This is a genomic window from Rickettsia argasii T170-B, from assembly GCF_000965185.1.
GTDB classification, from domain to species: domain Bacteria; phylum Pseudomonadota; class Alphaproteobacteria; order Rickettsiales; family Rickettsiaceae; genus Rickettsia; species Rickettsia rickettsii.
The window spans coordinates 1-230,686 of the sequence record NZ_LAOQ01000001.1 but is presented as its reverse complement, the minus strand read 5'-3'; the positions used below and the strand labels follow the sequence as shown (position 1 = coordinate 230,686).

The following is a 230,686-nucleotide window of genomic DNA, read 5'->3' as shown; positions in this document are numbered from 1 at the left end:
TTTGATATTTTACGCGATATACCGTTTTGCGAACCTTTATTAGGCATTAAAACACAATATTTACCAGCCAAGGATACATAAGTAGTAAAAGCGGCGCACTTATTTCCTCGTTCTTCCTTAGTAACCTGCACTAATAATATTTGGTTTTTTCTTATTACTTCTTGAACTTTATATTGTTTATATTGCGGAATATTTGACTCAGAGGTATCGCTTTGAATCATTTCAATATCATCAGCCGCTTCTAAATTAAGTTCTGACTGGCATTTACTCTCTACTAAATCTTCTATGGTTTTTAGGTCAATTTCTTCACTATCAATCAAAGAATCATATATAGCAGCCGGTTTCTCTTCATCATCCTCAACCGTAATATTTGAAAGAGCTATTTCAGGAAAAGCATTAACTGGAAAATTTCTCTCCGAGGTAGGCAAATTGTAATAGTTAGGATGGATTTCACTAAACGGTAAAAAACCACTTTTATCCATTCCGTACTCTATAAAAACAGCTTGTAACGACGGTTCTATTCTTGTAACTTTTGCTAAATAAATGTTACCTTTATTTTGTTGTCTTACGGTTGTTTGAAATTCAATATCTTCTATATTGTTGCTTTGTCCTAATAAAACTACTCTTGTTTCGCTTGGAAAATTAGCATCAATTATAATCTTTTTATTCATTTATCTTGCTCACTAACTTGAAGAACAAATAATTAATATAATGCTTGTATCTTAAGAAAAATCATTGTTTATCTTGTATTAATTTATTTAAATAGATAATTTATCTATGAGTAAAGAGCAAAAATGAAATTCTAGATAAACTTCAAATAACACCTCTTTAAAATACTAAAAAATATATTATTATTTTTCTTACATTAAAATATTTTCATATTATTTAATTCATTAATTTTTTTAAAATTCAACAATAATTATATACAAATTATAAATAAGACTACCATACTTGATTAAAAGCTGATAATCTAATAACTATCCATATATACTTAAATAATGGAATTACGAATCTCTTTAATTTTTAAGATAATAATCTTAATCATTATAATTATGAGTTATATACAATGTATTTATGTTTAGCAAACACTTAATTTATGACTTTAAAAAACGATTACAAAACTATTTTTTTCTCACTTTTGGGAATATTTATTTTTTCCTGTATCAATGCTATAAATTTTTATAATTTTAAAATCTTTTTACTGCTAAATAAAAATCTAGGTGGAGAACAAATAAATCATATCAATCAAACTAAATTTATAGGTTCGATAATCGCAGGCTTTGCCTTAACACAGTTAATTAATAAGTTAAGTAATCAAAAAATTATTTTAATTAGCTTATCTTTATTAATTATTTGTACAATAAACCTAATTTTATTAAATAATTATACTCTAATTAAAATTAATTTTATTGTAATTAATTTTGGAACATTTTCATATTTCACTTCTATAACATTAGACATTATTGAGAGTAGCAAAGAAAAGAAATATTTTTTTTTAGCTTGTATAATGTTGTTATGGGCGGGTGGAAACTTAATGGTAGATTTATTAAATCCATTTATAACACCGACAAATAATACTATAATAATTTGTGCATTATTATATTGTATCAATATACTAACCGAATTTCTGCATTATAATCCTACATCTCATAAATTAAATTTAAATTCCAAATTTTCATCCTTAATAAAAAATGTCGAATTACAATTATTGACAGGCTTCGTAGTTGCTTATGTCACCTTGGATATATTATGGTATTATGAAGCTTTTGCATTAAAGAAAGAATTAGCATTAATTAATTTAAGACTTATACTAAAATATATTTTTCTAGCAATATGTTTTTCTATAATTCCTATATGCTATATATTAAGCAAAGTAAATAAATATTTGGCTAATTTATCACTAACTATAATTCTGCTCGTCTGCTTTATTTTACTACCGCTTCATGGAACTAATCAAAACCTTAATATGTTATATATAATACTAATCGGTAGTTGTTTAGGATCCATTTATATTTGCAATATTTTAATACTAATTGATAAATTTAGGGATTACGAACTTAGAACAGCTTTATTTTCGTATTTTTCAATGTGCAGCATCGGTACATATGCCGGAGCTTTATCATCTCATGTACCTTACGGCACTATTAACGGCAGTGATTTCTTATTTTCTGTTTTTGCCGTAGTCGGTAGTTTTGTAGCTTATCATTTTTGGTATTTTATTAAGTATACATTATATAGATTTTAATAAGACTTCTTGCATAACTTGCTAATAAGGGTAATTTGTACGTCGATCCGGTACTCGAATCCTTACGTTACTTGCGTGTACGCTGCGGTTCTGCGTTCCGTGTCTCCTGCAAATTTCTCCTTATTAGCAAGTTATGCAAGAAATCTTATACTAACATAGACTAAGATCAACTTCAAAAAGAGCAAGGAATCCACAAGGTGAGGAGCGGCGCGTATACTTAATACGTGAGTATCGCAACTCTTTTAGGATGACGCAGCCAATTTTTGAAGTTCATCGAGTATATGTGTAATATTCTGTAACATAATATAACTTGTATAATTTGGCATTAAATATTAATATTTAAATATATTTTTACAATGCCTAAAATGCAGCAAAGTACATTATTAAAACCGGTTAGTTGTTACGGAATCGGGGTCCACTCAGGAAAACGTACCCAGTTAACTATAGAACCCGCTAAAGAAAATACCGGAATTATATTCATTAGAACCGATATATCTTCTGAAAATAATTATATTGAAGCTAACTATTTCAATGTTTCCGATACCTTGTTATCTACCACTATCAGTAATGGTCATAAAGTTCAAATTTCAACAATTGAACATTTAATGGCAGCACTTTGGGGATGCAGCATTGATAATGCAATTATTAAAATTGACGGTCCTGAAGTACCAATTATGGACGGCAGTAGTAAACCTTTTGTGTTTATGATTGAGTGTGCAGGAAAAAAATTACAAAATGCTCCTAAAAAATATCTAAAAATTTTAAAAGATATAAAAGTAGTTCATAAAGATTGTGAATTATATTGTACTCCTTCCGATCACATGACTGTAGATTTAACCATTGATTTTAGTAGTAAAGCTATAGGCAGACAAAATCTAAGTTTTAGGGATCAAGAATCTTTTACTAAAAATATTGCGGATGCTAGAACTTTTGGCTTTATAAGAGATGTTGATTATTTGAAAAGCAAAGGGCTTGCCCAAGGTGCCTCATTTGAGAATGCTATAGGAATAGATGAGCAGGATAAAATCTTAAATCCAAACGGCTTACGTTATGAAGATGAATTTGTTCGCCATAAACTATTAGATTTATTCGGTGATTTATATACCAACGGCACTAGCATTGTAAGTGCAATTAAAGGCTACAAAACCAGCCATGCTCTTAATAATGAACTATTGCATAGAATATTTAGCGATACTACCTCTTACAAATTTGTAACTAGCAGTGAGTTATAATAATCATTTCATATTGTTAAATTTCGTTTGCTTTTTTGCATCCTTTTTAAATTTTCACTTTTGGTCCTTTTTATTTCAGCATTATTAACTTTATCTTTATCCATAGCTTTAGTTAAAGGATTATATCCTTCGGCTTTACTAGGATTTTCATAAAATGGATTCATTACATTTTGAATATCTTTAACATAGCTCTCTTTGCTATTATCCATTGTTATTTTATTTTCTCTAAAAAATTCTTCTAAACCGTTTCTTTTTATTTCAGAATTAAAACTGCCTATTATTTCTCGAAATTTTTGTATTTTTTGGTCTTTATTCATACTCCAATAATTCTTATCCGTTATTAATTTTTTTAAAGCTAATGTTTGCAATACTTGATTTTTAGTATAATTCTCTAATTGTTCTAAATTTTCATATATAGGAGTATCTTGTTTTTTATATTCTTCATTTATATTTAATTTAAATATTGCTTTTATTTCTATTTTTTCCTTTTCAGTAAGACCGTCGATAATTAATGATGCGGTTGTCACTACACCGTAACCCGTAGCTTTTAATATATCAAGCACATTACCGCTAGCACCTTTAATAATAGAAGCGACCAAATTTGCGGCTCCACCTAAATTATTTCCAAATATTCGTCCTGTACTTTTCAATTCATTTACATTTAACTCATACTTATCTTGAGTAGCATACTTACCTGCCGTTTGCGGCGTATATAATTCATTTTTCAAAATATCTTTTAAGCTCGGTTCTAATGATAATATATAATCTTGCTGACTTTTAGCATTTCTGTTATGTACTAATAAATTATTCTCTTTATGAAGTTTACGCAAATCATGCACTTTCAAAGTCTCATTTACAGCTTGAATTCCTAAGCTAACTCCTGAAACAACAGCTACAGCTATAATTATCGGTGATATAGGAGTAAAAAGTCCAGAAACTGTAATTGCTATAGAAGCTATGGAAACTGCATAACTTAAACTATTGCTAAATAATATTTTACCGATTTTACTTTGTCTAAAACTAGTCCAATAAGATTTTAACTTATTAAATATTTTTCTAACCCTTGATTTTTTTGACATTTATTTTTCTCTCCAAAGAACAAATATTTTTATAAAATTTTCTTTTATTTAATTAACTTCTCTTACAACTTAAATTATAGTATAAATTCTAATAAAAAAAACAAAATAAATGTCTGGAAAAGAATTAAATAAAATTGTTACAGCCATCTTATTGGCTAGTTTAATTGCTATGATGGTTGGATTTGTTGCAAATATATTATACAAGCCCACTCTAGAGTTACAACATCGCGGCTACAGTGTTGCGGTTCAAGAATCATCAGAAAATCAAAATACTACTGCACTAGAGCAAGCACCGGTAAATATACCAGAATTAATAAAGACTGCTAACGCCGATAACGGTCGTGAAATAGCCAAGAAATGTTTAATGTGTCATTCTCTTGATAAAGACGGTCCAAATAAACTAGGACCGCATCTTTGGAATGTAGCAGGCAGACCAAAAGCAAGCATAGCAGACTATAAATATTCCCCTGCTCTATCAAAACTTGGCGACGTATGGGATGATGATAGTTTATTTGCTTTCTTACATAAACCAAGTATCTATGCACCAGGAACTAAAATGTCCTTTGCCGGTATCTCAAAACCACAAGACATAGCTGACGTAATATTATTTTTAAAAACTTATGTTCATGATAAATAATTATCTCACCGAAATATGGTTAATAATAGGCATAATTTGCATAGTTGTTGAATTCTTTGCAGTTCCAAGTATTGGGTTCTTATTCTTTGGGCTTGGAGCGTTATCAAACACTCTTGTGGTATATAACTACCCTCTAGTTAGCTTAACAAATCAAATAACATTTTTTGGTATATTATCGCTTATTTGGTTTTGCATATTATATTATCCTCTTAAAAAATATGTTTATAATAAAACTGATAAAACAAAAAATTACTCGGATATGATAGGCAAAACGGTAGAGGTTTATAGTTCTACAGTTTCTTCTGATACTATAGGACAAGTAAGATGGTCCGGTGCTATTATGAATGCTTACCTTGTTCCAAATGAAATCGATGCAAAAACAGGCGACCGACTTTTTATTATCGAAGTTAAAGGGAATGTACTAATTTGTTCTAGAGAAAAACCTAATAATAATTCTTAGCAAAATATTTCTAAATGACATTGCCCGCGTAAATACAAGTACTCATTGCAAGTAGGTATTGTGTTACGTGGATCATTTTATGTCATTCCCACGGAAGCGGGAATGACACTAAATGCATTTTCCAGTCCAACGCGGGCAGCCTCTCTAAATATTCTCTTTAAACCAATCAAAAACTTTTTTAAAGAAGCTACTATTTGCATCAAGTCTAGTATAAGCAAATTCTTTTTGCTGTTTTAGAGCATGAATTTTTAGCATTCCTATAGTTGCTGAATACATGGCCGGATTATAGTCTTCTATAAAACCGGCAATAATCTCCGGTTTACCGATTCTACTCTGTTTTTCAAAAATTTTATTTGAAAGCTCTTTAAGTCCTCTAAGCTGAGACCCACCGCCGGTAATTACAACTCTAAAAACTTCAACCTGCCCTTTTGTTGCTTTATCATATTCGGCTTTTACTATTGATAATATTTCTTCGGCTCTTGCTCTTATTACCTCCGCCAATTTATAAATTGTTACGGAAGTATTTAAAGTATGATGAGTATCAACCTGAAAAGCCTCCATATTTATAATACTATCTTTTTCAAATAAAGGTATCATTGCATTACCGTATAAAATTTTTAATTTCTCTGCCGTAACAAGATCAAGACCAAAGACTTTAGCAATATCCGAACTAATATGAAAACTACCTATATTTACATGCCCCGTATATATTAATTTACCGGCAAAAAAAATGCCGAAAGAGGTAGTTTTATCCCCCATGTCGATGATAATCGAACCTAGATTTTTTTCATCATTCGTAAGACAGCTAATAGCAGAAGCATAAATTGCTAGAGTAATATTTGTGACTTCAACATGACATTTAGCGAAGCATTGTACAATATTTGATAACATATTTGAACTAGCAGCAATAATATGTAATTCACAACTAAGTTCTCTACCGTACATACCTATAGGATTCTCGACTGAATTATTATCAAGGGTAAATTCAAGAGGAAAATAATGAATAATTTCTTGGTTTTTAACTTTAAATTCAAGTAATGCTTTTTGTAGTAACTTTTTAATATCCTGCTGCGTTACGGTTTGCCCGTTAACTTTAATGGTATAATTAATATAATAAGATTTAGTGTCGGCACCTGATAACGATAATATAACTTTTTTTATATTTTTACCGCAATCTTTTTCAAGTGCGTAAATTGCTGAAACAATGCTAGTTTCAGCATTTTTTAAATCTGATATAACTCCTGATTTAATACCTTTAGAATGATGCAAATTTTGGCTAGCTACTTTAATTTCACCTTTTTTACTAATATAGGCAGCAATTACGGCAATCTTACTACTACCGAAATCAAGTGTAACAAAATTTGATATTTTCTCTTTCATTGTTTTATGCTTGTTATTCCAAAAACGTCATTGCGCGAAGAATTACAAAGTAATGCGACGAAGCAATCTCAGGATGCTTGATAAGAGTGCCACGTCGCAACTACGTTTCTCTTCGCAATGACGATTCTCAGTACTTCTCTATATAATACTTATGCTTATCCCTTAAATCCAAAACCTTATAATTTTGGTTAAATAGCTTATTAGCTTTATTTAGTGCATCGACATATTTTAATGCTTCTTCAAACTCTTTTTCAGGTAACTTAATACTTATATTACCTTTAAGATTTAAATCCCACCTTCTATCTCCGAGTCTTACAGCAGCTGAAGTTTTATTCATTAATGCCGGATATTTCTGCAGCTCTAATACTAATGTACCTGCATAGATATTCGCCCCTTCCCCTACAACATGTAATAAATGAGGAAAAGGTTGAATATTTTTACTAATTTCGTAACCTTCTTCATCGACTAAGAAAAGCTGATTATTAATTTGCCAAATAGCAATAGGTTCTCTTTCAAATAATTTTATATATACCGTATTTGGTAATCTTCTACTGACATATACTTCCTTGATCCATTTATTTTTCTTTAAATTATTTCTAATTTCGTCTAATTTAAGAGCAAAAATAGGACTGCCCTTATTCGCATTTAAAACCTTTAATATTGTAGGCTCATCGACATTTTGCTGTCCTTCAATAATAACATTCTCAAGTTTAAACCCAAGTTTTGTTGTTGTTTGGTATATATTTGTTGTTAAGTAGGTTTTTATGCCGGCAAAATATTTTGTAAAAACAAATAGACATACAAAGATAATTAAAGCAATCTTAAGCCCTAATATTGCTTTTTTGTAAATTAGTCCTAATTTTCGGCGTAATGAGATATTATTAGTTTTTTTTGTTTGTTTTTTTTTATTGGAGCTTGTTTTTTTTCTCATGATTCAAAGCTTGCCGTCTTTATAATTTCTTCAATTAAGTTAGTAAAATTTATCCCTGCATAAGCTGCAATTTCCGGCACTATTGATAAAGGCGTCATACCTGGGTGAGTATTTATCTCCAAAGCATATAACTTGTTTGTTTGCTCTTCTAAAATAAACTCTGCTCTAGCAGGACCTTTACAATTCATTGTTTTATAAATTTTTTCTGATTCTATAAGTAATTTCTCATATAAATTAGCAGGTAGCGGAACAGGACAAAGATGATCAGCAAATCCTTCGGTATATTTAGTTTCATAATCATAGAAACGATTCTTTAGTAATTTAATCTCTAAAGCTCCAAGAGCTTTGCCGTTTAATACCGCTACTTGTAATTCTTGCCCTTTTATATATTGTTCTATTATTACCTGATCACCGTAAGGAAAATCATAATCGGCAAAGTTAAAATCATCTTCTGCAAATATCACCTCAACACCAATACTTGAACCTTGTGTAAGAGGCTTAATAACGTACGGTCGTTTCATAGGATCATTTTTTATATTATCGCTTTTATTTACAACAATGCTTTCTGCCATATTAATATTATTCGTTAAAAACCAGCTCCTAGAATGTATTTTATTGAATGCTAAAGCTGAAGATAACACGCCGCTATGAGTATAAGGAATCCGCATTATATTAAGTAATCCTGGTAAACAACCGTCTTCACCATATGTACCGTGCAGACAATTAAAAACGATATCAGGTTTTATTTCTTGTAATCTAACTGCAATATCCGCTCCCATATCAATAAAGGTAACTCTATATCCTAATTCAATTAAAGCTTTACTAACTCCTTCGCTTGACACTAACGATACTTCACGCTCAGCAGACATACCGCCCGCCATTAATGCTATATGCTTTTTACCGGTACTACTTAATATTTTGACTATAGAGTGTTCTACCCAATGTGTTTGATATTTATGCATGTTTTTTCCTTTCTTATTAAATCCATTGTAATTCCTAACTAAAAGCGGCCTTGTTGCATAGCTCGAAAAACCTACTCGATGTCATCCCCGCTTTCGCGGGAATGACATAAAACTAGCTGCAACAACGCCATTTTTAATTAGGGATGACGTCCGATTCTCTTAATCTCCCACTCTAACTTAACCCCGCTATCTTCAAATACTTTCTGCCGGACGAAATCACCTAAATCTTCTAAATCCTTAGCGGTAGCATCACCGTTATTTATCATAAAATTACAATGAAGTTCTGACATCGAAGCACCGCCTATTCTATAGCCTCTAAGCCCCGCTTTGTCAATAAGTTCCCAAGATTTACGCCCTTCAGGATTTGCAAAAGTACTACCGCCCGTACGCTCTTTAATAGGCTGTGTAGATGATCTTGCATTATTTATTTCATTCATCCGTAATAATATATTTTCACTATCGCCTTTATTTATTCTAAAAACAGCTTTGAGAATAATTAAATTCTTTGGTAAATTATTACTGCGATATTTAAAACCGATTTCTTCATTTGTGAATGTTAAAAAGTTTCCTGCAAAGTCAATCGCTTCAATCTGCACTACAATATCTTTAAATTCAGAGCCGTAAGCACCGGCATTCATAGCAACACCGCCGCCGATAGTCCCTGGAATACCTACTAAAAACTCAAAACCGGAAATAGCATTTGCTTGACAAAATTTTGCTAAATTATAATTAAGACAGCTGCTACCTACTATTAAATGATTATCTATAAACTCAATATTGCTAAAATTCTGACCAAGTTTTATAACGACCCCTTCTATGCCGCCGTCTCTTATAATAATATTTGAGCCTGCTCCAAAAGTCTTTATAGGTAATTTTTGCTTATTTTGTATTAAGAAACTTTTTAAATCTTCGCTATCTAAAGGTTTAAAGAAATTTTCAGCATTACCGCCTACTTTAAACCATGTTAAGTGTTTTAAATTATAATCTTTTTTATACTCGCCTTTTACTATCGGTAAAATTAACATATTTAGTCCTGCTATTCGCTTGACTGTTATCTTCACTCTTTTGTCCCCTAGTTCGCTTGACCCTATGTTATACGAACAGATGTCATTCCGCGAAAGCGAGAATCCAGTTTTTTACATAAATTATATAAAAATTTAGTATATAATTTTCTTTGTTTTTATCATTTTTTTCTGGATTCCCGCTTTCGCGGGAATGACATAAGAGCTATGCAACAATACCAGTCAAACCACGGTATGACAGCTAAAGCCACGGGATGACAATCTCCCATCTAATTCATTAGCAAAACTTGAAATATTACCTGCTCCCATCATAATTATCATATCACCGGAAGCTGCATTATCTATAATAACTCCAACCGCATCATCTAGCTCTGCTAGAAAATTTGCTTTATCGTGATGTTTATGCTTAGTAAGCTTATCAACTAAACTTTGTCCTGTAATTCCTTCTATAGGGTTTTCACCTGCAGCATATATATCGGTAATATAGAGTATATCGGCATCAGCAAAGCAAAGCATAAAATCATCAAATAAATACTGCATTCTTGAATATCTGTGAGGCTGAAAAATAGCAATAACTTTACCGTTTTGTTTATTTGCTATATTTTTAGCCGTCGCAAGCGTTGCTTTGATTTCCTCAGGATGATGAGCGTAATCATCGATAATTGAAGCCTTATTATATTCAGCTACTTTAGTAAATCTCCTCTTCACTCCTTTAAAATTATTAAAACCGTTTTTAATAGCTTTAATACCGAAATCTAATTCTATCCCAACGGCAATTGCAGCAAGACTATTTAAAATATTATGTCTTCCGGGCGTTGGAATAGTAATTTTTTCAATAATCGTTGTACCTAGTACATTTGGTAGACTAATTTTTACGTCAAAAGTAGAGGAGGCAATATCAGTGTTAATATTAAACGCTATAATATGAGCATCTTCCGAATCGATGCCGTAAGTAACAATCTTCCTTTCCGTAATATCGTCTACTAACTTACGAACTATTTTATGATCGATACAACAAACGGCAAAACCGTAAAACGGCAAATTATTAATAAAGCTTCTAAAAGCACCAATTAATGTTTCAAAATCTCTATAATAATCTAAATGTTCAGGATCAATGTTAGTTATTATCGCAATAGTTGATGGAATATGAATAAACGTTGCATCCGATTCATCGGCCTCCGCAATTAAATAATTACTTGAACCAAGATATGCATTAGTCGATTTATTATTGATGATCCCACCGTTAATAACCGTAGGACATAAACCGGCTGCCTCAAATAAACAAGCAACTAAAGAAGTAGTAGTGGTTTTACCGTGCGATCCCGAAACTGCTACTGAACATTTTAATCTCATAAGTTCAGCAAGCATGTCCGCACGTCTAATAATTGGAATTTTACGCTCCAAAGCTTCTTTTATTTCAGGATTCTTTGGATTAATTGCCGATGAAATAACAACATACGACACATTGGTAATGTTCTGCTCGGCGTGTCCTAAAAATATTTTAATGCCGTATGACTCAAGCCTTTTTGTATTATAATTTTCTACTAAATCGGAACCTTGTACTTTATAACCTAGATTATGTAATATCTCAGCAATACCGCTCATGCCAACGCCGCCGATACCTATAAAATGTATAGTTTCTAAGGTTTGATTAGTTTTTTTTAATTCAAGTAACAGCATTTAAGTTTAATCATTTAAAATTGAGTTCTACATATAGATTTTAAGTAACATTGTCAAGCACTAACTGTGTCATACCGCGACTTGATCGCGGTATCCAGTTTAAAATATTAAAATCATTGATATTAAAAGTTATTTTTATGGATACCGTGGTCAAGTCACGGCATGACATCGGAGTCTTTTTCAAGAGCCAGGCAACAAAACCGGTTCAGTATGACAATCATTAAACTTCATCCACCCTGTCAAATTTTGCTTCGGAATAGAAGTTTCCTTGTAGCCCACCGACTTTTAGATCAATTAAAAATTTAGCTATTTCTCCGTTTTCTACGAATTCAGCTACCGTTGCAATACCTAAATCTTCTGAAATTTTAATCAATCTTTCTACGAAATACCTACTTTGTACATCACTTGTAATACTACGCACATATTTACTGTCAATTTTGATAATATCAATTGGTAAGCTTTGAAGTTGTTTAAAAGAAGTAAAACCCGCACCAAAATCGTCTAATGCAAATTTACATCCGTACTTACGTAGTTTATTAATAAATAAAGTTATTTTATCGTAATGCTCATTGAAAGAAGTTTCCGTAATTTCAATAATTAAACGATCCCGAACATTATGAGCTTTTAATAAGTTTTCTGCTATTTCCCATAAAGCTTCATCGCCTGTTCCTATATTTGAAATATTAACGGCTAACATTAAGTTTGGGTTGCGGGCAAGTTCATTAACAGTCATTTCTAAAACAATTTGATCAATTATAAAAATTAATCCTTTATTTTCAGCAATAGGGATTATAGGACCTACGGAAATATAAACACCGTTCTCGTCAGGTATACGAAGCAGACATTCATAATAATGAATCTTCATAGTATTGCGATCTATTACAGGCTGATAAGCAAATCGCATAGTCTTTTTTGCTAAGGCTTGTCGTAGTAAGTTAAGCTGAAGATTAGATTTTCTTATATTTTCCAAATCATGTTCTGTACTGCTATATTCACGGTAATAATAATTATTATTTTGTGAAAGTAACATATTTAATGTTTTTTCAATTTCTTTAGCATTATTACTTACTTTTGGAAATTTAATACTAGCAATATAACAATTCATATAAATTGCCGGCTTCTGTTCATTAATATAAAGCTGCAAAAATAAATATAATTTTCTAGCAAAATTTTTAATTAAGTCAGAATCAGTAGTATTTAGGATAAATAATATTCTATCTTTCTTTATTTTCTTAAACTTTGAAAAAATATTAAGTTCTTTGCCTACATCTTCAATGATTTGATCTAAATCTTCAATTATAAAATGCTTACCCTGCTCTATAAATTCTATTTCATCATAATTAACTAATCTACAAGCAAAACATACGCCTTTTTCCAATTTATCTATCGCATCTTGTAAATCTTTATAATCCGTTATTAATTCCGACATTGCCATGTGTATCATAAAATTATATACTTAAGAATATTAGGACATTTTTACTGTAAATGAAACAAAAATATGAACCGCATAGAAAGGATACAAGAAAAATTAAGTTTGTTAAAACCACGTTTTCAAGAAATAATAGATGAAAGCTATAAACATGCTAGTCATTATAACGGAATTCACAGCCATATAAAAATAAGAATTTCTGCAGAAACATTACAAGGGAAAAGCCTAATTGCCAATCATCGCACTATTAATAACTTACTTACCGATGAATTTAATAGCGGCTTGCATGCTTTATCGATAGAGGTACTATGAAAACAAATAATATTTTAAAAGTAGCCGTTGGAGCTAGCAGCGTAGCACAAAAAGCCTTAAATAGTATAACGGATAAAAGCTGTGGCATAATTGAGGATAAAATACTTAAAGGGAATTACGTCACTCGCGAAGAATTTGAAAAATTACAAACTTTAGTAATAAAACTCAAGAAAGAATTAGCAGAGTTAAAGAGCAAATAATTAATCAACTGGTTTCAGAATTTTCTATTTTTGCTTTTAGCTCTTCTATTTCTTCTATAGTTAGTCCTGTTGAATCTGCTATTATATTGACAATATCTTTAAGTAACAAGTTCTTTGCTATTTCTATGCTTATTTCAGCTTTCCCTTTTTCACACTGTTCCGTCTAAAGCTATTTCCTAGGCATCTTCCATTAATTTCGCTCTTATATAGGAATCATATTCTGCGGCGGTGAGGTTATGCATTTCTATTATATTTCATCTAATACTTTCTCGCTCTTTATATTTGCAGGTGGGCTGTTTTATGTTTCTGCACACTTAAATAAATGTAGCCACTCATCTATAGTAGTTTCAATCTTATCTTTATCAAAATTTTTAAGCTCTATAAATACATAGGAAAAATCAAATAAATATTGCTTATTTGTTTTAGTTTCAAGCATTTTATGAAGACTTATACAAGGTACTTCATCATCAAACATTTTAGTCTTAATAAGTGAAATAACTATTACCAGTAATAAATCTTTATGCTTTATTCCTTGTGTAAGTTGCTGTACGTAAGAATGAGCAGAATAATATTGCACTCTTTTTAAGTAATCGCTTTCATTTCTTTTTTGCATCTCGATTATATACCAGCTACTGGCTTCATCTTTAACCTTTAAACCAAATATGCTTTTTGTTCCCTTTATCGAGCATAGGTACTTGCTCTACAGGTATAAATTCTATTGCTTTAATTCTAAGCCCCTCAGGTAGTGCAAGAACTGCATTGATAAATTCCTTGAACCTCTATAAATCACGAAAGATTTTTTTAAATACACTATCATTAGTGGGATCTAAATATCTTTGCATATTAATTATTACTTTTGGTATTACTCATATTATATAGCTTTTTAAGTAATCAGTAAATAATACTAGAATATGTACTTTTAATAGAATAATTATTGCTATTTTTTTAACAAAAATTACGTACTTTGATCCGTTCTAATGGATACGATTGCTGACATGCCGGGAACTAGATTAGCATTTGGGGATTCAAAATCTATTAAAACAGGTACACGTTGTACGCTTTTAGTAAAATTACCGGTAGCATGATCTGGTGGGATTAAGCTAAATTTAGAGCCGGTAGCAGGAGCAATATTACGAATCTTCCCGTAAATTACCTTTTTAGGCAAAGCATCAAATTCAATTTTGACTTTCATGCCGGACTTAAATTTCTGAATTTGTGTTTCTTTAAAATTAGCCTGAATATACATAGTATTATCTTGAACTATAGAAAACAACGCCCTACCCGGTACTATGTAATTTCCGACTTCTAAACTACTATTACCGAATATACCGGGTACCATAGCAATAAGTTTAGTATTTTGTAAGCTCCTGAAGGTTACTTTTTTATTTTCTTTTAGCTCTTTAAGTTTTTCCTGTTCTGCTGCTTTTTCAAGCTCAAGAAGCTGTAAATGTTGCTTAGATATATCTAAATCTAATTGTGCTTGTTTATAATCCGTTTTGGCTTTTTGATATGCGTTTTTAGAATCATCTAACGTTTTAGAGCTAGCAAATTTTGCCTTATTTAATTCCTGCACTCTCATAACATCTGTTGCAACAATATCAAAGCTTATTTTATTAAGCTTTAATTTTTCAGCTGCTTGCTCTAGGCTAATCTGCCCTATTGAGATTTTTTGCTCTATAATTTCTATATTTTTTATGCAAGCTTCAATAGATGCTTCAAGTGCTGCAAGCTTTGCCTTATAATCTCTATCGTCAATTTCACCTATCAGATCGCCTTTATTAACTTTAGTATTATCGGTAACAAATAACTTTATTAAAACACCGCTAACTTCAGCACTAACATTTGAAATATCTGCATCTATGTAAGCATTATCCGTGGATTGTGTATTTGCCCAAACATAAATTCTATATCCCAAATAAATACATATGATTAAGGCTATAATAATTACATATTTAGTAAATGGATGATGTTTATATTTGTCGATAGCTTGTTGTAATACACTCGGCATAATTAACTTCACCAATACCCTCTATGTTTCAGAAAATAACAAATTGGTATAGAAAGAATATATATAACTGCAATTAACGGCAGTGAATACCATGGGTATATGATAAGATTTATAATAACAATAGCAACTAAAATCATTGCAAGCGATAAATATTCAGGTTTAATACTCAAATTTTTTGTTGAGATTGTAGGAAGCCTACTAGCAAGTAGAAAAGCTATAATAGCCAAATATATATTAATTGTTATAGTGTGAGTACGGGTATTGATATTTAATAACGTACCGATTTCAAAATCTATCATTACAGGCATTAAAGCAAGTAAAGCACCACATGGGGCAGGTACACCGGTAAAAAAATAGTCAGTTTTTTTATCTTGTTTCGGTTGATAAATACCAACGTTAAAGCGAGCTAAACGTAGTGCCATACACACTATAAATAATAACATTACCGCTGATGAAAATACCTTATACTCATATTGTTGAAAAGACCATAAATATATCAGATAGGCAGGAGCTATACCGAAATTAGCAAAATCGCATAATGAATCAAGCTCTGCACCAAATGGGCTAACTGCATTTAGCATCCTTGCTATTCTACCGTCGATACCGTCAATAATTGCCGCTACTATAATGCAATATACCGCAAGTTCCCATCTGCTATCCAAAGCAAATTTTATAGAACTCATACCGGTTACTAAACCAAGCAACGTAACAAAGTTGGGAATTAACTTTATTAGAGGTACAGGCTTAGTTATTATAGATTTACGAATTTTTAACAATTTTTATACTCAAAATGTATTTATCACGTCATTGCAAGGAAAAAACAGTGTGGTTGCATGGCTGTCAATGTCTCATTCCCGCGTAGGCGGGAATGACATAAACAAACCATGCCTATGGCTGCTCGCAATGACGGTTTTAAAGTTATGAGGCTACTTCCTCTCAAACTTAAATTCTGTTGTCTTTTTACGTCCAAAATCAGCAATGATAGTTTCACCGCCTATAGCAGTCTGCCCTTTACTCACTAATAAAGCTGTTTTCAACGGTAGATAAACATCTACTCTGCTACCGAAACGAATTATACCGTATCGCTCGCCCGTTTTAACTTCATTACCCTCTTCTAAATCACAAACTATACGCCTTGCTATAAGTCCGGCTATTTGAACAAAAACAATTTTCTGACCTTGAGCAGTTTCCATTAATACTGATTGACGCTCATTATAAATACTAGCTTTATCGAGTGAAGCATTAAAAAATTTTCCTGGATTATAATGAAGTGCTAAAATTTTTCCGTTTGCCGGGATTCTATTAACATGGACATTAAAAATATTTAGAAAAATACTAACTCTAATCATTTCCACATCACCAAGCCCTAATTCCGGAGGCGGCAATGCTTCCTTAATTTCTTGAATTATTCCATCTGCAGGACTTATTACCAGATCATTACTTATAGGCACAACGCGATCAGGATTACGGAAAAAATAAATACACCAAGCAGTAGCAATACATCCAATACAGCCAAGTTTTTCATTAAATGATGCTAATAAAAAACTTACTAATGCAAAGCTAGCAATAAATATATATCCTTCGCGGTGAATAATTTTAAATAAATCATTATATTGTTTCATTTTAATCTCTATGAATCTCCTTATTATTTTTAACTATGCCTGCTCTGCTTTATCCTCTTGGTTCTCACTCTCGTTTTCATCTTCGTCTTGAGGGGTAGCTTGGACTTCTTGCGCAGAACCAAGAGCATATACGCATAAATCCGGGAGTGGAACACCGTTTTTTTTTGCAAGATCATTTAGCTGTGATATTGCTTTCATAACATCATCAGAAATAGTACCGCCTCTTTCGTCAGATAACCATTTTGCTTGAAATTGTAGCGGATGATGCCCTTCTTGAGGCGTACCTATATAAAACTTAAACTTGGCTCTTTGTCCACTAAAATCGCAGTCAAATTCAAACTCTTTATAATGTGCCATAATTATAATGTGCCATAACTTTATGAAATAATTATATTAATATTATTATAACAATAAAAATGCAAATCTAAAATAATTTCTTGTCTAATATTTTTTAAGTTTTTTAGCAATATAACGATTTGAATATAGCAATTTATCGCCAGAATCTATAATTATCCCGCCTGCTTCCTTAATAAAAAGCTCAAATGCATAATATAATGTAAAATTTAATAATGATAAACATATTAAATCCGCTTTACCTGACGCTACAAGCATAGCCCCATAGCAAAGAGAACCAAAAGATCTAATATTATCTACCTCTATCTCCTCCAAATCATTATGATTTACATCTTCAATAATTGCTAAACAGTTTTTTAAATCGGCATTATCGGAAACTCTAAGTCTTAATCCTTGATAATTAGAGTTTAAATTATTTTTTTCTATCCAAGCTCCCTTACCTTTTTCAGCATAATAAATTTCATTAAGAGCAGGAAAATATATTACTGTAGAAGTAGGAGTTAAAACTTCTTGATTCCTTTTTAAATAAGTTACGGATATCGCAAAAAAAGGTATGCTTCTGGCAAAATTATTTGGGCTATCTATAGGATTAATTAAAAAAACACTCTCATAATTATTATTTAAATTGAATTTATCCTCCGGAAAAAATAAATATTGTGTATGTTTTTGTAATTCTTCACATAATAAAGTTTTTAATTTTACATAAGATCGCTTACAAAATTCTTCATTTCTTACAGAATTTTTTTGTAGCATTTCGAGTTCTAAAAAATCTCTATGCAAAAACTTAACAGCTTTACGCAGGGCATTAATTAATAAATTAGTTATAGGTTGCATTTGATATTTTTACTTTAAGATATTAGTTTTAGCAATTATGTCGTATGGCTTTAAAAAATTGATACCATTCCTCACTAAAAGCATTGCCTGAGTGGATGCTGAAAGTCGTCATTGCGAGGCAAAACTGTAAGTTTTGACGAAGCAATCTCAGGATATTTGACGAGATTGCCACGCAGCCTACGGCTGCTCGCAATGACGGGGTGGTATCCACACAGGCAATGCCTTCGCTGGAATGACATCCATAGTTCAATAAAACAGCTTACTTCGCTCTCTCAACATATGTCATATCATCAGTTTTAACAACAATTTTTTCTCCTATTTCTAAATATTGCGGGACCTTAACTTTAATACCGTTTTCTAAAATTGCTGGTTTATAAGAAGCGGTAGCGGTTGCTCCTTTTATTACCGGATCAGTTTCACTAATTTCAAGTATAACAGTTGTAGGAAGCTCAATATTTAAAGGCTTATCATTATAAAATTCGACTTTAACAATCATATTTTCAGTTAAGAAAGATAATTTTTCTTCTAACATTTCCTTGGAAATATTTATTTGATCAAAATGTTTGGTATCCATTAATACCAAATCATCACCTTCAAAATATAAAAATTGATATTCTTTTTGTTCAAGTGCGGCTTTTTCTAAATAATCGGCAGAACTGAATCTTTCGTTACGCTTTGTCCCTGTTTTTAAATTTTTCATCTCAACTTGTACATAAGCTCCACCTTTCCCGGGTTGAGTATGTTCCGGTGTTTTGCTGACAACCCATAAAGCATTATTATAAACTAATATGTTACCTGTTCTAATTGAATTTGCTGAAATTTTCATATATCATACATTTAAGACTTAAAATTAAAGTATAAATATACAAATTATTTCCTTTAAAAACAAGAATTTAATCTTATGACCACAATATTAGTAGTAGATGATATAGAACCCAATATTAAGTTACTAACAGCCAAACTTTTAAAAGAGTATTATACGGTTCTTACTGCAAATAGCGGTAAAAAAGCACTAGCAATTCTTAAAAAGGGAAAAATTGATATTATACTACTTGATGTTATGATGCCGGAAATGGATGGATTTGAGGTATGTAAAACAATAAAAACCGATCCGGAAACTACTCATATACCGGTTGTAATGGTAACTGCACTTTCCGATATTGATGATCGAGTTAAAGGTCTGGAGGCAGGAGCTGATGAGTTTTTAACAAAACCGATTAACGATACTGCCCTATTTGTAAGACTTAAATCGCTATCTAGAATGAAAAGCTTAATTGATGAGTTAAAGCTTCGTAATAGCACTAATGCATTATTAGGCGTAACAAATATCGCAATACATGACACTTGTGTAGATAAAAAAATATTACTAATTAATGATGATGTGGTACAAGCCAAAAATATAAAACAAATATTACTTAAGCTTACCCAAAACGTAAAGGTAATAAGTAATTCCGATGAATTAGATATTATAAATGAATATACCCCCGATTTAGTAATTATCAGTAGTACGCTCGAAAATGACGATCCTTTGAGGATCAGTGTTATTTTAAGAGGTAAAGCAGAAATAAGCGGCGTAGTAATAATTTTACAAATTGATGAAGACGGTATGCCTTTGGTTGTGAAAGGTATTGAACTCGGTATTAATGATTATTTCGTTTATCCTATAGAGGAAAGCGAATTGCTTGCTAGAATTAGAACACAATTAAGACGTAAGCAATATCAAGATAATTTACGTAATGATCTTGAACAAAGTGTCAATTTAGCAGCTAAAGACGGTCTAACCGGCTTATTTAATCGTCGCTATTTTGATATACATCTCAAACAAATGATTGAGAAAACTAATAAAGAAAGTATTAAATTATATTTACTTATGTGCGATATCGACAATTTTAAACATATAAACGATACTTACGGTCATCAAGCAGGCGATAAGGTTTTAACAATTGTATCCCATATTTTGAAGAATACTCTCAGAGTCACAGACTTAATAGCAAGATTCGGCGGTGAAGAATTTACTATACTCTTAACGGATATAGATATTTCTAAAGCAATTGAAACTGCGGAGAGAGTGAGAGTTAAAATAGAATATATGAATTTTCACATTGAAGATCAAATTGAACCTTTAAAAACAACTATTTCAATCGGAGTTACGAAATATAAAAAAGAAGAATCAATAGAATCTTTCATTGAACGTGCTGACAAAGCTATGTATGAAGCTAAAACAACGGGTAAAAATAAAGTAGTAAAATTATAATTGATTTTTTAAAGTAAAAAAATAATGAGCAATTCTTCCAAAAAACATCTTGATTTACCATATAGACCAGGGGTCGGCATGATGATATTAAATGCCGATAACCATATATTCGTCGGTAAAAGAATAGATACAAAAATATCTGCATGGCAAATGCCGCAAGGTGGGATAGTTCCCGGCGAAACACCAAGTATTGCAGCAATGCGTGAGATGTTAGAAGAAATAGGCAGCGATAAAGGATATATTATTGCCGAAAGCAAATTCTGGTATAGTTATGATGTACCAAGCTTTTTAATACCTAAACTGTGGAACGGTAATTTTCGTGGACAAAAACAACGCTGGTTTTTAATTAGGTTTACCGGAAATAACGAAGATATTAATATAAATACCTCTAATCCGGAATTTGACCAATGGCGTTGGACATCACTTGATGAACTCTTATCTATTATAATACCGTTTAAACGTAAACTTTACCAAGCCGTCGTAAAAGAATTTGAATCATTAATTCAGTAAAAATTTTATATATATAGTACTTGTGAGCAGCACTATTTACCTCTTTATCACCTTCATTCAATTCATTCATCTATAGCACTAAATAATGAAATATCCATATCATTGCCTAAAGTAAATACAGCACACTCATTTGTTCCTCTAAACAATAAACTAATATCTTTATCGCAACTAGATTCAATCATATAATATGTACTATTATTCTTTATTAGGTTATAATTATTATCACCGATTATATGTGCAGTAAATGCATTTGCTAGATTAGATATAGTTATATTAGCAATAAAATCTTTTACTTCTCTTATATAAAATAAGTTTATAATAAAATTACTTATGAATTTATATCTTCAAACACAAATTTTAGCTCTCTAACCAATCCACATAAAAACATATTTTTTATCAGCAATATGTACAAAGGTATGATCAGGATGCTCATCTAAAAAATATGGAGGTATTAGAAAAAGGTTTTAAATGTACAGAATATACCTTATTTCTATCAAGACTTTGGTCATAACTATTTTCACTAGAATCAGCTGGTATTAAATTTGGTAATAAGATAAGTCTACAAAAATAACCGATTAAATTAACTATATTTGGTAAAAATTTAATATGATAATTTGGCATAACGTTACTTTATGTTTATTATAACATGTCTTATTATTAAATATTATTAAGATTATTATTATAATTCAATTAATTTAATAAGAAACCATTGTTTAGCTGTTGATACTTGTGTGATTTTTGCTATTATTCTTTTCACTTAAGTAATTCAACTTGAAAATAATTAGATTTTACTTTCTATCTTTGCAGCCAATATAAAGTCGTTTTCCATAAGACCGTCGATTTTATTAGTCCATATTTCCACACTACATGCTCCCCAAGATATACTTAAATCGGGATGATGTTCTTCCTGCTCTGCAATGTCATTTATCTTATTTGCAAAAGCTTTTATAAAATTAGAAAATTTATATTTTTTATAAAGAGGCCCTAATGCATTCACTTGCCACGCACTTTGTAATTGAACTAATAACTTATCAATTTCTTTTTTCTCAAGTGACGGAACTCCACCCTCACATGGTACGCATCTTTTCTCACTTAATACTGTCATAGTTTTTTTCTATATCAAAGTTAAAATATTGATCTTTATAAGGCTCATCTGCAAGTTCATAATGCCACCACTCAATTTTACATGCTTTAAAATTATGTTTTTGCATCTTAGAACGTAAATAATTACGTTTTGCTAAATATTGCTTTATCAATTAATTTACTGTCATGAGGTAAAGCTTCATCAAATAAGTCAAAAGAAGTATACATGTCTACCGTATTGTCATCTAAAGAGATTATAACACGCGCGTCTTTCAGCTTTCTCTTAATAATGACTTCAGGATTATTATTAACTGCCTTCTGAAGCTTTATTATTGATCAATCTACAGGCTCCTACTATGACTAGATCTTTCAGCTATATAACCTAATATAAAACATTTAGACTTATCTATATATGGGTAAAAACTTTCCTTATTTTTTTGATCAATATTATCTTTGCTCCATCTTAAAAAATGTTGTACAGCTTTTTGTGGTCTATATGCATATAATCAGTGAATAACCATCGTTTTGTATATCAGCTTGTACTGCTTTAAGAGCCTTAACAGCTTCTATGGTTAAAATTGCTTCCGGTGCTTTATAACCATCTACCTTTTTACCAACAAAATTTTCATCTGAATAATAATGCATATTTTGAATAATTGTAGGGTCGATATCTTTCAGATGCACGAACCCTTTAAGTAAAGATTTAGCATATATTGGAAGAAAGCTCATAAATATAAAAACTAAACTTGTTAAAATCAATTTCATAAAATGCTAGGCTTTGTAAAGGTTTCTAATTGATTTGTTATTTTGAGATATTTTTTAGTGCAAATCAAATCGTTTTAGAGATCTTCACAGAACCTAATATAAAATAGACTCCTTGCATAATCTCTTTCTAAAGGTAATTTGTATGTCGATCCGGTACTCGAATCCTTACATAGATTTAGCTACGCTCCGGTTCTATGTTCCGTGCCTCCTTCAAATTCCTCTTTATAAAATAGGTTATGCAAGAAGTCTAATATTTATCTTATACAAAATTTTATTAAAAACTATGGGACTGTTAACAGTACTATAGTAAACTCACCCCCATTTTGTGACAGGCACGAAGGTAGAGCCTATATATATAATAGACGAGAGGATGAACAACGAAGCACAAAGTTCAAATCAGTTTACTATAAAACTGTCAAAAAGACGGATGAATGGTAGCGAGGGAGGGATTTGAACCCCCGACACACGGATTATGATTCCGTCGCTCTAACCAGCTGAGCTACCCCGCCAGGGGAAAAGTGTTTATATAATTTGTTAAGAAGTGTTATTCTAGATAAAAGCGGTTGCATGGCTTGGAAAATGTACTTAGTGTCATACCGTGGCTTGACCACGGTATCCAAAAAAAATAACTTAAAATACTAATTAATTTAAATATTTTAAGCTGGATTCCACGATCAAGTCGCGGGATGACAATAAAAAAATTGATCCATGCAACAATTGACTATTGACTAGCAACTTCTCAAATTTTATCTTAACGTTTAGAGAATTGTGTTTTCTTACGTGCTTTACGTTGTCCGTATTTCTTACGCTCTACTACCCTAGAATCACGTGTTAAAAGACCGCCTTTACGCAAAATAGCATGAAAATCCGGAGCAGCTTTATCTAAAGCTTTAGAAATTCCATGTAAAATAGCACCTTTCTGTCCTGAAATTCCTCCACCTCTAACAGTACAAATTACATCATACTGATCAATAGTTTTTGTTAAGACAAACGGCTGTAAGATAGTTTTCATATAAGTTTCAGAAGGAAAATACTGGGCTATTGTTTTTTTATTAACAACTATTTTTCCTTTTCCTACTTTAAGCCATACTCGTGCTATAGCATTTTTTCTTTTACCTGTAGCATAAAACTTGCCTAAATTATCTATTTTTTCTTTAGGAGTTTTTAATACTAAAGGTTCTTTAGTTAACTGCTTCTCTACTTTTTCTGTTTTAATTTTTAACTCGGGCATATTCTATTACTTTTTATTTTTTGGATTTTGGCTTGCAAAATCATAAACAGTAGGTTGCTGTGCCATATGAGGATGATCACCATTTGCATAAACATACAAATTACTCATTTGCTTAGCACCTAAAGCATTTCTTGTAATCATTCTTTTTACAGCCATTTTAATAACTCTCTCAGGGTGTTTACCACTTAAGATTTACCTGCCGTAGTATCTTTTATCCCACCTGGAAATCCTGTATATCTGTAATATATTTTTCCGTCTTTGGGATTTGCTTTTTTACCTGTTAATTTTACATGCTCCGCATTTATTATGATTATATTATCACCACAATCTAAATGAGGTGTAAAGCTAGGCTTATGCTTACCGCGTAGCATATTAGCAACTCTGCTAGCGAGTCGTCCTAGTACAATATTTTTTGCGTCTATGACCCACCATTTCTTTTCAATTTCCGATGGCTTTGCCGAGTAAGTTTTCACAATAGTATCTTTTTAATTAGAATTTAAAATTAAAGAATCAAGCAACATATTTAATAGCATTAATACCCGCTATCTGTCAAGCTAAATATAATTTATTTACTTCCGAATATTATTTTTCTATCGGTAGAAAAATATAAATTATTATTTGCTCTTAGCCCATAATAACGAATATTTTTTATAATTTTGACAATATGAGGTATCCTGTTTAATCCATTATTATCAACATCAAAACTATATAAAACACCGTTAACGGAAATAACATTTAAACTTCGCTTATTGTTATTATTAACTCCAACAAAAGGTACTAAAAAAGCAGCAGATTTTAGTTTCTTAGGATCTTGTCCATCATTCAAATCAGCTACAAACTTTACTTTCCCTGTTTCAAGATTAAATGCTGCTATTTGTCTAGCATTATTTGTTACAAATAGGCTATTACCTATTAAAGACATTGATTGAATATCCTCGGCATTTACCTGCCAAATCACACTGCCGGTTGCTACATTAAGCTTAATAAGCTTACCAAGACCGGTTGCTATATACAGATTCATATTATCATGAACGGGAGTACATAAAATACTTGATTCGTCAAAATTCGGTATAGCTGTACGATCATTAAGATTTGCAAACTCAAAATTCCATTTTACTTCACCGTTTGTTATATTTAAGGCAAGTATTTGCCCGGAATTATAAGTTACTATTACATTGTCATACTGTACTATCGGCGTCATAAAATAACTAGCCGACAAAACTTCCGCTAGGCTTTCATGTTCCCATACGGTTTTTAAAGTTTCTGCATTTAAAGCAATAGTTTGATTACTGATAGTTTGCACTAAGACAGTATTATCATTGAGCACAATAGGCTTAATTCTAATAATATCCGGAAGTTCTTTTCTAATTATTTCATAACCTGATTTTGCATCTAACACTACTAACAACCTTGAACCGTATGTTACGTATAATTTTCCGTTATGGTGTAAAATTCCGCCACCTATATAATTATCTTTTTTATGTCTACTTAAATTATAAGACCAAATAATCTTATTTTTCTCTATAGAAAATGCAGAAATATTCGATCTAATATCCAATGCATAAATCATATCGCCTATAAAAACCGGCTCGGTAATCGTTTTACTTCTAGCGAAACTATACTGTTTATTCTTAAGCATATTTGCATTAAATGCATATATATTTGCATTAGAATCTAAATATATAGGCTCATGAGTCTGAATTGCTAATTTAGGAGTCAACTCAACAATATTTTTTACCCTTTTTGGTCCAAGCCCGTTACATGAAATTAAAATAAACGGTAATAACAGAAGTGCTATTTTTTTTGTCATATTTTTCCTTAAGTACGAATTATTATTTATTTAAATTTACAAGCAATGCTTTAGCCTGATCTTTTATTAGATCAGATACATTATTTGAAATTAATAAATTTTTTAGATTTTTTTCTGCTTGCGGTTTCATATTATTCTTAATATCCCACATAGCTTTTATAATAGTTGCTGTAGCCCAAAAAGGTTTTTTCTCATCATCAAAATAGTTTAAATATTTGGTCAATTTCTCTTTATCTTGAATATCTAGATTGTGATCATCAATAACAAGACTACACCATGAAATACGTGCATAAGAAGTAGAAATTTCGGAATATTCTTTATTTTCAATAATTTTATTAAGCAGGTCTTTCGCTTCTGAATATTTTTTTTCTGAAATCTTTATGGCTACTTGTTCTAATGCAGCTATTTCTTTGATTTTAGTATTACTAGTAGTAACTAAATTCTCTAAAGTATTAAAAGCTAATTCTTCATTATCTTTTGTTGTTTCCAAACCAACAGTCTTAACAAGAATATCTCCGTTTTTTTGGTTATTTTTAATTCTTTTATCTTATTATTATTAATAACAACCATTATAGTAATAGCTATTATAGAAATGATTATTATTATAGGTAAAAGCTTTTTGAAAAAAATTAACCTTTTTTCTTCATTTTGATCACTCAGTACTTCATCCAAAATATCAGTCATATTTTATTATTTTTATTTATTTTTACAGCCAAATTTAATCTTAGCATCTTCTGCCATTTTCTTGGATGCAGCAGTTCTATTAGTTGGAAATTCCTTATCAAACTTAGCAAGCATATTACATGCTTCCTGAGTTTTTTTTAGTTCGCCTAAGGAAAGTGCTAACTTCAATAACCCATCAGAAGATTTTGCCCCTTTCGGTAACTCTTTATAGCCTTTTAAATAGTTAACCGCTGCCCCGTTATAGTCTTTTTGTTTAAAAAAGCATTCCCCATACCAGAAATAAGCATTACTAATTAGCGAACTGTTAGGATATTTCTGGATAAAATTTTTAAGCTTATCTTTTGCTTCAGTAAGTTTATTATCTTTATAAGCAGCAAGAGCCAAATCGTAGGCTTGCTTATCAGGAGCTATATCCTTATTAACCGCAATAGATTTTTTAGGCGCATTATCTGGCATATCTTTAAGCAAAGCTATATCAAAAACATCTTGTTTTTTTGAATCACCGGCTTCTAAAACTTCAGTATTTTCTTCTTGATTTAAAATATTTGAGTTCTGCGTTAGCATATCAATTTTATGCTGTAAAACCTCAACTTTACCGATTAGCCTTCTGATTTCTTGTTCCTGTTCATCTAGTCTATTTTCAAAATCATTATTTGCTACATATTTTAAAGGCTTTCCTTTAATAGTTTCGCTTTCTCCGAAAGAAAACATAGAAAATAAAAAAGTAAATAATAAGACAATCAGTTTCATATATTTTTTAAAAATTTATAATTTTTTTATAATACCGAAATTTTTTTAATATTCCACACAATTTTTTATATTTCAATACTACCGTCATATGTAAAAGTTATTGTTATGGTGGTACCTTCATTTATCTTACTTTGCAAATCAAATTTACCGTTCATAAGTTCAACCAGCTTTTTAGTAAGCGGCAACCCAAGACCGGTACCTTCATATTTTCTACTAAGCTCACTATCAATTTGACCAAACGCCGATAAAGTTTTTGGGATATCTTTTTCCTCAATACCGATACCGGTATCTATAACTTTTATATATACTAATTTTGCTAACTCATCTTTTTCAAGTGCAATAGTAACACTGCCTCCGGAATTTGTAAATTTCACGGCATTTGATAAAAGATTTAAGAATACTTGTTTTAGCCTTTTTGGATCAGCCTTTATAACCACATGCTCTTTCGGTAATCTACTAATTAAAGCCACTTCGGCTTGATCGGCACGAGGCTTAACAAGTATCAGCGAAGAACTAATTAATTTATTTAAATCAAGATCTATACTATCTACTTTTAATTTATCGGCAGAAGCTTTAGAAAGATCTAAAATATCATTAATCATACTAAGCAAATGCTTACCAGCATCATTTATATCTTTAATATAATTTTTACTTTTTTCTGCATCTCTTTCCGACATAAGAATTTCAGAAAAGCCTATTATAGCATTAAGCGGTGTACGCAATTCATGACTAATATTAGCAAAAAACTTTGTATTTGAAGAGCTGGTTTTTTCTAATTTTAATATTTGAGCTTTTAAATTTCTATTTGTTTCAAGCTGCTCCTCAATAATTTGTCTAGCATAGTTAGTATTACTAATAATTATAGTGCAGAATATTATAAAAATAATGATAAAAGTTATAAAAACCTTTTGCTCAAGAGAGGTTATATTTTGCCATTGGCTGGTAATATTAGTGTTAATCTCAAATACTGCATCTACGGGAAAATCTAAATTATTATTTATAACAGGGATATAGCTAGTAACAAAAGAAGCCTCTTCCACTGTTAAATCACTTTCATTTTCTATTACTACCCTTGGTAATAATATATGACTTGTAATACCTTCAAAAGCATCTCGAAGCGGAGCTTTTGAAGTAAAGGATTTTAAAAAAAATTTATCGATTTTTGCGGTAACTATTCAACCAAACTATCATCTTTATAATTGTCTACACTATACATATGTAACATATTACTAGTGATGAATTTATTACCTTTGAGATCGTAGAGAGAAATATTAATATTAAGATTGGTGAACCATTGAGCGGTAATCTTTGCAAAATTAATAAAATCTTGATCTTGTAATAGTTTTAAATAATCGAATTTGTGTAATTTACTGATTACGTTCTGATGAGTATTCCAAATATTATCAGTGTAAAGTTCTACAATTTTAGTATGTTCCAAAGCCACTTGTTTTACTATCATTTCTTTTATCATAAAATAACGATAAAACATCATATTTATGACAATATTAAGAAACAATATAATGAATGACAATCTTACTATATACTTATTATGGTTCATTATAAAACCTAGTAGTTATTTTTAACTCAACTGATGTCATCCCTGCGGAAGGCTTGTTCGCATACCAAATCGTCATTGTGAGTGACTAAAAGGAGCGTGGCAATCTCATAAACCAGGGTTCCTGAGATTGCATACGTACAAAACTTACAGTTTTTCCGTAGCTTATGACGAAAAATCTATCCATGCAGCACAACCGAAAATGATATTATCCTCTCTACTTATCTTCTTGTTTAACTCTCTCTTTTGTTTCCAGCTTCTTATTAATAATCAACCCTGTAATTACATCATAAGCACGAGCAAATTGATAATCTTTTTTGTATAATTCCGATAATTCATTCTCTTCTTGTTTATTATTTTTGGCTTTTGTTTCTTTTTTGCTATCTTTGTTTTTAGATGAATTATCTTTGTTTTTTTCATTATCATTCTTCAAATAATTTTTTAAAGAACTCTCAGAAAAACGCTTATCTATTTTTTTCACTTCTGGATACTCAACTTTCGCCGGCTCAATTAAAATATCAGGCTCTATTCCTTCTGCTTGAATAGAACGACCGCTTGGGGTGTAATATTTAGATATAGTCAGTTTTACGGCAGCCCTAGAATTGATTTGCGTTAAAGCCTGAACTGATCCTTTACCGAAAGATTTAGTGCCAAGTATTATTGCTCTTTTATGATCTTGCAAAGCTCCGGCAACTATTTCCGAGGCAGATGCAGAATTACCGTTTATTAAAACTATCATAGGTACTTTGGGAGCTTTTAACGAAAACTCATTTGCTTTAGTTTCGCTATTACTTGATGTAGTTCTACCTTTTGTTGTTACAATTACACCAGAATCAATAAAATAATCACTAACAGCAATAGCTTGATCGAGTATACCTCCGGCATTATTACGTAAATCTAGAATTATACCTTTAAGGTCATCTTTACTCTCAGTTTTTAACTTCTTTACTGCTGCCTTCAGCTCAGAAATTGTTGACTCATTAAAAGTAGTTATACGTATATATGCAATATTATTTTTTTCTAAATGTGCTTTTATCGGCTTGATTTTTACTATTTCGCGAGTAAGCTCTAGCTCTTGCGGTTTTGCCTCTTCTTCCTTAATTATCAACAATTTAACCTTAGTACCAGGCGTACCTCGCATCTCTTTTATAGCTTTATTAGGACCAAGCGTAGAGACTAACTCGTCATTCACGCCTACTATATAATCCCCACCTTTAAGCCCTGCTTTGAAAGCCGGCAAATCGTCAATAGGCGATATTATCTTAATTACTCCACTATCATACATTATTTCAACACCGATTCCGCCAAATTCACCTTTTGTAAAAGTAAAAATATCTTCTAAATCTTCATCGGTATAATAGCTTGAATGAGGATCAAGTGAGTTTAACATACCGTTAATTGCTTCATCTATCATTTTTTGCCTATCGGGTACCTGTACATAAGCCTTTTCGATACGTTCAAATACGTCTTGAAATTGCTTATAAGCTTCCTGATTTGATATTTTATTTTCAGTTTCTTTTTCTCCTTCTGCAAATGCACAAATAGAATTTATAATAAAAAATAGCGTTATAATTAAACGTAATAACATAATACTCCAAATATGTGTGTTTTTTTAAGCAAAGCGTCATTGCGAGGGAAATTACGAAGTAATTTGACGAAGTAATCTCAGGATATTTGACTAGATTACCGCGTCGCCTACGGCTCCTCGCAATAACGATTAAATATCCAGATCACTAATAATTTTATCCATTTTAACTAAAGCCTGTTCATAAATAAATTGAAATCTTTTTTCCGGCTTTTTACCCATTAAATCATCTACTATTTTATCAACATTTTGAAAATCTTCTAAAGTTACCTTTAAAAGCGATCTTTTTTCCGGATGCATAGTAGTTTCCTTTAATTGTGCAGGCATCATTTCACCGAGACCTTTAAACCTACCTACTTCAATTTTAGCTTTACTAGCTTTTAATAATTTATCCGTTAACTTAGCTTTTTCCTCTTCATCGCCTGCATAATAAGTTTTATTAGACTGCGTTAAACGATAAAGCGGAGGCTTAGCTAGATATAAATGCCCCTCTTCTACCAATTTCGGCATTCGTAAAAAAAAGAAAGTCATTAATAGCGAAGCTATATGAGCACCGTCAACATCTGCATCAGTCATAATAATTATTTTTTCGTAACGCAGATTTTCTTTTTTATAATTCTTTAAACTACCGCAGGCAAGCGCTATTTCTAAATCTTGTATTGCTTGATTATTAACGATTTTCTCAAGCGTAGAACTTGCAACATTTAGAACTTTACCCCATAGCGGTAATACTGCTTGCGTTTCTCTATTACGTGCTTGTTTTGCAGAGCCTCCTGCCGAATCACCTTCTACAATAAATAATTCCGTCCCTTCAGGTGAAGTGCGTGTGCAATCGGCAAGTTTACCGGGTAAACGTAATTTTTGAGTGGCATTTTTACGGGAAATATTTTTTTCGTTTTTCTTACTGATTCTAAACTCAGCAATGCTAATTACATGCTCAAGTAAATTAGTAGCTAAAGCTTTATCGCTACTAAGAAAATGGTCAAAATGATCTTTTATTATATTCTCGACCGGTTTACTTACACCGTTTGATACTAATTTTTCCTTAGTTTGTCCTTGAAAAGACGGCTCAGCTATAAAAATAGAAAGTACGACACTTGCGGTTTCTAAAATATCCTCAATAGTTAGATTAGCAGCTTTTTTATTCCCTATCATTGCACCATATGCTTTAAGCCCACGTAAAATAGCCGACTTAAGTCCTTGCTCATGTGTTCCTCCTTGAGGAGTCGGAACAGTATTACAATATGATTGAATAAATGCCGAGCTATCGTTATTTTGCCAACAAATCGCCCATTCAAGTTTTATCCTGTCTGGCGTAGACTCTATATTACCTGCAAAAATTCCCGGAATAACTAAATTATCTAAAGTTATTTTTGAACTTAAATAATCTTTTAAACCGTTCGGGAAACTTATTAATGCCTTTTTAGGTATATCTGACGGTACTTCTACTTCGCATGCCCATTCTATAGTAACACCGCGATATAAATAAGCTTTTGACCTTGCAAGCTCATAAATCTTTTTAGGATTAAAATGTAATTTTTCACTAAAAATTTCCGGATCGGGAGTGAAATTTATTGATGTACCTCTTAGCCTTTTAGATGCTTCTTTACATATTAAATCAGTTAATTTTTCTCCTTTAGAATAACTTTGGCTATATAATTTACCTTGTTTATAAACCTTTATTTCTAAATGTTTAGATAAAGCATTTACTACCGATATTCCAACACCATGCAATCCACCTGCAGTATGATAAACATTATTTGAGAATTTACCTCCTGAATGAAGAGTAGTTAAAATTACTTCTAAAGCTGATTTGTCAGGAAATTTAGGATGATTATCAATAGGGATACCGCGACCGTTATCAAATATAGTAATACTATGATCATGATGCATTTTTATCGTGATGATACTTGCAAAGCCGGCGACTGCTTCATCCATAGCATTATCCAGCACCTCAGATACTAAATGATGCATAGCATTTGAATCGGTACCCCCGATATACATCCCCGGTCTTTTACGAACAGGCTCAAGCCCCTCTAATACTTCAATATCTTTTGCACTATAGTTATTATCGACTAGCTTATTTTTCTTTTCTTTGTTAAAGCTGAATAAATCGCTCATATATTAGAGATTTAATGAATTATTTTCTCTCCTAAATTAAACTATTTAACATAGAAAAGCAATTAAGCTTTAAAGAAATTGTTTGAAAATTCTACGTCATTGCGAGGCAAAACTGTAAGTTTTGACGAAGCAATCGCAGGATTTTTTATACTATTTCATGAAATTGCCACGCTCCTTACAGTCGCTTGCAATGACGATAAAAATAATCTTATCAATATCCCTTAGCTTTGATTAACATACAAGCTATGTTAGCGTTTCCTTGAGCTAATGCAATATCTAATGGATATTGGCACTCATCATTTAGAGTAGAAATTTTAATACCTCGTATGACCAAAAATTTTGCTAAATAGTAATTATCGTTATAAATAGCAGCAGTTAGTAATGTCTCACCGCTTCTACCTTTTTCTTGCAATATAGGATAAACGTCAAGTAACGCACGCAACCCAAAAAGATTGTTTCTATCCACTGCTCTAAAAGCATTCTCTACTGCACTACAATAAGATAGATTGGCATAAATATCTTTCTTTTTATTTATATCATTATCATATTTAATAAAACTCTCTACAACTTTTCTTCTTTCGGCACTTGCTATCCATTCTTCTTTCTTTTGAAACAGCTCTATATATGCATACATATCCATCTGCTCTAAAGTTGCCTGCTCTGTTAGTTTACCAAGAACTATATCATCATCAGGTAAAAGTAACATTTGTGTTTCATCTTTAACAAATTTTGTTACCAACTCCGATGTTTCATTATTTACGTTATTATCTTGTTTTTGAATCGTGACATTTGGAGAGCTTACCGGAGGTGATTTCTCTTGATTATTTGTAGTTTGATTATTATTAATTTGCTTCTCTAAAGGCTGAAATTTCTTCAGCTTCACTACAACAACGGGTATAAGCGGCGTATTCCAATCTTGTTTTTTGGGGACATCTGAAACAGCTACAAATGTCTCTTGCGAGTTATTGAGTTCCGCCGAAGAATCGGTTGTAGGAATTACTTTAGACGGAGTAGTAACGGGTGTATTTGGGCTAGTCGGTGTTATAGGCTGTGTAGAAGGTTGATTTGTAGGCATTACCGAAGGTGCAGGTACATTACTAGGTACTGCCGGAGTTCCTGCAGGAGGTACTGTTGTCGGCATAGTGCTTGATGTAGTATCTTGGGTTACCGGCGGGTTAACCACAGGCGGAGAAACAGCAGGCATATTAGGTATAGAGGGCGGTGCTATCGGTGCTACGCTTTCTTCCTCTTTATTAGCATCAGGAGGGGGATTAAGCGGAATAGGCTTATGCACAGGCGGCAAATTGGTTGGTTTATATATTTGCACCGGTCGCTGCGGAGGCACTACATAACTTCCTGCTTGAGCCGGAGGCATAGATACTATCGGTCTCGATACGTTAGGAGTTATAATATTAGAAGCTAAATTTGTATCATTATGCTCATTAGAAGCAACTTGTGCTTCATGCATTTCATTACTTGTAACACTAGGTAACGTCGCACTACCAATATCTATAAAAGGTTCAGATGCCTCGGCTTCATTAGATTCCTGAATGGCATGATAAGCTAAATTTACACTACTTTCATGACTGGAATTTGCATGAACGTTATCACTTGTAGCACTAGGCAATGCTGTATTACCGACATCTATAAACTGCTCAGCTTGTTCATTGTCATTAGGCTCTTGGGAAGCTAGCTTTGGTTCTTCTTGATGGACTGCTTTAGTTTGTTCATTTGCTTGTTTAGGGGGTATATCTTTCTTTTTTGGTTTACTAAAAAATTGCTTAAATTTATCAAAAAAAGAAACATCGGCACTAGAGCGAACATCCTTATCTTTAGTATCTACTTCAGCAGCCGGTAATGATGGCGGTAAGGGCGGAGGTGAAGCATAACTTTGAACTATCACTAACAATAGATTTATAAAAAATAATATCTTACATAATTTATTTAACATATAATTCCTTATTAAATAATTTATTTGATAGCAGGAGGTTGTTCGATGTCATTCCTGCCGAAGCAGGAATCCAGGGTAAAGCGAGATAAATCGAGCTTTTAATATTAAAACTTACTGTATATATACCTTTTAATTGCTGGATTCCCGCTTTCGCGGGAATGACATAAACAAGCAATACACCTCCCCCGCTTTTAGCTAGCAATGACATTCACTCCCCTACCTCTTACTATTCTGCACCAATTTCTTTATCTCAATCTCTACTAACTCTTTAACAAGTACAGATAGATTTTTATCAAGCCAAGCTTTAAGTTCTGGTTTTAACATCTCAATGACTAATTCTTCAAGTGCATTTTTAGATGAGATATTATTATCCAGCTTTTTATCTTTAATAGTATCGGTAAAATTTTTAAAAATATCACCTACCTCTTCAGCAGATTTAGTTGATATTAACTTTTCTTCTTCATCTTGATTTACTATTTCCGTTAGCTCTAATACATCTTCATCTTCGCTATCATTTTCATGAATAGGATTTTTACGCTCGTTTATTACTCCTTTAATCGATTTTAATATGTCTTCTATCGACATATCTTGGTTCTTTTTATTTTCCTTACTCACGTTAGAAACCTATAAACATTTTCTTTTTAATAGTCTTAAACTCTTCTTCAGGACTAAAATATTTTACTTTAAGTTTTAAACTTTGAGCCGTTAGCTCGCCGGTTAACAATTTCATTTGATATGCCGCAAGTACTGAAGATTTATACGCATCCAGACGAGTTATTTTTGCTTCGTATAATTTTTCTTCGGCAGTTAAAACATCTAATATTGTTTTAGATCCGACTATTTCCTCTTGCACAGTACCGTCATATGATATTTGAGCAGCATCCACTCCTTGATTAGCGGCAACAATACGAGATTTTGCTGCTTCAAATCCCTCCCACACGCTTACAACCCCTGCTTGGGTCTGCTTTATCACACTATCAAGCTGAACTGCACTATTTCTTGTTTGATTTTTAGCCGATCTGATTCTTGAATATTGAGCTCCTCCCTCAGGATAAATAGGGATATTTACCGAAAGAGTAGTAGTATAGCTTCTATTATTTATAGCATTTACATTTCTAGCATTTATATCATCTTGTGGATTGTAGTATGTTCTACCGGATTGCAGTTGCACACTTACTTGCGGTAATAATTTCCCTTTTTCTGCCATTTCTAAAGCTTTAGCAGCAGTTACATTATGCCTTGCCGAATCAATATCAGGATTGAGCTTAGCAGCTCTTCCAGTTAACTCATCTAATGAAGCAGGTAACATTTTAGGTAACTCAGGCATAGTTATATTAGTCGGCTCTATTCCAAATACTCTAATAAAATTTGCTTTTTTTCCTTGAAAATCGGCATAAGCAGCTAGTTTATTCGTTTCTGCTGCTGCAAGCCCCGCTCTTGCGGTTGCTATATCTACTTCCGTTGCTTCTCCAAGTCTTAATTTTTCCTCAACGGTGTTAACTTGTTGTATGTTAGTGCGAACTCTACTTTCAGAAATATCATATTTCGCTTTGCTCTCAAAACAATCAAGATACGCAGTTATTAAATTTAATAATATTTTTTGTTCACCGGCATAATATGCACCCCGTGCAGCTCTAAATCCTGCTTGAGCAGCTTTAAGAGCCGCAACGCTAGAACCACCATTAAATATAGACTGTTGAATTGTTAATGCACCTTGATCACTATCTGTTTCCCTTGGAGTAAAACCAAGCCTATCAGCATATTTTTTATTATATTTAGTCTTATTATGTTGTCTATTAATCTGTAATCCGGCACTAGGCATAAACCCTGAAAAAGCTCGCGGAAACTGCTCAATCGAGTCTAAAAACTTAATTCTAGCAGCTTTCAGCTCCTCATTATTCTTATACCCTTCAGTTAAAGCTCCCTGCAAATCAACTGCTGCAACCGAACTAGTTAGTAATAATGTAACAATAAATGTAGTTAATTTACGCATAAATTTCTTGAATAATTGATAATATGTTAGTTAGATTAGTTTAATCTTTCAAGAATATATCTATATCCTAATAAAACAATATAAATCTATTGTAGCAATGTTAGCACGTAATATAACAAACATTAATCTCAAGGGCAATGATAACTATTTTACATTTTATTTTACGGTTATAAAGCTTAAGATTAATTAATATTTGATAACAAAATAAAATTTTATGTCTATAATTGATTTTTCTAGTTTCAGCGGATTAACTAAAGAACAATAAAGACTTTTAATAACATTAAAAGGTTTTACCAAATCTTTGAAAATGAATGTAAAAGATTTAGAAGATCATTTATTTTATATTTTACAAAATTCTTTAAATAAATTATCTCACACTGAAAATATCGATGTAGCGAAAATAGAAAAACTTTTTAATAGGACAATCCAAGAATATAACTACTTTATCTGAAGCGCTTGAGAAAGCATATCAAGAACAGTTAAAAACAAAAGATATCTTTTTATTTGACAGGATTATTGTAGAAAAATGTTTAAATGTTTTAGAACACATTTTAAAATTTCAGCAAGAATTAGATAAACTCTATCCTGGAGCTTCTAAAAAAATTATAGAATCATTAGACAATATATTAGTCGGGGTTATACGACTCAAATACCGATGCTTGGAATATTTATACAAACAAGCGGAATACTTGAAAAAGCAAATAATCTTATTGACTCTGAAAAAATTATTGCCAAAAATAACAAAATTGCATAATGATATAAAAGAAATAAGGGAAGAAGCTAAATCTCATGAGAAGCTTGAAAACATCTATGAAAAAGCCAAAAAAGTTGCCACAATTTCAGAAATATCAAAAGAACCGACTCGACAAATTATTGAAATAGCAAATAAAAACCCTAATACCAAGCTTCACTAGAGAATGTTGTAAAAGCTGCTAAAGCTATACCAAAAAGCAAAGATGAAGTAGAAGAAAACATAACAGAACTAAAAAGTAATATTGAAAGTGCAATTCCACAAGATATAAATATTGACAAATTAAACTCTGTAAAGAATACTATTTCTGGTAATCTAAATGAAGCTAAAACAGAATTATTAAAAGTATTAAATCCAGAAGCTTCTTGTAGCGAAAAGATAGAATCCTTATGTAAAGCCGCAGAAAAAGCTACGAAAATTGCAAGCGACATAAAAAAATAGTAAGAGTAATACCAGGAAGTCAAGAACTCGGAAATGTTATAAGTCTAACAATAAAAACTAACTTATTACCGCCTCCGGTCTTAGCAATTGCAAAGCTAACTCCTGATATAGCTAACTTAGTTAATATAGGTCAAGCAGTGGTTACTATACTTTCTAAAACACACAACTTAACTCAACAACAAGGAAGAGCAAAATAATGTCTAATTCTAATACTCATATTTTAATTGCCATAAGTTGCTTAGCATTATTATTAATATTTTTAATGTATAAGAAAATAGCAGCACGTAAAAAAAATATATTACCTGCTGAAGGAGGTAATATTGATGATTCGCCAAATGTGGCCCTTAATAGTCAAAAACCAGAAAATAAAACGCTGACATTACAAGAAAGAATAGAACTATCTTGGAAATTCCTTTATAATATCACGGAAGTTATTTTAAATAAATTCTCTAAAGAAGATGTTATTCAAGTGAATAAATGCGGTCAAGTTTTATTTGAAAATGGCGTTAGATATGAACATGTAGTCGATCTTGCAATTCCTCAAGTTAAGTCTCATACTCAAACAGTTGAACAAGAACAATCTAAAGGAAAAAAAGCCTTAGGGTTATAACTCTTTTCTTTGAAAAGTAGTATTTTATACTTTTCTTTAAAGCATGTTTAAAATCAATTATGTTTTTTATCCTTTACTTATATACTAATATAACTATTTAAGAGTTTATTCCTCAATAGTAAGCTTTTTTAGGAATAAACTCCAAGTAAGTTAGATTATAAAAGGCAGCATTCTTAGCTAAATAGACAAATTTTATTTAAACTATGTCTAATATATATCTTGTTACTATATCGTTTAATAAAAGTAAGCAATTCTTATTAAATGATTACGGAAAAGCTTGGCATTTACTTTGTAGTTTTATCGGTTCTTTATACCAAAACGGTAATATATTAAATAATGGAAAATTTTTAGTCCTACAAAAAATAAATTGGTTTTTTATGCAGTAATTCCTAATAAAGATGCTTTGCATGCTTCAAATTTAAGCTATAATGCATTGAAAGATAAAGATTGAATTAGAGCAATTGGCGTAATAATTAGTTATAAAATAACAGCAGACTATGTTAGTGAAACACCTATTGATATTGAAAATGCAAAATTTCTCTATTTATATCCTATTTCATGGTCATGAAGAGCAGCTTGTATTACATACAGATGAGGGGAAATATCTACCTTTATATATAATAAATGAAGACCGATATCTCAGAGGAACAATTACTTCTTGGCAAAATGATTATGCGGCAGCTTACAGCTTATGGCTTTCAAGCTATAAACATTAGAACCTTTAATGGAAAAACAATTAGCAGAATTAGATAGTGATATTTCTATAAAAGGAAGAAAAATGAGTAAGCGAATACAAAAATGTTTAAAAAAGAAAGTTTTTTATCCTATAGCAGCACCGGTATCAGGAAACTCCTATGCACGTTCTAATTATTCAAATTGTCCATCTTGTAAAAAAGATTGGCAATTCAAAACAACATTTCATGAAATATTTGATTATAAATGTAATAAATGCCTTTTATTAGGTTATGAACTTCATAGTTAGCTTTTTGTTGCCTAGAGACACCTTAAATATTCTTAATAACGCCGATTTAAACAAATCCGTTAACTTGATGCTCCCAGAGTTCCTTAAAAGTGCCGTCTTCTACGATCTTGCCTTTATCCATAACAATAATTCTATCCATATGCTTGATAGTAGATAATCTGTAGGCTATAGCAATTATTGTTACATTCTCAATATCAAGCATGGTATTAATAGATTTTTGTACTTCTTGCTCTGTATGGCTATCAAGGCTTGAAGTTGCTTCATCTAAAACCAAAATCGGAGCGTTTTTAAGAATAGCACGGACAATTGCTATACGTTGCCTCTGTCCGCCACTTAGCTTTACTCCTCTCTCACTGACAATGGTGTTATATTTTTCCGGTAAACTTTCAATAAATTCATAGATATTTGCAACTTTGGCGGCATTTTCTATTTCCCAAGGCAAAGCATTCTCTTTTGCATATCCGATATTCTTACCTACTGAGCGATGAAAAAGCATAATATCTTGAGGAATTATGAGGAATTAATAATATCTGCTCCCACAGGCTGTCAGAGGAAATATCGTAAAAATTTTGGTTATCGATTATAATATAGCCAATTCCGGCTTAAAATTTTTCAATAATAATACAATTAAAGTGGATTTACCGCTACCTGCATGCCCGACAATACCCACTTTCTCACCGGCTTTAATATACAAATTAAGAGACTGGAATACACTACTCCCCTCTTTATAAGCAAACGATATATCCTTAAATATAATCTCCCTTTTGAAGATTTTTAATTCAGCAGCATTCTATAGTATCTTGTGGGATTTGCATTATTGTAAAGGCGGAGCGAAATGCTGCTATATCTTCTAAAAAATCTTTAAGTTCCATAGTGGCATGCCACGAATTTTCAGTAACTAAAAAAGTAAGGGACATAATAAAAGCAATATGTACATTATGGTAATAATCATTTACTTTATTTAATTCTCGCTGCTTTGCTGCAAACGAAAAAATAGTAAAGATGTTTATAATACAATCAGCTACCAAGAATCTTGCTTATCTTGCTCCATTTTAGCAAGTTTAGTAAAACACTGTAAAGCAAGCGATAAGTCAATAGCCATAAAGGTACTAATGACAACAAATACTTTAATATTAGTAAGACCCAGTGCAATACTGGAAAGCAAGGTAATTAATAACGGTTTGCTTAATTGATACTCGATTACTTGGTGCATTTTATAATAATTATCACCTATGCCCCGTACTCTTCCAACGATAGAACCGGAAAGGTTATTTTGAAAATAAGTATACGGTAAAACAGTGATTACATATTTTATTCATCATACCTTGAAAGATATGAGGCATTGCTTTAAGTTGTGCAAAGCTATGAGCACGCCAAGCACCATCAAGTATAGCTTGTGCTGAAACCATATTATCGGTTTATAACTTTGAGCAAATATAATCTTTTCATTTTGGGCAAATAAATCAAGCAAAAGCTTTACGGCATAATTATATATAATAGGATGAAAGCCGCTTGCAATAGGCCCAAGCATCATAACAAAATACCAATATTTATACGGCTTTATAACAGACCATAAAAAAGAAACAGGATAAGTTTTGATTTTCATAAGTTGAAAAATATAATTCTTAGATAAAAGCGGCCTTATTACATGGCCCGTTTCATATCATACCTGCGTGCCCTTGTTGCATGACTCTTATGTCATTCCCGCAAAAGGGGGAATCCAGTACCTTAAAGCTTTATTTGAAAAGTAAAATTTATAAAAAAATCTTGGTCTAAAAGATTTTTTTGGAAAGCTCGATTTATCTCGCTTTACCCTGGATTCCTGCCTTCGCGTGAATGACATCGATCCTTAAGTTGTCACCCATGTGCGATCAACGGAATAACATTATTGTAGATAATCTATTAATATATTAGTATCAAAGATAGCTTTCATTCGTTCCACTCATTACGTAATTTAGCCTGATATTCTAAACTATCTAGATTTTTATCTTTCCAGAGTCCAAAAGCGTTTTCAAATGCCTTATTATTGTGATCATTACTAGCAATGTAACTAGTTAAAGCTTGCCCAATAGTTTTATCTCTTGATATTTTTTCTTGGATAGTTTATCTAGAATTTTAATTTGCGAATCAGCTATATTAATAATAGTTCTCACATAATCTCCTTAGGATTTTTTCCTAATTAGGATATCATATCCCTATGATACGTATTATTATCTTATATAATCCTTTAGATTTAAAATCTACAAATATTTCTCATTCTCTTCTTTAACCACAGCTATTAACTGCTTAACAGATAATACTTCTTGGTCAGTAGTTCCGAGCCTTCTAATCACTACTTGTTTATTTTCTTGCTCTTGTTTACCGATTACTGCAATTATCGGTATTTTTTGATTAGAAAACTCACGAATCTTATAGTTAATTTTATCAGGTGAGATATTAAAATCTGTTCTTACCCCGTTATCAATTAAAGCTTTATGCACTTCCAAAGCATAATCGTTCAAATCGCTGGTAATAGTTGCAATAGCAACCTGCACTGGTGCAAGCCAAAGCGGAAACCTACCTGCATATTCTTCGATCAATATACCAATAAAACGCTCAAGTGAGCCAAGAATCGCTCTATGTAGCATTACGGGTCTTTTTTTCTCTCCGCTTGCTGCAACATAGCTAGCGTCTAACCGCTCCGGCAAAACAAAATCCATCTGAAGCGTACCGCATTGCCATTGCCGCCCTATCGCATCGATTAATACAAACTCAAGCTTCGGACCGTAAAATGCCCCCTCGCCCGGGTTTAGTGTATAAGTAAACCCTGCTTGTTCTACTGCTTCTTTTAAAGCATTCTCAGCCTTATCCCAAACTTCATTGCTCCCTGCTCTGATTTCAGGACGATCAGAGAATTTTACCTTTATATCAGTAAAGCCGAAATCCTTATAAACTTCAGTCAGTAATTTACAAAAATTAACCGTTTCATCGGTAATTTGTTCCGCAGCACAAAATATATGTGCATCGTCTTGCACTAAACTCCGCACTCTCATTAAACCGTGCAACGCACCGGATGCCTCATTACGATGGCACAAACCAAACTCCGACATACGAAGAGGTAAATCACGGTAACTCTTGATACCTTGTTTGAAAATCTGCACGTGGCAAGGGCAATTCATCGGCTTCAAAGCTAATGTCTTGTCGTCTGTTTCTAACGCAAACATATCATCACGAAACTTTTCCCAATGTCCTGAAGCCTCCCAAAGGCTTTTATCGACCAAAACAGGAGTCTTAACTTCGGTATAACCGTTTTTACGAATCTTTTTCCTAATATACTGCTCAATGGTATTATATATACTCCAGCCTTTATCATGCCAAAATACCATTCCTTGAGCTTCTTCTTGGAAGTGGAATAAATCAAGCTCACGCCCAAGCTTTCTATGATCACGCTTTTCGGCTTCTTCAAGCATCAAGAGGTAACTATCTAGCTGCTCCTTCGTGGCCCAAGCAGTGCCGTATATACGCTGCAACATCTCATTACGACTATCACCTCGCCAATATGCTCCTGCAACTTTCATCAACTTAAAATACTTAACACCCCCTGTAGAAGGAGCATGTGGGCCTCGGCATAGATCAATAAAATTACCTTGCCTGTATAAAGTAATTGGCTCACCTGCCGGAATTGAATCAATAATTTCGGCTTTATAATGCTCTCCTATCGATTTAAAAAACTCTACGGCTTTATCCCTATCCCATAGCTCTCTTGTTACTTGCTCGTTCTTTTGTGAAAGTTCTTGCATTTTAGCTTCTATAACGGCTAAATCATCAGTGGTAAAAGGTTTATCACGAGCAAAATCGTAATAATAACCGTTTTCAATTGCAGGACCAATCGTTACCTGAGTTTCAGGGAATAGTTCCTTTACTGCTTCTGCTGTTAAATGTGCCGCATCGTGCCTTATTATCTCGAGACATTCAGGATCTTTCGCAGTTAAAATACGAAGCTTGCAATCATTTTCAATTACGATACTTAAGTCTTGAAGCTCACCGTTTATTTCAGCAACCATTGCTGCTTTAGCAAGTGACATTGAAATTGCACTTGCTACTTCATAGGCGGTAATGTTTTTTGCAAATTGTTTTATACTCCCATCGGGAAAGAAAATATTAATCATTCTTTTATAACTTATTTTTTCTTCAAATTTTTTACTTGTAGACCTTATCTCGTAGCTCTTATTTCATTCCTGCAAAAGCAGGAATGACACTTAGACTACTTTCTTTCTTGATCTATCATAGCCATGGCATTCATAAATTCTAATACTCTTGTATCACTAAGGATCTGATCAATAGCTTTATCGTTAAAGGTTAGTCCGACGTCTTTACTTTTTACATCCACGACTAAAGATTCACCGTCTTTTAATTCAGAATTTTTACTAAAAACTTCTATTGCCCTAAAGCCGTATTGCTTTATTACTGAAGATTGTTTTCCTAGATTTAAAGCAAATTCCTTAGAATCTTCTATTTTATTAAGCACCGGTACAATAGCATTATTAGTATAATGCACAAAATTATTTATAACCGCACTCGGATCCGATAATTTTATTACGCTTTCTAGATTCAGAGGATTATCTATAGTAGGCATATCAATATCAATAGCAAAATTAAAATCATCCATTACAAGATTAGTTTTACCGGATAATTTTTTTGCTTCAGGATCAAACTCACCTTTTAAATTAAATTCGGAATTATTTATTTTTGCAAAAACACCCATTACTCTTTCCCCATCTTCTTGAGTAATAGGGCTAGTTAGTTTAAAAATTTTATCTAACTCAGCTCTTTTGTTTAAACCATTACTAAAGTAGCTTCCTAAAGCTTCAGCTGCCGTTTTTTGGTATGTTTCAGAAGGTTCTATAGTAGATTTAATATGTAAAGCAAAATCAAAAATTTTATCTTTTTCTATATTTAATTTATATAAATTACTTTCTACTTTTCCTTTTCTTTCAATATCACAAGCAAATAAAAACGGCTTACCTTTTACTAATTCTCCTAACATCTGCATAAAAATAACAGCATGCATATTCTCATCTTGCTTTTGATCTAGAGAAAAATTTTGAATTAATAATTTCCCAAGCGCTACTAACTCATCACTATATTTTAGTTTTAATTTGGAATTGTAAGAAATAGGTAAATTCAATATATCTAACTTTGTCAAACCATACTCAAAGAAAGCAGTATCAGAGTCATTAGCTATTTGATCTCTCAAAAATTCAAAAATTTTATCATATAAATTTCTTCTGTAATTTTCAGAAATAAAAGAAACAGTATTTTTTCCATCCAAAATTAACAAATTAAGGTTATCCGATGTCTTAGTATTAGTAATTACAGAATTACTAATATCACTCTCTGCTAATTTTTCTGCATCTAGAGAACTATAAAGAGTTGATTTATTGTCACTCAAGCTTAATTTCCAATAATCAGGCTCTCTATTAAACAAAGATTTTCTAAACCAAATTGTTGTATGATGATCAGGTGAGTAAAAAATATTTTTTTCATCTTGAGCGGTAGTAATTTTTACATTATTTCCGTAAGAATCAATTTTTGTAATATTCAAAAACGGTATATGTCTAATAACTATTTCATCAAAATAAAAATCTATAGGTTTTAACATTACTTTATTTAAAGTAACACTAAATCCATATTTATTAACTTTTATTGCATCATAAGTTATATATTCTTCATATTTATCAAGAATAGAGATAATATTTTCTTTACTTTGATGTTCAAATTTATAGGCAGCATATCCCCACCCTACTAGGATTAGAGCTATAAAGCTTATTATAATAAATCGTATTTTCATCTTTTTTACTGTAAAAAATTATTAAAAATCAGAAATGTTGTTCCTGCGTAGACACCTAATCGTCATTGCAAGCAGCCGTAGGCTGCGTGGCAATCTCATGAAATAATAACAAGCTCCTGAGATTGCTTCGTCAAAACTTACAGTTTTTCCTCGCAATGACGAAAAACCGAACTTTGTAATAAAACCTTAAACAGTTCAAAATAGCATATATCGCTTAAAAAATATATTTATTTTTCTTTTAAACGATCAGCTATTAGCTGATATGATTCAAAAACCTTATTTGGTTCTTTTTCAAGCAATTCAAATCCCAATTTTTCATTACTGTTAATATGCCATAATCTACAATTATCCGGACTAATTTCATCAGTTAACATAATGATAGATTCTTCACCGTTAAACACACGCCCAAATTCTAATTTACACTCAACAAGCCGAATCCCGACACCGATAAATAAGCCGCTTAGAAAATCATATATACGCAAAGCCTGCTCTTTTACCGCTTTAATTTCATCCCTAGTTAACCAGCCGAAATTTGATATTTGATACTCATTAACTATCGGATATTTAAATTCACGACTTCGGACCTTAAAATCAATGATAGGTTTATCAAATACATACCCTTCATCAATTCCGAATTCTTTTACAAATCTACTGCACGCTACTGATGATATTATTACTTGTATCGGGAAAACCTCAACATATTGAATTAATTGCTCCCTCATATTTATTTTTTCGATAAAATGATTTTCAATGCCGATCATTTCCAGTTTATCCATTAGAAAGGAAGAAATATTATTATTAAGTACTCCTTTACCTGATATATCAACAATCTCACCTGTTTCCAAAATAGCCTTATCGGAAAAAGCCATTATAAGTAAAAAATCTTCTTCGGCAGAATATAAAATTTTACTTGAACCTTCATATAATTTTTTTTTCATTTATTTGTCTCAAAATTCATTTTCCTCGTCATTGCGAGAAAATTACGAAGTAATTGACGAAGCAATCTCAGGAACTTGTTATTATTTCATGAGATTGCCACGCAGCCTACGGCCGCTCGCAATGACGACTCTGGTATCCACACAAGCATATCATTAAAATCCCTGAAGATCATTCGGACCGATAATTGCCGACGTAGTAGTACCACTAAATATTTTATTTGCCGTATTAATAATATCATCAGCTTTTATGCTCATGATAATTTCCATAATCTCTTCAGGAGAAATATATTGACCGAAAACAGAATAATTTTTACCTATTTCTTCTGACTTATAGGTATTTTTCTCTTGAGCCATTTGTAAATTACTACGCAGTTGTGTTTTAGCTCTAAGAATCTCTTCTGTGCTTACTTGTTCAGTCATTTTTATTATTTCGTTTTTAATCTCTCTATATAATAATTCTAATTTATCATGTGCAGTGGATGCATAAATTGTAAACACTCCACTATCAAAATAAGCACTATTATAACTACCTACTGCATATGCTAAACCTAATTTCTCACGAATACTTTGAAATAAACGCGATGACATACCGCCACCGAATATTATAGAAAGTAGATGGGTTTGGTAAAGCTTTTCTAAATTAATATATGATGTACCTTCAAACCCTAGCACTAAACTAGTTTGCTCTAACTCCTTATTAATAAAGCCGTTTCCGCCTATATATTTTGCCGGAATAAAGCTACTTTTTACTCCTTGCTTCAAAGAAGAAAATAACTGTTCCGCTATAATTACTATTTTATCATGATCAATATTACCGGCAATTGATAAATAGAGATTTTCAGCATTATAATGTTTATCTATAAAATTAAAAAAATGTTCTTTCGTAAAAGTTGCAAGGGTTTTAGCAGTACCTAAGATTGACTTACCCAACGGTTGTTCTCTATAAACTTTATTATAAAATGTCTCATATACTAGGTCATTTGGATTATCCTGATGATGAGCAATTTCCTGCATGATCACCTGATATTCCTTAGCTATTTCCTCATCAGCAAAAATAGAATTTTGAATTATATCGGCAAGTATATTAAGTGCTTTATCACAATTTTCAGACAAGACTCGTGCATAATATACCGTATTCTCATGACCGGTATAGGCATTAAAATGTCCACCTATAGAGTCAAACTCTTCCACTATCTGTTTTGCCGTTCTAGCTTTTGTACCTTTAAAAGCCATATGCTCAAGAAAGTGAGATATGCCGTCCTCTTCTGCATTCTCATAACGTGCTCCAACTTTAGCAATTAAATTTATTGCTACCGAATTAACATAAGGCATATTATATGTTAAAATTGTCAAACCGTTTTTTAATTTACTAACATTAAAATTTTCTTTCATAATTTATCTTTTATTTTCTAAATTGTCATTGCGAGGAGATGCATAGCATCGACGTGGCAATCTCAGGAATTTTATATTACTTCATGAGATTGCCACGCTCCTTATAGTCGCTCGCAATGACGTTTTTTGATTTAAGCGATGACTCTCTTAACTTCGTAAGCCTTAGAAATCTTGCAAAAGCAAAAATTATTGAATCTACAAAACCGTCAAAACCAAATACAAAATAGCGTCTGATAAAAAACGCTTTAAAAAACCACCATATCATTTCAGTTGTTAAACGAAAATTTGAAAGCTTTTTTCCTTGCTTAACTAAATCTTTTGCTTGCTCGCTAGAATAAAAATTTGCTTTAGTGACCAACTGCTCAATTGAAGTACCCGAATAATGATAAGCAGCTTCATTTAATAGATAAATTTTACCTGCAAAATCAACATCTTTATTAAATATTACCGAATCATGAGTAGTACTATTTATGGTATTTGCAAAGCTTGCAAATTTTTTATTATACAACCGAGTACATTTATTAAATGGAGCAAACATTCGTGGCTTTTGGTCATTACGATGCATTATTAACAGCTTTATTTGATAAGCTAAATAACGATCTTGATTATGAGAGGCAAAAATATACTCTATTTCGTCTTGTAACTCTTTAGACAACTCCTCATCGGCATCAATATTAAGAACCCAATCATTTACGCAAAGGCTTTCGGCAAAAGATTTTTGTCCTACATAACCAAGCCACGGTTTTATTACTACCTTTGCTCCTAATTTTTCAGCTATTGCTACCGTATCATCAGTACTTTCGCTATCGACTACTATCACCTCATCAGTAATATTTTTTACGCTATTTATAGCTCGTGCTACCCTTGCGGATTCATTTTTGGTAATAATAAATGCTGAGATTTTTTCAGTTAATGACTTATTCATAATGCGTATACATTCTAAGAATTTTTACAACTTTTTCTTGTTTGTAAACTTCATAAACCAACCTATGTTGAATATTAATTCTTCTTGAATAACAACCGCTAAAGTCACCAACGAGCTTTTCATATGGAGGGTAAATTTTCCAAGGATCAGTACTAACTATGTTTAATAAAACTTCTACTTTATTCTTTAAACCGGCTTGCACTATTTTCTTAGCATCTTTTTGTGCTTGTGTAGTATAACGAATTATATACATTTATAAAAAATTACCAATTTAATTTATCGCTACACTTTGCTATAGGCTCTGCGCGTCCTTCAATTAGAGACTTATGCATATTTGGAATAGATAATAAATATAAAGTTTCTTCCATATTACGATAATCTTCTTCTGAAATTATAACTACATTATTTCTTTTACCTTTAATATAAACAGGTTTGTGTACATCAGAAACATAATCTATAAGTTTATAAAGCTTACTTCTTGCTTCGCTTGTATTATATATTTCCATTATTTTTTCCTTATAATTAGTGAGACTTAATATTAATAACGTACTATAAACAGTACGTTTTGTCAAGGTTATATTCCTATTATCACCATAAACACCAGCTTAACTACATAAGTTAAAAGTAATGTGGATAATAATCCGCTAAGCCATAGGATAATAAACCATTGCCACCCTTTGAGACAAGAGGTTATTTTCTTAAATTTTTTAATATATCGGATGATGAGATGATTTGCCACGGAATATATAATAACAATAGAATGTGTAGCCAAGTATGACAGGTAGGAATATCCCAGCCCCTATCAACAGTAAAGACTGTGACTCCGGTGCTGCTGCTGCAGTTTCAAGCGTAACTTTATAAGGAACGATATATGGCCATATGCTTATCGCGAGCCCTAAATATCCTAATAAAAATAACAAGATCGTATAAATAAACGGCTTTACTTCTTTTTTCTGCTTAACGGCTTTAATTAACTTGATAAATATTAAAGCAGTTACAATAGGTACAATAGATAAATAGTAAATATTAGGTACACTAAACCAACGATGATTTATGTGGTTATTTAAGAAAGGAACCCATAAGCTTACAAGCCCCATAAAAAGTGCAACGTAAAATAAAATATATAAAACAGATTTATAAGCCCAATCTTGTGTTGTCTTTTCTGTTTTCAGAATAAGCCAAGTAGCACCCAATAGTGCATAACCGAATATTAATGCTATCCCCGTCATAACGGAAAAGGGAGTAAGAAAATCAAAGCTCCCTCCTGCAAATTCTCGTCCTTCTATCTCTATTCCTTGGACAAACGTACCAAGCATTAAACCTTGACAAAAAACAGTAAGCATAGAACCAAAATGAAAAGCGTAGTCCCAAATATAACGATGACCTATATGAGCCTTAAAACGGAATTCAAAAGCTACACCACGAAATATTAGACCGAGTAACATCAATATAATAGGAATATATAAAGCCGGCATTAATAGCGAATATGCCAACGGGAAAGCCGCAAATAAACCACCGCCGCCAAGTACTAACCAAGTTTCGTTACCGTCCCAAACAGGAACAATAGAATTGATCATTTTATGACGGCAATCATCAGTAGGTGCAAACGGAAATAAGATTCCTACTCCTAAATCAAAACCGTCTAATAAAACATATAAACAAATAGCGGTAGCTATAAGCCCACCCCAAACAAGCGGTAAATCTATATAAGGTGCAAAATTTAACATAAGCTTATTACTTTTCTAATAATGGGTTATTCAAACCACTCTCTCCGTACATTTCTTATTATCTATCACTTCTATACCTTTCTTTATCAAATGCATTATATAATATATACCCGCTCCGAAAATGATCACATACACTACTATAAAAGCAATTAGAGAAATAAATACATATTTGCCGAGTACCGGTGATACCGTATCCACGGTTTTTAAAATATTATATACTATATAAGGTTGTCTACCTACCTCGGTTACGAACCAACCGGCAAGTACTGCAATAAAACCTGAAGGTGACATTAATATATACCAATATTGAAACCAATGCGTAGTATATAATCTTTTCTTCAAGTAAAGATATAACCCTACAACACCTATAAATACCATTAAGCAACCGATTCCTACCATAATACGAAAGCTAAAAAATACTACTGCAACTGGCGGACGCTCTTCTTTTGTCCATTCTTTTAATCCTTTCACTTCACCGTCTAAACTATGCGTTAAGATTAAACTACTAGCATAAGGTATTTCTACAGCATATTTTGTTTTTTCTTCTTCCCCGTCAGGAAAGCCGATAAGATTAAAAGCTGCCCCTTTTTCTGTATTCCAAATACCTTCCATAGCCGAGACCTTGACCGGCTGATATTTAAGAGTATTTAAACCATGCAGATCACCAATAACTATTTGAATAGGTGCAACGGTTAACGCCATTAACACCGCCATAAAAAGCATAATTTTAGCATGCTCTTTATAACGATTATTTAGTAAATAAAAGCTAGCTACACCACCAATAACAAAAGAAGTAGTTAAATAAGCCGCCGTAATCATATGGAAAAAGCGATATGGGAAAGAAGGGTTAAAGATAATTTCTAGCCAATTTAAAGGATAAAAGAATCCTTCGCCTCGCAGTTCAAAACCAGCAGGCGTATGCATCCAGCTACTAGCTGCAAGTATCCAAAAAGCTGAGATTACAGTACCAAAGGCAACTATTAACGTAGAAATAAAATGTACTTTTTTACTGACTTTATTAAAGCCGAATAACATTATACCTAAAAAAGAAGATTCGAGGAAAAAGGCAGTAAATACTTCAAAACCGAGAAGCGGACCGAGGACATTTCCAACCTTATCTGAAAAATTCGACCAGTTAGTACCGAATTGATAAGACATTACAACGCCCGAAACTACTCCCATACCGAAAGTAACGGCAAAAATCTTCACCCAAAATTTGTATATTTCTTGATAAACCGGCTTTTTTGTTTTCAACCATAACCCTTCAATTACCGCTAAAAAGCTTGCAAGCCCTATAGTAAAAGCAGGGAATATTATATGAAAACTTATGGTAAAAGCAAATTGAATCCTTGATAATAATCCTTGATCAAATTCCATATTTAGGCTACTGTTTTAAGATAATAAGCTTTGTGACAATAACAATATACTCCCAGTGTAATAACGTATACTTAATACGTGAATACCACAGTACTTATAGGACGACGTAACCAATTTTTCAAATTAAACGAGTATACAATATTTGATTTCATTATCAACCTTTGCTATTATTAAATTCTATCTGATTAGTTTTAACAAATTTTCCTTTTTCGGAGTTCCAATTATAATGAACATTTACTATTCTTACTTCTGTAACATTAATATCACCATTGGGCAATTGCGTTACATCATACCCTTTTCGGATAGAATCCGTAATTAATAAACTTGCTTGACAAATATATTTTACATCAAAGAACGGAGAATCGTCTTCCTTAGACTTTTCTTGTTCTTCTAAAAAATTATTAGATAATTCTTTTTCTTGCATTTCTAATGATGTTGAAGTTATTTTCTGAATTTTGTAGCATTATTTAAGGTAAGAAGCAAGGCTTGTTTATTATTTTTCCACAGATTTAATATTTTTAGGTATATTTTAAAATAATTAAATTAAAATATGCTCCAAAATAACACGAATTAATATATTATTTTAAAATCGAGGTACATTATCGTGATAAAATACCCTACTTTATCTAAATCAACATTTAGCTTAGGTATTTATTTTTTAAAATTTGATAAAGTTAAAATGACTTTATTGACTGTAATTTGTATTTTACTCGGTATGATTCCGGCGATTGATAGTATATTACTTCAGAAAATCATTGATTTAATAGAATCTTTCAGCGATAAGAACGCTAATAATCTTTTATCTTCCATGATTTACTGGGCAGTATTTTATGCTCTTTGGTGGGAGAGTATTAATATAGCATATCGTTCATATGATTATTTGTATCTCAAGACTATGCCCGTAATAAAAGGGAAAATACTAAATGAACTTTATAATTATACCCAATATCATAGCCATAAATTCTTTCAGGATAATCTAGCAGGACATATTAGCAATCGTATTACCGAAACTGCAAGATCGTTTGAGATGATTATTTCAATATTCGGTGAAAAAATTCTTCGTAAACTCGCTATTATTGTATTTGCATTAATTGCTTTATATTCGGTACATTACGTTTTTGCTACGATATTTATTTTATGGATTACGGTTTTTTTAGGACTTAGTGTTCTTTTCTCCAATAAAATCAATAAATACTCATTAAATTATGCTAGAAGCCAATCTTTTGTTGCCGGCAGTATCGTAGATGCAATTAGCAACATTAATGCGGTTAGAATGTTTACAGCCCATAAATTTGAACGTCAACATCTAGAAACAAGAGTAGAAAATGCCGTAGCCGATGAGCAGACTATGCAATTCTTTATGTTCAAATTGCGTTATGCTCTTGGGACTTCTTGTTCAATAATGATTTTTATAATGATTTATTATTTATCTAAACTTCGTAACGAATTATCTATAAGCATAGGTGATTGCGTATTAGTGCTAACATTATGTATAAATGTAGCAGACGATATTTGGGATTTAACACAAGAAATCGGTGATATGTTCGAGCAGGTCGGGGCATTTAATCAAGGCTTATCTTTAATGGCACCGCATATTATAACTGATATTGAAAACGCTACTCCATTAGATATCAAAGAAGGGGTTATTGAATTTAGAAATGTTACATTTAATTATCATCATAATAACAATCTATTTTATAATAAATCGGTATTAATACCGAGTAAACAAAAAGTAGGACTAATTGGATTTTCAGGTTCAGGGAAAACCACTTTTATTAGTTTACTCACTAGGTTACATGATATAGAAGAAGGAATGATTTTAATAGATAATCAAAATATTAAAAACGTAACTCAAGATTCTTTAAGAAAAGCCATTAGCCTTATACCTCAAGAACCGGTGCTTTTTCATCGTACCATTTTGGACAATATCAGATACGGGAAAAAAGAAGCTACTCTTGAGGAGGTTATAGAAGCAGCAAAAGCTGCACATATTCATGATGTTATCGATAATCTACCGAACGGTTACGATACTATGTGCGGTGAACGGGGGAATAACTTATCAGGCGGTCAACGTCAAAGAATTATCATAGCAAGAGCCATCTTAAAAAATGCTCCTATTTTAATTCTCGATGAAGCAACAAGTAGCTTAGATAGCGAGACGGAAAGCCTGATTCAAGAGTCAATGGATTATTTAATGCAAAATAAAACCGTGATAGTCATTGCCCACAGATATCTACTTTACTCAATATGGATAGAATTTTAGTTTTTGAAAAGGGAAGTATAATCGATGACGGTAGACATACAGAATTACTAAAAAATAGTAAGCTATATCAAAAATTATGGAACTCTCAAGTTAAAGGGTTAATAGTGTGAGGAGGTATTACCCATGTATTATGTCATTCCTGCTTTCGCAGGAATGACATAATACCAGCCTCAACCTTTAAACTAAATCATTATGAGCCACTATTTCTCCTGTTGCTTCAACTTGAAGTAGTCCGTGCTCTGTCATCGCTTTTATTGCACTCTCAGGTAATTCTATCTTATCTGTAGAATTACTATCAATAATATCTTCAATTTTTAAAATGCATAAAAACTCTAAAGGCGGTATCAATTTAGCTATCTTTTTCTCTAATTCTATTAATGGTTGTTTTATAGAATCATCCAAATCCAAACTCATTTGATTTGAAAATTTATATAGTTCTAATAGGCGTTTTATATACTCATCCTTAGAAACATCTTTTACAACCGGTAATATTGCTGCTTTCCATTGAACAAATGCAGCTAAATCTTTCTTGTCAATAGCCTTAATTTTCTTGTAATTATTCTCACGAAATACGGATTCAAGCGTTAAAAGAGCTTTCAGAGGTGCATAAATTGCTTCCTTGTCACGGACCATTTGACCGTCAAGATCGAGTATATCCGGATTAGCACCATATTGTAAAAATACTTTTACCATATCTGTACTCTGCTTCCTCTATCATTAAGCTCTCTAGTTAGGTCTACTAAACTTTTAAATGCGGTTTTTTCACAACGGATAAATTCCATATTAGCACCATAAGCGAGCAATTTAGTTACCATGGCTATATTTGGGTATAGGAACGTACATATTTCTAAATAAGTTATATTGTCACCTGTTACGTAATTAGGATCCGCACCATTTTCAATTAGAAATGTTGCCATATCAAAATGTTGAGCTGTTAGGACAGTGTGAAAAACGGTCATACCGCTGTTGTGGTCAAGGATTATATTTGCACCTTTTGCAAGTAGAAGCCTTACTATCCCTTTCTGATTATTATGACACGCAAAATATAAAAAAGATTTAGCCTCACCTTCCAATGTATATACTTCTGTATTTGGATCAATATTTAAAGCGGTTAACATACTATCAACTAAATCATAATCACCTTGACAAATTGCTTTAACTATAGCAGTGTCAGGAGATCTTGCTATTTTATCTACAGTGCAGTATGCCATATTGGACACACTAGAAATATTTGTATTTGGATCTTTAATCAAAGCTTTGAATTCTTTGACAAAACTTTCTCTAAAAAATTCATATCTTTTTATTTTATATATATTATTAAATCCCATATTTTGCTGTTCTTCTATATCTTTACTGCTTAATATCTCATGAAATTTATTTCTAATTATATCATCGGTTATCATAGTATTTCCCTTAATGATTCAATTGATAGTATTTTGTATCGTACAGAAAAAAATCATTTTATCAACAAATAGTTTATTTATTAGTAAGCAATCAATAAACTAAAATATTATATTAAATATTGTCATATGCTGTTATAATCACTTTTTTAGCCACTAATATTTAAAAAATGAAACTATCTGATTTTGACTTTGATTTACCAAGCGAACTGATCGCACAATATCCATCTAGTGAACGTGATAACTCAGATTTACTAATTGCTGTTACGCCGCCTATTAAAACCAAATTCTACAACATAATAGATTACTTAAAAGAAGGGGACTTATTAGTCTTTAATAATAGTAAGGTAATAAAAGCAAAGTTAAATTTGGGGAAAAATGTTACAATAAATTTGAATCAAAAATTATCAGATGATAGTTGGTCAGCTTTTGCTAAACCAGCTCGAAAGCTTCATGTAAATGATGAATTTTATTTTGATAATCATAAGGTAATTATTACCGAAAAACTTGCAATGGGTGAGATTAAAGTAAAATTTGAGCTTAATGATATTTCTGTATTCGAGTTCTTAAATAAATACGGTGAGATGCCGCTACCGGTTTATATTAGGCGTTCACACTCATTATGTCATCCCGTGGCTACGACTACGGGATCCAAAAAATATTTAAATAATGACTGGATACCGTGGTCAAACCACGGGATGACAAACACTCAAAACGACAACGACCGCTATCAAACTGTCTATAGCCAAATAGAAGGTTCAGTTGCAGCACCGACGGCAGGTTTGCATTTTACAAAGGATATACTTGATAAGCTTAAGGCAGAAGGCATACAAGCTACATTTTTAACATTACATGTGGGAGCTGGAACTTTTTTACCTGTAAAAACCGAAAATATTCATGAACATAAAATGCATACCGAATATTGCTCTATTACTCCTGACACTGCTGAAATCATAAATAAAGCAAAGCAAGAAGGGAAACGTATTATCGCAGTCGGCACTACAACACTTAGAACACTTGAGAGTTCTTGCAATAACGGCATCATAAAAGCAGGTAGCTTTGAAACCGATATTTTCATAACCCCAGGTTTTAAATTTCAAACAGCCGATATGCTACTTACTAATTTCCATTTTCCTAAATCTACTTTATTTATGCTTATATGTGCTTTTGCCGGATTTAAAGAGATGCATGAATTATATAAATATGCTATAAAAGAAGCAATGCGTTTTTTTAGCTACGGCGATGCAACGCTTTTATGTAGGAAATGATAATCACAACCGTCATTGCAAGTAACTAAAAGGAGCGTGGCAATCTAGCAAAAATAACAAAAAATGCTAAAGGTTAGCATTTTTCACTGGATCCCGTGGTCAAACCACGGGATGACGGAGGTGAAATTGATCCACGTAACAAAGCCTTCCTGCTTTTAGCTAGGAACGACATTTTAGAAAAAACCTATAACAAACTAGATAAAAAATATTTTGGATGATTAAATCCTCTACTTTATTAATACGAGATTCAAAACAAACTGCTTTACGAGAAGAATTAAAACAGCTGGCAACAGCACTTAATAAGCCTAAAAGTTTATTCCAATTCTTTAATCAAAACAACTTAAAAAGCGGAATTTATTTATACGGTCCGGTGGGCAGCGGTAAAACTATGCTCATGAATTCTTTTTTTGAAGAATTAACCACACCTAAAATAATAGTACATTATCAGAACTTTATGCAGGAAATTCATAAATCTATGCATAAATTACAAACAGCAAATCAGAAAGATATCATCCCTAAAATTGCTAAAAACTATGCTAAACAAACTAAAGTGTTATGTATAGATGAGTTTGAAATTAAAGATATTACTGATGCAATGATAATCGGTAAATTATTTAATGAATTAATAAAGCAAAATATTTTTATTTTTATAACTTCTAACACGAGTCCCAATAATCTGTACAAAGACGGATTACAACGAGAATCTTTCTTACCTTTTATAAAGATAATCAATAATACATTTTATGTTAAATATCTAGATAATCAACATGATTATCGATTTGATAAAGCGTTAAGAGTTAAAGAGGCAAGGATAATTTATCCTTTAACTTTAGAAAACCAAAACAAACTTGAAAAAATTATCACGGATATTAGTGATAATAATCTTGCTCCTCAAAATATACAGGTTCTAGGTCGAGAAATATCCTTTCAAAAAGTGCATAAAAGAATATTAGTAACAGATTATAATGAATTATTTACAAGAGACTTAAGCTATATCGATTATGTTAATATTTGCCAAAATTTCAACGTTATTATAGTGGGGAACGTCATACTATCGATGCTAACGATACAAATACAGCCGTTAGATTTATCAACTTTATCGATAATGCCTATTTCTATAAAATACTCTTATTTATGAGCCTAGAAGATAACCCAAATAAAATATATCAAGGTTCAGCACAAGCCGCAGAATTTAAACGCACTACTTCAAGACTAAATGAAATGAATAGCGAATCTTATTTATTAAATAATGATTTTAAGAATTAACTTCAATTTTCGCTAAAAAAACTCTTTAATTACTAATTAAAATTTATTTACAGATGACCTCTAAGAAACTTAATAAATTCATCAATATTGATCTTTATATTGTCTTCTAAATGCTCTTCTGTTGTCTGATCTACATAAAAAGGATAATAATCGCATGACATATAATTTTCCATTCTTTTATAAAAACTTCTAGAGGGAGTTGTACCGTGATCAATCTCTACTACTTTGCATTTTGGAGCCACAAAAATAAAGTTAGCAAATCCTGATCCGTGCGATCCAACTATTATTTTTGCTTTATTAAAAAGCTGGACCTGTTTATACGAGAAGGATAGCTCTAGATATATTACTTTAAAACCGGATCTCTAAATTTTTTCTATTAATTCCTCTTCATTAACTATTTTTCGGGTAGAAGCGTATTTACGAGAAATATATATTTTATCGTATGCTTTACTATTATCTTTAATAAAAATATTTCTTAAATCTTTTTTTAACCATAAAGGCAAAGGCGTACCTTTTACCGGAATAAACGGTACAGATGGAACAATTAGTCTAGTAGCTTGAATTATACAGTCACTATTTACTACAAAAAGCTTATCTTCCGGTATATTTAAATAATTTAATACTATTTCTAATGACCTAATTTGCCATGAATATTTTAAATTATTAATATAGATACGATCATATTCAAGAGCTGATTCTTTTAATATAATTAATCTAGGCAAAATTTGTAGCAGCCAATGATACCAAATTTCAGAACCAAAAGATGAAATTACTGCTAATTTTCCATTAAAATATAAAGGATTTTCAGTATTAATATCTCGTTTTTTTTAATAAACTATGTTGATCACCTAAGCTTGTTTGAGTATCTTGTAGAATATAACCTTCTTGAGTTAAAATTCCACCTTCATTAATTACTGTGCCGTTTGGTAACTCTAAAATAAATTGACCAGTATTTTTTTCTTTAAATAGCTTTTTAATTTCTATGTTAGATTTTAGTGATTCTATGGAAATAAATTGATGTTTATTTTTTAATGCGTAAGCATTACTAATATAGAGAAAGGTAAAAATTATGAATATAAAATATCTCATAAAGAGAAAGAACGATAATTAAAAATTTGCATTGCAAGCTTGGCAGCGACTTACTCTCCCATGCCTTATGACATAGTACCATTAGCGCTATGAGGTTTCACGTTCGAGTTCGGGATGGGATCGTGTGTTTCACTCATGCTATAACCACCAAGCTAGCAATACAAACTTTTAAAAAGATAGATTTGTATTATAGTTTGCTGTTAATGTTGTTGCACAACTAAAAAAAATTCTTAATATCATATCTTAACTTTTACTACGATACTCAGCAAAATAATTTTCGCTGGATATCGTGGCAGGGCTACAGTATAACATTAGTTATGCAATAACATTTTTATTAGTTGATAACAAGCTATTTAACCTGATAACTTTGTGAATAGATACTACACTCTTAATAACATTAACACTATATGCATATGTAATCTCACAGCAAAGTAAATCAATCGAGCTATTAGTATCGGTTAGCTACACACATTACTGTGCTTCCACACCCGACCTATCAACGTGGTGGTCTTCCACGGCTCTAATGGGGAAGTCTAGTTTTGAGGGGGGTTTCCTGCTTAGATGCATTCAGCAGTTATCCCTTCCGTACTTAGCTACCCAGCTGTGCCGTTGGCACGACAACTGGTCCACCAGGGGTACGTCCACCTCGGTCCTCTCGTACTAAAGGCAGATCCTCTCAAACTTCCTACACCCACGGCAGATAGGGACCGAACTGTCTCACGACGTTCTAAACCCAGCTCACGTACCACTTTAATCGGCGAACAGCCGAACCCTTGGGACCTTCTCCAGCCCCAGGATGTGATGAGCCGACATCGAGGTGCCAAACGATTTCGTCGCTATGGACGCTTGGAAATCATCAGCCTGTTATCCCCGGAGTACCTTTTATTCGTTGAGCGATGGCCCTTCCACTCAGGACCACCGGATCACTATGACCGACTTTCGTCTCTGCTCGTCTTGTCAGACTCGCAGTCAGGCTAGCTTATGCCATTGCACTCTAAAAGTTGATTTCCGACCAACCTGAGCTAACCATCGCGCGCCTCCGTTACTCTTTGGGAGGCGACCGCCCCAGTCAAACTACCCACCATGCATTGTCTCGGATCCTGATTCAAGGATCTCGGTTAGATGTCAAGAACCAAAAGGGTGGTATCTCAAGGGTGACTCCACAAAGGCTGACGCCTTCGCTTCGTAGTCTTCCACCTATCCTGCACATCTGATTCCTAACACCAGTGCAAAGCTATAGTAAAGGTTCACGGGGTCTTTCCGTCTGACCGCGGGAACTCCGCATCTTCACGGAGAATTCAATTTCGCTGAGTCGATACTGGAGACAGTGGGGAAATCGTTACGCCATTCGTGCGGGTCGGAACTTACCCGACAAGGAATTTCGCTACCTTAGGACCGTCATAGTTACGGCCGCCGTTCACTGGGACTTCAATTCAGAGCTTGCACCCCTCCTTTTAATCTTCCAGCACTGGGCAGGCGTCAGACCCTATACGTCGTCTATTGACTTTGCAGAGCCCTGTGTTTTTAATAAACAGTCGCTACCCCCTAGCTTGTGCCACCTGCACATGGTTGCCCATATACAGGTCATCTTTCTTCCGAAGTTACAGATGCAATTTGCCTAGTTCCTTCAGCATCGTTCTCTCAAGCGCCTTGGTATACTCTACCTGCCCACCTGTGTCGGTTTCGGGTACGGTCTATAATGAAGGTGTTATTTCCTGGAAAATATTCACCGCACAATCAATCCAATAAGACTATACAATTTACTATTTTCGTCACATCCTTCAGGTTCAGGAATATTAACCTGATTCCCATCGATTACGCCTTTCAGCCTCATCTTAGGGGCCGACTAACCTTGCGCAGATTAACTTTACGCAAGAACCCTTGGACTTTCGGCGAGAATGTTTCTCACATTCTTTATCGCTACTTATGTCAGCATTCTCACTTCCGATACCTCCAGCAAACCTTACGGTTCACCTTCGCAGGCTTACGGAACGCTCCGCTACCATTTATGCCAAATGCATAAACCCGCATCTTCGGTACATGACTTGAGCCCCGTTACATTGTTGGCGCAAGAAAACTTATTTAGACTAGTGAGCTATTACGCTTTCTTTAAATGATGGCTGCTTCTAAGCCAACATCCTAGTTGTTTTGGTCTTCTCACATCCTTTAACACTTAGTCATGATTTAGGGACCTTAGATGGCGGTCTGGGCTTTTTCCCTCTCGACTATGGACCTTAGCACCCATAGTCTGTCTGCTATGCTGTACTCATCGACATTCGGAGTTTGATTGAGTTTGGTAAGTCTGTGGGACCCCCTAGCTCATTCAGTGCTCTACCTTCAATGGTAATCGCTATAACGCTCTACCTAAATAGATTTCGCGGAGAACCAGCTATATCCGAGTTTGATTGGCCTTTCACCCCTAACCACAGCTCATCCCCTACTTTTTCAACAGTAGTGGGTTCGGTCCTTCAGTGGATTTTACTCCGCTTTCAACCTGGCCATGGCTAGATCACCCGGTTTCGGGTCTAATTCATCTAACTAAACGCCCTATTCAGACTCGCTTTCGCTACGCCTACACCTAACGGCTTAAGCTTGCTAGATAAACTAAGTCGCTGACCCATTATACAAAAGGTACGCCGTCACAAGACATATAAATACACTTGCTCCGACTGCTTGTAAGCATTTGGTTTCAGATACTATTTCACTCCCCTTGTCGGGGTACTTTTCACCATTCCCTCACGGTACTTGTTCACTATCGGTCACTAGAGAGTACTTAGGCTTAGAGGGTGGTCCCCCTATGTTCAAACAGGATTTCACGTGTCCCGCCTTACTCAAGGACTTCAAACTTTTTACCTATACTGGACTATCACCCTCTATGGTCAACCTTTCCATGTTGTTTTAGTTATTTTTTTGAAGCCACTGGCCTGGTCCGCGTTCGCTCGTCACTACTAACGGAGTCTCGGTTGATGTCCTTTCCTCCAGCTACTTAGATATTTCAGTTCGCTGGGTTTGCCTCATATAGCTATGTATTCACTATACAATACCTAATAAATTAGGTGGGTTTCCCTATTCGGAAATCTTCGGATCAAAGTTTATTCGCAACTCCCCGAAGCTTATCGCAGCGTATTACGTCCTTCATCGCCTTCTAGTGCCAAGGCATCCACCAAATGCTCTTATTATATTTACTTACGCTTTTAACTTAAGATTACACAATGCATACAGAATTAATTTCACAATTATTTTCAGCATCTACTCACGATATAAATTTTTATTATCGCAGTGTATTTAGTTTTTAGCTTTATCAACTTTTTAAACAGCTACAAAATTTTACGCTTCAAACTTTGTGTGATGATTTTATATCTATATTTTTAAAGCTTGTCAAACACTAATTTCAAATAATTTTAATTTTATTTCTTATGAGAGAGCTTAAAGTTATTTTAACCTCTTTTTAAAGTAGACTTTGTCGGCTTTTTGTTTAGATTTGCGGTCCCTAATTTTGTATCTACCTTACCACCTAAATCTTCCAACAAAAATCTGCCTTTTTGTAAAACATGATTTACTGCTGTCATTTCTCCTTCTCTTTTTACCAAACCGCTTTGAGTTTTAACCAACAATAATTTACCGTCTTTTCTAAAGACTGGATTTTCATCAATTGCAAAATCTTTAGTTATACTTAAATTACCGTTCTTATCAAAGGTACCTAAAATATTTTTCTGTAAATCAGCAAATACGGCATGAGCGTATAATTTTGAAATTTCTTTTATTTGCTTTGGATTGTTTATATGTTTGCCTGCTTTGTTAATAAAGCCGCTAATTTCATATTGAGATGTTTTACCATGTGGAGTTTTTTCACAAAAAACTGAGTTTCCGTAAGTAGCTTAGTTTGATCCTCTACTTCATCATCTACTATATTAATGACTTTCCTTTTTACAGAATAAATATCACTATTCTTTTCAAGCTTTGAGGTAAACTCCTTAACGTCTCAATTATCATTAAACCTAACTTCTTTTTTATCTTTACCCATAATAATACTCTTATTTTAATACTGTATCTTTTAAAATATTTGTACCACGTAAAAATTCTTCTATATTCAAAGCTTTTTTACTCTCTTGCTGAAGTTTTTTCACTCGTAATATACCGCTTCCACAAGCTATTTCCAGCTTATCGCTAATAACGGTACCGGAAGTAAAGTGATGATCCGCATTTAAATATTCTGCTTCAAGGATTTTAATTATTTTATCATTATAACTAAAATATGCTCCGGGCCAAGGATTCATGCCCCTTATTTTACAATCTATTTTATATGCGGATTCATGCCAATTAATTTTTCCTTCTTCTTTAGTTAATTTATGAGCATACGTAACGCCGTCACTTGGCTGTGTTATTGGTACTATATTATCGATATTTGCAAGTGTTTTAATTAATAACTCCGCTCCGAGATTTGCACATTTGTTATGCAGTTCTTCCAATGTTGTTCTTTCTTCTAAATCAAAATCTTCTTTCATAAATATATCACCTGTATCAAGTCCTGTATCCATACGCATAATACATACACTACTTTTCCGGTCACCCTCTATAATAGTACGCTGCAGAGGAGCCGCTCCTCTGTGACGAGGCAAATCGGATGGATGGATATTAAGACAGCCGTATTTCTTAGCTTCTAATATAGCTTTCGGCACAATAAAACCATATGCAATAACAACTATAATATCAGCATTAACTTTATTAATGAGATTTATTACTTCATCATTACGAAGAGTAGAAGGAGTATAAACAGGAATTTGATGCTCAAATGCTAATTGATGTATTGGCGATTTAGCTAAGTTAAGTCCTCTGCCCTTAGCTTTAGGCTGCTGTGTAAAAACAGCTTTAACTTCGTGATGAGTTATAAGTTTTTTAAGAGCGGGAACAGCAAATTCAGGCGTTCCCATAAAGATTACTTTCACACTACACTATATTATTTTTGAGTTTCTTAAGCTTACGAAGTACTACATCTCGTTTTAAATTACTTAAATAATCAATCATAAGCTTACCTTCTAAATGATCATACTCATGCTGGATAACTCTTGCAAGCCAATCATTTGCTTTAAGCTCTTGAGATTTACCATGATAGTCTAAATACCTAATCTTTATAGATTCCGGTCTTGCGACCTCAATACGTTGCTCCGGTAATGAGATACAACCTTCGTTAACCGTAACTAGCTCTTCTGATTTTTCTATTATTTCAGGATTCACTATAAAAAGCGGATAAAAATCTTTTGGTCTTGCTACCGAATCATGATCTTTTATATCAATTACTAAAATACGTTTCAATACCCCTACTTGTACTGCTGCAAGCCCTGCACCGTCTTCATGGTACATAGTTTTAAGCATATCATCCATAAATTTTCGTGTGTGATCGGTAAACTCTAAAACCGGCTGAGATTTCTGCTTTAATCTTTCATCAGGTGCCGTTACTATCGGTAATATTGACATAATAATTAAATCTTTTAATATTTTATTTTAATATACTAATAAAATCACCAAAATGTAAAGAAAGCAAACCTGCCTAATTCCGGCAATAGTTGCATAATAAACTCACCTATTTGCAATAATTTGTCGCATTAATAATATTTAGTACAAAATAATAGCAAATATCAGATAACATGTTTAATAAATAAGGCTTGCATAAAATTAAGGAGGAATAATCATGCATTGGGATGATATTGAAGAAATTGCCGAACAACTCGAAGAACATTGTAGCGATCAGTATAATGAAAAAAAAATTTCATTATTAAAGCTAGAGAAACTGATTAGAGATTTAAAGGACTTTGAAGATGGAGCGAAAAAAGTCGCAGAAGTTACATTAGAAGAAATTTTAGACAAATGGGAAGAATTACGTGAAGAAATTAGAGAAATTGATTAAGTAGCTTTTGAGTTATTTTCAGACATTTATAAATTAACTTTATAAAAATACATTATAATCAATAAAAATATAGCAACTGCCTGAAAAAAAACTCTTAAAGTCATTAACTTTGAACTAAATTTTTTATCAAACTTTCCTCCGATAGCCATCGATACTACCCCTATAATAAGAACCGCAACGGTTAAACCAATCGCAATTAATAACCACATCATAATTTATTACCAATATATCACTTTCCACACAAAGATTATATGCTGTTTCTCTTTTAAATCAATTATCTAATATTTGAGATTTGGTTAAAAAATTCACTAATTCTTCGTAAAAAATAATAATTCAAAGAACACAAATATCTAATTTATCAAATATAGATAATTCAACAATTACTTTAAAAGAAAAAGAGATATTAGGCTCTTGCGTTCTTATTAATTTTTGCTCAAAAATATCTAACAATACAAATAATTTAATTTTCTGCACGCAAAAACCTAGAATATTTTGAGAAACCTCGTCCTATTGCTAAAATATTTATTAATGCTCACGGTGGAACATGACTTGCTCTATACAAATTTGCTTAAATTAAGCTTTCTGAGTTACACTATATATATTATCCATCAGTTTAACAAAAACACCATTTCCTAAAACATTAGCACAAGTGATCACAGGATCAAATAAGATATAAAGAGCTGTAATCAGAGACATCATATTAGTATTAAAACCTAGATATTGTTCAAGTATAGGAAGCATTACAATAATTCCACCACCTGGTATAGCTGCTACTGAAAATTTTGCCAATACAAAATAAAAAGTAAAAATAAAATAATTAAATAAAGTAGGTTCAGCTAATCCATAACTTTTTAGTATAGTATAAGCCAAAATCGGTATGGCAAAACAATCGCCAACAAGATGAATATTGACTGTTATTGGTCAACGGTACGAGCGAGTGCTTTATTATTTGTATTATTTTCCGCTCCTATTATACTAAGTGGCATACTTATAACACTAGACATTGCACTAAATCCACTTATAGACGCTGGCATCATTTACTAAGGCTAGCTATGAATTCCTTAACTTGACAGTTACTTAAATAAAATAAGCAAGAAAGATATAACCAAACTGAGCAAATACGATCGTCACAAAAATGAACATATAATCTTTAATAATTATATCTAATACTTCATCAAACTGTAGTTTTACGATAAAGCCCATTATAAATAAGGGAATTATATAGATCAACAATCGCAATATTTTTGCAACAAATGCTTCTAGCTTACAAGCCAATCCAATTGCAACTTCAGCACACAATTTTGAGGAAATAAAGCCTAAGATAATAATACTCAATACGATTTTATCATTAGCAATAATATTAGGAAAATCAAGCAACCATAAAGGCTTTAAGCTATCATTTTCTATAGGAGAGATCATTGATAAAGCGAATTGATACATGTATATACCTACATAATGACTTATGAAGGTAGAACAAACATTAGACCCACATACTAGTAATAATATTAAGAAAACTATACGTGTTGCATCTTTGGCTAGCATTACAACAGATTTAAAAAATAAACTAAAAATAATTAAAGGTAGAAATAATCCAATTATAGATTTAATAGATAGACTTATTGAATACAATAACCTTTGTACTTCTAAACTCATTAGGGGTTTAACAATATGATAGCTATGATAATAGCCATTAAAATAAGTGGCATTTTACACAACATAAAACTTACCTAATAATAATTAGTTAATTTAAATAGATGGATATAATTAAAAGAAAGATATAGAGATATTGTTACCGGCTTAGACCGGTTGTAGTAGTAAAAAAAGACTGGAAAGTTAATATTTGCATATTCATAAATTCAATATACAGTTGTTATAGAGAGAAAAATTATTGTTGCAATACTTTTCTAGAAGTTCTTTGGGAGGTATTGTTAACTAAAAGCAGATCAATTAATAAATTAACGTCATTGCGAGGAGGCATTGTTGCGTGAAGCAATTTCACCTCTGTCATCCCGTGGCTTAATACAGTGGGTTTTACCGGTCCACGCAACAATGCCTCCTCGCAATGACTACTTAGGTATCTATGCAAAATGCTTTCGCAAGAATGACATCGAGAGCTTTTTAAGAGCTATGCGGGAATAACAACGCCTCAGCCCTTATACCTCTTCAGATTGCTCTAATCCCTCTACCTCTAACTCACTATCTTCTTCACTTTCAGCAGTTTCAGCAATTAAAGAGACAGACACGACTTTTTCACCATCATCTAGCTTAAATAGGATTACACCACTAGTGTTACGTCCCGTAATACGTACTGACTCAAGTTTACAGCGAATTAACTTACCACTATTGGTAATCAGCATTAACTCGTCATCCATTTTAACCGGCATAACACCGACGACTAAACCAGTTTTGTCGTTAATATCCATATTGATTATACCGCTACCGCCACGGTCAGTAATTCTATAACCATAAGCTGAGCTTCTCTTACCAAAACCGTTCTCAGTTACGGTTAAAATGAATTCTTCGGCATTTGCCATTTCTACGATAGCCGGGGCAGTTAAGCTTACGCCAAGTTCTTCAGGATTAAACGCCTCACCTTTAGCAATCTCTAATCTCTGCTCCCACGGCACGGATAAATAAGCATCTCTATCCTCTTTTGTACTACTAATACCTTTAAGCACAGTCATAGAAATTACGGAATCCTCTTTGGCAAGCTTCATACCTCGTACCCCATCAGAAGTACGACTCTTAATAACACGCAGCGATTCAACCGGGAATCTTAAAGCTTTACCGGCTTTGGTAGCAAGTAAAATATGCTCGTCTTCTTTACATGGTTTTACATCTATTAATTTATCGTCCTCATCAAGCCTAATAGCAATTTTACCGTTCGACTGAAGCTTTTTGAAATCTAATAAATCGCTTCTTCTGATATTACCCTTGGCAGTTGCGAACATAATGTTTAAATTATCCCTCTCATCCTGATTTTCAGGTAGCGGCATAATATTCGTAATATGCTCATTTGCTTTCAACGGTAATATATTAACCATCGGTCTACCCTTACCCTGCGGATTACTTAAAGGCAGTTTATACAGTTTTAAACTATAAACCTGACCGATATTTGAGAAGAACAACATAGGAGTATGGGTACTACCGACAAAAACTTGCGTGGTAATATCTTCATCACGCATTGAAAGCCCTGATCTTCCTTTACCGCCACGTTTTTGTGCACGATAGCTACTTAGAGGTACACGCTTGATATACCCACCAAGCGTTACGGTTACAACCATTTCTTCACGCTGAATTAAATCTTCTATATCTTGATCAAATTCGCTGAATTCAATTGAAGTAAGACGAGGAGTCGCAAATTCTTCTTTAACTTTAATGAGCTCTTCCTTTAAAATTTCAAGTAACCTTGTACGAGAGCCGAGTATATTAAGATATTCGGTGATTTCCGTAGTGAGGTTCTTTAAATCCTCTTCAAGCTTGTTTTTCTCCATAGCGGTCAGGCGTTGCAATCTCATTTCTAAGATTGCCTTAGCTTGCAATTCGGTAAAGTTACATTTACCCTGCTCGTTTAACATTGCTTTATCATCAACCAACTTTACAAGAGGTAGGATATTTAATGCTTCCCACTGACGAGCCATTAATTCTTGTTTAGCTGCATGCGGGTCATTTGAAGCTTTAATAATACGTATTATTTCATCGATATTACTAACGGCAATAGTTAGTCCTAGTAAAATATGAGCTCTATCTCTTGCTTTATTAAGTAAATATATAGTACGGTTAGTAATTACTACTTCCCTAAAACTAACGAAAGCTGCAATTACTTCTTTCAAATTCATCACTTTCGGTAGCCCATCTTTAAGAGCAAGCATAATAACACCGAAGCTAGTTTGTAGCTGCGTACATGCGTATATTTGATTTAAGACTACTTCAGCAACTACGTCTTTCTTTAACTCAATAAAAATCCTTACACCGTTTTTATTTGATTCATCACGTAAATCACTTATACCTTCTATACGCTTTTCCTTAACCATTTCAGCGATTTTCTCAACGAGCCTTGCCTTATTTACCATATACGGTATTTCGGTAATAATAATTGCTTGACGGCCATTACCGATATTCTCAATCTCAGCTCGACCTCGCATAATGATACTACCTCTACCGGTAAGATATGCCGATCTAATACCGCTAATGCCTAAAATCATTGAACCTGTAGGAAAATCCGGTCCTTTAACAACTTCAAGTAAATCTAATATTTCTATATCGTTATTATCTATATATAAACAGCACGCATCGATAACCTCACCAAGATTATGAGGCGGGATATTAGTTGCCATACCGACCGCAATACCTCCGCTACCGTTCACCAATAAATTGGGAAACATTGCAGGAAGTACGGAAGGCTCTTCTTCAGAACCATCGTAATTAGGGTTAAAGCTGACAGTCTCTTTATCGATATCCTCTACGAGCTTATACGAAACTTTGGCCATTCGAGATTCGGTATATCTCATTGCTGCCGCCGCATCACCATCCATCGAGCCGAAATTACCCTGCCCGTCTACAAGCGGTAAACGCAAGGAAAAATCTTGTGCCATACGTACTAACGCGTCGTAAATAGCACTATCGCCGTGCGGATGGTATTTACCCATCACGTCACCGACTATTCTAGCGGATTTTCTATAAGGTTTACTAGCATGATTACCGGCTTCATGCATGGAATAGATAATTCGGCGATGTACCGGCTTTAAGCCGTCCCGAACATCCGGTATAGCTCTACTTACTATAACGCTCATAGCATAATCAAGATAAGATACTTTCATCTCATCTTCGATATTTACCGGTACTAAATTAGAAGAAGATTTATCAGTCACGATTACTTAGCCTTAAATTTAATGAATTATATTTAATAATAGAGACATAATAAATTTCTTTCAAGGATTGCTTGTATTTATAATCATGGCATTGTTTCTAAGTTACCGATGTCATTGCTGCGGGACATTGTTGCGCGGATGCCGATGTCATTCCTGCGAAAGCAGGAATCTAGTTTTTTAAGCAAATTATATACTAAATTTTTATGTAATTTTCTTTGTTTTAGCATTTTTTACTGGATTCCCGCTTGCGTGGAAATGACATAAACGAGCCATACAACAAGGCCTTTAGTCGCTTACAATGACGACATCAACCATTTCTAGGCAATAACATAATCGTAAAAGTTAACAAACTTTATTATATATTAGAATTATTTTATACTTTCTAAATATAATGAACGCTGCTCTATTCTTGTTATCTCATCTACCGTTACCTGTTCTGCTAACCTTTGTTTAAACTTAGATCTTAGTTTTTCTAAATCTTTATTTTTCTTAGAGAACGGTAATATTTTAGATAATAATTTATTATTTTTGTTGAACATGTAGTTACTCCCGTGATTACACTTAAATTGCTCAAGTTTTAACCACCGCAGATTTTAACTTCGGGTGGTTGGGACGTTCAAAGAACCGTCACAGAACAGTTATAATAGCTTTTAGGTTTAAAGCTTACACTTTAAACCTTGTACATAGCTACTATCCCCCAACCAGGCAGTCGAGGATTATACCATTTATACGGCTGATAATAACGCTTAGGATAGAAGTTTTGAAACCCCGGCATAACGTCACCGCTATTCTTGCAAGAGATTTTAGCCAATTTTTTGAAATATCAATTAGCTATCTATGTCATTCCTGCGTGGATCAGTTTTTTCGTCATTGCAAGGAAAATTACATAGTAATTTGACGCAGCAATCTTGAGAAGAATTCCTGAGATTGCCACGCAACAAAACCTCCACGGGAATGACATCGAGCTGGTTTTACCAAACCACTTAACAAAGCTTATAGTTGATATAATGATAAATTTTAAGAATGTTCCTCTTCTTGCTGTTTATACCAAAGTTCGGCATAATAGCCTTTGTGCTGTAGCAAGGTTTTATGGTTACCCCGCTCAACTATATAACCGTTATCTAAAACGATAATCTCATCTGCATCGATAATAGTTGAGAGTCTATGGGCAATGATAAGGGTAGTATGGTGAGCCGAGATCTCTTTAAGGCTTGCTTGAATTAGCTTTTCGGTTTTAGTATCAAGCGAACTTGTTGCCTCATCAAAAACATATATTGCTGGATTTTTTAAGATGGTTCTTGCAATTGCAATACGCTGTTTCTCACCGCCCGAAAGCTTTAAGCCTCTCTCGCCTACCTGCGTCTCATACCCTTCGGGTAACGTGCTAATAAACTCATGAATATGAGCATTTTTTGAGGCTGCTATAACTTCATCGTAGCTTGCTGCATTATTACCGTATGCGATGTTGTAATATATCGTATCGTTAAACAGTACCGTATCTTGCGGAACAATTCCAATAGATTTACGCAGCGATTGTTGCGTGACTTCTCTTATATCCTGACCATCAATAGTAATATTGCCACTATTAATATTGTAAAACCTAAAAAGCAAGCGTGATATCGTCGATTTCCCTGCCCCGCTACTACCGACTACTGCTAAAGTTTTACCACTCTTTATCGTAAAACTTATATTATGTAAAATCGGACGTTCCTGATTATAAGCAAAACTAACATTATCGAAACTAACCTCACCTTTTAAGATAATTAGCTCCTTAGCGTTCAAAGCATCCTCTACTTCTACCGGTATATCAAGCAGCTTAAACATATCTTCCATACTAACTAGAGCATTTTTAATTTCTCTATAAGCAAAGCCAAGTATTGAAAGCGGAATTGATAGCTGAAATAGATAAGTATTAACCATTATTAAATCGCCGACAGTCATTTTATTTTGGTTAATAGCATTTGCTGAAAGTATCATAAGGCTAACAAGCCCTAAGGATATTATAACATCCTGCCCGATATTTAAAATCGATAGGCTGTTAGTAGTTTTAGTAGCTGATTTTTCATAAGTTTGTAAAGCCTCATTAAACTTTATCGCCTCATATTCTTCATTACCGAAATATTTAACGGTCTCAAAATTCAGTAAACTATCGATTGCTCTATTATTGGCGGTGTTATCGCTTTGGTTCATTTCCCTTGCAAAAGAAATACGCCAAGTACTGATTAGGCAAGTATAACCAACATAAACTATCATTGTTATTAAAATAGTTATGGCAAACCAAATACCGTAAACATACCATAACATCCCGCTTACTAATATAATTTCTACACTTGTCGGAAAAATATTAAATAACGAATACCGCAGTACCGCTTCAATACCTTTAGTACCACGCTCTATTGACCTACTTAAGCCCCCTGTTTTTCTAGTAATGTGAAAACGCATACTTAAATTATGCATGTACTTAAAGACATTTAGAGCAACTAAGCAAGTTGCTTGATGCCCTACTTTTGAAAAAATGATATTTCGTAATTCACTGAAAATTTGAACAAGTATTTTTGTTCCGCCATATGCAACAATAATCCCGATAATAACCGAAAGAGCAAAGTTTTTATTTAGCCCATCTATTATATATTTATAAACAATAGGAACGAAAATATTTATTACTTTAGCTATGACTAGACAAATAAGAGAGGTAACAATACGCAGGCGTATATCAAAATCCTTCGACCATAAATACGGCAGAAGTAGATGGAATGAATTTTTGCGAGTTTTGTTTTTGGACACTTTGAAGTTTTTGTAGTTTTCAGCATCATTGCGAGCGGGCATTGCTCGCGTGGATACTAAAACGTCATTGCGAGCGACCGTAGGGAGCGTAGCAATCTCATGAAATAATAACAAACTCCTTAGATTGCTTCGTCAATTACTTCGTAATTTCCTTGCAATGACGTTTTTATTAATTACGCTCCGGCAGCATGTGAAGTCGTCTTTGGCTGATTTTCTAACAGCTTATCTAGCCTTCCCTCTTTTTCAAGATCAAACAGAGCATCACAACCGCCAACATGCATATTATCTATAAATATCTGCGGAACGGTCTTTTTTCCACCGGATTTCTTAATAAATTTTTCTTTCTCTTCCTGAGTAAAATTACTTACTTCAATTTCCTCATAAGCAACATTTTTCTCATCAAGCAATGCTTTAGCTTTTATACAATAAGGACAACTAGCGAGAGTATAAACAATAATTGTGTGTAATATAGCTTTATTCATAATGTTATATTTTTTTGTTAGATTTTAATATATTATCTTAAACTATAGTTTTTAAAGCAAGTAAAAATGCATGAATAATTTTTCTATTATCTCAGAATATAAACCGGCAGGCGATCAACCAAAAGCAATAGATGAAATTATAGAAGGGTTAAGTAGCAAAAAACGCTCACAAATGTTGCTTGGTATTACGGGATCAGGCAAAACCTTTACTATGGCAAATATTATAGAGAGAACTAATCGTCCTACTCTTATTATGACTCATAATAAAACTTTAGCTGCCCAAATCTATTCAGAGATGAAATCGCTTTTTCCAAAGAATGCCGTTGAATACTTTGTATCATATTATGATTATTACCAGCCCGAAGCTTATATAGCACGCACCAATACTTTTATAGAAAAAGACTCATCAATTAACGAACAAATTGATTTAATGCGTCATGCCGCTACAAGATCGCTATTAGAGCGTCGTGACGTTATAGTAGTTTCTTCCGTTTCCTGTATTTACGGGCTTGGCTCTCCCGATTTATATTACCAAATGATGGTTAATCTAGCGCCTGGTCAAAGCTACCCTCGTGATCAGCTACTAAACGATTTGATAAATCTACAATATGAGCGTAACGATATCGGATTTGAGCGTGGCTGTTTTAGAGTTAAAGGCGACAACATAGATATTTTCCCCTCACATTACAGCGATAAAGCTTGGCGTTTATCGTTTTTCGGTAATGAACTCGAATATATCCATGAATTTGATCCCCTAACAGGTGAAAAACTTGCTAAGCTCGATAAAGCTATGGTTTTTGGTAATTCACATTTTGTGATGCCTCAAGAAACGGTCAATAATGCCATATCAGGTATTGAAGAAGAATTACAAAAACGCTTAGAGTTTTTAAAGTCACAAGACAAACCACTTGAAACTCAAAGGCTAAATCAACGTACTCAATATGATCTTGAAATGTTAACGGAAACCGGCAGCTGTAAAGGCGTTGAAAACTACTCTCGCTTTTTCACAGGACGTAATGCTGGTGAGCCACCTCCTACATTATTCGAATACCTACCAGAAGATGCATTATTATTTGTTGATGAAAGCCATGTATCCGTACCGCAAATTAGAGCAATGTATAACGGCGATCGAGCAAGGAAAGAAGTTTTGGTAGAGCATGGGTTTCGTCTACCCTCTGCACTTGATAACAGACCTTTAAAATTTGAAGAATGGGAAAAATTTAGACCACAAACTGTGTTTTTATCTGCAACTCCAGGACCGTTTGAGTTAGAAGAAACCGGCGGCACGGTTGTAGAATTGATTATCAGACCTACGGGACTGCTTGATCCTGAATGTATTATCAAACCCGCTACTAACCAAGTTGAGGATTTAATTAGCGAAATTCAAACCACTATCGCTCAAGGTTTTCGTGTTCTAGTCACCACCTTAACTAAAAAAATGGCAGAAGATTTAACCGCCTATTTGCAGGAGCTAAAATATAAAACTTCTTATTTACATTCTAACGTTCATACTCTAGAGCGTATAGAGATTTTACGAGACTTAAGACAAGGTACTATTGATGTTTTAGTCGGTATTAATCTATTAAGGGAGGGGCTTGACATCCCTGAATGCGGCTTAGTTGCTATACTTGATGCAGACAAAGAGGGGTTTTTGCGGTCGGAAGTATCGTTAATACAAACAATAGGAAGAGCTGCAAGAAATAGCGCGGGTAGAGTTATACTTTATGCCGATAAAATGACTAAATCTATCGATAAAGCCGTTAGTGAAACGTTGCGTAGAAGGCAAATTCAGCAGGAATATAATGAAAAACACGGCATAATTCCAAAAACCATCAACCGTGCTATTCACGCTTTAGCAGAATTTGAGAAAATCGATAGTAAGCTTGATAAAAAACAAGCTCATACTTTATTTGATAATCCTGCCAAGCTAAAAATTCATATTGATAAATTAAAGAAAGAAATGCTTAAAGCCGCAAGTAATCTTGAATTTGAACAAGCCATAAAACTTCGTGATCAGCTAAAAACTCTAGAGGAGGCGGCACTCGAGTTGAGTTAATAGTGTCCACACAGGCAACACCATTAACAACACCTAAAACTCCTACGATGATACGGTGACAAGCCGTGTATATTAATAGCTGCGATATGTTCTTTGGTACCGTAGCCGGAATTTTTGTGCCATAAATATTGGGGAAATTCAGCACTTAAGTCTAACATCAAACGATCCCTAGTAACTTTTGCAACAATAGAAGCCGCAGCAATCGATAATGATAAATTATCACCGTTAATTATACTGACAAATCTTTCATCCTTAAACTGCATATTACCGTCAACTAACACTATTTCTGGCTCAAGGCTAAGATTTGCTACAGCAATAGAACAAGCTTTTTTAGTTGCCTCTAATATATTAATATCATCAATTTCGGTATGAGAAATAATAGCAGTTGCCCAAACATAATTACTAGTGATTTGTTCATATAGTAATTCTCTTTTCTTTTTGGAAAGCTTTTTAGAATCTTTAATGCCCGTTATAATATTGGCATTATCTACTATAACGGCACTTGCTACTACCGGACCTGCAAGTGGTCCTCTACCTGCTTCATCTATACCTGCTACAATACAGTTATGATATTTTTTTTCAAAATGTAATAGATCTACTTCCATAATTGTATTTTTTTAATTTTTGATATATGATAGAGCAGTTTAGAATTACAAAAAAGGAAAAGTGCAAAATTATTTTCAATTATTAGGACTTCCGCAAGAGTATAATATTAATTTAAAGATATTAGAAAAGCAATATTTTGCTATGCAGGTAAAATATCATCCCGATAAAACAAAAATTTTGCAGGAAAAGGAACAAAATCTAATTACTGCGGCTGAATTAAATAACGCTTACTCTACTCTTAAAGATGCCTTAAAGCGTGCTGAATATATGCTGCTTTTGCAAAATATAAATTTAGATGACGAAAAAACACGTAGTTTACTTTCGCCTCTAGAATTAAGCATATTCTGGGATGAAATGGAAAGAATCGAAAATACTATCTTATTGAGTGATTTAGAAAAAATAAAAGACAAATATGAATTAATGAAAAAGTTTGAAATTGATTCTTTAAAACAAGCTTTTGAAGAACACAATCTATCAGACGCAACTATAAAAACTAGCAAGCTTAAATATATTGGGACATTGCTGCATAAACTGCAAGAAAAAATAAAATCATGCAAATAATAGAAATTAGGGAACCGGAGCAAGCTGATTTTAAGCAAGCACGGCAAATAGCAGTCGGTATCGATTTTGGCACTACTAACTCATTAATAGCTATTGCAGCTAATAGAAAAGTTAAAGTTATTAAATCTATAGATGATAAAGAGTTAATCCCAACTACTATAGATTTTACAAGTAACAATTTACTATAGGTAATAATAAAGGACTGCGTTCTATTAAAAGACTATTCGGTAAAACATTAAAAGAAATTCTAAATACTCCGGCACTTTTTTCGTTAGTTAAAGATTATCTAGATGTAAATAGTAGTGAGCTTAAGCTAAATTTTGCAAATAAACAACTGAGAGTCTCTGAAATTGCAGCAGAAATTTTTATTTACCTAAAAAATCAAGCAGAAGAACAATTAAAGACTAATCTAACTAAAGCAGTAATAACAGTACCTGCACATTTTAACAATGCAGCAAGAGGCGAAGTAATGCTTGCGGCTAAAATAGCAGGTTTTGAAGTATTAAGGCTAATTGCCGAACCTACTGCAGCTGCCTATGCTTACGGCTTAAACAAAAATCAAAAAGGCTGTTATTTAGTATATGACCTAGGCGGCGGCACTTTTGACGTATCTATTCTTAATATACAAGAAGGTATTTTTCAAGTTATAGCAACAAACGGCGATAATATGCTTGGTGGCAACGATATAGATATAGTAATTACACAATATCTTTGCAATAAATTTGATTTACCTAATTCTATAGATACTTTACAACTTGCAAAAAAAGCAAAGGAAACTTTAACATATAAAGATAGTTTTAATAATGATAATATATCAATTAGTAAGCAAATATTAGAGCAATTAATTTTACCCTTAGTAGGACGTACTATCAATATAGCTCAAGAGTGTTTAGAACAAGCAGGAAATCCAAATATAGACGGAGTTATTTTAGTAGGGGGTGCAACCCGCATTCCTTTAATAAAAGACGAATTATATAAAGCATTTAAAATAGATATTCTATCAGATATCGATCCTGATAAAGCAGTTGTATGGGGGGCTGCATTACAAGCAGAAAATTTAATAGCACCCCATACAAATTCATTATTGATTGATGTAGTACCTTTATCGCTGGGTATGGAATTATATGGCGGTATAGTTGAAAAAATCATCATGCATAATACTCCGATTCCTATTTCGGTAGTAAAAGAATTTACGACTTATGTCGATAATCAAACCGGTATACAATTTCATATATTGCAAGGTGAACGTGAAATGGCTGCCGATTGCCGCAGCTTAGCCCGATTTGAGTTAAAGGGACTTCCTCCTATGAAAGCAGGATATATTAGAGTCGAAGTTACTTTTGCTATTGACGCAGACGGTATATTATCCGTTTCTGCTTATGAGAAAATCAGCAATACATCACATGCTATAGAAGTAAAGCCAAATCACGGTATTGATAAAACGGAGATTGATATTATGTTAGAAAACGCGTATAAAAATGCTAAAATAGATTATACTACAAGATTATTACAAGAAGCAGTAATTGAAGCAGAGGCTTTAATCTTTAGCATAGAACGTGCTATAACGGAATTAACAACTTTATTATCGGAAAGTGAGATATCTATAATTAATTCTTTATTAGATAATATAAAAGAAGCCGTACACGCTAGAGATCGGATCTTAATTAATAATTCTATTAAAGAGTTTAAATCCAAAACAAAAAAATCTATGTATACAAAGTTTAATATAATAATTAATGATTTGCTAAAAGACAAAAATATCAATCAAATTAAATAGCCTCAGTTATATATATAAATTATATATAATCGCACTAATTTAGATAAGGAAAAATAAGAAGAATGTCAGGAAAAATAAAAGTAACATTTATTATAAATGATGGAGAAGAAAAAACAGTAGAAGCACCGATAGGGCTTTCTATTTTAGAAATTGCCCATAGTAACGATCTAGACCTTGAGGGAGCTTGTGAAGGATCGCTGGCTTGTGCTACTTGTCACGTTATTTTAGAAGAAGAATTTTACAACAAATTAAAAAAACCTATGGAAGCAGAGGAAGATATGCTTGACTTAGCCTTTGGTCTTACCGATACTTCTAGATTGGGATGTCAAATTATTTTAACCGAAGAATTAGACGGCATAAAAGTACGCCTTCCTACTGCTACTCGTAATATAAAATTATAATGGATTAAAAAAGTGATACGTAAAATACTTCTTTTTGTATTTTTAGCATTTACTATAATATGGTTTGCAACTGCATATACTATAAAAAATAACGTTGTAAGTTTAATGAAGAATTCTGAATCCGATAATCTTAAAATATCTTATAATGCAGTTAAGTTTTCAGGCTATCCTTTTAATTGGAAAATTACCGTAACGGATCCTAAAGTAAAATTAATTGATCATTTAAATTCTAAAGAATTTACATGCGAAAATATTGTCCTAAATATAGCTTTTAGTACTAAAAGAGCCGCTCTTAATTTCGGTCCTTTTATTAGAGAAGTCGATAATTACGGCGACAAAACATTTACCTATGATGTACGCAGCGATGATGACATAAAGGGTATAGGAAAATTTAATAAACCTTTATATAAAATATCAAAAGATGATAATTTAAAAGAACTATTAAAATCAATTCAGTTAAATAATAAAGCATTATTGATATTTAAAGATAATCAAGAAATCTTTAAAATTAATGATTTAGCATTTCTTATAAGAAAACAGAATTTAGCAAGTAAGGAAAATATATCCTTATTTTTAAACATGAATTATTATTCAGAAAAAGATATTGTGAATTTTAAAAATGCTAATTTAGATATTGCTGCTTCTTTAAAATTTGCTGAAGACGGAGAAGATTCAACTATTTTACAAAATTTTAATATAGAAAGATTTATTTTTACTTGTGATAATGATTCTAAAGTTAATTTAAACGGTGATTTACAACTCTTTGCCAATAAATTACCGAAAGGAAAACTATATTTTGAGCTGGAAAATTATAATTCCATAGTTGATAAATTATTACCGAATAATATTATTTTTTCTAAGAAAATAATTAAAACAATTATTGCTAAAGCAATTAATAAAGCTTCCGACGCGCAATTAAATACAGAGCAAAATAATGCAAATTCGGCTTACAACAATATAGAAAAAGCTAAGTTTGATATTGAGTTTTCAGACAAAGGAATAAATATCGGTTCTATTAATTTATTAGAACTAAAACTTGGTGAACATAAAGAAGACCAAAAATACCGCAAATAATTCAAATTCGTTTTATGAACAATTTTAAACTAGCGACTATTATTAGCATATTTCTTATTTGCAGTAATATTTATGCTGCTCCAAAAGTCATTAAAATCGGTACCGGCTCTATTTTAAAAGGATATTATGCTATTGGACTTGATTTATGCAAGACTATTACAAATGACAATAAAAATAATGAACATATTAAATGCGAAGTTGTTGCAACAAACGGTAGTATAGAAAATTTAAAATTATTACAACAAGGCAAAATTGATTTAGCCCTAGTGCAAGCTAATATTGCAGTAGAAGCATATGAAGGCATAGGTTATTATCACGATCAAGAAAAAATGCAAAATTTACGTCAGGTGCTTAATCTACATGATGAGTTTTTTACGGTTATTGTAAAAGATGAGGATAAAATAAAAGTTTTTGCTGATATTGACGGAAAAAAAATAACTAATGGTCCGACATTTTCCAGTAGTCATATTACTTATGATGTCGTACGTTCTTTATATAAATTTGCTAAGGAACCTGAAGAACTACACATTAATTATGAAGATTCTAGTGATCAATTCTGTAATAAGGAAATAGATGCTATAATAATGATGGTTGGACATTCTAACCCCTTAGTAAATTTAATAGCTAATAAGTGTGAAATTGATTTCATTTCTATTGACAATGATAAAATAACGGAATTAATAAAACAAAATAGAGCTTTGCATAAAGCCATACTTCATAAGGGCTTATATCCAGGGATTACCAATGATCAAACTACAGTAAAAGTATCGGCAATCCTAGTAACTAGAGATGAGGCGAATCGTGATATTTTAGATAAATTTATCGGAGCTTTTCATAGAAACGTAGCAAATTTTAAACTTTCTAATTACTTATTAAATAACCTGGACATTAACTATTTCGCCGATACTAAAAATTTTGTTCTACCAAAACATGATTCAGTAAGAAACAAAAACTAACAATATATTATGTCTGAAAATACTATATTTAAAAATATACTGATACCTATAGATTTAAATGATAAAAAATCTATAAAAGGTATTCTTTCTAAGGCTTTAATGCTTGCGACGAACTTTCAAGCAAAATTACATTTTATGTATGTAATTCCTGAATTCGGTACGAAAATGTTTGAAGATTATTTACCTAAACATTGGAGAACGGAGAAAAAAGAAAAGTATAAAGCTCAAATTAAAGAGCTGATCAAACAATATATTCCCGATGAAATTGAAACAGATTATTATATAGGTAGCGGTGCCGTTTATGATGAAATAATTAAGCACTCTAATGAAATTAAAGCCGATTTAATAATAATCTCTGCAGTCAGACTACAATTAAAAGATTATATGCTTGGACCTAATGCTTCTAAAATCGTCCGTCATTCAGATATATCAGTGTTAGTAGTAAGAGACGAGTAATAATTATTTACGACTCTTGGGAGTGCATTGCTAGCGTGGGTCCATAATCGTCATTGCGAGCAGCCGTAGGCTGCGTAGCAATCCACAAAAAATAAAAAAAATGCTATAAATTAGCATTTTTTACTGGATTGCTTCGTCAAAATTTACAATTTTTTCTTGCAATGACGATTTTGGCTGTTATAACTTCACTTTCAACTTCACAAAGCCTTGATGGCTTTGATATTTCTTTTGTAAATGACAGTTATAGTCAAGTAATACGCCTACATTATCTTTTTCAGTTAAAACGCTAGCACCAATATTATAAGCGACTTTAGGTTGCTTCGGTAATGCGATAGTTTCATTAACTTCTCTATCTTTCCATTTTGCTTTAGCATTAAGTTTTTTACTATTATCATTAAAGTAATGTTCTACAGATGCTTGAAGTGCAGGCGTAACACTGAAACCTTCAGCTATTTTCTGCGGTGCTAAAGCTACCTTACCGCCTAAAATACCGCTCTATAAATGCTGCTTTTTAGAAGCAATACCCAAATGCTGAATACCTACATCACTTTCTTGATATGTATCGTCTTTAGAGTGGCCGTATCTTATACCAAGATTTGGAGTGAGCGTAATATCACCATTCATAAGATGATTATAACTTAATACAGTTTCAAAGTTATAATTATTATGCTTATATTTACCGGTTGCAATAGTACCTAAACGGTTGATTTTACTCTTTACTATATTATGATTGTAAGCAAACATAGCTTGTATCATAAAGTTTTTCGGTAATTCTTTTTGTCCGTATAAAGTTACGATATGGCTATCGATATTAGTATTTGACCTGCTACCGTTAGATTTAAACTTTGAATCCAATTTAGTATAAGCAATACCGACTAAATCTTTGTAGTTATCAGCACCAATATCAAAACCTATAACCGCCCGAAGCATGACCTTTATAACCGGCAAAACCTTTTCGCGTATTAGTACCGTAAGTACCTGCAATACAAAGGCTTTTATCTAACACTTTTTCATCTTCATCACCCGCAGCACTAGAGAACATTCTATGCGAAATATTACAGCTCATTTGAGTGATATCATGAATCGGATTATAGATTATATATTGCTCCAATCATTTCTTCTTCTTGTTTTACTGCATTTTGCATTTCTACAACTTCAGCAATGCTTGCTTCTGCGGCTTCCTTTATAGAAGCAACTACTTTTGCCTCCTCTTCTTGTCTAGCTTATTCTTGCTTCGAGTTTTCAAGGCTAACTTCAGAATCCTTAGATTCTGATTTATTTGTACTACTAGATACTTCTACTTTTGTTCGCTCCTGTATTATATTATAATCATCATTTTCATAATCTTCTTCAATGTTAAAATCATCATTTTTATCATCAAAGCCTTCAATATTGCCCTCCACAGGAACAATCCTCTTTATACGTTGAACAATCATAATTTCCGCACCAGTATGTGGAGCTTCTTCCACCGGAGGCGGAACTACCCCTACATCTTCCATATTAATAACTACCGGTACCGTTGCTAATGGCACTGCAACTGCAGGAACAGCTATTACCTCTGCTGCATCCTCTTCAGGATCTGCCAGTAAAACCAATGGTGCAACAGGAGCCACAAAAGCAACAGCAGGAGCTACTACAACTACTCCACCATAGCTTACGTCTCCATTTGCTACTGCTTGTGCTGCTGCTGACTCAGGATGTCTTGTAGCAACTTCTGCTTTATTTACAGCTGCCGCTTCTATAATTGCTGCTAACCTAGAATTATTCGCTTTAAGTTGCTGCATTAATCCTGCATCTTGATTCATTCTAACACATAGATTTCTTGTTTCCTGATCTATACCACTTGCTACTTCTCTTTTAAGACCTATGAACTCAATATTGGTTCCTTCTTTTATAGCTTGAGCTAATTGATTTATATTACCATCAAGTGCATCTGCATTTTTAGTTGTATATTTCTCCAAAACTTCTTCTACAATTAATGCTTTTAGTTTTTCCTTTCCTTGAGTCTTTATTGCTAACTCTCTTTTTAAATCCGTATCAACTGAAGCTGCTATAGCTTGAACAACGGTTTCGTATTTTGTCCCCTATTTTAGAAGTAGGAGCAATATAAGCTACTGCCACTGCAACCACAGCATTTTTTTTAGGAAAAAGATTTACGATAGGCTTTAGACTGTTCCTCTTTCTGACTAAACCGTCCATACCAAGCCCATTATATCCTACCCTCGTAGGTAGTGGCAGTCCACCTGCTACCACTATTACCGGTGCAATAACAGGGGTATTAGCAGCTTTCACTGCTTGTACTCCTTTTAATACCACTTCTACTTTCTCATCACTTATTATATTAAGAAATTTTACAATTGCCTCTTTTGAGAAATCTTTAGTATTAGGTATTAAAACTTTCATTTTTGCATTAAAATTATTTTGTACAGCGTCTGTTATATTTTTCTCTGTAATGGTTTTAGAAGCTTTAGATAAACCAGCTGCATTATCGGCTAAAACTTTTCTTAGTAATCTAGCGTTAGTATCAACTGCCGTTTCATAAATTCTTGATAATGTTGCCGGTACAGCTTTATTTTATAAAAATGTTAGCCGCTATCTATATTACTTTCCACTGTTAAATTAACAATGTTGTTATTAATCCAATTATTTATTTGAGTATTTACTTCGTTTGCTTTAGGAGTAAGGGCTATATTATCGCGTACGTCTCCTTTATTAAGAGCTAGTCTAGTACATCGGGAAATTTTATCTCTATTTCATTATTTAAAGAATTTGCTCCTAAAACATTTTCATTTTTAGCAATATAATCTATTCTTGATATAATTGTTTTCTTATCTTGTAGTTTATCTTTTATTTTTATTTCAGTACGTCTTGCCGTAATATGATTTTGTAAGTCCAGCGGTAATTTATCAAAAGTATAGTTTAACGGTCTATTGCATTATGTTCTTCTTCATTAAAATAGCTCTTTTAAAAATTCCTTGTTGGCTATTTTATTATTTAAAGTTAAAGCTTGCCTTGAAATTTGCTTTATTACATCATCATCTTTTAGTCTATTCCAAATATTCTCAGCTTTTATCATTAATTGTGCTTTATCAGGCTTTGCTTCTGAAAATAATGCTAAAGACTTAAGTGAACTTTTCCTTTCTTCTAAAGTTAAAAGTGTTTTGATAGTAATCCCTAAATCTGTTTCTGCACCTAATGTTCTTACTTCTAGCTTTCCGGGATTTCCATTATTTTTAGCTAAATACATCTCATTATGAAATATTCTGTCTAAAGTATTCGGAGCTACAAGAACTTCTGCGACTGCTCTGCCTACAACCGGTGCCGGTGCAGCTATTCTTCCTCTTAATGTAGCATCTTCTTTTGCCTTTAGATTCATAACCTGCTAATTTTAGTTCCCCCATCACCTATGGCATCTAGATTTGCTATATCCCTAGCTATTGCAAGTCTTATATGCCGTAGGAGGAGCTGCTACTCCACCCGGTAGAGGCGGAAGAGGCAGTACTACTCCTGCCATTGCTTGAGGTGCTATATTACAAGACCTACTAGACCCTCATTATCTATTCTTATTTCACCTACAGTCTTTTTTAGGACAAGTACCAGATCACTCATTGTTAAAGCATCGCAATTATTTATCAATGCCTGCATTTTCTTACCATCCAAATCTTTAGTTATTAAACCGGCATCTTTTAAAATCTTGTTATAACTTTTTAGACCTTGCTCATCAACTACCTTATCGTTTTCATTCACTATCTTAATTTTACCGTTATCAATATATGCTTCTTTTAATTTAGCCACCTGCTCTCAATAATTAACTACTATTGCAGGATCAGCTAACTTCATTACGGATTGTCTTATGGGAATACTAGATTGTTTAGACTCAAGCTCAACTAAGTTTTGATTAACATAGTTTTTAAATTGATCTAATAATTTATGTTTTGCTTCCGGAGTAGCTACGCTTTTAAACTTATTTAATAAAGGGCTGTTTCCTGATTCAGAGTATTTAGCATTAATATCGATGCTTCTTACAGTAGGATCAGTAATATTAGTACCCCAAAATACATATTCAAAAGCTTTTGTTGTTAAAGGAGCCCCAACATAATTATTTACAACTTTTAAATCGTCATTAGCATCTACACCGCCTGTCATAGCTATATATTTTAACTGCTCCAAAGGTGTATTTAAATTTTCTATGTTATCAAATGTATAGCCTTTTTAATTTTATCGTTAATACTGACAGCATTTGCCCCTTCAGCTTTAGCAAGGATTGCCAATACTTACAGTCTATTTTCTAGAACTATCTCTTGCTCGTTACGTCCTGTTTCTATTGCTGTATTACCTGTTAAATCAACAACTTCAACACCGGCTGCACGTGCTTCTCTTCTTTCTCTAGCACCGTTAAGTACAGGAGCAACTGCTTGAAGTCTAGTGACTTCTATTATTGCGTTATTGAATAATCTGCTTTCCCCCGGCATAAGATCGTCAACAAGGTCACCAAAATCTATACGGTCCTGAATTCCTTTTATAACATTAAGCTTTTGAGCAGGAGTTAATATTTGGTAGTCAGCAGTATGGTTCAATATATCATAGATTTCTATATCTGCTCTTGCTTCCCCGGTCACAGCGGTAAGGATTGCAGCATTAGCACAGCTAAGTAAGAATAATTTTGTAAGTTTAGAATTTATAGATTTAATATTTTCATAATATCTAATTTCTCTTTAATAAATCTTAGCAATTACTTAAAATATTAATACTTTTTTATTATTGAAGATAATGATACATAAAAAATATTATGTTAAAAAATTTATATCGATAAGTTATAAAATAGGATAGTAACGTGGATTTTATATGATATTTTATTTATAGGAAATGTAAAGCTTATTGTTAACGTTTAGTTAATTTATTAAAATCTTGTGGAACAAGATACAGTATTACTTCTATACATGCAAGCTATATTATTAAAATTTTCATTATTTTTAAAATGCTTTATAATGATTGTTATATAACACGATGTCATTCCCGCATGAATACCCAAGTCGTCATTGCGAGCAAACGTTAGTGAGCGTGGCAATCTCAGGAATTTTTCCAATATTGCTTCGTCGAAACTTACAGTTTTTCCTCGCAATGACGCAAAAATTGTTCCACGCAACCGCGCTTTCTTGCCTACGCGGGAATGACATTAAACTATAAGGTATATACTTTGTCTCGCAAAACCAAATTACTTTTTATTACAATCAGCGGCATTATAATATTATATTTTGCTATTCCTCCTGCGCCTTTACTTAAAGACGTAAGTTTCTCACAAAGAGTATTTGACCGAAACGGCGAGTTAATGCGTATTTCGCTTTCTAAAGACGATAAATATAGGATATTCACTCCTATACGTAAAATACCGGCAAGTTTTATAGAAGCAGTACTATTATATGAAGACAAGCATTTTTATGAGCATTTTGGCGTTAACCCCGTTTCTTTAGCCAAAGCTTTTTATTCTACTTATTTACAGAATAATCGTAAAATAGGCGGCTCTACTATAACAATGCAAGTAGCACGTTTAAGATATGGAATAAACTCTTCTACTATTCTTGGTAAAATCCATCAAATCATTAAAGCTATTCATGTAGAGCTACATTATTCAAAAGATGAAATCCTAGAAGCTTATCTAAATCTAGTGCCTTACGGTAGTAATATTGAAGGGATAGCAGCCGGCAGTTATATTTACTTCAATCGTGACCTAAAAGATTTAAATTTGATCGATATTCTAAACCTTGCAGTAATCCCACAAAATCCGCTTAAAAGAGGCGGGAATGATATTAATATTTTTAAAGCACGTAAATATCTATTTACCAAGTGGCTCACGATTCACCCACAAGATATTATTTATAATAAGTTAATTAGTTTGCCGGTTAAATTTAATCAAAATAAAAAGCTGCCTTTTATTGCACCGCATTTTACTTTAGACATACTAGCAAATAATGATAGCCCTATTATACGCACTACTATAGATAAAAATCTGCAAGCTACTATAGAAAAACAAGTTCGGCTATATATTAATGATCGGAAAAAATATGGCATTAATAATGCCGCCGTAATTCTTATTGATTTTACTACTATGGAAGTGCTTGCAAGTATTGGCTCCGGAGAGTTTTTTAATAACGATATTTGTGGACAGATTAACGGCACTAAAAGCCATAGATCTCCAGGCTCAGCTTTAAAACCGTTTGTCTATGCACTTAGTTTTGATCAATCACTAATACATCCGTTAACTTTACTAAAGGATACACCTACTTACTACGATCATTATAAACCAGAAAATTTTGATAGTAGGTTTGCAGGCGGTTTAAGTGCTAGAGAATCGTTAATAAAGAGCCGTAACGTACCTGTAATATTTCTGGCGTCTAAGTTAAAAAACCCGAATTTTTATGAGTTCTTACAACAAGCAAAAATTAGAGGCTTACGAAAACCTGAAAATTACGGTTTATCTATAGTACTCGGCACAGCAGAAATTACTCTTGAAGAGTTAACTACTCTTTATGCTATGCTTGCTAATTTCGGTACTTATAAACCGCTTAGAAAAGTATTGGATTCTACTATGTCATGCCTGCGAAAGCAGGAATCCATAAAAAATTACCTAAATGTTGGAACAAAAATTTCATATGATTTACTGGATTCCCGCTTTCGCGGGAATGACACAGGAGGGGACAAGGATGACACAGACACCGTACTACTATCCCCCGAGGCAAGCTATTTAACACTTGATATTATAAAAGATACGACTCGTCCTATTACCTATAATAATACAAAGCATAACTTACCGATTTATTGGAAAACAGGTACTTCCAGCTCATTTAGAGATGCACTTAGCGTCGGCATATTCGGGAAATACGTACTTGCTGTTTGGGTTGGGGATTTCAAAGGCAAACTCACGGAACATTTACGGGTAATATTTCTGCAGCCCCTTTATTCTTTAATATTATCGAATCCATAGCTAGACCAAATAAAGATGAGGATTTAATCCTTTCAAAAATTAATGCACTAAATATTACTAAAGTAAAAGTTTGTGCAGATACGGGAGATATCGATAACGATATGTGTCCGGTTAAAGCAGAAACCTTATTCATTCAAGGCAAATCACCGATAAAACAATCCGGTATTTATAGAAAAATGTTGATAGATTTAAAAACCGGTATGCCTGCTTGTAACTTTATTAAAGGACAAACAGAATATAAAACAGTAAATTTATGGCCAACAGATATACTTTCGGTTTATCAAAAAGCAGGAATACATATATTACCGAAACCGATACCTACAAACCATTGCAATAGGTTGATAAATTGGCATCATCAAAAACCTAAAATTATATACCCGTTAAAAAATTCCGTACATTCAATCAAAGATAGTGATAACATTACTTTTAGTGCGATTAGCGATAATAAAACCAAAAATATTTTTTGGTTTGTGGAAAATGAATTAATAGCAACCGCGAAACCAAACGAAACAGTAATATGGAACGCAAAAGCCGGTGAATTTATTATTAGAGCTATCAGCGATAGCGGCGAAAGCGACAGTATAAAAATTTATATTAAAGAATAGATTAGCGGTTATATATGAAATTTAAAATTCCCACAGAAATTGATATTAAACCTTTCACAGAAGCAGAAACTGCTCTTGATTCTTTAAAAGCAAATATTCTAAATGCATTGACTGAAGTGAATTATTCACTAATACCAGCAGGAAAAACACCAGAAGCTACAGTAGTAATAGGATTACCTTATAGCGGGAAAAGCACATTTTTAAATGCTCTTGAGAACAACCTTAAGATTATCGAAAACGGTGAAGAATTTACATTTGATAAATTATTTGATTTTGAAACAACGCCGGAAATTCAGCATAAATATGAACCGGCTATATATGATCCTAAAAAATTTGAAATTGCAGAAAAAGTATTTTGGGAATGCTCTAACGGAGTACCCGATACAGTGCAAGAGTTAATCAATGTATTTTTCATTCAAAAGCTAGTTCAAATGACCGATAAATTAAAATTTATCATAGTAGTAAAAGAAGAGACCGTAAAATCCCCTAGTATCTTTAACAGGATTATAGAAGACTTTAAAAATATTTTTCCTACAGAAGAACACAAAAAATTAAAAGGAAATGTTATATGCGTAATAACACAACATAATGAAAATAATCATGAAAACATTATGCCGATATACAAAATAGTATTGCTATTAACCAGAATATATTATAATGCTCTGATATAAAATTTTTCTATAAACCTACTTCTCAAAATGGGGAAATAAACCTCTCTCTAGAACTAAAACACCTAGAAGAGAGAAAAGGAGTACAAAATTTAGAGATAAAGCAGCTAAGTTCATTGCTAAAGGAACAAGACAGTCTGATAGAAAATTTACATACACAAATACAGATAAATATATAATGTATAATTAATACTATCCAATCAATTTTTGAAGACTTTAATGTATATACACCTCTTAACTACTCAAAATTTTTTAACTATGAGGATTATATTAAACCATATTTACCAAGTTCTCCAATACAATACCGGCTATAGAAAAAACTCTTTCTTGTTTTGAAGGATTAGCACAATTATCAGAATTTCAAGCTATCATATTAAACAAACAAGCTAATAACTTTATAGGGGTAATATTTCAAATTTTAGACTCTATTGAGAAATTCACAGACAATAAACCAGTTATTCAAGCTTACCGATATGTATTAACCTACAAATTAAAGAATTATCATTATTTGAAGAAATGTTATCTACAACATGGTCTCAATCCAATGATTACTATAGTTCCTTAATTGAAATATGTGATTTATTCATACAAAATCACTATCTATCTTCTATAAAAAATATAGAACCTAAACACGATCAACCAGTGCAATATTATAAAGAAGCCATAGAGTGGTTAAATAAGTACTCGGACAAAGCAGAAGTGACTCAAACTATAGGCTAGCTGCCACTCTAAAATAGATGATATATTGAGCGAAGAAGAAGATTATAATGGAGCTTTAGCTAATTATAATGCAGCTGGTGTTGTACGTGATCCTCAAAAACAACGAGATGCAATGCTTATGGCATACAATACTTTCTTAGGAAACCCAAATAATAACGCAATTCAACAAACAGATATTTCAGAACAACAATAAAGAGAGGGATATCTTAATGGTATAATCAGCGATATTATTGATCTGTGACCGTTCACTGGTGTTAAGCGGCTTATTATTCCTCTCTGTCATCCCGTGATTTATTCACGGAATCCAGTAAAACATATAAAAATTTATTTTTATATGTTTATTTTATTAAACATGTAGTGTAGGTAACAATATTGAAGTTATTTTTTCTGGACCCCGTGGTCAGGCCACGGGGTGACAGTGAAAAACCCATGAACGCTCACATTGATCTATCTATCTCAGTAAATCATTTATGCTTACTTTAGCTCTAGTAGTTTTATCGACTTGTTTTACGATAACTACGCAATAAAGTCCAGGCTTACCGGCTTCCTTAGCAGGTAATACTCCTGGAACTACAACGGAATAAGCGGGAATTCTGCCGTAAATAATTTCACCTGTATCTCTGTATACTATTTTTGTAGAGCTACCGATAAACACCCCCATACTAATTACTGCTCCTTCCTCTACTATTACACCTTCTGCTATTTCCGATCTTGCACCGATAAAACAATTATCTTCAATGATAACAGGCTTTGCTTGCAACGGCTCAAGCACCCCACCTATTCCCGTGCCGCCTGAAATATGGCAATTCTTGCCGATTTGAGCACATGAGCCGATAGTAGCCCATGTATCAATCATTGTTCCCTCATCTATATAAGCACCTATATTAATGAAAGAAGGCATAATTACAACATTTTTAGCTATATAAGTACCTGTTCTAACAACAGCTCCGGGCACTGTGCGTATAGCTGCTTCTTTGAATGTATTTTTATCAGTATCTGCAGAAAATTTAGGAGCAACTTTGTCATACCAACTATTATAATTGTTATTATAAAGTTGTGATTCCGTAGTGATAAAATATAGCAATATAGCTTTCTTTACCCATTCATTAACTTGCCAACTATTTTCTTTCTTTTCACAAACACGAATCGTACCTTGATTTAAGCTTTCTATACTATCATTAAGAGTTTGCTTTAATGTTATAAGCTTTGAAAAATCTTGAAGAAGTTTGTCCTTAATTTGCCAAGCTTCTTCAATTTCTTTAATAAGAGAGGACATATCTTTTAACTGTTTTATTGCCAAAAATAATAAATGAGATTATCATAAAAGTCAAACATAACAATTATAATTAACTATGCATATTACTTGCCCAAATTGCCAAACAAGATTTATTGTTACAAGCAATCAAATAGGTATTAACGGACGACGAGTAAAATGTTCCAAATGTAGCCATTTGTGGTATCAGAAATTAGACTATAATAATAGTACATTAAATGACTTTAAAGATAAAGTAAACACGGGCACTATTAAAACTCCTATTAAAAATCATTACAATGCTAATGTGCCGGTTATTTTACCGTATATTCCTACTAAGAAAAAATATAATATATTTCCAATATTATGGACTAGCTTTATAATTTTTTGTTTAGTGATATTACTAATAGATAGCTTTAAATTCTTAGGTAAATATGATCAATTAAAGATAGAAGAAATTAATTTAGGCAAATCTCGTCATATAGGCGGTATGAAGATATTTTATAAATTATCTAATGAGTCTGATTATTTAATTTCCGATCCTATAATCAAAGTGAGAGTAATAGATACTAATAATCAAGCTTTAGATGAATATGTATCAATTACAAAACTACAAACAAAAATCCCTGCAAAACAAGCAATATATCTAGAAATGAATATTGAAGGGATCCCTATTACAGCAAAATATATTGATATTGTTATAGGTAATAGATTAGGACTTTTATTTAAGTGAGGATGTTGTTGCATAGACCTACAAAATCCACTGTCATCTCGTGGTTTAACCACGTGATCCATCAAAACAATTAAAACACTATTGAGTATTGTACAAATGTTGCCGTTGACTTAAGTATAAAGGCAATTGATGTCATTCCCACGTAGGCGGAAATCCAGAAAAACATATAAAAACTTGTTTTTATATGTTTATTTTTATTAAATATATAATCTATATTAAGGTCGTCTTGTCCCTACCTTTACAGGAATGACATACTAAACGTTCATACAATAGAGAGTCAAGCCACACTATAACACCTAACGCATTTTTCGACCTACGCAACGATGCCATGTGGGAATGACATAGGGGCTATGCAACAACATCACTTAAAAATAAAAATACCCATAAGCCGAAGCTTATGGGTATTACTAAAGATATAATAATTTTTTCGTGTATTAGGAAACACCACAACTTGAGCTATTAGTATCACTTGATACCATATTAACAATATCTGGAGCTTTAAATAATATAATGATTGCAGTAACTACCACTAAAGCTACTTCCCACTGCAATTTTCCTCTTAATGTTTGAATTCCCAGAACAATTATACCGACAACAGCTATACCTTTTGCAGTATTGCCTCTGAATACTTTAATTAACTTACATAATGCATCACCTACAGGATCGTCGGCATTATTACCTAAGCTATCAAAAGCTACCATAATAATAGCCACGCTTAGAATAGTAAATAATATGCGTAATGATAGATTATAATCGATTAATTCTTCGTTTAATTTACGAATAGGAAAGTTCATATGTTTTACCTCAATAAAATAATTAGCATTTAAAAAATAATGTATAATTTATTTATATATAAATCAACTCCTAAATATATGCAATTTTAATTAATATGCAAAAATATTTTAAAAATACTTTTAAAAATACTTATTTTAAGTAATATTATAATCACATATAGTATAATTTAACTTCCAAATATATAAACAAACGTAAATAAAAATAACCAAACCACATCTACAAAATGCCAGTACCATGCAGCACATTCAAACCCTAAATGTCCATTACCTTCTGTAGTAAAATCGCCTCTTTTTGCTCTAAAGTAGCAAATTATTAGAAATATAGTACCTATAATTACATGAGCTCCATGAAAACCTGTGGCTAAATAAAAATTAGAAGCATATATACCATCTGTAAATTTAAACGCCGCATGGTAATATTCATATGCCTGCATAGTTGTAAAAAATATTCCAAGCAATATGGTAAGAGCAAGTGCAGTTACACAATCTTTTTGATTTTTTTCTTCTAAGGCGTAGTGAGCCCAAGTAATGGTAGTGCCTGATAAGAGTAGTATTAAAGTATTGATAAAAGGAATATCAAACGGCTCAAAAGTTTTAATTGTAGGTGGAGGCCAAATGCCCTGCTTTACAACCCATACACCGTCTAAAAGACCTACGGGTGATAGACTTGATTTAAAAAAAGAAGCAAAAAATACACCAAAAAATACTATTTCCGTTAAGATAAATAACGCCATACCTATTTGTAAACCTTTTCTAACAGGACTAGTATGCTGATGTTCGACTATTCCTTCTTTCACTATATCTCTCCACCAAGAATATAAACAGTAACCTACTGAAATAATCCCTGCAGATAAAATATATATATTAAATTTGTAGCCATGCATGAACGAGACGCCGCCTATAACCAAAAGAAGTAAAGCAAAAGATGTTAGGACGGGCCAAGGGCTTGGGTCTACTATATGGAATAAGTGCGATTTAGTAATAGAATATGAATTATTTAAAATTATCTTTTGACTCATATTGTTATTTTATATTTCCTAATTATCACCAATAACAAACTACAAAAGTAATCTGCTATTCGCATAAAATAAATATAAATTATTATTGATGTAAAAGCAAATGCTAGAAGCAGATTATATAAAATATACCCAGTAACTCAGAATTACATTATTTATTATCAATGACAACTAAAATCTCTTGACTCTTTATATTATTCAACTAATATATAGACTGCTAATAATGTTTAAGCTCCATTGTTGCAAGACCAATCTGTCAAAACTTAATATTAAGTTATACCAGAGGTCTATTATTATAAGTGAGTAAAATCATGAAGTATAATGGAGGTTGTTGTCTTACAGCAACGGAACTTAACCCCTGGCACCTTTATTTATTAATTCTAAAAAATACAAATGCAAAAAATAAAGAACAAATTTAAAAAAGTTTTTCTTTGCATCACCATTTCTAATAATATTATTAATGTTTTTTTATTATCTTCTTAATATCTTAGAAGTAAAATATTTCTAGATTTTTTAACTAATTAAGTTGTTAACTCTAAATTTTCTTACTTAAAATTATAGAGATACGACAAATTATCTTCACTATTTTACTAGTTATTTCTGCAAATATTGCCTCAGTACTATCATTCATTATAGCAATATTTTTATGTTCAATTTCATCAAGTCGAAATTTAATAATATTATTTAATAATTCTGGCTCAACATTTTTATTTTCTAAATAATTTATTTGCTGTTCATAATGTTTTTCTATTACTTCTTCTACACTCTCGGTAATAAGCATCGCCGTTTTTATTCCCATCAAGGAAGATAAAGCACCAAGTAAAAATCCGTAATGATGCCAAAAAAATAATAAAAACGTGGGTCTTATTTCTTTTTCCAGTAATTTTTTTTCAAAATAATTTAAATGCACTTCTTCGTGGTCAAGCATTTCTTTAATCAATATATGATCATTTTGAGATTTAATATATTTTAGCTGTCCTTGATAAATTCTTTTTGCACCATATTCTCCAGCATGATTAACTCTAATTATCTCGTGAATTTGTTTGTCAGGGTCAGAAAAATCAGGTCTAGGCATAATGTATACTCGTTTAATTTGAAAAATTGGCTACATCATATTATAAAAGCTACGGTGCTCACGTATTAAGTATACGCTCCGCTCCTCGCCTTATAGTCTCCTTGCTCTTTTCCAAATTAAACTTTGTCTACTCTTCATTTACTTTGGAGTATACTTTGGAATAAATCGAAACTAGCAGGATTTAACTTATAATCCACTTCTGCCTGTTGTAGCACTTTTAAAGTCTTTAGACATTCAGTGAGACTAAGACCGTTTGCTATCTTCGTAAAATCATTAATATACTGATAGAAAATCGGTGGTGATAATGATTTTATTGCGAGTTCCAAACGCTCACCATTTTTTACTTTCGACAACACTATATATAAATTTAAATAATGCCTTATTAATGCTCTAATAATTAAAACTTCATTGATATTTTGTTTTTTTAATATATCAAGCTCTTGCAGAAAATTACTATAATCTTTTTTTGAAAAATACATTGCTAAATCATTGCCGTTTGCCGTAATTTCGCTACTTATAACTTCTAGAACGTCGTTTAAAGTAATTTCGCGTGCGTCGTGAACAAAATATATTAATTTATTTATTTCGCTACAAATTAAATCATGATCACCTTTTAAATGAGCTTTTAAATAAGTAATAGCTTCTTTACTTATAACTTTATTAGTTTTTGCTACTTTACCTAAAATAATTCGTTCAATTTTTGCTTCATCGTCATGATAACAAGCAACTGCCGCTAAATATTCTTCCGTTTCAAAAAACTTTCTAATGCTCCCACTAGAAGTAATTTCTTCACCTATAAATACAGGAAAATTTATATAATCCCTGTTTAGAATTATTTTTAAATTCTTATCAATTGAATTCCCAACCGATCTAATTTTAATTAATTCTTTTTGACCAAAAAAATTAGACGAATTAAGTAATATTTCTAAAGATGGAATATTAAGATCTGTGTATTCTATAGAAGTTTGTAGCATATTTAAGCTTTTTACTAAATGCTTACAAATTTTTTCTATATAACCTTTATCAGGACCATATAGTAAAAGAGCTCTAATCTTTCCGGATGTTATTAGTTCAAATAATCTACCTATTTGTGAAAAATAAAATTTCATAGCTTAACTATTTCCGTGTAAAATATAAAATTAATCTGCTACGAATTTCTTCTGCTGCTTGATATGCCAAGTCTATTCCTGTTTTATCTCTTTCAACATTTGTCGCATATGGTGTAAAAATAGCATTATATGACGTGTTTTGGTAAAACTTCTCTTCAATTAAAACCTTTTGGCTTTCTATATCAATTAATTTATATCGAACTAATTGATTAATATATTCCCTTAAAACATTAGAGTTTTTTTCAATAGTAGCAGGCATAGTTGTTGCGATAAGCTTTACTTTAAGCAGGTATTTTGCTTGTGCTTTCTGAGGTAAAATACTAGTTAAACGATGATAAAACTCAGCCCCTTCAATTGTTCGAATTGGTTCAACTTCAATAGCTTCTAAATCATTATTTCTACTGTATTTTTCACTATATACCGGTTTTAATTTACAACTGCTCATTAGAAAGAATATAATTATTACAAATAAAGAACGCATATATTAGATTAAGATTGGTTTTTTATATTAATAACAGTTTATTTCGATTTTGTGAAAGAAAATTATAATAATGAGTATTTATTAATATTTATTATGTTGACATTAATAAGTGAGACTTGTATGCTGCCACTTCAAAAGTTTAAGGTATTAGATGGTAAAAATAAGAACTTTTCCCCTACTAGAAAAAGTAACTTTAACAAAATATAGCTTAACAGAAAATATTGAAACACTCAAAGTAAATACAGATGAAGCTAAAACTGTAAAGATTACAAAAGAGGATTTAGAAAAATCTTTTGAGTTATATGAAGAAAAATTGATAATATTAGCACAAACACTATCATCACAAACATCAATTAGTTATGATGCTTATAACACTCAAACAGAGTATTACCCATTGATAGGAGAAGATGGAAATATCAAGTATATCCCTATCACTGAATTATAATTTTTTAAGCTTTAAATTTAATCGGTAAGTTTTACATACTTACCGTTTTTTATTAAAGAACTCTCTATATCTTCCTTGCAAATCTAATACTCTATGTTAAATTTACAAGGAAGATTCTTGTCCGATAATTTACAAAATTTTTATACAAGCTCCATTATTGTATGCTTATTTTTTCCGATTATAGACATATCATCTTCTAAATATTTGTGCATATCTTCTGCCCAACCGTGCCATGGTTCTATATTAAGCCGGTCTATAATATCTCGTTCACAATTTTGCAATATTTCTAATATTTTTTCAACTAATGTTTGTTCTTTATCCTCAACCGCATCATGTAAGATATACTTATTATTTTTATCAAATAGAAATGCTTTTAGTGCAGCTTCATCATTCTTGTCTATTAATGCTTTGAATTTTCTTAAGAAGCTTCTTTTTTAGAAACATCCCTCTCTATATCATCATCATCTGAACGTGGTGATGTTAGTGAATCCTGAGTATTAGAGTTATTACTATTTTTTGTAAAAAACTTAAAAAAAGATGTTTTTTTATCGACTGTAGTATTTGTTCTTTAGTCATTAATTCTCCTAAATATAAGATTATAAATTTAAAATAATAACGCAATAAAGTTGAATTATATATTACTTCATTGATTAAGAATTGTTAATTTATCACAATGTCATTAATTACTGAAGTTTTATATTTTCCATATCCCAATCATGAGAAATAGTATTATACTTTAACATATAAGGCTTAGTATCTATAGAATCTAGAGTTACATCAGCAATCATATCATCATGCGACGAGATAAGTTCATTATAACCGAAATTAGCATAATAAGGTTGATAATTTCTAAATCTAACCGTTATAAACTTCTCTTTAGTAATAGCAGGTAAGAATTTCACCAAATCATCAAGATTACTTAACGCTAAATCTTTCATCTCAAAAATTTGCAATCTATAAACATTTTTATAATCTTTAGTAAAAAACGTTGGTATAGAGCTAAAGCTACTACCGGATTGAACGGAAGCTATACTTAGAGCTTTAAGCGGAATACCTGATTTATTACTAAAATAATCATCGGCTTCAAAAAATACTGCACCGCCGAAATTTATCATTTTAGCGATTTTATTATTGTTCACATCATATAAATCTACTGCTTGTTCTAGCTTTTTTCCGTCACGAAATATAGTAAGTTTAATAGCGATTCCTTTGAAATTATCCATTTCTCTATCAAATAATGCTAGATTGCCGCCGAGTTCCTTATCATTAACTGCCCAAATAATATCACCGGCTTTTAAAGATTTTTCGGCAGGTGATCCGGCTAGAACTGCCTTCACGCTTATCACTCTATTTCTACTATCAGGAAATTTCTTTATATATTTATCCATTTCTTCTTTAGGGAAATTGTGATGTCTCACTGCTTTATTTAAAGAATATAACTCGCTTATTATTCCTATATGTTTTCTGCCTGGTTGTTTATTATTCTTTAAACTTTCTAAAGTGCGAGCTACATAATCACCGTGCAGCGCTAGAGAATGAGTTTTACCGCCACCATATAATACTCCTATAGCCTCAATCTTATCGTTTAATACCGGTGAACCGCTAGCACCTCCTGTAGTATTTAAATTAATAACATAAGTACATTGCGGCATTAAACCTTCAATATTATAAAGATCAGACAAATAACCGGTATGGAAAGAAAAACCTTTTGCTTCTGTGTTACCGACTACAAAAACCTTTTGATTTAATTTTGGAAATTCGCTTGCAAAAGATATTTGCGTTGCTGATGCCGGTATATCTTTACTCTCTACTTTTAAAACGGCATAATCTTGCCAAATATCGTAATAGATAAGTTTTGCTTCTGCCTGCTCACCGTTATAAAAAGTAACAAAATAAGTTCCGATAGACGCACCGCCGACAACATGAGTATTAGTAATTATATAACCGTTGTTCTTATCGTTGATAAATCCCGTTCCAGTCCAACTACTTGTATCGTCATATGCCGATACGGCAATTCTAGTATCGATCGTTACGATTGCTTTCTTTGCTTTTTCAAATATAATAGTGCTTGTTTCGCTAGATGCTAAAACTATATTATTTAGGACAACTAAATTAATAATAAATAAAAGTTTTAGTAAAATCGGTAGTTTTTTCATTGTCACCTCTTGTAAAATCATTTAAGCCGCACTATATCAAATCAAAAGTCATAATAAAATAAAAAAAAGAAAACGAGGAATCTTATGGGAAAAGTAATAGGTATCGACCTTGGGACTACCAACTCTTGTGTTGCGGTCATGGAAGGTAAAGAACCAAAGGTAATAGAAAATGCAGAAGGTGAAAGAACTACGCCGTCAATAATAGCTTTTGCAAACGGCGAAAAATTAGTCGGGCAATCTGCTAAGAGGCAAGCAGTAACTAACCCTCGCAATACTATATATGCGGTAAAGCGATTAATCGGTAGAAATTTTATCGATCCTATGGTCAGGAAAGACCAAGGTATTGTACCGTATAATATAGTTAAAGCCGATAACGGGGATGCATGGGTCGAAGCGGATAATAATAAATATTCACCAAGTCAAATTAGTGCATTCATTTTACAAAAAATGAAAGAAACTGCTGAGAATTATTTAGGGGACAAAGTAACACAAGCAGTAATTACCGTACCTGCTTATTTTAATGATGCACAACGTCAAGCAACAAAAGATGCCGGTAAAATAGCAGGTCTTGAGGTCCTGAGAATAATCAACGAGCCGACTGCTGCAGCTCTTGCTTACGGTTTCGAGAAATCGGCAAGTAAAACTATTGCAGTATACGATCTTGGCGGCGGAACATTCGATGTTTCAATTCTTGAGATCGCTGACGGTGTTTTTGAAGTGAAATCAACAAACGGCGATACATTCCTTGGCGGTGAAGATTTCGATACAAGAATATTAAACCATTTAATAGATGTATTCAAAAAAGAAAACGGTATAGATTTAAGTAAAGATCCTTTAGCACTTCAACGTTTGAAAGAAGCCGCGGAAAAAGCTAAGAAAGAGCTATCTTCTGCAGTAACTACCGATATTAATTTACCTTATATTACGGCTGATAGTAGCGGTCCAAAACACTTAAATATTAAATTTACTAGAGCTGAACTAGAAAAATTAGTAGATGATTTAATTGAAAAAACAATTGAGCCTTGCCGTAAAGCATTACAGGATGCAGGTTTTAAAGCTTCTGATATTCAAGAAGTAGTATTAGTAGGCGGTATGACTAGAATGCCGAAAGTACAAGAAGCCGTAAAAAAATTCTTCGGACGTGAGCCTCATAAAGGCGTAAATCCCGATGAGGTTGTAGCTCTCGGTGCTGCTATTCAAGGCGGAGTACTTAATAAAGAAGTAACGGATATATTATTATTAGACGTTACACCTCTATCCCTTGGCATTGAAACTCTTGGCGGCGTATTTACAAGATTAATCGATCGTAATACTACTATACCTACTAAGAAAAGTCAGGTATTCTCAACTGCTGATGATAACCAGCATGCCGTAACTATTAGAGTATTCCAAGGTGAACGTGAAATGGCAAAAGATAATAAATTACTTGGTCAGTTTAATCTCGAAGGTATACCTCCTGCACCAAGAGGTTTGCCGCAAATAGAAGTAACGTTTGACATTGATGCTAACGGAATAGTGCATGTTTCAGCTAAAGATAAAGCAAGCGGTAAAGAGCAGAAAGTAACTATTCAAGCTTCCGGTGGTCTTAGCGATGCGGAAATTGAACAAATGGTTAAAGATGCCGAACAAAATGCTGATGAAGACAAAAAGCGTAAGGAACTTATTGAAACAAAAAATGCTGCCGATAGTTTAGTTTATTCTACTGAAAAAACTCTTACAGAATATGGCGATAAATTATCATCAGACGATAAAGGAGCTGTTGAAGAAGCACTAGCCGCTTTAAAAGCCGTGCTTGAGTCGGAAGACGCTGCTTTGATTAAAGAAAAGACCGAAAGTTTAACTGCAGCTAGCATGAAAATCGGTGAAGCGATGTATAAAGCACAAAGCGAGAGCCAACCTGCTGAAGAAAGTGCCGCTAATGATGAAAAAATAGTAGATGCCGACTTTCAAGATGTAGAGAAGAAGTAGAAGTAATTTCGTTATTGCGAGGAGCGAAGCGACGTGGCACTCTCGTTAAATATCCTGAGATTGCTTTGTCAAGTTACTATGTAATTTTCCTCGTAATGACGTTACAATCTCATTTTATAAATTAAATTATGTCACAAAATTATTACCAAATACTAGGGGTTAGTAAAACAGCTAGCCAAACTGACCTTAAAAAAGCCTACCTCAAGCTAGCCAAGCAATATCACCCTGATACTACTGATGCTAAAGATGCTGAAAAGAAATTTAAAGAAATCAATGCCGCTTATGATGTTCTAAAAGATGAGCAAAAAAGAGCTGCTTATGACCGTTTGGGACACGATGCTTTTCAAAATCAACAATCACGAGGGGGAGGAGGAAATCATGGCGGTTTTCACCCTGATATTAACGACATATTCGGTGACTTCTTTAGCGACTTTATGGGAGGCAGCAGAAGATCATCACGCCCAACTTCAGCTAAAGTTAGAGGCTCAGATTTAAAATATAATCTGACAATTAACCTAGAGGAAGCATTTCACGGTATAGAAAAAAATATTAGCTTTGCTAGCGCAGTAAAATGCGATACTTGTCACGGTAGCGGTTCTGAAAAAGGTGAAACCATAACTACTTGCGATGCTTGCAGCGGTGTTGGAGCAACTAGAATGCAGCAAGGATTCTTTACGATCGAACAAGCTTGTCATAAATGCCAAGGTAACGGACACATTATAAAAAATCCTTGCAAGAAATGTCATGGCATGGGACGTTACCATAAACAACGAAATTTATCGGTAAACATTCCTGCCGGTGTTGAAAACGGTACTAGAATAAGACATACCGGAGAAGGGGAAGCAGGTATTAGAGGCGGTAATAGCGGTGATTTATACGTTGATATAACAATAAAACCACATGATATTTATAAAGTAGACGGAGCACATCTACATTGTAAACTACCTATTAGTTTTGTGAATGCTGCTCTTGGAGGAGAGATAGAAGTACCGGTAATTGAAGGCGGAAAAGTAAACTTAACAATTCCTGCAGGCACACAAAACGGGGATCAATTAAGGCTACGCAGCAAAGGTATGTCTAAAATGAGATCAACTATTAGGGGTGATATGCTTACGCATATTCATGTCGAAGTACCTAAAAATTTATCTAAAAGACAACGTGAATTACTAGAAGAATTCAAAAAAGAATCCATAAATGAAAAAGAAAATGACGACAGCTTTTTTAATAAAATGAAAAGTCTGTGGTCGTAAATTTTATTTACCTTTCCTATAGAAATGAAACCTACAATATTATAAAATATTATTTGCATAATATTACCGGAGGTTTTTATGCCTTATAAAAATAATAACGATTTACCTGATTCAGTTAAAAATCATCTTCCGATCCATGCTAAGGATATTTATCGCAAAGCTTTTAATCATGGCATTTGAACCATATAAGGATGCCGATAAAAGACGTGGAAATGACTCTAGAGAGACAGTTGCATATAAAGTAGCATGGTCGGCCGTAGAAAAAAATACCATAAAAATGATAAAGGACATTGGGTAGAGAAATAAGTCCAAGAATATAGACCTATTCAGAAACTCTACTTCTAGGGGTAATTTGTACGTCGATCCGGTACTCGAATCCTTACGTACAAGTGTACGCTGCGGTTCTGCGTTTTGTATTTCCCTCAAATGCCTCCTTATAAACGAGTTTCTGAATAGGTCTAATTTGTAAGTTTGTGAGATTTTAAATTGAATCCTTGAAATTCTATAAGCCTATATGTATATTTAGTTATTAACTGAATTTAAGTTCTTATGAAATTAACAAAATTATTGAGTACCCTTTTAGTTATAGGGTTAGTTTTAGGCGGGTGCAAAAACAAAAAAACCAGTGATGACATAGTAGTCCCTATCCCTACCCTTTATAATGAAGGTATTACCTTATTGGAAAAGAAAAAATATAATAAAGCTGCAGAAGAATTCGGAAGAATATTTTACCAGCATCCAGGTAATGAAATGACGCCGCAAGCCGAAGTGATGCAGGCTTATTCTTTATTTCTCGCCGCTCAATATGAAGAAGCGGTTGATGTGCTTGATATGTTCATTAATTTGCACCCTGCAAATGTTGACATTGCTTATGCATATTACCTTAAAGCATTATCATATTATATGTTAATTTCAGACGTAAATCATGATCAATCTAGAACTTTCCTAGCTAAAGATAGTTTTGAAGACATAATAGCAAAATTCCCAAATACTAAATATGCTATTGACTCATCTTTAAAAATTGACCTAGTAAACGATCATTTAGCAGGTAAAGAGATGATGGTAGGTCGGTTTTACTTAAAGAAAAAGAATCCGATGGCAGCTATAAATAGATTTGAAGAGGTAATTGATAATTATCAAACTACTTCTCACTCGGTAGAAGCTCTTTACCGTTTAGCCGAGAGTTATATGATGCTCGGACTTCCGGATGAAGCAAAAAAATATGCCTCAGTGCTAGGTTACAACTATCCTGAGAGTCAATGGTATAGTTATGCGTACAGGCTAGTTCAGAACCACCAAAATTAAGCGGCATATGTTCTACAGTCTCTCAGTTAAAAACTTCATTCTGATAGACGATCTGGAAATTGAGTTTAATAAAGGTTTATGTGTTATTACCGGTGAAACGGGAGCCGGTAAATCTATTTTACTTGATGCTATTTTATTTTGCTTAGGTTATAAAACTTTAAATAATATAATAAAGCGTGGAAAAGATTACGCTGTTGTTAATATCATATTCTCTTTAAATGAAGAAATAAAAAATTTTCTGATTCAAAATTTTATTGAACCTGAAGAGTTATTGTTTGTAAAGTGTCTGCAAAAAGCCGAAGGACGAAAAAATTTTTTCATTAATAATCAAGTGGTTACTAAAGCTCTTATGCAGCAGTTAGCTACTTATTTATTCGAGCTTCATGGACAAAATAATAATATTTCTCTTCTAGAAGCAAATACGCAGCGTGATATTTTAGATAGTTATGGAAATCTTTTAGACTTTCGAGCGGAGCTTTCCAAATGCTATCAGACTTGGCAAAATACTCGGAAAGAAATGGCCGAAATAACACTTAAGCAAAATGCTATAGAACAAGAAATTGATTATTTGAGCTTTGCAACGGAAGAATTAACTAAACTGAACATTCAAACAGGTGAAGAAGAAAAATTAGCCAATCTACGAAAAGATTTGCAAAATAAAGATAAGGATTTACAGCTAATAAAAGATATTCTAGAACAGATTAATAACCCTGAAATAAATACATCGATTAATAGAGCAACGAAATTATTAGCAAGGCAAGGCAACAATGAGCGTTTTGAAGCTATCGTTACAAGTTTAGAGGAAGCCTATAATAATCTAGAAGAAGCACGCCAAGAATTATCAAATCTGTTAGATAGTTTCAATTATGAGGAATATAACCTTGAAGAAACAGAAGAAAGATTATTTTTAATAAAAGCTATTAGCCGTAAATATAATGTTCCTGCTGATGCGTTAGGTGTATTTTTAGATAAATCTTTAGAGCAGCTTAGTATATTAAAAAACAAAATAGCAAATAGTAATGAGTTGAAAGCTCAAGAAGTACTACTGCAGAAAAAATATTATGAACTAGCGAGTAATTTATCTGCAAAGCGTCTTATTGTTGCAAAACATCTAGAAGAATCGTTGCATCAGGAGCTAAAACAGCTTAAAATGGCGAAAGCAATTTTTGAGATTGAGATAAATGCTAAAGAACCAACAGCTGACGGGAATGACGATATTGTGTTTAAAGCGTCTACTAACCCGGGAACGGCAGCTGCAGCAATTAATAAAATCGCTTCCGGCGGTGAATTATCAAGATTCATGTTAGCTTTAAAAACTTCTTTGTTTGATAAAATGGTAAAGCCATCTATTATATTTGATGAAATAGATGTCGGGATTGGCGGAGAGGTCGCAGATAAAGTAGGTGAGCGATTAAAAAAACTTAGTAGCGTTACTCAAGTAATAGTTATTACGCACCAACCGCAGGTAGCAGGTAAAGCGGATTTGCATATAAAAATCGAGAAAACACAGCTAGAGGAAGAAACGAAAGTAACGGTAAAAGCTTTAAATTTATCTGAAAGACAGGAGGAACTCGCCCGCATGATTTCAGGTAAAACAATCACCAAAGCAAGTTTAAAAGCAGCAAAGGAGTTGTTGCATTTGTAATAGGCACTAGCGGTACGGTTTTTATGTCATCCCTGCGAAAGCGAAAATGACATAATAGAGAACATATGAACAACAACTACACAAAATTAGAAAACGAATTTGCAACCATCTCACATTTTAATAATATCTTGAGCATATTATACTGGGATGTTGCCGTAAATATGCCTATGGGTTCAGAGTAGGACAAACGAAATAGTAACTTTAACGTCGCTAGTTCATTCTATGCTCAAATCTCCTATTCTAAAGGAGCTACTTAGCAAAGCAAAAGAAGAATCAAAGAACCTTGATGAATGGCAGAATGGTAATATTAGAGAGATTGAGAGAAAAGTAACAGATGCAAATTGTATTGACGAGCAGCTACAAAAGAAATTGGTAACAGCTACTACTAAAGCCGCACTTGTTTGGCGAGAAGCAAGAAAACATAACGACTATAATTTATTTAAATCACACTTACAAAAAGTCTTAGATTATACGAAAGAAGTTGCTAAAGTACGAGCAGATGCTTTTAATTGCGGATTATACGACTCATTAATAGATATGTTTGATCCAAGCAGAAAAAGTAGCGAGATCAAACAAGTTTTTTCAGTACTTAAAAAAAAACTTCCGCAGCTCATAAATAAAGTTTTAGAAAAACAGAAAACCGAGAAAGAATTAGTACAACACAGCAAACTAGCTCCTGAAATGCAAAAGCGTATCGGAAAACGCATTATGGGAATTATGCAGTTTGATCTAACAAAAGGACGATTAGACGAATCGACTCATCCTTTTTGTGGTGGGACACCAAACGATATACGTTTAACTACTAGGTATGATAAAGATAATTTCATAAGCAGTTTAATGGGAATTATTCACGAAACAGGACATGCTTTATATGAGCAGAATCTACCGGAAATATATATAAGGGCAGCCGGTTGGGCTTGCTAAAGGTATGGCCTTCCATGAAAGCCAATCTTTATTTATGGAAATGCAAGTAGGTAGATCAAGAGAATTTACCGAATTTTTAGCTAAATTACTTAGAGACGAATTTGCTTTTAAAAGCGAAGAATATTCAGCGGCAAGTTTATATAGAAAAATTACAAGAGTTACGCCTGATTTTATAAGAGTAGATGCAGATGAAGTAACTTATCCGATGCATGTAATATTACGTTTTGAGATAGAGGAAATGCTTATCAATGGCGACTTGAATCTCGATGAGTTACCAAACTGTTGGGATAGTAAGATGCAGGAATATTTAGGCGTTAAACCGGTAAGTTTTAGTAACGGCTGTCTTCAAGATATTCATTGGTCACACGGAAATTTCGGTTACTTTCCCGCCTATACAAACCCGCCTATACAAACGGTGCAATTATCGCATCAATGGTGATGAAAAAAGTAAAAGAGATGCATTCAAATATAAAAGATGATATATTAAAGGGTGATTTTAGTAATCTAAATAATTATCTAAATAAGAATTTTAGAAATCTCGGTTCGTTAAAAAATTCAGCCGATTTATTAAAAAGTGCTAGCGGTGAGGAAAAAATTAGCCCTGAGGTGTATATAAGATATTTAGAAGGGAAGTATTTATAGTAATAAAATCGTTATTGCGAGGAAATTATGAAGTAATTGACGAAGCAATCTCGGAAGAATTGCTGAGATTGCCACGCAGCCTATGTCTGCTCGCAATGACGGCTTATGACAAAAACTAAACAATACAAACAATAATATGGAAGAAGACTTAAAAAAAACAGGTTATTTATTTGGCGGGAATGCTGTTTTTGTTGAAGAGCTATATAAGCAATATCTAGCCAACCCTGCCTCGGTTGATCAAACTTGGCAAGAATTTTTTGCCTGCATTAAGGATAATAATACTTTACTCAATAAAAGTACGGCAAAAATAATTATCCCTGATGAAATAAAAAAAGAATCGTTAAATAATAATTTATCGTCTGAAGACTTAAATAGTTTAAAAGCTAAGGAAATGATCAATGCTTATCGCAAGCATGCTCACTATTTAGCGAATCTTGATCCGCTTGGTCTTGAGCTACGTAAAACAAAAAATGATTTAAAGCTTAATATAGAAACTTTTGGTCTTGATAGCAGTCAGCTAGAAGAAAATATCAATATTACGGATGAATTTGTCGGTACTTGGAACTGTAAATTATCTGAATTAGTGACCAAGTTCGATAAAGTTTATACAGGTTCTATAGGTGTAGAGTTTGAGCAAATAGAAAATGTAGCAGAAAAAAACTGGTTATATAATAAGCTAGAAAGCGAAGTTACGTTTTCTTCTGAAGACAAAAAAACTATCTTAAATGATTTAGTAGAAGTAGAAGGGTTTGAGCAGTATTTACATACAAAATTTCCCGGAGCTAAGCGTTTTTCCATTGAGGGTGGTGATGCTTCTATCGTTGCTATGAGTAAAGCTATAGATTTATCCATGCATCAGGGCGTCTCAGAAATCGTTATCGGTATGGCACATCGAGGGAGATTAAACACTCTAACTAAAGTAGTAGGTAAGCCATATAAAGCCGTTATTGCAGGCTTCATAAGCGGCAGCGTATTTCCTGATGAGCTAAATGTTTCAGGCGATGTAAAATACCATTTAGGCTATTCGTCCGATAGAACTCTAGAGGATAAGAAAATACACTTGTCGCTAGCCGATAACCCTTCACATTTAGAAGCGGTAAATCCTATAGTTGCAGGAAAAGTAAGAGCAAAACAAGATATTCTTGGAGATACTAAACGCAGCAAAGTCAAAGCTATTTTAGTACATGGCGATGCTGCTTTTTGCGGTCAGGGCGTGGTTGCCGAGAGTCTATCAATGTCACCTTTAGCTGCTTATGATATCGGCGGGATATTGCATTTCGTTATTAATAATCAGTTAGGTTTTACGGCTAATGCTGCAGATACTAGAGCTAGTAGATATTCTACGGAGTTTGCTAAAATCATAGCTGCCCCGATTTTACACGTTAACGGTGACGATATAGAAGCAGTGTTAAAAGCCACCAATATTGCGGTAGAATACAGGCAGAAATTCGGTAAGGATGTTGTAGTAGAAATTATTTGTTACCGTAAATATGGGCATAATGAGGGCGATGAGCCAATGTATACTCAAGGCAAGATGTATAACATTATTAAAAACAAACTGACCCCTGGAAATATTTACGCAAATGAGTTAGTAAAAAGCGGTATAATCGACAATAATTATTTTGCTAAGTTAAAAGAAGAATTTAAAGCAAAACTAGATAAGGAATATAAGCAGGCAAAAAGTTATAAGCAAGAAGCACATTTCTTAGGCAGATTATGGCAAGGTATTTCTCGTACTCGTACACAAGCTACAATAACGGGTATCAGTAAAAAAACATTACACGATTTAGGCACTAAACTATGCGAAATACCAAAAGATTTTGCCATTAATCCAAAAATTGTAAAACTATTTGAAGCTCGAAAAGCCACTCTAACAGCTGATCAACCTATTGATTGGGCGACGGCAGAGCAGCTAGCTTTTGCGAGCTTGCTTGCTTCAGGCACAAATATAAGGCTAACCGGACAAGATTCGGGACGCGGTACTTTCTCGCATCGTCATTCAGTATTGCACAACCAAATTGATGGTACTACCTATATACCTCTAAATAATTTATCTAAAGAACAAGCAAAATACGAGGTAGCCGATAGTAATTTATCTGAATATGCGGTGCTTGGTTTTGAGTATGGTTATTCACTCGCAAACCCAAAAAATTTAGTTTTATGGGAAGCACAATTTGGTGATTTTGCTAATGGAGCTCAGATTATTTTTGACCAGTTTATTTCAAGCAGCGAAACTAAATGGCTTCGTATGAGCGGGCTTGTGGTTTTGTTACCTCATGCATTTGAGGGACAAGGACCGGAGCATAGTTCGGCAAGACTTGAGAGGTTCTTACAACTGGCGGCTGAGAATAATATGTATGTTACATACCCTACTACCCCTGCTTCGATTTTCCATCTGCTACGTCGCCAAATACTTGATGATACCCGTAAACCTTTAATCGTAATGTCGCCGAAATCATTATTACGTCACAAATATGCCGTATCTAAACTTGACGAGCTAGGTGAAAATACTACTTTCTTACCGGTTTTAGATGAAGTAACTAAAGTAGATACAAACAATATTACTAAAGTAATTTTATGCAGCGGTAAGGTATATTACGATCTATTTGAAATGCGTGGCAATAACATTAATATAGCGATTATTAGGCTTGAGCAATTATACCCTTTTGAAAAAAAACTTGTAGCATCGCTATTAAAAAAATATAATGGGACGCAGGAATTTATTTGGTGTCAGGAAGAACCAAAGAATATGGGAACTTGGTGTTATATAGTTTCTCACTTAAACGATGCTTTAAAAGAAGCAGGAATTAATAATGAGTTTAAATATGTAGGTAGAGAGGAATCAGCCTCTCCGGCAGTAGGCTCGCTGCAAGCACATAATAAACAGCAAGAGAAACTATTAAGGGCAGCATTGGGAATATGATTCTTAGGGTATTGCCTAATAATCATCATTGCGAGCGACTAAAAGGAGCGTGGTAATCTCAGGAATTTGCCTTAGATTGCTTCGTCGACGCTTATAGCGTCTTCTCGCAATGACGATAAAACTATATAGGGCTATGCTATACAAATATAGGAGTAAAATAAATTATGAGCGTTAAAATTATAGTACCGTCGCTTGGGGAGTCCATAACGGAAGCAACTATTGCCAAATGGTATAAGAAAGAAGGCGATTCGGTTAAAACCGATGAATTACTTTTAGAAATCGAAACCGAAAAAGTGACTTTAGAAGTTAATGCTCCTTGCAATGGTACTATAGGTAAAATATCGAAAACTGACTGTGCAAATGTAGCAGTTGGCGAAGAAATAGGCGAAATAAATGAAGGAGCAGCTGCAAATACTGCCGGTACTAATAATGAATCTGCTAAAGCTCAAGCAGTAACACAACCTACTTCAGAAAAACCTGCCGTGGCTAATAATACTCTTGCTCCTTCTGTACAAAAATTAGTTACCGAAAATAAGCTTGACCCCAATAATATAAAAGGAACAGGTAGAGACGGTAGAATTACCAAAGGTGACGTGCTTGCAACAATAAACACTACGGCTACTTCTGCTCCTGCAATAAGTAAATCTAATGAAGAAAGAGTGCAGCGTGTTCGTATGTCACGCTTGCGTAAAACTATTGCACAGCGTTTAAAAGATTCACAAAATACAGCAGCTATTTTGACTACTTTTAATGAAATCGATATGTCAAAAGTAATTGCTTTGCGTAATCAATATAAAGAAGAGTTTGAGAAAAAGCACACTGTGAAACTTGGGTTTATGTCTTTCTTTGTTAAAGCAACAATTGAAGCTTTAAAGCTTATTCCGTCGGTAAATGCTGAAATAGATGGCGATGATTTAGTATATAAAAATTACTATGATATAGGTGTAGCTGTCGGAACAGAGCAAGGGCTTGTTGTACCGGTTGTTAGGGATGCCGATAAAATGGGATTTGCCGAAGTGGAGAAAGCTATAGGAATTTTGGCTAAAAAAGCTCGTGAGGGTAAGCTTTCTATTGCTGATTTGTCAGGTGGGACATTCTCGATTTCTAACGGAGGCGTATATGGCTCATTATTATCTACACCGATTATTAATCCTCCTCAATCAGGTATTCTAGGCTTACATAAAACCGAGGAAAGAGCTGTAGTTATAGACGGTAAAATTGAAATACGTCCGATGATGTATATAGCTTTATCTTACGATCATCGTATAATTGACGGGAAAGAAGGAGTATCGTTCTTGGTAAAAATTAAGCAGCTTATTGAGAATCCTGAAAAGTTATTGTTAAATTTGTAAACAATTGTCATTGCGAGTAGCCGTAGGCTGCGTGGCAATCTCATGGAATCATAACCAAACTCCTGAGATTGCTTCGTCAGTTACTTCGTAATTTTCCTCACAATGACGTGGTCCCGTTTTTACTCTTTGAAAAAAAAGTAAAATCATTCAAAGAAAGGAAGTATATAATAATGATAAAATGTACTCGTCGTATTGAGTTCGATGCAGGACATAGAATTATAGAACATCAAAATAAATGTCAATTCCTGCACGGTCATCGCTATGTTCTTGAGATCGCTATAGCCGCAAACAAAACCGATAAACTTGGTATGGTAATCGATTTTGGTTTAATTAAGGATTTAGCTAAAAAATGGATTGATGAAAATTTTGATCATAGCTTAATCCTACATCAAGACGATAAGGAAATGGGGCAGCAAATAGAAAATTGTACCGGTCAAAAAATATATTACATGCAAAATAACCCGACTGCAGAAAATATAGCGACGCATTTAAAGAATGAAATTTTTCCTAAACTTTTCGTAAGTCAAAACTTCTTCGTAACGAGCCTCAAACTATATGAAACACCGAATTGTTTTGTTGAGGTTTAGGCATGCAAGATTGCTGTTTAATTTTAACTACTACTAATGATTTGCAAATTGCCGAGAAAATAGCATCTGTTTTGTTAGAATTAAATCTTACTGCCTGCATTCAAATTGACGATGTCAAAAGTTACTTTAGATGGGATGGTAGAGTAACTTTAGAAACTGAATATAGACTTGTAATTAAAACAAAATCTTCTAATTATAATGAAATTGAAAATAAACTCCTTGAAATTCATAATTATGAATTACCGCAAATAATAAAAATAAATATTGACTATGGCTTTCAAAAGTACTTAGAATGGATTAACCACAATAATAAATAAACTTATAGTTGAGCAAATTTAAAAATTAAGTAAGTAAATTATGAAATTATGGCAAAAAGTTACCTTAGGGTTAATCTTAGGTATTATATTTGGTATATACTTACCACAATATGTTAATTATATTAAACCTATCGGTGACATTTTCTTACGTTTGATAAAAATGATCATTACCCCTTTAATTTTCGTCAGTTTGGTTTCCGGTATCACTAGTATGAATGATGATTCTGCCCTTGGTAGAGTAGGAATGAAAGCGGTAGCCGCTTTTTTAGGTACTACTTTTTTTGCCACGGTTTTTGGACTCACTGTTGCCTTAGTATTAAAGCCAGGAGTAGGCGTACATATAGATTTCACCTCTTCAGGAACGACAAGCAGAACTTCATTTAATATAATTGATTTTTTTGTAAATATCGTCCCTGATAATGCTGTTGGGGCTTTTGCAAACGGTGATGTCTTACAAGTTGTATTTTTTGCTATTTTTGTTGGAATTACCTTAAACAAAATGAAATCTATCGGTGAACCTATTACTGATTTAATTCATGTAATGTCAAAATTAATATTAAAAATGATATCGTTTGTTATTCAATTATCCCCTTACGGTGCTTTTGCTTTAACAGGCTGGATTGTAGGCATGCAGGGAGTTGAGGTAATGATTAGTTTATCGAAACTTGTTGTAGCGGTAGTTGTGGCGATGACATTCCAATATTTAGTTTTTGGCTTACTTATATTTGTATTCTGTCGTGTTTCACCTATACCTTTTTATAAGAAAAGTTTTGAGTATCAGATACTTGCTTTTTCTACTTCAAGCAGTAAGGCAACTCTTGCAACTACTATGCAAGTTTGTCGTGAAAAGCTTGGCATTTCAGAGTCTAGTACTTCGTTCGTACTTCCGATAGGTGCGTCAATTAATATGGACGGCTTTGCTATAAATTTATCTCTTACCACCATATTTTTTGCTCAGATGATGGGAGTAACGCTTGCTCCTCACGACTATTTAGTCATTATTCTCACCTCAACACTTGGATCTATCGGTGGTGCCGGTATTCCCGGTGCCTCTTTGATAATGCTTCCTATGGTTCTTTCTTCGATTCACTTACCTATAGAGGGAGTAGCAATTATTGCTGGTATTGACCGAATACTTGATATGCTACGTACTACTATCAATATTACCGGCGATGCAACAATTACTATGATTATAGATAACAGTGAAGATACTTTAGATAAGGAAGTATATTTATCTTAATGATATTGCTAATAAGACCAGACATTGTCATTGCGAGCAACTATAAGCATTGTTGTCTGAATTGAAAAATGCGTTTTATGTCATTCCCGCGAAAGCGGGAATCCCAGGAAAAGCGAAATTAAAATATAGTTATCAAAAAGAAGATAATAGAATAGAATTTTTACAAGGTGATTCTAATAAAGTAGAGGCAATATTCCCAAAAGAAAAAATATCTGAAATAGTACATCCTATACTTTGAATAGAAGATGCTCATATTAATACTATAGGTATTTTATTTCATCATTGAAGATACTAATATTGACTATAATAATGCGTGCTATGATGTTTGGAGGAAAATTTTAGATGAAAAAACTTGTATAGCAAAATTAGAAAATTTAAACAATAAAATCGTTAGATTAACTAGCTGGTTGAAAGAAAACAAAGATTTATATTGAGTAGATACAAAATATGTAAATTATACAAAAGAAATTAAAGATGCCGTAAATAATAATGCAGAAATTATACATATAAAAAATATCGATCAAAAAAATTATAATATAATGACTCCCTATGACGGTGAGGTATGGATTAGCGGAATAGAAGAATTAATTTGTCATATGTATGGAGTAATAGGGATAATTGGTAGTTTGCCTGTATTATATAAAGAAGATAAGAATATTATTAGAGCAGTAGCACCAAGACGTAATTCGCATAATGAACGTAGCTCTCAATCGCCGTATAATGATTGAGATTGGCATGTAGATGCTGCATACCGTCCAAATGACCAAGAAGAATGATAACTTATCTCCTATAGTTGACTATTTAATTTGGGGGATTGTACATAAAGGACATGAGAATCTACCTATAATATATATTAGCCTTAAAGGTATATTAAATCAATTGAGCTACCAAGATATCTTAATCGGGCTAACAACATCGCAGTCGTAGACTGCATGGCACTCCCCAAAAAATAATAAAAAAAATTCTGTAAATCAGGATTTTTTCTCTTCCTTACTTCGTCAATTGCTATGCAATTTTCTTGCAATGACAGATACAGAACATAAGGCAGAAAATTAAGATAGGTTTTTATCCTAACTTGTGAAGTATAAATAGAAACGCTACAAAAATTTAACGGTGAGAATTGAGAAGCTTTTTTATTGCTTTTCTTTGTTTTGAGTCTTTATGCTATTTCTTTCTTCTATAATTTTTAGTTTAGTTTTAAATGGAGCAACAAATAAAGCAGTATAGTATTCTGCGTCAGAAGCATGTAAAGTTCTATTAGCATCCACCACTATCCAATCTAAAGCTCTTTTCTCTTTGCAATCGTTAATTTTTTGATCCGCTCCATATTCTAATAAAATACGAGTAGGTTCAACATTAAGATATGATGATGCATAATAAGGGAAGTCATTCCGGTTTTAGAATTTTGAACATTAGGATTAACACCTAACTTAAGCAAAAGTTTTATTAAATCAAGATTATTTCTTTCTGCGGCTAGCATCATTCCGGTAATACCGTCTTCATATCTTAAATTAGGACTCATTCCCTGATTAATTATAAAGTTTGGCAATTTCCGGCTTCATAAATCCTATATTTATATGGATTAAATTCATAGGTGCACCACACTTTAATAAAAAATCGGCAATATATTATTATTCGATATAGCATAATCTAAAGGAGCCCAGCCCAAATATGGTTGATTTACTCCATATCCCTCATCTAATATTTTTTTACTTCATCAATATTATCTGCTTTAATAGCATCTGCTATCGGTGTAATTGGATTTCCGACTTTTTGATCATACTCAACACCATTCACATATATCTTTTTTAAACTCAAGTTTACATTCCATAACATGAATAGAAGAAATAATAAAAATAATTATAAACTTTAAAATTACTTGAATAATTTTCATATAATCAATCTAGGTACTATGTAGCTATACAGCATTAAACCTTTGTCGGTAAGATAGATATTTTCATCTAGTCTAATTAAGTCTAACGCTTGATAATGCTTAAGATTATTCATATCTAAAATATTCTCTAATTTCGTGTTTAATTTCTGCTCTAATGTAGAAATATTGATACCTTTGCTAAGGCGTAAACCCATCATTAGCATTTCTTCAATAATCTCTTGATGTGCTAACTTAGTATTAGTTTGAATACCAACATTTTTTGTTTTAACCGAATCTAACCATTTTTCAGGTTTATGCCACATCATAATTGCCAATACCGAACTTGAGGATTCAATGATTCTACTATGAGCTCCGGGGCCTATACCTAAATAGCTATTATAATTCCAATAAGTTAAATTATGCAAACATTCATGCCCTATCATAGCATAATTGGATATTTCATATCTAAAATACTTTTTAGATTCTAGATAATGATTCGTCCATTCATACATTTCAGCTGCCGCATCTGAATGCGGCAAAATCAGATTCCCCTCCTTAAATAATTTATAACACGGCGTACCTTTTTCGATAGTCAATTGATAAAGAGAAATATGTGAGGTAGCGAGCTGCATAGCTTGTTTTAATTCTTCTTGCCAGTCTTTTAATGTCTGACCGCTACGTGCATATATTAAATCAAATGACACTCGTAGAAAAATCGTATTTGCCGCCTCAATTGTTTTAATGGCCTGCATACAATCATGAGTTCTACCTAATTTTTTTAAATCGTCTTCTTTTAAGGATTGCACTCCTATTGAAACACGATTAATTCCGGCGGCTTTGAATGCTTTAAATTTTTCAGTTTCAAAGGATGTGGGATTAGTTTCTAGAGTTATCTCGGTTTGATTATCAATAATTGCTAGATTACTGATTTTATTTATTATTCCTTCAACTATTACAGGATTCATTAAAGAGGGAGTACCGCCCCCAAAAAAAATAGATTTTATATATTTATTTTGAATAATATCCTTAAAATATTCAATTTCAGTTTCATAAGATTTAAGCCACTGATTATGATCTATAGTACTTGCTACATGAGAATTAAAATCACAATACGGACATTTTGACAAACAAAAAGGCCAATGAATATAAATACTTAAATCATTAGCCATAACTCTCATATTTTGTATTTTTGCTAGTGCTAGTTTAGGTTTTGTGGACATTTCTAAAAAGATTTAATTTTGGTTATTTTTTGCTACAAATTATAAGATTTTTTTGAAATATGAATAACTATTTCTACAAAAATCTTATTAATTTTCGCTAAAAAAGACCTCAAAATAACAAATCAATTAGCAATGTCCACAAAACCTAGCATTTTCTTTGATTTTATTCAAGGTGTATGATAAAACACTATTCTAATTCAAAGCAAACTTTAAATAAAGCTTTTAATTTAATAGATATTATTAAAATTATGAAAAAAAATTACCCACTAAAAAATTACCCACTATTTTATAATTTTTTTATTAACTTTTTGTGTTCAAGCTATGGGAAGTAATAATGAACAAATATATAACCCAACAGACACTAAATTTCTAGAAGAAGCTGAAGCTCTAAAATGGGCAAAAGAGCATACTGATAAAACAGAAAAGGCTTGCCAATCTATGCCTACTTATAAGGTAGTTAAGAAAGAAATAGAATCTGTTTGCTATGATCAAAGCAACACTCCTTTTGGTGCTATACGTAAAGGTTACGTATATAATTTTTGGATGGATTATAAAAACCCGCAAGGGTTATGGCGTAGGACATTGGTTGAGAATTACTCGAAAGATAAACCAAATTGGGAAGTTCTAATCGATTTTGATAAATTATCCCAAAAACTCGGTAAAAAAGTAATGTATCGAGGTGGGAGTGATTGTTTTCAAAACCCTAATCGTTTCTTAATTACCATGTCATTTGGCGGTAAGGATGAGATGTTTTTTAGAACATGGGATTCAGAGAAAAAAGATTTTGTAAAAAATGGTTTTGAGCCAAAAACAAGTAGCGGGAAATTACTAGAAGGTAAATTTACTGTCCCTACTTGGGTTGATCAAGATACTATTATATTTATCCAGTTTTACATCAAGAGGAAGTGACTGACTCTTTATATCCTAGCTCGCTCTACATATGGAAGCGAGGAGAACCTATAGAGAAAGCCAAAAAATTATTTGAAATACTAAAGAATTATATACGTGTATCAGCCAGTAAGCTTTTATCCGATAATATTTCTTCATCTTTAATATTTATATCTGCAGATAAGGATTTTTATAATTACGATAATTATATTTTAGATACTAAAGATGAGAGCTTAAAATTACAAAAAATAAATATGCCATCAGATGCAACACCTGAAGGTTCTTTTAAATAATATGTATTTTGGCTACTGCATTCCGATTGGCAATTTAAAGATAGTAATATAAAGCAGGTTCACTTGTTGCCATACAATACGCTGATCTTCTAAAAGAAGATAGCGATAAAGCTAGCTTAAAAATATTATTTACCCCAACAGAGAGGGAAGTATTGTATTTTGTAGGAATGACTAAAGATACGGTATTTTTAACTAGCTATGAGAATGTTATTTCAAAAGTAGTAACATTTACATTAGAAAATAATGAATGGACAAAACCGGTAACTTTACTGTCTTATGAAAATACAATTTTTGGTATATTGTCTGATGATGAGGAAGAAGATGCATTAATTACTATAGAAAATTCTATAGTTCCTCCCACTATCTATTTATAGGATAAAACTCATGAATTCAAAGTTATTAGAAAGCCTTTATATCCGTTTGATAGCAAAAATTATGTTATAGATCAAAAGGAAGCTACAAGCTCAGATGAAGTTAAAATACCATAATTGTCTATAAAAAAGGTACAAAATTTGATGGTCAGAATCCAACATTACTTGAAGCATACAGCGGTTTTCAAGTAATCAACTCTCCATATTTCTCTCGCATGGAAAATGAAGTATGGGTTAAACATGGCGGGGTTAGTGTTCTTGCTAATATTAGAGGTGGCGGAGAGTTTGGTCCTGAGTGGCATAAGGCGACTCAAGGAATAAAACGTCAAACCGAATTGAATGATTTTATCGCGGTAGCAGAGGATTTAATAAAGCAAAATATTACTAGCCCTGAGTATTTAGGAATTAAAGGAGGAAGTAACGGCGGATTGCTAGTAAGTGTTGCAATGACGCAGCGTCCTGATTTATTTGGAGCTATAGCATGTGAAGTGCCGATACTGGATACGATATAAAGAATTCGGAGCAGGACATTCATGGGTTACAGAATATGGTGATCCAAAGTAGAAGATTTAGTACATATCAAAAAATATGCACCACTAGAGAATTTATCTTTAATGCAAAAATACCAAGCTGTGTTAATTACAGATTCAGTATTAGAGCAGCGTGTACACCCATGACATGGAAGAATTTTTGAGTATGTGCTTGAGAAAAACCCAAATACTAAAACTTGACTTTCTAGGAAGTGTATATAGTGGGCATGGTAGTGGTAGTGATTTAAAAGGTAGTGCCAATTATTTGATCAATATTCATACATTTTTTGCAAATGCTTTGAAATTAAAAATTAATTAAATTTAATACTAGGTCAATATGTGTTACTTATTATACTACTGGATAGTTTTAAAAAAAACCATCGATGTCATTCCTGCGAAGACACATGGGTGTCAACTTAAGGAAAAGGTCACTCCGTGGCTTGACCACAGGGTCCATATAATTTTAGTATTTTTAACTGGATCCCACGATCAAGTCGGCATTGTTGCATGGATCGGAAAACCTACTCGATGTCATTCCCGCGTAGGCGGGAATCCAGAAAAATAACTTCAATATTGCTACAGAAGTTACATACTTGATAAAATAACCATACAAACACTTGTTTTTATATGCTTGACTGGATTTCCGCCTTCGCAGGAATGACATAATGTAGATACAATATAAATTCAAGAAAACAATTTTCCAATTCCGCTACGTAATAGATTTTTAGGATTCATTTTACTGGCTTTTTTCATTATCTCGCTTATTTGTTTATATTGCTTTAGCAAAATATTTACCTTTTGTACCGTAGTTCCTGCTCCAGCAGCTATACGTTTCCTACGAGAAGCATTAATTATATCGGGATTTTTACGTTCTTTTGGCGTCATAGATAAAATAATTGCTTCTTGATGTTCAATTATTTTACTATTTAATTTTGATTGATCTATTTGATCCATAATTTTACCGCTACCCGGTAACATACTAAGTATACTTCCAAAACCTCCCATTTTTTTTATACTTCTCATTTGCTGAAGATAATCATTTAAGTCAAACTTACCCTTTTTTAATTTAGCTGCCGTTTTTTCAGCTTCTTCTCTATCAACGATACTAGCTGCTTTTTCAACAAAAGAGATAATATCACCCATATCCAGTATTCGCGAAGCTAAACGTTCAGCATCGAATTCTTCTAAATCAGTTAGGTTTTCACCGCTACTTAAAAATTTAATCGGCTTTTTAGTAATATATTTTACACTGAGTGCTGCACCACCCTTGGAATCGCCGTCAATTCTAGATAAAATTAATCCTGAAATTGCTAACTTTTCATTAAAACTACTTGCCGTAACTACTGCATCCTGCCCTGTCATACTGTCGATTACTAACAAAGTTTCTGTAGGCTCCACTATCTTTTTTATTGCAAGCGCTTCCTCCATCATAGCTTTATCAATTTGTGTACGACCTGCCGTATCATAAATTACGACATCATAAGCAGAAATTTTAGCCTCGGCAATAGCTCTTTTGACAATATCGAGGGGTTTCTCACCTTGCACAATAGGTAATGAATTAATCTGTACTGAGTTTGCAAGTATAGCGAGTTGCTCTTGTGCGGCCGGTCTGTAAGTATCTAAAGAAACAAGTAAAACTTTCTTATTTTGATTTCTAAGCCGTAAAGCAAGCTTACTACTCGCCGTAGTTTTACCACTCCCTTGCAGCCCTACCATTAGGAAATTTACGGGCGGCTTTGAATTTAAATTTAGCTTTGTCTCACTTTTACTTGAAGCTAAGAGATTGATCATCTCTTCATGGATAATTTTAATTATCATCTGTCCAGGTGAAACAGACTTAATAATCTCCTGCCCTAAAGCTTTCTGTTTAACTTCCGCTATAAAATCTTTTATCACCGGTAATGCAACATCTGACTCTAAAAGAGCCACTCTTATATCCCGCATAGCAGCATCTATTTGGGCTTCCGTCAAAATGCCTGAGCTAACTAGCTTATCAAAAATCTTCGTTAAATTTTGTGTTAAAGTTTTAAACATGCAAATAATTTAATTTATAAAGTTCCTAAAACCTAATATATACTACGAGTAAATGAACAATAGTCAAAATAAAACATAAATTAAATTTATATTCTAGAGGGAGGCCGCTTTCTATCTTGAATATCTATTAACTATTTAAAAAAAAAGGAGTATCTCAATATATTTTGTTGTTTTATGGATAACATAGAAAGGAACGTAGTGATTATCGTGTTAATTACTAGAAAACTCATTCACCACTAATATATAACTTGTTTTTAAGTCCAAATCATAATCAATGGTATTATATATTAACTTTTTTATGTCGGTAAATTTTTGCAGTAAATATGAAGGGTGTCTATTTGATAGTTTATTAAAAATCTTATTTTCCAAATTTAGAAGTTCAATATTAACATTGGCAGATTTTTTAAGGATTCTATTCATTAATAATAATAAATTATCAATAAAATCTAGCCATAATTCTCGGTCTTTAGTAGTAAAGCGATTAATAAAATCTAACGTTTGGTTATCTGCTATCGACTGAATAAACTCGGAATATAATTCGTTTTTAGTATGATGGATAGATGATCTAACATTAATTTTAAAACATCTTGATCTAATTGTAGAAATAATACTTGCAGCTCTTGAAGTAATTAAAAAAATGTAACTATTCTTTGGTGCATCTTCAAGAATTTTTAAGCATGAATTCGCTGCATTCAAATTCATAAGATCCGCCGAATAAATTATTGCAACTTTATAACCTGAAATTGCAGAAGTTTTACTTAAGAAGTCTTGTAATTTTCTTATTTGTTCAATAGAAATATTTTTAGCATTAGATGTAGCTGAAGTTTCCCTAGCGATGAAATGATAATCAGGATTGTTTGCAAGAGGAATGCTATTCTTAAAAAGCTTAATATATATAAACTCTTCTAAATCTTTTAAAGCTTGCTCTATATTTTCGGCTTCGATAAGCCAACTATTGTATAGCTTATTATGTTTTAAGTGAAACTCTAGGCGTTCAATTATCAATGGTTGTAATATCATTATGAATTGTACTTAAGAAGTATTCTATATCATTCCGACTTTTGCAGAGCATTATCGCATGAGCCGGTTTTTCTAGTGTCACCCCGCAAGCGTGTAACGGGGTTCGGAAATTATTAGTACTGTAAATACGTTACTTCTTTTAATTACAAGCTTCTTTCATTTTTCTTCCGGCTCTAAAAGTAGGTTGATTGTAAGCCTCTATTTTCATTTTTGCTCCGGTTTTTGGGTTACGACCCTCACGTGCTTTTCTATGATGTATTTCAAATGAACCGAAACCTGTTATATTAATATTATGGTGACTCTTTATAGCACTAATCACACTATCAAGAACTAAATTCAGTGCTTTCTCGGCCTCAGCTTTTGTTAATGTTTTATGTGAAGCATGTTTATGATTATGACCATGGTCGGTCATAAATGCTATAAATTCGGTTTTATTCATTTTTTTTGGTTCTTTTTTGTTATGTGTACTCATAATAAAATCAATTCTCCTTTGATAGGTTAATATGTATTGATGTTTTTTTATAAAACAATATATACAACTGGCAATAATATACATCAATATATTTTTTATGTAAGTTAATTATAACAAACTACCCACATACTGCAAATGCCAGTTATTTACAAAGTTTAAAATATATACGTTATTATATTAATCTATAGAAAAATGTAGCCATTTTACATCAGTTATAGTGAAAATTTATCATTAAAACCCTAATTTATTGTCAGTAGTAAATTACAAAAACTAATTTTCTACTCTATAAAAAATTATAAGTTTTTTAATAAAAAACAATATATACTTAATTTACATAAAAAGTAGAAACCGTCTTTCACCTTTTATATAGAATATTTCTAACCGAATAGCAGATTATGTAATAATTCGCTATTCACATTAATTTAGAATAAAATTTTTAAAGAAAAATATATTAAATCCAATGTTATTGTCTGAAATTTGTATTAAACGCCCTGTCTTTGCTACAGTTTTGAATTTGGTTATCGTAGCTCTTGGAGCAATTTTTTTACCAAACTACAAATTAGAGGTACTCCGGATATTTCAGTTCCTATTATAAATGTCGAAGCTCATTATGCAGGTGCCGATGCCTTATATATGGAGCAAGAAATAACGACACGTATAGAAAAAGCTTTAAAGACGGTTAAAAATTTAGATTATATAACTTCTCAAAGTTCTACCGGCGAAAGTAGTATTACTTTATCGTTTCTATTATCTACCGATATTGAAGTAGCACTAAACGATGTCCGTACCAAAATATCGGATATCACTTATATGTTCCCGCAAGATATGAAAGCCCCGTCAGTTGCAAAACTTGATGCCGATAATTTCCCAAGCCTCTTCATAAGCGTTAAAAGTGATCAATATAGCGATTTAGAATTAACAAAGATCGTCGAAGATAATCTACAAACACCGTTAGATAAACTTGAAAGCGTAGGACAGTCACAAATTTACGGCGGTCGGGAATATATAATGAGAATAGAACCCGATTCTAAAAAATTATATCAACATAAAATTTCTTTATTGGAGATTGAATCCGCAATAAAAGAGCAAAATAAAGATTATCCCGCAGGTACGATTAAAACAAAAAGCAATAATTTTATAGTAACTCTTGAAGGTTCTTTATCTACACCGGAAGAATTCGGTAATATTATTCTAAAAGTACAAAACGGAGGTATCATAAAATTACGAGATATAGCAAAAATATCTTTAACTTCTCCCGATGAGGACATAATTTTTAGATATAACGGCAAAAGCTCTATTGCCCTTGGTCTTATAAAAGAATCAAAAGCTAACGTCATAGATTTATCACATGAAGTCACTAAAGCACTAGAAAGAATTAAAGAATCCATGCCCAAAGGAATAAGCATGGGTATCGCATATGATGGAGCAACACCTGTAAAAGCATCAATTTATGCAGTATTTCAAACAATTTTTGAAGCTTTAATATTAGTAGTTTTAGTCACTTATTTATTTCTTGCTTCTGCTAGAATTACCTTAATTCCGTTTGTAACGATTCCGGTATCGTTGATCGGTACTTTTAGCGTAATGTATGCTTTTGGATTTTCTATTAATATATTTACGCTCCTTGCTATGATACTTGCTATAGGTTTAGTGGTCGATGATGCGATAGTTATGCTTGAAAACATTTTTAGATATAATGAAATGGGGCATAAACCCATGGAAGCGGCTATGCTTGCTTCTAAAGAAATCGGCTTTGCAATCATTGCTATGACTATTACGCTTGCTGCCGTATTTTTACCCGTGGGTTTTATAGAGGGTTTTATCGGGAAATTATTTATTGAATTTGCTTGGACTTTAGCATTTTGTGTTTTATTCTCAGGATTTGTTGCTTTAACTTTAACTCCTATGATGTCAAGTCGTATGGTTACAAAACATAATACGGACTTACCAAAATTCTTAGTAAAGTTTAACGACATTCTAAAATTTATTCAAAATAAATATATTTACTATCTAAAGCTAACTTTTGACAATAAAAAGAAATTTGTCATCATTATTGCATCATCATTTATAGTGCTGATTATTAGTTTTAAATTTACTCAAAAAATTTTTGTACCCCAAGAAGATGATGGATTTTTACAAGTTTCTCTTAAAGGTCCTGAAGGTTCTAATTTAGAATCTTCTACTAAAGTAGTGAAAGAAGCCGAAAAAATCCTTGCTAATTATAAAGATATATTAGGTTATCTGATGGTAATAGGTGCAGGCGGTAGCGATAATGTTTTTGGATTCATTCCTCTAAAAAATTGGGGTGAGCGTTCTTGTTCCCAAGAAACTATTAAGAATATGTTAAATAAGCAGTTTTCTGAAATACCGGGCATGTCGATTTGCGCTATGGATCCACGTTCAATGGTTAGCGGGAATGCACGTAGCCCTATCGAGTTTACTATTCAAACAAACCTTGAATATGATGATCTAGATAAAATATCACAACAATTTATTGATATAATGAAAACAAATCCTATTTTCTTAAACGTCAATAGAAATTTACAATCGGCAATGCCGACTATAAGTATAGAAGTTAACCGTGATAAGGCTTATTTATACGGAATGGATTTGGCAAATATAGGCAAAACGGTACAATATTTACTTGCAGGTCAACAACTCGGGCATTTTAGAATGAGTAATGATTTATATGACGTTATATTACAATTTAATCAAAAAGATCGAAAAGATATTAGCGATTTTAGTAAAATTTTAATCAGAGCAAAAAATAATAATATGTTACCGCTTGAATCGATAGCCAATATTACGGAAAAAATATCAGTAAAATCATATAATCATTATAATAATTCAAAATCCGTTACTATTTCTTCCGATCTTGCTCCTGACGGGAAAATTGATGATGCAATTAATGAAATCAATAAAATAACCGCTAAGTTACTTGATCCTAGTAATACTATAATTGAATATATCGGAGAAATTAAACAAATGAGAGAGGCAGACAGTAATATGCTTATAACATTTGTGTTTGCTCTTATATTTATCTATTTAGTGCTTGCAGCTCAATTTGAAAGCTTTACTGACCCTTTATTAATATTACTCGCCGTACCTTTCTCAATAACCGGCGGTGTACTTGCTCTCTGGCTTGCCGGTAATAGCCTTAATATGTATAGTAATATAGGACTTATTACTTTAATTGGATTAATTACTAAGAATTCTATTATGATAGTAGAATTTGCTAATCAGCTAAGAGCAAAAGGAGTAAAGGTTCAAGAAGCTATAATAGAATCCTCAAAACTTCGCTTACGTCCAATTCTTATGACTACTCTTGCTGCCGTAGTCGGAGCTTTACCTCTAGTTTTTGCAGACGGGGCCGGTGCTGCTGCTCGTAATTCTATAGGCTTTGTAATAGTTGGAGGATTAAGCATCGGTACTATATTTACAATTTTTGTTATACCTGTAATATATCAAACTTTTAAGAAGGATTAATAAATTATTATAAAATTTAGTATACATATAGCTCAAAATGAGAAATGATTATTTTACGTTAGTTTTGTTGCATAGCTCGGAAAACGCATATAGTGTCATCCCGAGGCCTCACCACGGGATCCAAAAATGTAACCCATAATACTAGTAATTTTAGTATTTTAACTGGACCCCGCTATCAAGTTGTGGGATGACAGAGGTATGAGCCATGCAACAAGGCCTTTTACGTTTAACTAAAAGGAGCTTAAATATGTTAATAAATACTTCTAATAATCCACTTATTACTACTGTACATTTATTATCTTCTATAGGTGCTATAAATTGGGGCTTAGTCGGATTATTTAATTTTAATTTAGTCACACTTTTATTTGGCTCATTTCCAATTATTGTTACAATACTTTATATAATTATAGGCTTTTGTGGTGTATATTCTTTCCTTTGTTTAGGTAAGCTATTTTGTAAACCCAAAATAGAAAAGGTGAAGTAACTCTACCTTTTCGTCATTGCGAGCAGTAGTAGGCTGCGTGGTAATCTCATGAAATCATAACAAACTCCTGAGATTGCTTCCTCAATTGCTATGCAATTTCCTCGCAATGACGACCTAACAACCTCACTTGTGCTATAGCAGTTATTGCTGCTGTTTCAGCACGTAATATATTACTTCCTAAACTTATAGATTTTGTATTCTTATATGAGGCAAGAAGTTCCAACTCATCATTAGTAAAGCCTCCCTCCGGTCCTACAATAATAGTTATATCACTATTACTAAGTGATGATGAAATTCGTAATATAGAATTTTCTTCTTTTTCATGTTCATTAGCATATAACATCAAATTATTATTCTTTTTTAGATAATCTTGTATTGTGATAGCTTTTTCAATTATCGGGGGAGTAAGACGTTCTGATTGCTCTGTTGCCTCAATAACACATTTCGTTAAACGTTCGATATTTACCGATCTCAATTGACACCACCTAGTAATTAATGGAATAATTTTAGTTATACCGAGTTGCGTAGCCATATTTATTGCAAGCATTAATTTATCTTGCTTTATTATAGCAACAGCAAGAGTTAACGTAGATTCTGTATAAGGCTTTTTTAACTGTTCTTTAAGTCTAACCGATAGGTTATTTTTACCTATATCGTTAATTTGTGCTAGAAATTCTCCATCCGTACCGTTAAAGAGACGTAAGCCATCATTTACTTTAAGACGTAGCACCGTTTTGACATAATGAACATGATCACTTGCTAATTCTATCTTGCTATTTTCAGCTAAACGACTATTAATATAAATACGGTTATATTTCATATATTTAGTACTATGGACGATAAAAAAGATAATAGACATCTTTCCAAACCAGCTTATAGAGAGGAATTTACAGGAGACACGGAACTCAGCATCACAGCGTATATGGACATACGTGAGGATGCAAGTACCGGACCGACGTCTAAATTACCTCTAGAAGCGAAGTTTGGAAAGATGTCTCATAATATATCAGAAGAAGCAAATTTACCAAAAGAAAAAGAAATTGGCGGTGTTAAAGGTCTAGAACCGACAAGATACGGGGACTGGCAGCATAAAGGTAAAGTCACAGATTTCTAATGCCTTGCCTTCAACACACTAAAATTTTACCCTATAAACCGCAAGAATTGTTTGATTTGGTCTGGGATGTAAAATCTTATCCTAAATTCTTGCCTTGGTGTTCTGCTTCTAGAATTATTTCAGAAAATAATCAAGAGGTTATTGCTGAATTAGTAATTCAGTTAAAAGGCTTTTCAGAAAAATATAACTCACGAGTTACACGCGAAATAACAGATGATGGAATATATTTGATTAATACAGTAGCTATTTCAGGACCTTTTGAATATTTAAAAAGTACTTGGCAATTTGTTCCATACACGGCAGGAACTGAATTAAAATTCTTTATTGATTTTAAAATGAAATCCGTAATACTGGATAAATTAATCAGCACTTATTTTACCAAAGCAACCGAAAAAATGATTATAGCTTTTGAACGGAGAGCTAAAGAGGTTATTAAATAAAAAAGAGTAAGGTTATAGATCTATAACCTTACTCTTTAGAAAGCTTTGTATTTAGTTACTAGGCAATATCAGATATATATCCTTCATCTCCTAAGATTTGAGTTTGATCATCATTAAGATTATTATAATCAAGGCTATAAAACTGCTCTTCTTGTTCTTCACTAGTACTGGAAGTATGATAATTAAATAATTCTTCATAATCTTCATTTATTTCAGCATATTTCTGTATTTCTTTTGAAAGTTCTACTACTTTATTTTGCATAGCTTTTTCTGTACCATGCCATAACTTACTTGTCAAATTTGGCTTGTATTCTGCTAATTGCTTATTTTTGTAACTTTCTCTCTTTGCAACAGTTTCTAAACTTAAAGCTTTTTCAACATCTTCACTTGAATAGCCATTTTGTATTAGCTGCTGAATAATACAAGCATGTAAAGGAAGAATACTAGTATCTAGAACTAATTTATTTGTATATTGTCCTTTCACGCCAGGTATTGCCTGATATAACGCACGATCTGTTGATTCTACTATTTCATAGCCACCATTATGTTTGTAACCAACACCGTCTTCCGTTAAACTTAAGGTTGGTACGCGAGTTATTGCATTAGATATTATCTTACCGTTTGTTCCTTCAATATATTTACCGGTAAATTTATCTATACCGTTTTTATCTATAGCAGTACCGTATACAAAACTTCCTAACCCCGAAGTAGCCAAATACTCTTCAACTTTAGTTGCTTCATGAGCTTGAGTAAAAAGCTTTATTTGTTCATTACTCTCCATAATGCCTTTTGCCCCATAACTAGTACCAAAAACACCCCCTGTTATTAAAGGTATTTTGCTTAACCAACTACTAGATGAAAAAAAACTACTTATTCCTACAAAAAAGCTTCCCGATGCTAATTTTGTATAAAAACTATAATCTGCTTTTGCTTTTTCTATTAAAGATAAGTAAGTAATCGGTTTATTACTTCCGAATAAGTTTCGTATTAATAATGTCAACATAGTCTATCTCCTTATTTTATTCACCATATTTCATGGTTACAAATGCACTATACAACAAAAATAATCAGATATCAATCCTTTATTTAATAATAGATTAATAAACATTAATATTTGACTTGACATTTTTTAGAAAAAACCATATTTTATGGTAAAATTAATCAAAAAGAGGTAGATATGCCTACGTACAAAAATTCTAAACATATTAGCACTAAAAAGCTTGCTTATATAGGTTTAGACCTCGCATATAAAACAGATGATTTAAATATTTATAAGCTAAAAGCATCAAAGGTCAATGAACAATTAACAGATCGCGGCTGGGAAATACTGACTGCTTCATGTGATAATATCAACACTGCTAAATATGATTATAAAGCCGTCGCATTTATAAATAAAGAAACTAAAGAAGTTCATATTGCTAGTGCCGGCACAAAATTTAATATATATGATTTATTAGACGACTTGCTTATCGCTCTGCACTATTTACCTACTAAACTAACTCCACTTCAGGATTTTGTTAATGAAATAATTAACAAATTAGGCGGCTTAAGTAAAGCCACAGAATATAGTTTTAATACTAGCGGTCATTCACTTGGAGCAATAATTGCAGATTTAACCTTAGTAGAAATACATTCTCGCAACCTAAATTTTAATAAATCTATAACTTTTGACAGCCCTGGCTCAAAACCGATAATTGAAAGAGGCATAGAAAAAAATTTATTTACCGGAAAAGTAACAACTCCAATAAAAGAGCTAGCTACCCATTCTAAGATATATAATGCAAAACATAATCTTATTAATATTACTAATAAGCATTTTGGAAAAACAACAATGGTACTTCCTGGTAAAAAAACAGCACTACCACAATTAGAAGAATGGGCATCATATTTATATAATTTTGCCAAACAAAAAGTTACAAAATATCTAGGAATTAATGGAATAGTCGAAGGCTTTGAAGAAATCATAGCCGGAATCAGTAAACATGGACTTGTTAATTTTTCTGATTTGAAACAGAATATTACTTTAACCATAGATGATTGGGAAGCAGCAACACCAAAATATGCTAAAAATACTCTAAATTTAAAAAATAATTTATATAATCAAATAGTTGAAACTGAAACCGGAGCTAATTTAGTTGGGATGTATAATAATTTTCAAAGCTGCAGTCAAGAATATGCTCAGGAAGTCCAAACAACAGGAGATATAAGTAATTATCATCTATATCCTCTAATATGTTAAATAAAAAAATAACATATATAATAAATTTATAGGCAGAAATTACCTTTCGCCTTTCATATTCATTATTTCTTATTTAGAGCAACTAAATAGATTTCCGTAGATTCACTGCGACTGGATGAAGGTTTAAAATGTTTCACTGTTTTAAATTCACGCTTTACTTTATGTAATAATTCATTTTCTGCACCGCCACGAAAAATTTTAGCGATAAAATGACCGGAGGGTTTTAGTACTTTTAAAGCAAATTCAAAAGCTTGCTCACATAAAAGTAAGGTTCTTATATGGTCTGTAGCTTTATGACCTATGGTATTTGATGCCATATCACTCATTACTATATCAGCTCTACCGTCTAAAGCCTGAATAATTAATTCTTCCGTATCTGCTTCAAAAAAGTCCTTTTGAAAAAATTCAACTCCAGCAATATGTTCGATTTCTAACACATCGATAGAGATTATTTTATTATTTAGGTTATTATCCGAAGCTTTAATAAGCTTGGAAGCTACTTGACTCCATCCCCCAGGAGCTGCTCCTAGATCAACAATTTTCATGTTAGGAGTAAAAAGTTTAAATTTTTCATGAATTTCAAGTAGTTTATATGCAGCTCTCGACCTAAAACCGTCTATACGTGCTTTTGCAACATACGGATCGTTTAATTGGCGTCTAAGCCAATTACTAGAAGAGACGGTGCGTTTTTTAGAAGTCTTAACTCTAACAAATTTATTTCTATAACCGCTTAAATTATTTGTCATAAAATCTTTTATACTTATAAATATAATGAAGAATAAGTAGACGAAGTTTAACCTGGAAAAGAGCAAGGAATCCACAAGAAGAGGCACGAAAGCCGTTAATAATACTTGAGTACCACAGTACTTGTAGCCAATTTTTCAAATTAAACGAGTATGCTCTTTTGCTATTTTATCTAATACAGAATTAACAAAACCAATTTCATGCTCATTTAACATATCATTTGCTATGTCCGTATATTCGTTGATTACTACTTTAGCAGGCGTAGTAGGGCAAAATAATAGCTCACATATACTAACACGCAATAAAGCTCGGAGTAAGATCGGCATATGTGCAGGATCTTTATCATTTGTTAAATGATTGTCGATAATTTCGTCTAGTTTATTAATATTTTCAAATACTGACTTTACCAGCATTTTAAAATGACTTATACTTAATGATATTTTTAAATTCTCAGGTAAATCTGTTATAGAATTATTATTTTGATAAAAAGAAAGTACATTTTGCATGATATCATCCATATCGTCGTTATTTTGCAATATGTTTTGATAAATAGCTTGCACTGCTGCAATACGTGCAATAGACTTTTTATTAATTTTATTTGAACTCATAAAGAAAAGAAATTTAAAATTTAATTTTCGTCATTGCGAGTGTGATATGGCGTGATGTCATTCCCGTGAAAGCGGGAATCCAGTAATTAAAAAACATAAATACTATTAGTTTTTAAAACTAATACATTTGGATTACTTCATTTTTTTTCTGTGGATTCCCGCTTTCGCGGGAATGACATCGGAAACCAAGGAGCAACGTCCACTCACAACGACGAAATGATATCTATAACCTTGCAATGTATACCTTAAAATAATTTATTAGTAAACTTATAAAATTTTTATGCTCTCTATAATAGGATTTATTATAACAATTAGTATCTTGGTATTTATCCATGAATTTGGGCATTATTGTATTGCTAGATATTTTAATGTAAAAGTTGAGGAGTTCTCGATAGGTTTCGGTAAAGCACTAATAGGCATTACCGATAAAAAAGGAGTTAGGTGGAAGATTTGCCTTATACCGCTTGGCGGTTATGTCAAGATTTACGGCTATGATCGCAGCCTTATGGATAAGACTAAAGAAGTTAACGAAAAAGTAGCTTTTGATGCTAAATCTTGTTTAGAACGTTTTTTAATAGTTGCAGCAGGTCCGTTAATTAATTATTTACTTGCCATAATAATATTTGCAGGTTTTTATTGTTACTTTGGAAAAACAGAGATTCCTCCTATAATAGGTGATGTAGTAGCTTCATCACCGGCAGAGAGAGCAAACTTAAGAGCAGGAGATAAAATTGTTAAGGTTAACGATAAATCTGTTAAAGATTTCGGGGACGTGCAGAGAGAGATATTAATTAATGGTTTTAGCTCTTCTACTTTCACTATAGAAAGAAAAAGTGAGGAATTTATCGTTAATATAATGCCTCAAGAAATAATTATATCACCTACCGAAGAAAAGCAAGTTAAGAAAACTCTTCGCATCGGTATTATAGCTAAAAATGAACCTATTCATACTAAAATAGGAATTTTAGGAGGATTCTGGGAAGCTATTAATACTACTATAGATATGTCTGCTTTAACTCTAAACGCAATATCGCAAGTGATTGTAGGAAAACGTTCATTCGATGAGATAGGAGGGCCGATAGCTATTGCTAAAGAGTCAGGCAAATCTATAGCTGGTGGAACCCAAATGTATCTGTTATTTATAGCAATGCTTTCCGTTAATTTAGGGTTACTTAACTTACTACCTATACCGGTGCTTGACGGCGGACATTTAGTATTTATATTATATGAAGCAATTACAGGTAAATTACCGAATCCTAAGACTAAAAATATTTTGTTACAATTAGGAGCAATAATCATAATTTTTCTTATTATAATTGCTGTTTCCAACGATATACAAAATTTGTTTTCCTAAATTATAGATTTGCTTGCTCTCGTTTATATTATCTACTATAGTGGAGTACATTAATTATGTTTGAATGCATTAGTTAGGAGAACTTTGTATTATTCTTAGCTAAAAGCGGAAATCCAGTTCTTTGTCATACCGCGACTTGATCGCGGTATCTAATTTATTATTTTTTACCGTGGTCAAGCCACGGGATGACATTGGGTTTAAACACAGAAATTTAAATTAAATCTTAAAGAAGGTTTTAGGTGACAATCAGATCAATTAGTAAGTTAACAATTTTATTATTAACGATTTTTTATTATCATATTTCATTAGCTAACTCTGTAATTCGTAAAATAACTATCGAAGGTAACCATAGGGTTGAGCGTTCTACTATTGAAAGCTATTTAAAGCTTAAGGTAGGAGAAACCTATAATAATTCTAAAGAAGATGAGGTAATAAAACGTTTATATGCCACCTCACTTTTTAGAAATATAAATATGCATATAACAAATGATGGTAATTTAATAGTTAACGTTACTGAAACGCCTTTTATAAGTAGTGTAGTATTTAGCGGTAATTCTAAAATCAAAACTAATATGCTCGCTAAAGAAATTTACACAATGTCGGGTGAATCTCTTAGCCAAGCTAAAATTGAATTAGATGTAAAGAAAATATTAGAAATTTATAAACGTAGCGGACGTTTTGCTACTATGGTCACACCTAAAATCGAAAATTTAGAAAACAACAGAGTTAAGGTTATTTTTGATATAGCCGAAGGACCAAAAACCGGTATTAAATATATTTATTTTAGCGGTAATGAAAATTATAGTGATTCAGAACTTAAATCTATTGTTTTAACTAAAGAATCTCGTTGGTTTCGTTTTTTAGAAAGTAACGATACTTACGATCCTGATAGAGTGGAGTATGATAAAGAATTACTGAGAGAGTTTTATCAATCTGTAGGTTTTGCAGATTTTAGAGTAATTTCGGCATCGGCAGAACTCAATAATACTAAAGAATATTTCACCCTTACCTATTCCATTGAAGAGGGAGAAAAATATAGCTTCGGTAATATTACAATAGACAATAAATTAACTAATATAGATATAACACAGCTTAATAAAATTGTTAATATTAAGCAAGGCAAGGTTTTCAATATGAAAAAGGTTGATGATATAACTGAAAAAATCGGAGAATATTTTACAGCGAACGGTTACCCTGCGGTAAATGTTTATCCGGATATAATGAAAAATGCTAATCATACTGCAGATATTAAATTTATTATTGAAAAAGCCGATAAGGTTTATATTAAGAAAATTAATATTATTAATAACCTTAAAACTGAAGACCCTGTTATAAGAAGAGAATTTAAAATAGAAGAAGGTGATATAATTAATCGTTCATATATTGAAAAAGGTGAGCGTAATCTTAGAAATTTAGATTATTTTGAGAAAGTAGCAATTAGCTTAGCTCCAACTAAAGCTAAAGATAAATATGATGTTAACGTTGAAGTTGATGAAAAATCTACTTCCTCTATAGGTTTTGATTTAGGATATAATACTGCTGGCGGTTTATTCGGACGTTTCTCTTTCTTAGAGCGTAATTTAGTCGGTACCGGGAAACTGCTTAATACCGGTGTGCAAGTAAGTAAAAACACTACAAGCTATTACGGTGGTATTACCGCACCGCACTTTTTAGATCGTGATTTATCACTTGGCGTAAACGCATTTAGAAACTATACCGGACGCGGTGCTAGTGTATTAAATACAACTGATCAAAGCTATAAGTTACACTCTATAGGAGTCAAAACTTCTCTTGGTTATGAAATTAAAGAGGATTTAGGTCACGAAATAGATTATTTAATCAAACGTGATATTTTAAGTGCTCCAACTCCATCAAGCTCAATATTCTTAAAGGAGCAAATGGGAAGATTTATTACTTCTGCTATAGGACATACTATTACTTATGATCAAACCGATAATAAAATTGTTCCAAAGAACGGTTATTTAGTAAGCGGCACACAAGAATTTGCCGGCGTTGGAGGTGATAATAAATATATAAAGCATGAAGTTGACGGTAAATATTATAAGTCTTTCATACATAACAAGCTTACTTTAAAATTATCTGCTTCCGGAGGCGATATTGCAGGGCTTGGAGGAAAAATTATTAGAATTTCCGATCGATTTAATTTAGGTGATTATAGTTTAAGAGGCTTTGCAAGCGGTGGTGTAGGACCTCGTGAAAAGGTCACTAACGAAGGACTTGGCGGTGAGCGATATTACACATTCTCAACAGAGCTTAATTTCCCAACACCTATACCTGAGGAATTTAATTTAACCGGTGCAGTCTTTATGGATTTAGGAAGCGTTTGGGGAGTAGGCCTAAATAAGAAACAATATCAAACTCCAAACGGTTTTTATAACGATAAATCTCTTAGAGCTTCCGTTGGTTTCGGCTTTATTTGGGTAACACGTTTTGCACCGATCAGAATGGATTGGGGTTTCCCGGTTAAGAAGAAGAAATATGACGATACGCAGCATTTCCATTTAAGATTTTCGACGCATTTATAAAGATATTTCATTGTCACCCCGTAGCTTGACCACGGGGTCCAATTAAGGATGCTAGTCTTTAGCATTTTAAAATTTTTTATTGGATTGCCACGCTCCTTGTCAGTCATCGCTCGTAATGACGAAACATGTCTCGTAGGAATCCGTATCTCAGCATAATATAATCATATTTCAGCCGATGTAGCTCAGCTGGTAGAGCGGCGCATTCGTAATGCGTAGGTCTGGGGTTCAAATCCCCACATTGGCACCATCTTCTAAATAAAACTATAGCCCTATTTGTGATAGGCGTGGTAGAACCTGATATACTAATAATGTATAGAAAAACGCATTCGTGTCATACCGTGGCTTGACCACGATATCCAAAAAAAATAACTTAAAATACTAATCATTTATTATCACCATCAATCCAAGTGGTCAAAAAGTCCAGCATCTAAAGAACCTAAAGCAGTTTTAAAAAATGCTTATAAAATAAGTAATGATACTGAAAGACTTATTGCTGTTGATATAAAAAATGACCAGTTTGTAATATTTGATAATACAGGTGGTAATGTAGCTCATGCAAGGACATATCAAGAAATAGAGAGAGATGCTGTTTTAAAAAATAACCTAATCACAACAAAAATATGCAAATAAGGTAATAATAATGAAACCTCGAAGCGGTATAAATTATTGGAATAACAAAATGAAATAAACAATGACAGATAAATTATGGTATGAAAAAATAAATGAAGAAGATGCATATATCAGAAAAACACTTCAAGAATATATAGATTTATATTTCTTTGATTCTGTAGAATTTAAAGCAGTAGAAGATATAACCTTAGAAAATTTAGGTGACTTTTTAGAAGTAATGTTAAAACATTATCAACAATATCATTTTCATTTAGGCGAATTATATGATACTGGAGAAATATTATAAGAATATTTCGATTATGTTTTTATGGATGATGAAAAATATATAAATTATCCTAAATATTCTAAAGAGGATAGACGTAATTTAGGTTGGTTATTAATAGTAAATTATATACAAATGTGTAATCCAAGACTATTTCCAGAAGATGTCCCGCATTTAATAGAATTTTTACACGCTAAAGATGGAGAAGTGACAAAGGCTCAAGAAAAGCTAAATACCTACCTTGCCCAATTTGATTTAATGAAAAGACAAGATGAAGATTACAGATACTGGGAAGCAATCACGAAAGAACGTCAGCAAGCTATAACAGAAAATAAATCTTTACCAATAAGATCTATGAGTATTGAACTATCAAAATGCTTGAAAGATTGAAGTGGACAACTTTTTTAAGACCATCATAGAGCTAGCAAAAGCATCGCGGGAGTACAGCTGGCAAAGATGATAGCGATAGAAAAAGTAACGGAACTCGCAGTAAATGCTGTAAATAACAACGCACTATCTGGTTTAGGCCAGAAGATAGCGAATAAAATAGCAGGGAGCGTTACTCCGGCTTTAATTTCTAATAACGGGATATTGCTAAGTGCTTACAGTCGTTTAGAGCAGGACGGTAACAAGAGAACATGACGCCATTCGTGATTCCCTGAGCCATAAATATAGGCCAGATTGTAGCAACTGCGGTAATACACTTTATTAACTGCAAGGTCACCTGAGTATTTTAAACTGGATCTCGCTACAAATGAGCTAGGATGACAGGGTGGAATTAATCCATGCAACAACACCAATGCTACACGGAAATGACAATAAGGTCTTTTTAAGAATGGTGTAAAACAAAACTACCTTTTTTAGGTAATTCCATTATATTTTGTAAAGAATTATAAGTTTTTGCTAAAAAATAATATATATTTAGCTTTATATAAAAAGTGAAAGCCAATTGTCACCTTTTATATTCAACTTCTTAAGCCGAATAGCAGATTATGTAATAATTCGCTATTCGTATTAATTAACTATTATCTTTTTTCTTGGAGGAATATAGATTGTTTCATCTTCAGCATGCGAAATCTTTTCTAAAAGTCCGATAAAACGGTCGTTATTAGGTACTAGCTTTACTATCGCCCACCCCTCTTCTATTGATTTCTTTATGCGTTCTATATCAGATTTATGCTCTGAAAAAGATATAACTTTTTGTGCTGGGTTTTGCATATTGATAAATCAATTATAGTTAATGAATATTATAGTAAATATTTTTAATAAATCAATCACATATTTATTATTTGCTAAATATAAATAAAATGATTACCATATATTATGTCTTGTCTACTTATATCCTAATAAATAGTTTAATTAAAAATTAAAAGTTGTACAATAATTTTTTATTTTAAACATATATGTCACTTATTAACTTTATTTAATTTAAACTGTATAATTTAATTATGTCAAATGATAATTTACAACCGCCTGCTCTTTCTAAAAAGCAATTATTTGCTTTTTTTGGTATGGTTGTCGGCATGTTTATGTCGGTACTTGATATTCAAATTGTCGCTAGCTCATTATCCGTAATAGCTGCCGGTCTTGCCGCTTCAAGCGATGAACTTTCTTGGGTTCAAACATCGTACTTAATAGCTGAAGTTATCATTATTCCTATTACCGGCTTTTTAGCAAGGTTACTTACTACTAGAATTTCTTATTTTATTGCAGCTTTAGGGTTTACGGTTATGAGCGTATTATGTTCGCTTGCAACTAATATTGAATCCATGATTATCTTTAGAGCATTACAAGGCTTTTTTGGCGGTGCTATGATACCGACGGTCTTTAGTACCGTTTTTATACTTTTTCCTGCATCGCAACGTCCTATCGTTACTATCTTAATTGGACTTGTCGTAACTGTTGCCCCTACTTTAGGACCTACACTCGGTGGATATATTACGGAGATTTTATCATGGCATTTTATGTTTTTATTAAACGTCATACCCGGTATTTTCGTATGCACGGTAGTTTTTTTATATGGGGATTTTGATAAACCAAATTATAAATTACTGAAAAATTTTGATTTTCTCGGTATATTATTAATGGCTTTAACGCTCGGCTTATTACAGTATGTGTTAGAAGAAGGAAACAAAAAAGGTTGGCTTGAGGATAATTTAATATTATTCTTAAGTATTGCAGTAGTTTTAGGTTTTATTTTATTAATCATTAGAGAACTAACCTTTATTAATCCAATTTTAGACTTAAAAACATTTCTTTATAAAGACTTTACTTTTGGTTGCCTTTATTCGTTCGTTATGGGTATCGGATTATACGGGGCAGTATATATATTACCGCTATTTCTCTTTACTATTGCCGGATATGATACATTACAAATCGGGGCTACTATGATGGTGACGGGCGGAGCACAATTTTTATCTGCACCACTCGCCGGTAGAATGTTAGGGCTAGGGGTAGATTTACGCCTGATGCTTATTATAGGGCTTGGAGGGTTTGCTCTTGGATGTCATTTGAATAGTTTTCTAACGCCTGATTCTAAATTTGCTGCATTTGTGCTTCCTCAATTTGTTAGAGGACTTTCATTAATGTTTTGTTTTATACCAACTAATAATATAGCTCTTGGCAATATGCCGAAAGAAAGAGTAGGTAACGCTAGCGGGCTTTATAATCTTACTCGTAATTTAGGAGGAGCGGTAGGGCTTGCAATAATCAGTACTATACTTACTAATGATACTAAAACCTTTATGCAATATTTATCGGAAAATATCTCGTCTACTTCTATAATGGCATTAGAACAACTAGATTCTTATACTGAATTATTAAGCGGAAAAGTTTTGAATCCCGAAAAAGCATCATATTTGTTATTAGCAAACAAATTAAATCATGATGCTTTTGTAATTGCAATAAATAATATATTTAATATGATAGGGCTGTTATTTGTATTTATAATGCTACTAATACCTTTTACTTCAAATATCAAATTAACCGAAAATGTTAATGCTCACTAAAATTAAATTTATATTATATTTTCCTTGGTTATTATTAGAAATATGGAAATCGGCTTTCGCAGTTATTAAAATAATTTGGCAAAGAAAGATAGGAATAGAGCCGGTTTTTGAATGGGTTGACGCAGAAGGGCTAGAAGAAATAGGCGAAATAATTTATGGTAATTCGATTACTCTAACTCCAGGTACAGTAACACTTGATATAAATAATAATATGTTATTAGTGCATGCACTCAATAAATCATCGATTACCGACCTACAAAGAGGTATAATGATTAAAAAAATTAAGCAGATATTAAAAACAACTTGAAGCAGAAAATGATATCAGATATAAACGCTCTAAAGTATAAAAAAGTTTTACTTAAAGTGTCAGGGGAAGCTTTAATGGGAGATAAGCAATTTGGGCATGAATATGACGTAATAAAAAAGATTGCCAGCGATATTAAAGAAGTTATCGATTTAGGAGTAGAAGTCGCTATTGTAGTCGGCGGTGGAAATATTTACCGCGGGATTAATGCAGCACTTGTCGGTATGGACCGAGCTTCAGCGGATTATATAGGTATGCTTGCAACGGTGATTAATGCTTTAACTTTACAAAACGTTATGGAAAGCCTCAATATCTATACAAGAGTTCTATCGGCTATTCCTATGATGAGCGTGTGCGAACCTTATATTCGCTGCAAAGCTAAAAGACATATGGAAAAAAAGCGCGTAGTAATTTTTGCCGGCGGTACTGGTAACCCGTTTTGTACAACCGATAGTGCCGCAGTACTTCGCGCAATCGAAATGAATTGCGATATTTTATTAAAAGCAACTCAGGTTGACGGTGTATATGATTCCGACCCTAAAAAAAATCCGGATGCTAAAAAATATTTCACTATTAGCTATAAAGATGTTATAATTAATAACCTGCAAGTCATGGATACGGCAGCTATTGCAGTTGCAAGAGAAAATAAATTACCTATAAGGGTATTTTCGATAAAAGAACAGGGAAATTTTGCTAGAGTAATACAAGATAAAGGGGAATATACGACAATTGAGAAATAATATATTGTAGTGTGAATTGTTGTATGATTTTTATGTCATTCCCGCATAGGTGTTGTTGCGTAGAGACTAAATCGTCATTGCGAGCAGCCGTAGGCTGCGTGGCAATCTAGAAAAAATAATAAAAAATTCTGTAGATCAGAATTTTTTACTAGATTACTTAGTCAAAACTTATAGTTTTTCCTTGCAATGACGGAAAAACCAATCTACGCGGGAATGACATCAGGGGCATTTCCTAATACACATAACAATGTCTCAATTCGCGTATTAATAATAATATATGGATAAATAAAGATGGATAAAGAGCATTTAAAGAAAAACTTACAAGAAAAGATGGAGAAAGCTCTAAAAGTTTTAGATCATGAGCTTAAAGGGCTACGTACCGGTAGAGCTTCAGTGAATTTACTTGATAGCGTAACCGTGGAAGCTTACGGGAGTAAAATGCCACTTTCACAAGTTGCTTCTCTATCCACCCCTGATGCACGAACAATTAACGTGCAGGTTTGGGATAAATCTATGGTATCATCGGTAGAGAAAGGAATTACGATAGCAAATCTTGGCTTAACTCCTGCAACGGACGGTCAATTAATCAGACTGCCGATACCGGCTTTAACTGAAGAAAGACGTAAAGAACTGGTAAAGCTTGCTCATAAATACGGTGAAGATACTAAAATTTCATTACGTAATATTAGAAGAGACGGCAATGAAGCACTTAAAAAGCGAGAAAAGGATAACGTTATCGCAAAAGATGAGCATCATAGCTTATCTGAACAAGTACAAAAGCTAACCGATGATTATAGTAGTAAAGTTGACTCGGTAATAAAACAAAAAGAACAAGAAATAATGACTGTTTGATTTTCTATGTCATTCCTGCTTTAGATTTGTTGCGTGGACCGGTAAAATCCACTGTGTCACCCCGTGGTTTGACCACAGGGTCCATAAAAACAATAAAAAATACTAATAATTTTATTTTTAACTGGATTCCGCAATCAAGTCGCGGGATGACAGCGGTGGAATTAATCCACGCAACAATACCTTGCGAGGAGCAAAGCGACGTGGCAATCCAGAAAAATCGATCCATGCAACAATGCCAAGCGAGAATGACATAAATTGAATCTATACTGACAAAATAAAATGACAAAATTAGTTAGAGATTTAATTCCAGAAATTATATTAAAATCAGGCAGGATACCAGTTACTCATATTACTGAATCATATGAGTATAAAGAATTATTAAAAAATAAACTACTAGAAGAAGTAGAGGAAATTTTACAAGATGAGTATATGGAAAAGTTGCCGATATATTAGAATTAGCTTTTTTGCCTTAATAAAATAAAGGAGTCATGCAATAAAATCGGCTATAGAACCTTGTATCACAGGCTGTATCCAGGATCTAGCTCACAAGTCGCAGGATGACAGAAATACCGTTACACACAGGCAAGCCTTCACGGGAATAACATCAGACTATACCACTCAAAATAATAAAACTATGATAACAAAAGAAGAAGCACAGAAAATAGCAAAATTAGCTAGATTAAAATTTGAAGAAGATACTGTAGAAAAATTTTCTACTCAGCTTAGTACTATTATGGATATGATCGATATTTTAAATGAAATAGATTGCAAAGATATAGAACCTTTAACTTCGGTTTCTAATATGAATGCTAGAATGCGAGAGGACACCGTTACAAGTTCTGATTTATCAAGTGAGTTATTTGATAATGTAAGTGGAAATAGTGCTCAGCTGGCTAAAGAAGTAAAATATTTTATCACTCCAAAAGTTGTTGAATAATTATGACGGAACTAAACAAACTAACAGTAGCAAACAGTATAAAAGGTCTAAAAAATAAAGATTTTACAAGTACGGAATTAATAGGTGCACATATTAAACAAATAGAGAAGCATAGAAACCTAAATGCTTATGTTACCGAAACTTTTGACTTAGCTTTAAAACAGGCTGAAGCAGCCGATCAAAATTATGCTCAAAATAACGCAAGAACCCTTGAGGGTATCCCGTTTGCCGCTAAAGATCTTTTCTGCACGAAAGGAATTAGAACTACGGCATGTTCTAATATACTGAAAAATTTTATACCTAATTATGAATCAAGTGTTACACAAAATATTTTTGATAAGGGCGGTGTGATGCTCGGCAAAACCAATATGGATGAATTTGCTATGGGTTCAGCAAATATCACTAGTTGTTTTGGAAATGTAATTAGCCCTTGGAAAGCAAATGATGATAATGCTGATTTAGTGCCAGGCGGTTCTTCAGGCGGTTCAGCTGCGGCAGTTAGCGGATTTATGGCATCTGCTGCTCTTGGTAGCGATACGGGCGGCTCGGTACGTCAACCTGCAAGCTTTACGGGTTTAGTCGGTTTTAAACCGACATATGGTCGTTGCTCAAGATACGGAATGATATCGTTTGCTAGCTCCCTTGATCAAGCAGGAATATTTACTAGAAGCGTTTTAGACAGTAGCATTATGCTTGAAGCGATGATGGGGTTTGACGAAAAAGATTCTACTTCGATTAAAGCAGAAGTTCCAGAGCTACAATCCGCTATCGGAAGTTCTATGAAAAATATGAGGATAGGCGTACCTCTTAACCTTGGTGAGGACAGTATTATTGAACCTGATATCATGAAAATGTGGCAGGATACCATAGAACTACTTAAAAACGCCGGTGCTGAAATAGTTGATATTACTTTGCCGCATGCTAAATACGGTGTTGCTGTTTATTACGTAATAGCACCGGCTGAAGCTTCTTCAAATTTATCTAGATATGACGGCGTTAGATACGGTCTTCGAGTAGAACGTGAAAATATGACGCTTGACGAAATGTATGAAATGACTAGATCAACCGGATTTGGGGAGGAAGTAAAACGTCGTATTATGATTGGAACATATGTGCTATCATCTAGTGGTATGGATGCATATTATCTAAAAGCTCAAAAAGTACGTCGTTTAGTTGCAAACGATTTTAATAATGCTTTTGCAAAAGTTGATGCCATTTTATTACCAGCTGCCCCGACTGCAGCTTTTAAGATTGGTGAAAAACAAAATGATCTGACTATTATGTATTTAAACGATTTATTTACTATTCCTGCAAGTTTAGCCGGTTTACCTTGTGCATCGGTTCCTGCTGGATTATCGGCACGCGGTTTACCTCTTGGGATACAGATTATAGGTAAACAATTAGACGAATATAATGTTTTGAAAGTAGCATCGACCATTGAGTCAGGTGTAAAACATATTAAATTTGAGCCAAAGGGTTTTTAATTATGTCATATATTGAAGGTAATACGGGGAAATGGGAATATGTAATAGGGCTTGAAATCCATGCTCAAATTTCCTCAAAATCTAAGCTTTTTTCAGGAAGTAGTACTATTTTTGCAGCAAATCCAAATTCGCAGGTTGCCTATGTTGATGCAGCAATGCCCGGGATGTTACCGGTATTAAATAAGCATTGTGTACACCAAGCAATTAAAACAGGGCTTGGGCTTAAAGCTAAAATAAATAAATATTCGGTATTTGATCGTAAAAATTATTTTTATGCCGATCTGCCGCAAGGTTACCAAATTTCGCAATTTTACTATCCTATAGTACAAAACGGCACTATGGAAATACCTACTAGTACCGGCGATCTTAAAACTATTCGTATTAACCGTTTGCATTTAGAGCAAGATGCGGGTAAATCTATGCATGATCAATCACCACATTACAGCTTTATCGATTTGAATCGTGCCGGTATTGGACTTATGGAAATTGTGACCGAACCTGATATATCATCACCGGAAGAAGCAGCTGAATTTGTAAAAAAGCTAAGAAATTTGTTACGTTATATTGGCAGCTGTGACGGTGATATGGAAAAAGGCTCGATGCGTTGCGATGCTAATATTTCAGTAAGACGTAGCGGCGAACCACTCGGCACAAGATGCGAAATTAAAAATATCAATTCAATTCGTAACATCATTAAAGCAATAGAATTTGAAGCTAAAAGACAAGTAGACTTGCTTGAAAGCGGTGAAGAAATAATTCAAGAAACACGCCTATTTAATGCCGATAGCGGCGAAACAAGAACTATGCGTTTAAAAGAAGAAGCACTTGATTATAGATATTTTCCTGATCCCGATTTATTACCGCTTGTTATTTCTGATGAGTTAATAAATGAGCTAAAAGCAAATTTACCTGAGCTACCTGATCAAAAGATTGAAAAATATATGAAGGAATTTAGCTTAAGTAAATATGATGCCGAAGTAATAGTAGCCGATGAATCGGTTGCTGGGTATTTTGAGAAAGCAGCAAATGAATGTAACCCTAAAATGCTTACTAATTGGCTAACTAGTGAATTATTTGGCCAATTAAATAAAGCATCGATAGGAATAAATGAATGCAAAATTACCCCTAGTAACTTTGCAAAACTGGTAAAATTAATAGAAAATGATACTATTTCCGGTAAAATTGCAAAAACCGTTTTTGAAATTATGTTTGAAACCGGTAAAGCACCTGATAAAATAGTAGAAGAAAAAGGACTTGTACAAGTTTCGGATAATAACGTGCTAAACACTGTAATTGACGAGGTAATATCTGAAAATCCTGAATCAGTAGAGGGTTATAGAAGTGGTAAGGATAAATTATTCGGTTTCTTTGTAGGGCAGGTAATGAAAAAAACCGGCGGTAAGGCTAATCCGACGCTTGTGAATCAGCTTTTAAAGGAGAAATTGAGTTCTTGATGCTATTCCTTTGAAGGTATTGCCCGTGTGGATAGATTTTCCTGTCATTGCAAGCAGCCATAGACTTTGTTGCATGGCTCGGTTTCATCGTCATTGCGAGCAGCCGTAGGCTACGTGACAATCTCGCCAAATATCCTGAAATTGCTTCATCAATTACCCAGTAATTTTCCTCTCAATGACGATTTGATATCCGTACAACAAGGGCAATGCCTCGTAGGATGACACAGAACATACTCAAACTTAAAACATTATTTTTATGAAATTTCTGAAAATATTTTTACTATCTTGCTTTCTAGTTTCTTGTGAACAAAAAGAAACGGAAAAAACTTTAATAGTCGGTACTGCCGCAGATAATCCTCCTTATGAATTTATCCAAGACGGAGAGATTGTTGGGATTGATATTGATATTATCAAAGCAATAAGCGAACGTCTAAATAAAAAAGTTATCATAAAAAACTTCGACTTTAACGGTTTACTTGCAGCTTTGGTTAGTGAAAATATTGATGTTGCGGTGGCGGAGCTTTCCGTAACACCAGAGCGTGCTGAATATATCAGCTTTTCCGATAATTATGCTACTGCAAGATTTGCCATAATATATAGAACAGGTGATAATATACAAAATAGCAAAGATCTAGAAAATAAAATAGTAGGGGTACAGCTCGGTAGTGTTTTAGAAAAAAAAGCACATGATCTATCACAGACGATAAATATCAAAGTTCATTCTTTAGCAAATCATTTAATGTTGGTTGAAGAATTAAAAGCCAGAGTCATAGATGCTATTATTTCTGAGGAATTTCAAGGCAAAAAATTAAAAGAAAATAATTCAAATTTAGAAAGCAGTACTTTAGAAGAATTTTCATCCGATTTTGCTATAGGCATGTCTAAAAACTCAAGACTAATTAATGAAATTAATGAGGCAATCGATTCATTAAAAAAAGACGGAACCATTAACAAAATTATGAAAAAATGGCTGGGACAGTAACAGAAAGTCAATTTAAAGATGCTATGAGCCGATTCCCTCAGGGAGTGACTGTTATAACAACAAATTGCAATAACGAACTTTTTGGCTTTACTGCTAGTTCTCTTACTTCCGTATCTTTAAAACCGCCGTTAATATTATTTTGCCTTAATAAAAACTCTTTTAGTATAAACAGTTTTCAAAAAAGTGATAAGTTTGCAATTAGTATTTTAGCAGAGAATCAAATTGATATCTCAAAACATTTTGCTAAATCACAATCTAATAAATTTACAAAAATTGATTATGAGCTTGGCAACAAAACTGATTGCCCTTTAATAAACGGTGCAACTTATCATATAGAGTGTAATAAATATGCTTCTTACGATGCCGGTGATCATGTCATATTTATCGGTGAAGTAATAAATACCGCTATTAAAAATGATTTAAAGCCTCTATTATATTTTCATAAATCGTATACAAAGATTTAATTTTGGTTATTTTTTGCTGCAAATTATAAGATTTTTGGAAATATAAGTAACTATTCCAGCAAAAATCTTATTAATTTTCGCTAAAAAAGACCTCAAAATAGCCAATCAATTAGAAATATTCACAGAACCTAGTTTAATTTGAAAAATTGGCGTCGTCTAATAAGATCTGCGGTTCGAACTATAAAGTATAAACTGCGATCTAAGGACTTTAGACGCCTTGCTCTTGTCCAAATTAAACTTCGTCTACTTACTGTTCATTTATTAGGAGTATACATTGCCAATATGTTAAATATCGGTCTTAGTGGTTCTACCGGTAAAATGGGAGAAACCATTCTAGAGAGAATAGATAAATTTAAAGATTGCAAAATTGCAGCAAAATTTAATAGTACTAATAATTTAGATGATTTAGATAATTTTTGTAAAAATTCTGATGTGATCATCGATTTTTCTACCCCTGAAATATTAGAAAAATTAATTAATTATGCATTAAAACATAATACAAAATTAGTAATCGGAACCACAGGTCTCCAACCTCAACATTTTAAGCTTTTAGAAAAAGCAGCTCAAACTTTACCTGTTTTATATTCTGCAAATATGAGTATAGGAGCTAATTTGCTTAGCTATCTAGCTAAAGAAGTAACAAAAATACTAGATGATTACGATGTTGAAATTCTAGAAACACATCACCGTAATAAAAAAGATTCACCCTCAGGAACTGCTGTTATGCTTGCTGAAACAATTGCAAGCAAAAAAGGATTAAATATAACATTTAATCGTGGTAATAGACTAAGAAGCGAAAAAGAAATAGGTATTTCCTCGCTTCGTGGTGGAAATGTTCACGGTATACATGAAATATCTTTCCTAGGTGACGATGAAATAATCACCTTAAAACACGAAGCTCTGAATAAAAATTCTTTTTCTATTGGTGCAATTAAAGCCGCTATTTGGCTACAAGATAAACCTTCTGCTTTATATTCAATGCAAGATATTTATAAAATATAATTAATATAGCTTGAAAAAATACCTTTAAGAGGCTATATTTTATTATGTAAATAACATAATCCTAAGGTTACTTATGATCGATTATACAAAAACTTTAACTGCCGCCTCAAAAAATAAAACTTTTGATGAAGGCTTAAGAAAATACATGCTTAAAGTATATAATTATATGGCTTTAGCACTTTTACTAACCGGTGTAGCAGCCGTAACGACTATATCAGTTGAGCCTATTTATAATTTAATGTTTCAAACAGGTTTCGGTACTATTATAATGTTTGCTCCGCTCGGTATTGCTTTATATTTCTTTATGGGCTTCGGACGGATGAACCTGCAAACGGCACAAATATTATTTTGGGTTTATGCCGGTTTAACCGGTATGTCGCTTGCATATTTAGCTCTTATTTATACCGGTGCATCAATAGCTCGTACTTTCTTTATTTGCTCTTCCGTTTTTGGAGCAATGAGTTTATACGGTTATAGTACAAGTAGAGATTTAACATCTATGGGTTCATTTTTTGCAATGGGTCTTATAGGTCTTATCATTGCTTCATTAGTCAACTTGTTTCTAAAAAGCTCGGCTCTTTCTTTTGCTACTTCTCTTATTGGAATAGTAATATTTATGGGATTAATTGCTTGGGATACTCAAAAGATTAAGTCTATGTATTACATGGCAGGAAACGATGAAGTAGGACAAAAGCTTTCTATTATGGCAGCCTTTACTTTATATTTAGATTTTATAAATCTTTTCCTATATTTAATGAGATTTTTAGGCAATAGAAGAGATTAATTGGTATCATTCTTGCAAAGTCATGATTTTATTTCATTGCTTCGGTTTTTTCATTGTTATATCACGATCAAATCTATAGTACTGAATAGTTTTTAAAAAGACCTCGATGTCATATCCCCGCAAAAGCGGGGGCCTTGTTGCACGGCTTGGAAAACTTATTCAATATCATTCCCACGTGGCATTGTTGCATGGATACTGAATCATCATTGCAAACGGTCGCAACGCACTCGGCAATCCAGAAAAAATAATAAAAAAATTCTGTGAACCAGAATGTTTACTGGATTGCTTCGTCAATTGCTGCGTGGTTTCCTCACAATGATGAGGATTTTGACCCACGCAACAACACTTTTTTACTATTAGTTAATATTAAGCAGGTTATTTTTATGTCTAAAGAGAAAACTCAACAAGAATTATTATTACAAGAACAACTTTTTAAAGCCCTGAAAACTAACGATACAGAATTGAATGCCAAAATATCTAGAACCTGCGAAGGCATTGCCGAATCTATTATTGACCTTTCTAATGACCAATCTCCTACTACTGATGAAAGCCTATATATTAGCTATATGACCCTAGCCGATTTAAACACTAAGGATTTAGCTAAAGTTACAACAATAATAAAAAACTCGTTTCCAGGAGATAAAAACAAGGAATTAAGGGAAATAATCGATGTACCTCTTTTACAGCATTTAGTTATGAAAGAGGCAATTGAACGACAGGTTGGATTAGATGATAGCCAATATAACGCAGATTACAGAAAACTTGAAGAAATAAGAAATCCTAATGACCCTAAAAAAGTAATTGATGCTATGCTACGTGATAAGAGGGTGGCACAGCAAGCTGAGTTTAAGGGGAAAGGAAAAAAGACAGCAGGCGTCTCGGCCGGTTATGTTGCTAAAGATAACGCCGGTAATACTTTTATTTTAAAACATTTTTATAAAACTCATACTGCATGCCAAAAAATACAAGATACTCAGGCAAAAAGACAGGCTGTTGCTGACCGAAGAGACGGAGTACAAGAATTAATAGGCTCTACAATGTATCAATTTTTATTACATGATCGCGCACCAAAAGAAGGGCTGGTCACAGCGGATGAACAATACCCTGATTCACTTTATGTACGTTCTAAATTTTTTGATAATGCTGTAACACTAACAGAATTTTCTGGTTTATCAGGTGAAACTAGAGTCAGAGCTAATGATCAAAATTTAAAAAAGTTGGAAGGATTTGAAAAAGCTATAGCTGCTTGTCATATGCTGGGGGAAGTAGATTATCATGCTGGTAATTTAATGGTACAGGATGGTAAAACAATAACCAAAATTGATCATGGTCGCTCTTTTTTAGCATTTCATAAGAATTTTGGCAGTATGATTCAATCAACAGCCAACATATTTACACATCCTGGTGTTGACTACAGTGCTGCTATTAAAGCAGGTAATTTCTCATTTAATATCGATAAATATAGCGAATCGTTAAATCAAATGATAAGTCAATTTGATGAGAAACAAATGGAAGCAATAGTTGATCAAAAAATTGATGAATTAAAAAAAGCTGGGTTTGATCCAAAAAATATTGCGTTATCCACTAATATTCAAAATTTTGATGATTTGAGAAAACACTATAAAGGCAGTATAAAAGAACATCTTGTTAATATGCAAGAAGTGGCCAAAGGCGCTGAGATAGTAACAAAATTCAGTAATGTTTTACCTGAATTTAAAAATGGTGGTTGGTTAGAGGCTTTCGCTAATTCACCTGTAAAAGACCCGGTACTCTATGCAATAGATAATAATATTACAATTGAAGGTAAAGATGCTAAAGAGTGGGCATATGAAAATAATTACCAAATTAAAGTTTCTATGGGTTTGAAAAAAGAAATAATCAAGGAACAACAATGGAGCAAAGATTTGGACGGAAAATGGAAAGAAAAAGAAGTTGAGGTTAAGACAGATAAAGTAGAAGTACAAATTTCTGATCCTGCAAAATCAATGCGTATACAAGACAAATCTACAGGCGAAAAATTGGCATCACTAATTGTTGATTTTACAAAGCAGGCAACAACTAAAAATGTAACCGATAAAGCAGTAGCAAAATTCTACGACAAGATAATGAAAGTGCTAAAAAAAGAAAATTATCTTACCGAGCAAGATATTAAGGGTATAAAGAAAAATTTAAAATATCAGGATAATATCGAAAACACGACAAATTTATTAAATGCTAAATCTTTCAAGTTAAATTCTAAAGATACTATATATTACAAGGTAGGAATTTTTTGTGAAAAGAGAGGTTTATCTAGTATCTCAAATTATTTTATGAAACAAATTTCTCCTGAGAATTTAAATAAAATTCATAATACAGAAAAACTTATAACAGAAAGTATAAAAATTGGTAATGTACTACAACAGAAGAAACAAAAAGGACTCCAAACAAAAAGAGTAGAAACGGTAAAAGAAATCGCATGCTCTAAATTACAAGCTAGGAAGGAAAGACATCAACAAAGGTAAGCATTGTTGAGTGTATGCCTTAAACGTCATTGCGAGCAGTCACAGGGTCGTTGCATAGTCCTAATGTCATTTCTAGCTAAAAGCGGAAATCCAGTAACTATTAATCTCATCCTGCGACTTGATCGCAGGGTCTAGTCTTTTTTAAATTTTTTTCAAGTACTGGATTTCCGCTTTTAGATAGAAATGACATACTATAGGCCAAGTTGCGGTATGACATAATAACATACAACAACTATAAACTCTTATTCTTTTTCTGCATTTTTTCTAGCAGATGGTGAGAGCATAATGCTTAGCTCTTTTAGAGCTTTATCCTCTACATAGCTTGGGGCGTTCATTAGTAAATCTTCAGCCTGCTGGTTTAAAGGAAACGCTATTATTTCCCTTATATTTGTTGCTTCCGCAAGCAGCATAACGATTCGGTCAATACCGGGGGCTATTCCACCATGTGGTGGAGCTCCAAACTTAAATGCTCTAATCATCCCTCCAAATCTCTTATCAACTTCCTCTTCACTATAACCTGCTATGGAAAATGCTTTATACATAATTTCCGGCTTATGGTTTCTAATAGCACCGCTGGACAGTTCAATACCGTTACAAACAATATCATATTGGTATGCGGTAAGTTCTAATAACTCTTCAGTGGTTTTAGCTTGCTCTAAAGCATCTATTCCGCCCTGCGGCATAGAAAACGGATTATGGCTAAAATCAATTTTTCCTGTTTCTTCATTTAACTCATAGAATGGAAAATCGGTAATCCAGCAGAATTTAAAACAATCTTTTTCAAGTAAATCAAGCTCTTCACCAAGTCTTATTCTAACCTTACCGGCAAGTTTAGCAGCTTTCTCTTTCTTATCGCTAGCGAAAAATACAGCATCACCGTTACTAATACTAGCTGTAGCTTTTAGACTCTCTAATTGCTGCGGGCTTAAGAATTTTACTACCGGTCCCTTTGCTTCACCGGTTTCACTAAACTGAATATAGCCAAGTCCACCTGCTCCTTCTGATATCGCAAACTCTATCATTTTATCGAAGAAACTACGAGGCAGTGCAGCTGCCTTAGGTGCAGGAATTGCACGAACTATGCTACCTCTTTTAATATTCTCTCTAAAGATTGTAAAATCGGAATCTCTAAATATCTCAGTTACATCGGCAATTATAATAGGGTTACGCAAATCAGGCTTATCAGAGCCGTATTTTAGCATAGATTCATTATATGGAATACAAACGAAAGGAGTCTCTGATACTTTCTTATCCGTGAATTTAGTGAATAAATCATACATCACAGGCTCAATAGTACTAAATACGTCTTCCTGTGTAACAAACGACATTTCTACATCTAGCTGATAAAACTCGCCGGGTGATCTATCGGCTCTTGCATCTTCATCCCGAAAACAAGGAGCAATTTGGAAATAACGATCAAAGCCTGATACCATCAATAACTGCTTGAATTGCTGAGGTGCTTGCGGTAATGCATAGAACTTACCCGGATGCATTCTACTAGGTACTAAAAAATCCCTAGCCCCCTCAGGTGAGCTTGCTGTTAAAATCGGAGTTTGAAATTCGGTAAAACCGCTTGCCGTCATCAAATGACGAATATGAGAAATAATGTGTGAGCGGAGTATTATATTATTATGTAATTTCTCACGTCTAAGATCTAAAAAGCGATGTTTAAGCCTAGACTCTTCGGGAGCGTCTTTTTCGGTATTAATAACAAAAGGTAGAGTGTCCGCAGCTGACTCAACACTAAATTCCACAGCTAGCACTTCAACATGACCTGTCGGAAGCGTATTATTAATCGTGTCCTCTGATCTTGCTACAACTGTACCCCTTACCGTAATTACCGACTCATAACGCAAACGACTTGCATCCTCCATAAGCTGAGGGTTTTGATCGGTAAACACGATTTGAGTTATACCATAATGATCACGTAAATCTATAAAAACTAGATTCCCGTGATCTCTTCTTCTATGTACCCAACCGGATAGCTTAACTTCTTTTTCTACATCGGATATTTGTAATGCGTTACAATTATGAGTTCTGTATTTATGCATTTTTATTTTTTTATTATACGATTTCCCCTATATTATATACATAAAATCGCAAATTTTCGCAAATAAAAACTAAAAATTTATCTTGCCAAAGTTTTATCTTGATATTGCAGCAGCTTTTGGCTTTGATGGGTGTTGCTGATAATTTTGTTGTTGAGGTTTTACTTGATTTAACTCACCTTTAATCCATTCATATATTGCTTTCTTAGGATTTTTAATTATCTCTGCAACATTTTCGACTAGCTTTATTATTCCTTTAACTAACGATAATACATCTTTTGCTATTTCACCTATAGAATTATTACCTGCTTGTAGTTTTTCTTGGTCTTGCTTAGACAAATTACTACGTATCCTATTCATTCTTGATTTAAGCTCATCTTGTTCTAGCTCTTCTTTTGTAAAATGTGACTTAAGTTTTCTATCAACAATTTTTTGTTCTTCCGGAGTTAAATTTTTATATTGATCAACAAGCTTATTAACTTTTTCTTGTTCTTCCGGTAGTTTTGAAATATTTTCAGCAATATTTGGCATGTGTTTCTCTTATAAAGTTAAAACATATTAATTTACATTATATATATATTTTAACTTTATACAAGAAAAACTTTAATAGAAATTAACCTTTGAACGCAGCCTTAATACCTAAAAAGTCTAAAAAATTTCGTAATTCTTGACGTGCAAGCACGTGTGAGCTATTAAATACTCTATCATATTTTGCAGTTTTTAGATCAAGTAATGTTAGACCTTGTAAAAATAACTCTCTATATATTACACGTTCACTAAATCCTTCTGCGAGTTTAAAGTTAATTCTTTTAGCAAGTTTAGCTAATACATTTCCTACGCGTCTTTTATTTAATGCATCAAGACTACTTAAACGATTACGAAGTATTACCCAATCTATACTAATTCTATCACGACTAGCACGTTCCATTTTCTGTTCCCAAATCATTTGACTATATATTGATGGGCTAATAATTTCATCCTTGCTATCGACTTTTGCTATTACGTCTAAATCTAGAAAGCTATCATTAATCGGTGTAATAATTGTATCGGCGTAAGAATGAACAACCCTTGATAAAGGAGTATGACTGCCTGGGGTATCAATCACTATATAATCGACATCCTGATTATTTTTGAGTATCGGCTCAAAACTCTTTGCTTGCTCTTCTACTTTGCTTTCCGATATATGAAAATGTTTCGGTACTAATACAGGTTTATCAGGATTGTGTTTATTATATAAATCTCGATTTTTTAAATAATTCGTTAACGAACTTTGACGTGAATCGGTATCTATACTTACTACCGAATAATTTTGATAAAGCAGAGCGATTATTAGATGCATAGAACAGGTAGTTTTACCTGCTCCGCCTTTCTCATTACCTATAACAAATATATAAGGTTTATTTATTGTGTTCATAATTATATTCAGAATAAACGAATATTAAATAGACGAAGTTTAATGTCATTCTTAGCTCAGTATTACCCATGTGGATAGTTTTTTCTGTCATTGCGAGAAAATGACGTAAGTAATTGACGAAGCAATCTCAGGATATTTGACGAGATTGCCACGCAGCCTAAGGCTGCTCGCAATAACGACTCGGTACCCATGCAGGCAATGCAACACAAGAATAGCATTTAAGTATATTCTTTGATAAATTTCTCTAGTAATCTCACGCCGTATCCTACTGCCCCCTTAGGACCGAGTGCTGAAGCTTTATTACTATTTGCAACGCCTGCTATATCTAAATGAGCCCAATCTACTCCATCTTTAATGAAACGTTTAATGAAATTTGCAGCTATGCAGCTTCCGGCAGCTCTCGGTACGTTCCCGATATTTGCCATATCGGCTATGTCGGAGTTAATCATTGCATCGTACTCATCATGCAGCGGCATTCTCCAAAGTTTTTCATTAACTTCTTCCCCTACTTTTATTAACTTATCAGCTAACTCATCATTATTGGAAAAACAACCAGCATATGTATTACCAAGTGCTACGGTTATTGCTCCTGTTAGAGTTGCAACGTCAATCACGCATTTAGGCTTAAATTTTTCTTGTGCATACCAAACAGCATCAGCAAGTACTAAACGCCCTTCTGCATCGGTATTTAAAACTTCGACAGTTTGCCCTGACATGGTAGTTACTACATCCCCTGGACGTTGTGCATTACCGGACGGCATATTTTCGACAAGCCCTACAACACCGACTATATTTATAGGTAATTTTTGACCGGCAACCGCAATGATGGTACCCACAACTGCTGCAGAACCTCCCATATCGTATCGCATTAAGTGCATATCACTTGACGGTTTTAATGAAATACCGCCTGTATCAAAAATCACTCCTTTACCGACCAAAGCAATAGTAGGAGCATCTTTACCGCCACCTTTATATTCCATCACCACTAACTTTGACTCGTTTTGTGAACCTTGCCCCACACCAAGTAATGCTCCCATACCAAGGTTTTTCATCTCACGTTCACCGATAACATCAACATCTACCCCTAGCGGTTCAAGTATATCAACTATTCTTTCGGCATAAACTTGAGGAGTTTTAATATTTGACGGTTCATTACTTATATCTCTTGTAAAAAATACTGCTTCAGCAATTAATTTTTTGATTTCAAATAATTTTGCTGTTTCAGTGCTATTATCGGTAAAAATTTCAATTGACTCTACTGCAAACTTCTCTGCTTCTTTTAAGGTAGTTCTATATTTATCAAATCTGTAAGAAGCAAGAAACGCACCACTAGCAACTAAAGATGCAAATGTTTGAGATGTAAACCTGCTAATTCTATTTGTAAGTTTTAAGCCGATAGTAGAAATTTTACAACCGGTTGCATGCTGTAAGATTTTGCCGCCTAACTCTTCAATTTTTGCTTCAGTTAATTTTTCTTCATTCCCAAGACCTGCTATTATCAAATATCTAACCTCGCCTGATTTAATGACGGACGGAATAACCTTGATCTGTCCATATTTACCAGTAAATTGCAGTTTATTCTGAATAGTTTTAGAAATTAATCCATGATGTTGTTGATCAAGTAATATTAAATTACTATCAAGCTTTAACTGTTCATCAATAAAAACTACTAGACCTTGATTAGTAGATGCTTCTTCATTCACAAAATTTATATTAAGCATACTTACTCCTTATATTATTTTTTGACTTTGGATCATTCTATTTATCTTGATAAAACTTTGCAAGTATTATAATTGATTTAAAACAAAATCTCATTAAAATAGCATTTGACACATGTTAACGTTTTTTATATCTTACTGACGAATTTAGTTAAATTTAAGTAATAATATGCCAATATATAATGTCACTTCTCATTTAATTGAGCAAAAGTATAAAATGATTAAAGCATCATGTGAGTTAAACCAAGATATGGGTGAGATTTATAGTCTCACTCCTCATCCAATACGATATACTTGCCTTAACTATTTAAAGTTATTATCTCTACCTATATCACTAGCATTTTATATAACAAAGCTTTGTGTTACGGCTAATCCGGTATGGAAATGGATCGGGGTTAATATTTTGCATGAGAAGATGGGTCAAGCAACAGCCAAAAAAATATTACACGGCTTACCTGACGAAACAGAATCAGATCAAAATATACCTAAAATTGTCGAGTATGTATTTAGAAAATATGAAGAAAATCCTACATTAACCCCTCTTATTGAGCCTACATTTATACAAAAATTTTTAGCAAAGGCCGGTAAATGTATTCCTGCTTTGTCTAAAATAGTAAAGTTTTGGAATGAAGGAGGAATTAACTATTCTGATGAAATGCAAAAAAAACGAGCATTAATTGACGTTATTTATAAACAAATTATTGCTAAAGCTTATGAAGTAGGTAAAAAAGGAGGAAAACTTGAAATAACGGATGTGACAGCACTTTTCCCAGAGATAAATTTTGAAGAAAACGTCAATGCTGCATCAGCAAATCTTGCAATAGAGAAGGTAGAAGTAAGCAATGAAGAGTCTTTAATTTCTGAATTGCCTGTTAGACATCTTTCTAAATCAGCTTATAGAGAGGAATTTAAAAGAGATACGGAACGTAGCACCGCAGCGTATATAGAAATATGTGAGGATGCGAGTACCGGATCGACGTCTAAATTACCTCTAGAAGCGAAGTTTGGAAAGATGTCTATTGATCAAAAACACGAAGAAGCTACGATTACTACTAATGCAAATAATAGTATTAACCCATTAGTAAACTTACTCATGTTAAAAGCTTTACATGATGCAATTCGTCAAGAAGCACTGAAAACTTATGTTGAGCATTGTTTAGCAGAAATTCAGATATCTAAAAATCAAGAAACACTTGAAAACTTCCAATATGACGATTCTGTAGCAAGATTACAATTATATGGTAATTATAATTATGATAACAATAATACGTATATCTTTGAACAACCTTATTTAGGTCAAACCTACGAACATTTAACAGCACCGATTGCTTGTTATTAAAGCGTAATTTCTGCAAGCGGAAAATAAGAAAAAACCTATAAAAAACCAAGTTTTTTATAGGCTTTTTTTTTCAATAATGCGTAGTAAGGTTATTTTTCTGGATTCCTGCTTCTAGCTAGGAAGGCATTGTTGCGTGGATACCACCCCGTCATTGCAAACATTAAAAAGTAATTGACGAAGCTAGCTTAGAAGTTTGTTATTATTTCATGAGATTGCCACGCCAGCATAAATGCTGGCTCGCAATGACGGGTTTTTTATAAACTATCCGATACATACGAAGATCAGCTTGGAAAAGAGCAAAGGGTCTGTAAGTCGAGGAGCGGAGCGTATATTAAACGTTCAGCATCCTAGGACTTACAAAGACGACACAGCCAATTTTTCAAGTTCTATCTTAGTATATTTATACATTCTCTTCATCAAGCTTTACGGCTGCTTTACGCATTTTATCCATAAAGTAACCGGTTCCAGCAGGTACTAATCGTCCAACTATCACGTTTTCTTTTAGTCCTCGCAACTTATCTACTTTACCGGCAATAGCTGCTTCAGTTAAAACTCTAGTAGTCTCTTGGAATGATGCCGCAGAGATAAACGATCTAGTTTGCAGAGAAGCTTTAGTAATACCTTGTAATATTAATTGTGCTTCAGCAGGTTTTAAACCGTTTTTCATAGCTTTTGCATTTATCTCATCAAATTCATGTCTATCTATTTTTTCACCTGCTAATAACGTAGTTCCGCCTGAATCCGTAACCTCTACTTTTTGTAACATCTGACGGATAATAACTTCTATGTGCTTATCATCAATCTTTACACCTTGTAGACGATAAACGGCTTGAACCTCCTTAACAATATAATTTGCAAGAACCTCTACGCCCATTACTTTTAAAATATCTTGAAGTACCGGATTACCGTCAATCAATAAATCACCTTTTTTAACAAAGTCACCTTCGTTAACTACAACATGCTTGCCTTTTGGTACCATATACTCAATAGACATTGTTTCATCAATCGGATGTATAATAATACGTCTTTTAGATTTATAGTCTTTACCGAATTCTACTCTACCGTCAATTTCGGCAATAACTGCATGATCTTTAGGGCGTCTTGCTTCTACAAGCTCGGCAACTCTTGGTAAACCACCGGTAATATCTTTAGTAGTGGTTGATTCTTTTGGTATACGTGCAATGATATCACCTACCGATATTTGTACTCCGTCTTCTACGCTTAAAACTGCTCCAACCGGCAAGTAATATCTAGCTTCTAAACCGTTTGATAAGGTGATAACTTCACCTTTAGCATCTAAAAGCTGTATACGCGGGCGTAATTCTGCACCGCGTGAATATTGCTTTGATTCAATAATAACTTTACTCGGTATTCCGGTAGCTTCGTCAGTTACGTCACGAATAGAAATACCCTCAACCATATCTTTGAATAAAACTTTACCTGACTTCTCCGTGATAATCGGTATAGTATAAGGATCCCACTCTGCTAGTTTTTGAGTTTTAATCACCATATCACCGTCATCAACAAGTAATCTAGCACCGTATGGAATTTTATGACGAGCCTTTTCATTACCGTTATTATCAAGCAATAATAATTCACAATTTCGGCTCATAACAATTTTGCGTTCTTCGGAATTAATAACAACGTTACGACTTATAATTTTCACTTTTGCGTCATAGGAAGCGTCTACGGAAGAAACCTCAGCACCTTTTGTTGCCGCTCCTCCGATATGGAAAGTTCTCATTGTAAGCTGCGTACCCGGTTCACCGATAGATTGAGCAGCAATAACCCCGATTGCTTCACCCTCCGATACTAATGTACCGGTAGCAAGATCCCTACCGTAACATATGCTACATATACCGGTAGTACTTTCACAGGTTAATACGGATTTTATCATAATTCTGTCGAGTCCTGCCGACTCAATCTGCTCTAACTTTGCTTCATTAATAAGCTCGCCTTTATTGAGAATTAGATCATTAGTTACCGGATGAAATATATCAATAGCAGCAGTACGACCTAAAATCTTTTCAGCTAAAGGTACTATAACTTCTCCACCTTCAATAACACTCTTAACTTCAATTCCTTTATCAGTTCCACAATCTTTTTCAGTAATAATACAGTCTTGTGCAACATCTACTAATTTTCTTGTTAAGTAACCTGAGCTTGCCGTTTTTAAAGCCGTATCTATTTGCCCTTTACGCATTCCGTTAGCAGAATTAAAACACTCAAATTCAGTTAATCCTTCCTTAAAGTTAGAGATAATAGGAGTTTGTATAATTTGACCGTTTGATTTGGTCATTAAACCTCGCATACCGCCTAGCTGCTTAATTTGCTGGAAAGAACCTCTTGCTCCGGAAATAGCCATCATATATATAGCATTTATTTTCTGATGATTTGGAGCATCATTAACCGGCGGCGTAGCAATCTCTTTCATCATGTCGTTTGCTACTCTATCGGTACATCTTGACCAAGCATCGACTACTTTATTATATTTCTCTCCGTAAGTAATTAAACCGTTTGAATATTGTTGTTCAAATTCTTTTATTTCAAGCTGAGTTTCGTTGATATGAGTACTCTTAGATTCCGGTACTACCATATCGTCCATTCCAAAAGAAATACCTGAAGAACAAGCATATTTAAAACCTAGTTTCATTAGCTGATCGGCAAAAATTACCGTAGCTTTTTGACCGCAGTGACGATAAACTAAATCTATAACTAATGATATGTCTTTTTTAGTTAGCTGTTTATTAATAAACTTGAATTCTATATTAGGGTTAGAAGGCAATAACTCACCGACCATTAACCTACCGTAAGTAGTATCAATGATAACAGGGACCATTTTACCTTCGGCATTTAACTGATTTCTGCGATATTTTATCTTTGTATGAATAGTTATAAATTTATTATATAAAGCATGTTCCATCTCAGCTAAATCTGAGAACATCATCCCTGCGCCTACTTCATTATCAAATGCAAGGGTTAGATAATATAAACCAAGCACTATATCTTTATCTGGTACAATTATAGGACGACCGTTTGCGGGGCTTAAGATATTATTTGTAGACATCATAAATACCCTAGCTTCAAGCTGTGCTTCAATCGATAACGGGATATGTACTGCCATCTGATCACCATCAAAATCCGCATTGAACGCAGCACACACAAGCGGATGAAGCTGGATCGCTTTACCTTCAATTAATAGCGGTTCAAATGCTTGAATACCAAGCCTATGTAACGTCGGAGCCCTATTAAGTAAAACCGGATGCTCTCTAATTACCTCTTCAAGCACGTCCCACACTTCGGATTTTTCAGCTTCCACCATTCTTTTAGCGGCTTTAATAGTTGTAGCGATGCCGTACAACTCAAGCTTAGAATAAATAAACGGCTTAAATAACTCCAGAGCCATTTTTTTAGGTAAACCGCACTGGTGAAGTTTAAGCTCAGGTCCTACCACGATAACCGAACGTCCTGAGTAATCAACCCTCTTACCTAGCAAGTTCTGACGGAAACGCCCCTGCTTACCTTTAAGCATATCACTTAATGACTTAAATGGACGCTTATTAGCATTTTTCGCTGCTCTACCGCGACGACCGTTATCAAATAACGCATCCACTGCTTCTTGTAACATTCTTTTTTCGTTTCTGACTATTATATCAGGAGCTTTTGATTCTATTAATTTCTTTAAACGATTATTTCTATTAATTACTCTTCTATAAAGTTCATTTAAATCTGAAGTAGCAAATCTTCCGCCGTCAAGCATAACAAGCGGTCTAATTTCAGGAGGAATAACCGGTAAAACATCCATAATCATCCATTCCGGCTTGTTTTCCGACTCTAAAAAATCCTCTACTAATTTTAAACGCTTTACTAATTTTTTCTTTTTGACTTCTGAAGAAGTGGTTTGTAATTCCTCGTATAATTCTTGCTTTAACTTTGAAAAATCAAGCTCTTTAAGCATTTGTTGTATTACTTCTGCACCTATAGAGGCAGTAAATGCATCTTCACCGTACTTATCTTTTGCTTTCTGTAATTCTTCCTCTGTTAAGAGTTCGCCTTTTTGTAAAATCGATAGCCCTGGGTCAACTACTACATAATTTTCAAAATAAAGAATCTTTTCCACATCTCGCATTGTCATATCAAGAAGTGTACTAATTCTTGAAGGTAGCGACTTTAAAAACCAAATATGAGCAACGGGAGCTGCAAGTTCAATATGCCCCATTCTTTCACGTCTGACTCTAGAAACCGTAACTTCAACGCCGCATTTCTCACACGTAATTCCACGGTTTTTCATCCGCTTATATTTACCGCAGAGACATTCATAATCTTTTACCGGACCAAAAATTCTTGCACAAAATAAACCATCTTTCTCAGGTTTAAAAGTTCGATAGTTAATTGTTTCAGGTTTTGTTACTTCACCGAAAGACCACGAACGTACCTGATCGGGACTTGCTATATTAATCCTTATCTGATCAAATTGTTGAGTATTACTTAATTGTCCGTAAAAATTTACTACGCTCATAAAAATACTTTTCCTTAAAAATTACTCGTATATACTCGGTGAATTTCAAAAATTGGCGTTGTCGTTCTACAAGTTCTGCGGTGCTCACACATTAAGTATCCGCTCCTCGCCTTGTGAACTCCTAGCTCTTTTTGAAATTGACCTTCGTCTACCCAGAGTTCTTATTGCACCCTATATGTCATTCCCGCAAAAGCGGGAATCTCGTAAAACAGATAAAAAACTTGTTTTTTATCTGTTTAAATGACCTGTCTTTCTTAACTTGAAGTTACTTCAAGCTTTACGTTAAGACATAAAGATCTAAATTCTTTTATCATAACATTAAATGATTCAGGAATGCCTGATTCAAAATTATTTTCACCGCGTACTATAGAATCATAAGTTTTGATCCTACCATTTACGTCATCCGACTTAACCGTTAACATTTCCTGTAACGTATAAGCTGCACCGTAAGCTTGTAATGCCCAGCATTCCATTTCCCCGAAACGCTGTCCGCCGAAATGAGACTTACCTCCAAGCGGTTGCTGCGTTACTAAACTATAAGGTCCTATAGAACGGGAGTGAATTTTATTATCGACTAAATGATGCAATTTCAGCAAATATTTCTGTCCGACGGTTACTAGACGATCAAAATATTCACCGGTTCTACCGTCAATTAATTTCACTTGTCCTGAAGGGTCTTGACCGGCAAGCTTTAGCATATCTTTAACGTCCTGAACTTTTGCTCCGTCAAATACAGGAGTTGCAAAATGTACGCCTTTACTTACTTTCTTACAAAAAGAGATAATCTCTTCTTCCGGTCTTTCAAGTATAGAATTAATATTTTCTCCATACAGTTCAATTAAGAATTTCTTAATCTGCGCAATACCTATATGTTTATTTTTATATTTCTTTACTAAGGTAGATATTTTTTTTGCTAAATTTATTGATGCCCACCCAAGATGCGTTTCTAAAATCTGTCCTATATTCATACGGGACGGAAGACCTAGAGGGTTAAGAACGATATCTACCACAGTTCCATCTTCTAAAAACGGCATATCTTCTTCAGGTACGATACGTGAAATAACACCTTTATTTCCGTGTCTTCCTGCCATTTTATCCCCGGGTTGTAATTTATGCTTAGTTGCAATAAATACTTTTACTACTTTTAAAGCTCCCTGAGGTAAATCATCACCACCTTGCAATTTCTCTACCTTAGTAGCAAATCTTTTATCAAGAGCCTCTTTTTTCTCATCATAATGAGTCTTTATCTGCTCTATTTCATTCATTACATTTGCATCTTCCACGGTAATCTGCCAAAATTGCCCTTTAGATAAGCCTTTTAGCATTTCAGTAGTAATAGTTTGTCCTACTTTTACTTGCTTAGGACCGTTAATAATCACCTGCCCTACTAAAAGCTTTTCAAGCCAACTAAACACAAAATGCTCAATAATTTCTAATTCATCGTCTCTGTCTTTTGCAAATTTTTCAATTTGTTGTTTTTCAATAGCAATAGCGCGCTGGTCTTTTTCTACACCTCTACGAGAAAATACCCTTACTTCTACTACAGTTCCACTAACTCCGGAAGGTACATGCAGCGATGAATCTTTTACATCAAAAGCTTTTTCCCCGAAAATAGCACGTAGTAGCTTCTCTTCAGGAGTAATAGGCGATTCACTTTTTGGTGTTACTTTTCCAACTAAAATATCACCGGCTTTTACTTCTGCACCTATATAAATTATTCCGACCTCATCAAGATGACGCAACGCTTCTTCACTTACATTCGGTATATCACGGGTAATTTCTTCAGGACCAAGGCGTGTATCTCTAGCTATTACTTCAAACTCTTCAATATGAATAGATGTAAATACATCCTCTTTTACTATACGTTCAGATATTAAAATGGAATCTTCAAAATTATAACCGTTCCAAGGTAAGAAAGCCACAAGCACGTTTCGACCTAAAGCAATTTCACCGTTATCCGTACTAGGACCGTCAGCTATAATATCGTTTTTCTTAACGTAATGACCGACCTTAACTAAAGGCTTTTGATTTATACAAGTATTATGATTGGATTTTTGGAATTTTAGTAAGTTATAAATATCAACCGAAGGAGAACCATCAACTTTTTGTTCTAGCGTTCTAATCACGATTCTATTTGAATCTACCTGCTCAACAATACCGTCATGTAATGCAAGCACTGACGCTCCGGAATCTTTAGCTACTACCCCTTCAACTCCAGTACCTACAAAAGGTGCATCCGTTTTAATTAAAGGAACGGCTTGTCTTTGCATGTTTGAACCCATCAAAGCACGGTTAGCATCATCGTTTTCTAAGAAAGGTATAAGAGAAGCCGCAACCGATACTACCTGCATAGGAGTCACATCAATGAAGTCTACCTCATACGGTTCTACCATTATAAAATTACCGCCTTCAACACGGCAATTAATAAACTCTCCTTGCAGCTTTCCGTCTTTATTAACTTTAGAATTTGCTTGTCCAATTTTGTATTTACCTTCTTCAATAGCAGAAAGATATACCACTTCATCGGTTACACATCCATCTTTAACTCTTCTATACGGACTCTCTATAAAACCGTGTTTATTTATTCTAGCATAAGTAGCCATAGAGTTAATTAACCCGATATTCTGACCTTCAGGTGTTTCAATAGGACAAATACGACCGTAATGAGTCGGATGTACATCACGCACCTCAAAACCTGCCCGATCTCGACTAAGACCTCCGGGACCGAGTGCCGATAGCCTTCTTTTATGAGTTATTTCCGATAATGGATTTGTTTGATCCATAAATTGGGATAATTGGGAGGTACTAAAAAATTCTTTTACTACTGAAACTAAAATTTTAGAATTTACTAAATCATGAGGCATTACGGTATCAACATCACCTGCCGACATCCTTTCAATTACAGATTTTTCCATTCGGACTAAACCTATTCTAAATTGATTTTCTATCAATTCACCTACCGATCTAACCCTTCTATTACCTAAATGATCAATATCGTCTATGATACCTTTACCGTCTTTAAGCTCTACTAAAACTCTTACGATATTTTTAATATCATCAATTGTTAAAACCGTAACTTCTTCAGAAATATTCAGCTCTAACCTAGAATTCATTTTTATTCGCCCGACTTCTGAAAGATCATATCTTTCCGTATCAAAGAATAAATTATAAAACAGACTTTCAGCCGCTTCGATATTAGCAGGTTCGCCTGGTCTTAGAACCCTGAAAATCTCACATAATGCTGCCTCACGATCCTGATTTTTATCAGCAAATAAGGTGTTCCTTATATATGGACCGGATTGAGGATTGATTACTAATACGTTAACATTTTTAATTTTAAGATCATTAATAACATTTAGCATATCAGCAGTAATCATTTCACCGATTTTTGCTAATACTTCATCGCTTGCAGGATCTCTTAAATCTTCGGATAGATATTTGCCGATTAAAGTTTCATGAGCTACTAAAATATTATTAAGCCCTTCCCCAAAATATTTTTTAGCCAAACGCGGAGTAATTTTTTGTCCTGCTTTCAGTAGAATATTTCCGGTATCTGCATCTACTAAATCACTTGTTAAACGATGAGCAGTAATATGCTGAGGTATAAATTTAACCGCCCAACCTTTATTTTTAACAAGCTTATAAGTTACCGAATTATAATAAAATTTTATAATTTCTTCAGTACTCATACCTATAGCTCTAAGCAAAGTAGTAGTATAAAGCTTTCTTTTTCTATCAATCCTGAAATAAATAACATCCTTAGCGTCGAATTCTAAATCAAGCCAAGACCCTCTATATGGAATAACACGAGCAGAATATAAAAGCTTGCCAGAAGAGTGGACTTTTCCTTCATCATGATAAAAGAATACACCAGGTGAGCGATGCATTTGTGATACAACTACTCTTTCCGTACCGTTGATAATAAAAGTACCGTTTTTAGTCATTAATGGGATATCACCCATATATACTTCTTGCTCTTTAATCCCTTTAATTTCTCTAGCACCGGTATCCTCATCTATATCCCAAATACTTAATCTTAAAGTAACTTTAAGAGGAGCAGCATAACTTAAACTTCTTTGACTGCACTCTTCTACATCATATTTTGGAGTATCGAATTCATATTTTACAAATTCTAAATTAGCAATATTGGAGGAATCTGAAATAGGAAAAATTGAGTTTAATATAGATTGTAAACCTTTGTTTTTTCTTTCAGAATCTTTAATATTTAACTGTAGAAAGTTTTTCTCATATGAATTTTTTTGAATTTCAATCAAATTCGGTATATCTGCTACTAAATTTATGTGACCGAAATTTTTTCTTATTCTTCTATTATGTGACAAGGGTTGTGCTTCTATATTATCCCTTAATGAAACCATATAATCTCCTGACTGATAAAATTACTGCACATATTACAGTGATGAGGTCCTATGCACTTTTAATAGAATAATCATTATGACTCTTTTTAGTTGTAAATCATAAGATTTTTTTGAAATAGTAATAAACTCTCCTCTCAAACATCTTATTAATTTTCGCTTAAAAATATCTCCTAATTATAATTATTAATCAAAAGTGTTCAGAACCTAGGTTTTGTATATAAAATTTAAATTATTTATATTTTAAACAATAAAGTTTTTATTGGAATAGATACCTATTTCAATAAAATGCTTATAATTTGCAGTAAAATATATTGTTTTAAAATTTTTCACATAGAACTTAAATTAAAGAAACCTAGTAAGTTTCTTATTTAGATCTTGTGTAGACTCTACGAACATTTCCAAAAAGATTTGATTTTGGTTATTTATTTGTTGCAACAAATTATAATATTTTTTAAAAATAGGTAGGCTATTCCTTCAAAAATCTCATTAATTTTCACTAAAAATCAATTATAAATGTTCACAGAACCTAGAAAATTTCAATAATTTAAATTTCTAGACGTATGGTACGTTAACAAAATTATTTTAATCAATAAGATTTTTAATGTAATAGCTTTATCCTATTTCAAAAAAATAACTTAAATTAGCTTTAAATTAACTTCTTAAAATCCAAAAAGCCTTATTTTAGTAATTAAATTTGAATAAGGCTTTTTGGATTTTAAGAAGTTAATTTAAAGCTATAAAATATTTCATCTGTAATGCAAAAACATTAGGTCCTGTAAAAAAATTAATCTATACTTAGTTATTTTTGATTGAGAATTATAAGATTTTTCTTTGAATAAAAACAACTGTTTCAACAAAAATCTTATTAATTTTTACTTACAAACATCTAAAATACAAATAATTCAACTTTTGCTCCAGCAGCTTCTAACTTACCTTTGATTTCGTCTGCTTCTGCTTTTTTCACATTGCTTTTAATCGGCTTTGGAGCTTCATCAACTAATTTCTTAGCTTCAATTAAACCAAGACCTGTGATATCTTTCACAACTTTAATTACTTCAACTTTCTTGTCACCAGCAGCTGTTAAAACTACTTCAAACTCAGTTTTTTCAGCTACTGCTTCAGCCGCAGGAGCTGCTGCACCGGCAGCTGCTACAGCTACAGGAGCTGCTGCAGATACACCCCATTTTTCTTCTAACATTTTCACAAGCTCAGCTGCTTGCATTAACGTTAATGATGATAATTGTTCTTCAATTTTAGCTAAATCTGCCATAATTTTTTCCTTTTTACTTTTTTTATATTGAGAGATTACTACATCAGGCATTTTAAAGTTAATTAAATTCTTTTGTGCTTCAAATTATAAGACTTTTTTAAAACTATAAAAGCTCTTTAATTATCAATTAAAATACCTGATGCAGTAACCTTTAAGTTAATTTTTACTAGCATGTGCTTGCATTACTCTCGCCATACTCGAAGACGGGGCTTGTAAAACACCTACAACCTTAGTAGCCGGTGCTTGTAATAACCCAACAATTTTACCCCTAAGCTCATCAAGTGCAGGTAGCTTAGAAAGTTCTTTTATTGAATGTTCATCTAATACGTGATTATCGACTATTCCACCGATAATATTAAGATTATCATTAGCCTTAGCAAAATTAACTACTAATTTTGCCATCTCAACCGGTTCTTTAGAATAAACAATAGCAGTAGGACCCGAAAATAAATTAGCAATACTATCAAGCCCTGTTTGATTTGCAGCTATTTTTGCTAAAGTATTTTTAACTACTTTAAAACCTGCTTCTTTAGATTTAAGTGCTTCTCTAAGCGAACTCATTTGACTAACGGTTAACCCGTGATAATGAGTAATAATTATAGAGGGCGATTCTTTATAAATATTTACAATATCCTCTACTGCTACCGATTTTTCTGATCTTAACACCTTTTAATTCTCCTTTTATCATACAGTTTAATATATTTAAACTGATACAAATGCTTAAAATAACAAAATTTTTTTATTATTACTATACTACCGTTAAACGGCTATAAAAATTATGCTATACTAGTTAAATCTATTTGTACCGATGCTCCCATAGTAGAAGATAAATACATTGCTTTTAAATAACTCCCTTTTAATCCGGCAGGTTTTGCTTTAATTACTGCCTCAATAAACGCATTTAAATTTTTTAATAAAGCTTGGTCTGAAAAAGATAATTTTCCAAGCCCTGCATGAATTATACCTGCTTTCTCTGCTCTATATTCTACCTGACCACTTTTAGCATTTTTAATAGCATTTTTAATATCTAAAGTTACGGTACCAAGTTTAGGGTTAGGCATTAAACCTTTTGGTCCTAAAATTCTTGCAACTGAACCTATAGCTGCCATCATATCGGGAGTAGCTATACATACATCAAAATTAATTTTCCCTGCTTTAATTTCATCAATAATATTTGTTGAACCTACTAAATCTGCTCCGGCACTTTTAGCTTCTTCTTCTCTTTCTTCTTTACAAATAACGGCCACTCTTACGGTTTTGCCTGTACCGGCAGGTAAATTAACTACACCACGTACCATTTGATCGGAATGCCTAGGATCAATTCCAAGCTTCATAACTATTTCTAAGGTTGGGTCAAATTTAACATATGATGCTGATTTTAATCGTTCAACTGCATTTGTTAAATTATATAAAGTATCTGATTTTACTTTTTCTCTAGCTTCTCTTATGTTTTTACCGCCGCTAATTTTTACAGCGACATCTTTCTTATTTGACATAATAATTAATTCCCTACTACTTCAAGTCCCATAGATGCAGCACTACCACAAATAATTTTTGTTGCTGCTTCAATATTTTTTGTATTTAAATCAGGCATTTTTAACTTTGCAATTTCACGACAATCATCCATAGTAACTTTACCTACTACTGCTTCTTTTTTAGTAGCACTAGAACCTTTAGTAATTTTAGCATACTTCTTTAAAAAGTACGAAGCAGGAGGAGTTTTTATTTTAAAAGAAAAACTACTATCTTCATAAACGGTAATTACGGTTGGCAGAGGTATTCCTTTTTCCATACCTTGCGTAGCATCATTAAAATCTTTACAAAATGCTACAATATTAACTTTTCTTTGTCCTAGGGCCGGTCCTATAGGAGGTGCAGGAGTGGCTCCAGCAGCCGGAATTATCAAGTTAATATAACCTTTTATTGCTTTCTGAGACATTTATAAATATCCTTATTTTTCTCTTAAATTAATATTACTTTGTAACAATTGCATGGATCTTGTTTCCCATCATTGCAAGACAAAACTGTAAGTTTTGACAAAACAAGGAAGAAAAAAATTCTGTAAATCAGAAGTTTTGTATTATTTCTTTTAGATTGCCACGCAGCCTACGGCTGCTTGCAATGACGACGCATTATCCCGCAACAATGACATCCTAAACATTCGCACAATACAGCTTAAGTAATTTATAAACCGTATTTAGTCCAACTTTTAATCATTTTTCTTTACTTGATTAAAATTTAGTTCTATTGGAGTTGCTTTACCAAATATTGCAACTGAAACTTTTAACCTATTTTTTTCTTGATCTATTTCTTCTACTGTACCCATGAAAGTTTCAAAAGGACCGTCTATAACAGTCACTATTTCACCAACTTCATACAATTTAGAATTCTTTGCTTCTTTAGCTTCTGCTTCCAAATTATTAAAAATATTTTGTATTTCACTTTCTGTAAGAGCTTTTGGCGTGGTTTTGCTTCCTAAAAAGCCGGTTACTCCAGATATATTTTTTACTAAATGCCAAGATTTATCAGTCATATTCATCTTTATCAAGATATAACTCGGCATTAGTTTTTTTTCTACCTTGACATTTTTACCGCGTTTAACTTCAGAAACTCCAAAAACAGGTATTAATATATCTTCAAAAAAATCCGTCATGTTCTGTTTAGCGATTTTTCTAAGCATATCTTCTTTAATGCGTTTCTCTGCTCCTGATGCCGTATGTACTACATACCACTGCTTTACATTTTTTTCAGAAGAAGGCAATATATTATCTATACTCTGTTCTGTCACAATTTATTCCTTATACTATTTGCCGATATTAAGCAAAAGCTGCATTATGTTATGTATACTATAATCAAGTACCAAACAAATTAGGCTAAAAATAAAAACTGCTACTACCACTACTAATGTTGAAGCAACAAGCTCTTTTCTAGTTGGCCAAACTACCTTATAAGTTTCTTGTTTAACTTGTTCAAAAAACTTATAAATTTTATATTCTTTAAACATATTTTTGTTAGGTAATTTATTAGACTTCTTACAAAATTCTACTTCTAGAGGCAATCGAGACGATGATCCAGCACTGGAATTCTCACATACTAGTATGTACTCTGCAATTCGAGGTGAAGTACCTCTTTCAAATTTCTCTCTATAAGCAAATTTTGTAAAATTCTATATTTTATAGCAAAAAAGCTCTAAGCCTATAATGGCAGGAGCGACAGGTATCGAACCCGCAACCTCCGGTTTTGGAGACCGGCGCTCTACCAATTGAGCTACACTCCTATCATATTTTTAATAAAAAATCAATAAAATTTATTAAAAATATTTGTTACTATTAAAAAATTACTATAATAAACAGTACTTCTAATTTATAAGCTGCCACGGTAAAACAACATTTATTTCTGTAAGACGTGACACCTCACCCCTAAATTATTTTTTAGCCTTAATAAGATCAGCTACTTGACTCGGCACTTGATCATAATGAGAGAATATCATACTAAACTGAGCTCTACCTTGCGATAAAGACCTAAGCGTATTAACATAACCAAACATTTCCGCTAAAGGAACATTCGCAGTGACTACTTGAGCATTCCCTCTTGGATCCATGCTTTGAATTTGTCCTCTACGACTATTTAAATCGCCTATAATATCACCCATATATTCATCAGGAGTGATAACTTCAACTTGCATAATCGGCTCAAGTAATTTAGGATTACATTTCGGCATCCCTTCTCTAAATGCTGCCTTTGCAGCAATTTCAAACGCAAGTACACTAGAATCTACATCATGAAACGCACCGTCAACTAAAGTTGCTTTAAAATCAATCATAGAATAACCAGCAATAATACCGGTTTCTCTAATATTATTTAATCCTTTTTCAACACCTGGTATATATTCTTTAGGCACGGCACCGCCGATGATTTTACTTTCAAAGACAAAAATTTTATTTTTATCTTCATCTTTTAGATCTTTTACCTCTTTTAGAGGCTCAAAAATAATTTTTACACGAGCAAATTGTCCTGCACCGCCGGATTGTTTCTTATGAGTATAATCAATTTCACAAGCTTTTGTTATAGTTTCACGATATGCTACTTGAGGAGCTCCAATATTTGCTTCGACCTTAAACTCTCTTCTCATACGATCAATGATAATTTCTAAATGGAGTTCTCCCATTCCTTTTATCACTGTTTGTCCTGTTTCATGATCAGTTGACACTCTAAATGATGGATCTTCAGCTGCTAAACGAGAAAGTGCGAGGCCCATTTTTTCTTGGTCGGCTGTTGATTTAGGTTCTACCGCAAGCTCAATTACCGGCTCTGGAAATTCCATTCTTTCTAAGATTACTTGCTGATCAATATCGGATAACGTATCACCTGTGGTAGTATCTTTAAGACCTGCTAAAGCTACTATATCACCTGCTGATGCTTCTTTTACGTCTTCACGATTATTAGCATGCATTAATAGCATTCTACCGATTTTTTCTCTTTTATTCTTTACGGTATTAATAACAGTTGTTCCTGAAGTAATTTTACCTGAATATATTCTAATAAAAGTTAATGAACCGACAAACGGGTCATTCATAATTTTAAATGCTAAAGCTGCAAAAGGCTCAGTTACCGAAATAGGGAAATCTTTTTCTTCACCAGTACTTACTTCCATACCTTTTACTATACCTATATCAATAGGCGAAGGTAGGAAATCTACTACGGCATCAAGTAAAGGCTGTACCCCTTTATTTTTAAAAGCACTACCACATAAAACCGGATAAAATGCTGCTGAAATAGTACCTTTTCTGATTAATCTTTTAATCTCTTCTGCTGTTACTTCTTCACCTGATAAATATTTTTCCATAACATGATCATCTAACTCAACAACCATATCAAGTAATTTAGCACGATATTCTTCAGCTTTATCTTTCATATCGGCAGGTATATCTTCTTCAAAATACTCAGCTCCAAGTGCTTCATCTTTCCAAATCACTGCTTTCATTTTAACAAGATCAATTATACCTTTAAAATTTTCTTCAATCCCTACAGGCAACTGAATAACAAGCGGTTTTGCTCCTAAACGATCTTTGAGCATTTCAACGCATCTATAAAAATCTGCTCCCATTCTGTCCATTTTATTGACAAAACACATTCTAGGAACATTATATTTATCTGCTTGCCTCCAAACCGTTTCTGACTGCGGTTCAACACCTGCTACACCGTCAAATACTGCAACCGCACCGTCAAGCACACGAAGCGAACGCTCTACTTCGATAGTAAAGTCAACGTGTCCAGGAGTATCGATAATATTAATTATTTTATCTTGCCATCTACAAGTAGTAGCAGCTGAGGTAATGGTTATACCGCGTTCTTGTTCTTGTTCCATCCAATCCATGGTAGCACCACCCTCATGAACTTCACCTATTTTATGCGATTTACCGGTATAATATAAAATACGTTCGGTAGTTGTGGTTTTACCGGCATCAATGTGGGCACATATACCGATATTACGAATATGCTCAAGTTTATTTATTTTACTCATTATACCCTACCTTATTTCATTTTTTTAGGGCTAAAATGAGAGAAAGCTTTATTAGCTTCGGCCATTTTATGAGTATCTTCTTTCTTCTTAATGGCAACGCCTCTATTATTAGAAGCTTCAAATAGCTCTTCAGCAAGTTTATCAATCATCATTTTTTCAGAACGTTTTGACGCAGCATTAATAATCCAACGGCTAGCAAGGGCATATCCTCTTCTTTCATCAACATGCGTCGGAACTTGATAATTAGCTCCTCCAACCCTAACCGAAGTTACTTCTAAATGCGGCTTCACGTTATGCATAGCATTATTAAAGGTTTGATACGGATCAACTCTATGCTTCTTTTCAATTTTATTAAAGGCTGAATAAACAATTTTCTCTGCAAGGGCTTTCTTCCCTTCTTTCATAATATTATTGATAAATCTTGACAGTAAAATACTGTTATATTTCATATCAGGTAAAATTACTCGCTTTTCCGCGGCATGACGACGTGACATTTTATTTTTTCTCTCTAACTAATAATTTATTTTTTTGTAACTGCAACTTGCTTACGAGGAGCACCGTAACGTGACCGACCTTGCTTACGTCCTTTAACTCCGGCAATATCATAAGCACCAAGTACGATATGATATTTCACCCCCGGAAGATCAGGAACCTGACCGCCTCTTACTAACACCCTATCATGTTCCTTTACACTATGCTTTTCACCAGGAATATATGCATTTACGGTTCTTTTATTACTTAAACGCACCGTTGCAATCTTACGAAGTGCAGAGTTAGGCTTTTTAGGGGTAACGGTTTTTACAACTAGGCAAACACCGCTTTTAAAAGGATTAGATTCTAAGGCAGGAGATTTGGTCTTACGAGTTTTTGACTTTCTCCCAAAACGTACTAATTGATTATATGTCGGCATTAAAAAAAAATACTCCAAAAAAAACTTATATACGATAATTAAAGGGTGAAAAATACTTCCACCCTTTATTTTCCACCATTTCTAAATACAAATTACAAGAATTTGTAAATTACACTAAATTTAAATTATAATTACTTTTTCCATAAAAGCAAGTATGTTTTAATTAACAATCATTTTTTTCTCAATTATTTTTGCTATAAAGCTGATTAACATCACTAAAATATAGTAACAGCACGCAGCAATAAGCATTGGAAAAAAATAATTATATGTTTCAATTGATACAATTTGTGCTCTACGCATTAAATCCATTTCTCCAAGCATAGAAATAATGGCTGATTCTTTAATCAAATTTACAAGCTCATTTACTAATGACGGAAAAATATTTTTAACTGCTTGCGGCAGAATTATATCTTTCGTTATTAAAAACTTTGGAATAGCAAGAGCTTCAGCCGCTTCAAACTGCCCTTTATCAACTGCATTAATCCCTGCCCTGATTACTTCGGAAACATATGCTCCCGAATTAAGAGAAAAAGAAATAGCTCCCGCCATAAACACACTAAATTTAATGCCTATGATATAAGGTGAAGCAAAATAAATAATACTTAATTGAATTAATAAAGGCGTTCCTCTGAAAATAGAAGTATAGAAATTTGCAAAAAGCCTTAAAGCACGATTTTTATTTACCTTACAAATAGCGAGCAGCATCCCTATTACTAAACCGAATATAACGGCAATAACGCTATATTTTAAAGTTACCAAAATTCCCTCTACAATAAAAAAGATTTTTGGATAGAATTTTATTAAATACTCAAACATATTTTATATATATTTTTTTCTTGTCATACCGCGGCTTAACCGTGATATCTAAAAAATAAACATTTTTGGATCGCGGGATAACATTAAAGGTTTCTAGATTCCTGCTTTCGCAGGAATGACATAAGAACATTAATCAGTACACTCTCTTCACCGGCGGGACTGCTGTTACTTCATCGGTTAAAGTAGTTAAAGTCACAGGTTTATAATCAAGAACTACTTTACCTGCTTCATCGATAGAGCTAAGAGTATGCTTCATCCAATCCCCATCATTACGATCAGGATAATCTTCACGTGCATGAGCTCCTCTGCTTTCTTTTCTTGCAGCTGCCGAATATACCGTTACTAAAGCTTGATCAAATAGATTATCTAGCTCTAAGGCTTCCACTAAATCGCTATTCCAAATTAAAGATTTATCGTTAATTTTTATATCTTTATAGCTGCTTCTTATTTCACTAATCATTCCTGCTCCTTCATCTAGTACCTCTTGAGTTCTAAATACCGAAGCATGGCTTTGCATAGTTCTTTGCATTTTAAGCCTTAACTCTGCAACTAAAATATTACCGTTAGCGTGACGGACTTTATCAAATCTATTTATAATTTTTTCAAGGCTTGCTTCTTTTATAGACTTGTGGGGACTCGCAGGCTTAATAAGCTCGGCTGCTTTTAATGCAGAACTTCTACCAAATACTACTAAATCAAGCAAAGAATTTGATCCTAATCGGTTAGCACCGTGTACCGATACGCAAGCCGCTTCACCGATTGCCATAAGCCCTTTTACTACTCTATTATGATTTTTACCGTCTTTGATTATGACTTGACCGTGATAATTCGTCGGTATCCCACCCATATTATAATGTACCGTAGGAAGCACCGGTATCGGCTCTTTAGTCACGTCAACACCGGCAAAAATTTTAGCCGTCTCAGAGATACCGGGCAAACGACTATGTAAAATCTCAGGCGATAAATGATTTAAATGTAAAAATACATGATCTTTATGCTCGCCGACTCCTCGCCCCTCTCTGATTTCTATAGTCATTGCTCTTGAAACTACATCTCTTGAAGCTAAATCCTTTGCAGCAGGAGCATAACGCTCCATAAAACGCTCACCGTTTGCATTAACGAGATATCCCCCTTCACCTCTTGCCCCCTCGGTAATAAGACAGCCTGCCGAATATATACCTGTCGGATGGAACTGTACAAATTCCATATCTTGCAGTGGAAGACCGGCTCTAATCGCCATGCCGCCCCCATCACCCGTACAAGTATGAGCAGACGTCGCCGAAAAATAAGCACGCCCGTATCCGCCCGTTGCAAGCACTACATTATGAGCTCTAAAACAATGCAGACTACCATCATCTAAATTCCACGCAACTACGCCTCTACATTCACCATCTTCCATCAATAAATCAATAGCAAAATACTCAATGAAAAACTGTACTTTATGTTTTAGTGACTGTTGATATAAAGTATGAAGTATGGCATGCCCCGTACGATCTGCCGCAGCACATGTACGCTGAGCTGCTTTTCCTTTGCTGTACTCTGTTGTCATTCCTCCAAAAGGACGCTGATAAATTTTTCCCTCTTCAGTTCTTGAGAAAGGTACGCCGTAATGCTCTAGCTCTAAAATCGCATCGGGAGCGTTTTTGCACATATACTCAATGGCATCCTGATCGCCTAACCAATCAGAACCTTTTACCGTATCATACATATGCCAACGCCAATCATCTTCGCCCATATTCCCAAGAGCTGCACTAATTCCACCCTGAGCAGCCACAGTATGACTACGGGTTGGGAACAGCTTAGTTATACAAGCGGTATTTAGCCCTTCTTTAGCCATACCGAATGCAGAACGAAGACCTGCTCCGCCTGCACCTACAACTACTACATCAAATTTATGATGAATGATATTATACGCTTTGGTCATTAAATTAATTTTTTACTATTTTGACACGTGAATTGTCTACCTCTTTCACCCCATGGCTTGACCACGGGGTCCAGTAATCCAATACACAATAATGCTATAAATTGTTTTCTGGATACCGCAGTCAAGCCGCGGTATGACAATTTTTATCCTTTATAAAACAGCGCTACTACAAAAGCTACAATAGTAACAATGCAAAATAATTGCACTATTATAATCAATGTATTACGTAATTTATAACAACTGATATAATCCTCAATTACTACACGCATACCAAGCATCGCATGATACAACGAAATAACCACCGTAATTAACAAAGCTACTACATTAAAAGGCTTTTTAAGTTCCCACATAATAATATTTATATCATTATTTTTGTTGGTTAACGTAAAATATATTAGCCACACAGAACATAAAGCTAATATAATCCCCGTTACTCTTTGCAATAACCAATGATGAGAACCGCTTTTAGCAGAACCGCTATTTTTTGCTTTTACAATTTCTGCTTTAAAATCATATACCATTAATTTTCTCTATTATTTGTTTTAGCTTTTCGTCATTGCGAGGAGATTGCATAGCAATTGACCAAACAATCTCAGGCATTTGTTATTATTTCTGAGATTGCCACGTCGATGCTACGCATCTCCTCGCAATGACGTTTTTAATTACTACACCCATAACAATACCGTTAATAATACAGATCCTACCACTACACACCCACCGGTGATATTAACCAATTTTATAGAAAAACCGTAACCGATATCCCAAAATAAATGCCGAATGCCGTTACATAAATGATAAAACCAAGCGTAGCTAACAGCTACTAAGCATATTTTTATAATACAGCATTCAGCAAGCTGTAAATAATTATTGTCATATTTACTAAGAATCAACCACCACACCAAGATTGACACCGCAAAAAACAAAGCTACACCGGTCATACGATACAAAATTGATAATATAGAACTTATTTGCGGCTTATATATAGTTAAATGCGGTGAAGTTGGACGCTTATTATAAATTTCTTGTTTGGTTTTAGTCATATATTTCTAATAAATAAAAAAGGGTTATGTCATTCCCGCGGAAGCAAGAATCCAGTAATTAAAAAATACACATATACTGAATTTTTAAAATTAAAAGCTCTCTTTTTTCTGGATTCCCGCTTCCGCGGGAATGACATACTACACGTTTCAATCGGTCAACGACATCTATCTCTGCAACCAATGTCTTTCTACGGGCGATAAATCATCTGTCACTGCTCTCCTATCATCGAAGACAAAACATTCACCTTGCCATAAATTGTTCTTGTTTTGTGTATCTTCTAGATATTGCAGTATTCCACCCTTTAAATGATATACCTCATCATAACCTATGCTTTTAAGTAAGCTGGTGGATTTTTCACACCTGATACCACCTGTACAAACCATAGCAATTTTCTTACCTTTGAGCAATTCTTGATTCTGCTGAACCCAAGCAGGAAATTGTTTAAATGTTTTGGTATTAGGATTAATTGCTGATTTAAATGTACCAACCTCTATTTCATAATCATTTCGAGTATCTATTACTATAACATATTGTTTTGTGATAAATTCATCCCAATCTTTCGGCTCTATATATTCGCCTTTAAACAAATCAACATTTAAATAATCAACGTTCATTGCTACGATCTCTTTCTTAAGTCTGACTTTCAATTTCTGAAAAGGATGAACATCACTATAATTTATTTTAACGTTAACATCTTTGGGACCGGTCAGCTTTATCAATTCTTCAAGTACAAGATTCACATTTTCATATGAACCTGAAAAAGAACCGTTAAAACCTTCATTAGCTAATAAAATAGTACCTCTAACATATTTTCTTTTACCGATAAGCAAAAGTTTCGGTATCAAATTCGCCGGTTCTTCTATATTAACAAAACTATATGCACTTAAAATTGCTATTTTTTCATTCATAAATTATTTAGGTATTATTTTTACATTCTATGTCACGCCCGCGAAGGCGGGAATCCAGTAAAAGCTATAAAAAACTTATTTTTATAGCTTTATTTGATTAAATATGTAATTTTTGTATCAATGTTAAGGTTATTTTTCATTCCCGCGAAGGCGGGAATGACATAGAAAACTATATCTTACATAACCTGCAATGGTACGAACATATTACTACTACCCCTTTCAATCAGGAGCAAAATATTTTGCTTATCTGATTTTTTAGCATTTTCATATAATTCTTCTAGCTTACTTATATCGTCTATGCTTTCCTGATTAATATTGGTTATTAGATCACCAATTTTGAAGCTACTTTCTTCTTCATCAATATTGGTTATAACTATTCCCATTTTATCTTGAGGAATAGTATATTTTTGTCTTAGTTCTTCAGTCAAATTACCAAAAGTAATATTATTTTTAGTAATAGATAAATTATTTTCTTCTTTATTTGTTATTTCTTTCTTATTGGTCTCTTCTGTAGAATCTTTGGTAACCTCTTCATTATCCGAAGTAATTTTAATAGGTAATTCAAGCTCCTTTTTATCGCGAAGTATTTTTACTTTTACTTCCTGATCAATAGGAGCATCTGCAATAATTACACGTAATTTTTTAGTATTTTTAACCGGTATGTCTGCAAACTCTATTATTATATCACCTGTTTTAATTCCCGCTTTATCACCTGGACCATCTTCTTGTACTTTAGCTACTAACACCCCCCTAGTATTTTTAAGTCCTAACCCTTCAGAAATTTCCGCGGTTAAATCTTGTATTGTTACTCCAAGGCGTCCTCTACTTACTTTTCCATCTTTCTTAAGACGTTCGATTATAGGCTTTGCAGTATTTGACGGTATTGCAAAACCGATACCTATATTAGTACCGAGCGGTGAAAAAATTGCCGTATTTACGCCGATTACTTTCTGATCCAAATTAAACATAGGACCACCGGAATTACCGTTATTAATTGCAGCATCTGTTTGAATAAAATTATCGACTATATTGTCCGTATCTATATCGATATCCCGCCCTTTAGAAGAAATAATACCGCTTGTCACCGTACCGCCTAGATTACCGAACGGATTACCGATCGCAATAACCCAATCTCCTACTCTTGCATCATTTGAATCTCCAAACTCAACAAAAGGTAGAGGTTCCTCGCTATCTATTTTTAAGAGAGCTAAATCGGTTTTAGTATCGTTACCTATTAATTTAGCCGATAATTCGGTATTATCTGCAAGTTTTATATTAATTTTATCAACATTTGCAATTACATGATAGTTTGTCACTATTAAGCCGTTAGGTTCAATAATAAATCCTGAACCAAGCGGGACACTTTTCGGAGTTTGATCAACCTCTTCCAAATTCAGCGGTATATTAAGCTTTTCTAAAAAATCATTAACTTTTTCTTGCAGAGGATCTTTCTCGGCATTTTTTGATTTACTATTAACATATTCTATTGTTGAAATATTAACGACTGCAGGAATTAACGGTTCAACTATATCGGCAAAGCTATAACGGGCGGCTTCACTTACTTTTAAAGGAGCAGAATTTATTTCCGTAAATTCATTCTCTTCTTGAGCTGCTACTTTTAAAAACTTACTATTTTCTTTTGCTAGAACAACGTTACTTGATATTAAAACTATTATAACAAGAACTATTTTCAGATTAACCATATACTCCAAGTAAATAAAAAGTAGATAGAATAGTATACTACTTAGTTAGATTTAGATATTTTAAAACTTCAGCATCCGGTGAAATTACAAAATTAGTATTCTCGTTCTTTAAAGAATTTTTATATACTAAAAGTGATCTATAAAATTTATAAAATTCCGGGTCAACTGAATAAGCAGAATTATATATTTTTGCTGCTTTCTCATCGCCGTCACCTTTAATAATTTGTGCATCTCTATAAGCTTTAGCAAGTATTATTTTACTTTCTTTATCTGCTTTTGAACGAATACGCACGCTTTCTTCTTGTCCTTCCGCTCTAATTTGGGTTGCTTCTTTTTCACGTGCCGTTTGCATACGACGATAAATAGCCGCACTATTTTCTTTTGGTAAGTCTGCTCTTAAAATTCTAACATCTACAACATCAATACCGAAGCTTTTAGCTTCACCGTTCACTTGATTTAAGATATTTAACATTACGTTACTACGTTCCTGACTTAAAAGGCTACTTAGCGAGATTTTACCTATCACCTTACGCATTGACGATTCAAGATTACGAGTCAGCCTAATTTTCACACCTTGATAATCATGTACCGTTTTATAAAACATTACGGGATTATTAATTTGGAATTTGGCGTAGGCATCAACAATAACTCGTTTACCGTCAGCAGCCGTTAATTCTTTTGCCTCAACCTCAACATCTAAAAGACGCTTATCAAAAAATTCAACATTTTGAATAAACGGGATTTTAATATTCAGTCCTGGATTTTCTATAGTTCTAACTGCCTCACCAAACTGGAATACTACTGCAGATTGGCGTTGGTCAACTGAAAATAAGGAGCTAGAAATCAGTATCAGCCCAAAAACAATTGTAAAAATTATATAATAAATCTTTTGTTGCATTTAATATTCCTTGTTGTTTAGATGTCATTTGTGTATAGCCTTGATTTCGCGGGAATGACATAGCACCCCTATGGTTTAATAGCCATGTGCGGCAGTAGTGCATTATTAATAATCGTTTTATTTGAACCGCCTAATATCTCTTCGACTACTTCTAAATATAATCTATCTCTAGTTACTTGCCTACCTGTAGCATATTGTTTATAAATAGCATTAAATCTTTGGCTATCACCTTCTGCTTTCGATATAACTTCTGCTCTATAACCTTCTGCTTCTTGTATAATCTTTGCAGCCGCTCCTCTAGCTTCTGGCAAAATCTTATTATTATAGGCTTGAGCTTGATTTATTTCTTTTTCTTTATCTGCTTTTGAAGTTTGCACGTCTCTATAAGCGTCTATTACTTCGGCAGGCGGCTCGGCTTTTAATAATTGTACTTTCTCAATCATAACGCCAGCATTATAACTATCCAATATCTTCTGTGCTAATTTCTCTATTTTATAAGTAATCTCCTGTTTTTGATCAGATAATACCCAAGAAATAGGAGTATTGCCTATGACTTCCCTAACGGCACTCTCGACTGTTGCTTTTACTGTTTCTGCAGGTCTTTGTACGTTAAAAATAAAATCTTTAAGATTATTAATATGCCACATTACGTCACAATTTAAAGCAATGATATTTTCATCACCGGTGAGCATTATACTTTCACCGGCAATATTTTTAGTATTATCGCCACCGCTACGCAGAGAGCTATTTGTACGATAACCAATCTCAATCCGACGTGATTGTTTAACTTTCTCAACTATTATCTTTTCAAAAGGCGCCGGTAAATGATAATTAAGCCCGGGGTAGCCCTTACGCACAAAACGCCCAAATCTTATTACCGCTGCTTCTTCACCTTCTTTTATTTCATAAATACCCGAAGCGAGCCATAAAGTAACCACTGCGACAACAGCTAAAATTATTGTTTTAGCATTGAAATTAAACGGGCATTGAAATTGATCAAAGTTAAATTGATTTTTACGCGGTCTTGTAAATATGTTATCTTCTTTATCAGAATCAAAATCTTTCCATGGGGATTTTTTTAAAATTGAGATATATTTTTTATTAAGCATTTGCTTTGTTGTTTTATATTATTTTAAAGATGAGATAATTATATATATTATAGTATATAACGTCAAGTTACGAGCTTAAAACAGCTTTAAAAAGGAAATTTAATTATGGCGAATTTACACCAACGACAAATTATAGATAAAATTCAGCATATTACCTTTAAAGACGGTACTTTTTTAAATGAAGTTATATCGGATATTATAATTAAAGGTAATAATATCGGTTTCTCAATAGATATATCAGGTAAAAACAAGTTAGAAGCCGAAGAAATTAGACTTAAGGCAATTAATAAACTTAACGAGATTTCGGAAGTAAATAAAATAACAATTGTTTTTACCAAAAGTAAATCGATGGAGGAAAAAGTTCAAAAACCAAAACATTTTGTAGAAAATGTAAAAAAAATTATCTTAGTAGCGTCAGGTAAAGGCGGAGTCGGGAAATCTACAATATCGGCTCTTATCGCTCAGCAGTTAAGTCTAGCAAATTACCGAGTCGGGATAGTAGATGCAGATATTTACGGTCCGTCAATTCCGCATATATTCGGCATTAACGAAGTACCGCAAACGAAAGATGGACGAATAATACCGGTACTTGCTCAAAGCATCGCAATTATATCTATAGGCTTCTTCGTTAAAGACCACTCGGCAATTATTTGGCGTGGTCCTATGGCGAGTAAGACTATTTATCAATTATTATCGGTAACAAAATGGGATAATTTAGATTATTTAATTATCGATATGCCGCCGGGGACAGGTGATATTCATTTAAGTATACTAGAAAATTATCATTTAGACGGCGTAATAATCGTAACTACACCACAAAAAATATCAGAAATAGACGTAATACGTTCTATAGATTTATATCAAAAACTAAATTTACCTATTTTGGGAATAATTGAGAATATGAGCTATATGCTTAAAAATAATAGTGGCGGACATTTATCACAAAAATATAACATACCACTAATCGCTCAAATTCCGATCACACCGCAAATAGCCAAGGCTTGCGATAAATCACTACCTCTAACAAACTTATTAACATTACCTTTAGAGAAGTATTTACAATGAAAATACACGTATTAGCGGATGATAGAACAGGCAATACCCATCAGGCTATTGCACTTGCTGAAAAATTAACGGAAGAATATACAACAATTAAGCTTGAATATAATTGCTTAGCTAAGCTACCGAACTTTTTACTAAAATATTATCCTATTCATATAAAAAGTGAGCTATTGCAGTATCTTTTGGATAAGTCCCCACCTGATATGATAATTACCGCTGGAAGAAGAACGGCAGTACTAGCATTTTATTTAAAAAAGAAATTTAAAGATATCAAGTTAATACAAATAATGCAGCCTAATCTTCCTTACAATGCATTTGATGCCGTTATTCTGCCTTATCATGACCAACGTCATTGCGAAACCACAAAGTGGCTGAAGCAATCTCAGGGCTTTTTTACTAGATTGCTTCGTCAATACTTCGTATTTCCTCGCAATGACGACTTTAAAAACATCATCCCCATCAACGGAGCTATCAACAACGTAACCGAACAGTTCGCCGCAGCGAACTTGGAACTCCAAAAACATTATCCTAATCTTAAACAATTTATTGCAGTGATAATTGGTGGGAATAATAAAAAATTTAACTTCCATAAAGATGAAGCAGTTTTATTTGCTTCATTATTAAATAAAATATATACTAATCAAAAAATACCTTTTTTCATTAGCTTTAGTAGACGTACACCACACACTGTAAAATCAATTATTAAAAATAATATGCCGTCCTCCACAATTATTTATGACCCGAACGAAGACGCAGGCTATAATCCTTATATAGCTATGCTCTCCAAGGCAAAATATATAATCTCTACGACCGACTCAATCTCAATGTGCAGTGAAGCAGCTTCAAGCGGCAAGCCTCTTTATATATTCTGCCCACCAAACTTTAATTCTTCAAAGCATAAGATTTTTATAAAGCAGTTAGTAGCACAGAAGATAGCAAGAATTTTTGATAAGTCGGCTATTGATCTAGAAGAATATAGCTACAAACCCTTAAATGAAGCAGAAAGAGTAGCTGAAATTATTAAATCTTTAATCAAAAGCTGGTAATTATATGGATAAAGATATACAATCATATATATTCATTAATAAGCTAAAATCTTTACCGTTTGTCAACGAAATATGGCTTTTTGGCTCTCGTGCTAGAGGGGATAACGATGAGCATTCCGATATTGATATTGCAATTATCTGCCCTAATATTACAGATCAAGAATGGCTAGAAGTTATGTCTATTATAGAAAATGCTGATACACTTTTAAAAATAGATTGTGTAAGGTTTGAACTTTATAAAAATATATTAAAAGAAAAAAAAATTATATATGTCAAAAATAAACCTTAAACTTGAAAAATGTCATAAAGCTTTTATGACGCTTGAAGATATTTATTTAAAACCGACAACAGAAGATAGGGCTTATATTGATGCCACTATACAAAGATTTGAATTGACTTTTGAACTCGCTTGGAAGTTTTTAAAAGAATATTTTTCTCAAAAAGGCACAGTTCTTCACTATCCTAAAGAAGTGATAAAAAAGGAAGCTTTTGTTGCCGGTATTATAAATGATGAGAGTTTATGGATTTATATGCTTACTGATCGTAATATGACCTCTCATACTTACGATAAAAAGCTTGCTGATGAAATATATAACCGAATAAGAAATTATGTTCCTGAACTTAAGAAATGACTAAATATCATTGATTTAAAGATTTAATAATACCTTGCAGAGTTTGGACTTCAGGGGAAGAGAAACTATTTATACGTGTAAATATATTAGTGATATTTTGTTGCATAGCAGTTTTTTTGTCGGGAGCCTTGAAGAATCCGGCTTTATCGAGTTTGCCGAATAAATTTACTAAAAAATGCTCTATTTCTTCTTTAGTAGCTAATTTTTGAATGTTATGTACATCCTCTCTGGGCGTAGAATTACGAAACAACTCATAGCATATAATAATAACCGCTTGAGCAATGTTTAATGAGCTAAATTCGGTTGTATTAATAGTGATAATCTTATTAGCAAGTGCGATTTCTTCGTTGCTAAGCCCATTATTTTCCCGCCCGAACATTATCCCGACTTTTTCAGAATTTGGATAATCTAAAGGTAAATTTTGTGAAAATACATAATTTTTATTCATAGCCCTTTTAATGCAAGTAGTAGCATATAAATATTCGAGGTCTTTAATGCTATCCTCTAGGCTATCAAAAATTTTTGCATGATCTATAATATTAACCGCTCCGACTGCATTACTACGTGCTTGCTCATTAGGCCAGCCGTCTCTTGGAGCCACGATTCTAAGCTCATTTAAACCAAAATTCTTCATTGCTCTTGCAATAGCACCGATATTCGCACCCATTTGCGGGGCAACTAATATTATTATTGGATTCATTTTAATAATTTTTTGTAACTAAGCAGGTATAGGCAATCGCTACGGCGTCAGCTTCATCAGAATTGGTAATTAAGGCAGTGCCAGGCAGCAAAAGCTTTATCATATGCAAAATTTGGTCTTTCTCTGCATGCCCATATCCTGTTACGGTTTTTTTTACCGTATTTGGCTTAAACTCTCGCATGTCCAAATTATATCTACCGATCAGCGACATTATCGCCCCTCTAGCATATCCAAGCTTTAAAGAAGTCACACTATTAGTATTAACAAATGTTTCTTCAATCACTGCCATATTTGGTTGATATTCTAATATTACTTTTTCTAATGTACTATTAATAAAAGCAAGTCTATGATGAATTGCATCCTTACTATTTGTTCTAATAATACCACTAGCTAAATATTTCAACTGTACGGTCTCCTTTGCCACTACTGCCCATCCAAGACTCCCAAGTGCCGGATCAATCCCAAGTATTATCATGATTATTTAATGTTATTTTTATTGGCATTATTATATGGCTTTTATGTCATGCTCGCGAAAGCGGGAATGACATCGAAAACCATCCAACAAAGCCTGTCAAGCCACAGGGTGACAGCTTTATATCTTCATATACTGATAAAATTCTTGATTATTCTCCCACAGCTCACGCACCTTAACGAATAAAAATAAATGAACAGGAAATCCAAAAAACCTCTTCATTTGCATTCGGGATTTTGCTCCTATTTCTTTGATTTTAGAGCCGTTTTTACCGAGTATTATAGTTTTATAGCTCTCTCTTGAAACTACTATAACTTGATTAATCTTTACAGATTTGTCTTTAAGCTCTTCCCATTTTTCGGTTTGTACGGTTAATTTATACGGGAGTTCTTTCTGCAAATTTAAAAATAACTGCTCTCTTGTAATTTCTGCTGCAATAAAACGCATAGGTAAATCCGTTATGTCGTCTTCCGCATAAAGCCAAGGAGAAATTTTGGCCTTACTTGTTATATATTCAAGTAATCCATCAATATTTTTGCCTGATAAAGCAGATATAGGAAAAAGCAAGCTATCAGGATGATTTTCTGTTAAAAAAGCTTTAATGTCATTTAGATATTTTGATTCGATGTCTATTTTGTTCAATAAAAATATCGGAACAATATTAAGTGAGCGAAGCTTATCTAAAATATTATGCGTTATATCATCAAACGACTTTAGACTATCAATAATTAACAGAACTAAATCTGCACTATGCAAACTAGACCACGCACACCTTACCATTGCTTTCTCTAAGCTCCCTTTCGGCTCAAATATACCGGGCGTATCGTATAAAATTACCTGCGTATCTTTTAAGGTAATAATACCGGTAATAATTGACCTAGTAGTTTGAACTTTTTGGGTAACGATTGAAAGCTTCTCACCGATTATTCTGTTTAATAAAGTGGATTTTCCGCTATTAGGTCGCCCGATTATACAAACCGATACCGTTTTCTGATTAGATGTCTTCCTAAACTTCACTTCTAGAGGTAATTTAGACGTCGATCCAGTACTCGCCTCCTCGCGTACTAGTGTGTACGCTGCTGCGGCGGCAAGTGCTTCCGTGTCTCCTTTAAATTCCTCTCTATAAGCTGGTTTGGCACGATGTCTATTAGTCATTTTTAAGTCTATGCAATAAGCTTCGTGCTGCGTTTTTCTCTGCTTCTTTTATTGTGTGACCAGTGCCTGTTTGTTCATAATCTTTTACTTTTACAAGAACCGTAAAAGTCGATGAATGGGAGGCTCCTTCTCTTTTTATCAGACGATATATAGGTAGGTGATGATCACTAGCTTGAGCCCATTCTTGTAAAGCAGTTTTTGGGTCATAATCCGTTAAATTCTGAACTTTTATAAATTCTGCCCATAACTTCTCGATAATATCATGGATTGTTTCAATATTGCTATCAAGATATACAGCTGCAATTAAAGCTTCCGTGGCATTTTCTATATTATTAAGATTATCACGCCCGCCTGCTACTTCTTCGCCATGAGTCATAATTATATAATTTTTTAAAGTAAGTTTAGCTCCAACCATGCATATTGTTTCTTTGCAAACCAAATATGATCTAATTTTAGCTAAATTCCCCTCATTATAATTTGCAAAATTTCTAAATAAAATTTCTGTGATTACTAAATTTAATACGGCATCACCTAGAAATTCTAATCGTTCATAATCTTTATCATCCTTGTACTCGTGATGTTGTCTTAAAGACGGGTGACTCAACGCCTCTATTAAAAGCTCTTTATTTTTGAAACTATAGCTAAGTAGCTTTTCTAACTTCTCAAATGATTCCATTACGCATCCGTGTTATAAAGATTTCTGAAAATTCGATTTAACCTAACAGATTCAATCCATGGCTTTAACTTTAGTACTAGATTAATAACTCCTATATCATTATCCCACCAAGTTATTTTTGTTGAGAACCAAATAAATTGTGCTTTAGCAATAAAATTTTCAAACGGTACAAACCCAAGATTTACTCTACTATCATTTGACTGATCTCTATTATCCCCTAAAAAGAAATATTTCCCTTCAGGTATATAAAAAACATCCGTATTACCGTATCTATCATTATATATAACGCCATAAATAGGAGCAAGCTTATAAGAAAAATATGTTCTACCGTTTGGCAGTGTTTCTTTAAACTTTAAATATTTTATTCCCTCTTCGCTTATATAAGTTCCAACTTCCGTGCGTTCTATTTTTTTGTCGTTAATATATATTACGTCATCAATCAATTGAATTTTATCGCCGGGTAGCCCTATTAAACGCTTTATATATCTAACACTCATATCGTTAGGCGGACGAAAAACTACAATATCGCCACGCTCCGGTTCACGAGCAAATATTCGCCCTTGAAAAAGAGGAATAAAATCAAAAAAAGATAAAGAATAATTACTATAACCATAACTATATTTCGTAGAAAATATATAGTCATTCTCAAGTATGGTTGCTTTCATAGACCCGGTCGGAACTGTAAACGGCTCCATAATAAGTATTCTAATAAGTAAAGCAATACATATTACAAAAGCAAAAGCCCCCCACTCTTGCTTAGCTGTTTTATTAGTGTTTGATTTTGTATTATCTGTTTGCATAATCTCTTAATTATTTATAAATTGGAATCGTCATTGCGAGGAAATTACAAAGTAATTGACTAAGCAATCTCAGGAGTTTGTTATTATTTCATGAGATTGCCACGCTCCTTTCTCCTTTCAGTCGCTCGCAATGACAGCTTAGTATCCACGCAGGCAATATCTCCTCGCAATGACGATAAAGTCAAACCACGCTATAACTCTTTATCCTCGCCTCAATCTCGCTTCTAAAATGGCGTATCAGCCCTTGAATCGGCCAAGCTGCCGCATCACCTAAAGCACAGATAGTATGCCCCTCTATTTCTTTCGTAACGTTAAGGAGTTCGTCTATCTCAGATTTTTTGGCATTACCTTTAACTAGCCGCATCATGACTCGCCACATCCAGCCCGTACCCTCACGGCAAGGAGTACATTGCCCGCAAGATTCATGCATGTAAAATTTACTAAGCCTTGCTATTGCATAAATAATATCGGTAGATTTATCCATCACTATAATACCGCCTGTACCAAGTCCAGAACCTGCGGTTCTTAAACTATCAAAATCCATATCCACTTCACATAATGACTTAGGAAGTAAAGGCACGGAAGAACCGCCCGGGATTATGGCTTTAAGATTATCCCATCCACCACGAACACCACCCGCATATTTCTCAATCAATTCTTTTAACGAAATGCCCATTGCTTCCTCAACATTACAAGGCTTGTTAACATGCCCTGATATGCAGAAAATCTTAGTTCCCGTATTGTTAGGTTTACCTATACCAGCAAACCAGCTAGCTCCTCGTCTTAAAATGGTTGGCACTACTGCAATAGACTCAACATTATTTATAGTAGTCGGGCAGCCATATAACCCAAAGCCAGCAGGAAAAGGCGGCTTTAAACGAGGCATACCTTTTTTGCCCTCTAAGCTTTCAAGCAATGCCGTTTCTTCGCCACAAATATAAGCACCCGCCCCACGATGTAAATAAATATTACAATCAAAGCCCGAACCGCAAGCATTCTTTCCTATTAACCCTTCTTTATAGGCTTCATCTAAGGCACGCTGAATATTAGATGCTTCATTATAAAACTCACCTCTAATATAGATATAACAATTATTCGCTCCTATAGCAAAGCTTGCAAGCAAGCAACCTTCTATTAATTTGTGCGGCTCAAACCTTAATATATCACGATCCTTACAAGTGCCAGGCTCAGACTCGTCGGCATTTACTACTAAATAGCAAGATTTCTCTAAATTTTTAGGCATAAATGACCATTTCATACCGGTAGAAAATCCGGCACCTCCTCGCCCTCTAAGCCCTGATTTCTTAACCTCTTCAACGATGAAATCTCTACCTTTATCAAGCAAAGCTTTAGTATTCTCCCAATCGCCTCGCTTCTTGCTAGATTTCAAATCATGGCTTTGCTGCCCATGCAGGTTAGTAAAAATTTTGTCTTCTTCTTTTAGCATAAACTATTCTCGTTATGGCTTAAAAACGTCATTGCGAGGAAAAATTGAAAATTTTGACGAAGCAATCTCGTGCCAAAATCCTGAGATTGTCATGCAGCCTACGGCCATTCGCAATGACAATGAAGCCAGTCCACGCAACAATGCCTGCTCACAATGACGATTCTTTACCTTTCTATTACTTTTTTATTAAACTTCCTATTAACAAACATTGTAAGTATCGGAGCAGAGATAAAAATTGAGGAATAAGTACCGGCTATTATCCCAAAAAATACAAGTACGCTAAAACTACGGATTGCCTCACCGCCAAAAAGAATAAGGGCTAAATTGGCAAGTAGCGTGGTAATGACAGTTAAAATAGTTCTTGATAAAGTCTCATTAATACTTAAATTTATAATTTCCGTGATATTTTTTTTATGATATTTACGTAAATTTTCTCTAATCCTATCATATATTACTACCGAATCATTAACGGAATAACCTATAATAGTTAACACTGCAGCAATAGTACTTAAGTTAAAATCAAGCTTTGTCATACTCATAAACCCAAGAGCGAGTATTACGTCATGCACTAAGGCGATAAGTATACCAAGACCGAAATACCACTCAAAACGCACCCAAATATAAACCATAATCGCTAGGAAAGAGAATAGCATCGCCATAGCTCCCGCTTCTATTAGCTGCCTACCGACTTGCGGACCAACAAAATCTACCTTACGATATTCAAACTTATACGGAAAATTACTTTGCAAAGATGCTTTAATTAACTCAATATTTTTCATGAGATTTTCTTCACTACTACTACCGAATCTAATTGATAAATCACGCTCACTACCGAAATTCTGTAAGACCACCTCACCTATTCCAAGCTTGCCTAGAACCCCACGCATTTTTGGCAAATCAGGAGCTTGATCAAGCCTTACTTCAATAACTATACCACCGGCAAAATCAATACCGAAATTAAATTTATATATACCGATCCAAATAAAGCTAATGAGTGATAAAATAATTGAGAAAGTGTAGCTAACTTTTTTAAAATTCATAAAATCAAAATCGATTTTATTAGGTAAAAGTCTTAAAGGATAAATTTGCATTATTATATATTTTGTTGAATAAGGATTATATTTGTATTATATAGTAAATTCAAAAAGGTTAAATGATTTTTTATGTCAGAAGTAGTAGTAAAAGAACAATTAGAGCAATATATAAGCAAAATAGAAAGATTAGAACAAGAAAAAGCTGATTTATCTCAAGAAGTAAAAGATATCTTCCAAGATGCTTCTTCACATGGATTTGATGTTAAAGCTATGAAATCTATATTGAAACTAAAGAAATTGGATAAAGATAAACTTGCCGAGCAGGACGCTATGCTTGAGCTTTATAGAGATACTTTAGGGATTTGAGGCATACGTCATTGCGAGGAAATTACGAAGTAATTGGCGAAGCAATCTCAGGAGTTTGTTATTATTTCATGAGATTGCCACGCAGCCTACGGCTGCTTGCAATGACGTATTTAGTATTCACGTAGCAATGCACTCTTTCGCAGTAATGACATAAGAGATACAAATATATTTAAGCTTTTGCTGCCTTAGTTTTAGCAATAGGGATATGTCTCTCTTTAATTCTAGCCGACTTACCGCTTCTATTTCTTAAATAATAAAGTTTAGCACGACGAACTACTCCGTATTTTACTACATCAATAGAGTGTACTATCGGCGAGTAAATCATAAAGCGTCTTTCGACTCCTTCACCGTGGCTAATTTTACGTACTAAGAAAGATGAAGTAATACCGCGATTTCTTTTTGCGATAACTACACCTTCATAGGCTTGAAATCTTTCCGTTAATTTTTCCTTACCGTCTTTCTCAATCGATCTATCAATAATTTTAACAGTTACCTTAACTGTATCGCCGGCTTCAAAATCAGGAATTTTTTTATTTGCAGTACGCTTTGAAATATTTTCCTGTTCAAAGCGGTCAATAATATTCATTTTTTCACTCCTTAACTCTATAAATCTTTAAGTAACTCCGGACGGCGTAATTTAGTAATCATATGTGATTGCTCTTTTTTCCATTCATTAATTAGCCTGTGGTTACCGGATAACAAAACACTCGGTACAGCTCGATCACGCCAAATTGCAGGTCTTGTATATAGGCTGCATTCAAGCCCGCCCTTAAATGCCCCGTCTTCTTCAAAAGACTCAGAAGATAAGGTATTTTGGTTCATTAAAACACCTGGCAGTAATCTAATTAAGCAATCGAGAATGGTGAGGGTAGGTATTTCTCCGCCGGATAAAATGTAGTCGCCTACACTAATTTCTTTAACATTATACTCTTCTATTACACGTTCGTCAATCCCTTCGTAACGTCCACATAAGAATATGAGGTTTTTATTTTTTAACATCTCTTTAGCAAAGCTTTGGGTAAAGACTCTACCGCGAGGTGAAGGATAGTACATTTCAGCATTAGGATTTAAAGCAAGAGCATGATCTATGCTACTGCCTAGAACATCAGGACGCATTATAAGCCCGTTACCACCGCCATAAGCCTCATCATCAATATTTTTATGCTTAGTTAAACCGAAATCTCGAATATTAATAACGTCATATGACCAAATATTTTTATTTAGTGCTTGTCCTGCTAAAGAATGTCCTAGAGTTCCAGGAAACATTTCAGGAAAAACGGTTAAGATTGTGGCATGAAGCATAGACATACGTTTAAAATAGTAGACAGTACCAATTAACGCAATAAAATTATAATTTAATTATTTACCCCACCCACACCTGTCCTATAATCTTCTTTTCTTTGTTTTTTAGCAGCAGCTGTTGTACCACTCCTAAATGCTTTAGCTTTTTGTTGATGCGTTTTATGAGCTTGATCACTTTGAAATTTTTGAAATTCTGCTTTCTTAGCAGATGCTATATAACGGACTTGTTATTTTCTCTAAGCGTCTCATAGCATCTTTATCTAAACTAATTACCTGCTTCTTTTGCTTGCTGCTCTATTTTTAATGCTGTCTTATAACCTGCTGCTGCGTTTTTAGCTATAACTTGCCCTCTGCATCAACCCACTCTAGAATCTTTCTTCATTGCATCATTATATGGATTTATCTTATTATTTTTAATATCCTTTATTTGTTTTTCTGCTTTCTTTTTATCAAAATCTTCTGGCATAACTTCTCCCCAAATTTAAGTTAAAAATATACCTATAGCTGTATATATTTCAAAAAAAGTTAATAAAGAAAAATAGAGGTATAAGTAATTAAAAATTAACCAATTTGTGTTATAAAAACTTCATCATTTCCTCAACGATGATTAGCTCTTCGTTTGTCGGCAAAGTGAAAACTTTAACCTTACTGCTTTCAGCACTTATTAGATGCTCATTTTTTTGGTTTTTTGCATCATCTATTTTAATGCCTAGCCATCAAAGTTTTTCAGTAATCATTTCTCGTATTACAGCGGAATTCTGTCCAACACCGGCAGTAAAAATTAGACAATCAACTCCCTCAAGTGCAGCAGTTAGCTTACCTATTTCAAGTACAATGCGATACACAAATAAATCTATAGCAAATTTAGCATCAGGTGAGTTACTGGCAAGCAAAGTACGCATATCGGAGCTTTCACTGGACATACCGAGTAATCCTGATTTCTTATATAGTAAATCGGTTACTTCTTTCGTAGTCATTTGCTCATGATCGATAAGATATAACACCACTCCAGGATCAAGGTTACCTGTCCTTGTACCCATCATAACACCATCAAGTACGCTAAAGCCCATGGAACTTGTTAAACTAAGACCGTTTTTAATAGCACATAGACTACTACCGCGTCCTAAATGAGCTATAATAGTCTTTGTAGGTAAATCTTCCTTTGTCATTTTGTTAAAATGGCTGCTAATATATTTATATGATAACCCATGAAAACCGTAACGAATTATCCCTTTATCATAATATTTTTACGGTAAACCGAAAGCTTTTGTAATAGGAGGATTGGTAAAATGAAACGACGTATCACAAAACAAGCTATATGTGAGATTTCTTTATATTTTTGAAGAAATAAAGCCAGTACCTGCAAATTATAAGGTTGATGCAAGGGGCTTAGAGGTATTAATGCTCTTTGGATATGTAGCTTCGCCTTAGTGTGATTATAAATAAATGCAGCAAGTACACAGGAAATAATACGCATATCCATAGGATCAGCTCTACTTGTTAAAATAATAGGCACACGGGCTCCAAGAACGATACCCGCCATAACCGCTTGACCCAAATATTTTAGCTGCTTTGCAAGAATATTGCCTGATTCAAGATCAGGTACTACTAATATATCAGCATTTCCTGAAACTGAAGAGCTAATGCCTTTTGCTTCTGCAGCAAATAAAGAAATAGCATTATCAAACGCAAGCGGTCCGTCAACTATAGCATTCGTAATTTGCCCTCTATCTACCATTTTCGATAAAGCAGCATCATCAAGGGTTGTAGGGATTGCAGAAGTTAACGTCTCAACTGCCAATAATACCGCAACTCTAACCTGCTTGTCTTCTTTGATCATATGCATTAAATCAATAGCATTCTGCACTATATCACGCTTATCTTCTAGAGTAGGACGAATATTAATAGCAGCATCAGTAATAATAAACGGTTTTGGAAAGGTAGCAACTGCCATTAAGAAAGCATGGCTTATACGACGTTCAGTACGTAGTCCATTCTCCTTATGAACTACCGCAGACATAAGCTCATCAGTATGAAGCGCCTCTTGCATAATAGCCGCAACTTCCCTTTTCTTCGCAAGCTCTACGGCTTTTTTTGCTGCTTCGTGGCTATGCTCAACATTAATTACTTGATAATCCTCAAGATCGACATTATTAACTTTTTCTACTGATTCAATTTTATGTTGCGGACCAATCAAGACCGGTTTTATTACATTAAATTGTGCCACTCTAACTGCACCGAGTAATGATTCTTTATCGATCGGATGAACTACTGCAGTTTTAACAGGCTTAACGCCGTCGGCTCTAAGTAATAGATCGATGAAATGCTTTGCTGCTTCATCAAAGTCAGGATCGTTGATTTCTTTTGGAGGAGTATAAGTGGTACCTAATTTCTTAGCTAGAATGGCATCTAAAAAAGTCTCGTTTATTATATGTTGCTTCTTCATAAACCCCTTAATAAATAATCACTAACTTAATTAGATAGTATATAAGTTAATGAATAAAGGGAAAACTAATTATTGTTTTTAGCGGGCATTTCTTAAATGCTATTAACGCAACAGTGTATATTCGCATTCCGTGTAGACATTGTTGCGTAGTTTGAAAAATACCCTTAATGTCATTCCCGCGGAAACGAGAATCCAGTAAAGCATAAAAAAACTTGTTTTTTATATGCTTATTTTATCAAATATGTAACTTCTGTATCAATATTGAAGTTATTTTTCTGGATTCCTGCTTTCGCAGGAATGACATAAGAGCTATATATCAATCATTTAAATAATTTCCAATGTCGTTCTTGCGGTGGAGAATCTTCTCTTCCTTCAGAAAAAAAATCATTAGTAGGATTTGAGCTTAGTTCTGTAAATATTTCTTCCCAACTTTTTTGCGGTTTTAAGCTTTTATCTGATGATAAATACTTGAGTTCTTCAGAACCATTTTTAGTTTGATTGTTCATCAATATTTTTGTTTTTACATATTCTATATACTATAATTGTTTAAAAAACAATTATTAGTTATTCTACTTCATATTTCTTAAATGATCTTCTAATTTTCTTAGCTTTCTACCCTCGTTTACTATAGGCTTTACATAGGGTTGCATTTTGGCATTTTCTCTATATTTATTAATCTGATCGATCTGAGCATTGACTTCATCGGTAATGGCTTGCTTTCTATCCTCTATTTTATTTAATACTTCAGTACTATATTCATAATTTTTAACATCAGCATTAAAGTTATTAAGCTCTTCAGTAATCTTTTGGTCTATTTCAGCTCCCTCGGCGGTATCTTTAACTTTTTGTGCTATTAATGCCGGCATTTCTTCGATCTTGATATCATCTCTTTTGAAATGATCTTTAAGCTCTTTATAAGTTTGCTCTAAATTTTCCTGGGCTTTCTCGTGCATAATATCATAATGCTCTTGGCGACGAACATATCGATCTCCATCTATAAATTCTGCATGTTTTCTATGAGCGTTATCTATCATATCGCGCATCTGAGAATCAGTAGCTTTCTCACGCATAAATCTGTCGCCCATCATTACCGGTTCACCTTCCTCAAATAACCTACCCTGCACCTCATAAATAAGCTTTCTTTTAGCTAATTCTTGATAATATTCCACATCACTATGTCTACCTGCTTTTTCTAGTCTTGCTAGATATTCCGGTGATAATATATCTGCTTGAGCAGCTAGCGCCTCCTTATTAATATGCATTTGGAGCTCTTCATGTTCTCGTGCTTTTTCATCATCTTTTAATTTTTCGCTATAAGTTCTAAGCCTTGGATCGTTATATTCAAAATCATGCCATTCGGCACTGGTTAGATTACCCTCATAAGCATCACGTAAATCTTTACCGACTATTGCAGTTAAAGCTCCTCTTTTTATTCCTGTATAACCTGCATATATTTTTTCGCCTATACCTACACGCTTTTCTTCTTTTAATTTACGTTTTGTATCAACACGATGTTCTATCTCTTGCCAGCTTCTAAGAACTCCTATATTCTTACCAAACAGACCAACACCTCGTCCAGACATTTCTTGGTGAGCATTTTTATAAGCATCTTGATAATCTCTAGTAAAGTTTGCATCGCTAGCGAGTTCACGTAAGTTAGCATCTTTTAATGACTTATCAAGCTCAGCTTTTTGTTCTTTACTTAAAGCAGCGTAATCTTTCACTCCATATTTATTTGCAGCAATTTTATCTCGAAGCTGAGTAAACTTCATTTGCGATAGTTCTTTTGCTTTTAATTCATTCCCCTTAGGTAAATTCTTTAATAATCCTGCAATACCGTTTTCATAATCCGTAATAGCATTCATTTTTACATCTTTAGAATCTATACCGTATTTTCTCTTAACCTCATTTTGTACGGTTTTATTTGCTGAAGAACTGAGAGCTTGCTTTTCAAGTCTTCCCATCATCATATTTTCAAATTTCTCAGCAAAAAACATACGAGCTTGCTCTTTCCCTGCACTTACACGGCTAGTTACAGGTGCACTTACCGTCTTAGCCACATAATTTAGCGGTCTATTCATTTGTTTCGCTGCAGATTCATAAGATTGCTGATTAACTTTTTGTATGTCTGTTAAATTACCTGAAGTACCGGCAATAAATTGTGCCGTCGATATAGCAGTATCGTTAAATTTACTTAGCAAATAAATAGACACAAAAATTAGTAATATCCCGTCAAGTTGGACAAATTTCCCATTTATAAAATTACTAATTCTTTTTGCATCTTTAACTAAATCTAAAAACGGTAATTCAATATAGCGTTCATCCATACACTCATACGCAGCACAATGCTTACATTTATCAGGGTCATTCTTACAAGAATCATCTACTATTATATGATCTTTAGGAACTAATATATTTGCTTTGTGGAAATTATTTATACCACCTTTCATCGGTACTGGGAACCACCAATAAAATATTGAATTACCCAGGCTTGGATCTATATCCTCAAGGAAGCTACCGAATATTTCATTTATCGGACCTAAATTAGGAAAATCATGTTTACATACCGCAAAACCAAGCGTTGAATATATTTCGGTTCTGACAATCATTGAAATAAAAGCGATACCGGCAAATAAAATTATAGGCTGTAATGCATATGATATTAATTGTCTTAACCAATTCTCAAATAACGAACGAGTTATATTAAACAACATGAAACAAATAAATATCGGTCCCATAATTATAATCATACCGATAGTTATAAGAGCGGTTAGATAGATAATAGTGGCTTTAAATATAAGAAAGAAAATAAAATATAAAGCTATTAAATATAGAATGATATATATAAAACCAAGCCAATCAACAAATAGTAAAGAAAATAATTTAGATAAAGTTTGAGAAGAAATAAGTAACCCAAGCAAGCTTTGAGAACCGGGACCAATAGCCGAAGCTTCATTAATTATTTGCAGTATTTGCTGAACCCCATCAATAAAAAATACGAATAAATAATCATGAAAAAATGTCCAAGCTTTATCCGTACTTAATAATATTGAGACTATACTAACTTTTAATATTCTCACTATAAGTTCGACATGAGTAAGGTTTATATTACCTATTAAAAAGGAAAAGCTTGTAAACATTATATATAGAGTTAAAATAGCCGAGAGACTCATCCTATAACCTGACGTATCAATTATTTGTTGATAAGTTTTCTTTATAATCCCATCCTTACCAAATAATACTCCTTTTATCAAATCCGTTAAAAATTGTAGCGGATCGGGTCTAGTATCAGTAACTCCGGACTTTATTACTAATCTATATTGCCCGCTATTATCATTATAAAATTTATCTATAATCTTAAAATAAAGAGGAGATTGAGCATATTTTGACTTATCTTCACCTTTATATTGATAATTTATACCGCCGGCTTCCAAGAATTGTCCTGTACTACTAATACTATAAAATTCATAGCCCGAAGTAAGCTCCTCTCCTAAATGCTGAGTTATACCTTGCGGTTTACGCTGTGAGTCCGGTGAAATATTGGGATCAGTATTTTTAGCGGCAATAAGAAAATAAAGCCCGACACCGTTTGTCATTATACATGGAGCATTACTAATCATTGCATCATTTTGATTTGCGGGATTAGGAGTACACATATCAAGTCTAGTATTATCCCAAAAAGTACATGGTTGTAGCTTAACGCAAAAAGCAGCCAAAGTAGTTGTGTTATTTTTTTGACCATACCATGGACACCATGCAGATAACTGACCTGAAGTATTTTTATCGCCAAGTATATAACTCCACGGTCTTACCATAATGGTTAAAGGATAGCCGTTTACTTTATAAGCACTATCACGCCATGGTGCTACCTGATTACCTTCCTGTCTTGAAGTAATTTCTTCCAGATCATATCTAGCAGAGACATTGACTTTGATAAAACCGAAATCATCAGGGTCAATACAAGTATCGCCGGTACAACCGGAAAGCAGCAATAGCGATATTAATAATGTAATAAAAATATTTTTGTTCATTTATTATGTGTTATTTCCATATGTCTTAATTTCAATGTCATTGCGAGCGACCATAGGGAGCGTGGCAATCTCATGAAGCAGTACTAAATTCCTGAGATTGCTTCGTCAATTGCTATGCAATTTCCTCGCAATGACGGTGAAAATATTTACAATTATTCTTTCTTCTCTCCTTCCTCTTTCTTCACATCATTACGCTCAGCAAGAAATTTATTTGTAAATTCACCACCTCCTTCCGGTTTTCTAGCTTTATAATTTTGATCAATTATCTTGTCTTTGAAAACTCTAGCCGGAGCCATTGCAGCCTTTTTAATCGGTTTTGTTACTGAATCTATATCCTGTATAACGGCTCCCACAGGATCAGAACGTTCTTGATAATTGCCTGATATTCGTGCCGGTGTAACATTTGTAAGCATTCCAACTACTATATTTACAAAAGCTACTAAACTATATGACATCAAGCAATATGAATAAAATAATAAAGCCGTAGTAAATAATACTAAGAAAGTATTAGCATTGTTCGTTAGAATATTCGAGCTACTAATTTCTGGAACATCCGGTACATAGAAAGGTATTCCGGGTAGGAACGGTAATGTAAAAGAGAAATGAATCGGAATACCAAGATTTGTTAAATCAAGCCCTATTTTTATTGGTATAAGAGTATCCCAACAGGCTCTAACTACCACTTTTAAAAGCTGCTCAGATAAAACCTGATCTATCAATAAAAAGAAAATCAATAATATTGTCGGCTGCACTACATAGCTAAGCAATGTCGATATCCAATTATCAAATAAACTTTTAGTTTTTTCAAATAACATTAATATTATAAAAAACGGTGCCAATGAAATCATAACAGTTACCCCTATGAATGCAATAACATAACCTATTATAACTTCTAAAATAGCTCTAAAATAAGTAATAAGTGAATAAATGGTTATAATAGCGATAAATGCTAAACCATTATGTATCTGTAATAATTCAATAAATAGTAATCCCCAAATCCTACCGTTAGTATATTTATCAAATATAGGATCAATAAAACCAAAAATATTAGATCTAGAGCTTGTAGCACCTACTACGTTAGTTACAAAGAAATCAATACCGTCAGTAAATGCACTAAAGAAGTATGTATTAAAGAAGCTCCAACTTTCTTCTCTAATTAAAAAAGCTACTATAGCTATTTTGCATATACGTGTTATTACTTCTACGGCAGTTAATTTTAATGCTCCTGCAACGAACATTAGCCCAAATATAGTAACATAAAGGGTTAATGCAGCTTTAGCTAAATTCTGCACCGCAGAATTTTTAACTAACTTAATATAAAAGTTTTGACTGAAAGTTCTAAACTGATAGGTAATAGGTTTAATAGCACCGTTATATATTATATCAGAAAACCAAGTTGTACCGGTATAATTAGCATAATTTACACTAACTACCCCTTGTATATTACTATTAGGATTTACAACCCTTAACCATAAATATCCATCTTGCGGGGCATCAGTCGCAAAGTTATAATCTACCGGCATACCACGAACAGATGGATCAGGTAATGTACCATCAGACGTTATTAAATATTCTAACTTTATATTTTGTTGATCACCAGGATTAATTGAATTTGCCCCATTACCTATTTCAACAATCATCGCATAACGACCAAAATATAAAAAATTAGCTGACCAATCATTCTTATTTATATAATCTACAAAACTAGCATAATTTGAAAAATTTCGGCTCCAATCACTCATTAAAGCTGAATTACTAAACATGTTACTAACTTGCCAATCGCTAGTAAAATCCATAGTACCACCGCTAGTGGCTTGATAATATATAAAGCTACTTTGAGTACTGCCTGAATTTACAAAACTCTGATCTCGTCCCTTAATAACCTGCCCGCCTACTTTAATTATCATCCCTCTACCTTGATCGTAATAGCAAGCAGGGCTAGTATTTATACCGGCATTAGCAGGACAAGCATTAATTAAGCCCATGAAATACTGTACCGCTCCCGTTATCATAGGCTTACCGACTATTACTCCATTATCGATATTTTTATACTTTGTAGCAGTACCCGTGCCGCTACATACACTTTTTCTTTCCTCATCTATCATATTACACACCTGCTCTGCAGAAGAATAAATTATTCTATTATCAAAATCTCCAAGGTTACTTTGAGTATAAAGTGCAGAAGCAGCGAATATCGAGCTATCAAGTTCCTGTGTTAGAATATTATCTACGGTATTAGGAAGTTTTAGAGTATTAGGGCTAAAAAAATTATCTTTACCAACTAAACTAATATTTACTACATCGCCGGCCTTAACTTCAATTCTCGAATTACCGTTAGAATAGTTAAAATATTTAACAGCATCAGACATTTTAGTAAATGAAAGTGCATCAAGGTCTTTATCAGGCGGTATAGTCCCCAGTGTTTCACTATTATCGTCCGTAACAAAACGAGGAAATCCTAAAGCTTCAAATTGTAATTTAGAATAATTATAAGTTTTAATGAAAACTTGCGGCATACTAAACCTTGGATCAATTCTATATAATACTAGATATTTTCTAGGTTCAGGAGTCATACCTGAAGTAGACCAATTTATTTTTAACAATTTACCTTTCTGAACAGTATTACCTGTTGATTGCCAAATTCCGGCTGTAGGTAAACTAATTCCTATATTACCCTCTTGAAAACTTGTAAATTTAGGCACTTCTAAACAACCGAATAAGCTTTTTAACCCGACAAAACTGGTTGACATCCATGAAAAAGCATCATCGGCTTTAGCTGGCATCGCCATAAACAAAACTAATAAAACTAAACTCTTAAGAATTTTCATAATTTTAAATTGTTATCCAACACGTCATACCGTGGCTTGTCATAGTATTAAAAGTAAACCCGTCATTGCGAGCAGCTGTACGGCTGCACGGCAATCTCATGAAATAACTCCTGAGATTGCTTTGTCAATTATTTCATAATTTCCTCGCAACGACGATTTTCGATTCACCCTCTATTTCGGTGTTTCAGGCGTAGGTGGTTCTTCATTTGTCTTTTCGCCCCCTTCTTTTGGCGTATTTTTCCTATTTTTCTCAGCCTGATCTAATGTCTTATTGCGTTGTTTTAATCGTGCTTCCGCTCTGCCGGTAATACCTTGTCTTGTTTTATAATCCATTCCTATTGAACTTAATGCTTTTTGTCCTGCATCATGAGACATTTTACCACCAATTTCAGTAGCCGAAGGCCCAACAGCACTAGTTAATTTTACTACCATACGTCCTGAAAATTCGACATAACCGTACATACCGTAAGCAATAATAACTAGAGCTACAATATTTTGCATATTTACTCCCATCATACCCGACATATAATCCATTCCCCAAGGGGCAAACCAATTAATACAGAAGATAGGTACATTCAGCAAGGCAATAGGTAAAATAGTACCGATAAACGGAATTTTTATCGGTAAAGCACATTTCCAACACACGCTATAACCTAAAACAAAATCTAGATAAATGGTAAATAGTTGTGTTAGCACTATAATACCTGCCATCATAACTACCGGTTCTATCATATAGCGGATCGTAAACCTCACCCAATTATCAAATAAATACCTAGTAAAATCAAATAATAAGAAACTAATAAATAAAGGGGCTATACCGATTAATATACAAGTTGCCATAAATGCCATAATATAAACGGCAACAGCTCTAAGCGCCGTAATAATTACTATACCAACCGCAATAAAAGTAATTATAAAATATATAATACCGCTAAGCCCAAGAGAAAGAAGTGCAAGTAATTGAGCGATAAAGGTTTGACTAAAAAATATTTTACTCATTACTGCATCTAAAAACATGAAAGGATTAGAAATAGTATTAGTAGAAGTAAACAAACTATATCCACTCATATTAGCAATAATTGAGTCTGAAAAATTGGTAATTGTATCAAAAAGATAGTTATTGAAAAATTCAAAGGTATTACCGTTCATAAGTCCGCTAACTACCCCGATTTTTGCTATTCTAATTACTAGCTCTTTTTGGTTTATCTTAGCAAAACCAAGCAAAAACATTGCTCCGTAAGTCATCACATACAGAATTAAAATTGCTTTAATATAGGTAAAAAAGTTAGTACAGGATGAGCTATCATTAGCTTTATAACATACCATATTTTTAAAAATAGAAGTAGCAGCCCCTTGCACTTTAGTTTTAAATAACTGAAGTAACGGATTCATTACTTTAATAGTAAAACTTCCTACTTTTAAGGATGTTGAGAAATGTACTTTATAGCTACCTTCACTATCTTTATAGTCCCTTAAATTATTACCAGGATCATTTAGAATTTTCATCCATATATAACCCGCCTCATTTGCGTTAAAGCTATATTTACCTTCACTATCAACGCTAATTCCTTGAGGTGAATAGGTTTTACCGCTAGTATTCGGGTTTTCCGAAGGCTTTACTATTATGTATTGCACTCGTCCTCGATCATCAAAAGTATCGTTAAAACTATTACCGTTTTCTCTATAGCATTTAGTCTGTTTAATATTTAAAACGTATCCTCCCGTATTCTTACTACTATCTTGTGAGGTAGGAGACCACAGCCTATATTGTAAATAACTTTTTGCAATATTACTGTTAAAAGGTATATTATATATAACTTTATATAAATATTTACCGTCTTTATCTTTATAGTCAGGCGGTTGATCTGTATCTGCAACAAATTTAGCAAATTCTAGCTTAGAAGGCAGAGCTTGACTTACAGAACCCGCATCATTCATTTGATATATTAATCCAGTTGGTCCTTTGCCTCCTTTACCGTCCGCCGTATACCAAAATCTCCGATTCTTTTGAAAATCTCCATCACTACATATGCCCGAAGTACAATTTACACCTCCAATATAATCTTTATTTTTTGGATTACGATCGCGAACACTATCAGGACATTTATCATCTGGAGGAATATTAGCATTATAAGAACATTGAAGGGCTGAATAGTCGATAAATAATTTACCTGTGTTGTCAGACCACGAAAATGTAAAACTCTCATCATCTAGGTAGTTTTCTGGTGCTGGTCTAGTTATATTAACCCAAGCCATACATTTCTCTGTACATTCTGGTATCTTATCACAATAAGGACTACAGCCTAATGCTCCCCAGTCGCAACCTATTTGCTCCCTCCAGGTAGGGCACCTCCATGTGACTTGACAATTCCAATAATTCTCTTTTAACTCGCAAGCATTGACATATTCACCTGAATAAACAGAATATTTTCCACAAATTGGATTATAAGTAGTTTTATTCTCTGAACAATCTTTCGTAACTTCAGCACCTTTAAAAGCATCCTTAACTGTCGCATCCGTATTAGCAAAATTAGGAGATATGGACACTAAAACTCTATCATTGGCATATAATTCGGCAATATTACGCCATTCATTATTTTTTGCATCCATTATTAGAGAGACAGGTGGATTATTTGTATCGTTGATACGAGGAATCGGAATCATTTGACCGTTATCGTCTAAATTAGATCCAGCCCCTGTACGTTGTAAATTATCTTTCGGTATATAAGCTAAACACAAACTAACCTGACCGACCACTTGTAAATTCACCGGTTGGCTGTTTTCTACTAGCACCTGAGTATTTAGCCATTCACCGTAACGAGTAGGATCAGGAATAAGCAGAGTCGTGCCGTCGGGCAATATCTTAGAAGTGTTTACATAATTAGCATTAGCATTAAGGGTTATAGTACCGGTTATTGAATCCGCCCCTCCTTTACCATCTGACGCATATCTCATGTAGCAGCTGTCACCGACTTTTACTGCTCCTATCATACCAAGTGCTGCAAAAATAAAGCAAACTAACGTTGCTACTATAGCAAGTATTCCTAAAACTTTTAATAAGTTACCCTGCATATTCTATCATTTACCTCCACCCGAACCGCTTGCTAAATCAGCTCCTTCGCCTGTGCCGCTTTCTAAATCCCCGCCTTGCTGCTTTCCCTCTTTACGCTTACCTCCAACACCCGGCTTATCTCCTACCAGCGGCTTACCTTGCGAAGCCATAGCAGCATCCTTAAGGAAAGCTGCTCCTTTCTTTACTAAACCAACGATTTTAGTGGGACTTGCCGTTACTGCATCCATATTAGGACCATTAGTTAAATCAGAAGCAAATCGCCCTATAGATTTAGAGAAGTAATAAAAAATAACCGAAAATACTAATACGCATAAAAGTTCCGCTAAAATAGATACAACATCTCTAACAATTGATTTTATTGGAAAAAGTATCAATAAATGCTCTTCCCAACCTTTACCTGCATAATATTCTAACATTTTATATCCAAAACTTTCCTGACATTGATCTGCCCCGCCAACAGGAAGCATTAACTCAAAAGTACTAAATCTAATATCCCCTTTTTCATAATCATATCTAAGGAATTCACAATTTTTAAATATTGCGGAATCATACATAGTTATTAATAAAGCTATAAAACCTGCTATTATTGCCGGCTGCAATGCACATGAAATACATACTTTTAGCCACCCGTCAAAATAAGCTTTTGTACGAGTAAATAGAGCCATAGGAATGAATATAGGAGAAATATATGTCATAACGTAAATAGTAATCATGCAAACTAAATAATGCGTAATAAAATATAAAAGTATAGATAAAAATATTACAGAAAATACTAAACCTGCTGCAAGTATAATAACGTTTCCGGCCATAAAGAATCCAAACATAACGGTAAAAAATCTAACTGCTCCTGCTTTACTTAAATCCTTCGGTCTGTCATTTTTGCCGTCAGGATCAAAATTAGGTATAGGTATATTATTACCACGGGGACCATTACCTACCACACTCCCTAACACTCCATTCTTATCTATATTATAAAGTAAATCCAAACCAAGATAATAACCTATACGGCAATCAATCGCGTCCCATAAACTGTAAAATTTATAACCGTCCTTGTACTTTGAATTATCAAATTGACATAATCCTCTAGAACCTGCTGCATTAAAGATCATCTGCGCAAAGTCCGGTGCTGCTCCTGTCAAAAGAGGTAATCCATATTTTAACATACCGTTTTCTTTTGTCGGCTGACCACCGCTAAAATCTAAAGGTCCAAGACCGAGAGAAAAATAAGCAACAAATAAGAATTTTATTACAAAAAGAGCTATTTTTTCAGTACTTGCATATTCTGTATTTAGAGCCATATTAAAGGCAAAAAACATAGTATAAAGAATTAATGCCGCACCTATAATTCTCTTTAAATAACCTTGAAACGTAGAAAAAGCAGCAAGATTAGTTATTCTAGAATTTTGATCTTGAGCACTACAACTCTTTCCAGCAAAAAATATTTTATTAAGCGTTTCGCTCAAACACTGAACTGCAAGACCGGAAAAATTAATTAACGATTGACTATAATTTGCTCCCGTATAGCAATTTTTTCCTATATTACAATTCTCATCCTCAGAAGGAGGTGAAGTCGGTGTAGCACTCAAAGATTTACATGCTACCGGCATCGGTCCCCTTGACGTAGGCATAACTAAACATAGATCATTATCCCATTTTTTAACCGTTAAAACGATATTCTTTAATACAGGATTTGCTCCAAGATCAGGATTATTATCGGTACTTAAATCACTAATCTTTTTAGAGTCACCTTCATTTAAAGTATACATGGTGCAAGGGCTACTACTACCTTCTACATTTTTAAAACAAAATGTTATACTAGACGCAACTGAGTTACAATTACCTCTCGGATCTTTCATATCAATATTACGAATTATATAGCCATATGCCGTGTCCGTTTCTAAATACCCATCTGAAGTAGTCGGTAAACTAGAACATGATTCTCCAAAGCCGGCAAAGCTAGCTAAGCTTACAGACGCTATACAAACTATAATAAATATCTTTAAGGTTTTAAGAGTTTTCATTAGAACTATTATCTTTTTTTTCTGTTACTACGCCGCTTTGTACTAACTCATCCCATGCCTTTTCAGCATTTGCACATCGTTCTGATATTTCTCCTTCTTCTTGTTCTCTTACTCTTCCTCCTCCGCTTGCAGCAATATTATCATTTGGTAGTCCGCCTTTCCCTACCTCTAAATCACTTGCTCCTCCACCTTGACCAGCTTTTAAATCACCAACTCCTCCTCTACTTGCTATCTGATCGCCCCCCTTAGTTGCAGCACCCGCAGTAGCAAGTACTGCCATAGCTGCCTTAAATATTGCTCGCGGTTTTATAGCAACATTATTAAGAGCTACTCCTTCCGTCATATCTGCAGCAAATTCAGCTAGCTGACTACTAAAATTATACATCAAATACAATGTAAAACATGCCGTAACTAACGCAAGCAAAATATTTTTAATTTTCTCAAAAAGCACTTTTGGAGACATGAAAAACATTCCGGGACCCAAAACTACTCCTGATAAAAACTGGAATTTAGCAAGAAATTTATCGGTAGGGGTATTACCCGGTTTACTATCGACAATTTCACTTACACTATCTTTTGCAAAGTTAAATGCCGTGGTAATAGGGTTATTTAACATATAACCTAAACTATTTTGACAGCTTTCTACGGCATCTTTATCAGGATATTGTGACGTATCATCCCAATCATTATTAATGTAAAATATTAAAACATCCCTCTTAGACGTAATGCCACCTTGAATTTTGTCTTCTATACTATTGTGAATTAATTTGCTCTTATATTGACATTTACCGTAGAAACCATAATCATATACCGAAAACATCGTGATCATAAAAGTAACTACCACCATAGGTTGTAGCAAGAACGAGATCATTAGTTTAACCCAGCTATCAAAATAATTTCTTGTATATGAGAATAAAAACATAGGTACAAAAAGAGGAGCCAAAATACCGAGTATTACTATAGATATCATACACATAATCGTTGCATTAACCATAAAGGCAGCAACCGAAATCACAAGTAACGGATAAGAAAGAGCGAGTGACACCAACATCATATTACCGGAGATTATCGCCGGAATTAGCAAATAAATATATGGTGGAGCACTAAAACTAAAGAAATCAAAATTTAAAAAATCATGACTGCGATAAGCATTTTCGACAAGTAACGTAGATAATATATCAAGCCCTAAATAATGAGCTACCCTACAATCTAATGCATCCCATAATGCAATATAAGAAACGGTACCGTCATAAGAAAGATTGTTAAATTTACATAAACCGGACGGAGCAGCATTCATAACCCAACTTGCTAAACCGTTTATACCGTCAAGTAAGAAAGGAAACGCCCACTGAATCATGCCATCTAACCGGTCATACGGAGAACCATTACCAGGGGTTATATTAATTCCTATTGAAAAATAAGTTACGAATATCATTTTCAATATAAAATTTATATACTCACTTTTTGGCGGCACTTCACCTGCAAGTAATAGTTTAAAGCCAAAAAACATAACATATAAAGTTAGAAAAGCCGTAACTATTTTATACATTCCTACTTGAAACTGAAAGAATGCACTATCTTGCCTTGAAACCAAATTAACCACTTGGCTTACATTATCAAAACTACAAACATCTTTACTAATTAGTAATCTAGCAATCATTTGCCTCATACATTCTATAAGAGGAGAAGTCATGACTACTGCAGTTTTTGAAGCATTATAAGCTTTTTGATAACATCCATCACCCGCTGCACTACAGGAAACTAAAGCTAAAGGATCGGTGGGAGTTTTATTTGGATCCTCAATAAAATCCTTATCTGCTACATCCATAAAGTTATTATACATGGATTTTGGAAACGGCTCTTTCATATATTTACAGCCGACGGGAACGTCTCCTGTAAATCCTTTTGTCGATACGCATATTCTATCTTTATCTTGAATAACTTTCCAATATATTACAGGAAAGCCTAAATCAAATGCAAAACCGTCATCACCGGGCTTACCACTATATGGAACATGATATTCCTTTTTTTTATTTGCCCACGCTGTCTTTATATCATCCCAAGGGTCGCTCCCTGTTAAGACGGCTTTAGCAATAGCAAATGCCGATTCTGCAACAGATTTTGCCCGAGATACAATTAATTTAGCATTATTACATAAAGCAAAGCGTAATTCTGGATTTTTAGGATCAATTCTGTTTTCACGAGTACATTGACCTCCGGGGAAATTCCCAAAGTTACTATCGTTAAATAAATCACTGTCGTTTATTTTAAGCTTTAAAAACGTATTCATGTATAAAACGGGAGAGACAAGATTCATTACCGCAAAAGTAAAGAACGGAGCAACAATACATGTATGAGAAAATTCAGAACGCAGCAAATCGCCTACGCCTTGGGTTTCGCAAGTTAAGCCACTCAAAATATCTATAATGCTATCAAGAGTATCTTTAGCATGAGCTTTAGTAACTAGCCCTAAATTTAGGGCAAAGCTTAATACTAATGTTATAAGTATACTACGAGGAAATAATTTCATAACTAGTTACTTGCCTCGCATTGTAAAAATGTCATCCCGTGACTTGTCCACGGGATCTCAGAATACACTCTGTGAGACAAGATCCCGCGGTCAAGCCGTGGGATGACAGACAGGCATTTATAATGTTTTAACTGCTTCATAAAATATAGGTAACCATTTATCCGGATCATTGCCGTGTTTCTCTCTAATTTGATCGAGCAATATTACAGTCTCAACTCTACCGGATAAAACACTGATTATGTTATCCATACCATCTAAGCTAACTTTTGCCACTACGGCATCTATTCCTTGTTTTATTAAAAAATAACGTGTAGTAGGGTCGGTAGTTTTAATTAAAATATATTCTCGCTGACTCAACATAAATGCACTACGATAAATATCCGTAGCTTTCAAATTAGGTAAAAAAATCTGCGTAGCTGTTTGTTGAATCAACGTATCACTAATTCTACTTTTTGCAGCATCTTCGACACTCTGCGTAGCAAATATAACAAAAGTATTTAATTTTCTCAACACTTTTAACCAATCTTTGATCTTAGGTGCAAATACCGGATTATCGATTAAAGCCCATGCTTCATCAAGTACTATCATAGTTTTCTGCCCATCTAAAGAGATATTAATACGATGGAAAATATATAGTAATACCGGTGCAAGGCTTACAGGATCTTTAAGTAATTCAGTCATATCAAAACCGAATACTCTTGCTTTTTGTAAATCAATATCATCTATTTCATTGTCAAATATCTTAGCGTGTGAACCTTTACCAACCCACATTGCAATCCTACTTGCCAAACTATTTGGTGTATCAATACCAAGAAATGCTATAACATTACTAAGCCTTCTGTCTTGTTTTGCTAATCTAAAATTACCGCTTACCGCTTGAGATAAGATTTTATTATCTTGTGCAGTTAAACTTTCACCGTTAGAAGTTACAAGCACGCGAAGCCACTCTAAAATAAACGTTCTATTCTCACTAGTATCTTCAAGCTGTAAAGGGTTAAAGTTGCATTTTAAACCCGGATTAATTACTGTATAAACTCCGTTTAAAGCACGTATAAATATTTCTGCTCCTCGATCTTTATCAAAAAAGAACATACGAGGTTTGAATTTTTGTGCTTCAGCACATAAGAAATTCATCAGAACTGTTTTACCGGCACCGGTTGGACCGATAATGAGAGTATGTCCAACATCTCTTACATGGAAATTAAAATAAAACGGTGTACCTGAAGTAGTATCAAGTACTGTGACATATTCTCCCCAATGGTTATCTCTAATTTTACCAAGCGGATAATTATGTTGTGAGGCAAAGCTAGCCATATTAAGAGTATTTATAGTGGATTTACGCACTATATAATCCATATTTCCCGGCAACTGTCCCCAATAGCTAGGTTCCATGTTAACTTTTTCTCTAACCGGCTGAATTCCTGAATTAGAAAGCTCAACTGCTGCCATTGACAATATATCTTCCAAAGCTTTAATATTATTTGCGGAACATAAAAGCGATAAATGATGCTCACCGAAAGCGATATCACCGCTAGTGGCCATATCAAGGGCCGTATTAATTTCAACAATTTGTGAAGTAGCTTTATCACCGGATTGTATCATTCTATTTTGCTGTAATTGCATTTTACTGATCGCTACTGTTCTATTAACAAAGACAAAGCTTTGCGTCATAACAAATTCAAAAGGCATTTGCAGGAATCCATCAAAAATTCCTGCCGAAGTATTAGGACCGTATTCAAGTATACTGATCATTCCGGCATATTTCTTGCCAAGCGGACTTCTTGCTTCAATAGTACGAGAATCAAAAAATAAGCGATGAGTCGGTAAATATTCGTCAATAGTACCACGCGGTAATGCTATAGGACCCGGTGAATCGCCGCAATTGATTAAAGATGAAAGGAATTCTAAAATTTCACAATAACTACCTGACTGCGTTTGACGCACTCCAAGTAATCTTGCTCCGTAACTTCTGAATGTATTAATCACTCTAGTTGACATTTCTTGAAGATTTTCTTTCATCTCTTTCATGTCGTTTTCCCAAGCGGTTTTATTAGATTTCTGTCTAAGCTTCTTTAGAAAATACTCAACTATAGCAACACCGCCAGTATCAGGCTTATATAAAATACTAACATATAATTCGTTAAAAAACGACCTAGCCCCAGCGTGTTTCTTACGCCATTCTGCACCTAAATAAGTAATAAAATCATTAGGGACTTTTACGGTAGGATCATAAGTAAATTCCGTATCGTCAAATATTACTGCTTTACGTCTTCTAATAGTATGGAAATACATAATGATATTTCCCGAAGCCATATTTTTAAGTAAGGCATTTCTGATATTCTTTTTAATGTCTAGATCTTCATCATCAGCAGTTTCAAAAGAAAATCCATTTATTTTAATAACTTGTAATAAAGAATTATCTTTTGTTAAAATAGTATTACTATCCCAATGACATTTATAAGGAATAAAATGCGAAGTGGGTATTTCTTGTTTAGACTTTAATTCTTTAGCTGCTCTAGTTCTAAATAATTTCATTACCTCACCTGATTGAACTATTTTGATTTATTTTGTCAGTTATACCTCTTTTTATGTCATTCCCGCGTAGGCAGGAATCCAGATTTTTTGTTGTCATCCCGTGGCTACGACCACGGGATCTTGTATCACAGACTGTGTCCTAAGATACCGCGATCAAGACGCGGTATGACATTAAATGTTACTGGATTCCCGCCTACGCGGGAATGACATAAAACTCAAATATTATACGAATTTGCTCCGTAGTAAAATTTATTAGGACATTGGCTAGTTCTTGACATTTTATTTAAATATAGCTCTATGAATCTCGGTTCTTTAAAACATATAATATAAGCTACCACATGCAAAGCAGCTGCAATGAATAAAATCATAATACTGTTATTCCAAATAAATACTATCATCGTCATTATCATATTTAATGCAGCAAACTTAATACTTACTCCAAATATCATCGGCGGTCTAGTTAACCCTACAAATAAAAGATCGGATGCTAATGCTCCTGCCATAAAAAACCTCTATTAATTTATATTAATATCAAACATAGTTGACAATATTGAATTCGGTGCTTCACTATTCACAAAATATACGTAACCATTATTATTTTCAAGGGCATTAACTGCTATCTTAATTAATGCTTCTTCGATGAAATTATTACTATCATCTAACATTGATTTCAACAAGTTAATATCTCGTATTTTTATATTATACGGAAACGTCTCGGATACCTGTATATCTCATATGGCAATATTAAATGTTCTGCACTTAATGCAGAAGCAATTGTTGCTACCGTTAAGTTAACATTTAATAAATGCGTTTTCTCCTGATCGTCGCTCGCAAACGGTGCTATCACGGGTATAATATTATTATCTGCAAAATTTAATAAAATTTCTGGATTAATCATAATAGGCTCGCTTAAAAAACCAATATTTATAACATCATGATTTACAATTTTTCGGTAAGATAGTTTTGATTTTTTTGCTTGCAGTAAATTAGCATCCTTACCTGAAATACCAACTGCATAACAACCTATACTACTTAACTTTGTTACTATAAGCTTGTTAACGTAACTGGATAAAATTTCCATAATAATAGGATTATTTAGAGAACTATAGTCGCTTATTTTACTAATTTTTTGACTAAAATTTTCATCTATTTGTGATATTAAAGACGAACTGCGTAAATCAATATGATCATGTACTATATATATTTTAGCACCGCACATCTCAAGCAATCTAACAGATTCAATAAAAGCTGTAAATAATTTATCGTCAATAATAATAGTAGCAGGTAATTTTAGAACTATTGCTTGATTCTTCAACTCACTACTACACTTTATTATATTCTTAATTATAGCAATGTTATTTAATGAAGAAATACTATCTACCTCTTTATTTTTGAGGTTTGATGCATTTTGCCAAACTAGCTTTAAGTTCTCTTGCACCTTCTTTACTCCTACTGCTTACATACATAACATTACATGAGTAGTTTAAAGTTGCAAGAAAATTCTGTGCTTCATCGTTAAGGTTTTTATGATCCGTAACTTTATCGGATTTTGTGAAAATAATTTGAAATTCTCTTTTATTTGCAAATAATAGATCAGCTACTTTCTTATCATTTTCTTTTATACCCCTTCTTGAATCAATCAATAAGTTAACTAACCTTAAATTATAACTATTTCGTAAATAATAACTAATTAACACTCCCCACTGCTCTTTGACTGATATAGGAACATTAGCAAAACCATAACCGGGAAGGTCAACTATAATAAGTTTATCTGCAAGGTTAAAGAAATTGATTTGCCTAGTACGCCCTGGAGTATTAGAAACTTTAGCAAGATTTTTATTATTACATATCGTGTTTATTAGGCTTGATTTGCCGACATTTGACTTACCGACAAAAGCAATTTCCGGTAATGAAAAATTGGGGATTTGATTTATATTCATAACACCGGCTACAAATTTAGCTTGATGACGAAAAAGCTTACTGCCATCAGTTGATTTTGTAGGCACTATTTTCTGAGTAGTCATATGCAACAACACTGAGTTAGGAATGGCATCAGCAGACTAGCATAACATTAAAAAATATGGTAGCGGGGGCTGGATTTGAACCAACGACCTTCAGGTTATGAGCCTGACGAGCTACCAAGCTGCTCCACCCCGCAATAATTGAATTGACGATTTATCTGTGTTATATTTTGACTTAGTCCAATACTACGTGAATATTGTTAGTGTCATTCTTGCGTAGATACCGAGTAGTCGTAGACTGCACGGCAACCCAGAAAAAATAATAAAAAAATTCTATAAATCAGAATTGTTTACTAGATTGCTTTGTCAATTGCTATGCAATTTCCTCGCAATGACGATTTGTTATCCACAAACAAAGCCTAGCTAACTTCTTTCTTACTACCGAAAGAAAGACCTGAGAATCTTTTATTGAAATCACTAACACTTTTGTTTGATTGATTTACTACATTTCCGGAATCTTTATTCCATGCCGGATGCTTTCTAAAATCAACATCCATTAAAATTTCACCTGTAGGATGAGTAGACATTGCTTCAAAAACATCGCCTCCTACTTTAATCAAAAACTTTTTATATTCTGGATGTATACCGCTTTTCATAATGATTTTGCTGTTTTAGTCTGAATTATTTTTTTCTTAATAGCTCTAGCTTTACTTGATAAAATATTATCATCGGCTTTTAGAATATATGCATCAAAACCCCCGGCTTTTTCCACTGAACTAATACATCTAGCATTAACCGATAATCTATATTCCCCGGCTGTTATATCACTTGTAAACTTAACCGATCTTAGATTAGGTTCAAAACGTCTTCTAGTTTTACGCTGAGAATGTGATACATTGTTGCCGTATAAAACACCCACACCTGTGAGTTCGCACTTACGAGACATAAGCTAAATACCTTAAAACTTATAAAATATACTTCAAGTAAATGAAGAGTCATATACGAAGATCAACTTCAAAAAGCGCTAAGAGTTCACAAGCCGAGGAGCGGAGCGTATACTTAATACGTGAGCACCGCAGATCTTGTAGAACGACGTAGCCAATTTTTGAAGTTCATCGAGTATATACAATAGATAAAGAATATAAAGCAATACTCCCCTAGTGTCAAGAGATAATTATTTTGTAGCTACGTATTAGCTAATGCTTGATTTTTATTAAATAACAGAGTTTTATATAAAAATATAAATTAATTAAACTATTATAAATCTATGCTTATTAATGGGAATCCAGTTCAAGGTAATATCACCGGACTAATTAAAAAATTAGGAGAGTTGCCTTCAAGTTTTCCTGAATATATTTAGTAATCTTACTCCAAAACCATTAAGTATAAAGGAGCAAATTGATCATAATCAAGCAGCTTTTTGTATAATGAAGGATTAAAATTATATAGCAAAGACAATCATCTTGTTGCTCTTAAACCACTACAACAAGCTGAACAAATTGCTATAGATCAAACTGACAGTAATTTTCTTTCCTATATCTAATACTATGATAGGACGTAGCTATCAACAGCTGGGACTGTTTGGTAATGCTATTCAACAATTTCAAGATAGCATAGAGAATTCTTTTGAAGCAAAGAAATATTATAATGTAGAAAATTCATACAAAAAATTATAGTCACTGCACATCAACAACAAGGAACATTAGCCAAGCTAATAATGACCAAGCTAAAGAATTAATGGCAAGATTAGCTTTAGGAGCTGCTTATAAAACTCAAAACCGTAAAGAAAATTCAATAGCGCAGTATGCATATGCTTACTCATTACAACAAGGTATAGTTGATTATGAAGCTGTTCGTGTGGAACAGTATAAAGTTGGTTTTTCTGATAAAGAAAAGATAGGCACTGATAACATTCAACAATGCGTTGCTGTAATTTTACATGATCCATTAACTAAAAAAACTGCATTAACCCATGTTGACAGATTTACTGATGCTAGTTCTTTAACACATGATGTAATAAGCAACTTTCCTCCTAATACTAAATTAGAAGCTTATTTAGTAGGAGGGTGTGATAGATCTGCAGTATCAATTGCGGTATCAGATGGTAATATTCGTAAAGTAACACAAGAATTAAATAACCACTTTAACGTAAATATAAAATCTACAGATATAGAAGACAAGGGAGCCCCATTAGGAATTATATTTGACCCAATAACATGTAACTGTTCCGGGTAGAGAGGATAAAACAACCGCTGCTAGACAAGTACATTTAAGTATAGGAAGTAATACTCCTGTACTTTATAAAGCTTTTGATTTAACTAAAAATAAAAATATACCTAATCGCTCTTTAAATGAAATCCAATAAAAACATATTATTCAGCAATATTTATTAGGATCTAATCAAAATCCTAATTCTATGGACACATGGCAATCTAATCAAATATCAAGACCACTTACTAAAGTAGCAGAGGAAATTCAAAAAACTAATCCAAAATTAGTAAAAAATGTAGTAACTAAAAATATTAGTAATCGAGTTCACGAATTGAATCTAAATGATCAAGAACAAACAAAAATTGTAAATAATTTAATAGCTAAAACTGATTATTTATTATCTAACAATTTAAATCCGTTGGAAAGTGTACGTTCAGAAATTAATAAAACATTAGCACTTACTCATTCTACCTACCAACAAGATAGTAATATTAAAAAATCCTAGATACAAAAAAGTGTACAAAAAATAAAAGATTTGTTCATAAATATTTTTAGTAGTAATAAAACAAAAAATGAACCAAAATTAAACTTAACAAGTGATAAGATATAAAAAAATATAAGTACTAAGACAAAAATAGCTGCACCTAGCTATACTCTTCCCAATAAAAATATTGCTTTACACAAAAATACTCAACAAAGTAAATAAACTATGCAAATTGAAATTAACTCACAAGAATATAAAATTTTTGATATAAATGATGATTTAGTAATTTATACTAAAGATTTAAATGAAGAGATTGCCTGTAGTTTCTTTTCCGTAAAATTAAATAAAATAGCATTAGCTAGAAAATATTAATTCACAACAGTTAGAGCAATTAATTACTGACTTTAATCAGAATGAATTGATAGAACAAGATTTAATAAAAGTACGAATAATTGGAGGTAATGATTCGCCTGAATCATCTAAATACTTGGAAGATATTCGTACTACTTAATGGTATTGATAATAATACTAATATGATTAATATAATAGGTTTATATGCATGTAAAAATATACATCCCAATTCTTTTGAATTAGATGGCTATCACGGGGGAATTAGAGCTTTAGATTAATTGTAGAATATTAAATTGATACTATTAGAAGAGAAAATAGCAGAGATGTGGGGCATCACTAATAGCAATATTTATCTTTATGGTCCATTTAGTAAAGAAATAAAGATAGGTACGATGTATTTATACGTGAAATAGGCACAAGACAAGCCTAACATAGTACCGATAACGATTATACGGAATTTTGCAGGACTAACAATTAAAATAACTATTCCAAGAATAATTACTATTTTTAGTATATCATCTGTCGTATAAGAGCTAGAATTTATAGCATAAACATTTAGATTTATACCTAGAAATATTATTATACATAATAAGTTCTTAAACATTTTATACCTCTATAGGCCCAGTAGTTAATCCATTTATAAATTGTTTTAATAAGGATTATCACTATTACGCATTTCATCTTTACTACCGTACCATTTAATTTTTCCTTGATAAATCATAGCGACTTCTTTAGCTATTTTTGCGGCACTAATCATATCATGAGTTATAGTAATCGTAGTTGCCTCTAACTCTTCTTGGATTTTTATAATTAATTCGTTGATAACATTTGCCATGATAGGATCAAGCCCTGTGGTCGGTTCATCAAGAAATAAAATCGACGGTGTACTACAAATAGCCCTAGCAAGGGCTACTCTTTTTTGCATTCCTCCCGATAATTCGGCAGGGTAAAGCTCGAGTATTCTAGGGGATAAACCAACGGAATTAAGCTTTGCACCGGCAAGGTCATTTTTTTCTTTCTTAGATAATTTTTTAGTCTCGAAAGTAATATTATCACGTATATTTAAGGAGTCAAATAATGCTCCGCCTTGGAATAAAAAACCTATACCATCCATAATCTCAAATTTTTGTTTACTTGAGATATCTTGGATTTCTACATTATCAATAAAAATTTTACCTTTATCAGGTTTAATCAATCCTACTATATTTTTAATTAGAACTGATTTGCCGCTACCGGAACCACCTAAAATAACTAATGAACTGCCCTTTTTTACATCCAAATCTATTCCGTCTAACACCTTATGATTAGCAAATGATTTATATAATGACCGAATTTTAATTTTAAATTCTTCTACACTCATGCATACTCCAAATAAACAAAAAAACTGTATACTCGTTTAATTTGAAAAATTGGTTTTGTTGTTTTATATTTTTTGACCGCAGCGTACATAAACGTACGTGAGGATCAAAAAATATAAAACGCCTAGCTCTTTTCCAAATTAAACGAGTATACCTATACTTTAAAAAATAATTCGGTTATTAAATAATTACTGATTAAGATCAGGATAGAAGAATTCACTACTGCCGAGGTAGTTGCTCTTCCAACTCCCTTAGCCCCTTTACCTGAATAATAGCCGCTATAGCAACTTATTATAGAAATAATAAACCCAAAAACTCCCGCTTTAACAAGACCGGAAATTACGTCAATCGGTTCTAAATACTGAAAAGTACTGGTTAAATAAGCTGCACTATTAAAATCAAGTTTATATATCCCTACCAAATAACCGCCCATAACACCAATTATATCCCCGATTAAAACAAGACAAGGCATTGTAATAATAGCTGTTATTACTCTTGGAAAAACTAAATATTTAATAGGATCGGTAGATAAAGTATATAAAGCATCTACCTGCTCTGTTACTCTCATTGTGGCTATTTCGGCGGCGATTGATGCCCCAACTCTTCCCGCTACCATTAGTCCAGCTAAGACAGGTCCAAGCTCTCTAGTCAGCGACAATACTACTACCGTTGCAATAGAGCTTTCAGCTGAGAAACGGGAAAAACCGATATAGCTCTGTAATGCAAGTACCGCACCTGAGAAAAAAGTCGTCATCGCAACAACCGGAAGCGAGTGAAACCCGATAAATAATAATTGTCTGATGATTAAACTCAAATATAAAGGCGGTCTTATGATACTGCTAACGGCAGCAAAGCTAAATAGGGAGAAACTACCTACACTTTGTGCAAACTTTACAGTATGTTTACCTACCGAATTAGCTATATTGAATAACATTTGTATTTTTTCTATTTAATTTAAGTACGCTATGTCATTTCTGCGAAAGCAGGCATCCAGTAACCTCTAATGTCATCCCGCGACTTGATCGCGGGAACCAGTCTTTTTTAATTTTTTTCTGGATACCGTGGTCAAGCCATGGTATGACACAGATATCTATCCGATATACTTTCTTTTATATCTACTACCAAGGTTAGTTAATACCTCATACCCGATAGTACCTATAATACTCGCTATTTTATCGGGCGTGCAATAATTTCCGATAATTTCCGCTTCCTGCCCTAGAAAAATCTCGGACGGTGGTAGATCGGTAACATCGATATTTATTAAATCCATCGATACCCGCCCTACTATAGGAACGCTGCGACTGTTAATAAATACTTCACCTTGATTGCTAAAATTACGACTAAACCCATCGGCATAACCAAGCGGTAACGTTGCAATGACACTATCACGCTTAGTTGTAAAAGTCATATTATAACCGATATGGCTATCTAGTGTCAAATTCTGTAAGTGAATTATAGGAGCTTTTAAGGTTACGGGATTCTTTGTTAAGGGATTAAGACCATATAAGGCTGCCCCCGGTCTTGCTAAATCAAAATGGTAATCCTGTCCTAAAAATATGCCGCCGGAATTAGCAAGGCTTGCTTTGACGTTTGGGAAATATTGTAAACAAGCTTTAAATCTGTTTAATTGTTCTAGATTATAAGGGTTATCTATTTCCTCGGATATAGCTAGATGGCTTATAATATATTGTAAATCTAGCCCTTTTAACAAATCACGATCATTAATTAGCTGCTCTATCTCATCAGAGCTTAAGCCAAGACGATTAATCCCCGTATTGAAATGTAAATAACAAGGCAATAATCGATTTTTCAAATTACTAAATTTTTGCCAAATTTCTATTTGTTTTAAGTTATTTAGGACAGGTGTTAAATTATATTCTATCAGCTCTAAAGCATCATGTTCAAAAACGCCGTTAAGAACTAAAATATTAACATCTAATCCTAAAGCGTTGCGTAAATTCACTCCTTCTTCACTTGAGGCCACAAAAAAATGCCTACAATTTTCTTCTATTAAAACTTTAGAAATTTGTACTGCTCCAAGACCGTAACCGTTAGCTTTAACGGCAGCACCGACTAATGAGGTTTTGCAAATATCTTGTAATAAAAGGTAATTATTTTTTATTGTAGATAGATTTATTTCTACAGTACACAAGCTCATAGTTTATTAACTCTTTTACGATGATAGACAATACGGATATTATATGAAATTTTGTAGATAAGTCACTTGTTTCTATAGTATCCGTGATAAAAATATTGTCTATTAGACCTCTTACATAACTTGCTTCTAAAGGTAATTTGTACGTCAATCCAGTACTCGCATCCTCACTACTAAAGTGTACGCTGTGGTGCTGCGTTCCGTGTTTCCTACAAATTCCTCTTTATTAGCTTCGTTCTCCAAGAGGTCTATTATCGAATTTTTAGAACCGGCAGAAAGCACTGCATGAGTTATAAAAGCACTAACCGATAAAGTCGAATGTTCTTTTAAAAATCTCGCTGCTTTTACGATTGTTTCTCCACTATCTATAATATCATCAATTAATATGCAATTTTTGCCCTCTACACTACCTGTTATTGATATCATCTCGCAATTATTATTTATATCCCTTTCTTTGTTTATATAAGCTGAATCTATATTTAGTAAATTACTAATTTTTTGAACTCGATTGATACTTCCTTTATCAGGTGTAACTATAACGAAATTGCTATAAGTTCTTAAAAACGGGATATATAAATTTATAGGTTCAAGATTAGAAACAGGAATATTAAAAATTTCTCTATTTTATCGGAGTGTCAATCAATAGTAATTACATGGTTTACTCCGAGCTTCTCTAAAAAATCTGCTATTAACTTAGTAGGAATTATATTTTGAGAATTTATATTATCTTGCCTTGCATAACCAAAAATAAGGCATTACTAAAATTATTCGATTTGCTCCCGCTTTTTTTGCTGCATCTACTAGTAAAAACAACTCAATTAAGCGATCATTAACGGGTTTTGATGTGGATTGTACTATGATTATATCTTCATTATGAAACGATTTTTGAATTTCTACTTTTATTTCAGAATCATTGAAATAGGTAATTTGCGGCTCAATATATTTAATATTTAATGCTATAGCTAAACGCGTTGCAAGTAACTTATTACTACTGCCTGCTAAGATTTTCATGTGAGTGATTTATGTTGTTTAACGCTATTAGCGAGCGGGCTTTGTTGCGTGGATATCTAATCGTCATTGCGAGCAGTCGTAAACTGCGTGGCAATCTCATACAATAATAACAAACTCCTGAGACTGCTTCGTCACTTACTTCGTAATTTCCTCGCAATGACGACGAGGTGTCTACGCAACAATACCTCCTCACAATGACGATTTAAGATGACAGTGAAATAAGCTTAAGAACGACTTTCTAATTTTTGTATTAGTGCCTTAAAGCCTTGATTTTTTAAAGTATCGGTAAACTCGTCTTGTTGAGCTCCAATAAGACTTACACCTTCCGTAATTATATCAGAAACTTTAAAAACGTCTTTTCCGTTTCCTTTCATTTCACGCACAAGATACTCTACTTTAATAGGGTCTTGCTCTTTATTACTAATGATATTCATAGCAACCATAAAATCGGTTGAGCTTAAAGGACGAACTCCTACTATTTTAGGCTGTTTGCCTTTATAATCTTTTATTAAATCAGTATAAGATTTAGTAACATATTTAGAGTAAACTTTGATGAATTCCTGAACCTGCCCACCTGATAAAGTTTTTATCCCATTTCTGCCTAATGTATATTTAGCCATCCAATCAAAATCTAGGTTCTGAGACATTAACTCACGTGCTTTAGCAATTTTTACTCGCTCAGATAACTTACTATCGTTTAATATACTAGAAGCTTCATTTACTAAATTAGTAACGTAACTGTTCAAACCGGCAGGCACTTTTTCATTAGAATAAGCGGAAAACGTCATCACTAATAAAAATAAACCTGTAATAATTTTTTGCATATAATCCTCTTTAATTTCATTAATTCTTGGGTTTAGGACATTTAAAATTTTCAGGATATTGAACCGATGCTTCACGAGCACGATGTAATGCTGATCTAATAGCCACATAAGGATCGGTAGAATTCTTCATCACATAATCACTAAACGGTAATACAACATATCGATCGTTTATTTTACTAACTGCTAGTACTCCTAAGTCAAAATCATTATGAGTGTAGTACATTAATGGATTAAGAGCATAATTAGTAATTACCGAATCCGTCATATCTCTTGCGTTAGTACTACCGATTATCGGCAATACTAAATAAGGACCTGGGGCGACTCCATAATGTGCGAGGGTACTACCGAAAGTTTGACGATCAGACGGCAAACCTACTTTACCTGCCACGTCAAATAAACCGCCTATGCCAAGCGTAGTGTTAATGAGAAACCGCCAAACGCTTTTCATAGTTTTATCGTAATTTAACTGAAGCCCGTAATTTACCGCAGTAAGCGGTGTATCGACATTACTGACGAAACTATTAACGCGTGCTTTTACGTAATCATTCGTGATGTTCTTATAACCTATCGCTAAAGGACGCAATATTATATAATCTAACACAGAATTAAATACAAACACTTTACGGTTAAATTTTTCATATGGATCATAAACTTCCATGCAACCGTTTTCATTGCTTCCACCATTATATTTATATATGTCATTATCAACATATTCAAGATCAGCTCTTATCAATAATGAACATAAAATAATGGATAATATAATTAATATTCTCATTGATTTATGCTGTTTTCTTACAAACAATAATACTATATTTATTGTTTTCCGCTAGTATTATTTCTTCCGAAGTTAATATAGTAAAATTATTTTTTTGTAAAAAATTATTTATTTCATTCAAGTTAAAAATAAATTCTTTGCGTTTTACTGAAAATTGTGTCTTCGTCGCATTCGGTAAACAAAGAGCAAAATACCCTTGTTTATTAAGAGATGAGTATATTAAATTAAAATATTCTATTAAATTGTTAGTAAACGATAATCCGCAAAAACTAAAAATAATATCAAATTTATTAGAGTTTTGTTTTAAAAATTCATCGATAGCAATATTATATATTTGATCGTAAATTTTAGTGTTCGGATAATATGTTTCTTGTAACTTATTCATTAAAGCAGAAACTTCTACACCGGTTAAAGTAAAACGTTCCGGAAAACGTTTTTGTATTTCATAACCTACAAGCCCTATATTACTTCCAAGTTCCAAAATAGAGTAATTATCCGGTAAATCAGATATCTGCTTAAGTGCTTCATTAACAAACCTATACGGAAGATGGATATTTTTATCGTTATTAAAAATAGTAGGATAATATTGTGCAGTTAAATCACGATATTTTCCACAAACTTCTTGAGGTATTTCAATAATATCCTTATAATTTTTCAAAAAATTTATAAATATAGTTTTATATTTTTCATTAGATTTTTCTAAATATTCTATAGCTTGCCTGTAATTATTTTTTAAAAAATAAACCCATCCGAGTTGAGAATATACTTTAGAATCATTAGGATTAAAAAATTTATCGACTAGTTTAAACCTAAGTAATGCATCATTTAAATTACCTCTATATAAATGATCGAGTCCAAGTTGATAATTAGTTTCGGTTAAATTAGAGAATTTATATTTACAATCACTTATATAATTTTTAAATTCTAAAATTTTATTCTTAATAAAATTCGGTACATTTATTATAGTTAAGCAATAATGTTTGATTTTGTCTTTTATTTTACCGAGCATAGTTTAATTACTAAATTAATATTACTTACTATAATAAAGCATATATTGATAAATTTTTAAATAAAATAATAATTTTACTTGTAAATTAATGGCATTGAAGCTAGGATGTACATGTTATATGTACATCAGTAGGTAGCTCATGAACTCAATTAGCGGCACTGCATTTAGAAAAAACTTAAGCTCTGTACTAAATACCGTAGAAAACGATCATGTCCCTTATCTTATTAAAAGAAAGAATCATAAGAATATTATTCTTTTAACCGAAGAAGAATATGAATCTACAAAAGAAACATTATATTTATTATCTAATCTGGCTAATGCGAATCGAATAAAAAAATCTATCGAACAAGCAAAAAGAGGAGAGTTTGCTAAAGTTAATTTAGATGATTGAGATTGAGTGGACACTAGAAGCAGCGGAGGATTTAGTGTATTGGAAAAAATACGATATTAAAAAATATGAACGTATTAAACTTCTAATAAAAAATATCCAAGAAGCATCGTTTACAGGTATAGGTAAGCCCGAACCTTTAAAACATATATTATCAGGTTTATGGTCACGTAGAATTAACCACGAACATAGACTAATATATTCTGTCAATACTAAACAAATTATAATATATAATTGTAGATTTCATTATAAGAATTAATATTTATTTCTTGAAATTACCGATTTTACTATAGCTTTCATTTAATACGGACTCAAATTATGTCAATTATTTCTACGAGGCTAAGTTCTATAAAACCGTCGCCGACCCTTGCAGTCGTTAAAAAAACTCTTGAACTTAAAAAAGCGGGAGTTGATATTATCACACTCGGTGCCGGTGAGCCTGATTTTGATACGCCTGACAATATTAAGGAAGCGGCGATTAAAGCGATTAAAGACGGCTTTACTAAATATACTAACGTTGAGGGTATGCCTCTTTTAAAGCAAACAATAAAAGATAAATTCAAACGTGAAAATAATATAGATTACGAACTTGATGAAATAATAGTAAGCACCGGCGGTAAGCAAGTTATATATAATTTATTTATGGCATCTTTAGACCAAGGGGATGAGGTAATTATTCCAGCACCCTATTGGGTTTCATATCCTGATATGGTTGCACTTAGCACAGGAACACCTGTTTTTGTAAATTGCGGAATTGAAAATAACTTTAAATTAAGTGCAGAAGCTTTAGAACGTTCAATTACGGATAAAACTAAGTGGCTTATTATTAACTCACCTAGTAATCCAACAGGTGCAAGCTATAATTTTGAAGAACTAGAAAATATTGCTAAAGTTTTAAGAAAATATTCACATGTAAATGTAATGTCCGATGATATTTACGAGCATATTACTTTTGATGATTTTAAATTTTATACATTAGCCCAAATAGCACCTGATTTAAAAAAGAGAATATTTACCGTAAACGGAGTATCTAAAGCTTATTCTATGACGGGTTGGCGTATAGGCTACGGTGCAGGCTCTAAAGCTTTGATTAAAGCAATGACTATTATTCAGTCGCAAAGTACTTCAAACCCTTGTTCAATAAGTCAAATGGCTGCCATTGAAGCATTAAACGGTCCTCAAGATTATATAAAGCCTAATGCTTTAAATTGTCAAAAAAAGCGTGATCTTGCTTTATCAATTTTGAAAAGAGTAAAATATTTTGAATGCTATAAGCCGGAAGGAGCGTTTTACTTATTTGTTAAATGCGATAAAATATTTGGGCATAAAACTAAATCAGGAACAATTATTGCAAATAGTAATGATTTTGCCGAATATTTACTTGAAGAAGCAAAAGTTGCCGTAGTACCTGGTATCGCTTTCGGCTTAGAGGGATATTTTAGAATCTCTTATGCTACTTCTATGGAAGAGCTAGAAAAAGCTTGTATTAGAATTGAGAGAACAATCGATGTCATTCCTGCTTAAGGCTTTGCATGGATACCAAATCGTCATTGCGAGCAGCCATAGACTGCGTGACAATCTCGTCAAATATCCTGAGACTGCTTCGTCACTTACTTCGTAATTTCCTCGCAATGACGGAAAAGTTAAAAAGCCACCTAAACCAACAAAAAAATAATGCGGAAAGTTTTTAAAAAATTTTTAAAAAATAATAAATACGTACTTAGTATAATTACTATTTTACTATATTGGTATTTGCGTTTTGTTTACTTTACTTCAAAGCAGAAATTTATATTTTACGATAACGGCAATAAGGAAAAATTCCTAAACGAACAAGGGGTAATCTTTGCATTTTGGCATAATATGCTTGCCTTAAGTCCGGCTATGTTTATAGGACATAGAAATCTCTATGCTTTAATATCACCGCATTTAGACGGAAAAATTTTAAACGATCTAGTAGGAAAATTCGGTTGCAGAGTGATAGTAGGTTCTACTAATAAAAATCCAATTGGAGCTTTACGTAATATTATAGGTAAGTTATCTCAAGGTGCAAATATAATAGTCACGCCGGACGGTCCTAAAGGACCGGTATATAAAGTAAATAGCGGTATTACCGAAATTGCCTATAGATATAACACAAAACTTATTACTATAGTCAGCTCCACTTCTAGATGTTTCAGATTAAAAAGTTGGGATAAATTAATAATACCCCTACCGTTTGGTACCATTAAAATCATAGTTGGCTTGCCTTTAGAACTCACAAATGATAAAATACAAAACCATATAAGCCTTGAAAAACAATTAGCAAGCTTAACAGAGAGTTTAAAGCAATGATGTTATTATATTATGCTTTAAGCTTTATATTATTACCTGTTTATTTTATCATAATTCTTATACGTTTATTAATAGGTAAAGAAGATATAAGACACATCCAAGAGCGTTTTGCTATTGGCAAACACAGACAAGACGATTTATTAGACTTCGTGCAAACGTCCGCTAATAAAGAGGAATTTAAAGGAGACACTTCACTGCGAACCACAGCGTATACACTAATACGTGAGGATGAAGGGTTAGGACCGACGTATAAATTACCTTTAGAAGCAAGTTATACACGAAGGCTGATATGGATTCATGCAGCAAGCGTTGGCGAGTCTATGGTAGCTTTAACATTAATACATAATATAAGTAAACGCTACCCTGACGTTCGTTTTCTAGTCACTTCTTGGACTAACAGCTCCGCTAAAATATTAACTGTCAAATTACCTAAAATAGCAGTTCACCAATTTTTACCGATAGATAATATTATTTTTACTCGAAAATTTTTAAGAAATTGGCAACCTGATTTAGGCATTTTTATAGAATCGGAATTATGGCCGTGTACTATTAATGAGGGAGCAAAGCAGTGTAAATTACTACTAGTTAATGCTCGTATTTCCGATCAATCGTTTAAAGCTTGGCTAAAAAGAAAAAGCTTTTTTCAGCTTATTCTCAAAAATTGCAGTAAAATTATCGTGCAAAGCGAGCGTGACTTACAAAAATTCAATGAACTTGGCGTATCAGATGCAGTGAATTTAGGCAATATTAAATTTGCCAACGAAAAACTTCCGGTCAATCAAGAAGAGTTATCAAAATTAAGCTTACATTTAGACAATAGGCGAGTCGTGCTATTTGCCGGCACTCACCCCGAAGATGAAGAGGTGATTTTGCCTATAATCAAAAACCTAAAAGAGCAGTTTTTAGACTGCTATATTATCTTAATTCCAAGACATCCTGAGCGAGTTAAATCAATTATCGATAATTGTAAGTCACATAATTTATCCGCTACCGCTAAGTCGCAAAATGATTTACCTGTTTTAAGCGATGATCTTTATATAGTTGATAGGTTCGGCGAAATGGGACTATTTTTTTCTGTATCTACAATTTCTTTTATCGGCGGTTCTTTTAAACAAGGCGGGCATAATATTTTAGAAGCAGCATATTTCTCTAATTGTATTATATTCGGTCCCGATATGAGCAAAAACACCGATATCGCTAAAGGCGTACTGCAAAATGAAGCAGCTATCCAAATCAAAAACGGTGAAGATTTACTAATTAAACTAACATATCTACTCAGGTCTAATAATGCTCTAGAACTTACAGCTTACCGCGAAAATGCTTTAAAATTTGTTAAGGACAACCAAAAAGTCCTAGATGAATATTTAAAAGTAATTACGAAGTTTCTTTGATAGAATTTAACTAAAAACTCTTATTCTCCTAAAAACTCTATAGTAAATTCAGGATCTACGTGACTGATTTCTATACTTCCGTTATTTTCTAGTATTTTCTTATTCAAATACCTATAATACCACTACTTATAGGCAAAGAACATAATTCACCTTTATAAACGGTTAAGGCCGGATACCATTGGTTATGAAAAATTATAGGTGGGTTTGGCAACGATAACTTATTTAATTTTCCGTCTCTATCGTAATGTATCTTTAAAAAAGCAGGATCTGCTTTAGGCATGTTTGCCCCATCAGAATATTTTAAAATTAGCGAAATATCAAAAGTTTCTCCTGTATCTTCTGTAGTATGTGCGTCAAGATAAGGTGCATTAATCTTACGGGTGAAAGTCCTGTTATGGAAGGGGTAGCTAGCTCCACCATATAGCGAGTCTTGTGCTGCTGAAGGTAACGACAGTAGTAAAGCGTAGACAGCGAAACATTCGAGCCGAAACCAAATGGTGAACGTGATAGCCCCGAAAGGAAGACGTAGTGGAAGTCGATGTGCTATACTACACAGTAGGCAAAAGAAGATTGGAGGTCAAACTAGCGAAAATCAAAAAGTCTTCAACCACCGGGGTCGCAGGCGTCAGCGAGTTTGTAGAGATTAATGACACAACTTGAGAAGTCCTTATAACTCTTACTGAGCTAAGTAAGTATTCAAAGTACAAGTGCCGAAACATAAGACTTTGGAGATGGTGTAAGGATGGCTGAGTTAGCCATAGTAGTAATGAAACTCCGTAATGGGAGTGGAGCGGAGGGCTAGCAGAAAAGTAAGAATGTGAGAGGGAAACAATGACCGTACACAGCGTAGACGGAAATACATGGTTAATGAAACTTGAGCGTATAAAGTTGCTATCATCGCAAAATCAAGACATAAAGTTTAATAATCTTGGACATATTATTGATTTAAAGATGTTAGAAGAACAATATAAGGAACTCGATAGCAAGAAAGCTGTAGGAATAGATGGTATAACCAAAGCGGTTTATGGTAAGAAGTTGGAAGCAAATCTGCTCTTGCTCCTTACTAAAATTCGCAAGGGGCAATATCAAGCTAAACCTGCACGAATAAAGCTAATTCCGAAAGAAGATGGAGGCAAGAGACCTTTAGTAATATCATGTTTCGAAGATAAGATAATCGAGTCTGCAGTAAGCAAGATATTAAACTCTGTGTTTGAGCCAATATTCTTAAAGTGTTCTTATGGATTCCGACCTAAATTAAATGCTCATGATGCTTTAAGGGCGTTAAACAGACTTACGTACAACTTCAATGAAGGAGCTATAGTCGAGATTGGATATAACAAAGTGTTTCAATACAATCAAACATTGCGAGTTGATGGAATTTCTAAGAAAGAGAATATCTGATAAGAAATTTCTAAGACTAGTTATGAAACTGATTGAAACACCAATTATAGAAAATGGCACTATAGTTATTAACAAAGAAGGTTGTCGTCAAGGCTCAATAGTTTCGCCAATCTTGGCTAATGTTTTCCTACATTATGTTATAGATAGTTGGTTTGCCAAAATCAGCAAAGAAAACTTAAAGGGACAAACAGGAATGGTGAGATATTGCGACGATATGGTATTTGTCTTTGAAAATGAAGCAGATGCGAAAAGGTTTTATGATGTTCTGCCTAAAAAGGTTAAATAAGTATGGGCTAAATATCAACGAAGCTAAATCGCAAATGATTAAATCTGGTAGAAACCATGCTGCAAATTTAGCCAAACAAGGCAAGAAGATTGCAAGTTATAATTTTCTTGGATTTACTTGCTATTGGGGTAAATCAAGATTTGGTACAACATGGAGACTAAAATATATCACAAGGAGAGATCGTTTTACCGAGAAACTTAAAGGATTGAGGAAATATTTGCGTTGTCAGCTAAATAAGCAAGACAAAACACAGATATTATTACAAGTCATTAGAGTTATTAGGGGATGGATCAACTATCATGGTATATCGGATAACGAAAGACGAGTAAGCTCATTTATCGACCAAAGTAAACGTGCAATATATGAGTGGTTTAATAGAATGGGAGGAAAACGTAAGATGAATTGGCAAAGACTAACCGAGATACTTAAAAGGGTAAACTTTCCTGAAAACGGAAAGATTATCTCAATGTTCTAAACAACAAATAAGGCATAAAGCCTATCTTACCTTTCGGGAGCCGGATGCGGTAGCTCTGCATGTCCGGTTCTGAGGAGGGGCCTAATTGAGCGATTGGTTAGGTCTACTCACACAGGGACAATCATACTTCTAAATTCTTTAATCTTAACTATACACTTGTTATTTAATCTTAATGTTAAGGAAGCTTCAATTGTCTCTTCCAACACAATACCGCACTTATAACCGTTTTCGGTTTTAAATTCTTTTTGAACAACTTTACGCTTAGTAGGTTCAGAAAATATAAATTTTTCCTTACCGTTACTGTTAAAATCACTTCCTGGACCGACGACTTCTATTGTACCGGTTGTCACTTTATAAGCGCTTGAAAGGGTTTTAGCTCCAATCTTTGTACTATCTACCAGTTTTTTTCCGTATATTTTAGCCTTT

202 protein-coding genes, 4 tRNA genes, 2 rRNA genes and 35 pseudogenes (1 of these 243 cut by a window edge) are annotated in these 230,686 nt (G+C 33.2%); 87 read left to right on the top strand and 156 right to left on the bottom strand.

What is annotated here, in order from left to right:
* Positions 1-671: the 5' end (the start) of an Rne/Rng family ribonuclease gene (locus tag RAT170B_RS01195; RefSeq protein WP_045805382.1), read on the bottom strand. The gene continues 1,402 nt to the left of window position 1, outside the view; 671 of the gene's 2,073 nt are visible here — the first part of the coding sequence; it begins with the start codon at positions 669-671; the stop codon falls past the left edge of the window.
* Between the two features lie 425 nt (positions 672-1,096).
* On the opposite strand from RAT170B_RS01195, the gene RAT170B_RS01190 reads away from it, so the two are divergent.
* Both RAT170B_RS01190 and lpxC read left to right on the top strand, forming a co-directional pair.
* Positions 1,097-2,245, top strand: coding sequence for an MFS transporter (locus RAT170B_RS01190; RefSeq protein WP_045805381.1), 1,149 nt, complete (start codon positions 1,097-1,099; stop codon positions 2,243-2,245).
* Positions 2,246-2,610: 365 nt separating this feature from the next.
* Complete coding sequence (gene lpxC, locus RAT170B_RS01185; RefSeq protein WP_045805510.1) at positions 2,611-3,477, top strand: UDP-3-O-acyl-N-acetylglucosamine deacetylase; 867 nt, start codon at positions 2,611-2,613, stop codon at positions 3,475-3,477.
* A gap of 8 nt (positions 3,478-3,485) precedes the next feature.
* Here lpxC and RAT170B_RS01180 read toward each other — a convergent pair whose 3' ends face one another.
* Positions 3,486-4,556, bottom strand: coding sequence for a hypothetical protein (locus RAT170B_RS01180; RefSeq protein ID WP_045805380.1), 1,071 nt, complete (start codon positions 4,554-4,556; stop codon positions 3,486-3,488).
* A 109-nt stretch (positions 4,557-4,665) separates the two neighbouring features.
* Here RAT170B_RS01180 and RAT170B_RS01175 point away from each other — a divergent pair, with 109 nt between their 5' ends.
* Positions 4,666-5,193 carry a c-type cytochrome gene (locus tag RAT170B_RS01175; protein WP_045805379.1) on the top strand — a complete coding sequence of 176 codons (528 nt, stop codon included), beginning with the start codon at positions 4,666-4,668 and terminating at the stop codon, positions 5,191-5,193.
* Positions 5,177-5,653: an NfeD family protein gene (locus RAT170B_RS01170; RefSeq protein ID WP_012152576.1), complete on the top strand. Its 477-nt coding sequence runs from the start codon at positions 5,177-5,179 to the stop codon at positions 5,651-5,653. Before RAT170B_RS01175 ends, RAT170B_RS01170 begins: the two co-directional genes overlap by 17 nt.
* 144 nt (positions 5,654-5,797) lie before the next feature.
* On the opposite strand, the gene ftsA is transcribed toward RAT170B_RS01170, so the two are convergent.
* From ftsA to RAT170B_RS01140, 6 genes are all read right to left on the bottom strand, one after another.
* Complete coding sequence (gene ftsA, locus RAT170B_RS01165; protein WP_045805378.1) at positions 5,798-7,033, bottom strand: cell division protein FtsA; 1,236 nt, start codon at positions 7,031-7,033, stop codon at positions 5,798-5,800.
* 127 nt (positions 7,034-7,160) lie between these two features.
* Positions 7,161-7,964: a cell division protein FtsQ/DivIB gene (locus tag RAT170B_RS01160; RefSeq protein ID WP_014014038.1), complete on the bottom strand. Its 804-nt coding sequence runs from the start codon at positions 7,962-7,964 to the stop codon at positions 7,161-7,163.
* Complete coding sequence (locus RAT170B_RS01155) at positions 7,961-8,926, bottom strand: D-alanine--D-alanine ligase (RefSeq protein ID WP_045805377.1); 966 nt, start codon at positions 8,924-8,926, stop codon at positions 7,961-7,963. The genes RAT170B_RS01160 and RAT170B_RS01155 overlap by 4 nt, the downstream gene beginning before the upstream one ends.
* Positions 8,927-9,063: 137 nt before the next feature.
* Positions 9,064-9,951, bottom strand: coding sequence for a UDP-N-acetylmuramate dehydrogenase (gene murB, locus RAT170B_RS01150; protein WP_045805376.1), 888 nt, complete (start codon positions 9,949-9,951; stop codon positions 9,064-9,066).
* A 219-nt stretch (positions 9,952-10,170) separates the two neighbouring features.
* The gene (gene murC, locus RAT170B_RS01145) at positions 10,171-11,628 is read right to left on the bottom strand and encodes a UDP-N-acetylmuramate--L-alanine ligase (RefSeq protein ID WP_045805375.1); all 1,458 of its coding nucleotides are present in this window, start codon (positions 11,626-11,628) and stop codon (positions 10,171-10,173) included.
* A gap of 220 nt (positions 11,629-11,848) precedes the next feature.
* On the bottom strand, positions 11,849-13,072 hold the full coding sequence (locus tag RAT170B_RS01140) for an EAL domain-containing protein (protein WP_045805374.1): 1,224 nt from the start codon (positions 13,070-13,072) through the stop codon (positions 11,849-11,851).
* A 54-nt stretch (positions 13,073-13,126) separates the two neighbouring features.
* Here RAT170B_RS01140 and RAT170B_RS01135 point away from each other — a divergent pair, with 54 nt between their 5' ends.
* On the top strand, positions 13,127-13,369 hold the full coding sequence (locus RAT170B_RS01135) for a BolA family protein (protein WP_045805373.1): 243 nt from the start codon (positions 13,127-13,129) through the stop codon (positions 13,367-13,369).
* Entirely contained in the window at positions 13,366-13,569 is a 204-nt protein-coding gene (locus tag RAT170B_RS01130; RefSeq protein ID WP_004996338.1) for a hypothetical protein, read from the top strand. Before RAT170B_RS01135 ends, RAT170B_RS01130 begins: the two co-directional genes overlap by 4 nt.
* Positions 13,570-13,867: 298 nt before the next feature.
* Here the strand turns inward: RAT170B_RS01130 and RAT170B_RS01125 are convergent, their stop codons facing one another.
* From RAT170B_RS01125 to efp, 8 genes and pseudogenes are all read right to left on the bottom strand, one after another.
* The gene (locus RAT170B_RS01125) at positions 13,868-14,188 is read right to left on the bottom strand and encodes an Rpn family recombination-promoting nuclease/putative transposase (RefSeq protein WP_232048159.1); all 321 of its coding nucleotides are present in this window, start codon (positions 14,186-14,188) and stop codon (positions 13,868-13,870) included.
* Between the two features lie 25 nt (positions 14,189-14,213).
* A pseudogene (locus tag RAT170B_RS11985) lies at positions 14,214-14,411 on the bottom strand (hypothetical protein).
* A 113-nt stretch (positions 14,412-14,524) separates the two neighbouring features.
* A complete protein-coding gene (locus RAT170B_RS01120; RefSeq protein ID WP_045805372.1) occupies positions 14,525-15,577 on the bottom strand; it encodes an HlyD family secretion protein in 1,053 nt (350 codons plus the stop codon).
* Between the two features lie 8 nt (positions 15,578-15,585).
* Positions 15,586-16,353 (bottom strand): CDP-alcohol phosphatidyltransferase family protein, encoded by a 768-nt coding sequence (locus RAT170B_RS01115; RefSeq protein ID WP_045805371.1) that lies wholly within the window; start codon positions 16,351-16,353, stop codon positions 15,586-15,588.
* 150 nt (positions 16,354-16,503) lie between these two features.
* On the bottom strand, positions 16,504-17,199 hold the full coding sequence (locus RAT170B_RS01110) for a phosphatidylserine decarboxylase (RefSeq protein WP_014014028.1): 696 nt from the start codon (positions 17,197-17,199) through the stop codon (positions 16,504-16,506).
* 33 nt (positions 17,200-17,232) lie between these two features.
* On the bottom strand, positions 17,233-17,556 hold the full coding sequence (locus tag RAT170B_RS01105; RefSeq protein WP_014014027.1) for a DUF2610 domain-containing protein: 324 nt from the start codon (positions 17,554-17,556) through the stop codon (positions 17,233-17,235).
* Between the two features lie 84 nt (positions 17,557-17,640).
* Positions 17,641-18,387 carry an inositol monophosphatase family protein gene (locus tag RAT170B_RS01100; RefSeq protein WP_045805370.1) on the bottom strand — a complete coding sequence of 249 codons (747 nt, stop codon included), beginning with the start codon at positions 18,385-18,387 and terminating at the stop codon, positions 17,641-17,643.
* A gap of 259 nt (positions 18,388-18,646) precedes the next feature.
* Positions 18,647-19,213, bottom strand: coding sequence for an elongation factor P (gene efp / locus RAT170B_RS01095; RefSeq protein WP_014014025.1), 567 nt, complete (start codon positions 19,211-19,213; stop codon positions 18,647-18,649).
* A gap of 75 nt (positions 19,214-19,288) precedes the next feature.
* On the opposite strand from efp, the gene RAT170B_RS01090 reads away from it, so the two are divergent.
* Both RAT170B_RS01090 and RAT170B_RS01085 read left to right on the top strand, forming a co-directional pair.
* Positions 19,289-20,641 (top strand): PleD family two-component system response regulator, encoded by a 1,353-nt coding sequence (locus tag RAT170B_RS01090; protein ID WP_045805369.1) that lies wholly within the window; start codon positions 19,289-19,291, stop codon positions 20,639-20,641.
* A gap of 24 nt (positions 20,642-20,665) precedes the next feature.
* A complete protein-coding gene (locus RAT170B_RS01085; protein ID WP_014120608.1) occupies positions 20,666-21,151 on the top strand; it encodes an RNA pyrophosphohydrolase in 486 nt (161 codons plus the stop codon).
* 328 nt (positions 21,152-21,479) lie between these two features.
* Here the strand turns inward: RAT170B_RS01085 and RAT170B_RS01075 are convergent.
* The 18 genes and pseudogenes from RAT170B_RS01075 to RAT170B_RS00990 form a co-directional block, all read right to left on the bottom strand.
* Positions 21,480-21,772 (bottom strand): annotated as a pseudogene (locus RAT170B_RS01075) (hypothetical protein).
* A gap of 160 nt (positions 21,773-21,932) precedes the next feature.
* Positions 21,933-22,256 (bottom strand): 4a-hydroxytetrahydrobiopterin dehydratase, encoded by a 324-nt coding sequence (locus tag RAT170B_RS01070; protein WP_045805367.1) that lies wholly within the window; start codon positions 22,254-22,256, stop codon positions 21,933-21,935.
* A 44-nt stretch (positions 22,257-22,300) separates the two neighbouring features.
* Positions 22,301-22,462 (bottom strand): annotated as a pseudogene (locus RAT170B_RS10210) (peptidase M15).
* Between the two features lie 339 nt (positions 22,463-22,801).
* Positions 22,802-22,999, bottom strand: a pseudogene (locus tag RAT170B_RS01055) (D-alanyl-D-alanine dipeptidase); the annotation flags it as partial.
* Between the two features lie 110 nt (positions 23,000-23,109).
* A pseudogene (locus RAT170B_RS12330) lies at positions 23,110-23,253 on the bottom strand (palindromic element RPE1 domain-containing protein); the annotation flags it as partial.
* 178 nt (positions 23,254-23,431) lie between these two features.
* Positions 23,432-23,508, bottom strand: a tRNA-Met gene (locus tag RAT170B_RS01050).
* Between the two features lie 242 nt (positions 23,509-23,750).
* Positions 23,751-24,230, bottom strand: a complete 480-nt coding sequence (rpsI, locus tag RAT170B_RS01045) for a 30S ribosomal protein S9 (RefSeq protein WP_045805365.1) — start codon at positions 24,228-24,230, stop codon at positions 23,751-23,753.
* Between the two features lie 6 nt (positions 24,231-24,236).
* A pseudogene (gene rplM, locus RAT170B_RS01040) lies at positions 24,237-24,703 on the bottom strand (50S ribosomal protein L13).
* 92 nt (positions 24,704-24,795) lie between these two features.
* The gene (locus tag RAT170B_RS01035) at positions 24,796-26,040 is read right to left on the bottom strand and encodes an outer membrane protein assembly factor BamB (RefSeq protein ID WP_045805363.1); all 1,245 of its coding nucleotides are present in this window, start codon (positions 26,038-26,040) and stop codon (positions 24,796-24,798) included.
* A gap of 22 nt (positions 26,041-26,062) precedes the next feature.
* A pseudogene (locus RAT170B_RS01030) lies at positions 26,063-26,724 on the bottom strand (DUF2659 family protein).
* Between the two features lie 12 nt (positions 26,725-26,736).
* Positions 26,737-27,474 carry a tol-pal system protein YbgF gene (gene ybgF, locus RAT170B_RS01025; RefSeq protein WP_045805362.1) on the bottom strand — a complete coding sequence of 246 codons (738 nt, stop codon included), beginning with the start codon at positions 27,472-27,474 and terminating at the stop codon, positions 26,737-26,739.
* 65 nt (positions 27,475-27,539) lie between these two features.
* A pseudogene (locus RAT170B_RS01020) lies at positions 27,540-29,032 on the bottom strand (sensor histidine kinase).
* Between the two features lie 214 nt (positions 29,033-29,246).
* On the bottom strand, positions 29,247-30,617 hold the full coding sequence (locus tag RAT170B_RS01015) for a S41 family peptidase (RefSeq protein ID WP_045805361.1): 1,371 nt from the start codon (positions 30,615-30,617) through the stop codon (positions 29,247-29,249).
* A 129-nt stretch (positions 30,618-30,746) separates the two neighbouring features.
* A complete protein-coding gene (gene parE / locus RAT170B_RS01010; protein WP_045805360.1) occupies positions 30,747-32,735 on the bottom strand; it encodes a DNA topoisomerase IV subunit B in 1,989 nt (662 codons plus the stop codon).
* A gap of 211 nt (positions 32,736-32,946) precedes the next feature.
* Complete coding sequence (locus tag RAT170B_RS01005; protein ID WP_045805359.1) at positions 32,947-34,686, bottom strand: ankyrin repeat domain-containing protein; 1,740 nt, start codon at positions 34,684-34,686, stop codon at positions 32,947-32,949.
* Positions 34,676-34,894, bottom strand: coding sequence for a hypothetical protein (locus RAT170B_RS11000; protein WP_041404305.1), 219 nt, complete (start codon positions 34,892-34,894; stop codon positions 34,676-34,678). The genes RAT170B_RS01005 and RAT170B_RS11000 overlap by 11 nt, the downstream gene beginning before the upstream one ends.
* A gap of 8 nt (positions 34,895-34,902) precedes the next feature.
* The gene (locus tag RAT170B_RS00995; RefSeq protein ID WP_014014008.1) at positions 34,903-35,301 is read right to left on the bottom strand and encodes a DUF2497 domain-containing protein; all 399 of its coding nucleotides are present in this window, start codon (positions 35,299-35,301) and stop codon (positions 34,903-34,905) included.
* 1 nt (position 35,302) lies between these two features.
* Entirely contained in the window at positions 35,303-36,679 is a 1,377-nt protein-coding gene (locus tag RAT170B_RS00990; RefSeq protein ID WP_045805358.1) for a TolC family protein, read from the bottom strand.
* A gap of 274 nt (positions 36,680-36,953) precedes the next feature.
* Here RAT170B_RS00990 and RAT170B_RS11980 point away from each other — a divergent pair.
* The 5 genes and pseudogenes from RAT170B_RS11980 (at position 36,954) to RAT170B_RS10975 (ending at position 39,463) form a co-directional block, all read left to right on the top strand.
* Positions 36,954-38,068, top strand: a pseudogene (locus tag RAT170B_RS11980) (hypothetical protein).
* Positions 38,068-38,481, top strand: coding sequence for a DUF2660 domain-containing protein (locus tag RAT170B_RS00980; RefSeq protein WP_045805357.1), 414 nt, complete (start codon positions 38,068-38,070; stop codon positions 38,479-38,481). Before RAT170B_RS11980 ends, RAT170B_RS00980 begins: the two are co-directional and overlap by 1 nt.
* 203 nt (positions 38,482-38,684) lie before the next feature.
* Complete coding sequence (locus RAT170B_RS10985) at positions 38,685-38,867, top strand: hypothetical protein (RefSeq protein WP_014014003.1); 183 nt, start codon at positions 38,685-38,687, stop codon at positions 38,865-38,867.
* A 141-nt stretch (positions 38,868-39,008) separates the two neighbouring features.
* Positions 39,009-39,197 (top strand): hypothetical protein, encoded by a 189-nt coding sequence (locus RAT170B_RS10980; protein WP_261368620.1) that lies wholly within the window; start codon positions 39,009-39,011, stop codon positions 39,195-39,197.
* Positions 39,198-39,205: 8 nt separating this feature from the next.
* Complete coding sequence (locus RAT170B_RS10975; RefSeq protein WP_045805356.1) at positions 39,206-39,463, top strand: DUF2310 family Zn-ribbon-containing protein; 258 nt, start codon at positions 39,206-39,208, stop codon at positions 39,461-39,463.
* 46 nt (positions 39,464-39,509) lie between these two features.
* On the opposite strand, the pseudogene RAT170B_RS00965 reads toward RAT170B_RS10975, so the two are convergent.
* The 14 genes and pseudogenes from RAT170B_RS00965 to RAT170B_RS00895 all read right to left on the bottom strand — a co-directional run bounded on the left by RAT170B_RS00965 (position 39,510) and on the right by RAT170B_RS00895 (position 52,076).
* Positions 39,510-40,157: pseudogene (locus tag RAT170B_RS00965) on the bottom strand (ATP-binding cassette domain-containing protein).
* An 85-nt stretch (positions 40,158-40,242) separates the two neighbouring features.
* Positions 40,243-40,491 (bottom strand): hypothetical protein, encoded by a 249-nt coding sequence (locus tag RAT170B_RS09500; RefSeq protein WP_045805354.1) that lies wholly within the window; start codon positions 40,489-40,491, stop codon positions 40,243-40,245.
* Complete coding sequence (locus RAT170B_RS10970) at positions 40,485-40,676, bottom strand: hypothetical protein (RefSeq protein WP_045805508.1); 192 nt, start codon at positions 40,674-40,676, stop codon at positions 40,485-40,487. The genes RAT170B_RS09500 and RAT170B_RS10970 overlap by 7 nt, the downstream gene beginning before the upstream one ends.
* A 716-nt stretch (positions 40,677-41,392) precedes the next feature.
* Positions 41,393-41,616, bottom strand: a pseudogene (locus RAT170B_RS10965) (hypothetical protein).
* 87 nt (positions 41,617-41,703) lie between these two features.
* A complete protein-coding gene (gene thrS, locus RAT170B_RS00940) occupies positions 41,704-43,611 on the bottom strand; it encodes a threonine--tRNA ligase (RefSeq protein WP_014013997.1) in 1,908 nt (635 codons plus the stop codon).
* A gap of 95 nt (positions 43,612-43,706) precedes the next feature.
* Positions 43,707-45,293, bottom strand: a complete 1,587-nt coding sequence (locus tag RAT170B_RS00935) for a hypothetical protein (protein WP_045805353.1) — start codon at positions 45,291-45,293, stop codon at positions 43,707-43,709.
* A 227-nt stretch (positions 45,294-45,520) separates the two neighbouring features.
* Positions 45,521-46,231: a phosphoribosylaminoimidazolesuccinocarboxamide synthase gene (locus RAT170B_RS00930; RefSeq protein WP_045805352.1), complete on the bottom strand. Its 711-nt coding sequence runs from the start codon at positions 46,229-46,231 to the stop codon at positions 45,521-45,523.
* A 153-nt stretch (positions 46,232-46,384) separates the two neighbouring features.
* Positions 46,385-47,623: a M16 family metallopeptidase gene (locus RAT170B_RS00925; RefSeq protein WP_045805351.1), complete on the bottom strand. Its 1,239-nt coding sequence runs from the start codon at positions 47,621-47,623 to the stop codon at positions 46,385-46,387.
* Positions 47,624-47,699: 76 nt separating this feature from the next.
* Positions 47,700-48,548, bottom strand: a complete 849-nt coding sequence (locus RAT170B_RS00920; protein WP_014013993.1) for a glycosyltransferase family 2 protein — start codon at positions 48,546-48,548, stop codon at positions 47,700-47,702.
* Positions 48,541-48,801, bottom strand: a complete 261-nt coding sequence (locus RAT170B_RS00915) for a Txe/YoeB family addiction module toxin (RefSeq protein WP_012152537.1) — start codon at positions 48,799-48,801, stop codon at positions 48,541-48,543. The genes RAT170B_RS00920 and RAT170B_RS00915 overlap by 8 nt, the downstream gene beginning before the upstream one ends.
* Before the next feature lie 10 nt (positions 48,802-48,811).
* Positions 48,812-49,054 carry a type II toxin-antitoxin system Phd/YefM family antitoxin gene (locus RAT170B_RS00910; protein ID WP_014013992.1) on the bottom strand — a complete coding sequence of 81 codons (243 nt, stop codon included), beginning with the start codon at positions 49,052-49,054 and terminating at the stop codon, positions 48,812-48,814.
* 201 nt (positions 49,055-49,255) lie between these two features.
* The gene (gene cydB, locus RAT170B_RS00905) at positions 49,256-50,275 is read right to left on the bottom strand and encodes a cytochrome d ubiquinol oxidase subunit II (protein ID WP_045805350.1); all 1,020 of its coding nucleotides are present in this window, start codon (positions 50,273-50,275) and stop codon (positions 49,256-49,258) included.
* A gap of 7 nt (positions 50,276-50,282) precedes the next feature.
* Positions 50,283-51,652, bottom strand: a pseudogene (locus tag RAT170B_RS00900) (cytochrome ubiquinol oxidase subunit I).
* Between the two features lie 154 nt (positions 51,653-51,806).
* Positions 51,807-52,076 (bottom strand): DUF2671 domain-containing protein, encoded by a 270-nt coding sequence (locus RAT170B_RS00895; RefSeq protein ID WP_014013989.1) that lies wholly within the window; start codon positions 52,074-52,076, stop codon positions 51,807-51,809.
* Between the two features lie 180 nt (positions 52,077-52,256).
* On the opposite strand from RAT170B_RS00895, the pseudogene RAT170B_RS00890 reads away from it, so the two are divergent.
* Positions 52,257-54,025: pseudogene (locus tag RAT170B_RS00890) on the top strand (ABC transporter ATP-binding protein).
* Positions 54,026-54,092: 67 nt separating this feature from the next.
* Here RAT170B_RS00890 and RAT170B_RS10960 read toward each other — a convergent pair.
* The 3 genes and pseudogenes from RAT170B_RS10960 to RAT170B_RS11970 all read right to left on the bottom strand — a co-directional run.
* Positions 54,093-54,608 carry a hypothetical protein gene (locus RAT170B_RS10960; RefSeq protein ID WP_261368619.1) on the bottom strand — a complete coding sequence of 172 codons (516 nt, stop codon included), beginning with the start codon at positions 54,606-54,608 and terminating at the stop codon, positions 54,093-54,095.
* On the bottom strand, positions 54,602-54,874 hold the full coding sequence (locus RAT170B_RS11975; protein ID WP_315849878.1) for a hypothetical protein: 273 nt from the start codon (positions 54,872-54,874) through the stop codon (positions 54,602-54,604). The genes RAT170B_RS10960 and RAT170B_RS11975 overlap by 7 nt, the downstream gene beginning before the upstream one ends.
* Positions 54,851-55,318 (bottom strand): annotated as a pseudogene (locus tag RAT170B_RS11970) (ankyrin repeat domain-containing protein); the annotation flags it as partial. The pseudogene RAT170B_RS11970 and the gene RAT170B_RS11975, both read right to left, overlap by 24 nt.
* A 167-nt stretch (positions 55,319-55,485) precedes the next feature.
* Here RAT170B_RS11970 and queA point away from each other — a divergent pair.
* Both queA and zapE read left to right on the top strand, forming a co-directional pair.
* Positions 55,486-56,583, top strand: a complete 1,098-nt coding sequence (queA, locus tag RAT170B_RS00870; protein WP_045805349.1) for a tRNA preQ1(34) S-adenosylmethionine ribosyltransferase-isomerase QueA — start codon at positions 55,486-55,488, stop codon at positions 56,581-56,583.
* A 214-nt stretch (positions 56,584-56,797) separates the two neighbouring features.
* Positions 56,798-57,849: pseudogene (gene zapE / locus RAT170B_RS00860) on the top strand (cell division protein ZapE).
* A gap of 47 nt (positions 57,850-57,896) precedes the next feature.
* Here the strand turns inward: zapE and RAT170B_RS10950 are convergent.
* From RAT170B_RS10950 to def, 7 genes and pseudogenes are all read right to left on the bottom strand, one after another.
* A complete protein-coding gene (locus RAT170B_RS10950) occupies positions 57,897-58,091 on the bottom strand; it encodes a hypothetical protein (RefSeq protein ID WP_261368645.1) in 195 nt (64 codons plus the stop codon).
* Positions 58,092-58,127: 36 nt separating this feature from the next.
* A pseudogene (locus RAT170B_RS00855) lies at positions 58,128-58,571 on the bottom strand (glycosyltransferase family 61 protein); the annotation flags it as partial.
* Between the two features lie 404 nt (positions 58,572-58,975).
* Positions 58,976-59,090, bottom strand: a 5S ribosomal RNA gene (gene rrf / locus RAT170B_RS00845).
* 275 nt (positions 59,091-59,365) lie between these two features.
* Positions 59,366-62,126: ribosomal RNA gene (locus RAT170B_RS00840) — 23S ribosomal RNA — on the bottom strand.
* 249 nt (positions 62,127-62,375) lie between these two features.
* Complete coding sequence (locus RAT170B_RS00835) at positions 62,376-62,753, bottom strand: hypothetical protein (RefSeq protein WP_045805347.1); 378 nt, start codon at positions 62,751-62,753, stop codon at positions 62,376-62,378.
* A 219-nt stretch (positions 62,754-62,972) separates the two neighbouring features.
* Positions 62,973-63,884 carry a methionyl-tRNA formyltransferase gene (gene fmt / locus RAT170B_RS00830; protein ID WP_014013982.1) on the bottom strand — a complete coding sequence of 304 codons (912 nt, stop codon included), beginning with the start codon at positions 63,882-63,884 and terminating at the stop codon, positions 62,973-62,975.
* Between the two features lies 1 nt (position 63,885).
* Positions 63,886-64,413: a peptide deformylase gene (gene def, locus RAT170B_RS00825; protein WP_014013981.1), complete on the bottom strand. Its 528-nt coding sequence runs from the start codon at positions 64,411-64,413 to the stop codon at positions 63,886-63,888.
* Positions 64,414-64,627: 214 nt separating this feature from the next.
* On the opposite strand from def, the gene RAT170B_RS00820 reads away from it, so the two are divergent.
* Entirely contained in the window at positions 64,628-64,843 is a 216-nt protein-coding gene (locus RAT170B_RS00820) for a Fe-S cluster assembly protein IscX (protein ID WP_045805346.1), read from the top strand.
* Between the two features lie 26 nt (positions 64,844-64,869).
* Here the strand turns inward: RAT170B_RS00820 and RAT170B_RS00815 are convergent, their stop codons facing one another.
* The 5 genes from RAT170B_RS00815 to RAT170B_RS09490 all read right to left on the bottom strand — a co-directional run bounded on the left by RAT170B_RS00815 (position 64,870) and on the right by RAT170B_RS09490 (position 66,283).
* A complete protein-coding gene (locus tag RAT170B_RS00815) occupies positions 64,870-65,055 on the bottom strand; it encodes a twin transmembrane helix small protein (protein WP_014013979.1) in 186 nt (61 codons plus the stop codon).
* A gap of 121 nt (positions 65,056-65,176) precedes the next feature.
* Positions 65,177-65,317 carry a hypothetical protein gene (locus RAT170B_RS00810; protein WP_037215256.1) on the bottom strand — a complete coding sequence of 47 codons (141 nt, stop codon included), beginning with the start codon at positions 65,315-65,317 and terminating at the stop codon, positions 65,177-65,179.
* A gap of 99 nt (positions 65,318-65,416) precedes the next feature.
* Positions 65,417-65,713 (bottom strand): cation:dicarboxylate symporter family transporter, encoded by a 297-nt coding sequence (locus RAT170B_RS00805; RefSeq protein WP_045805345.1) that lies wholly within the window; start codon positions 65,711-65,713, stop codon positions 65,417-65,419.
* 44 nt (positions 65,714-65,757) lie between these two features.
* Positions 65,758-65,847, bottom strand: coding sequence for a transporter (locus RAT170B_RS00800; protein WP_232048131.1), 90 nt, complete (start codon positions 65,845-65,847; stop codon positions 65,758-65,760).
* A gap of 73 nt (positions 65,848-65,920) precedes the next feature.
* Positions 65,921-66,283 carry a transporter gene (locus RAT170B_RS09490; RefSeq protein ID WP_261368617.1) on the bottom strand — a complete coding sequence of 121 codons (363 nt, stop codon included), beginning with the start codon at positions 66,281-66,283 and terminating at the stop codon, positions 65,921-65,923.
* 22 nt (positions 66,284-66,305) lie between these two features.
* Here RAT170B_RS09490 and RAT170B_RS00785 point away from each other — a divergent pair.
* Positions 66,306-66,574: pseudogene (locus RAT170B_RS00785) on the top strand (hypothetical protein).
* A 154-nt stretch (positions 66,575-66,728) separates the two neighbouring features.
* On the opposite strand, the gene RAT170B_RS09485 reads toward RAT170B_RS00785, so the two are convergent.
* The 5 genes from RAT170B_RS09485 to grxC form a co-directional block, all read right to left on the bottom strand.
* Positions 66,729-66,929, bottom strand: coding sequence for a hypothetical protein (locus tag RAT170B_RS09485; RefSeq protein WP_146620317.1), 201 nt, complete (start codon positions 66,927-66,929; stop codon positions 66,729-66,731).
* 67 nt (positions 66,930-66,996) lie between these two features.
* The gene (gene gyrA / locus RAT170B_RS00780) at positions 66,997-69,714 is read right to left on the bottom strand and encodes a DNA topoisomerase (ATP-hydrolyzing) subunit A (protein WP_045805343.1); all 2,718 of its coding nucleotides are present in this window, start codon (positions 69,712-69,714) and stop codon (positions 66,997-66,999) included.
* 368 nt (positions 69,715-70,082) lie between these two features.
* Entirely contained in the window at positions 70,083-70,253 is a 171-nt protein-coding gene (locus tag RAT170B_RS10195; protein WP_004996471.1) for a hypothetical protein, read from the bottom strand.
* A gap of 478 nt (positions 70,254-70,731) precedes the next feature.
* Complete coding sequence (locus RAT170B_RS00775; protein ID WP_146620316.1) at positions 70,732-72,540, bottom strand: ABCB family ABC transporter ATP-binding protein/permease; 1,809 nt, start codon at positions 72,538-72,540, stop codon at positions 70,732-70,734.
* 131 nt (positions 72,541-72,671) lie between these two features.
* The gene (gene grxC, locus RAT170B_RS00770) at positions 72,672-72,980 is read right to left on the bottom strand and encodes a glutaredoxin 3 (protein WP_014013971.1); all 309 of its coding nucleotides are present in this window, start codon (positions 72,978-72,980) and stop codon (positions 72,672-72,674) included.
* 70 nt (positions 72,981-73,050) lie between these two features.
* Between grxC and uvrB the strand changes: the two genes are divergently transcribed.
* Positions 73,051-75,036 carry an excinuclease ABC subunit UvrB gene (gene uvrB / locus RAT170B_RS00765; RefSeq protein ID WP_045805342.1) on the top strand — a complete coding sequence of 662 codons (1,986 nt, stop codon included), beginning with the start codon at positions 73,051-73,053 and terminating at the stop codon, positions 75,034-75,036.
* A gap of 23 nt (positions 75,037-75,059) precedes the next feature.
* Here the strand turns inward: uvrB and RAT170B_RS00760 are convergent, their stop codons facing one another.
* A complete protein-coding gene (locus tag RAT170B_RS00760) occupies positions 75,060-75,641 on the bottom strand; it encodes a ribonuclease HII (RefSeq protein WP_014013969.1) in 582 nt (193 codons plus the stop codon).
* Between the two features lie 61 nt (positions 75,642-75,702).
* Here RAT170B_RS00760 and hscB point away from each other — a divergent pair, with 61 nt between their 5' ends.
* From hscB to RAT170B_RS00730, 6 genes and pseudogenes are all read left to right on the top strand, one after another.
* Entirely contained in the window at positions 75,703-76,203 is a 501-nt protein-coding gene (gene hscB / locus RAT170B_RS00755; RefSeq protein WP_014013968.1) for a Fe-S protein assembly co-chaperone HscB, read from the top strand.
* Positions 76,194-77,980, top strand: a pseudogene (gene hscA / locus RAT170B_RS00750) (Fe-S protein assembly chaperone HscA). The gene hscB and the pseudogene hscA overlap by 10 nt, the downstream one beginning before the upstream one ends.
* Positions 77,981-78,042: 62 nt before the next feature.
* Complete coding sequence (locus RAT170B_RS00745) at positions 78,043-78,381, top strand: ferredoxin family 2Fe-2S iron-sulfur cluster binding protein (protein WP_045805341.1); 339 nt, start codon at positions 78,043-78,045, stop codon at positions 78,379-78,381.
* A 12-nt stretch (positions 78,382-78,393) separates the two neighbouring features.
* Positions 78,394-79,483: pseudogene (locus tag RAT170B_RS00740) on the top strand (hypothetical protein).
* Complete coding sequence (locus RAT170B_RS00735; RefSeq protein ID WP_045805340.1) at positions 79,470-80,411, top strand: TAXI family TRAP transporter solute-binding subunit; 942 nt, start codon at positions 79,470-79,472, stop codon at positions 80,409-80,411. Before RAT170B_RS00740 ends, RAT170B_RS00735 begins: the two are co-directional and overlap by 14 nt.
* Positions 80,412-80,420: 9 nt before the next feature.
* A complete protein-coding gene (locus RAT170B_RS00730; protein WP_012736528.1) occupies positions 80,421-80,867 on the top strand; it encodes a universal stress protein in 447 nt (148 codons plus the stop codon).
* Positions 80,868-81,362: 495 nt separating this feature from the next.
* Here the strand turns inward: RAT170B_RS00730 and RAT170B_RS10945 are convergent, their stop codons facing one another.
* The 9 genes and pseudogenes from RAT170B_RS10945 to RAT170B_RS00695 form a co-directional block, all read right to left on the bottom strand.
* Positions 81,363-81,797: an autotransporter outer membrane beta-barrel domain-containing protein gene (locus RAT170B_RS10945; protein ID WP_261368616.1), complete on the bottom strand. Its 435-nt coding sequence runs from the start codon at positions 81,795-81,797 to the stop codon at positions 81,363-81,365.
* Complete coding sequence (locus RAT170B_RS10940) at positions 81,772-81,978, bottom strand: hypothetical protein (RefSeq protein WP_052691948.1); 207 nt, start codon at positions 81,976-81,978, stop codon at positions 81,772-81,774. Before RAT170B_RS10940 ends, RAT170B_RS10945 begins: the two co-directional genes overlap by 26 nt.
* A gap of 112 nt (positions 81,979-82,090) precedes the next feature.
* Positions 82,091-82,828, bottom strand: coding sequence for a hypothetical protein (locus RAT170B_RS00720; RefSeq protein ID WP_261368615.1), 738 nt, complete (start codon positions 82,826-82,828; stop codon positions 82,091-82,093).
* Between the two features lie 76 nt (positions 82,829-82,904).
* Positions 82,905-83,270, bottom strand: a complete 366-nt coding sequence (locus tag RAT170B_RS10190; RefSeq protein ID WP_037215253.1) for a hypothetical protein — start codon at positions 83,268-83,270, stop codon at positions 82,905-82,907.
* A 547-nt stretch (positions 83,271-83,817) separates the two neighbouring features.
* Positions 83,818-84,114, bottom strand: a complete 297-nt coding sequence (locus RAT170B_RS10185) for a cell surface protein (RefSeq protein WP_261368614.1) — start codon at positions 84,112-84,114, stop codon at positions 83,818-83,820.
* Positions 84,115-84,118: 4 nt separating this feature from the next.
* Positions 84,119-84,381, bottom strand: a pseudogene (locus RAT170B_RS10935) (hypothetical protein).
* A gap of 11 nt (positions 84,382-84,392) precedes the next feature.
* Positions 84,393-84,662, bottom strand: a complete 270-nt coding sequence (locus RAT170B_RS00705; protein WP_024704462.1) for a hypothetical protein — start codon at positions 84,660-84,662, stop codon at positions 84,393-84,395.
* 6 nt (positions 84,663-84,668) lie between these two features.
* On the bottom strand, positions 84,669-85,037 hold the full coding sequence (locus tag RAT170B_RS10930) for a hypothetical protein (protein ID WP_261368613.1): 369 nt from the start codon (positions 85,035-85,037) through the stop codon (positions 84,669-84,671).
* Between the two features lie 17 nt (positions 85,038-85,054).
* Positions 85,055-85,486 (bottom strand): annotated as a pseudogene (locus tag RAT170B_RS00695) (cell surface protein).
* 578 nt (positions 85,487-86,064) lie between these two features.
* On the opposite strand from RAT170B_RS00695, the pseudogene pbpC reads away from it, so the two are divergent.
* From pbpC to RAT170B_RS10175, 4 genes and pseudogenes are all read left to right on the top strand, one after another.
* Positions 86,065-88,454: pseudogene (gene pbpC / locus RAT170B_RS00690) on the top strand (penicillin-binding protein 1C).
* Between the two features lie 386 nt (positions 88,455-88,840).
* Positions 88,841-89,125, top strand: a complete 285-nt coding sequence (locus tag RAT170B_RS11965; protein ID WP_045805501.1) for a hypothetical protein — start codon at positions 88,841-88,843, stop codon at positions 89,123-89,125.
* Positions 89,126-89,638: 513 nt separating this feature from the next.
* Entirely contained in the window at positions 89,639-89,842 is a 204-nt protein-coding gene (locus RAT170B_RS10180) for a hypothetical protein (RefSeq protein ID WP_186786274.1), read from the top strand.
* A gap of 25 nt (positions 89,843-89,867) precedes the next feature.
* Positions 89,868-90,035 (top strand): hypothetical protein, encoded by a 168-nt coding sequence (locus RAT170B_RS10175; RefSeq protein ID WP_186786273.1) that lies wholly within the window; start codon positions 89,868-89,870, stop codon positions 90,033-90,035.
* Between the two features lie 258 nt (positions 90,036-90,293).
* On the opposite strand, the gene dapD is transcribed toward RAT170B_RS10175, so the two are convergent.
* Positions 90,294-91,118 (bottom strand): 2,3,4,5-tetrahydropyridine-2,6-dicarboxylate N-succinyltransferase, encoded by an 825-nt coding sequence (gene dapD / locus RAT170B_RS00680; protein ID WP_014013950.1) that lies wholly within the window; start codon positions 91,116-91,118, stop codon positions 90,294-90,296.
* Between the two features lie 76 nt (positions 91,119-91,194).
* Between dapD and RAT170B_RS00675 the strand changes: the two genes are divergently transcribed.
* Positions 91,195-91,827: an MJ0042-type zinc finger domain-containing protein gene (locus RAT170B_RS00675; RefSeq protein ID WP_014013949.1), complete on the top strand. Its 633-nt coding sequence runs from the start codon at positions 91,195-91,197 to the stop codon at positions 91,825-91,827.
* A 434-nt stretch (positions 91,828-92,261) separates the two neighbouring features.
* On the opposite strand, the gene RAT170B_RS00670 is transcribed toward RAT170B_RS00675, so the two are convergent.
* The 5 genes from RAT170B_RS00670 to RAT170B_RS00650 all read right to left on the bottom strand — a co-directional run bounded on the left by RAT170B_RS00670 (position 92,262) and on the right by RAT170B_RS00650 (position 96,302).
* Positions 92,262-92,621: a TrbC/VirB2 family protein gene (locus RAT170B_RS00670; protein WP_045805339.1), complete on the bottom strand. Its 360-nt coding sequence runs from the start codon at positions 92,619-92,621 to the stop codon at positions 92,262-92,264.
* Between the two features lie 167 nt (positions 92,622-92,788).
* Entirely contained in the window at positions 92,789-93,640 is an 852-nt protein-coding gene (locus RAT170B_RS00665) for a cytochrome c oxidase subunit 3 (protein WP_041404303.1), read from the bottom strand.
* Between the two features lie 532 nt (positions 93,641-94,172).
* Positions 94,173-94,712 carry a demethoxyubiquinone hydroxylase family protein gene (locus tag RAT170B_RS00660; RefSeq protein WP_014013946.1) on the bottom strand — a complete coding sequence of 180 codons (540 nt, stop codon included), beginning with the start codon at positions 94,710-94,712 and terminating at the stop codon, positions 94,173-94,175.
* A gap of 134 nt (positions 94,713-94,846) precedes the next feature.
* On the bottom strand, positions 94,847-95,821 hold the full coding sequence (holA, locus tag RAT170B_RS00655; protein ID WP_045805338.1) for a DNA polymerase III subunit delta: 975 nt from the start codon (positions 95,819-95,821) through the stop codon (positions 94,847-94,849).
* Between the two features lie 7 nt (positions 95,822-95,828).
* The gene (locus tag RAT170B_RS00650) at positions 95,829-96,302 is read right to left on the bottom strand and encodes a hypothetical protein (protein WP_014013944.1); all 474 of its coding nucleotides are present in this window, start codon (positions 96,300-96,302) and stop codon (positions 95,829-95,831) included.
* A gap of 151 nt (positions 96,303-96,453) precedes the next feature.
* Between RAT170B_RS00650 and RAT170B_RS00645 the strand changes: the two genes are divergently transcribed.
* Positions 96,454-96,747 (top strand): hypothetical protein, encoded by a 294-nt coding sequence (locus tag RAT170B_RS00645; protein WP_045805337.1) that lies wholly within the window; start codon positions 96,454-96,456, stop codon positions 96,745-96,747.
* Positions 96,748-96,887: 140 nt separating this feature from the next.
* On the opposite strand, the gene RAT170B_RS10170 is transcribed toward RAT170B_RS00645, so the two are convergent.
* A complete protein-coding gene (locus tag RAT170B_RS10170) occupies positions 96,888-97,028 on the bottom strand; it encodes a hypothetical protein (protein ID WP_014120565.1) in 141 nt (46 codons plus the stop codon).
* 402 nt (positions 97,029-97,430) lie between these two features.
* The gene (locus RAT170B_RS00640; protein WP_014120564.1) at positions 97,431-98,924 is read right to left on the bottom strand and encodes a S1C family serine protease; all 1,494 of its coding nucleotides are present in this window, start codon (positions 98,922-98,924) and stop codon (positions 97,431-97,433) included.
* A 63-nt stretch (positions 98,925-98,987) separates the two neighbouring features.
* Between RAT170B_RS00640 and dnaK the strand changes: the two genes are divergently transcribed.
* From dnaK to RAT170B_RS00575, 14 genes and pseudogenes are all read left to right on the top strand, one after another.
* The gene (gene dnaK / locus RAT170B_RS00635) at positions 98,988-100,871 is read left to right on the top strand and encodes a molecular chaperone DnaK (protein WP_014013940.1); all 1,884 of its coding nucleotides are present in this window, start codon (positions 98,988-98,990) and stop codon (positions 100,869-100,871) included.
* 128 nt (positions 100,872-100,999) lie between these two features.
* Positions 101,000-102,121, top strand: coding sequence for a molecular chaperone DnaJ (gene dnaJ / locus RAT170B_RS00630; protein WP_045805336.1), 1,122 nt, complete (start codon positions 101,000-101,002; stop codon positions 102,119-102,121).
* 78 nt (positions 102,122-102,199) lie between these two features.
* A complete protein-coding gene (locus RAT170B_RS10920) occupies positions 102,200-102,301 on the top strand; it encodes a ChaB family protein (protein ID WP_014013938.1) in 102 nt (33 codons plus the stop codon).
* Complete coding sequence (locus RAT170B_RS10915) at positions 102,291-102,419, top strand: cation transport regulator ChaB (protein ID WP_045805335.1); 129 nt, start codon at positions 102,291-102,293, stop codon at positions 102,417-102,419. Before RAT170B_RS10920 ends, RAT170B_RS10915 begins: the two co-directional genes overlap by 11 nt.
* 251 nt (positions 102,420-102,670) lie before the next feature.
* Complete coding sequence (locus RAT170B_RS00620; RefSeq protein ID WP_045805334.1) at positions 102,671-103,426, top strand: outer membrane protein assembly factor BamD; 756 nt, start codon at positions 102,671-102,673, stop codon at positions 103,424-103,426.
* A 7-nt stretch (positions 103,427-103,433) separates the two neighbouring features.
* On the top strand, positions 103,434-105,071 hold the full coding sequence (recN, locus tag RAT170B_RS00615) for a DNA repair protein RecN (RefSeq protein ID WP_014013936.1): 1,638 nt from the start codon (positions 103,434-103,436) through the stop codon (positions 105,069-105,071).
* Between the two features lie 65 nt (positions 105,072-105,136).
* Positions 105,137-106,637: pseudogene (locus RAT170B_RS00610) on the top strand (carboxypeptidase M32).
* 136 nt (positions 106,638-106,773) lie between these two features.
* A complete protein-coding gene (locus RAT170B_RS00605) occupies positions 106,774-109,560 on the top strand; it encodes a 2-oxoglutarate dehydrogenase E1 component (protein ID WP_014013934.1) in 2,787 nt (928 codons plus the stop codon).
* 164 nt (positions 109,561-109,724) lie between these two features.
* Positions 109,725-110,912 (top strand): 2-oxoglutarate dehydrogenase complex dihydrolipoyllysine-residue succinyltransferase, encoded by a 1,188-nt coding sequence (odhB, locus tag RAT170B_RS00600; protein ID WP_014013933.1) that lies wholly within the window; start codon positions 109,725-109,727, stop codon positions 110,910-110,912.
* 170 nt (positions 110,913-111,082) lie between these two features.
* Complete coding sequence (locus tag RAT170B_RS00595) at positions 111,083-111,499, top strand: 6-pyruvoyl trahydropterin synthase family protein (protein ID WP_004996555.1); 417 nt, start codon at positions 111,083-111,085, stop codon at positions 111,497-111,499.
* A gap of 2 nt (positions 111,500-111,501) precedes the next feature.
* Complete coding sequence (gene cutA, locus RAT170B_RS00590) at positions 111,502-111,816, top strand: divalent-cation tolerance protein CutA (RefSeq protein ID WP_014013932.1); 315 nt, start codon at positions 111,502-111,504, stop codon at positions 111,814-111,816.
* 40 nt (positions 111,817-111,856) lie between these two features.
* Positions 111,857-113,056, top strand: coding sequence for a dicarboxylate/amino acid:cation symporter (locus tag RAT170B_RS00585; protein ID WP_045805333.1), 1,200 nt, complete (start codon positions 111,857-111,859; stop codon positions 113,054-113,056).
* Positions 113,057-113,108: 52 nt separating this feature from the next.
* A complete protein-coding gene (locus RAT170B_RS00580) occupies positions 113,109-113,294 on the top strand; it encodes a hypothetical protein (RefSeq protein ID WP_045805332.1) in 186 nt (61 codons plus the stop codon).
* 301 nt (positions 113,295-113,595) lie between these two features.
* Positions 113,596-113,784, top strand: coding sequence for a hypothetical protein (locus RAT170B_RS00575; RefSeq protein WP_045805331.1), 189 nt, complete (start codon positions 113,596-113,598; stop codon positions 113,782-113,784).
* A gap of 602 nt (positions 113,785-114,386) precedes the next feature.
* Here the strand turns inward: RAT170B_RS00575 and RAT170B_RS09470 are convergent.
* Positions 114,387-114,725, bottom strand: a pseudogene (locus RAT170B_RS09470) (ankyrin repeat domain-containing protein).
* A 221-nt stretch (positions 114,726-114,946) separates the two neighbouring features.
* Complete coding sequence (gene hemW / locus RAT170B_RS00555; RefSeq protein WP_045805329.1) at positions 114,947-116,149, bottom strand: radical SAM family heme chaperone HemW; 1,203 nt, start codon at positions 116,147-116,149, stop codon at positions 114,947-114,949.
* 321 nt (positions 116,150-116,470) lie between these two features.
* On the opposite strand from hemW, the pseudogene RAT170B_RS10905 reads away from it, so the two are divergent.
* Positions 116,471-118,550: pseudogene (locus RAT170B_RS10905) on the top strand (prolyl oligopeptidase family serine peptidase).
* A gap of 365 nt (positions 118,551-118,915) precedes the next feature.
* Here RAT170B_RS10905 and ffh read toward each other — a convergent pair.
* The 3 genes from ffh to RAT170B_RS00515 all read right to left on the bottom strand — a co-directional run bounded on the left by ffh (position 118,916) and on the right by RAT170B_RS00515 (position 121,757).
* Complete coding sequence (gene ffh, locus RAT170B_RS00525) at positions 118,916-120,265, bottom strand: signal recognition particle protein (RefSeq protein ID WP_014013923.1); 1,350 nt, start codon at positions 120,263-120,265, stop codon at positions 118,916-118,918.
* Positions 120,266-120,475: 210 nt separating this feature from the next.
* Positions 120,476-121,285 (bottom strand): DNA polymerase III subunit delta', encoded by an 810-nt coding sequence (locus RAT170B_RS00520; protein ID WP_186786257.1) that lies wholly within the window; start codon positions 121,283-121,285, stop codon positions 120,476-120,478.
* Between the two features lie 139 nt (positions 121,286-121,424).
* A complete protein-coding gene (locus RAT170B_RS00515) occupies positions 121,425-121,757 on the bottom strand; it encodes an HU family DNA-binding protein (protein WP_045805327.1) in 333 nt (110 codons plus the stop codon).
* 460 nt (positions 121,758-122,217) lie between these two features.
* Here RAT170B_RS00515 and RAT170B_RS00510 point away from each other — a divergent pair.
* Positions 122,218-125,243: pseudogene (locus RAT170B_RS00510) on the top strand (efflux RND transporter permease subunit).
* Positions 125,244-125,490: 247 nt separating this feature from the next.
* Positions 125,491-125,727 (top strand): DUF378 domain-containing protein, encoded by a 237-nt coding sequence (locus RAT170B_RS00505; RefSeq protein WP_014013919.1) that lies wholly within the window; start codon positions 125,491-125,493, stop codon positions 125,725-125,727.
* A gap of 88 nt (positions 125,728-125,815) precedes the next feature.
* Here RAT170B_RS00505 and RAT170B_RS00500 read toward each other — a convergent pair whose 3' ends face one another.
* Positions 125,816-126,547 (bottom strand): 16S rRNA (uracil(1498)-N(3))-methyltransferase, encoded by a 732-nt coding sequence (locus tag RAT170B_RS00500; RefSeq protein WP_014013918.1) that lies wholly within the window; start codon positions 126,545-126,547, stop codon positions 125,816-125,818.
* Positions 126,548-126,559: 12 nt separating this feature from the next.
* On the opposite strand from RAT170B_RS00500, the gene RAT170B_RS00495 reads away from it, so the two are divergent.
* Complete coding sequence (locus RAT170B_RS00495) at positions 126,560-126,841, top strand: DUF1674 domain-containing protein (protein ID WP_045805326.1); 282 nt, start codon at positions 126,560-126,562, stop codon at positions 126,839-126,841.
* Positions 126,841-127,281: a type II toxin-antitoxin system RatA family toxin gene (locus RAT170B_RS00490; RefSeq protein ID WP_014013916.1), complete on the top strand. Its 441-nt coding sequence runs from the start codon at positions 126,841-126,843 to the stop codon at positions 127,279-127,281. The genes RAT170B_RS00495 and RAT170B_RS00490 overlap by 1 nt, the downstream gene beginning before the upstream one ends.
* A 58-nt stretch (positions 127,282-127,339) precedes the next feature.
* Here RAT170B_RS00490 and RAT170B_RS00485 read toward each other — a convergent pair whose 3' ends face one another.
* Positions 127,340-128,284, bottom strand: coding sequence for a hypothetical protein (locus tag RAT170B_RS00485; RefSeq protein ID WP_045805325.1), 945 nt, complete (start codon positions 128,282-128,284; stop codon positions 127,340-127,342).
* Positions 128,285-128,458: 174 nt separating this feature from the next.
* Between RAT170B_RS00485 and RAT170B_RS00480 the strand changes: the two genes are divergently transcribed.
* Positions 128,459-129,520 (top strand): hypothetical protein, encoded by a 1,062-nt coding sequence (locus RAT170B_RS00480; protein ID WP_045805324.1) that lies wholly within the window; start codon positions 128,459-128,461, stop codon positions 129,518-129,520.
* A 62-nt stretch (positions 129,521-129,582) separates the two neighbouring features.
* Here the strand turns inward: RAT170B_RS00480 and RAT170B_RS00475 are convergent, their stop codons facing one another.
* Complete coding sequence (locus RAT170B_RS00475) at positions 129,583-130,266, bottom strand: RlmE family RNA methyltransferase (protein ID WP_014013913.1); 684 nt, start codon at positions 130,264-130,266, stop codon at positions 129,583-129,585.
* A 135-nt stretch (positions 130,267-130,401) separates the two neighbouring features.
* A complete protein-coding gene (gene nusB / locus RAT170B_RS00470) occupies positions 130,402-130,872 on the bottom strand; it encodes a transcription antitermination factor NusB (RefSeq protein WP_012152483.1) in 471 nt (156 codons plus the stop codon).
* 280 nt (positions 130,873-131,152) lie between these two features.
* On the opposite strand from nusB, the gene rseP reads away from it, so the two are divergent.
* From rseP to RAT170B_RS00445, 5 genes and pseudogenes are all read left to right on the top strand, one after another.
* Positions 131,153-132,226, top strand: a complete 1,074-nt coding sequence (gene rseP, locus RAT170B_RS00465) for an RIP metalloprotease RseP (protein ID WP_045805323.1) — start codon at positions 131,153-131,155, stop codon at positions 132,224-132,226.
* A gap of 239 nt (positions 132,227-132,465) precedes the next feature.
* A complete protein-coding gene (bamA, locus tag RAT170B_RS00460; protein ID WP_045805322.1) occupies positions 132,466-134,772 on the top strand; it encodes an outer membrane protein assembly factor BamA in 2,307 nt (768 codons plus the stop codon).
* A 171-nt stretch (positions 134,773-134,943) separates the two neighbouring features.
* A tRNA-Thr gene (locus RAT170B_RS00455) sits at positions 134,944-135,019 on the top strand.
* A 444-nt stretch (positions 135,020-135,463) separates the two neighbouring features.
* Positions 135,464-136,054 (top strand): annotated as a pseudogene (locus RAT170B_RS11960) (hypothetical protein).
* Positions 136,055-136,120: 66 nt separating this feature from the next.
* Positions 136,121-136,306 (top strand): hypothetical protein, encoded by a 186-nt coding sequence (locus RAT170B_RS00445; RefSeq protein WP_014013909.1) that lies wholly within the window; start codon positions 136,121-136,123, stop codon positions 136,304-136,306.
* 372 nt (positions 136,307-136,678) lie between these two features.
* Here RAT170B_RS00445 and RAT170B_RS00440 read toward each other — a convergent pair whose 3' ends face one another.
* Entirely contained in the window at positions 136,679-136,882 is a 204-nt protein-coding gene (locus tag RAT170B_RS00440; protein WP_004996604.1) for a DUF2674 domain-containing protein, read from the bottom strand.
* Between the two features lie 230 nt (positions 136,883-137,112).
* On the opposite strand from RAT170B_RS00440, the gene RAT170B_RS00435 reads away from it, so the two are divergent.
* The 13 genes from RAT170B_RS00435 (at position 137,113) to RAT170B_RS00375 (ending at position 150,176) form a co-directional block, all read left to right on the top strand.
* Positions 137,113-138,672, top strand: a complete 1,560-nt coding sequence (locus tag RAT170B_RS00435; RefSeq protein ID WP_014013908.1) for a DHA2 family efflux MFS transporter permease subunit — start codon at positions 137,113-137,115, stop codon at positions 138,670-138,672.
* A complete protein-coding gene (locus RAT170B_RS00430; RefSeq protein ID WP_004996606.1) occupies positions 138,656-138,979 on the top strand; it encodes a monovalent cation/H+ antiporter subunit E in 324 nt (107 codons plus the stop codon). Before RAT170B_RS00435 ends, RAT170B_RS00430 begins: the two co-directional genes overlap by 17 nt.
* 8 nt (positions 138,980-138,987) lie before the next feature.
* The gene (pyrH, locus tag RAT170B_RS00425; RefSeq protein ID WP_045805498.1) at positions 138,988-139,716 is read left to right on the top strand and encodes a UMP kinase; all 729 of its coding nucleotides are present in this window, start codon (positions 138,988-138,990) and stop codon (positions 139,714-139,716) included.
* A gap of 291 nt (positions 139,717-140,007) precedes the next feature.
* Positions 140,008-140,568, top strand: coding sequence for a ribosome recycling factor (gene frr, locus RAT170B_RS00420; protein WP_045805321.1), 561 nt, complete (start codon positions 140,008-140,010; stop codon positions 140,566-140,568).
* 279 nt (positions 140,569-140,847) lie between these two features.
* The gene (locus RAT170B_RS10150) at positions 140,848-141,021 is read left to right on the top strand and encodes a hypothetical protein (RefSeq protein WP_186786256.1); all 174 of its coding nucleotides are present in this window, start codon (positions 140,848-140,850) and stop codon (positions 141,019-141,021) included.
* Between the two features lie 181 nt (positions 141,022-141,202).
* Positions 141,203-141,505 (top strand): Asp-tRNA(Asn)/Glu-tRNA(Gln) amidotransferase subunit GatC, encoded by a 303-nt coding sequence (gatC, locus tag RAT170B_RS00410; protein ID WP_045805319.1) that lies wholly within the window; start codon positions 141,203-141,205, stop codon positions 141,503-141,505.
* A gap of 2 nt (positions 141,506-141,507) precedes the next feature.
* Complete coding sequence (gene gatA / locus RAT170B_RS00405) at positions 141,508-142,989, top strand: Asp-tRNA(Asn)/Glu-tRNA(Gln) amidotransferase subunit GatA (RefSeq protein ID WP_045805318.1); 1,482 nt, start codon at positions 141,508-141,510, stop codon at positions 142,987-142,989.
* A gap of 2 nt (positions 142,990-142,991) precedes the next feature.
* Positions 142,992-144,443, top strand: a complete 1,452-nt coding sequence (gene gatB / locus RAT170B_RS00400; RefSeq protein WP_045805317.1) for an Asp-tRNA(Asn)/Glu-tRNA(Gln) amidotransferase subunit GatB — start codon at positions 142,992-142,994, stop codon at positions 144,441-144,443.
* A gap of 256 nt (positions 144,444-144,699) precedes the next feature.
* Positions 144,700-145,425 carry an ABC transporter substrate-binding protein gene (locus RAT170B_RS00395; RefSeq protein ID WP_045805316.1) on the top strand — a complete coding sequence of 242 codons (726 nt, stop codon included), beginning with the start codon at positions 144,700-144,702 and terminating at the stop codon, positions 145,423-145,425.
* On the top strand, positions 145,410-145,889 hold the full coding sequence (locus tag RAT170B_RS00390) for a flavin reductase family protein (protein ID WP_014013901.1): 480 nt from the start codon (positions 145,410-145,412) through the stop codon (positions 145,887-145,889). The genes RAT170B_RS00395 and RAT170B_RS00390 overlap by 16 nt, the downstream gene beginning before the upstream one ends.
* A gap of 282 nt (positions 145,890-146,171) precedes the next feature.
* Positions 146,172-146,891, top strand: coding sequence for a 4-hydroxy-tetrahydrodipicolinate reductase (gene dapB / locus RAT170B_RS00385; RefSeq protein ID WP_012150406.1), 720 nt, complete (start codon positions 146,172-146,174; stop codon positions 146,889-146,891).
* A 73-nt stretch (positions 146,892-146,964) separates the two neighbouring features.
* Positions 146,965-147,675 (top strand): Bax inhibitor-1/YccA family protein, encoded by a 711-nt coding sequence (locus RAT170B_RS00380; protein WP_014013899.1) that lies wholly within the window; start codon positions 146,965-146,967, stop codon positions 147,673-147,675.
* A gap of 383 nt (positions 147,676-148,058) precedes the next feature.
* Complete coding sequence (locus RAT170B_RS00375) at positions 148,059-150,176, top strand: hypothetical protein (protein ID WP_045805315.1); 2,118 nt, start codon at positions 148,059-148,061, stop codon at positions 150,174-150,176.
* 242 nt (positions 150,177-150,418) lie between these two features.
* Here the strand turns inward: RAT170B_RS00375 and aspS are convergent, their stop codons facing one another.
* The 4 genes from aspS to RAT170B_RS00355 form a co-directional block, all read right to left on the bottom strand.
* On the bottom strand, positions 150,419-152,227 hold the full coding sequence (gene aspS, locus RAT170B_RS00370) for an aspartate--tRNA ligase (protein ID WP_045805314.1): 1,809 nt from the start codon (positions 152,225-152,227) through the stop codon (positions 150,419-150,421).
* A gap of 93 nt (positions 152,228-152,320) precedes the next feature.
* Positions 152,321-152,755 carry a DUF3106 domain-containing protein gene (locus tag RAT170B_RS00365; RefSeq protein WP_045805313.1) on the bottom strand — a complete coding sequence of 145 codons (435 nt, stop codon included), beginning with the start codon at positions 152,753-152,755 and terminating at the stop codon, positions 152,321-152,323.
* Positions 152,756-152,837: 82 nt separating this feature from the next.
* Positions 152,838-153,638 carry a division plane positioning ATPase MipZ gene (locus RAT170B_RS00360; RefSeq protein WP_014013895.1) on the bottom strand — a complete coding sequence of 267 codons (801 nt, stop codon included), beginning with the start codon at positions 153,636-153,638 and terminating at the stop codon, positions 152,838-152,840.
* 218 nt (positions 153,639-153,856) lie between these two features.
* Entirely contained in the window at positions 153,857-155,359 is a 1,503-nt protein-coding gene (locus tag RAT170B_RS00355; RefSeq protein ID WP_045805312.1) for a leucyl aminopeptidase, read from the bottom strand.
* Positions 155,360-155,525: 166 nt separating this feature from the next.
* Between RAT170B_RS00355 and RAT170B_RS00350 the strand changes: the two genes are divergently transcribed.
* Positions 155,526-156,695 (top strand): palindromic element RPE1 domain-containing protein, encoded by a 1,170-nt coding sequence (locus RAT170B_RS00350; protein ID WP_045805311.1) that lies wholly within the window; start codon positions 155,526-155,528, stop codon positions 156,693-156,695.
* A gap of 400 nt (positions 156,696-157,095) precedes the next feature.
* Here the strand turns inward: RAT170B_RS00350 and rpoC are convergent, their stop codons facing one another.
* The 20 genes from rpoC to hflK form a co-directional block, all read right to left on the bottom strand.
* Positions 157,096-161,214 carry a DNA-directed RNA polymerase subunit beta' gene (gene rpoC, locus RAT170B_RS00345; RefSeq protein WP_014120534.1) on the bottom strand — a complete coding sequence of 1,373 codons (4,119 nt, stop codon included), beginning with the start codon at positions 161,212-161,214 and terminating at the stop codon, positions 157,096-157,098.
* Between the two features lie 254 nt (positions 161,215-161,468).
* Complete coding sequence (gene rpoB / locus RAT170B_RS00340; RefSeq protein ID WP_045805310.1) at positions 161,469-165,590, bottom strand: DNA-directed RNA polymerase subunit beta; 4,122 nt, start codon at positions 165,588-165,590, stop codon at positions 161,469-161,471.
* 886 nt (positions 165,591-166,476) lie between these two features.
* Positions 166,477-166,860: a 50S ribosomal protein L7/L12 gene (gene rplL, locus RAT170B_RS00335; protein WP_045805497.1), complete on the bottom strand. Its 384-nt coding sequence runs from the start codon at positions 166,858-166,860 to the stop codon at positions 166,477-166,479.
* 156 nt (positions 166,861-167,016) lie between these two features.
* Positions 167,017-167,526, bottom strand: a complete 510-nt coding sequence (gene rplJ, locus RAT170B_RS00330) for a 50S ribosomal protein L10 (RefSeq protein WP_045805309.1) — start codon at positions 167,524-167,526, stop codon at positions 167,017-167,019.
* Positions 167,527-167,636: 110 nt separating this feature from the next.
* Positions 167,637-168,356, bottom strand: coding sequence for a 50S ribosomal protein L1 (rplA, locus tag RAT170B_RS00325; protein ID WP_014013888.1), 720 nt, complete (start codon positions 168,354-168,356; stop codon positions 167,637-167,639).
* A 5-nt stretch (positions 168,357-168,361) separates the two neighbouring features.
* Positions 168,362-168,799: a 50S ribosomal protein L11 gene (gene rplK, locus RAT170B_RS00320; protein WP_045805308.1), complete on the bottom strand. Its 438-nt coding sequence runs from the start codon at positions 168,797-168,799 to the stop codon at positions 168,362-168,364.
* Between the two features lie 270 nt (positions 168,800-169,069).
* Positions 169,070-169,648 carry a transcription termination/antitermination protein NusG gene (gene nusG, locus RAT170B_RS00315; protein ID WP_014120529.1) on the bottom strand — a complete coding sequence of 193 codons (579 nt, stop codon included), beginning with the start codon at positions 169,646-169,648 and terminating at the stop codon, positions 169,070-169,072.
* 15 nt (positions 169,649-169,663) lie between these two features.
* Positions 169,664-169,864, bottom strand: a complete 201-nt coding sequence (gene secE, locus RAT170B_RS00310) for a preprotein translocase subunit SecE (protein ID WP_004996644.1) — start codon at positions 169,862-169,864, stop codon at positions 169,664-169,666.
* A 197-nt stretch (positions 169,865-170,061) separates the two neighbouring features.
* Positions 170,062-170,137 (bottom strand) — tRNA-Trp (locus tag RAT170B_RS00305).
* A gap of 147 nt (positions 170,138-170,284) precedes the next feature.
* Complete coding sequence (gene fusA / locus RAT170B_RS00300) at positions 170,285-172,384, bottom strand: elongation factor G (RefSeq protein WP_045805307.1); 2,100 nt, start codon at positions 172,382-172,384, stop codon at positions 170,285-170,287.
* An 11-nt stretch (positions 172,385-172,395) separates the two neighbouring features.
* Positions 172,396-172,878 (bottom strand): 30S ribosomal protein S7, encoded by a 483-nt coding sequence (gene rpsG / locus RAT170B_RS00295; RefSeq protein WP_004996646.1) that lies wholly within the window; start codon positions 172,876-172,878, stop codon positions 172,396-172,398.
* Between the two features lie 26 nt (positions 172,879-172,904).
* A complete protein-coding gene (gene rpsL / locus RAT170B_RS00290; protein ID WP_004996647.1) occupies positions 172,905-173,294 on the bottom strand; it encodes a 30S ribosomal protein S12 in 390 nt (129 codons plus the stop codon).
* A 159-nt stretch (positions 173,295-173,453) separates the two neighbouring features.
* On the bottom strand, positions 173,454-174,110 hold the full coding sequence (locus RAT170B_RS00285) for an amino acid ABC transporter permease (protein ID WP_045805306.1): 657 nt from the start codon (positions 174,108-174,110) through the stop codon (positions 173,454-173,456).
* A 133-nt stretch (positions 174,111-174,243) separates the two neighbouring features.
* Positions 174,244-176,034, bottom strand: coding sequence for a succinate dehydrogenase flavoprotein subunit (sdhA, locus tag RAT170B_RS00280; RefSeq protein WP_045805305.1), 1,791 nt, complete (start codon positions 176,032-176,034; stop codon positions 174,244-174,246).
* Between the two features lie 143 nt (positions 176,035-176,177).
* Positions 176,178-176,555, bottom strand: coding sequence for a succinate dehydrogenase, hydrophobic membrane anchor protein (gene sdhD, locus RAT170B_RS00275; RefSeq protein ID WP_014013881.1), 378 nt, complete (start codon positions 176,553-176,555; stop codon positions 176,178-176,180).
* Positions 176,556-176,699: 144 nt separating this feature from the next.
* Positions 176,700-177,074 (bottom strand): succinate dehydrogenase, cytochrome b556 subunit, encoded by a 375-nt coding sequence (sdhC, locus tag RAT170B_RS00270; RefSeq protein WP_014013879.1) that lies wholly within the window; start codon positions 177,072-177,074, stop codon positions 176,700-176,702.
* Between the two features lie 165 nt (positions 177,075-177,239).
* Positions 177,240-177,983 (bottom strand): rhodanese domain-containing protein, encoded by a 744-nt coding sequence (locus RAT170B_RS00265; protein WP_045805304.1) that lies wholly within the window; start codon positions 177,981-177,983, stop codon positions 177,240-177,242.
* A gap of 176 nt (positions 177,984-178,159) precedes the next feature.
* Entirely contained in the window at positions 178,160-179,686 is a 1,527-nt protein-coding gene (locus tag RAT170B_RS00260; protein WP_045805303.1) for a Do family serine endopeptidase, read from the bottom strand.
* A gap of 37 nt (positions 179,687-179,723) precedes the next feature.
* The gene (hflC, locus tag RAT170B_RS00255) at positions 179,724-180,584 is read right to left on the bottom strand and encodes a protease modulator HflC (protein ID WP_045805302.1); all 861 of its coding nucleotides are present in this window, start codon (positions 180,582-180,584) and stop codon (positions 179,724-179,726) included.
* 68 nt (positions 180,585-180,652) lie between these two features.
* On the bottom strand, positions 180,653-181,693 hold the full coding sequence (gene hflK / locus RAT170B_RS00250) for an FtsH protease activity modulator HflK (protein ID WP_045805301.1): 1,041 nt from the start codon (positions 181,691-181,693) through the stop codon (positions 180,653-180,655).
* Positions 181,694-181,798: 105 nt separating this feature from the next.
* Here hflK and RAT170B_RS00245 point away from each other — a divergent pair, with 105 nt between their 5' ends.
* From RAT170B_RS00245 to RAT170B_RS00230, 4 genes are read left to right on the top strand one after another with little or no spacing between them, the layout of a single operon-like run.
* The gene (locus tag RAT170B_RS00245; protein ID WP_014013874.1) at positions 181,799-182,758 is read left to right on the top strand and encodes an Mrp/NBP35 family ATP-binding protein; all 960 of its coding nucleotides are present in this window, start codon (positions 181,799-181,801) and stop codon (positions 182,756-182,758) included.
* Positions 182,755-183,801, top strand: a complete 1,047-nt coding sequence (locus tag RAT170B_RS00240) for a mitochondrial fission ELM1 family protein (protein ID WP_045805300.1) — start codon at positions 182,755-182,757, stop codon at positions 183,799-183,801. Before RAT170B_RS00245 ends, RAT170B_RS00240 begins: the two co-directional genes overlap by 4 nt.
* A gap of 4 nt (positions 183,802-183,805) precedes the next feature.
* On the top strand, positions 183,806-184,090 hold the full coding sequence (locus RAT170B_RS00235) for a nucleotidyltransferase domain-containing protein (protein WP_045805299.1): 285 nt from the start codon (positions 183,806-183,808) through the stop codon (positions 184,088-184,090).
* Positions 184,071-184,433 carry a nucleotidyltransferase substrate binding protein gene (locus RAT170B_RS00230; protein WP_045805298.1) on the top strand — a complete coding sequence of 121 codons (363 nt, stop codon included), beginning with the start codon at positions 184,071-184,073 and terminating at the stop codon, positions 184,431-184,433. Before RAT170B_RS00235 ends, RAT170B_RS00230 begins: the two co-directional genes overlap by 20 nt.
* Before the next feature lie 7 nt (positions 184,434-184,440).
* Here RAT170B_RS00230 and RAT170B_RS00225 read toward each other — a convergent pair whose 3' ends face one another.
* The 7 genes from RAT170B_RS00225 to secF form a co-directional block, all read right to left on the bottom strand.
* Positions 184,441-185,133 carry an RNA methyltransferase gene (locus RAT170B_RS00225; protein WP_045805297.1) on the bottom strand — a complete coding sequence of 231 codons (693 nt, stop codon included), beginning with the start codon at positions 185,131-185,133 and terminating at the stop codon, positions 184,441-184,443.
* Position 185,134: 1 nt separating this feature from the next.
* Positions 185,135-185,608, bottom strand: coding sequence for a crossover junction endodeoxyribonuclease RuvC (gene ruvC / locus RAT170B_RS00220; protein ID WP_045805296.1), 474 nt, complete (start codon positions 185,606-185,608; stop codon positions 185,135-185,137).
* Positions 185,609-185,725: 117 nt separating this feature from the next.
* Positions 185,726-186,760 (bottom strand): GTPase Era, encoded by a 1,035-nt coding sequence (era, locus tag RAT170B_RS00215; protein ID WP_045805295.1) that lies wholly within the window; start codon positions 186,758-186,760, stop codon positions 185,726-185,728.
* Positions 186,753-187,436: a ribonuclease III gene (gene rnc / locus RAT170B_RS00210; RefSeq protein WP_045805294.1), complete on the bottom strand. Its 684-nt coding sequence runs from the start codon at positions 187,434-187,436 to the stop codon at positions 186,753-186,755. The genes era and rnc overlap by 8 nt, the downstream gene beginning before the upstream one ends.
* Positions 187,436-188,236, bottom strand: a complete 801-nt coding sequence (gene lepB, locus RAT170B_RS00205; RefSeq protein WP_045805293.1) for a signal peptidase I — start codon at positions 188,234-188,236, stop codon at positions 187,436-187,438. Before lepB ends, rnc begins: the two co-directional genes overlap by 1 nt.
* A gap of 181 nt (positions 188,237-188,417) precedes the next feature.
* Positions 188,418-189,683: an NADH-quinone oxidoreductase subunit NuoF gene (gene nuoF, locus RAT170B_RS00200; protein ID WP_045805292.1), complete on the bottom strand. Its 1,266-nt coding sequence runs from the start codon at positions 189,681-189,683 to the stop codon at positions 188,418-188,420.
* Positions 189,684-189,847: 164 nt separating this feature from the next.
* Complete coding sequence (gene secF, locus RAT170B_RS00195; RefSeq protein WP_014013864.1) at positions 189,848-190,774, bottom strand: protein translocase subunit SecF; 927 nt, start codon at positions 190,772-190,774, stop codon at positions 189,848-189,850.
* A 72-nt stretch (positions 190,775-190,846) separates the two neighbouring features.
* On the opposite strand from secF, the gene RAT170B_RS00190 reads away from it, so the two are divergent.
* On the top strand, positions 190,847-191,083 hold the full coding sequence (locus tag RAT170B_RS00190; RefSeq protein WP_004996682.1) for a DUF2312 domain-containing protein: 237 nt from the start codon (positions 190,847-190,849) through the stop codon (positions 191,081-191,083).
* A gap of 169 nt (positions 191,084-191,252) precedes the next feature.
* Here RAT170B_RS00190 and rplS read toward each other — a convergent pair whose 3' ends face one another.
* The 17 genes and pseudogenes from rplS to rpmB all read right to left on the bottom strand — a co-directional run bounded on the left by rplS (position 191,253) and on the right by rpmB (position 214,756).
* Entirely contained in the window at positions 191,253-191,669 is a 417-nt protein-coding gene (rplS, locus tag RAT170B_RS00185) for a 50S ribosomal protein L19 (protein ID WP_014013863.1), read from the bottom strand.
* Between the two features lie 17 nt (positions 191,670-191,686).
* Positions 191,687-192,391, bottom strand: coding sequence for a tRNA (guanosine(37)-N1)-methyltransferase TrmD (gene trmD / locus RAT170B_RS00180; protein ID WP_045805291.1), 705 nt, complete (start codon positions 192,389-192,391; stop codon positions 191,687-191,689).
* A 569-nt stretch (positions 192,392-192,960) separates the two neighbouring features.
* Positions 192,961-193,793, bottom strand: a pseudogene (locus tag RAT170B_RS10145) (acetate/propionate family kinase); the annotation flags it as partial.
* Positions 193,794-194,831 (bottom strand): annotated as a pseudogene (locus RAT170B_RS07935) (phosphate acetyltransferase); the annotation flags it as partial.
* A gap of 320 nt (positions 194,832-195,151) precedes the next feature.
* The gene (locus RAT170B_RS00165; RefSeq protein ID WP_146620312.1) at positions 195,152-195,337 is read right to left on the bottom strand and encodes a hypothetical protein; all 186 of its coding nucleotides are present in this window, start codon (positions 195,335-195,337) and stop codon (positions 195,152-195,154) included.
* A 63-nt stretch (positions 195,338-195,400) separates the two neighbouring features.
* Complete coding sequence (locus tag RAT170B_RS00160) at positions 195,401-198,862, bottom strand: type IV secretion system protein (protein WP_045805290.1); 3,462 nt, start codon at positions 198,860-198,862, stop codon at positions 195,401-195,403.
* A gap of 152 nt (positions 198,863-199,014) precedes the next feature.
* On the bottom strand, positions 199,015-201,690 hold the full coding sequence (locus RAT170B_RS00155; protein ID WP_045805289.1) for a type IV secretion system protein: 2,676 nt from the start codon (positions 201,688-201,690) through the stop codon (positions 199,015-199,017).
* A 171-nt stretch (positions 201,691-201,861) separates the two neighbouring features.
* Positions 201,862-204,762: a type IV secretion system protein gene (locus RAT170B_RS00150; RefSeq protein WP_045805288.1), complete on the bottom strand. Its 2,901-nt coding sequence runs from the start codon at positions 204,760-204,762 to the stop codon at positions 201,862-201,864.
* A gap of 6 nt (positions 204,763-204,768) precedes the next feature.
* Entirely contained in the window at positions 204,769-206,784 is a 2,016-nt protein-coding gene (locus tag RAT170B_RS00145) for a type IV secretion system protein (RefSeq protein ID WP_045805287.1), read from the bottom strand.
* Positions 206,771-209,314 carry a type IV secretion system protein gene (locus tag RAT170B_RS00140; protein ID WP_045805286.1) on the bottom strand — a complete coding sequence of 848 codons (2,544 nt, stop codon included), beginning with the start codon at positions 209,312-209,314 and terminating at the stop codon, positions 206,771-206,773. Before RAT170B_RS00140 ends, RAT170B_RS00145 begins: the two co-directional genes overlap by 14 nt.
* Positions 209,315-209,431: 117 nt before the next feature.
* Positions 209,432-211,849, bottom strand: a complete 2,418-nt coding sequence (locus RAT170B_RS00135) for a VirB4 family type IV secretion/conjugal transfer ATPase (protein ID WP_045805285.1) — start codon at positions 211,847-211,849, stop codon at positions 209,432-209,434.
* 215 nt (positions 211,850-212,064) lie between these two features.
* Positions 212,065-212,352, bottom strand: a complete 288-nt coding sequence (locus tag RAT170B_RS00130) for a type IV secretion system protein VirB3 (RefSeq protein ID WP_045805284.1) — start codon at positions 212,350-212,352, stop codon at positions 212,065-212,067.
* A gap of 12 nt (positions 212,353-212,364) precedes the next feature.
* Positions 212,365-213,287 (bottom strand): annotated as a pseudogene (locus tag RAT170B_RS00125) (acetylglutamate kinase).
* The gene (gene yihA, locus RAT170B_RS00120; protein ID WP_014013849.1) at positions 213,235-213,873 is read right to left on the bottom strand and encodes a ribosome biogenesis GTP-binding protein YihA/YsxC; all 639 of its coding nucleotides are present in this window, start codon (positions 213,871-213,873) and stop codon (positions 213,235-213,237) included. Before yihA ends, RAT170B_RS00125 begins: the two are co-directional and overlap by 53 nt.
* Before the next feature lie 57 nt (positions 213,874-213,930).
* Positions 213,931-214,007, bottom strand: a tRNA-Met gene (locus tag RAT170B_RS00115).
* A 222-nt stretch (positions 214,008-214,229) separates the two neighbouring features.
* Complete coding sequence (rpmE, locus tag RAT170B_RS00110) at positions 214,230-214,466, bottom strand: 50S ribosomal protein L31 (protein ID WP_045805283.1); 237 nt, start codon at positions 214,464-214,466, stop codon at positions 214,230-214,232.
* The gene (gene rpmB, locus RAT170B_RS00105) at positions 214,463-214,756 is read right to left on the bottom strand and encodes a 50S ribosomal protein L28 (RefSeq protein WP_014013848.1); all 294 of its coding nucleotides are present in this window, start codon (positions 214,754-214,756) and stop codon (positions 214,463-214,465) included. Before rpmB ends, rpmE begins: the two co-directional genes overlap by 4 nt.
* 791 nt (positions 214,757-215,547) lie before the next feature.
* Between rpmB and RAT170B_RS00100 the strand changes: the two genes are divergently transcribed.
* The 4 genes and pseudogenes from RAT170B_RS00100 to RAT170B_RS00090 all read left to right on the top strand — a co-directional run bounded on the left by RAT170B_RS00100 (position 215,548) and on the right by RAT170B_RS00090 (position 217,134).
* Entirely contained in the window at positions 215,548-216,045 is a 498-nt protein-coding gene (locus RAT170B_RS00100; protein ID WP_045805282.1) for a hypothetical protein, read from the top strand.
* A 181-nt stretch (positions 216,046-216,226) separates the two neighbouring features.
* The gene (locus tag RAT170B_RS00095; RefSeq protein WP_014013846.1) at positions 216,227-216,526 is read left to right on the top strand and encodes a hypothetical protein; all 300 of its coding nucleotides are present in this window, start codon (positions 216,227-216,229) and stop codon (positions 216,524-216,526) included.
* A 204-nt stretch (positions 216,527-216,730) separates the two neighbouring features.
* Positions 216,731-216,877 (top strand): hypothetical protein, encoded by a 147-nt coding sequence (locus RAT170B_RS10140; protein ID WP_186786254.1) that lies wholly within the window; start codon positions 216,731-216,733, stop codon positions 216,875-216,877.
* A 46-nt stretch (positions 216,878-216,923) separates the two neighbouring features.
* Positions 216,924-217,134 (top strand): annotated as a pseudogene (locus tag RAT170B_RS00090) (hypothetical protein).
* A 77-nt stretch (positions 217,135-217,211) separates the two neighbouring features.
* Here the strand turns inward: RAT170B_RS00090 and RAT170B_RS00085 are convergent.
* The 10 genes and pseudogenes from RAT170B_RS00085 to RAT170B_RS00040 form a co-directional block, all read right to left on the bottom strand.
* Positions 217,212-217,460: a DUF5510 family protein gene (locus RAT170B_RS00085; RefSeq protein ID WP_014013844.1), complete on the bottom strand. Its 249-nt coding sequence runs from the start codon at positions 217,458-217,460 to the stop codon at positions 217,212-217,214.
* Between the two features lies 1 nt (position 217,461).
* Positions 217,462-218,216, bottom strand: a pseudogene (locus RAT170B_RS00080) (ABC transporter ATP-binding protein).
* 152 nt (positions 218,217-218,368) lie between these two features.
* Complete coding sequence (locus tag RAT170B_RS00075; protein WP_045805281.1) at positions 218,369-219,148, bottom strand: MlaE family ABC transporter permease; 780 nt, start codon at positions 219,146-219,148, stop codon at positions 218,369-218,371.
* Positions 219,149-219,304: 156 nt separating this feature from the next.
* A complete protein-coding gene (locus RAT170B_RS00070; RefSeq protein WP_014013842.1) occupies positions 219,305-220,372 on the bottom strand; it encodes an alanine racemase in 1,068 nt (355 codons plus the stop codon).
* Between the two features lie 76 nt (positions 220,373-220,448).
* A pseudogene (locus tag RAT170B_RS10885) lies at positions 220,449-220,651 on the bottom strand (palindromic element RPE1 domain-containing protein); the annotation flags it as partial.
* Between the two features lie 30 nt (positions 220,652-220,681).
* Positions 220,682-220,864 (bottom strand): annotated as a pseudogene (locus RAT170B_RS10880) (phosphoribosyltransferase family protein); the annotation flags it as partial.
* Between the two features lie 228 nt (positions 220,865-221,092).
* Positions 221,093-221,380, bottom strand: a complete 288-nt coding sequence (locus RAT170B_RS07915; RefSeq protein ID WP_045805280.1) for a ribose-phosphate pyrophosphokinase-like domain-containing protein — start codon at positions 221,378-221,380, stop codon at positions 221,093-221,095.
* Between the two features lie 224 nt (positions 221,381-221,604).
* The gene (locus RAT170B_RS00050) at positions 221,605-222,204 is read right to left on the bottom strand and encodes a phospholipid-binding protein MlaC (protein WP_014013841.1); all 600 of its coding nucleotides are present in this window, start codon (positions 222,202-222,204) and stop codon (positions 221,605-221,607) included.
* Positions 222,205-222,223: 19 nt separating this feature from the next.
* Positions 222,224-222,979: a VacJ family lipoprotein gene (locus RAT170B_RS00045; RefSeq protein ID WP_014013840.1), complete on the bottom strand. Its 756-nt coding sequence runs from the start codon at positions 222,977-222,979 to the stop codon at positions 222,224-222,226.
* Positions 222,980-222,983: 4 nt separating this feature from the next.
* Positions 222,984-223,988: a methyltransferase domain-containing protein gene (locus tag RAT170B_RS00040; RefSeq protein ID WP_045805279.1), complete on the bottom strand. Its 1,005-nt coding sequence runs from the start codon at positions 223,986-223,988 to the stop codon at positions 222,984-222,986.
* A 139-nt stretch (positions 223,989-224,127) separates the two neighbouring features.
* On the opposite strand from RAT170B_RS00040, the gene RAT170B_RS00035 reads away from it, so the two are divergent.
* The 5 genes from RAT170B_RS00035 (at position 224,128) to waaA (ending at position 228,098) form a co-directional block, all read left to right on the top strand.
* Positions 224,128-224,379, top strand: coding sequence for a type II toxin-antitoxin system Phd/YefM family antitoxin (locus tag RAT170B_RS00035; protein WP_045805278.1), 252 nt, complete (start codon positions 224,128-224,130; stop codon positions 224,377-224,379).
* On the top strand, positions 224,372-224,635 hold the full coding sequence (locus RAT170B_RS00030; protein WP_014013837.1) for a Txe/YoeB family addiction module toxin: 264 nt from the start codon (positions 224,372-224,374) through the stop codon (positions 224,633-224,635). The genes RAT170B_RS00035 and RAT170B_RS00030 overlap by 8 nt, the downstream gene beginning before the upstream one ends.
* Positions 224,636-224,694: 59 nt before the next feature.
* Positions 224,695-225,900 carry a pyridoxal phosphate-dependent aminotransferase gene (locus RAT170B_RS00025; protein WP_014013836.1) on the top strand — a complete coding sequence of 402 codons (1,206 nt, stop codon included), beginning with the start codon at positions 224,695-224,697 and terminating at the stop codon, positions 225,898-225,900.
* A gap of 150 nt (positions 225,901-226,050) precedes the next feature.
* The gene (locus RAT170B_RS00020; RefSeq protein WP_014013835.1) at positions 226,051-226,707 is read left to right on the top strand and encodes a lysophospholipid acyltransferase family protein; all 657 of its coding nucleotides are present in this window, start codon (positions 226,051-226,053) and stop codon (positions 226,705-226,707) included.
* A complete protein-coding gene (gene waaA / locus RAT170B_RS00015; protein WP_045805277.1) occupies positions 226,704-228,098 on the top strand; it encodes a lipid IV(A) 3-deoxy-D-manno-octulosonic acid transferase in 1,395 nt (464 codons plus the stop codon). The genes RAT170B_RS00020 and waaA overlap by 4 nt, the downstream gene beginning before the upstream one ends.
* A 103-nt stretch (positions 228,099-228,201) precedes the next feature.
* Here the strand turns inward: waaA and RAT170B_RS10130 are convergent, their stop codons facing one another.
* Complete coding sequence (locus tag RAT170B_RS10130) at positions 228,202-228,378, bottom strand: hypothetical protein (protein ID WP_222595552.1); 177 nt, start codon at positions 228,376-228,378, stop codon at positions 228,202-228,204.
* 551 nt (positions 228,379-228,929) lie between these two features.
* Here RAT170B_RS10130 and RAT170B_RS10875 point away from each other — a divergent pair.
* Genes RAT170B_RS10875 through RAT170B_RS10865 form a run of 3 tightly spaced genes read left to right on the top strand, consistent with a single transcriptional unit; the run spans position 228,930 to position 230,260 of the window.
* Entirely contained in the window at positions 228,930-229,499 is a 570-nt protein-coding gene (locus RAT170B_RS10875) for a hypothetical protein (RefSeq protein WP_261368610.1), read from the top strand.
* Positions 229,471-229,785 (top strand): reverse transcriptase domain-containing protein, encoded by a 315-nt coding sequence (locus RAT170B_RS10870; RefSeq protein WP_261368609.1) that lies wholly within the window; start codon positions 229,471-229,473, stop codon positions 229,783-229,785. Before RAT170B_RS10875 ends, RAT170B_RS10870 begins: the two co-directional genes overlap by 29 nt.
* Positions 229,757-230,260, top strand: coding sequence for a hypothetical protein (locus tag RAT170B_RS10865; RefSeq protein ID WP_261368608.1), 504 nt, complete (start codon positions 229,757-229,759; stop codon positions 230,258-230,260). Before RAT170B_RS10870 ends, RAT170B_RS10865 begins: the two co-directional genes overlap by 29 nt.
* A gap of 107 nt (positions 230,261-230,367) precedes the next feature.
* Here the strand turns inward: RAT170B_RS10865 and RAT170B_RS00005 are convergent.
* Positions 230,368-230,686 (bottom strand): annotated as a pseudogene (locus RAT170B_RS00005) (hypothetical protein); the annotation flags it as partial.

Bases quoted from the DNA above. Each gene is read 5' to 3' on its own strand.
- RAT170B_RS01190 (WP_045805381.1), top strand. From the start codon at position 1,097: ATGACTTTAAAAAACGATTACAAAACTATTTTTTTCTCACTTTTGGGA.
- lpxC (WP_045805510.1), top strand. From the start codon at position 2,611: ATGCAGCAAAGTACATTATTAAAACCGGTTAGTTGTTACGGAATCGGG.
- RAT170B_RS01180 (WP_045805380.1), bottom strand. From the start codon at position 4,556: ATGTCAAAAAAATCAAGGGTTAGAAAAATATTTAATAAGTTAAAATCT.
- RAT170B_RS01175 (WP_045805379.1), top strand. From the start codon at position 4,666: ATGTCTGGAAAAGAATTAAATAAAATTGTTACAGCCATCTTATTGGCT.
- RAT170B_RS01170 (WP_012152576.1), top strand. From the start codon at position 5,177: ATGTTCATGATAAATAATTATCTCACCGAAATATGGTTAATAATAGGC.
- ftsA (WP_045805378.1), bottom strand. From the start codon at position 7,033: ATGAAAGAGAAAATATCAAATTTTGTTACACTTGATTTCGGTAGTAGT.
- RAT170B_RS01160 (WP_014014038.1), bottom strand. From the start codon at position 7,964: ATGAGAAAAAAAACAAGCTCCAATAAAAAAAAACAAACAAAAAAAACT.
- RAT170B_RS01155 (WP_045805377.1), bottom strand. From the start codon at position 8,926: ATGCATAAATATCAAACACATTGGGTAGAACACTCTATAGTCAAAATA.
- murB (WP_045805376.1), bottom strand. From the start codon at position 9,951: ATGTTAATTTTACCGATAGTAAAAGGCGAGTATAAAAAAGATTATAAT.
- murC (WP_045805375.1), bottom strand. From the start codon at position 11,628: ATGCTGTTACTTGAATTAAAAAAAACTAATCAAACCTTAGAAACTATA.
- RAT170B_RS01140 (WP_045805374.1), bottom strand. From the start codon at position 13,072: ATGATACACATGGCAATGTCGGAATTAATAACGGATTATAAAGATTTA.
- RAT170B_RS01135 (WP_045805373.1), top strand. From the start codon at position 13,127: ATGAACCGCATAGAAAGGATACAAGAAAAATTAAGTTTGTTAAAACCA.
- RAT170B_RS01130 (WP_004996338.1), top strand. From the start codon at position 13,366: ATGAAAACAAATAATATTTTAAAAGTAGCCGTTGGAGCTAGCAGCGTA.
- RAT170B_RS01120 (WP_045805372.1), bottom strand. From the start codon at position 15,577: ATGCCGAGTGTATTACAACAAGCTATCGACAAATATAAACATCATCCA.
- RAT170B_RS01110 (WP_014014028.1), bottom strand. From the start codon at position 17,199: ATGAAACAATATAATGATTTATTTAAAATTATTCACCGCGAAGGATAT.
- RAT170B_RS01105 (WP_014014027.1), bottom strand. From the start codon at position 17,556: ATGGCACATTATAAAGAGTTTGAATTTGACTGCGATTTTAGTGGACAA.
- RAT170B_RS01100 (WP_045805370.1), bottom strand. From the start codon at position 18,387: ATGCAACCTATAACTAATTTATTAATTAATGCCCTGCGTAAAGCTGTT.
- efp (WP_014014025.1), bottom strand. From the start codon at position 19,213: ATGAAAATTTCAGCAAATTCAATTAGAACAGGTAACATATTAGTTTAT.
- RAT170B_RS01090 (WP_045805369.1), top strand. From the start codon at position 19,289: ATGACCACAATATTAGTAGTAGATGATATAGAACCCAATATTAAGTTA.
- RAT170B_RS01085 (WP_014120608.1), top strand. From the start codon at position 20,666: ATGAGCAATTCTTCCAAAAAACATCTTGATTTACCATATAGACCAGGG.
- RAT170B_RS01070 (WP_045805367.1), bottom strand. From the start codon at position 22,256: ATGACAGTATTAAGTGAGAAAAGATGCGTACCATGTGAGGGTGGAGTT.
- rpsI (WP_045805365.1), bottom strand. From the start codon at position 24,230: ATGCCCGAGTTAAAAATTAAAACAGAAAAAGTAGAGAAGCAGTTAACT.
- RAT170B_RS01035 (WP_045805363.1), bottom strand. From the start codon at position 26,040: ATGACAAAAAAAATAGCACTTCTGTTATTACCGTTTATTTTAATTTCA.
- ybgF (WP_045805362.1), bottom strand. From the start codon at position 27,474: ATGAAACTGATTGTCTTATTATTTACTTTTTTATTTTCTATGTTTTCT.
- RAT170B_RS01015 (WP_045805361.1), bottom strand. From the start codon at position 30,617: ATGTTATTACGTTTAATTATAACGCTATTTTTTATTATAAATTCTATT.
- parE (WP_045805360.1), bottom strand. From the start codon at position 32,735: ATGAGCGATTTATTCAGCTTTAACAAAGAAAAGAAAAATAAGCTAGTC.
- RAT170B_RS01005 (WP_045805359.1), bottom strand. From the start codon at position 34,686: ATGTTAAATAAATTATGTAAGATATTATTTTTTATAAATCTATTGTTA.
- RAT170B_RS11000 (WP_041404305.1), bottom strand. From the start codon at position 34,894: ATGTCATTGCTAGCTAAAAGCGGGGGAGGTGTATTGCTTGTTTATGTC.
- RAT170B_RS00990 (WP_045805358.1), bottom strand. From the start codon at position 36,679: ATGCGTAAATTAACTACATTTATTGTTACATTATTACTAACTAGTTCG.
- RAT170B_RS00980 (WP_045805357.1), top strand. From the start codon at position 38,068: ATGTCTAATTCTAATACTCATATTTTAATTGCCATAAGTTGCTTAGCA.
- RAT170B_RS10985 (WP_014014003.1), top strand. From the start codon at position 38,685: ATGTCTAATATATATCTTGTTACTATATCGTTTAATAAAAGTAAGCAA.
- RAT170B_RS10980 (WP_261368620.1), top strand. From the start codon at position 39,009: ATGCAAAATTTCTCTATTTATATCCTATTTCATGGTCATGAAGAGCAG.
- RAT170B_RS10975 (WP_045805356.1), top strand. From the start codon at position 39,206: ATGGAAAAACAATTAGCAGAATTAGATAGTGATATTTCTATAAAAGGA.
- RAT170B_RS10970 (WP_045805508.1), bottom strand. From the start codon at position 40,676: ATGCACCAAGTAATCGAGTATCAATTAAGCAAACCGTTATTAATTACC.
- thrS (WP_014013997.1), bottom strand. From the start codon at position 43,611: ATGATTAATATTTTCTTTCCCGATGGGAGTATAAAACAATTTGCAAAA.
- RAT170B_RS00935 (WP_045805353.1), bottom strand. From the start codon at position 45,293: ATGAAAATACGATTTATTATAATAAGCTTTATAGCTCTAATCCTAGTA.
- RAT170B_RS00930 (WP_045805352.1), bottom strand. From the start codon at position 46,231: ATGAAAAAAAAATTATATGAAGGTTCAAGTAAAATTTTATATTCTGCC.
- RAT170B_RS00925 (WP_045805351.1), bottom strand. From the start codon at position 47,623: ATGAAAGAAAATTTTAATGTTAGTAAATTAAAAAACGGTTTGACAATT.
- RAT170B_RS00920 (WP_014013993.1), bottom strand. From the start codon at position 48,548: ATGAATAAGTCATTAACTGAAAAAATCTCAGCATTTATTATTACCAAA.
- RAT170B_RS00915 (WP_012152537.1), bottom strand. From the start codon at position 48,801: ATGTATATAATTCGTTATACTACACAAGCACAAAAAGATGCTAAGAAA.
- RAT170B_RS00910 (WP_014013992.1), bottom strand. From the start codon at position 49,054: ATGGAAATATATAATACAAGCGAAGCAAGAAGTAAGCTTTATAAACTT.
- cydB (WP_045805350.1), bottom strand. From the start codon at position 50,275: ATGTTAAATTTTGCACCTTATATAGATTTACCGCTTGTTTGGGGTGGG.
- RAT170B_RS00895 (WP_014013989.1), bottom strand. From the start codon at position 52,076: ATGCAAGAAAAAGAATTATCTAATAATTTTTTAGAAGAACAAGAAAAG.
- RAT170B_RS10960 (WP_261368619.1), bottom strand. From the start codon at position 54,608: ATGGTAAAAGTATTTTTACAATATGGTGCTAATCCGGATATACTCGAT.
- RAT170B_RS11975 (WP_315849878.1), bottom strand. From the start codon at position 54,874: ATGACCGTTTTTCACACTGTCCTAACAGCTCAACATTTTGATATGGCA.
- queA (WP_045805349.1), top strand. From the start codon at position 55,486: ATGAAACTATCTGATTTTGACTTTGATTTACCAAGCGAACTGATCGCA.
- def (WP_014013981.1), bottom strand. From the start codon at position 64,413: ATGTCAATATTACCGATAGTAACGGCACCTGATGAAAGATTAAAGCAG.
- RAT170B_RS00820 (WP_045805346.1), top strand. From the start codon at position 64,628: ATGCATTGGGATGATATTGAAGAAATTGCCGAACAACTCGAAGAACAT.
- RAT170B_RS00815 (WP_014013979.1), bottom strand. From the start codon at position 65,055: ATGATGTGGTTATTAATTGCGATTGGTTTAACCGTTGCGGTTCTTATT.
- RAT170B_RS00800 (WP_232048131.1), bottom strand. From the start codon at position 65,847: ATGTCTAGTGTTATAAGTATGCCACTTAGTATAATAGGAGCGGAAAAT.
- RAT170B_RS09490 (WP_261368617.1), bottom strand. From the start codon at position 66,283: ATGTATCAATTCGCTTTATCAATGATCTCTCCTATAGAAAATGATAGC.
- RAT170B_RS10195 (WP_004996471.1), bottom strand. From the start codon at position 70,253: ATGTTCAACAAAAATAATAAATTATTATCTAAAATATTACCGTTCTCT.
- RAT170B_RS00775 (WP_146620316.1), bottom strand. From the start codon at position 72,540: ATGCCCGCTCGCAATGATGCTGAAAACTACAAAAACTTCAAAGTGTCC.
- grxC (WP_014013971.1), bottom strand. From the start codon at position 72,980: ATGAATAAAGCTATATTACACACAATTATTGTTTATACTCTCGCTAGT.
- uvrB (WP_045805342.1), top strand. From the start codon at position 73,051: ATGAATAATTTTTCTATTATCTCAGAATATAAACCGGCAGGCGATCAA.
- RAT170B_RS00760 (WP_014013969.1), bottom strand. From the start codon at position 75,641: ATGGAAGTAGATCTATTACATTTTGAAAAAAAATATCATAACTGTATT.
- RAT170B_RS00745 (WP_045805341.1), top strand. From the start codon at position 78,043: ATGTCAGGAAAAATAAAAGTAACATTTATTATAAATGATGGAGAAGAA.
- RAT170B_RS00735 (WP_045805340.1), top strand. From the start codon at position 79,470: ATGAACAATTTTAAACTAGCGACTATTATTAGCATATTTCTTATTTGC.
- RAT170B_RS00730 (WP_012736528.1), top strand. From the start codon at position 80,421: ATGTCTGAAAATACTATATTTAAAAATATACTGATACCTATAGATTTA.
- RAT170B_RS10945 (WP_261368616.1), bottom strand. From the start codon at position 81,797: ATGCTTCGGGCGGTTATAGGTTTTGATATTGGTGCTGATAACTACAAA.
- RAT170B_RS10190 (WP_037215253.1), bottom strand. From the start codon at position 83,270: ATGAAAGTTTTAATACCTAATACTAAAGATTTCTCAAAAGAGGCAATT.
- RAT170B_RS10185 (WP_261368614.1), bottom strand. From the start codon at position 84,114: ATGTATTTAGCTAAAAATAATGGAAATCCCGGAAAGCTAGAAGTAAGA.
- RAT170B_RS10180 (WP_186786274.1), top strand. From the start codon at position 89,639: ATGTTATCTACAACATGGTCTCAATCCAATGATTACTATAGTTCCTTA.
- dapD (WP_014013950.1), bottom strand. From the start codon at position 91,118: ATGTCCTCTCTTATTAAAGAAATTGAAGAAGCTTGGCAAATTAAGGAC.
- RAT170B_RS00675 (WP_014013949.1), top strand. From the start codon at position 91,195: ATGCATATTACTTGCCCAAATTGCCAAACAAGATTTATTGTTACAAGC.
- RAT170B_RS00670 (WP_045805339.1), bottom strand. From the start codon at position 92,621: ATGAACTTTCCTATTCGTAAATTAAACGAAGAATTAATCGATTATAAT.
- RAT170B_RS00665 (WP_041404303.1), bottom strand. From the start codon at position 93,640: ATGAGTCAAAAGATAATTTTAAATAATTCATATTCTATTACTAAATCG.
- RAT170B_RS00660 (WP_014013946.1), bottom strand. From the start codon at position 94,712: ATGCCTAGACCTGATTTTTCTGACCCTGACAAACAAATTCACGAGATA.
- holA (WP_045805338.1), bottom strand. From the start codon at position 95,821: ATGAAATTTTATTTTTCACAAATAGGTAGATTATTTGAACTAATAACA.
- RAT170B_RS00650 (WP_014013944.1), bottom strand. From the start codon at position 96,302: ATGCGTTCTTTATTTGTAATAATTATATTCTTTCTAATGAGCAGTTGT.
- RAT170B_RS00645 (WP_045805337.1), top strand. From the start codon at position 96,454: ATGGTAAAAATAAGAACTTTTCCCCTACTAGAAAAAGTAACTTTAACA.
- RAT170B_RS00640 (WP_014120564.1), bottom strand. From the start codon at position 98,924: ATGATTTTACAAGAGGTGACAATGAAAAAACTACCGATTTTACTAAAA.
- dnaK (WP_014013940.1), top strand. From the start codon at position 98,988: ATGGGAAAAGTAATAGGTATCGACCTTGGGACTACCAACTCTTGTGTT.
- dnaJ (WP_045805336.1), top strand. From the start codon at position 101,000: ATGTCACAAAATTATTACCAAATACTAGGGGTTAGTAAAACAGCTAGC.
- RAT170B_RS10920 (WP_014013938.1), top strand. From the start codon at position 102,200: ATGCCTTATAAAAATAATAACGATTTACCTGATTCAGTTAAAAATCAT.
- RAT170B_RS10915 (WP_045805335.1), top strand. From the start codon at position 102,291: ATGGCATTTGAACCATATAAGGATGCCGATAAAAGACGTGGAAATGAC.
- RAT170B_RS00620 (WP_045805334.1), top strand. From the start codon at position 102,671: ATGAAATTAACAAAATTATTGAGTACCCTTTTAGTTATAGGGTTAGTT.
- recN (WP_014013936.1), top strand. From the start codon at position 103,434: ATGTTCTACAGTCTCTCAGTTAAAAACTTCATTCTGATAGACGATCTG.
- RAT170B_RS00605 (WP_014013934.1), top strand. From the start codon at position 106,774: ATGGAAGAAGACTTAAAAAAAACAGGTTATTTATTTGGCGGGAATGCT.
- odhB (WP_014013933.1), top strand. From the start codon at position 109,725: ATGAGCGTTAAAATTATAGTACCGTCGCTTGGGGAGTCCATAACGGAA.
- RAT170B_RS00595 (WP_004996555.1), top strand. From the start codon at position 111,083: ATGATAAAATGTACTCGTCGTATTGAGTTCGATGCAGGACATAGAATT.
- cutA (WP_014013932.1), top strand. From the start codon at position 111,502: ATGCAAGATTGCTGTTTAATTTTAACTACTACTAATGATTTGCAAATT.
- RAT170B_RS00585 (WP_045805333.1), top strand. From the start codon at position 111,857: ATGAAATTATGGCAAAAAGTTACCTTAGGGTTAATCTTAGGTATTATA.
- RAT170B_RS00575 (WP_045805331.1), top strand. From the start codon at position 113,596: ATGACTCCCTATGACGGTGAGGTATGGATTAGCGGAATAGAAGAATTA.
- hemW (WP_045805329.1), bottom strand. From the start codon at position 116,149: ATGTCCACAAAACCTAAACTAGCACTAGCAAAAATACAAAATATGAGA.
- ffh (WP_014013923.1), bottom strand. From the start codon at position 120,265: ATGTTTAAAACTTTAACACAAAATTTAACGAAGATTTTTGATAAGCTA.
- RAT170B_RS00520 (WP_186786257.1), bottom strand. From the start codon at position 121,285: ATGATATTACAACCATTGATAATTGAACGCCTAGAGTTTCACTTAAAA.
- RAT170B_RS00515 (WP_045805327.1), bottom strand. From the start codon at position 121,757: ATGAGTACACATAACAAAAAAGAACCAAAAAAAATGAATAAAACCGAA.
- RAT170B_RS00505 (WP_014013919.1), top strand. From the start codon at position 125,491: ATGTTAATAAATACTTCTAATAATCCACTTATTACTACTGTACATTTA.
- RAT170B_RS00500 (WP_014013918.1), bottom strand. From the start codon at position 126,547: ATGAAATATAACCGTATTTATATTAATAGTCGTTTAGCTGAAAATAGC.
- RAT170B_RS00495 (WP_045805326.1), top strand. From the start codon at position 126,560: ATGGACGATAAAAAAGATAATAGACATCTTTCCAAACCAGCTTATAGA.
- RAT170B_RS00490 (WP_014013916.1), top strand. From the start codon at position 126,841: ATGCCTTGCCTTCAACACACTAAAATTTTACCCTATAAACCGCAAGAA.
- RAT170B_RS00485 (WP_045805325.1), bottom strand. From the start codon at position 128,284: ATGTTGACATTATTAATACGAAACTTATTCGGAAGTAATAAACCGATT.
- RAT170B_RS00480 (WP_045805324.1), top strand. From the start codon at position 128,459: ATGCCTACGTACAAAAATTCTAAACATATTAGCACTAAAAAGCTTGCT.
- RAT170B_RS00475 (WP_014013913.1), bottom strand. From the start codon at position 130,266: ATGACAAATAATTTAAGCGGTTATAGAAATAAATTTGTTAGAGTTAAG.
- nusB (WP_012152483.1), bottom strand. From the start codon at position 130,872: ATGAGTTCAAATAAAATTAATAAAAAGTCTATTGCACGTATTGCAGCA.
- rseP (WP_045805323.1), top strand. From the start codon at position 131,153: ATGCTCTCTATAATAGGATTTATTATAACAATTAGTATCTTGGTATTT.
- RAT170B_RS00445 (WP_014013909.1), top strand. From the start codon at position 136,121: ATGATAGCGATAGAAAAAGTAACGGAACTCGCAGTAAATGCTGTAAAT.
- RAT170B_RS00440 (WP_004996604.1), bottom strand. From the start codon at position 136,882: ATGCAAAACCCAGCACAAAAAGTTATATCTTTTTCAGAGCATAAATCT.
- RAT170B_RS00435 (WP_014013908.1), top strand. From the start codon at position 137,113: ATGTCAAATGATAATTTACAACCGCCTGCTCTTTCTAAAAAGCAATTA.
- RAT170B_RS00430 (WP_004996606.1), top strand. From the start codon at position 138,656: ATGTTAATGCTCACTAAAATTAAATTTATATTATATTTTCCTTGGTTA.
- pyrH (WP_045805498.1), top strand. From the start codon at position 138,988: ATGATATCAGATATAAACGCTCTAAAGTATAAAAAAGTTTTACTTAAA.
- frr (WP_045805321.1), top strand. From the start codon at position 140,008: ATGGATAAAGAGCATTTAAAGAAAAACTTACAAGAAAAGATGGAGAAA.
- RAT170B_RS10150 (WP_186786256.1), top strand. From the start codon at position 140,848: ATGACAAAATTAGTTAGAGATTTAATTCCAGAAATTATATTAAAATCA.
- gatC (WP_045805319.1), top strand. From the start codon at position 141,203: ATGATAACAAAAGAAGAAGCACAGAAAATAGCAAAATTAGCTAGATTA.
- gatA (WP_045805318.1), top strand. From the start codon at position 141,508: ATGACGGAACTAAACAAACTAACAGTAGCAAACAGTATAAAAGGTCTA.
- gatB (WP_045805317.1), top strand. From the start codon at position 142,992: ATGTCATATATTGAAGGTAATACGGGGAAATGGGAATATGTAATAGGG.
- RAT170B_RS00395 (WP_045805316.1), top strand. From the start codon at position 144,700: ATGAAATTTCTGAAAATATTTTTACTATCTTGCTTTCTAGTTTCTTGT.
- RAT170B_RS00390 (WP_014013901.1), top strand. From the start codon at position 145,410: ATGGCTGGGACAGTAACAGAAAGTCAATTTAAAGATGCTATGAGCCGA.
- dapB (WP_012150406.1), top strand. From the start codon at position 146,172: ATGTTAAATATCGGTCTTAGTGGTTCTACCGGTAAAATGGGAGAAACC.
- RAT170B_RS00380 (WP_014013899.1), top strand. From the start codon at position 146,965: ATGATCGATTATACAAAAACTTTAACTGCCGCCTCAAAAAATAAAACT.
- RAT170B_RS00375 (WP_045805315.1), top strand. From the start codon at position 148,059: ATGTCTAAAGAGAAAACTCAACAAGAATTATTATTACAAGAACAACTT.
- aspS (WP_045805314.1), bottom strand. From the start codon at position 152,227: ATGCATAAATACAGAACTCATAATTGTAACGCATTACAAATATCCGAT.
- RAT170B_RS00365 (WP_045805313.1), bottom strand. From the start codon at position 152,755: ATGCCAAATATTGCTGAAAATATTTCAAAACTACCGGAAGAACAAGAA.
- RAT170B_RS00360 (WP_014013895.1), bottom strand. From the start codon at position 153,638: ATGAACACAATAAATAAACCTTATATATTTGTTATAGGTAATGAGAAA.
- RAT170B_RS00355 (WP_045805312.1), bottom strand. From the start codon at position 155,359: ATGCTTAATATAAATTTTGTGAATGAAGAAGCATCTACTAATCAAGGT.
- RAT170B_RS00350 (WP_045805311.1), top strand. From the start codon at position 155,526: ATGCCAATATATAATGTCACTTCTCATTTAATTGAGCAAAAGTATAAA.
- rpoC (WP_014120534.1), bottom strand. From the start codon at position 161,214: ATGAGCGTAGTAAATTTTTACGGACAATTAAGTAATACTCAACAATTT.
- rpoB (WP_045805310.1), bottom strand. From the start codon at position 165,590: ATGGTTTCATTAAGGGATAATATAGAAGCACAACCCTTGTCACATAAT.
- rplL (WP_045805497.1), bottom strand. From the start codon at position 166,860: ATGGCAGATTTAGCTAAAATTGAAGAACAATTATCATCATTAACGTTA.
- rplA (WP_014013888.1), bottom strand. From the start codon at position 168,356: ATGTCAAATAAGAAAGATGTCGCTGTAAAAATTAGCGGCGGTAAAAAC.
- rplK (WP_045805308.1), bottom strand. From the start codon at position 168,799: ATGTCTCAGAAAGCAATAAAAGGTTATATTAACTTGATAATTCCGGCT.
- secE (WP_004996644.1), bottom strand. From the start codon at position 169,864: ATGTTTAAAGAATATAAAATTTATAAGTTTTTTGAACAAGTTAAACAA.
- fusA (WP_045805307.1), bottom strand. From the start codon at position 172,384: ATGAGTAAAATAAATAAACTTGAGCATATTCGTAATATCGGTATATGT.
- rpsG (WP_004996646.1), bottom strand. From the start codon at position 172,878: ATGTCACGTCGTCATGCCGCGGAAAAGCGAGTAATTTTACCTGATATG.
- rpsL (WP_004996647.1), bottom strand. From the start codon at position 173,294: ATGCCGACATATAATCAATTAGTACGTTTTGGGAGAAAGTCAAAAACT.
- RAT170B_RS00285 (WP_045805306.1), bottom strand. From the start codon at position 174,110: ATGTTTGAGTATTTAATAAAATTCTATCCAAAAATCTTTTTTATTGTA.
- sdhA (WP_045805305.1), bottom strand. From the start codon at position 176,034: ATGACCAAAGCGTATAATATCATTCATCATAAATTTGATGTAGTAGTT.
- sdhD (WP_014013881.1), bottom strand. From the start codon at position 176,555: ATGGTATATGATTTTAAAGCAGAAATTGTAAAAGCAAAAAATAGCGGT.
- sdhC (WP_014013879.1), bottom strand. From the start codon at position 177,074: ATGACTAAAACCAAACAAGAAATTTATAATAAGCGTCCAACTTCACCG.
- RAT170B_RS00265 (WP_045805304.1), bottom strand. From the start codon at position 177,983: ATGAATGAAAAAATAGCAATTTTAAGTGCATATAGTTTTGTTAATATA.
- RAT170B_RS00260 (WP_045805303.1), bottom strand. From the start codon at position 179,686: ATGGTTAATCTGAAAATAGTTCTTGTTATAATAGTTTTAATATCAAGT.
- hflC (WP_045805302.1), bottom strand. From the start codon at position 180,584: ATGCAACAAAAGATTTATTATATAATTTTTACAATTGTTTTTGGGCTG.
- hflK (WP_045805301.1), bottom strand. From the start codon at position 181,693: ATGCTTAATAAAAAATATATCTCAATTTTAAAAAAATCCCCATGGAAA.
- RAT170B_RS00245 (WP_014013874.1), top strand. From the start codon at position 181,799: ATGGCGAATTTACACCAACGACAAATTATAGATAAAATTCAGCATATT.
- RAT170B_RS00240 (WP_045805300.1), top strand. From the start codon at position 182,755: ATGAAAATACACGTATTAGCGGATGATAGAACAGGCAATACCCATCAG.
- RAT170B_RS00235 (WP_045805299.1), top strand. From the start codon at position 183,806: ATGGATAAAGATATACAATCATATATATTCATTAATAAGCTAAAATCT.
- RAT170B_RS00230 (WP_045805298.1), top strand. From the start codon at position 184,071: ATGTCAAAAATAAACCTTAAACTTGAAAAATGTCATAAAGCTTTTATG.
- RAT170B_RS00225 (WP_045805297.1), bottom strand. From the start codon at position 185,133: ATGAATCCAATAATAATATTAGTTGCCCCGCAAATGGGTGCGAATATC.
- ruvC (WP_045805296.1), bottom strand. From the start codon at position 185,608: ATGATAATACTTGGGATTGATCCGGCACTTGGGAGTCTTGGATGGGCA.
- era (WP_045805295.1), bottom strand. From the start codon at position 186,760: ATGACTAATAGACATCGTGCCAAACCAGCTTATAGAGAGGAATTTAAA.
- rnc (WP_045805294.1), bottom strand. From the start codon at position 187,436: ATGGAATCATTTGAGAAGTTAGAAAAGCTACTTAGCTATAGTTTCAAA.
- lepB (WP_045805293.1), bottom strand. From the start codon at position 188,236: ATGCAAACAGATAATACAAAATCAAACACTAATAAAACAGCTAAGCAA.
- nuoF (WP_045805292.1), bottom strand. From the start codon at position 189,683: ATGCTAAAAGAAGAAGACAAAATTTTTACTAACCTGCATGGGCAGCAA.
- secF (WP_014013864.1), bottom strand. From the start codon at position 190,774: ATGCAAATTTATCCTTTAAGACTTTTACCTAATAAAATCGATTTTGAT.
- RAT170B_RS00190 (WP_004996682.1), top strand. From the start codon at position 190,847: ATGTCAGAAGTAGTAGTAAAAGAACAATTAGAGCAATATATAAGCAAA.
- rplS (WP_014013863.1), bottom strand. From the start codon at position 191,669: ATGAATATTATTGACCGCTTTGAACAGGAAAATATTTCAAAGCGTACT.
- trmD (WP_045805291.1), bottom strand. From the start codon at position 192,391: ATGTCTATGCTTCATGCCACAATCTTAACCGTTTTTCCTGAAATGTTT.
- RAT170B_RS00165 (WP_146620312.1), bottom strand. From the start codon at position 195,337: ATGAACAATCAAACTAAAAATGGTTCTGAAGAACTCAAGTATTTATCA.
- RAT170B_RS00160 (WP_045805290.1), bottom strand. From the start codon at position 198,862: ATGAACAAAAATATTTTTATTACATTATTAATATCGCTATTGCTGCTT.
- RAT170B_RS00155 (WP_045805289.1), bottom strand. From the start codon at position 201,690: ATGAAAATTCTTAAGAGTTTAGTTTTATTAGTTTTGTTTATGGCGATG.
- RAT170B_RS00150 (WP_045805288.1), bottom strand. From the start codon at position 204,762: ATGCAGGGTAACTTATTAAAAGTTTTAGGAATACTTGCTATAGTAGCA.
- RAT170B_RS00145 (WP_045805287.1), bottom strand. From the start codon at position 206,784: ATGAAAACTCTTAAAACCTTAAAGATATTTATTATAGTTTGTATAGCG.
- RAT170B_RS00140 (WP_045805286.1), bottom strand. From the start codon at position 209,314: ATGAAATTATTTCCTCGTAGTATACTTATAACATTAGTATTAAGCTTT.
- RAT170B_RS00135 (WP_045805285.1), bottom strand. From the start codon at position 211,849: ATGAAATTATTTAGAACTAGAGCAGCTAAAGAATTAAAGTCTAAACAA.
- RAT170B_RS00130 (WP_045805284.1), bottom strand. From the start codon at position 212,352: ATGGCAGGAGCATTAGCATCCGATCTTTTATTTGTAGGGTTAACTAGA.
- yihA (WP_014013849.1), bottom strand. From the start codon at position 213,873: ATGACTACTCAGAAAATAGTGCCTACAAAATCAACTGATGGCAGTAAG.
- rpmE (WP_045805283.1), bottom strand. From the start codon at position 214,466: ATGAAAAGCGGTATACATCCAGAATATAAAAAGTTTTTGATTAAAGTA.
- rpmB (WP_014013848.1), bottom strand. From the start codon at position 214,756: ATGTCTCGTAAGTGCGAACTCACAGGTGTGGGTGTTTTATACGGCAAC.
- RAT170B_RS00100 (WP_045805282.1), top strand. From the start codon at position 215,548: ATGGCAAGATTAGCTTTAGGAGCTGCTTATAAAACTCAAAACCGTAAA.
- RAT170B_RS00095 (WP_014013846.1), top strand. From the start codon at position 216,227: ATGGACACATGGCAATCTAATCAAATATCAAGACCACTTACTAAAGTA.
- RAT170B_RS10140 (WP_186786254.1), top strand. From the start codon at position 216,731: ATGCAAATTGAAATTAACTCACAAGAATATAAAATTTTTGATATAAAT.
- RAT170B_RS00085 (WP_014013844.1), bottom strand. From the start codon at position 217,460: ATGTTTAAGAACTTATTATGTATAATAATATTTCTAGGTATAAATCTA.
- RAT170B_RS00075 (WP_045805281.1), bottom strand. From the start codon at position 219,148: ATGTTATTCAATATAGCTAATTCGGTAGGTAAACATACTGTAAAGTTT.
- RAT170B_RS00070 (WP_014013842.1), bottom strand. From the start codon at position 220,372: ATGAGCTTGTGTACTGTAGAAATAAATCTATCTACAATAAAAAATAAT.
- RAT170B_RS07915 (WP_045805280.1), bottom strand. From the start codon at position 221,380: ATGAAAATCTTAGCAGGCAGTAGTAATAAGTTACTTGCAACGCGTTTA.
- RAT170B_RS00050 (WP_014013841.1), bottom strand. From the start codon at position 222,204: ATGCAAAAAATTATTACAGGTTTATTTTTATTAGTGATGACGTTTTCC.
- RAT170B_RS00045 (WP_014013840.1), bottom strand. From the start codon at position 222,979: ATGAGAATATTAATTATATTATCCATTATTTTATGTTCATTATTGATA.
- RAT170B_RS00040 (WP_045805279.1), bottom strand. From the start codon at position 223,988: ATGCTCGGTAAAATAAAAGACAAAATCAAACATTATTGCTTAACTATA.
- RAT170B_RS00035 (WP_045805278.1), top strand. From the start codon at position 224,128: ATGAACTCAATTAGCGGCACTGCATTTAGAAAAAACTTAAGCTCTGTA.
- RAT170B_RS00030 (WP_014013837.1), top strand. From the start codon at position 224,372: ATGATTGAGATTGAGTGGACACTAGAAGCAGCGGAGGATTTAGTGTAT.
- RAT170B_RS00025 (WP_014013836.1), top strand. From the start codon at position 224,695: ATGTCAATTATTTCTACGAGGCTAAGTTCTATAAAACCGTCGCCGACC.
- RAT170B_RS00020 (WP_014013835.1), top strand. From the start codon at position 226,051: ATGCGGAAAGTTTTTAAAAAATTTTTAAAAAATAATAAATACGTACTT.
- waaA (WP_045805277.1), top strand. From the start codon at position 226,704: ATGATGTTATTATATTATGCTTTAAGCTTTATATTATTACCTGTTTAT.
- RAT170B_RS10130 (WP_222595552.1), bottom strand. From the start codon at position 228,378: ATGCCTAAAGCAGATCCTGCTTTTTTAAAGATACATTACGATAGAGAC.
- RAT170B_RS10875 (WP_261368610.1), top strand. From the start codon at position 228,930: ATGACCGTACACAGCGTAGACGGAAATACATGGTTAATGAAACTTGAG.
- RAT170B_RS10870 (WP_261368609.1), top strand. From the start codon at position 229,471: ATGGAATTTCTAAGAAAGAGAATATCTGATAAGAAATTTCTAAGACTA.
- RAT170B_RS10865 (WP_261368608.1), top strand. From the start codon at position 229,757: ATGATGTTCTGCCTAAAAAGGTTAAATAAGTATGGGCTAAATATCAAC.